The sequence below is a fragment of the Vibrio sp. NH-7 genome, from assembly GCF_053643215.1.
The window spans coordinates 1,903,045-2,133,730 of the sequence record NZ_CM132187.1; the positions used below are offsets into that span (position 1 = coordinate 1,903,045).

Below are 230,686 nucleotides of genomic sequence, written 5' to 3' on the forward strand. Positions count from 1 at the left end.
GTGTCCAGCAGCTGAGGTCAAAATGGTCGCCACTTCATCGAGAGAGCCGATAGCCGCACCAATGACTTTGGCGCCATCTTCTGCTGAACGAGTTGATGATCGGCTGATTTCTGCAACAAACTCTAATGAATTCGAAACTTCTTGCGTCGTTACGCTCACTTCTTCTGTCGCCGACGCCAACAACTCCGTTTGCCCCAACACCTCACTTTGATGATGAGCAAGCTTGTCTAACCCCTGATTAAGTTCCGCCGCGTTACCTGATAACTCTTGACTGCTTCGCTGCACCCCCTGAACTAAACCACCGAGATTTTCACAGCTCTCGTTGATGCTCTGTGCTAGTTGATTAAACTCATCGTTCTTATTTTTCGTTAGCGACATTCGTTGAGAGAGGTCACCTGCGGATACACCGCTTAGCACTTCTCTTGTTTTGTTCAACGAACGTGATAGTGATGAGCTCTGCATGACAAATATGGTAATGGTCAACACAGCCAACACTGTACACGCGACCAAAATTGACCAAAGGGTCTGATTTGACGCTTTAGTAGCAGACGTTTGATATTGTTCAGATAAAGAAGCAAGCTCAAGAGTAATCGCCCCTATGATCTTAGTGAGTTGTGCTTTTGACACCAACAACTGTTGCTCAACGCTGCCTAGCTGTTGTGAGAGTTCACTGACTCTAACGAACGTCGATTTATACTGCTCTATTTCTTTTTCGTATAGCTCCAACATCGCATAAACATTCGACATGCTTTCAAAGCCAGCCATAGCACGATTAAACAGTTTTAGATTTTGCTCATTGGGCTGAAGTAGATAGTTTTGCTGAGATTTCACCATCGCCTGAAAATCTGAATTGAGGGTCACCATACCTGTTTCTTCGATTTTCTTTTCGATCGTTGTAGCAAGTTGTTTGAGTTCGCCTAGTTTCCCTTCATCGATGGTAAAACCTAGCTCCGACTTTAGCTTTAACCACGGATTGGCTGCAGACTCAAACTGAGCCACATTTTGGGTGAGCGTGTCAGCCTGAGAGGCAAATCCGACACGGTTTAAAAACTCCGCGTCTTCCTGTACAGAAGCAACTATTACTGAAATGTCTTGTTTGGCTTGACTGACACTTGCCCCCGACAAATTGTCTAGGTTGCTGCTCAGTGTAAGAATCTTACTTTGTGTTTGATAAATAGAGAGTGAACCTGAAGCAATATCGGCACTAGAGTGATACTGATCGCTCATTTGCGTTAGCCTGGACGACGAGTACCCTGCTAACGCAATAAATCCAATCGTCAGTATAACCAAAAAGACAATCACTTTTTGTTTCTGTGAAAGCGCAAGCATATCCATAAATAATCCTTAAACATCAGTGGGATGTAAAATACTTGCCTAGCCACTATTATTTATTTTTTGTTATCAATATTATTATTCGCAACATTTTTATAACATACATTTTAGCCTAAGTACGTTTTTTTTTCTTATTCGGTAAAATGTTGTTTGAAACTCCCCCTTTCCCTATTTAAACCACACTTTTTGTAATAAAATGACACGCAAATAACCTATTAGAGATGAGCTCATGTCAACAACTGGTCGTATTCATTCTTTTGAGTCCTGTGGCACCGTCGACGGACCTGGAATCCGTTTCATTGTCTTTATGCAAGGCTGTCTGATGCGCTGTATGTACTGCCACAACCGTGACACTTGGGACACTCATGGCGGCAAGGAAGTGACCGTTGACGAAATCATCAACGAAGCAAAAAGCTATCGTCATTTTATGAACGCTTCGGGCGGCGGTGTGACCTGCTCTGGTGGTGAAGCCATGCTGCAACCAGAATTTGTTAGAGACTTTTTCCGTGCAGCTCAATCAGAGGGTATCCACACTTGCCTAGACACCAATGGCTACATCCGCAAACACACCGATGTGATTGATGAAGTCCTCGAAGCAACGGATTTAGTCATGCTTGATCTCAAGCATATGAAAGATGAAATCCATCATGATTTTATCGGTGTGTCGAACAAGCGTACGTTGGATTTCGCTCGTTACCTACATAAGCTAGGGCAAAAAACTTGGATCCGTTACGTTGTGGTACCTGGCTACACAGATGATGAAGAAGCCGCTCACATGCTCGGTGAATTCATCAAAGATATGGACAATATCGAAAAAATTGAGTTACTTCCCTACCACAAGCTTGGTGCTCATAAATGGGAGGCGCTCGGTCATGACTATCCGTTGGAAGGCATCAACCCACCTTCCAAAGAGACCATGGACAAGATTGTTTCAATCCTTGAACAGTATCACTCAAATGTAAAATATTGATACCAAGTACTCACATTTTCGTAAAAAATACCAACCTAACCTAGGTTGGTTTTTTTATAGGAGTTTGAGTGCTACTTCACCAATTGTTTGCTTTTCTTGCGATTCTGGCGCTAGGTCCATTTATTTGGTCTGACGTGAAGAACGTGTTTTGGCCAAAGTTTCTTCACGACCGTACTTTTCAGCATCTCACTTTCGCCATGGTTGCCGCGCTCACTCTACTTTGGTCGGCACAAGCAGGCGTCAAAGAAGGGCTATCAATCCACTTTTTAGCCCTGACAACGCTTACCTTAATGTATGGCTGGAAAAATGCGTGCGTGCTCTCTATCGTCGCGACTTCTGCGCTTACCTTCACGACGGATCTAACTTGGTACCAAGTCCCTGAATATCTTATATTCTCATGCTTTTTTCCTATCGCTATCAGCCAACTGGTGTTTCGGTTTAGCTACTGCTATTTACCACGCAATATTTTCGTTTTTATCTTCGTTGCTGGCTTCTTCAATGGCGCTGTAACTGGCTCACTTCACCTGCTCACCAGCGGTGTCTACATATGGCTGCTAGGAAGTCACGATTGGACAACCATCATAGACAACTATCTGGTGTTTATCCCGCTACTCGCCTTTCCTGAAGGGTTGCTCAATGGAATGGCGCTAACCATGTTTGTGGTATTCAAACCTGAGTGGCTGCGCGTTTTTTCCGATCGCGATTACATCTATAACCACTACCACAAAAAATGAGTCATTTTTCGCGGATTCTTTGTACTTTTCATATTAAATATGTGTTGAGATCATGTTTCAGCAATCCACGAACAGATAACCTAAGCACATTAAAAATGTATTAGATTATTTTAGTGAGGCCACCATGGAAATGACTAACGCTCAACGTTTGATCCTTTCGAACCAATACTACCTTATGTCTCAAATGGACCCAGCAAACGCAGCTAAATATCAGCGCTTGCAGACCATTGTTGAGCGCGGGTATGAGCTTCAAATGAGCGAGTTAAATAAAGATTTTGGCTGCTTAAGTGAAGCCGAATGTCGTGAAATCATCGACACAATGGAGATGTATCACGCAATGCAAGAATCAAACAAAATGTTAGATGAAGAAGAGCGCAAAGATGTAGACCAGCGCCGCCTAACTTTCCTAGGTTACGACATTGCGAGTGAGTCTCAGCTAGTAAACTACGTGCGCTTTTTAACCGATTCTGAAGGTCTTTACCCACAGTTTGACAAAGGTGACCATCACTTCAACGCGCAAATGCCAATGCAAGAGAAGTATCGCCGTATGCTTGCAACATGGCGCAATTGCCCTCGCCAATACCATTTGTGCGCAAACGAGTTAAAGCAAATTTTTAACGCTTAACCTAACGCACAAAGAAAAGGGACCGAACGGTCCCTTTTTTGATCTCTGTTAGCTGAGTTTAAAAGTCGCCACTTTGGCAACGAGCTCCTCTGCTTGGCTCCGAACTTGATGAGCCCCTTCTGAGCTTTGGTTCGCACCCACCACCAATTGATCAGCCACGTCTTTGATAGAAGTGATGTTCTGAGTAATTTCACTGGTGACATGCGTTTGCTCTTCAGCCGCTGTCGCTATTTGAGTGGCCATGTCGCTGATTAATGTCACCGCTGAGTTAATCTCACCCAAAGCGGCGGAAGCCTTGTCCGCATCTTCAACCGACATCCCAGCAAGTTCGCCACTGCTTTCCATGATGGATACAGCCTGAGCCGTTGTGTCTTGCAATACGGCGATGGTGTTTTTGATTTCTTCCGTTGAGGAATGAGTTCGCTGCGACAACACGCGCACTTCATCGGCCACCACGGCAAAGCCTCTGCCCTGCTCACCCGCTCGCGCGGCTTCAATGGCTGCGTTCAACGCAAGTAAGTTGGTCTGTTCAGCAATACCTTGAATTGTAGACAGCACGGTTGAGATTTCTTGGCCGTGTCGCTCCAAAGCGCCCACTACCTGACGAGCTGACTCCAGTTCAATCGCTAGTTTATTGATTGAACCTTTCGTGTTCTCAACGAGAAGGTGCCCGTTATCGGTGCTCAAAGTAGAGTCTTGAGCAGCTTGTGCGGTACGCTCAGCATGCGAGGCAATCTCTTGTGTCGCGCTCGCAAGTTCAGTTACCGCTGTCGCAACCATAGTGATTTCTTGTTGCTGATGATGAATTTCATCAACCGAACGATTCGAACGCTGGGTACTGAGCTCTGATTGCTCCGTTAACTGGTAAGACTGCTCGCGGATATGGCCAATCAATTGCTGTAAGCTGCCGACAAAGACGTTAAAGTTATGCGCCAACTTACCCACTTCATCGTTAGATTCCACATCGATTCTTTGAGTCAAATCACCGCTACCATTCGCTATCTGCTCAAGTGCGTTAGAAACATTAGTCAGCGGGCGGAACAAGATGGTACACAAGATGTTAAACAGTAGTGTACACACGACAACCACAATCCCCGTCACTAATAGCTGCCCCCAAACAGCACCAAACAAAGGTGCGACTAACGAGTCATAGTTCACAACGATCACCGTCGTAAGACCCGTCGAGCCAATCTCATTGGCATAAACCACAGACTCCTCGCCCAAAACTGTCACAAAGATGTCATGACCAGTGCTGACCGCTTTGCGAATGGTGGCCTCATCTAAACCCAAACGCGTTACGGATTCATTAAGAAGCGACGTATCCTGATGAGCAAACAGATTGCCTTGTTTATTCGCGATGAACATGTATCCGTCGCCAGGCAAAATGACCTTTTCCATGCCACCCAAAATATCGGTAATTTCAACGTCCGCGCCAAGTACAACCTGCTCCCCATGTAAGTTAAGCGCTTTACCCAAAGAGACGACATTTGCGCCGGTCGCTGCGGCAACCGTTGGGTTATCCATAAACACTTTTGCCGGCTGCTTTACCGCGTTTTGATACCAACCCCACTTCCTAGGGTCATCGTTGCCTGGCGGTAACACGACCCCATTCGCGTTGTTCTGGCTCCCATCAGGGTAAGCTATGAACACATTGTCAAAGCCGGCAGAATCCTTTACTTGCTTTAAATGAGTGACTATAGATTCTTTTTTCGACTCTTGAGAAAGGGAAGTTAAAGCGCGTTCTTTAGATGTAATCCAGTCCGCCACATATTGATTGTAAGATGACGCCGTGCTCTCTAAACGCTGCTCAACCTCAATATTGAGGCGATCAAGCGATGCTTTGAAAGACAAACCTTCGACCAATAGTCCCCCGACTACGATGGCAACACTCGCGGATATGGCGAGCTTATTCTTCAGTGATAATTTATTTAGCATGATTCATTCGCTATTCGTTCTAGTTATTTAATAAACTTATTAAAAGTCACAGACATTATATTTTGAGGTTAGAAATAAATAATGATCTGGCTCGAAAGTTTGCAAAACAAAGCTTGGCTATTTTGAGATAACGTTCAGTGAAAACGTGTGCACACTCAGTGTAGCAGCTAATCAGACTCATAAGCATGTCCTTCCCAGCGCTATTTTTTACCTACCATTTTCACCCTACGAATGAGTTCGAGTGACATATTTGGCTACTTTATACGTAAGTAATCTCAGTAATGTAGAGAGACGCAACTGCATTTTGCTTTTCATCACAATTTGCAATTAAACACATATTTTTTAAGCAAAATTCTAAAAAGCAACTAGGCTTAAATTAGAAAGGATTTTGCTTTTCTATGCGGGTTTATTGTCAATTTGACAGGTTCAAAGGGGAATTCATTATGAGTATTTTCGACCATTTCCAAGCACGCTATGAAGCTTCCAAGGATGAACAATTGTCCCTACAAGATTTTCTTAGCCTATGTAAAGATGACAAAAGCGCTTACGCTAACGCAGCAGAGCGACTGTTGATGGCGATTGGCGAACCAGAGATCATCGATACCGCCCAAGATCCTCAACTTAGTCGTATTTTCTCCAACCGCGTCATCTCACGCTACGACACATTCAAAGATTTCTATGGTATGGAAGAAGCGATCGAACAAATCGTCTCCTACCTAAAACATGCGGCGCAAGGCCTAGAAGAACGCAAACAAATTCTCTACCTATTGGGCCCTGTGGGCGGTGGTAAATCGTCACTTGCCGAAAAACTCAAAGCCTTGATGCAACAAGTCCCTATCTATGTGCTTTCTGCAAATGGGGAACGCAGCCCCGTCAATGACCATCCATTCTGTCTGTTTGACGTAAACGAAGACGGCGAACTGTTGAAACAAGAGTACGGCATCGAAAAACGTTACCTACGCTCAATCATGTCACCTTGGGCAGCGAAACGTCTTCATGAATTCGGTGGTGACATCTCGAAATTCAAGGTGGTGAAAGTACGTCCTTCGATCCTTGACCAACTTGCAATTGCGAAAACAGAGCCCGGCGATGAAAACAACCAAGACATCTCTTCATTGGTAGGTAAAGTGGACATTCGCCAACTGGAGCATTTCTCGCAAGATGACCCAGATGCCTACAGCTACTCAGGTGCGCTGTGTCGAGCTAACCAAGGCTTAATGGAGTTTGTCGAGATGTTTAAAGCGCCTATCAAGGTGCTACACCCTCTACTTACGGCTACGCAAGAAGGCAACTACAACGGGACCGAAGGTCTCTCTGCCCTACCGTTTGATGGTATGATTTTAGCGCACTCTAACGAATCCGAATGGCAAACTTTCCGCAACAATAAGAATAACGAAGCCTTCCTAGACCGTGTTTACATCGTAAAAGTGCCTTACTGTCTACGCGTTTCTGAAGAAGTAAAAATTTACCAGAAATTGCTCGACCACTCAGAGCTGTCCAAAGCGCCTTGCTCCCCTAGCACGCTCGAGCTTCTGTCTCAATTCAGTATCTTGTCGCGCCTAAAAGAACCTGAAAACTCATCCATCTTCTCGAAGATGCGTGTTTACGATGGTGAAACACTAAAAGACACCGACCCTAAAGCGAAAAGCTACCAAGAGTACCGAGACTTCGCTGGCGTTGATGAGGGCATGTCTGGTCTCTCTACCCGTTTCGCGTTTAAGATTCTTTCTCGCGTATTCAACTTCGACCAAACCGAAGTCGCTGCTAACCCTGTTCATCTTTTCTACGTCATCGAACAGCAAATTGAGCGTGAACAGTTCCCTCAAGAAACGGCTGAGAAATACCTAGAATTCTTGAAAGGTTACTTAGTGCCTCGCTATGTCGAATTCATCGGTAAAGAGATTCAAACGGCCTACTTAGAGTCATACTCTGAGTACGGACAAAACATCTTTGATCGTTACGTCACCTATGCAGATTTCTGGATTCAAGACCAAGAATACCGTGATCCAGAAACAGGCCAGCTATTTGATCGCTCTGCGTTGAACAATGAGTTAGAGAAAATCGAAAAAACCGCGGGAATCAGCAATCCTAAGGATTTCCGAAATGAAATCGTCAACTTTGTGCTCCGTGCTCGCGCTAACAACAACGGTCAAAATCCTGTTTGGACTAGCTACGAGAAACTACGCACGGTTATCGAGAAGAAGATGTTCTCTAACACTGAAGAGCTATTGCCAGTGATTTCCTTTAACGCCAAAACTTCGTCTGAAGATCAAAAGAAACACGACGACTTTGTCGCTCGTATGATGGAGAAAGGGTATACCGAGAAACAAGTGCGTCTGTTGTCTGAGTGGTACTTGCGCGTACGTAAGTCTTCTTAAAACAACGATGCAGCCAAATCCTTCACCAATTGAAGGATGCCAATGACTTACCTGCCAGACAACATCTGGCAGGCATTTGGATGCAAGATAGATTCGTTGAAGCTTATTGTTTCACGGTGCAGATAAGGGGTGACTCATGGCGCAATTTATTGACCGAAGACTGAACGGCAAGAATAAAAGTGCTGTAAACCGCCAGCGCTTTTTACGCCGACATAAAGAGCAGATTAAAGAATCTGTTGCAGACGCGGTGAATCGCCGCTCCATTACCAATACAGAGACCGGCGAAGACGTCTCTATTCCTCACAAAGACATCAAAGAACCCGTGTTTCATCAAGGTAAAGGCGGGTTAAAAGAGCGCGTTCATCCCGGCAATGATCAGTTCATTACCGGTGATAAAATTGAACGTCCAAAAGGAGGTGGTCAAGGAGGAGGTTCGGGCGAAGGCGAGGCTAGCCCCGATGGCGAGGGGCAAGATGAATTTGTATTTCAAATATCTAAGGATGAGTACCTAGATATTCTCTTTGAAGACCTCGAATTACCTAACCTAGAAAAGAATCAAATCGCAAAAATTACCGAATGGAAAACGCACCGAGCGGGTTACCAAACCGCAGGTGTTCCAGCCAATATTGCGATCGTAAAATCACTTCAGCAATCCCTAGCGCGTCGAACCGCAATGACAGCTGGTAAGCGAAGAATGCTCAGAGAGTTGGAAGAAGAACTCGATAAAGTCAAAATGAGCGAACCCGCTCAACTTCTAGAAGAGCAACGTTTACAAGACGAAATCAAAGCGCTGCGACACAAAATCGATACAGTGCCCTTTATTGATACCTTCGATCTGCGCTTTAAGAACTATGAGCGAAGACCAATTCCATCTAGCCAAGCGGTCATGTTCTGCTTAATGGACGTATCGGGTTCAATGGACCAAGCAACAAAAGACATCGCAAAACGGTTTTACGTACTGCTTTATCTATTCCTCACCCGAACCTACGAAAATGTCGAAGTGGTTTTCATCCGCCACCATACACAAGCGAAAGAAGTCGATGAACATGAGTTCTTTTATTCGCAAGAGACAGGGGGAACCATTGTCTCCAGTGCACTTAAGTTGATGAACGAGATCGTCGCTGAACGCTTCCCTGTCGGTGAATGGAACATTTATGCCGCGCAAGCCTCAGATGGCGATAACTGGGCGGACGATTCGCCTCGCTGTCGTGAACTGCTGACGAAAAAACTACTACCTAACTGTCAATACTACTCGTACATCGAAATTACTCGACGCTCGCATCAAACCTTGTGGCATGAGTATGAAAAACTCGCAGGAGACTTTCCGAATTTCGCGATGAAAAACATTCGTGCGGTTGAGGACATTTTCCCTGTATTCCGCGAGCTGTTCCAAAAAGAGACCGCTTAGGGGGCAATATGACTACCAAGACAAAAAAGCCAACAAAAAGCAAAGCGCTGCCTGACGGCCCAGATTGGACGTTTGAATTACTTGACCGCTACCACAAAGAGATAAAACGTGTTGCGGATCATTACAGGCTTGACGCATACCCGAACCAAATTGAAGTCATCACTTCTGAACAAATGATGGATGCGTACTCAAGTATTGGTATGCCAATCAACTACAACCATTGGTCATTTGGTAAGAAGTTCATTCAAACGGAGCAAGGCTACAAACATGGTCAGATGGGTCTTGCGTATGAAATCGTCATTAATTCCAATCCTTGTATTGCCTACCTGATGGAAGAAAACACCGTGACCATGCAAGCGCTTGTCATGGCACACGCTTGCTACGGCCACAATTCATTCTTCAAAGGCAATTACCTTTTCCAAACTTGGACTGATGCCAGCTCAATTATCGATTACCTTCTGTTCGCCAAAAAGTACATTGCTGAGTGTGAGCAAAAATATGGAGAGAAAGAGGTCGAAGAGTTACTCGATTCTTGCCATGCGCTGATGAATTTTGGTGTCGATCGTTACAAGCGACCTGAAAAGATCTCAATCGCAGAGGAGAAATCTCGACAAGAAGAACGCGAAGCGTATTTGCAATCTCAAGTGAATGATCTTTGGCGCACGGTACCAAAATCGACGGTCGAGCAAGAAGATCAAAAGGTTCGTTTCCCAAGTGAGCCTCAAGAGAACATTCTCTACTTTATCGAGAAACATGCGCCACTGCTTGAATCTTGGCAGCGCGAGATTGTGCGTATTGTGCGCAAGATAAGCCAATACTTCTATCCACAGAAACAAACTCAGGTGATGAACGAAGGCTGGGCGACGTTTTGGCACTACACCATCCTCAATCATCTCTATGACGAAGGATTAGTGACGGATAGATTTATCTTAGAGTTTCTTCACAGCCATACTGGTGTGGTTGCTCAGCCTCCATACAATAGCCCGTACTTCAGTGGTATTAACCCTTATGCTTTGGGCTTCGCCATGTTTAGGGATATTCGACGAATTTGTGAAGAGCCAACCGACGAAGACAGAGAGTGGTTCCCTGAATTGGCTGGGACAGACTGGTTAGATGCTGTTCACTTTGCAATGCAAAACTTCAAAGATGAGAGCTTCATCAGTCAATATCTGTCTCCGAAGCTGATGCGAGATTTTAAGCTGTTTGCCATCGTCGATGATGATCGCAAGAACTATATCGAGGTCGCTGCGATTCATAACGACTCGGGCTACCGCGCGATCCGCGAGAAACTCGCCGCTCAGTACAACCTGAGCAATCTAGAGCCGAATATCCAAGTGTTTAACGTTGATGTGCGAGGCGACCGCTCCTTAACGCTCCAATATGTGCCACACGATCGCATTCCTCTAGATGAGAGCTACGATGAAGTGCTCAAACACCTGTATCGACTATGGGGCTTTGACATTATTTTGGAAGAGGTAAAAGAGACCGGGAGACGAGAAATTCTCAGCACTTGCCCTAAACGTAATGATTATGACGCGAAGATTTAATCAATCTCCATGACTAAAGGCCGGCGACGGCCTTTTTTATTGGCTGGAAAGTACACCTTCGATAAAGGCCGATTTTTTATCTCGATAAGCGTTTGCTTCCAACCCTTCACACTCGCGTTTTAAAGAATTGTATTCAGCTACCAACGAAGAATTTTCTCTCAATTTGTCTCGAAAGGTTAGAAAGCATTCCAACTCAGACCCTAACTCGACCACTTGTAAGGCAACGTCTTGCTCGTTTGTTGATTCCAACATGCAAAGTTGATGAGTACGGAGTGTGTCTCGTTTCTCCTCAAACCCAAGCTGTTTCAGCGCAGTAACTGAACGCTCCAGTTCCTGTTTGTCGACACCAACAAAAATGTCCAGATCTCCTTTAGAGACCGCCTGTGGAATCGATGATGCCCCAACGTGCTCTACTCGCGCATTAGGTAGCAGAGTTTTAATTTTAGACCTGTAGGCTTGGTACATTGCTTCACAGTGACTTTGATAGGCTTCAGGAGGCAAAAACTTCATCATTTTATCGACCCTTGATAAGCAAAAAGCGCCTGATGAATATCAACAGACGCTTTCTTAATTCTGACTACTATCGACGAGCGATGAGTTCTCTCACCACTTCCAAGTCTTCTGGGGTGTCAACGCCAGCAGCCGGCGATTCCTTCGCAACTTCGACATGGATTTTTACACCATACCAAAGAACACGCAGTTGCTCTAAGCACTCAATTTTTTCAAGCGCTGTCGGCTGCCAATTGATGTAGGTATTAATAAACCCGGCTCGGTACGCGTAGATTCCAATGTGACGCATGAGCGGCTGCTTAATCACTTTATTTTCAGCGGCAAAGCTATCGCGATCCCAAGGAATCGTGGCTCGACTAAAGTACATGGCATAGCCATCTTTATCCGTCAGAACCTTGACTGCATTGGGGTTAAAGACTTCTGCCTCATCTTCAATTTCAACCGCCAGTGTTGCCATAGGCGCGCTGCAGTTGGCCAAATTATCAGCCACCTGACGAATAATGCTCGGTGGGATTAGAGGCTCATCACCTTGGACATTCACAACGATGTGATCATCAGGAATCGCCATTAGCTCGACAACTTCCGCTAAGCGTTCAGTGCCGGATTCGTGATTCGGCGATGTCATGCAAACTTGGCCGCCAAACCCTTGAACTGCACTCTCGACGCGCTTATCGTCCGTCGCAATAATAACGTTCTCAGCACCCGCTTGAATAGCCTGCTCATACACCCACTGGATCATTGGTTTCCCGCCGATATCTGCCAGTGGTTTACCTGGTAAGCGCGTCGATTGATAACGCGCAGGAATGACGACAGTAAACGACATTAACGCCCCTCATCCATACTCATTTGACGAGCCTCTGGCTCAAGTAACACAGGAATCCCTTCTTTAATAGGGTAAGCTAAGCGGTCCAGCTTACAGATCAACTCTTGCTTGTCCTTATCAAAAGTTAACTTACCTTTACATACTGGACATGCCACGATTTCAAGCAGACGGTGATCCATACGTTTCCTTAACCTCTTTTATTTTATTCAAAATGCGACTCCTGTCTGCGGAAGAGAAACAGGCGGTTACGGGTAAGTACCACCAATTTTCTTTCGCATAGTGGGCGCATTTTACTGCATCTTTTTCTGTCATTATAAGATGATCGCCTCGGTTGGCGAGAGCATCTAACTCTGACTGTTCAAAATCTTTATGATCCGCAAATCCTTGCGTGTAGACAAGTTTTGCATCAAGTTGCTTTAGCGTAGTAAAAAACCTAGGAGGGTGACCAATTCCCGCCATTGCAACCAGCTTGTCTAGCGCTGCGACTTGCTCACTTTGGCCGCTATTTAGGTTGACGGCATTCGCTGGTTCAAGCGTCATCGATATCTCACCATACTTGGCTTCACCGCCATTCGTGATGATAAAATCGACTTGCTTGAGGCGTTCGGTGCCTTCTCTTAGCGGCCCTAAGGGAATCAAAGATTCATTACCAAAACGGCGCTTCCCATCCACAACCACAATCTCTATATCGCGTTGCAGTGCATAATGTTGAAGCCCATCATCCGTGATAATGATATCGACCCCTAATGGCAACAGCGCTTTGACAGCATCACTTCGCACAGGTGAGACAGCAACCGGCGTTCCTGTCCGTTTCTGGATAAGCTTCGGCTCATCCCCACAGTGTCGTGTAGAAGTGGCATCATCAACAACCAAAGGATAATGGGGAGCTTTCGCCCCATATCCGCGTGAGACAACACCAGGCTGGAATCCCATAGCTTGCAGTTGCTCAACCAACCAAATAACCACCGGTGTTTTACCATTACCACCAGCGGTTATGTTGCCCACAACAACGACAGGAACAGGTGCACGATAACTTGGCTTTTGACCTGACTCAAATTTGGACCTTCTCGCACCACTAATTGCAGAAAACAGCAAGCTCAATGGCCATAACAATGGCCAGAGTAAATACTTGATCGGGTGATTCTCAAACCAGATTTTTTCAATCACTGGTTAACCACCAAACTGAATTCTATGCAGTTGAGCGTACGCCCCATCCTTTTCGATGAGCGTCTGATGATCACCACGTTCTACGATTTCGCCTTCATCAACCACTAGGATTTCATCCGCTTTCTCGATAGTCGACAATCGGTGGGCAATAACGAGAACCGTCTTGTTCTTTTGCAACTCATCCAATGCTGATTGAATCGCTTTTTCAGACTCGGTATCCAAGGCCGAGGTTGCTTCGTCAAGAATCAGAACTGGAGCATCTCGTAGCAAGGCACGTGCAATCGCAATACGTTGACGTTGACCACCAGAAAGGCTTGCACCATTCTCGCCGACCATAGTATCCAAACCTTCATCGAGCTTATCAATGAAGTCCATCGCGTGCGCAAGTTTTGCTGCGTGCTCAATTTGCTCGCGGCTATACTCTCCGTTTGTCGCATACGCGATATTATTGGCGATGGTATCGTTGAATAGGTGGACGTTTTGTGACACGAGTGCGAAATGGGAACGCAAGTTACTGAGTGTGTAGTCACGAATGTCATGACCATCAAGCAAAATACTGCCAGAGTCATAGTCATAGAACCGAGTAAACAAGTTGGCGATGGTACTCTTACCCGAACCCGATCGCCCAACAAGTGCTACGGTCTTGCCCTGTGGAATCTTAAAGCTGACATGATTTAACGCGGGCTTCTCTTTACCGAGATATGTAAAGGTCACATCTTTAACTTCAACGTCGCCGCGAACTTTAGTGGCTTCGTACTGACCCTTATCAACCTCGGTGTCCATATCCATCAAGGCAAATAACGTCTGGCTCGCTGCCATACCGCGCTGAAACTGTGAAACCACATTGGTGATTGCTTTCAGAGGGCGCATCAAGCCGAACATCGCAGAGAAAATTACCGTGAATGTACCTGGTGTGAGTTGGTTACGGATCTCATCGAAACTTGCAAGGAAAAGCACAGCAACCAAGGCGAGAGATGCGATCATTTGAGTCACTGGGTTCGCAATCGCATGCGCAGTCACAAACTTCATTGACTGTTGTCGCATTTGGTTACTCACCTTATTGAAGCGCTCACGCTCAATTTCATGACCACCATAGCTCAACACAACCTTGTGACCTTTCAGCATCTGTTCTGCAGACGCTGCGACCTTACCCATCGCCGTTTGCATGTTCTTACTGATTCGACGATAACGCTTCGAAACAATACCAATCACCCAAGCCACGATCGGTGCAACAACGAGCAGCACTAAAGACAACTGCCAACTGTTCCAGAACATTAAAACCAATAGGCCGATGATACTTGCCCCTTCACGGACAATACTCACTAACGCTTTACTGGTTGCTGCTGATACTTGCTCAGAATCATAGGTAATGCGTGATAACAAAGCCCCGGGGGTTTCTTTATCAAAGTAACTCACCGGCATGTGCATGAAGTGATTGAATATCATTCGCCGCATCTGCATGACAACGTTGCCAGACACCCAGCTCAAACAGTAGGTTGAAACAAAACTAGTCACGCCTCGTGCAAACATCACACCGAGGATGATAAGTGGAAGGATTTTAAGGAAATTAGACTCTGCGTTACCAAAACCTTCATCTAATAAAGGCTTTAGCAAAGAAACCATATAAGTATCAGCAACAGCATTCAACACTAATGCTATAACAGCAACAACGAGGCCCTTTTTGTATAAGCGAATATAAGTCCATAGGCGCTTAAAGGTATTCCACGTAGTTTCATCTTTATCGATTGACATAAAACGGCTTATTTTTCTTACAATAATCTTCCTATTCTACTCCCTTGCGTAGCATCTGCCTATACCAAGCTTGGCCTTTACTCTCCCTCAAGTGGACGACATTACGTCCACTTGGATAAAAATCAATCACCACTTGACCAGAGTTTCCGGTATCTATCCAATCCGCACCTTGTTTTCGGTAGCGTTCCACCACTTCTTGATTGGGTAAATTCCAGCGTCCACGATACGAGGTAGAGGCGATAGCCAAATCAGGATTCGCTGCTTGAATAAAAGAGTCCGTTGACGATGTTTTACTGCCGTGATGAGGAACAATCACGATATTGGACGCGAGCGCGTCAGGTTTTCTAATCAACATCCACTCAGCAATTCGCTCTATATCACCAGTAAGCAACACACTTTGTTTGCTCACTTTATGAGTCAACTTGATAACACAAGAGTGCGGATTGTAAGCTCGTTCGACAATTTTGGGAGGCCAGAGCGCTTGTATCTCTAACTCCCCCCATTGCCACGTTTCTCCCACTATGCAGTTGAGACTATTACTCAATGGCTGACTTGCAATTACCCGCTCCGGTTGCCAACGTTGGAGAATCTCCCCTATCCCACCTGCGTGGTCATTGTCAAAATGACTGAGCACAACAATGTCCAGCACCTCAATCCCTTTGGCTTCCATCAGTGGCGTAATCAACTGCTCAGCATAGTTTGACTGTTGCCATGCGGCGCCGGTGTCATAAAGTAGTGCTCGCTCTCCCTGCACGGCCAAAATCGCCAGCCCATGACCCACATCGAGAATGTTCAACTGCCAATCAGGCTTCGGACGCCAAGACACGGCGAATAAAACGAAAGTGAGCGCAACAAGTACGATCCCAAAACGACTCAACCAAGGGAGCATAAAAATAAAACACGCCAACACTATTAGGATAGTGACCTCTTGGCTGGACAGAGAAAACCAGGAATCTCCCGCCCATGCGCTTGACACCACGACGACGGATAACGCCCAATCAACCATTCCCCAAATCGTAGCGTCAACGTAACCAAACAATGAGACCACTGCGGCGATGAACGTGGCTGGCATGACGACAAACGAAAACCATGGGACAAAGACTAAATTGCACCCAATTGCGCTGATGCTTATTCCTCCAAATACCACCGCAACAGGAAGGCTCATGCATATCACGATGAAGGTCTGCATCAGTACATTGTTCACAACACCGTGGTGATAGGTCGAACGAATAGAGAGAAACAGTAGTATCGCAGCCACGGCATACATTGATAACCAAAGGCTTGGGTCCAGAGCAGACTGAGGCCACAGCGTTAATAAAAACGCCAAGACGATTAACCATCGGCTGAGTTTAGAAAGGTGTGTTCGAATTAAAACCTGACTGCACATCAATAAACACATGATCAAAGCTCTTACCGTTGGAATCGAGAATCCAGCAAGGTAGGCATAACCAAATGCAATCACCGCCCCTATAAAAATAGGCGCGTTGGTCATTTTCGGCGAAGCAACTAATAGTAGGCGACCAACGGCCCAACCAAATGAAAACATGATCCCTATATGTAGACCAGATATCGCAACCAGATGACTTAACCCACTGTGCTGCAGTTGTTGATTAACACTGTCAGGAATTTTATCGCGGGAGCCAAAAAGAAGAGCAAGGATCAGACCTTGATTGACAGTAGAGAGTGTATGAGCCGAGATCGTCTGAAACAGCCTTTCCCTCAACGAGCCTTTATCGATAACCCAAAAGCTCGAGCTGTTTTTTATCTTAGCGTGACCAAGGATGCCCTGAGCGTACGCGTAGCGCTCTTTATCAAAACCCGTTTCATTAAATTGCCCGGATATAGGCTGCAAGGATACTTTGCTACTAATAACCTGACCTAAACTTAATGCAATTGGCGACGTAACCCAAACCGTTGGCTGCTCATAGGCGAACAACTTTTCGCCATTAATTGATCTAACCACTGCTGTTCCGTGAAAGCCGTGACTTATTTGTTTAAAAAAGCTGTCAACCTGTGCATTTATGGTAATATCCGAACCTGCTTTAAAAAGCTCATCGGTATTATGGCGGACAAGATTTCCGTGTATCAGCACCACCAAGCAGGCAAGAGATAATCCGAATAAAAAGGAATATTTTCGATTGCACAGCGATAAGGCAATCAAGCCAATACACGGCAATACCCAATACCAGCTTGGCATCCTCGTCCAATACATGGCGGAGACGATAACCAAAGAGTACGAAGCAAGCGTCCAGTAATTTAAGTAGAGAGTCATAGTCCCCAATGCCAAGAAAGTTCATCAAACGCTTTATGCCAGACCACGAAGTCATTAAGCGTCAAAAAGCACTCAAAATCTTTGGCAACGTGCTGTACAACCCCAATCTTTGGTGCCTCAACCGTCGTTCAGCGGCAGGCGCGTTCGCAGTTGGACTATTTATGGCGTTTGTTCCGCTTCCTAGCCAAATGATCATGTCGGCTGGTCTCGCCATTGCGTGTGGTGTCAATCTGCCTCTGTCGGTCGCACTGGTTTGGGTCAGTAACCCAATTACCATGCCGGTCCTTTTCTACTTTGCTTACAAAGTCGGCGCTTGGGTGATGCATGTTCCACCTCAACCGTTCCATTTTGAATTGTCTTGGGAATTTATTCTCCACCAAATGAACACCATTGGTCCCCCGTTTCTACTTGGGTGCCTAATTTGCGGTGTGGTCTCGGCGATAGTTGGATTTTTCGGTATCAAAGCACTTTGGCGATATTCCGTAGTCCGAAGCTGGCAGAAGCGAAAAATAAGATTAGGTGGGCTGTTGAAGAAGTAAAGTGGCGAACCAACACTTTACAGCGACTCACAAAGCCAGATGTAACTGATAAAAATGATATGTATGAAAAAGGACCTTTATGGTCCTTTTTCATTGGAGAACGATTATTTCGAGCTTAGCACCGCAGCGGGGTTTAACTTGCTCGCTCGAGAGGCAGGATACCAAGTGGCCAGTAGGCTAAGAACGATGGCGGTCAGCGACACCAAGATCACATCGGCAAGATTGACCTGAGAAGGTAAAAAATCGACAAAGTAAATGTCTCCCGATAAGAACTGATGACCAATCAAGCCCTCTAATCCTTTTATCAACTCAGTCAAATTGAACGCGATCAATACGCCAATAACACTGCCGACAATACTGCCCAACACGCCGGAAAATACCCCCTGCCAGACAAGGATACGTTTCACTAAACCGTCTGTTGCTCCCATAGTGCGTAAAATCGCGATCTCTGAGGCACGATCTTTCACCGCCATCATTAATGTCGACACGATATTAAAACTTGCCACACCAATAACCAGCACCATCACTAGATACATAATGGTTCTGACCAGTTGAATATCTCGGTAAAGAAATCCATATTTTTGCTGCCAACTACGAAGGTAAACGTACTCATCTAACGTATTTCCTACTTCGCGTATAATTTGGGTTGCATCTAACACATCGGTCACTTTCAGCGCTACTCCCGACACCGCTGAACCCAATTTGGCGTAAAGCTGCGCATCTTCGAGGGGCACCAACGCCAAGCTATGGTCAATCTGGCCATTGAGCGTTAACAATCCAGCGACTTGAACTCGGACGCGTTTTGGGGCTTGCACTTTGGTCGTCGCACCGCTAGTTGGGATCATCAGGGTCATAAAGTCCCCGACATTCACGTTCAACAGGTCTGCAATACCCTTACCCAAAATGACTTGTTTCTTTCCGGGGGTAAACTGCTGCCATACGTCTGAATCAATATAATGACTAAGATTAGACACCTTCGATTCCAGTGTAGGATCAACCCCGCGAACCTCTATCGCTTTAAGCTGTTGCCCTTTTTCCGCCAATGCGGTTAGCTTCACGAACGGCGCCGCCGCTTCCACTTTAGGGTGCAATTGGGACTGTTGAATCACCGATTTCCACTCTTGAATCGGCCCGCGAACCCCTTCAAATTCTCCGTGAGAAATCACCGATAAGACGCGATCTTTTAGCTCTCGCTCAAAGCCGTTCATCGCAGAGAGACCAATAATGATCACAGCGACCCCGACGGTGATACCGATGGTGGAGGACAAAGAAATGAACGACACCATTTTGTTGCGCTGCTTGGCGCGGCTAAATCGGCCACCAATAAAAAGTGATAAAGAAGAGAACAAACTAAGCCTCCTCGACATTGAGCAATAGACCATCTTGCATATGCAGTTGGCGATCCATTTTGCTCGCCAGTTCCCCATCATGCGTCACGACTAAAAAGGCCGTCCCAGACTCTCGATTTAACTCTCGCATCAAATCATAGATAGACAGAGCGGTTTTATGATCCAAATTACCCGTCGGTTCATCGGCAAGAACAAGATCCGGACTGTTCACCAAGGCTCTCGCAATTGCAACACGCTGACGCTCACCGCCAGAAAGCTCGGCAGGTCGATGGTCAACTCGATGACTTAACCCCACTTTTTCCAGCAGTGCTTGCGCTTTAGCTTTTGCATCAGCGACTTTTTCGCCGCCAATCAGCAAAGGCATCGCCACATTTTCAAGGGCACTGAAATCGGCAAGCAGGTGGTGAAACTGATAGACAAAACCCAAGTGGCGGTTACGCAATTTTGCCTGTTTATTTGAACTCAAATTCGCCAGATCTTGACCAAGAAAACTCACGCTGCCTTCTGTTGCATCATCAAGCGCGCCCAATATATGGAGTAACGTACTCTTACCCGATCCCGAAGAACCAATGATTGAAGCCAACTCACCTTTTTTAAGCTCGAAGCTCACGCCTTTTAATACCTGAGTATCCAACGCGCCTTCTCGGTACGTTTTACAAATGTTGTGACACTGAAGAAGGTTACTCATATCTCAAAGCCTCGGCCGGTTTAACAGAAGATGCACGGTAAGAAGGGAACAATGTCGCAAGCAGGCTCAGTGCAATCGCCAACACGACAACGATCGAAATTTGCAAAGGGTTGATTAACACCGGTAACTCGCCACCAACAGAGAAAAGCGCGATCCCTGCGCTCTCCAGTAGTGTGTTCAAATTGGAGGCAAGCAGCACACCTAGACCACCACCAAACAGCGCGCCAATCACGCCACTACTTGCACCTTGTACCATGAAGATGGTCAGCACTTGGTTGTCCGACATGCCTTGGGTTTTGAGTATCGCCACTTCAGATTGTTTCTCCATGACCACCATTATCAGCGCCGAGATAATGTTGAACGCGGCAACGCCAACAATAAGCCCCAGCATCAAACCCATCATATTTTTTTCCATTCTCACGGCTTGGAAAAGTTCACCGCGCTGATCTCGCCAATCTTGCCATTGCCAACCCTCTGGCAATGGTTGATCACTTAACTGCGCCACCACAAAAGGGTCATTGAAGAACAAACGCCAGCCAGTCATAGTGTCGTTTTTCATTCGATTGAGTTTCGCGGCGTCATCGATGTGAGTTAGCATCAATAGCCCATCAACATCAGAGCCTGTGTTGTATATACCCGCAATCGTAAAAATACGTTGGCTAGGCATTCGTCCAAGTGGGGTAAACTGACTAGCACTGGTGACCATCAAGCGCACCTTGTCTCCGACGGAGACGTCCATTGACCGCGCTAAGGTGTGGCCAATGAAAAGCTGATATTGGCCTGCTTCCATCGCAGCAAGTCGGCCTGCAATCATATGGTCTTCTATCGGGTCATGATCGCTCGGTTTAATCCCAATCAAAAGCCCAGCACTAAGTTGCGAAGCGCTTTGGATAACCGCTTCAGATTGCACGATCGGCTCTGGATGTGCCGCTGTAGAGAGCTCAGAGACAAATTCTGGGGCAACACCTTGGCGATGAGTCTTACCATCAACTTCTGATACGATGGCTTGCGGCAATACGCCAAGGATGCGACTCTTGAGCTGAGCTTCAAACCCATTCATAACAGAAAGAACCGTCACCAACGACATCACACCGATCGTGATGCCCGCCGTAGACATATAAGAAACAAATCGACTGAATCTATCGCCGGAGCGCCCTCTTAAGTAACGCAAGCCGATAAAGGCTGAAACCGGATGAAACATAAAATAAACCAATAATGTTTGATAGCGGGTAATGTACCGATTTATCGCTCTGGGTTGTAGCCCTTAATTGCTAATAAGTCGTCAAAATATGTGATAAACAATGACATACCTTGATTACTTGCGTGGTATGACGATAATCAAGGTGTTAGTTAAAGGAAACTCAGAATGCCTGATCAAGAATATTTCACCGTTCATCATCGAATGACGGTTAACGTAGAGCCGTTAGCACAAGGGCAACCCCTGCCAACTTATGAACAATTTGAGAGTGAAATTCCCGCGCCGTTTTTGGTCGCCAGCGAATTCAGTCAACTTGATTTACTCAACGACAGCGCCCGTTCTGAGCTAAACAACAGTGACTTTAAACACGTCATCGAACTTCTCGATACCCAAAATTCAAAGCTAAACTTGCTTCTCACGTTTATGCTCTCCCAGCAAGATAACGAAACTTACCGCCACCAAACTGTCTCCTTTGGCGCGAGCTTATTTCGTTATCTCACTCCCACGCCACTGAGCGTCGATCAGACCGTGAGAGCCAAGCTATTTTTGGATCATCCTGCCGCAGCGATATACAGTTATGGCCATGTTGTAGAGTGCGAAGCGCAAGATGAGCAGTTTTTAGTCACCATTAAATATGACCGCTTACGTGATATAGACGAAGATCTATTAATCAAAGCCGCACTCTATCAGCAGCAAAAAATGCTGCGTCAGCGTTCACTGAATCGAGACAAATAAACACACCACTATGTCTGATAGCACTCTTTTCCATCTGGCTAACGCAACCGGAGCCGGAGATAAAAAACACGTCGGTAATCTACAAGGCGCTAGCCTAGCGCTCGCGATAGCAGAGCTTGCCGAGCAGCATAATAGCCATACTTTATTGGCGGTACCTGACCCTCAAACCGCGCTCAAGTTGCTCCAAGAAATCGAGCAGTTTACCGACCAAGGCGTCGCTCTTTTCCCAGATTGGGAGACCTTGCCGTACGACAACTTTTCACCGCATCAAGAAATCATTTCCGATCGCATCGCACGTTTGTACCAACTGCCAACACTGAGCAGCGGTATCACCATCGTGCCCGTAAGCACGCTGCTGCAAAGACAGTCTCCACGTGACTATTTGATGCAACATACCTTGATGGTGAAAGTCGGTGATTTGTTCTCACTTGAGAAGCTGCGCATGCAGTTAGAGAAATCTGGCTATCGAAACGTTGATCAGGTCTTCGGCCCAGGTGAATACGCAAGTCGAGGATCTATTCTTGATCTCTTCCCTATGGGTTCCAATGACCCATTTCGAATTGACTTCTTCGATGATGAAATTGATACGATTCGTACCTTTGATCCTGAAAACCAACGCTCCATCGATGATGTCCAAGAGATTAGACTGCTTCCCGCTCATGAGTTTCCAACCACAGAAAGCGCGATTGAAGATTTTAGAATCCGTTGGCGTCAACGCTTTGAAGCAAGACGCGAACCTGAATCCGTCTATATGCAAGTTTCAAAAGGAACATGGCCAGCCGGTATCGAATATTGGCAGCCGCTCTTTTTTGAACAAACAGAGACGCTCTTTGACTACATTGCGGATGACAGTCAGATCATTACCGTTGGGGATATTGAGTCTGCGATTGAAACCTTCCTCGCCGATGTTGATTACCGCTATGATCAGAGAAAAGTAGACCCGCTTCGTCCTCTCTTGCCTCCAGACGAGTTGTGGTTAAAGAAAGACGAGCTTTTTAGCCATATTAAGCAGCTTCCGCACCTCTTGCTCTCCAGCGATGCAATCGTTGAGAAACAGGGTCGAGTCAACCCAAGCGTTCAACCCTTGCCTGATTTAGCCGTCCAGCACCAAAACAAGGAACCGATGGCTGCGCTGCGCCAGTTCAGTGAAAACTACACGGGTAAGATTGTCTTTTCTGTGGAATCAGAGGGGCGCCGAGAAGCGTTACTTGAACTGCTGCAACGCATAAAACTTCGCCCTGTCGAGTACCCTAACTTTAAAAGTGCTCTTGTCGGAAAAGATAAGTTTTCGCTGGTACTAGGTGCCGCTGAACATGGTTTCCTCTATGGAGACAGCCAAGTTGCGCTGATTTGTGAGAGTGATTTGCTCGGCGATCGTGTAATACAACGTCGCCGCAAAGACCGTAAGACCACCAACAGTGACGCTGTCATTCGTAACTTAGCTGAGCTCAAGCCAGGTCAACCTGTCGTTCACATTGATCACGGTATTGGCCGCTACATTGGTCTGCAAACTCTCGAAGCAGGCGGCATGACCACCGAGTACGTGACGCTTGAATACCAAAACGACGCGAAACTGTATGTTCCTGTCGCCTCGCTCAACCTGATTAGCCGCTATTCTGGTGGCGCCGAAGAGAGCGCGCCACTTCATAAACTGGGTGGTGAAGCCTGGGCTAAAGCAAGGCGTAAAGCCGCAGAAAAAGTCAGAGATGTAGCGGCTGAACTTTTAGATGTGTACGCCAAACGCGAACTCAAGCCCGGCTACAAATTTGAGCTTGATCGCGGTCAGTACGCGACCTTCAAAGCAGGATTCCCCTTTGAAGAGACCGACGACCAGAAGATGGCCATTAACGCCGTTATGTCGGACATGTGTCAGGCCAAAGCCATGGACCGATTGGTATGTGGGGATGTAGGGTTTGGCAAAACGGAAGTCGCGATGCGTGCTGCGTTTCTCGCTACCGACAACGGCAAACAAGTCGCAGTACTTGTTCCAACAACACTGCTCGCTCAGCAACACTTTGAGAACTTCCGTGATCGCTTCGCCAACCTTCCAATCCGTGTTGAAGTTCTCTCGCGCTTTAAAACCGCGAAAGAGCAAAAGCAAGTCCTCCAAGACATTGAGGAAGGAAAAGTTGACTTGGTGGTCGGTACTCACAAGCTCTTGTCCAATGACATCAAGTTCAAAGATCTCGGCCTGCTGATCGTTGATGAGGAGCACCGCTTTGGGGTACGTCAGAAAGAAAAAATGAAAGCCATGCGTGCTGATGTCGACATTCTGACCCTAACGGCGACACCGATTCCGAGAACACTCAACATGGCAATGAGTGGAATGCGCGATCTATCTATAATCGCAACGCCACCAGCCCGACGCCTGGCGATCAAAACCTTTGTTCGGCAAAGTGATGATGCCGTTGTTCGCGAAGCGGTCTTACGTGAAATTATGCGCGGTGGCCAAGTTTACTTCCTACACAATCAGGTAGAAACCATCGAGAAAGTGGCCGCAGACTTGGAGAAGTTGATTCCCGAAGCGCGAGTGACGGTCGCCCATGGTCAAATGCGAGAGCGCGAACTCGAACGCATCATGAATGATTTTTACCACCAACGTTTTAACTTGTTGGTATGTACCACAATCATTGAGACGGGTATCGATGTGCCCACGGCCAATACCATCATCATGGATCGCGCTGACAACTTAGGTCTTGCACAACTTCATCAGCTACGTGGTCGTGTGGGTCGTTCACATCATCAAGCCTACGCATACTTGCTTACCCCACATCCTAAAGCGATGACAAAAGATGCAATTAAGCGTCTTGACGCTATTGCCTCACTGGAAGATCTTGGCGCAGGCTTTACATTGGCAACTCACGACTTAGAAATTCGTGGGGCTGGTGAGTTATTAGGTGATGAGCAAAGCGGGCAAATTCAGTCTATCGGCTTTACCCTCTACATGGAGATGCTTGAGCAAGCGGTCGAAGCACTCAAAGAAGGCAAAGAGCCATCACTCGATGATCTCTTGAGAGAACAGACAGAAGTTGAAATGCGCTTACCCGCCCTGCTTCCTGATGACTACATACCAGACATCAATACTCGCCTATCGATGTACAAACAAATCGCGAGTGTTGAAAGTAAACAAGAGCTCGATGACCTCAAGGTTGAGTTAATTGATCGCTTCGGTTTGCTTCCCGATGCCGCCAAAAACTTACTCTCTGTTGCTGATCTGAAGCTTATCGCTGCTGATCTCAAAGTGAAGAAGATTGAAGCGCATGACAAAGGCGGTTATATCGAGTTCTATCCGGACGCTGACATTAACCCAATGTATCTGGTTAAACTATTGCAGTCCCAGCCACAAAAATTTGCCATGGAAGGACCCACTAAGTTTAAGTTTACGGTACCATTGGTCGATAGACGCAAAAGAATCCAATTTATTGGCGATATGTTGGGTGAGTTCCAACAGAACCTTTTACCAAAAGCCTAACGATAAGGCTGATTAATTTTCCACGGTGATTGCACCGAATTATGGAGTTGTAATGAAAAAGCTGATTCCACTGTTACTCTTCTTTGTTGCTCTGCCTTCTTGGGCGCAGCGACAATTTGACATCGAAGTGGTTGTTTTTAAACGTTCTGTGAATCCAGAGCAAACGGCAGAATCTTGGCCTAATAGCCAACCTGCCATTTCGTTAGACGGAACAGGCACGTTTGCTGACTCAAGTTACCGAGCGCGTAAAGGCGTGCAAATGCTGCCTTACTCGTCGTATAAACTGAATAACGAAGTAACGAAGCTTAAAAAGCATGCGGGCTTTGAAGTGTTGCTACACAAGGCTTGGCGTCAAGGTGACAGAGGCCGACTGTCAGCGCCGACCTTCCATATTCAAGCGGGTAAAGACTATTCCAATATTTTCGATGCCGAAGGCAACAGAATTGGTTCGAAACAAGCAAAAGAAGTCATAGATGGCGTAACGGAAACGAGCATTCCAAAACCGCTTTACGAGCTTGATGGCAAACTTCAAATTTACGTTGAACATTATTTGTATGCCGATGTTGAGCTAGACTTAAAGTCGCCAAGCGTACGTGAAGTTGTGCTGCAAGACCCGATTGATATTGAGCCAAGTACCACAGAAGTGACGCTTCAAGGCGAGCAAGCAACAACCAATAGCACTGTTGAAGCGGGCTTTATGGAGCAGGTTTCGCCGACGATCGAGAAACAGGAGTTCCTAAAGAGCTATCGTTTCGACCAAAAACGACGTATGCGTAGTACCGAGACCCATTACCTCGATCACCCACTGATGGGCGTGATCATTCAGGTTCGCAGAGTTAATCAATAGCCTAAAGTGTCTCTAAGTACCGAACAAAAAAACAGCCCGCTTGGGCTGTTTTGCTATCATTGAGAAGTGAAATGACGCCAGATTACTGCATTATTACGCCGCGTCTCGAGTTAAAACTCATTCCTCAGGAAGATGCTGACGCACTGCGACGCTGCGTGACTGAATCCCCAAGTTTGCACCAGTGGATAGACTGGTGTGAAGCCAGCTTTTCTGCTGAGCAAACAGAAAAATTCCTGCTCGCAACGCGCCTAAACTGGGTAAAGTCCGAAGCATACGGGTTTGGTGTCTACCGCCGAAGCGATCAATGCTTGATGGGCATGGTCGCAATCAATGAGCTGTACCATACCTTCAACATGGTGAGTTTGGGCTATTGGCTAGGAGACCGCTTTCAACATAATGGGTACGCTCAGGAAGCGCTTGAAGGGCTCATCACATTTTGCTTTGAGCAGCTGAAAGTGACGCGAGTTGAAATCGTCTGTGACCCTGACAATGTACCGAGCCAGCGACTTGCTCTACGCTGTGGCGCCACATTTGAAGCCAGAGCACGGAATCGCTATCTCTATTCAGGCAAGCCTCGAGATGGATTGGTGTATTCCATCACTCCATAAAAAAAGAGCGCTGGTTAAGCGCTCTTGTAGGAAAAATACTGAATTAATGAAGCTTCAAGTTCGGTCGAAGAACTCGGTTGATACGCCCCATTAGGATGATAAGACCAGTCTTAAACATGCCATGCAGCGCCATTTGGTGTAAACGATATAGCGAGATATACACGACACGCGCGATACGACCTTCTACCATCATTGAACCTTTGGTTAGGTTCCCCATCAGGCTACCTACAGTAGAGAATCGGCTCAGTGAAACCAGCGAACCTTTATCTTTATAGATGTAGGCTTTGAGATCGCGACCATTCAGTTTAGCGACGATGTTTGAAAACGCACAACTTGCCATCTGGTGCGCAGCTTGAGCGCGTGGAGGCACAAATGAACCATCCGCTTGCGTGCACTGAGCCAAGTCACCGATGACAAAAATATCGTCATCGCGAGTGGTTTGTAGAGTCTCTTTCACCACTAACTGGTTAATGCGGTTTGTCTCAAGACCTGCGATGTCCTTGATGAAATCTGGCGCTTTAATACCAGCAGCCCAAACCATGATCTGCGCTGGGATTTTTTCACCATCTTTAGTTGTTAAGCCGTCTTTATCAGCTTGCGTCACCATAGTTGCAGTGCGGACATTAACGCCCAGTTTCGTTAGCTCTTGGTGAGCTGCACTGGAAATACGCGGTGGCAAAGCTGGAAGAATACGCTCACCCGCTTCAACTAAGTTGACGTTTAGCTTGCTTGAATCGAGATCGCCAAAGCCGTAAGTACGAAGCTCTTTGACCGCATTGTGCAGTTCAGCAGACAGCTCAACACCAGTCGCACCCGCACCGACGATTGCGATATCGACAGTGCCGTTACCATTTTTCGCGTGCAATTTAAGGAACTCATTGTTCATTTCAGTGCGGAAACGATGCGCTTGTTCTGGACTATCAAGGAAAATACAGTTGTCACGAACACCTGGCGTGTTGAAGTCGTTGGACGTAGAACCAATCGCCATAACAAGAATGTCGTATTCAAGCTCACGACTTGGCATCAACAATTCGCCATTGTCGTCTTTCAACTCGTGAAGCTTAATCACTTTACGGTCGCGATCGATATCTTCCAAACTGCCCATCTGGAAGTCAAAGTGGTGGTTTTTAGCATGCGCGCGATAGCTGAGGGCATCAACCCCTTCATCAAGCGAACCAGTTGCAACTTCGTGCAATAAAGGTTTCCAAAGGTGACTTGCTTTACGATCCACTAAGGTGACTTTAGCGCGCCCTTTGCGGCCCAATGTGCGACCCAGCTTGGTTGCAAGCTCTAAACCGCCTGCACCGCCGCCTACAACGATAATTCGTGTCACAGCTACATTCCTCTAAAAAGTTAAATAATATGTATCAGCATGATGACTCATACTGATTAAATTCTGTTCTTTTTGGGCCAATCGCTGAGTTGTCTCAGTCTTACATTTTGCGGGCCCGTAGAGGCTTCGTTTTTATACGACACGCTAATTGGATAAAGGAGTCGAATGACTCAACACGGCTGGCTAACATGCGCCGCAAATATTGGGTAAGTTTCGGACTTACTCTCAATTTTTTTTGATATTTATCAAATAATTTGTAATTCAGACATTATAAGGGCCAAAATTCGCTTCGCAACTAAAGATTGCGTTTATGCCACCTGAATTTGTAAGGAATAGAATCAATTGAACAAGAAAAAGCGGCAAGGTTTCCCTCACCGCTCTATTGAAACGACTTAGCTTTATCTATCAGTTTGCTTCTTTAAACGCTTTCATGGTTTGTAGATGCTGAGAGATTTTTTTAAACTTATGCGTCTGAGTCTCATCCCAGATGATGTCGTAGTAGTCTTCTAACTCTGATGCCGTTTTTGAGTTGTCGTGGACTTCATCCTCTTTAGAGAGCACCACCAAACAACGTGCCTTGTTCTTCATTCGAAACTTCTCAACACACTTGGTTGCGATGTCTTCGTACTCTTCTGGGCGATCGATACGCCCTTGCATATTGATTTCAGGATGCAGGTTCGGGTTGAAAATCACTTGTTTAATCCCGCACAAAAAACCGACCCTTTCTGACCAATAACCGCCAAGGCCTACACCACAGATAATGGGGTTTGGATCCTCAGACTGCTCGATCACTTTGTGAACTTCTTTTAATAGATGTTGCATATCATGCTTTGGGTGCAACGTGCTGTAGTTAATAAAGCGCACGTCGTCATCAATAAATTGCAACTGCAATACTTTTTCATGATTGCCTGGGCTTGTTGAGTCAAAGCCGTGTAAATAAATAATCATAGAACTCCCCCGCTCCTTGTCGATTCAATCTACCATGAAAACTAGGGTTTAAAAGAACGTAAACATAGATTAGTCAACGCGGACCACCAAACAGTGATCTTAGCTGCAAAATGAGTCGAGTATTTTTTCAGCTTGGGTTAAATATTGTTCATCACCCCACAACTGGTAAGCCAGCAAATACCAAAGCATGGCAATCATCGTCGCTCTCGGTTTCCAAGCCATCACCCCTTCAACCCAATCGTCCACGCCCTCGATCTGGCGTAGCTGACAATATCGATAAACGGTTTCCAAAGGCTTCTCGTCCATGACATCAATACTAAGGGTTAGATCAAGCCTTGGGTCCGCGATTGCCGCATACTCCCAGTCGATCACCTTGTGGCCATCTTGAGTGTGAACCATATTGTAGCCAGCAAGATCAAAGTGACACAGAGTAGTACCGATATCAGCCAAACTCGGAGCGTTTCGCCATTGTTGGTAAACTTGCTGATACGATGCCAGTTTTAAGTCATCACGAAGCAACATCCAGTAATGGTCGACTCGAGCGGTAAAATTAAACGGAGCAACAGGAATTCGGTTTGTATCCAAACTATGGATTTTAACCATGGTCTTAAGCAATGAATCAATGCTGAGCTGGTCAGTAAGAGATTCACCTTCAATCCAGTCAACCAACAGTCCTTGGTCATTAATGTGAATCGCTTTTGGCGCTATGTGAGCGTCTTGGATCGCATTAAGGATTTGGTACTCTTGGAAGCGGGAGATAGAAAACGCTTTGGTGATAGGCGTGTTGGGGCGCCAGACATACGCCTCGTTGCGAGAAATAACGATCTTCCAACAGCGGTTTGTTAGACCTCCGGTCAGCGTCTGCGCGTATTCCGGAGGTAATTCAAAGAAGTGATCTAGACTCAGCAGTGACGAATCTAACTGACACGCTTCATGCCACGACATCCTTGCCATAAATCACCTCATTGTTTATTAGAACCCGATAAGGCTCTTTGATTCTTGTTTGCGAATTTCAGTCTCGTCTGCCCATTCGATCAGGCCAGTTTCAAGATCCATCAAACGCATCGTCATCTTGTAGTAAACGTCTTTGTCACTACCAGCATTTTTCGCGATGCTAGATAGGTTTCCGTACAACATGTACTGAGCACCCACCATTTTACCAAACTGAATTGCTGTGCTTTGGTTTACAAGCTCATCATTGTTTTGGAAATTAAGTTGATCACGAACTGACTCAACACGGTCCATATCGACAAAACGGAACTTACCTGAGTTCAACATCTTAGTGCTGATGCTGTCTGTGATTGATTCGGTATCAATATGCTCGCTGGTTTTATTTTTGATACGCTCAACGAATACGATTGGGCGTGCGTCACGGGTAATCGCTGCCACAGAACCCGACATCATCATACTATCGACCATTTCACCAGCAATTTTTTGCAAGTCCGTCGAACCAAAATCAATGGTTGTGGTTTCAACAGCTTGTGCATCACCGTAAGTAACTTTGTTTGAACAGCCGCCTAAGATGACAGCTAAGCCAAGCAGTGCGATAACACTTTTTTTCATTCTTGGTTCCTTAAATTTCCTTGAAATTTATTGTTTATAACTATGACTAATAGCGTCGGCTATTAGTTCGATTTAGTTGTTATTTTCACGAATCTGCACTCGGAACTGAGTACCGTTCGGGTTGAGTGAAACTTCTGATATAGCGATTGATTCGGTGCCTCGTACAATCGCCTGTCGCCAAGGACCCAGTTTAGTGTTGACCTCTAAACCTTGATCGTCATACCAATAGAAACGATATTGGATTGCTTGGTCACCTTGATATTGACTTACCAATCGAACAACGCCTCGTGCACGGCCATCAACTTGTGTGGTGGCAATGTCTTCAATTTTGAGTCGACCTGCCAATACGTTGTCACCAAACAGGACGGTCTGAGAAGCCCCATCGATACGCAAACCAGCGGTATTACTCGCACATCCAACCATTGCAAGTGCAGCTATTGCTGCGATTAACCATTTTTTCATCGGATATTTCCTAACTGTTTATGCCAAATTGTAGCATTGCCACTTTGGCGAGAGACCCAAACCAAAGCCGTACGACCGGCACCTACCTCGAAATCATACGACTTCCCATCAACCACTAGCTTCTGAGCACCTGGTGTCACCACTGCGCTGCTGGTTTTAATTTCCCCAGGAAGTGTTTGCCAGCTGCGTGTGTCTGCTTGCTCGGTTAGCGTATTCCAAACATTGAGCAGTAAGTTCGCAGCGTTGTCTTCTTTTCTCGCAGCCTCACGGCGAAGCTGATCTTTCGCCCATACTCGAAGTGCCTGACGGATCACAATCGCTGGCATGCGCTCAGACAAGTCATGTTGTGCCATCAGGTTAACATCGGTCAGTAAATCACTTTTGAGCACATTTTGATTTAGCTGCATTGGGCTGTAGCTTTGTCTTGTCACACTCGGATAGTGAGGTAAAGCCACACTGTACCAAACCCCATTGCCGCGGCTATCAAACAAAGGCAAAGACTGGCGCCATTCGCGCATCGCTTCAACAACGCCCTGCTCTTCTATCACAATCACGCGTGCGCTCTTTTGATCTAACAGCTTCGCCTTACCGTAGCGCTTCTCTAGCTTAGACAAATCAGATCGCATCCCCAAACGCTTCGCGACGCGTTTCGTACCGTCAATTACCTGTGCGTTATCAGGCATTACTGCAAGAGCACGACGATAGTCTACATACGCGCTGTTTAGGTCATTGTCAGCTTCATACAGTAATGCTGACAAATAGAACAGATAACCGTTTTGAACCGCTTGAAGCGTCTCGCCTGCATCTGGGTAGTTGGATAAAACGCTGCCCAAATTAGGAGTAAGACCTTGTGATTTTAGATCTTTTTGTGCCGATTCGAGTTCTTTCGCACGTTCTCTTCTGGCTTGTTCTTGAACCTGATTGGCTCTGCGCATTTCCACCAGCGCACCTTCCAACTGATTCTCTTTTAAATAGTTGAGGCCCAAATACAAATGAAGAAAGCCCAATTCATAATCAGCGGGTTGATAGGAGGTCAAGTTGTCGTTGGCAGCCAGCGCACTCACACTCGTTGCCGTATCTGAAACAGATATGGTGGCACTATCTTGCTGAATACGCACCGCCGAGTCACTTTTCTCAAGTGCTGACTTACTTTGTGGATATTGCTCGTTGAGTAGATAAACCCGACCTTTTTCAAAGTTATCCAATATCTCACCCGCGATGTAGTCTGGGAGCACCTCTTCGGCTTGTTGATATTGTCCAGCTTTGACAGCTTGGTAGACCTGCTGATTTTGCGCGCTGTAATGGCTAAAAAGATTTCCAGCGGAAAGATTGGCGCAAGCAGAAAGAGTGATTGAGCAAGCTACAACGAATGCGAGTTGAACGTATTGACGCACCTCGTACTCCAGTCATTTATTGATAATACTTGATGGCAATGAGACGGTGAGCAAACGAAAAAGTTCCGCTGCTGCACCATCACAGAAAGTAGTGAACGCTTAGCTCATTAACATCGGGCCAAGAGGGCGACCGCCTACAAGGTGCATGTGGATATGATACACCTCCTGACCACCATGAGAGTTACAGTTAACAATCAAACGATAGCCATCTTCCGCTATACCTTCTTGTTTAGCGAGATTTCGTGCAACCACGAACATTCTGCCCATTAAGGCTTCATCTTCATCGGCCACATCATTAACGGTAGGGATCAGTTTATTAGGGATGATCAAAATGTGACTTGGAGCACGAGGGTTGATATCACGGAAAGCAGTCACGAGGTCGTCTTGATAAACAACATCTGCAGGGATTTCCTTGCGGATGATCTTACTAAAAATGGTTTCTTCTGCCATGAAGCACTCCATCACATGCATTTGAGAATAATTGTATTTGTCGAGTATGCGCCATGCCACTATAAATCACAATAAAAAACATTGTTCATTAAAAATAAATCACTCGTTCTTCTTCGGCAACGAGTTAATTTTGTATTGTGCGTCATAAAATGCGCGTCTCAGTATCAATAAAATAACACTCTTTTTGTTAGATTTTTAAGACAACTATAAATTAGGGAGAGGTCCATGAAAGGCTCTGTCATTAGACGTATGTATGCGGGCTTTGCATTGATCATTATTACTTTCGTCATTACGACTGTGATGACGATGCGAGGAATGCAACAGATTCATACCAACTTCGAGAGTGTATCCAACACTTCACTTCCACTTGTTTCTCAAGCCAACAACACCAGCGTGTCATTGCTTTCTGCGGACAAACTTTTCAAGGACTTTTTAACTACGCAAAGCTTCGAGCGCATGGCAGAAATCTCATCGCAATTTGATGAGGCGAAAACCAACTACAACAACACGCTTCTCGCGCTTGAACAAGCCAGTCAAACAAAGCCTGAGCTTGAAGAACGCATTGTGCAACTTAAAGAAATGGAAACTCGTTACTTCAACGAAGCTGAAGAAGCGATGACAAATTACCGTTCTATGTTCGAAGCGCAAGCGCAAGTCCAGAAATCAACCCGTCAATTTCAACGTCTACATTCTGAGCTGAGTGTCGGTATGAAGGAGTACGTTGACGAGCAAAGCAGTATTTCGGTTAAAGTGATGGCGAAAAGCTACTTCATTAAGCTCAAAGATGCAGAGGTGATTACCTCAGACGCTCTCGCCAGTAGCGACACTGAGTTGGTTGCCAAAGCCGTAGCCAAGAACAAAAAAGCGGTAACTCACCTAAACTACGCTTATCGTGGATTGACCACTCAAATGCCAGAAATCAAAAAGGTATTTGATGAGTCGGTGCAGCAGTTCACGATGGATGTCGGTAAGAAAGGTGGCGTACTGGATCAACACGCTTCTTACTTGGTGGCGAAAGATGCACTCTATGACAACATTGCGAATTTGACCCAAGAAGTCGATGCAACCATGGCTGTGTTGAACTCTTTCAGCCAAGCGGCTCAAGATGGCTTACATGCCTCGCTACTTGAAGCGGGCGAGGTCTATGAGCAAGGTGTGATTCGTTCTATCTCCATTGGCGCGATTGTGATTATTCTCGCGATTGGCGTTGGCTACCATATCGCTCATAGCGTACGTGAACCACTTACCCGCATTTTAAAAACGCTTGAGCACCTCACCAATGGTGACATGACGCAAAGAATCGAGATTCGTTACAACAACGAGTTCAGCCGTGTCAGTGGTCACATCAACACATTAGCAGACAGTTTGCACAACATTCTGGTGAAACTGAATGACGCTTCAGACAATTTGACGGAGACGGCGAACACTAACCAGTTAACGTCCTCGCAAGCACAAAGCCAACTGAGCCAGCAGCGTGAGCAAACCGCCACTGTCGCAACTGCCATGACAGAAATGTCCCACTCGGTTCAAGAAGTCGCTCAAAGCGCTCAAAGTTCGCAACAGATGGTAGAGAAAGTTGAGCAAGCTTCTGAGTCTGGCCGTCAGATTATGAGCAACAACATTACCACCATTAACCAACTGGAAACGCGCTTAACCAAATCTGTAGACGCGGTGAAAGAGCTACAAAGCATGAGTAGTCAGATTGGTTCAATTCTTGATGTGATCCGAAACATTGCTGAACAAACAAACCTCTTGGCTTTGAACGCCGCGATTGAAGCCGCTCGTGCAGGAGAGCAAGGTCGTGGCTTTGCGGTAGTTGCGGACGAAGTTCGCGTGCTTGCCCAACGAACAACGGAGTCAACGTCAGAAATTGAAAACATGATCAGCAATCTGCAATCAAGCTCCAGCTCGGCAAACAATGTTATCCAAAGCTGTATGGACGACATGGAGCAATCTGTCGAACAAGCATCCAACGCAAACAGTGCAATGGAAGAGATTCAAGCGTTGATTCTTGAGATCAGTCAAATGAGCGGTCAAATCTCTCAAGCGGCCGCCGAGCAAAGCGAAACCTCAACGGACATTGCTCGTAACATTGAAGAGATTAACCTCATAGCGGAGCAGAGCTATCAAGCTATGGCACAAATCGCGCGCACTAGTACAGACTTAACGGAACTGGCAAGTCAGCAAGGCGATTTGGTTCATCAATTCAAGCTGTAACTTCAACTATCTACCTCTTTGGGCGACTAATTTTGTTAGTCGCCCTTGTTTTTTATACCCAGTGTCATCATATGGTTAATAGGCTTGCTTCTTCTCTCTACTCCTTTTCGCAAGCCACACATGAGGAATATATATGGCAGTTCATGTTGGCATTATCGACCAAGACCCAATTCGATTGGTCACTCCTTTGCTCGACAATCGCACCATCAGCAACCACATTGTTTTTATTGGTGTAAAAGCTCAGGAAGACATGTATTTACGTTTGCACAACGTACTCGCGAAACGAGACATCACCTCTGAATTTTTTGAAATTCCTAATGTTGCCAACCCTTCACAGATAAAAAAAGCCATCACGGTTCTTGCCGAAGACCTCAAAGCTCGTTCCCAAGAAGTGAAGCTCAATGCAAGCTGTGGGTTGCGTCACAGACTGTTATCGGTTTACGAAATATTCCGCACCTATCACTGGCCAATTTTCGTCGTGGAACCAAACAGTGATCGCCTTTGTTGGCTTTACCCAGACGGCAAAGAAGACACACAAGTTCAGGACCGCATCACGATTGATGACTACTTAACCATTTTTGGTGCGCGAGGCGAGTTCAGTGAACATCAACTTCCTCCTCAGTTAGACCAAAAACTGTATGAACTGGGTGAACGATGGGCAAGCAATGCACTTGAGTTAGGGCCAGGTCTCGCGACGCTTAACTACCTCGCAACCACCTGCCGGAAAGAACAACAGTTGGATGTGGCGCTTTCTGAGAAGCAGCAAGGATACCGAGAGCTCAACATGCTGCTGACCGATCTGGTCGAAGCAGACATTGCCACGTATGAAAACGGTGTACTCACTTTTGCCAACGAAGACGCACGTCGTTTCTCTAACGGTGAGTGGCTAGAAACTTTAGTCCACAGTACTGTGCGTCAAATACAACAAGACATGCCAACCATTCAAGACCATTCGCTAAACGTACAGGTTTACCGTCAGTTAGGTGAACGTGAAGTTCGCAATGAGCTCGACATAGCATCGGTTGTGAATAATAAGCTGCATATCATTGAGTGCAAAACCAAAGGTATGCGTGACGATGGCGATGATACTTTGTACAAGCTTGAATCGCTACGTGACTTGCTCGGCGGCCTGCAAGCTCGAGCTATGCTGGTGAGTTTCCGCCCACTTCGTCACAACGACATCACGCGCGCGGAAGACTTAGGCCTTGCCTTGATTGGTCCAGATGAGCTGAAAGACCTGAAAGCGCATTTAACTCAGTGGTTCCGTGAAGCAGGCGGCAACGAAGAAGAGTGTGCGGATTGCTAACGCTTTCCATAAAAAAACGCCCGTAAAGGGCGTTTTTTGTTTGTTCTTCTTTTGGCTTAGCTGTCATCTTCAGTGAAGTTAGTCGGCAGAGTAAGCTTCATCTGATTCCAGATTTGAGCACTTTCCAAACCATAGTTTCTAACGACGACAAGAATTCGATCGCGATCACCAGACTCACACACATCCAGAAGGTCACGATAAAAGTTGAGCGCTAAACTTCTCGCTTGCGGGCTAGAAAAGTAGTAGCTGCCCACTCGATCATACAGCTTCTTCAAGCCATTAAAAATCAGACCGTATATCTGGTTGCCAGAATGGAATGCAAGACGTTGGAACAGCATGTAATCGTAAAAATTGAACGTTTTTGCAATCAGTGTTGCTTGACGCTTCGCTTCATCTTTTTCACCATCATCTTTAATGTGCTGTTGAATCTTTTCAGCGTAAGGCGATGACTGCATAAATGCATCCCAAGAATCCGCTGCAAGCAGAGACTCACAAGATTCTATAACGGTAGTGATTGTTTTTTCAGCATTTTCCTTGTTCGCTTTAAACGCGTAACGCATGAAAATAGGGCTGATATTTGTACGTGCTGCAAGCAAATCTTCAACGATCGATGTTGCATTGTCAGCATCTAATGTCATTAGCGTATCTAAGATGTGTAAACCAGACGTTTCCATAAACTGATTTACGCGAGTTGGCTTACCGTGTTGAATTGTTAACCAACCATCGCGTGCGAGTCGCTGGAGCACTTCACGAAGCGTTGTACGAGTAACGCCAATCAATTCAGAGAGTTCACGTTCCGCAGGTAAAATGGAACCAGGAGGGAAACGCCCTTTCCAAATACTCTCAATAATGTATTTCTCTGCGAATCCTGCTGGGCTTTTAGCCTTTATGACCATCTATGTGTTATCCAGTTGTATTCTTATGGGTCTAATGGGAACTCATCATACCACTAGTTTTTGCATATCGGAAACCGAGTACAAGTAAACTGCACTCAAAACACACATAGAGCATTAACTCTAATTTATCTGAGGGTATTTTGAATATTCTCAAAACGCGCAATCGATATAATTTCCAAGTTTAATAAAATTGTAACATTGCGGAGAACCCGTCATTACTGCCTTCAGAAATAGAAACTTAGTTTGTAAAATTGCAAAAATAACCCTTCATTTTCATTCAATATAATCACATATTTTGTCTTATTCTCCCATTTAATCGCTCCGCTGCCACTTAGGATTGTTTTTAACAACTCTTGTGTTATGTTTACGCCACTTTGATCGCGTTTTTAAACAAAAGTCTCCTAATATAAAAGTCAATAAACAGTTATTGATTGACTAAATAATCTTGAGGAGTACAGTGGCGCCCAAAGTATGGAGTGCTTGTCTTTCTCAGGGAGTGACTTGGCAAGATCACATCTCGATATGTGTTGATGTTGTTTTTCTAAGTCACTGTTGGATCGAGTGTTTCCCGATAAACAGATATGGCTATTCTTAGGCAAGGAATCAAGCCGGTGTTACAGGGAGACGCCGATTTATGGATACAAGCACGAGTAGTGTCTATTCATAACAACATTTAAGAGTATTGCGATCATGCCGATGTCACTCGGAAACGCGTTTATCAAGAACTTTCTTGGTAAAGCACCAGATTGGTACAAAGTTGCCATCATTTCTTTCCTTATTATCAATCCTATCGTTTTTTTCTTTGTCGACCCATTTGTTGCTGGCTGGTTACTCGTCGCGGAGTTCATCTTCACACTAGCCATGGCACTGAAATGCTACCCTCTTCAACCTGGTGGTTTGCTGGCAATCGAAGCCATTGCAATAGGTATGACAAGTGCTGAGCAAGTGAAGCATGAGCTAGTCGCGAATATCGAAGTATTGTTGCTGTTGGTATTCATGGTTGCCGGCATCTACTTCATGAAGCAGCTGCTGCTCTTCATCTTCACCAAAATATTGCTAGGCATAAAATCGAAATCAATGCTATCTGTCGCCTTCTGTTTCGCGGCAGCATTCTTGTCTGCATTCCTAGATGCACTGACGGTGATTGCGGTTGTTATTAGTGTTGCTGTGGGTTTCTATGCTATTTACCACAAAGTCGCTTCTGGTCAGGGCCCTCATGCGTCACACGACCACACACAAGACGATCACCTTTCAGAGCTAACGCGTGATGACTTAGAAAACTACCGCGCATTTCTTCGCTCTCTTCTTATGCATGCAGGTGTTGGTACAGCGCTAGGCGGCGTAATGACGATGGTTGGTGAGCCTCAAAACTTAATTATTGCCGACCAAGCCGGTTGGAACTTCGGCGAGTTCATTATTCGAATGCTTCCAGTGACAGCGCCTGTCTTCGTCTGCGGTCTAATTACTTGTGTGCTAGTAGAGAAACTCAAGGTATTTGGCTATGGCGCGCGTCTACCAGATAACGTTCGTCAGATTTTGGTCGATTTTGATACGGAAGAGCGTAAAACACGAACAAACCAAGACGTTGCGAAACTGTGGGTTCAAGGTCTAATCGCTGTATGGCTGATCGTTGGTCTTGCTCTTCACCTTGCTGCCGTCGGTTTGATTGGTCTGTCAGTTATTATCTTGGCGACTGCATTTACCGGAGTGATTGAAGAACATTCGATGGGTAAAGCGTTTGAAGAAGCACTTCCATTTACAGCGCTGCTTGCCGTATTCTTTGCCGTGGTTGCCGTGATCATTGATCAAGAGCTGTTCAAACCTGTTATCGACGCAGTACTTCATGTCGAAGACAAAGGGACTCAGTTAGCTCTGTTCTACGTCGCTAATGGCCTGCTTTCTATGGTGTCTGACAACGTGTTCGTTGGCACGGTCTACATCAACGAAGTGAAAACAGCGCTTGTTGAAGGTGTCATCACTCGCGATCAGTTCGACTTACTTGCTGTTGCTATCAACACCGGTACTAACTTGCCGTCTGTCGCGACACCGAATGGTCAAGCTGCATTTCTGTTCCTACTAACGTCTGCGCTTGCGCCATTGATTCGTCTGTCTTACGGCCGCATGGTAATTATGGCTCTGCCATACACCATCGTTCTTGCACTGGTTGGCTTAGCGGGCATTGTATTCTTTGTTGAGCCTATGACGGCTTGGTTCTACGATGCGGGTTGGATCATGCATCACACTGGCGATGTCACTCACGCTGTTTCTGGCGGGCATTAATTGCAGTTATTAAAAAGTTTTTGTTGCTACTGAAACTTTTACACGATAAAAAGCTCTGATTAGTCAGAGCTTTTTTTATTCTATCAGGGTACCCCGTTGAACATTCTTTCTACGATTAAAACATTTTCTCAAGGCAGGCTGTCTTGGTTACTTCTTCTGCTGTTTGTCATTTTCTTCGAAGCGTGCGCACTGTTCTTTCAACACGTCATGATGCTTTCCCCTTGCGTGATGTGCATCTACGAACGTGTCGCGATGTTAGGCGTCGGTGGCGCTGCGCTTATTGGTCTTATCGCTCCAAATAACCCTGTTATCCGTTGGCTTGGTCTCGCTTCGTGGGGAGCAAGTGCCTATAAGGGCTTGGCGCTTTCACTGCAGCACGTCGATTACCAGTTCAATCCATCACCTTTCGCTACGTGTGATTTATTTGTCACTTTCCCAGATTGGGCACCACTAAACCAATGGGCACCTTGGATGTTTGAAGCCTATGGCGACTGTAGCAAGATTGTTTGGCAGTTCCTGACACTATCAATGCCACAATGGTTAGTTGTCATTTTCGCTGGTAATCTTGTCGCGCTAAGCGTTATCGTTATTGCCCAATTTGCCAAAAGTAAAAACTAACCAATCAAGTAAATAACAAAGGGTTGACGGGAGATCGTCAGCCCTTTTTTGTCAGTATTGGCATACTGACTACCCCTCGAGAATTAACAAGCCAGCACGCCAATTGTGGATACAAAAAGGGTTAGCTAGACGCTAACCCTTAATGCATTGACTCACCTGTGTTTAGTTCATATCCCGCCCTGGCGCTGGAGCTAAGACTTCTCGGTTACCATTGTGTCCAGGCGCACTCACGATACCTTGAGCTTCAAGCTGCTCGACAATCCGTGCAGCTCGGTTGTAGCCAATTTTGAATCGACGCTGAACGCCAGAGACCGAACCACGCCTAGATTGAACAACGTGCTCAACAACTTGATCGAATAGTGGGTCCATCTCTTCTTCGCCTTCTGGTTTTTCCCCAGGAAGCAGCCCCTCCGGTCCTTGGTCGCCATTGGTGATCTCTTCGATATAGTTAGGCTTACCACGAGCCTTCCAGTTATTCACCACCGCATGGACGTCGTCATCGGATGCAAATGCACCATGAACACGCACGGTGTGACTTGAACCTGGAGGCAAGTAGAGCATGTCACCCATTCCAAGCAATGACTCAGCACCACCTTGGTCTAGGATAGTACGCGAGTCCGTTTTGGTTGATACAGTAAACGCCACCCGCGTTGGGATGTTTGCTTTGATAAGACCAGTAATGACATCTACAGACGGTCGCTGTGTTGCTAAGATAAGGTGAATACCCGCAGCACGGGCTTTTTGAGCAAGTCGAGCAATTAACTCTTCTACTTTCTTACCTACCACCATCATCAGATCGGCAAACTCGTCGACAATCACCACGATATACGGCAGCTTTTCAAGCAATGGCGCGGTCTCGTCCATGCTGTCACCTGGCTGCCAAAGTGGATCATGAATTGGATGCCCCGCCTCTGCCGCCATTTTCAACTTATCATTAAAGCCTTTGATGTTACGTACGCCAAGCGCTGACATCAGTTTGTAGCGACGCTCCATTTCCCCCACACACCAACGCAGTGCATTTGATGCGTCTTTCATATCCGTTACAACTTCGGACAACAAATGTGGAATGCCTTCATATACAGAAAGCTCCAGCATTTTCGGGTCAATCATGATAAAACGCACATCTTCTGGCGTCGCTTTGTAGAGCATACTCAGAATCATCACGTTAACACCGACCGACTTACCTGAGCCCGTAGTACCAGCAACCAACACGTGAGGCATTTTAGATAAGTCAGCAACTACCGCTTCACCTGCAATGTCTTGACCTAGTACGACTGTCGTTGGAGATTTGGCTTCGATAAACTGCTGGCTACCAACAACATCTGAGAAGAATACGGTCTGACGACTCATATTCGGCAGTTCAAGACCAACGTAAGGTTTACCCGGTATCACCTCAACCACGCGCACAGCCATGGCAGACAACGAGCGTGCTAAATCCATAGACAGACCTGAGATACGGCTCACTTTGACACCCGGTGCCAAATCGAGCTCAAAGCGCGTAATGACAGGCCCAGGGAAAATATCCACCACTTCCGCTTTTATTTTGTAATCGGCTAACTTAGCTTCCACAAGGCGGGCGATCTCTTCGAGTGCAGCTCGGTCTATGAAGTTTTCACGTTTTTCTGGATGATATAGCAATTCCAGCGTCGGCATAGGCTCTGCCGGTTTAGGCAAGTTAGGTTCATGCTGTACCAAAAACGGATTTTGCTGAGCCGCAACTTTTGCCTGAGCATCCGCGACAAGATCTTGGAACGCTGCGACATCCTGATCGCCAGCGTCCTCCTCTTCAACAGTAGTATGGTGAAGATCGTTAACCGTTGGCTCAAATGTGTGTTGCGGCTCATCGTCAGCCACATCAAAACTTGAGATCACTGGTTCCTGATGCGTTGGTTCAGGCTCTACATGTTGCGTAATCTGTTCTAAGTCATCGTGGTCTATCACTGGCTGAGTAATCTCACGTTCCTCTACCACTTGTTCGACTTCGTTCCAAGGCATAGGGTTATCAATGCTTTGATTGCTTGGCGTAGGCTGAGTTGAGTGTTGCTCATAAACGTCAGAACTGTAGTGCTCTGCCCCTTTCGCAAAGTCATCATCCATTTGTGCGGCAGCTTCAAGCTCTTCGATCGTCGCACCTAGCTGACGAGTGCGCTCTGTTGTCGGTTCTTGAACAGAAGAGAGCGTTGGCGACGTGACAACCTTAGGTGTAATAGTATCAATCGGGTCACTGACTCGCCCTTGTGGCACAGCCTCCGGTTCAGGGTCTGAAAAGGTTGGCTCTTGGCGGGTTTCCGGCATGTGAATATTAAAGCGGCGCTCATTAGTTACTGTTTCACCTTCAGCTTCTAACGTGTCCTTCGCCGTCAGAACAGGTTCTTCTTCCTGTTCAGCATCATGTACTGGCTCTGCCATCTCTGGGACAGAAAGTTGAGGCTCGAGCACTTCCTCTCTCTCACCTCGCACACGATTAAGCAACGCGGTCAATCCAGATATCGTGGTTTCGCCTAACCAATCGACAATGCTCAACCACGAAATGCCCGTCAACAAGGTAAACCCCGCTCCCCATAGAAACAGCAACACCAAGGTTGTCCCAAGTAGATTCAGTGTCGGTAAAGCCAAGCTGGTCAGTACGTCACCAATGACACCACCGGAAGAGAAGTACCAAATATCGTCAAAGTTGATGTCCGCCAGTCCACAGCTGGTGAGAATTATAATGGTCAAGCCCAATAGGCGCGTACCCCATAGCATTAGGTCTATCGGGTCATTTTCATCACGCTTTCGTAACATGATCCACGCTGCGACAGTAACGATAAATGGGATTGGATAAGCGAGTGAACCAAAAGTAAAAAACAAAGTGTCAGCAAACCAAGCTCCGACCAAACCTCCGGCATTATCCACCTGCCCTCCCCAAGCGGTTTGAGACCAAGAAGGGTCAGCGGGGCTAAATGTTAACAATGCGACTGATAGCAATATAGAAAGCAGTACAATCACAATCAGACTGCACTCTTTAAGACGCTGAGGACCATTCAAGCGAGTCGACTGAGGTTCCTCACCCGTTTTGATTATCGTTTCGACTTTATTTTTGTTCTCTTTGAACATAACCAACTTATCTATTGAAGCGACCGCTCACAGCTGTTGAACGGTAAGAAAAAAATAGCCCGAGCAGCAACGCTACTCGGACTATCGATTTAACCATATCAGGGCTTAAAACCCAATTCCCTAAAGTCAGAATATCGAAAGGTATTTTCCTGACTAACGAGTTTTGATGACAAGTTGATTGGTTTGCTTCACTTCTTCCATAACCACGTAGGTACGCGTGTCATTGACACCCGGAAGACGAAGTAACGTATCACCTAGCAGCTTGCGATAAGCGCTCATGTCTGACACGCGTGTTTTCAACAAGTAGTCAAAATCACCAGAGACCAGATGACACTCTTGGATATCATCGAGTTTTTGAACAGCGGTATTAAACTGCTCAAAGACGTCAGGTGCACCACGATTTAACGTAATTTCAACAAACACTAATAGAGAGGCATCAAGATATTGCGGATTTAGCAACGCTGTATAGCCCGTAATATACCCCTGACGCTCTAATCTGCGCACACGCTCCAAACAGGGTGTCGGGGAAAGACCAACACGCTTAGAGAGCTCTACATTCGAAATACGACCGTCTTTTTGCAACTCATTAAGAATGTTGCGGTCAATACGGTCTAGATCCTTGGACGGCTTTTTATTGTTGTCTGCCATTTTTTATTCCACCTTATTACTTCCTTGCAAAAAAATATACTACAACTTTTTAATATTCAGTATCAAATTTTATCAAAATACACCTATACTAGATATTAATTCGATACAATTACCCTACATATAGTTAATCTAACTAACATACTAAATACAACCAATATAAAATGAGGAGTCAGGATGATTATTGGCGTACCTAAGGAAATCAAAAACCACGAATACCGTGTAGGCATGATCCCAGCAAGCGTTCGCGAGCTAGTGTCTCAAGGTCACCAAGTTTTTGTTGAAACCAATGCCGGTTCAGGTATCGGTTTTTCAGACGATGATTACATCGCTGTAGGCGCATCCATTCTTCCTACTGCTGCTGACGTTTTCGCGAAAGCAGAAATGATTGTAAAGGTTAAAGAACCTCAAGCTGTCGAGCGCGCAATGCTTCGAGAAGGGCAAATTTTATTTACGTATTTGCACCTAGCACCAGATTTTCCACAAACTGAAGAGCTAATCAAGAGCAAAGCTGTCTGCATAGCATATGAGACTGTAACAGATAATATGGGTCGCTTGCCACTACTTGCGCCAATGTCTGAGGTTGCAGGCCGCATGTCTATTCAAGCAGGTGCACAAACTCTAGAGAAATCTCACGGTGGTCGAGGTCTTCTACTAGGTGGCGTACCAGGCGTTGAACCAGCGAAAGTTGTTGTTGTCGGCGGCGGTGTTGTTGGTGCTAACGCAGCACGCATGGCAGTGGGTCTACGTGCAGACGTAACCATCCTTGACCGAAACGTTGATACTCTTCGTCGTCTAGATGAGGAATTCCAAGGCCGTGCAAAAGTGGTTTACTCTACAGAAGATGCCATCGAGAAGCATGTTCTAGAAGCAGACCTAGTGGTTGGTGCCGTACTCATCCCTGGTGCAGCAGCTCCTAAGCTAGTAACAAAAGAGCACATCGCGAAGATGAAACCAGGTGCGGCTGTGGTTGACGTAGCAATCGACCAAGGTGGTTGTTTCGAAACATCACACGCGACAACACACGCAGATCCTACGTACATTGTTGACGATGTCGTTCACTACTGTGTTGCAAACATGCCAGGCGCTGTTGCTCGTACTTCAACATTCGCACTGAACAATGCAACATTGCCTTACATTGTTAAGCTTGCGAACAAGGGCTACCGCGAAGCACTTCTTGCAGATAAAGGCTTCCTAGAAGGCCTAAACGTTATCCACGGTAAGGTAACGTGTAAAGAAGTCGCAGAGAGCTTCGATCTTGAATACGTAGACCCAGCAGAAGCTATTGCAATGTTCAACTAATGTTGAATAGCATCAGATAACAAAACGCTCGCTTCGGTGAGCGTTTTTTGTTTGGGGAAGTTGGGGAAACTGCGTCAAACCAAGCAAGGCGCTGGCTTTAGGATTAAACGCCCTGCTCTACGGTTTGAAAAAGATAAGACAATGGAGATTGACAAATCGTAAGTGATTCAAACTTAATAAGATTTAAAACCAGCGTTCTAATGCGCTTTTATCAAGCTGACTGAATGCGCGATTGAGGATGTGTGCCAACTCTTTGTAGCGAGGTCGCGCTTTCATGGGCTCTAGGGCAAAACCACTTTCAACGATTTTCTGATGAATCTCTCGGTACCAACCTGCCAAACTCGGTGGCAATTGGGTATTGGCACGATTACCAAGCCACCACATGCCTTGAACAGGCATACTGATTGCGAACAATGCCATAATTACAGCTTGGGGCATCGCGTCATAGTTGTTGAATGCCATTTGCGTTAAAACACTGATGGCAGCGATGGCTGGCATGACTTTCACACCGAATCGAGTCGCCTTGATAATGCGTTGTTCAGGAAAGAGCATATTGAGCTCTTTTCGCATTGGCCAAGTATCCATGTATTTTTGTCCATCGCGTAGGCTATGGACTAATCCAGCTTTATTACTCATACGACTCTCTCACTTCATTGTTGGGGCCAAACTAAAATTAAGTTGAAAGATTCAACTATTGGCGCAAAAAATTGATGAAAGTTAATATTCTTTCAAATTTTTTTGTTATCATTGCGCATTATCGTTATCCTTTGCGGACCCACAATCTCATTGTTGCTGTTATTTACAATTTAAGCAACTCTTGAGACCTTTCTGCAGCGGATGCAAAGGTGGTGATTTGGACCATCACTGTCTTTTATACGGAATTCGAAGTTTTTTTGACCAAGATTAGTACGCAGCTTTTCGCGCTTCGTCTATTCTTGTGATTAATTTTTATCCTAACTGATTATTACAGGTAGTCACTCATGTCAAAGCTAGTTTTAGTTTTAAACTGCGGTAGTTCTTCTCTTAAATTTGCTGTTGTTGATGCAGAAAGCGGTGATGAGCATCTAACAGGTCTTGCAGAATGTCTGCACCTTCCAGAAGCTCGCATCAAGTGGAAACTTGATGGTAAGCACGAAGCTCAACTAGGTAACGGTGCAGCTCACGAAGAAGCACTAGCGTTTATGGTAGAAACTATTCTTGCTTCTAAGCCAGAACTTTCTGAAAACTTGGCTGCGATCGGTCACCGCGTTGTACACGGCGGCGAGAAGTTCACTCAGTCTGCACTAATCACTGACGACGTGCTAAAAGGCATCGAAGACTGTGCAACTCTAGCACCTCTTCACAACCCTGCTCACATCATCGGCATCAAAGCGGCTCAAAAATCATTCCCAGCACTGAAAAACGTTGCTGTGTTTGATACTGCTTTCCACCAAACAATGCCTGAAGAGTCTTACCTATACGCTCTTCCATACAACCTATACAAAGAGCACGGTATCCGTCGTTACGGCATGCACGGTACTTCTCACCTATTCATCACTCGCGAAGTGGCTAACATCCTTGGCAAGCCAGTTGAAGAAGTTAACATCATCAACTGTCACCTAGGTAACGGTGCGTCTGTTTGTGCAGTTAAAAACGGTAAATCTGTAGATACTTCAATGGGTCTGACTCCTCTAGAAGGTCTAGTAATGGGTACGCGTTGTGGCGACATCGACCCTGCGATCATCTTCCACCTACACGATACGCTTGGTTACTCAGTTGAGAAAATCAACAACATGCTAACGAAAGAGTCAGGTCTTGCTGGTCTTACAGAAGTGACTTCTGACTGTCGTTTCGTTGAAGACAACTACGGCGAAAAAGAAGAAGCGACTCGCGCGATGGACGTATTCTGTCACCGTCTCGCGAAATACGTTGCTGGTTACACTGCATCTCTAGAAGGCCGTCTGGACGCTATCGTATTCACTGGTGGTATCGGTGAAAACTCTGGCCCAATCCGTGAAATGGTTCTTAACCGTCTAGGTATCTTCGGTATCGAAGTAGATGGCGAAGCTAACCTTAAAGCTCGTTTCGGTGGTGAAGGTACTATCACAACTGAAAACAGCCGTATCCCAGCAATGGTTATCTCTACTAACGAAGAGCTAGTTATCGCTGAAGACACTGCACGTCTAGCAGGTCTTTAATTGACTTAACCGGCTGACCCAACGTCAGCCGGTTTTCTTACTAAGGGGCTCAGCTCCTATTCTTTGCTCTGCTTGGAATATGAGTTGAGCTTTTATCCCCAATAGCTATAGGTACTCTACGAATGTCTCGTACTATTATGCTTATCCCTGCAAGTGCTGGTGTTGGTCTTACTAGCGTAAGCATGGGTGTTCTTCGCGCAATGGAGCGCAAAGGCGTTAAAGTTTCTTTTTACAAGCCAATCTGTCAGCCACGCTCTGGCGGCGATCAACCTGATCTAACTTCAACTATCGTTGGCACAAACAGCGATGTGAAGATCGGTCAACCTCTTGCAATGTCTGTTGCTGAAAGTCTAATCGGTAACGACAATATGGATGAGCTGCTGGAAACAGTGGTTGAGCGTTACAACCAAATCAACAAAGATGCAGACGTAACGCTAATCGAAGGTCTTGTACCAACGCGTAAACACCCATTCGCGAACCAAGTAAACGCTGAAATCGCAGCAACACTTGGTGCAGAGATTGTTCTAGTTGCGACTCCAGGTACTGATAACCCGGCGCAGCTAAAAGAGCGTATCGAAGTAGCGTGTTCTAACTTCGGCGGCACTAAGAACAAAAACATTTCTGGCGTGATCATCAACAAGCTAAACGCGCCTGTTGACGAAGCTGGCCGTACTCGCCCTGACCTGTCTGAAATCTTTGACGATGCAGACAGCGCGAAGCAAAACGAAATGAAAGTGATGGAGATCTTTAACACATCTCCAATCCGTGTTTTGGGTTGCGTGCCATGGAGCATTGACCTAATCGCGACTCGTGCTATCGATATGGCGAAACACCTAAAGGCGGATATCATCAACGCGGGTGACATCGAATCTCGTCGTATTAAGAGCATTACTTTCTGTGCGCGTTCTCTGCCAAACATGATTGAGCACTTCAAGCCAGGCTCACTTCTTGTCACTTCAGCAGATCGCCCTGATGTTATTGTTGCAGCAGCGCTAGCAGCAATGAACGGTGTTGAAATTGGCGCCGTTCTACTTACTGGTGGTTACGACATCCCAGAAGAGATCGTTGGCCTATGTAAGCCTGCGTTTGATTCAGGTCTACCAATCTTCAAAGCACAAGGTAACACTTGGCAGACGTCTCTAAACCTACAGAGCTTCTCTATCGAAGTTCCTGCAGACGATAAAGAGCGTATTGAATTCATCAACGAGCACGTAGCTGGCAACATCGATGGCAACTGGATCGAGTCAATGACTGAGGGGACTCAGAAGTCTCGTCGTCTAAGCCCACCAGCATTCCGTTACCAACTGACTGAGTTTGCTCGTAAAGCTGGTAAGCGTATCGTTCTACCTGAAGGTGATGAGCCACGTACAGTGAAAGCGGCAGCTATCTGTGCTGAGCGCGGCATTGCAGAGTGTGTGCTTCTAGGTAACCCAGAAGAGATCAAACGTGTTGCTGCGCAGCAAGGTGTTGAGCTAGGTGCTGGCGTAACGATCATCAACTCTGATGAAGTGCGTGAAAACTACGTAGCGCGTCTCGTTGAGCTACGTGGTCACAAAGGTATGACTGAAGTGGTTGCGCGTGAGAAGCTACAAGACTCTGTATTCCTAGGCACTATGATGCTTGAGAACGACGAAGTTGATGGCCTAGTTTCTGGTGCGGTTCACACGACTGCAAATACTATCGTTCCTCCGTTCCAAATCATCAAGACTGCACCTGATGCGTCTATCGTATCTTCTGTATTCTTCATGCTGCTACCAGACCAAGTACTGGTTTACGGTGACTGTGCGATCAACCCAGATCCTACAGCAGAGCAGCTTGCTGAAATCGCTATCCAATCTGCAGATTCTGCTGCCGCATTCGGTATCGAACCACGCGTTGCGATGATCTCATACTCGACTGGTGAGTCTGGTAAGGGTGCAGACGTAGATAAAGTACGCGAAGCAACTAAGTTGGCTAAAGAGAAACGCCCTGATCTCATTATCGACGGCCCTCTACAGTACGACGCTGCTATCATGGAAAACGTTGCTGCTTCTAAAGCGCCTAACTCTCCAGTAGCAGGTAAAGCGACCGTATTCGTATTCCCAGACCTAAACACGGGTAACACGACTTACAAAGCGGTACAACGTTCAGCGGATCTAGTCTCTATCGGTCCAATGCTTCAAGGTATGCGCAAGCCTGTAAACGACCTTTCTCGCGGCGCTCTAGTTGACGACATCGTATACACTGTAGCTCTGACGGCAATCCAAGCTGACCAAGCGGCTCAAGCTCAAGAAAAAGTGGTTAACTAAACACTTTTTTGAATGACAAAGCCCACGCAATTGCGTGGGCTTTTTAATACCTAAAGCCATAATTTAACTATCACGTCCATGAGCAGACTCTAAGTCCAAATCTGGCCCTTTCGGTACGACTTGTGTCGGATTAATTCCAGTATGGCTAAAGTAGTAGTGACGCTTAATATGATAAAAATCCGTCGTCTCCTTGATGCCCTTAACTTGATACAGCTCTTTCATATAGCCATTCAAATGCGCATAGTCGGCAATACGCTTTTTATTGCACTTAAAGTGGCCAACATAGACTGCATCAAATCGAATCAAAGTCGTAAACAGTCGCCAATCTGCTTCCGTGATCACATCTCCGGCCAAGTAACGATTTTTTGCTAGGTGAGCATCCACTGTATCTAGCGCATCAAATAGTCCCTCAAATGCCTCTTCATACGCCTCTTGAGTCGTTGCGAAGCCACAACGATACACGCCGTTATTGATATTTGGATAAATGAAATCATTCCACTTATCGATCGTATGACGAAGGGCTTGTGGGTAGTAATCATCGCGATTGCCTGTTAAGTCATTAAACGCAGAGTTAAACATACGGATAATTTCAGAAGATTCGTTGCTTACAATGGTAATGGTTTTCTTGTCCCACAGTACAGGAACCGTGACGCGACCAGTATAGTCCGGCTTTGCTTGTGTATAGATTTGATGCATACGGGTGTGACCAAACAAAGGCTCTGGTAGCCCCATTTGCCATCCTTCGCTCATCATATCAGGGCAAACAACGGTTACATCAATATGATCAGTTAAACCTTTAAGCTCGCGAAAAATAAGCGTTCTGTGCGCCCAAGGACAAGCGAGTGAAACGTACAAATGGTAGCGTCCGCTTTCTGGTTGAAATTCGGCGTCTGCACGGTTTTCTACCCAATGTCTAAAACCCGCATCTTCACGAATAAACTTACCGTTGCTCGATTTCGTGTCATACCAAACGTCATGCCAAACACCTTCAACTAACTTACCCATATCGAGCTCCTTTAATCCGATTGATTTCGCCCAGTATAAAAAAAGCCAACTCTCTAGAGACTAGAAGGAGTTGGCTTAGTTGTTCGAATTATTCGAATGATCAGAAATCAAAAAAAGCGCGACTCCCGAAAGATGCCGCGCTTGAGCCCGTCACAGGCTGAATTACTTACACGCTAACGTGGAGACACGATACCGCGTGAACGTCACTACCTTCGATCGTCGGCTTAGTTTGTGCACATGCTTCTGTTGCTTTAGGGCAACGAGTACGGAATACACAGCCTGACGGCGGGTTAATAGGCGAAGGAAGGTCGCCTTCTAGCATCTCGATATGCTTATTGCGCTCGAGTTTTGGATCTGGAATTGGAACCGCTGACATTAGTGCACGCGTGTATGGGTGCTTAGGATCGGCAAACAGCGCTTCAGCTTCACCCAACTCTACCGCATTGCCCAAGTACATCACCAGAACACGGTCAGAGATATGTTTCACTACTGACAAATCGTGGGCAATGAAGACAAGCGATAGACCCAGTTCTTTTTGCAGCTCTTTCAGTAGGTTCACAACCTGAGCTTGAATCGACACATCAAGTGCAGAAACTGGTTCGTCACAAATGATCATCTTAGGTTTAAGGATCAGTGCACGTGCAATACCGATACGCTGACACTGACCGCCTGAAAACTCATGTGGGTAACGGTTGATTACGTTTGGAAGCAGACCAACTTTTGCCATCATCTCTTTTACGCGCGCTTTAACTTCGTCTTTAGAAAGCTCTGGGTAGAAGGTTTCTAGAGGCTCAGCAATGATATCACCCACGGTCATACGTGGGTTCAATGATGCAAGTGGATCCTGGAAAATCATCTGGATCTCTTTACGCGTTTCACGGCGCTGCACTTCCTTCATCTTGGTTAGGTCTTGACCTAGCCAAAGTACATCACCATCAGTCGCTTCAACAAGACCAATGATCGCGCGAGCAAACGTCGACTTACCACAACCAGATTCACCTACAACCCCTAAAGTTTCACCTTCATAGAGACGCACGTTAACGCCGTCTACGGCTTTCAAGTTTGAAGGCTTTGTCCAAGGCCATGCCGATTTTGCTGCAATGCTAAAGTGAACTTTAAGATCTTTAACGTCTAGGATTAGGTTCTTATCAATACTCATTTTTTCCAAGCCTCCCACTCTGAAAAACATGCACGCTGACGACCGTCACCAAATGGCGTCAAGATTGGTGCTTCCTGCTTACAACGATCCATTACTCGGTGACAGCGCTCTTGATATGGGCAGCCTGTTGGTAAACGAAGTAAGTTAGGCGGGTTACCTGGAATTGTCGGAAGAATCTCACCTTCCGTATCTAAACGAGGGATCGCTTTTAGCAGCCCTTCTGCATAAGGGTGGCTTGGGTTGTAGAATATTTCATCAACCGTACCGTACTCCATCGTACGGCCTGCGTACATCACAAGTACTTTGTCACATGAGCCAGCCACTACCCCTAGATCGTGGGTAATCATAATGATAGCTGTATTGAACTCACTCTTAAGCTCGTTCAATAGCTCCATGATCTGTGCCTGTACTGTTACATCCAATGCTGTTGTTGGTTCATCAGCAATAAGCAGTTTAGGACGACATAGCAGTGCCATTGCGATCATCACACGCTGACGCATACCGCCTGAGAACTCGTGTGGGTACATAGTAATACGCTTACGAGCTTCTGGGATTTTTACTGCTTCAAGCATACGAACAGACTCTTCGAACGCTTCTGCTTTGCCCATGCCTTTGTGCAGCATCAGAACTTCCATCAACTGGTCACTAACCTTCATGTAAGGGTTTAGTGACGTCATTGGGTCTTGGAAGATCATTGCGATCTGTTCAGCGCGTACTTTGTTTAACGCACTTTCGGGAAGGTTCAGAATTTCATTACCTTCAAATTTCGCACTACCAGAGATAATACCGTTCTTAGCCAGTAGCCCCATGATAGCGAAAACAGTTTGTGATTTACCTGAACCAGATTCACCTACGATACCTAATGTCTCGCCCTGATTCAGAGAAAAGTTTAAATCGTTGACTGCGGTTACGATACCATCTTGCGTGGTAAATTCGACTCGCAGATCTTTGACATCTAATAAGCTCATCATTGCTTCCTTAATCTTTTTTATAGATTTTGTAATTTATTGCTTTTTAATTATCTGTCTTTTGGATCCAGCGCATCGCGCAGGCCGTCACCAACATAGTTGAAGCAGAATAGTGTCACAACCATGAACGCTGCTGGGAATGCCAACTGCCAGATTGCTACTTCCATTGTTTGCGAACCTTCTTGAAGAAGCGCGCCCCAACTTGTCATTGGCTCCTGAACACCAAGACCAAGGAATGATAAGAACGATTCAGTAAGAATCATGCTCGGGATTAGAAGCGTTGAGTAAACCGCAACAATACCCAATACGTTTGGAACGATATGACGAGTGATGATCTTCCACTTACTCACACCACAAACGTGCGCCGCTTCGATGAACTCTTTGCTACGCAGGCTCAACGTTTGACCACGTACGATACGAGCCATGTCTAACCAAGCAATTGCACCGATAGCAACAAAGATAAGAACAATGTTACGACCGAAGAACGTTACTAGTACGATAACTAGGAACATAAAAGGTACAGCGTAAAGGATTTCTAGAATACGCATCATAATTCGGTCAACTTTACCACCGATAAAGCCCGACGCCGCACCATATAGGGTACCAATCAGTACCGCTACAAATGCGCCCATTACACCTACCATCAGTGAGATTCGACCACCAACTAAGGTACGTACATACAAATCACGTCCTAAGCTATCGGTACCAAACCAGTGCTCTGCATTTGGACCAACGTGCATTGCATACCAGTCAGTATCGTCAAATGTGTAAGGTGCGATCATTGGCAAGAAGATAACGGCTAGCGTCATCAACGTAAGTAGAAACAGACTCACCATTGCCGCTTTGTTGCGCATAAAGCGGATGCGGGCGTCTTGCCATAAACTACGGCCTTCAATTTCCAGATTTTCTGCAAATTTTTCGACCGCTTCTAAATTCTCTTTTTTCGTTAACATAACCAAACTTCCCTGTTAGTAGCGAATTTTCGGGTCAATCATTGCTAGTAAAATATCAACGATCGCGTTGAATAGAATAAATAGGAAACCAATCAAGATGGTTACACCCATTACTAGCGAGTAGTCACGGTTAAAGGCAGCGTTAACAAACAGCTTACCGATACCCGGAAGTCCGAAGATCGTTTCAATGACAACCGAACCTGTGATGATGCCTACAAATGCAGGGCCCATGTAAGAAACTACAGGTAGAAGTGCTGGTTTAAGCGCGTGTTTAACAACGATGTAACGGTAGCTTAATCCTTTCGCACGAGCGGTACGGATAAAGTTACTGTTTAGCGTTTCGATCATCGAACCACGCGTAATACGTGCAAATGTTGCAACGTAGAGGAGTGACATACCGATTACAGGTAAGACAAGATACTTGGCACTACCGTCATGCCAACCACCAGCCGGGAACAAATTCCAATGCAGTGAGAATAGGTAGATTAGTGCTGGTGCGAGTACAAACGACGGCATAACAACACCTATCATCGCGGTAGACATAATGGTGTAGTCGACCCACGTGTTGTGCTTCAAGGCCGCTATCGTACCTACAGTCACCCCCATAAGCACAGTAAAGATAAAGGCGATGAAGCCCACTTTAGCTGAAACTGGTAGTGCAACAGAGATTAGCTCGTTTACCGAGTAATCAAGGTACTTAAATGAAGGACCAAAGTCCCCTTGAACCACATTGAATAGATAGGTTGTGTACTGTTCAAAAACAGGCTTATCAAGGCCGTATTTAGCTTCGATATTGGCCATTACTTCAGGTGGTAACGGTTTTTCGCTTGAAAAAGGGTTACCAGGCGCAAAGCGCATGAGAAAGAAAGATACGGTGATCAATACCAACATTGTTGGGATCGCCTCAAATATCCTTTTTGCGATGAATTTAAGCATAAACTCACTCTTTCAGTCTGTGACATTTAAATTAAAGAAATCCTCAATCCAACGAATTTAGATTGAAGAGAGGCGCTGCATGCGATTTCTCACATGCAGAGCCTAGTTTTTATAGTTCTATCTGCTCAGATTATTGAGCTTTGATGTAAAGATCTTTTGAGTAGATCTTCTCTTCCGCGTTCGCTGATGGGAAACCACCAACGTGTGGGTTTAGTAGACGAGAACGTACGTACTGGTAGATAGGTGCGATTGGCATATCTTTAGCCATTAGCTTCTCAGCTTCTAGGTAAAGTGCTGTACGCTCTTCTTCTGAAGTCGAGTTTAGAGCTTTGTCGATTAGCGCATCGTAATCTTTATTGCCCCAGTGCTGACCGCCAGTTGTGTTCTTGCTTACCATTAGCGTTAGGAATGAAGAAGCTTCGTTGTAGTCACCACACCAACCTGCGCGTGATACTTCGAAGTCACCTTGATCTTTCGTAGATAGGTAAGTTTTCCACTCTTGGTTTTCTAGAGTAACGTCTAGACCTAGAGTCTTCTTCCACATTGAACCAAGTGCTACCGCAATCTTCTTGTGGTTTTCGTTAGTGTTGTATAGAAGAGTAAACTTAAGTGGGTTGTCTTTGCCGTAGCCTGCTTCAGCTAGTAGACGAGCCGCTTCCGCGTTACGATCTTTTTGAGACATTTGACCGTATGCTGGTAGCTCTGGGTTGAAGTTCGCTGTGATTTCCGGAGTTAGGAAGTAAGCTGGCTTTTGACCTTGAGCAAGAATTGCATCAGTTACGATATTACGGTCGATAGCGTAAGAGATCGCTTTACGAACACGTACGTCATCAAATGGTTTCTTCTTCGTGTTGAATGAGTAGTAGTAAGTACATAGGCTACCTTCAACTGATACAGATTCTGGATGCTCTTTCTTCAGGCGCTTGAAGTGCTCTGTCGGAAGAGTAGAAGTGAAGTCAATTTCACCTGAAAGGAAACGGTTCATTTCTGCAACCGCATTCTCGATTGGTAGGAATGTAACCTTGTTTAAAACTGTATCAGCGTTATCCCAGTACTGTTCATTACGCTTAAGTTCTAGGCGCTCGTTCACAACCCATTTGTTTACAACAAACGCGCCGTTACCAACGAAGTTCTCAGGTTTAGTCCACTGATCGCCGAACTTCTCTACTGTCGCTTTATGAACTGGTTTCATTGTTGTATGGCCAGTCATCATAACGAAGTATGGTACAGCTGTTTCTAGCTCAACCACTAACGTGTGGTCGTCTACAGCTTTAACACCTAGTTCAGCTTTATCTTTCTTGCCTGCAACGATGTCTTTAGCATTCTTCATCTTGGTGTATTCCATGTACCAAGAGTAAGGAGAAGCTGTCGCTGGGTCTACTGCGCGTTGGAAAGAGTAAACGAAATCGCCTGCTGTTACAGGGTCGCCGTTAGACCATTTAGCGTCTTTGCGAAGTTTGAAAGTGAAAGTTTTGTTATCTGCTGTTTCCCAAGACTCAGCGACACCTGGGATAGTGTTGCCTTCTGCATCTTGATTCACCAAGCCTTCAAGGATATCACGAATAACGTGTGATTCTGGAACGCCTTGAGATTTGTGAGGGTCGATTGTCGCAACTTCAGTACCGTTACCACGTACCAATTCTTGCTTATCTGCTAGTTTTACGCCAGCTGGAACATCAGCTGCAAGAGTTGCGGTAGAGGTTGCTGCCACTGCTAGACCAGCACCTAAAAGAAGGGCTTGAGTGATTTTGTTCTTATACATGCTTAAAACTCCAAGTTTTTCATTTGCATCCATGACTTCTTTGCAAGTTCACTAGAACGGACAGTGATTTAGATTTATTTAGCGCAAAAAATAAGCACAAAAATCTAAAACCTCACAAAGATTGCGGCACACATTATCAATCATTGAAGTAATTTGCCATAAAAATGTAGCAAAAAATCGTATAATTCTCCGATTACTTCAACAATTCGGCAAAAAACACCATCAAAATAAATAAAATCAGAATATTTGATTGAGATATTTCTAAGACCCAGATTGACGTGCCAATTTATCTATAAAGACACTAGCTCGTAGCATCTTGTGCTAGATATTGTGCGGAAAAATTAACATTAAGTATGTAAAGCAGATAACAATTAACTACATTCCTCTCGTCTGATCAGACGAAATGTGAGGAGAATCACTGTTGGAGCGGTAAAACTAGAGGTTCCAGTGGATTTCACTTCAAGAAACATTAACAAAATCAATGATGTCAGTGACTTATCGTTATTTTCTTGGATTATTCAGGGAAGTATAGGTACTTGAGGGATTTTCTGAAGAGCAGATGGGCGGAGACCCCAGCCACATCCCGGCACACAAGTCACTCGCTGCGGCTGCTTCCTTCCGGACCTGACCGAGTTCACGAGCTATTGTTGCGGGAGGACCAGGGCCTCCATAGATTTTGTTTCCTTAGCTGTGCTGAGGAGTGCGGGGATTATCTGCCATCCCCTATGTTATTTCAAGCAGAATCACCGAAAAAATGGTGTTTTTGATTCAACTGCTTAGTGTGTAACCACTATTGGTTCAAACAAACAACTTTTGAGCGGGTCTCTTTCGTTTTAACGTAATCACGACGCGCATGTTTATGCTCATACATTGCTAAATCGGCTTGGTGCATGACTTCTTGTAAACTCATAAACGATCGCCCTGCTTCAGAAGCCCCAAAAGCCAAAGACACGTTAAACGAGAGACTTCGGTCGTGCGATACAAATGGAATCGTGCTCAACCTCTGTTTTAACTGGGCAAGACGAGGCGGGGCTATTTTTCCAACCAGAACGAATTCGTCCCCACCAATACGATAGCTACTGCCATGCCAACACCGTTCAATATGACCACTCACACAGCGCAGTACTTGGTCACCCACTTCATGTCCGTAGGTATCATTAATTTGCTTGAACTTGTTCACATCGAGATAAATCAGAGTTTCATCACCGTTTACACCACTGCGGTACTTTTGCTTCAGCGCTCGACGATTCTTAAGACGGGTCAAGTTGTCAGTGTTTGATTGACTGTGCAAGTACATCGCCACCACCACCAAAAAGCCAAGCACTAACATAAACAGAATTTGGCTTTTACGAGAAAAGGCTTGTTCAGCCTGAAGTGTCGCTTTCCAATTTGGTTGATAATCGTATTGAGACACAATTCTCTCGACATCTATCATCTTAAGGGCTCGCGTAAATAAAGGGGCCAATGAAGCGCCGAGCTCATTCTTCGCAAACCCAATTGCTATCGGTGACTCGTAATAGCTGCCGATCAAAGACTCTTCCACTAAAGGCAGGACATAGTCCGAGTCTCGTAATCGTTTGTTGAAGTTCGCGCGACTCACCGCCAAATAATCGATTTCCTCATTGAGTAGTGCATCAAACAGCTCGTCATCGCTCGAAAATGCGTGCAGTGTTTTGTTCGGTAGTCGCTGTGAAAGTAGCTCTTGATAGAAGTCGTCTCTAACCACACCGATTCGTTCCGCGATGAGTTCAGACACATTACTGTAAACGTCTTCTTTATACCCTTCCCTTTTCACTAGGATCGCTTTTGGGAAATAATAGGGGGCAGAGAAGTAAGCAATGTTTTTGCGACTCTCCGATATCGCCATCGGAGACAACAAATCAATTTTCCGGTCAATTAAATCGTGGTACATGCTTTCCCAAGACTCATCCTTTGTACTCACAATATCGCACGACAGCATTAAAATTGCGCAGGCTTGCTGCACAACATCTGCTGTGATTCCTGATATAACTCCATCAGGGTGATAACTCGCAAACTGACCAATATCCTCTATTTTGACTCTAAGGGGCTTCTGGTAGTTAATATTGCTGTCGATGACGGATTGACGGAGTGCCTGCTTTCGGAGATCAAATTGGTACTGTTTTACCGCTTCTCTTAGTTGTTTTTGTACCTCGGCGCTATGTACATAATCTTCAATTTTCGTCAGCAGAGGCATGTGCGTGTTTTTCGGCGAGATAATTGAGACAGGTTTGATCATCAACTGATGATTTAGAAGTTGAGCATCGAATCCAGCGAGCAGCATTGGTTTGAGTTGATTAATCGCATCAACCACACCATCAACTTGGTGTGACTCAATTAAAGACTTCGCATGTTCATGGCCGCTGTATTCGATGAGTTCAATGGATGGATAGTTGGCCGCTATCAGCTGTTTGTATATCGTTCCAGCGGGTACGCCTACTATACTGACCTGATCTAGATCGGCATTAATGAGGCTGTAGAGATACGTGTACTCTATGTTGGTTGGGCTAGTAAATTCAAAATCGCGTGCTCTTTCGTAAGTGAAAGTCACATTTGCGGCAAAATCAGCATCCGACGTCTTTACTGCGTTGAGTATCGCGCTAAAACTTGGGTAATAGACGTATTCGACGTTAAGTCCAAATTTATCTGAAATGGCATCAAATAGAATACGTGTCACAACATCGTCCGCTTCCATCGCCACTTTATATTTCGTACTCGCTACCGCCGAGTGCGCATACATCACAAAACAACATATGCACCACACGCGCCAAAAGTAAGCCATCCTAGCCGAATCCTACCTGAATAATTATGATTTCTACGCGACTCTGCCTATATGATGTAAAAAATAACAAACGTTCAAACACTATTGTTCCTTCCGTTAGAAATTAGCGAACAATGAACCACTTGAAATGTTAAATTTTTACACCACTTGTTAAGGCGAGCAAATAATGTGCAATTCTGACACACATGAGTGCATATGCCAACTGCATATAATGAAAGCTATAATTGACTATTTATATGCCTGACTCTTCTTCCGCACTGCGTAAAATATAATCGGTCATCCATGCGGTGCCCAATAAGCAAAGCCAGACAACAAAGACAGGGTTAGGAACATCGATGTTGGGAGAAACAACTAAAGCCGCGAAACCAACCGTGGGTAACGTCCAGCATAATAGTTTGGTCCACTTGAAGGACTTAAGACGCGAGAGGCTCTCCATTGATGCCATGATGCCAGTGACACAAAGCGCTAACAGCGCCGCATAGGGGAGCCCAGCAATCCACATTGGGAAGACGAGGAAAAGCGCCCACCAGCGATGGGTTGTCGAGCGACTCCAATGTGCAGCAGCCCACCATGTTGCAATCACCGACAGTGTTTGAACAACAGTCACGATGGCCTCGCCAGCCAGTTTACCCGATGCTTGTGTCACCATAATTCCGACTTGAAGCGTCAAAACGATGAGAGCAGCGGTCAACACAACACCAATGCTGCTTCGTTTTGAGAATACAACCATAAGTAAAGGGAAAAGTACCCAAACACTAACAGACAGGGCGATAGGTTGGTGAGGAAGCGTTAGCCCATAAGTGGTCATTGCGGCCATTAACACTAAACCAGAGACACCACCTTGAGGTAAAATCCAGAGCGCGGGAATGAGTAAAGCTAAAACCGGAATATCGCCTTCACTTAAACTGATCGCACGTGCACAGACAATCGCTAACAAAGTTGTTATTAAGAACTGAAATGTAGAAAATACCATGCCCTCTCCTTACTCCATTCCCTGGAAAACTGAACTAGGACTTAAAGATTATGGACCAATTTCTGATGCAAATCTTTGCAGTAATTCACCAAATTCCATGCGGGAAAGTAACAACTTACGGTGAGGTCGCAAAACTGGCAGGTTATCCTGGCTATGCACGCCATGTTGGCAAAGCACTAAATAAACTCCCAACTGGAAGTAAGCTCCCATGGCATCGAGTAATTAACAGCCAAGGAAGAATCTCATTAAAAGGAGAGGATTTGGTTCGTCAACGTCATGCCTTGATAGAAGAAGGAGTCGACGTAACGAATGATGGGAAGGTGCGCTTGAAGATCTATCGATGGCAGCCATAACGCTACCATCAATAAATTCGGACTAGTTAACTCCGATGAGCATCAATGAAACGTTGTCGCTGTTAGCTTCATCTGTGATCACTGGGTAAGAGGTATCCGTGATAAAACGAAGCTGACCATTCACTTCAATACGAGCGCTTACGCTGTATCTGTGTCTTGGGTCAATCTTTGCGCTGTCATACGCCAAATCAAATGCAAATGGAACTTGCGCGCCATTTGTTTCAAAACGGTGTTTAGCGATTACTTTCGCGGGTGCATCCGCAAGAGAGACATCTTGAAGTGTCACCGTTACCAATGCATCGCCCGGCAAAGCAATTCGCTCTCGGTAAGCGACTGTACCTGTGATCGATTGAATCTGCGCTTGATCTGCCTCTTTATTCGATGACTGACACCCAACCAAAACCGCGCCTAGAACCACTGACATTACTGCAAATAGTGCTTTTTTCATTAAAGCCTCTCCTGAAGGTAAATTCACGCAGATTATAGGTAGGGTTTATCTAACTGTCATTACTATCGCTCGTCAGTTGACAGATTCTTTACGCAACTTGGTTCTTGCTGACAATTAACTCAAACAGTTGTTTCTACAATCACTTATTGCATAAAATGTTAGGTATCATGAACAATAAGGGCCAACGTATGAGTAAACCGTTGAACGAACTGCTCAATTTGTTGCAGTTAGAAAAACTAGAAGAAGGTCTTTTTCGTGGCCAAAGTGAAAACTTAGGACTGCCTCAGGTATATGGGGGGCAAGTGATCGGCCAAGCGTTATCAGCCGCTCGCTACACGGTCGAGCCTGAGCGTACCGTACACTCGTTCCACAGCTATTTTCTCTATCCAGGAGATCCTGAAAAGCCCATTATCTATGATGTGGAAAACCTTCGTGATGGCAAAAGCTTCAGTACGCGACGTGTAAAGGCAATTCAAAATGGGCGCCCTATCTTTTATCTTACCGCCTCCTATCACGGTGAAGCGCCGGGCTTCGAGCACCAAAACAGCATGCCTGAGATTCCAGGGCCGGAGAATTTCGCGTCGGAATCCGAGTTAGCGGCAAGAATCGAAGCGTACTTGCCAGAAAAAATCAAGAAAGCCTTCTGTGGTGAGAAACCTATTGAAATGCGGCCTGTCACAGTCGTTAACCCACTCAACCCTAAAAAAGTGGAACCAAAACAGTACTTGTGGATTCGGGCAAATGGTGAGATGCCTGATAATCAGTTGATTCATCAATACTTGCTTGGTTATGCGTCTGATTGGGGCTTCTTGGTTACTGCACTGCACCCGCACGGGGTCTCTTTGATGACCCCGAACTTTCAGGTTGCAACCATTGACCACTCTATCTGGTTCCACCGACCGTTCAAAATGGATGAGTGGCTGCTTTACGTCATCGAAAGCCCAACGGCAAGCAACACTCGCGGTTTAGTGCGGGGTGAAATCTACAATCGAGAGGGTCACCTCGTTGCCACCGCAGTACAAGAAGGCGTAATGCGCTTTACTCAATAAAAATGTAAGGAGTGACGCGTCACTCCTTAACCTTTGACGATGTCTAAATCGGCAAAGCGGTCGTATATTTGATGGGTTCCATAGCAAAAGTGGAAGTCACATTCGATAACCCTTTCACACTATTGACCATTCGCTTATAAAACTCATCAAAGCACTTCATATCTTTCACCAAGACTTTCATCATGTAATCGTATTCACCAGCCATACGATAAAACTCCATCACTTCAGGAAATTCGCTGACGGTGGTAACAAAATTGTGGTACCACTCGTGTGAATGGTCACTCGTCTTCAGTTGTACGAAGGCAATAAATGATAAGTCGAGCTTTTCGGCATTCAGCAATGCGACTCGCTTCTCTATGTAGCCCTCATCTTCTAGTTTTTTCAATCGTTTCCAACACGGGGTTGTCGTTAGATTGACGTGCTCTGCTAACTCATTGAGAGAGAGCGTGCCATCGGATTGAAGCAACGAAAGGATCTGCGTATCTATCTTGTCTAAACTCATTTTGCAAATTACCAGATTGGGAGAAAATAATTCTCCAATAAGACATTTTAAAAACAATAATAGCAAAGTTTTTCTCTCTTCTTAGAGGTAAATTATTGCCATAGATAAAAACAACTACCCTACGATTTTCGAGGAATCAAGTTATGTGTACAGACCACAACTGGATTAACAACGCAGTACGAAAAATCGAAGCTGATTTTCAACGTTCAGCAGACACTCACCTTTTCAAGCTCGAGCTGCCGTCTCTTGAAGGCATCGACATCTATCTCAAAGATGAAAGTACCCACCCAACAGGTTCGCTCAAACATCGATTGGCTCGTTCGCTGTTTCTTTATGCGATTTGTAACGGATGGGTTGGTCCTGAAACAACAGTCATTGAAGCATCTTCAGGCAGCACTGCAGTGTCTGAAGCTTACTTTGCACGATTGCTTGGTTTGCCTTTCGTTGCTGTAATGCCCAAATGCACTGCTCGCAAGAAAATAGAACAGATCGAATTTTACGGTGGTAAGGCGCACCTGGTTGACCGTTCTGACCAAATATATGATGAATCTCGTCGCCTAGCGAAAGAGTTAAATGGTCACTATATGGATCAATTCACCTACGCCGAGCGCGCAACAGACTGGCGTGGAAACAACAATATTGCCAATTCCATCTTTAGCCAAATGAAGCTCGAAGATCATCCAATCCCAAGTTGGGTTGTCATGAGCCCAGGCACAGGGGGAACCTCTGCGACCATTGGCCGCTTTATCCGCTATCAAAAATACGATACAAAACTGTGTGTCGTTGACCCAGAGAACTCCGTTTTCTTTGATTATTTCAATTCTGGAAACGCAGAGCTTAAAGGCGAAAACGGCAGCAAAATTGAGGGGATCGGTCGTCCTCGTGTCGAGCCTAGTTTTATAGCTGGTGTGGTCGATGAAATGCGCAAAATCCCCGATGCTGCAAGCGTTGCAACTGCCCATTGGTTGTCTGGCTTGATCGGACGTAAAGTCGGTGCATCAACAGGGACTAACTTATACGGGGTTCTTCAGCTTGCATGTGAAATGAAGCAACGAGGTGAAACAGGATCAATCGTAACGTTGTTATGTGACTCTGGTGAACGCTACCTCGACACTTACTACAATGCACAATGGGTAAAAGAGAACATTGGCGACATTCAGCCTTACCTAGCACAACTTGAAATTATTCAGTCGAAAGGCTGCGTTGAAGCTGCATGCTGCGGTCCAATCACTGAATAAAATCAGACTTCATATACAGAAACAGCCCACTCACTTAGCGGGCTGTTTTTTATTATTTGTACTCTAAGAAACGTTACTTCTTCTGACGAGCTTCGAAGGCTGCAAGCTGCTCTGGCGTTGCTTTCGGTTGATGATTTTGTTTCCACTCATCGTAAGTCATGCCGTAAACACGTTCACGCGCGTCATCAATATCCAAATCAAGACCTTGATTATCCGCTTCTGCTTTGTACCATTTGCTAAAGCAATTGCGACAGAAACCCGCAAGAATCATCAGGTCGATATTTTGCACATCTTTATTTTCATCAAGGTGTGCCAACAAGCGACGAAATGTCGCGGCGTCTAGCTTATCTTGCTCTTCTTGAGACAGGTTTTTGTATTTAAATTCAGCCACTTTACTACCCTTGTTATGATTGTTGGTGTGTAAAAATACTACCAAGTAATCGCTCCACTGAACAATCTAAATTACCCATGCCTAAAATTGCTCAGCTTAGGCTACAAACAAAAACACCCAAGCGAAAAGCTCGGGCGTTGTCGTTATTAGTCAATGTTAGCCTTGGATACCAACGATCAACCATGGCGCATTCGGCGTAGTAAGATCACGCTCCAAGTGCCAGATATCAGCGATATCTTCTTCAATGCCTTCGACGGCATCACGGTAACGACCACTAAATTGAAGGCTGAGCTGTGCTTTCGAAGCATCGTAATCGGCACGAACAATTTCAGCATCAACATACATAACATCAGTATGTTGCTCGCCCTCAAGTTTCGCTCGTTCTGATTTTAGATCCGCAAACAGGCTTGGAGAAACGTACTCTTCGATTGTTTCCAACTGATTGTGGTTCCAAGCGCCTTGCAGGATACGGTAGTGCTCACGAGATCCATTGATAAACGCTGCATGGTCAAAACCCGGTGGGTAGTTGTGTGGCACATCGGTTTGCGAGCCAAAGCCAAAACCACCTTGAGAACCCGCTTGTTGAGGTTGCTCGAAGTTGTGTACATTAGGTTGCTCAAATTTAGGAGCAGAACCGCCGAATGCTGGCTGTTGACGCTGCTGATTCATGCTGCCTTGTTTGGCTCCGAGCATGCCGCGCATCAACTTAAAGATGACAAAGGCGATCAGACCGATAATGAGAATATCCATAAACTGGATACCTTCGAACGCACCGCCAAAGAAAGCTGCGAGTAGACCACCAGCCAATAAACCACCCAGCAAGCCGCCCATTAGACCTTTTTTGCTTGAGCTTTGAGTTTTAGTGGTTTGGTCTTTACCAACCGTGTTGGTGTTTTGTTGCTGCTGTTTAGGCGCAGGAGCAGTTTTATAGCTTTTGCCAAAAGACTTACCACCACCAAACTTTTTAGCTTCTGCGATTGGCGTAATTGCCACAGAAACCATCAGTAGAGCAACAAGAGAAAACAAACGTTTCATAGTTATCCTTTCGGGTTCTTTCAAGATAAGAGTTTGTAGTTATCTTGTTATAATAAGGGTTGGTTAGAAAGAAGCAAACTAAATACTCCGTCACACATGTATCAGAATATTGCAAATTTGCCTTCTGTTAGTTGACGCTACAGGGTGTGGCTCATTAGAATATCGAACATTGTTCATTTTACTGTAATTACCATGGCACGACGCAACGATCATACTCGCGAACAACTTATCGCACTCACTCTCGATACTGTGAAGGACTTTTTGGAACAAAACTCCTACCACGAGCTAAGTCTGCGTAAAATAGCAAACATGATCGGCTATGTACCGAGTACGCTAGTCAATGTTTTTGGTAACTATAATTTGTTGTTGCTTCACGTTGTCGCTCAAACGCTAGACGAGTTGTCGGAAGAGGCAAAAAATGTCGTCGGCGGCAGTGTTGACCACAAAACAGCACTCTACCAATTGGCGTATTGTTATCACGATTTTGCGCAAAAGCACCCTCATCGATGGCAGCTAATATTCGAGCACAATATGAATGGTGAGGCGTTGCCCGAATGGCAATCTCAACGTATCGATAGCATGACAGGGATGCTCGAACACTTACTTAGAGTGCTGGCGCCAGAGCGCAGTGAAGATGAAGTTCTTAAAGCAAGTCGCGTATTATGGTCTGGTGTGCATGGAATCACGCTCTTAAGCGTTGATGACAAGTTTTTCGCCGCAGACCCAATCGATGGTAAAGAACTTATCGACAATCTACTGACCAATTACCTTGTTAATTGGTGATTAAGCCCTAAAGGAATCAGGCACACATGTCGAACAACCAAACCTCTTTGTTAGGGCAGAAACGATTTCTGCCCTATTTCATTACCCAGTTTTTTGGCGCATTTAATGACAACATTTTTAAAAATGTGTTGTTGCTGTTTGTTGCTTTTGCTGGTGTCGGTGCGCTGCCAATTTCAAGTAACCTCTTCATCAACTTTGCAGCTGGTCTCTTCATCCTGCCGTTTTTTCTATTTTCTGCCTCTGCGGGCGTCCTTGCGGACAAATATGAAAAGTCTTGGTTTATTCGAAAAGTGAAACTCGCTGAAATAGGCATCATGTGCCTTGGAGCGATTGGTTTTATCACCGAAAGTTACGTCATTCTCCTAGTACTACTGTTTTTGATGGGAACTCAATCCGCCTTCTTTGGCCCTGTCAAATACGCATTACTTCCTCAGCAATTAAAAGCCAATGAACTGGTTCCGGGTAATGCGCTTGTTGAAACAGGTACATTCTTAGCGATCCTACTTGGAACATTGGGGGCTGGTGTGATTGCTTCTGCTGAAAACGCTAAGTACATCGCCGCTGGCGCCGTCGTGCTATGCGCCGTGTTTGGTTATATTGCCAGTCGTTCCATTCCAGAAGCCCCCGCAAGTGCGCCTGATTTGTCGTTCAAGTGGCAACCCATCAAACAGACGAAACAAACCATCGCGATTGCCAAAGCAGACAAAACCATTTTTCTTGCTTTAATGGCAATCAGCTGGTTTTGGTTCCTTGGCGCGGCTTACCTGACACAGTTTCCTAACTTCACCAAAATTTACCTAAATGGAAACGAGAGCGCCGTTTCATTTTTACTTGCACTCTTTTCTGTTGGTATTGCGGTCGGTTCATTAGCATGCGACAAACTTTCCAATCACCGTATTGAAGTTGGCATCGTACCCATCGGAAGTCTGGGGATTACAATCTTTGGTGCATTGATGGCGACGTCCATCCCTAGCTACCTCCCTGAATTCGACTCGTTTTCCCAATTTGTTAGCTATCAAGAGTTGTGGCCGCTGTTTGCTTACTTGCTGTTGCTCGGCGCTTCTGGTGGCGTGTTTATCGTTCCTCTTTACGCACTAATGCAACAACGGGCAAAAGTGAATCAGCGAGCTCAAGTCATCGCGGCGCTGAACATCTATAACTCGTTGTTCATGGTTGGTAGCGCAGTGCTTGGAATTGTCTGTCTGACAGTACTGGACATGACGATTCCTCAGCTATTTACGCTGCTCGCGGTAATAAACCTACTGGTTGCAGTCTACCTGTTCATGCAGGTCCCTATATTTGTTGTGCGTTTCTTAGTGTGGATCCTGACGCACTCGATGTATCGAGTAAATCACAAAAACCTTCACCATTTGCCAGAGAAGGGCGGCGCGCTGATTGTATGTAACCACGTCAGTTACATGGATGCTCTTTTGCTCAGTGCGGTTTGCCCTCGTTTAATTCGCTTCGTGATGGAAGAAGAGTATGCAAGCCTTCCTCCTTTAAGGCGCTTCTTAAAACGAGCAGGCGTGATTCCTATCTCTGCTACAAATCGTACGTCTATTCGTCGCGCTTTTAATGAGGTAGAGCAAGCGCTCTCGGAAGGTCACATTGTTTGTATTTTCCCAGAAGGGCGATTGACGTCAGATGGCGAGATGAATGAATTTATGCGTGGAATGGATTTAATACTAAGACGCAGCCCTGTTCCCGTCATTCCTATGGCGTTAAAAGGGCTTTGGGGAAGCTACTTTAGCCGCTCCAAGGGAAGAGCATTCAAAGGGCTCCCTACCCGTTTCTGGTCTCGAATTGAAATCGAAGCCGGTACGCCTGTACAACCGGCAGACGCAACAACTTCCGTAATGCACGATCGTGTCGCTAAACTTCGCGGCGATTGGCAATAACAGACAAGCGTTCAGTTTGACTGAACGCTTGTTCAAAACATTCAACTCTACTTACCAAAAACAAGTTGATACACTTGCCGTCTGAGTTTTGTCCCTATCCCTACCATGAATAACGTAACCAAACAGTCTGTTTTTTGGCTTTCTCTGGCAATTTGCTTAACCCCCTTCATCACGTCGCCTACCGCATTGGTGATTGGTTTTTTACTTGCTTCTCTTGGTCTTGTTCCAGGTCAGTTCAATCTGGCTAAAGTCACTAAGAAGCTCCTCGCTTATTCAATCGTCGGCTTGGGCTTTGGTATTAACTTTGATCAAGCCTTAGCAGTGACATCGGATGGGATCGGGTTAATCATCTCAACCATTGTCGGCACGCTAGCCTTAGGCTGGGCAGTCACTAAATGGATTGGTCTGAACAGAAAAACGGGCTATTTAATTTCTGCAGGAACAGCAATATGTGGAGGAAGTGCCATTGCTGCGGTCTCCCCCGCCATCAAGGCTGATGACGAACAAATCGGCTTAGCGCTTGCAACTGTGTTTGTCCTAAACTCCATTGCCTTATTTGTCTTTCCCGTAATTGGCCATGCGCTCAACTTAGATCAACATACTTTCGGCACATGGGCAGCGATTGCCATTCATGATACTTCTTCAGTTGTCGGCGCAGCATCTGCCTACGGTGAAGAGGCTCTAACCACAGCAACAACGCTTAAACTAGCTCGTGCCCTGTGGATCATTCCCGTCGCCTTGTTCAGTGCGTTTTTGTTTCGCAGCGACTCGAAGAAGATTGCCGTTCCATACTTCATTTTATTCTATTGCGTTGCCATCGCCGTCAGCGACTTGATTCCAAGCTTTGATTGGCTGTTTCAAGGCATCTTTGACGTTTCAAAACGCGCCTTAGTGGTGTGTTTGTTCCTAATCGGGTGTGGTATTTCGGTGGAAAAATTGAAAGCAGCAGGTCCAAAACCGTTAATGTTTGGTGTGTCCCTTTGGATGATTATCTCCACGACATCACTCGCGTGGTTGACCTTGTTCTAGACTCAATCGACCCCTAGACGGAATTTCGCGCGTTTTTGCTGCCGATGGCTCAGAACCATCGCAGCCACTAACAGAAACGCGCTCAGCTCAGCTAACGCGCGTATCAAGCCTTCGCTCTGTATCGCCACCACAATTTGCAGCAACACTGCAATGACCAATAACGTTTTCATAATCCTTTATATCCATAATCTAACTTAACGCTGTTTATTATGAATTAACGCTATATGTTTGCTAAATGCACATTTGGACTATGAAATTGCTAAATTAACTAAGTTGTACCATCTGGGAGCGCGGGGCGTTACAATGGACGCGGCTCTCCGAGATAAAACCCTTGCAAGTAATCAACCCCCATCTCTGTGGCGATTTCACACACCGCTTGATTGTGGATAAACTCCGCCACCGTTTTTGCTTCAAAAACCTGACACAGTCGAATCAACTGAGACGTTATTTTGCGTTGTTTTTTATCATGGTCAATTTGGCGAATTAAGCTGCCATCGAGCTTGATAATGTCGGGTTGCAGTTGAACGATTTCATCCAAGTTGGAGTATCCTGAGCCAAAGTCATCCACTATGATTTTGACGCCTAGTTTTCGAAAGTGGTTACACACATCAATCATTTGCGAGAAATCGCTGATCTGCTCTGACTCTACGATTTCAATGCCCACGCGACTTGGTTGCTTCAACGCGAGAATATGCTGCTCTAAAAGCGCTAACGTATTGTCGTCTAACATATCTTGAGGCGATAGGTTCAAGGTAAAATGATCGTGGCGAGATGACATTGCTGCAAAGCTGTTTGCTATCATTTGCTGGCTAAATTTGGTGTACAAGCGTGTGCCTTGCACCAAGGGAAGAAAATACCCTGGCGGCAACACTTCATCACCGTGGGTCAGCCTCGCGAGACACTCATAACTCACGATGTCTCGCGTTTTTGCGTCATAGATCGGCTGCCCGTAAGGGACAACATTTTGATGAATGATGGCGTGATTGGCGACCGACAAACGCTCCAGTGATTCTTTTCGTTTATGTTCCTGCTGAACGAGATCACGAGCATCACAAAGGTAACGGTTGTTTTTCGTTGCCCACCGCCGAGCTTCAATCGTTTTGAATAACAGTGAATCGGCTGAGCAGGTTAAAAACTCTTTCTTCTCAGCGATCCCCGCAGTCACTGAAATAACAAGGTGGGTGCTATCAAGAAACGAAAGATCGTTGAAATCGAACGACTCGATTTTCTCTATGAATGCTTCGAACTCTTCGCGAATGTCTCTCGCGGCTAACGTCTTGGAAAAAATCGTCGCCCACTCACCAACACCAATCGCGTAGAGTTTGGTCTCTTTGGGTAAGAACTCTGCCATTTGGCTTTTCAAAAATGAGGTCAACAATACCAAAACATTGTCCCCCACCGAATAACCATACTTCTCGTTGATGTCGGTTAAGTTGTTAATTTTGATATTAAAGAGGCAGTCGTCAAGCTCCATGCCCGCAATGTCTTCCAGTAACACCGCTCGGTTTGGCAAGCCTGTACGACGGTCAGTGCGGTAGCTGGTCATGAGTGCACGAGCTTGGCTATCGACCTTTTTCTGCATCAATTGATTATCAATTTCCAAATCGATAAACGAGTTACGTATCATGGAAAACAGTGGAGAAACCGGTGAAGTCAGTTGAAACTCAGGTTGCGCGGCAGCCGAGGTTGCTTCTCCTTCCCTCATTGCAACCAATGTCATGCTGTGATGAAGAATCGATTGTGTGCACTCTTCTTTAAACAGCTCCCCCATGCAATAGAAACCAAAGCTGTCGGCAACGGACTGAAGTGGAAGCAGCTCAGAATTTCCCTCAATAAAGTCCAAGCGCGATGTGCAGTTGTAAATAAAAATATTGTCTGGCTGAAAGTTAACTAAGTGATATGCGCCTTGCTGTACCTGCTGGATAGTGAGTTCCGGGTGGTCATAACAAAAGCGGACTTTATCACCAATGTTGAGTGGTTTATCAAATTCAATACTCAGGTCTTCTGCAAGTGACACCGGCGTATAGATATCTTGTGCTTTTTGCTCCCCTTTCATCATCGGGAAGCCATGCAACATTTCAGGGGAAAAGTCATTACCATCAGCAAGATAACGGCGATAGATTTGCCCAATCGGCTCATCATTTAAGGTCAGGACTCGGGCTCCCTGCGCTTGGGTGACGATAAATGTTTGACCGACTGGATTCCACTCATTGTACGATTTTTGCCAAACCTGTAACTGAGGCGCGTTAATAGCAACCGCAACGAGACTAGACTCGTGAAACTCCCCATCTAAAAACGCCCAACGGCCATTGGTTGTTATAACGGTCGCGCCGCCAACAACAGGGACACTATCATGGGAAAAGGCACTAAATAGAGCCTTGTCGCTTGATGACATCCTGTCACCAAAACATATGATCATTTTGGTGTCCAAGCCGATAGAGAGCCCTTCGTACAGTTGTTCAGACGCTTGGCGGCTACTTGCCACAAAGCTTGCGCTCGCAGTCGTAAAGGTTGCTTGTTCAAACTGAGTGAGCACCAGCAATGAATCGCCTTTATTGATATTCCCTTGCTCTATCGTCGACAGGGCGCTGCTGCCAATCACCGTTGCGTTTGGCCAACGCAGCTTAATTGCAGTATAGAAAGTCAACACCTCTTCTTTGGGCTGAGCCGAAAAAAGTTGAATCAAAGGGCGTTGGTAAACGGAGGGGATGCTTTCTAATTTTTGCTCTAACTGCGGGAGAGTGTGAAACGCAAGAGAAGTACTATCCATAGTATCAGTAACTATCCTTTTCAATGGTGGCAGCGTTAACTGTCTATTTACATAGTAAAACAAACAACATATCGATTATGCAACCTATCGCTTTATTTAATGAGCGCTTGGTGCTCTTTAAACCAATCTTTGACGGCTTTTCGAGATAGCTTTATCCCATTACCTAAGAGTGACTCTGGCAGAAGGTGGTAGGCAATTGGCCATTTAAACTTGGTTAGCCTCGGTTTAAGGTAAGTTTCAATCTGACTCAATTCAGGGAGTCGCTTGGCATCCAAAATCGCGACAGGTCTGAAACCGAATTCTTCATCAGCGACTGGGATTACGATAGCTTGCTTAACGCCTGCGAACTCATTCAGTACCGCTTCAACTTCCTCACAGTGAATGTTCTCGCCCCCGGAAATAAATAGGTTGTCCGCTCGACCAATGATCTTAAGCTCATCACCGACCCAAGCACCAAGATCTTTCGTGTCAAACCAGCCATGCTCAGTAATGGGTGTCACTGCACCTTGGCGGTAATACCCTAAAGCGAGAGTGTCACCACCAACGAATATCCGACCATCTTCTAACTTAACCTTGCGGTTTGGCAATACAGAGCCGGCGCTGTAATGCTCGTCAATTTGCTTCGCGGTCACCGTCGAGGCCGCCTCCGTCATCCCGTATCCGAGCCAAGTATCAATACCGCGTTTAGCCGCTTGCGAACTCAACGCGATGGGGACATGGCTACCACCGAGTAAAACATGAGTTAACGTGAGCTCAATGTCTGCTTCAAGCAAGCGCTTTAACTGAGTAGCGACCAAAGAGGCATGGGTGACAGTTGAAATGTCGGAGTGCAAATCTCCACTGCCCACCTTTAACGTCGCCCCGCTTTGCAGCCAGCGATACATAATCGCCAAGCCCGAAACATGATAAAGCGGCAAACTAAGCAGCCATGTGTCACCTTGCTGAAAGCGGAAACGCGCTAGAAGCCCTTGTGCGGAAGCGAGATGCTGACGCGAAGTATGAGCCACCGCTTTTGGAATGCCTGTGGTTCCTGATGTAAACACGATAGTTGCGATAGCGTCTGAACGGTAGGCGCGACTTGTTTGCTCCGCAGACGAAGGGGCGTACTCTAGCGTTCGCTCTGCACTCACTTCCGGACTCCAAATCCAGCGCTGCTGGTGTGATGCGTAAAGCGTACTAAGCTTGGTTTCGAGTTCACTCTCTGTTTGGGGCATAGTGAATGCGCATACCGCCCCGATTTCTAAGGTCGCGAGAAGTAAAATGACCGACTCCGGGCTATTTTTCCCAACGCAGGTCACCACGTCTCCCGATTGAACACCTTGCTGCCTAAGACTGGCTGCCATCATCAGGGCTTCGCGCTCTAACTCTGCCCAAGTGTAGTGTTTCTTCGGCGTGTCTAGCGCCAACAAAGATGGGCTTGATTGAGCCCATTGATTGAGTGGAGAAGGGACTGGTTGCATCAAGATTGCCAAATCAAACTTTGGTCCGCTAGGCTAACCAGTGGCAAGTCGCAACCAGGCCAAGCAACTTCAAGCTGCTGAGCAAACAAACCGACCGTATCCAATCCTGGAACTTCATCTGGCAGTTGCCACTGAGCCAAACGCGCTAATTGAGTCAAACCTAAGCTTGATTCAATGCTTGAGCTTATCACCGCTTTAATGCCAAGCGCTTTTGCACGCTCAATCAGCTCGATACAACGCTGTACGGATCCAATGAGAGTTGGCTTGATGATGATCGCCTTCGCGCCATTGAAGTCTTCCAGCTTAAAGTCATCTTTTCGAATTGCATGCTGCAAGGTTTCATCCCAAGCAATGGCAATGCCGGTATTGATGGCAAATGAAAAGCTGTCACCAGGCGCCTGACACGGCTCCTCAATAAATGCGATACGACCACGAAGTGAAGGGGCAACTTTTTTTGCAAATTGCTGTGCTTTTTCCGCCGTCCAAGCTCGGTTTGCATCCAAACGTAACGTTAGGTCTGGAATCGACTCCAAGAATAAGCTGACAAGCATGCCATCACGAATGGGTTCATACAGACCCACTTTGATCTTAGCGACTTTATCACCAGTCATCGCATTCAGTTTAGGTAACAGTTCATCGGGGTCGCCTGAACAGAGTGGTGCCGCTTGATAGCACCCCGACTCTGGTAGTTGATTTTCAAGCTCCAGTTGAGCCATTGATAGCCCAAAGGCGACCGACGGATAGAGCCCATCAAGTTCAAAGGTGCGACCTTCTCGCCATAACGCCAATTGTTCAACCAATTGCGAGTAAGCATCATCCATTGATTCGAGACTAAAACCAGGTAGTGGAGCAATCTCACCGCGACCTGTTTCACCATCAAGCTCTAACTCAACCACAAAACCTTCGCGTTGTTTCAACCGTTCCTCACGCAGTATCACCCCACTGTCCATCGGCAATTCATAGCGATACAGTTTGGCTGATCTCATAGCAATATCCCTTTCTTTGTTGATATAAATGTAGCTTGTATTGGATATTTCACCCATTTGTACTTTGATATCTAAGCTGTAGCCTCAAGAACAAGGAGAGGACGCGGAATATAGAAGCCTATATGAGCATCCTCGACACAGTTATTGAGGCTAAAGCGACGATATCGACAACAAGTTAAGGGTTGCGTGGGAATTTATTAAAGTCCGGACGACGCTTCTCGTTGAACGCGTTACGACCTTCCTGGCCTTCTTCTGTCATGTAGAACATCATTGTCGCGTTACCTGCTAGCTCCTGAAGCCCCGCTTGACCGTCACAGTCGGCGTTCAGAGCCGCTTTCAGACAACGAAGAGCCATAGGGCTATGTTGTAGCGTTTCACGACACCAGCGCACGGTCTCTTTCTCTAGATCTTCTAATGGAACAACGGTGTTCACAAGACCCATATCTAAGGCTTCTTGAGCATCATAGAATCGGCATAGGAACCAGATCTCACGCGCTTTCTTTTGGCCAACAATACGCGCCATGTAAGATGCACCCCAACCGCCATCAAACGAACCCACTTTCGGTCCTGTTTGACCAAATTGAGCATTCTCTGCTGCGATTGTTAAGTCACACATCATATGCAGCACATGGCCACCACCGACCGCCCAGCCAGCAACTGACGCGATCACAGGTTTTGGACAAGTACGGATTTGACGTTGAAAATCAAGAACATTTAAGTGGTGAGTGCCCGAATCATCTTGGTAGCCGCCGTAATCGCCACGGATCTTCTGATCGCCGCCTGAACAGAACGCTTTTTCGCCAAGACCGGTAAGAATAATGACGCCTACGCCTTCATCATAGCGAGCATCTGCCAACGCATTGATCATCTCTTTGACGGTTTGAGGGCGGAAAGCATTACGAACTTGTGGGCGAGCGATGGTGATCTTCGCGATGCCATCTTCCGATTTGTGGTACTGAATATCTTCATATTCACCGGTGCAGTCATTCCAGTTTACTGGTGCGTATAGTTCTTCTTCTGAGATACCGACTGTTTTTGCCATGGTGATTCCTGTTTCTTCTCTAAATGACTCAATGCGACGAATTTACGTGCGCATCGATTTGAGTTTTCACAATTGCTGCAAATGCTTGAGGCTGTTCAACATGAACATTGTGCCCAGCATCAACAACTTGACTGAAAGACAGACCGCTTTGTTCGGCCAACTGACTAAACTTCTTGTCTTTCTCGCCACAAATATAGTGTGTTGTTGTACTCGACGACTTTAGCGCGTCGAGCAAATAATCTTGTTTAGCTAATGACGTCGCCATCAACATGTGCGCCACTTGCGGGCCTAGGTTAGCACTGCGTTTAGCAATCAGTTTTTGTCTTTGCTCATGATTTAGTGAACTAAACACGGGTTGCTGATACCAATCGCTTAACACCTGCTCAATAGGCTCTGATTCGAATCGTTTTGCCCAGCGTGAATCATGGTTAAGTCGAGCAATTTTGTCTGCCTCATGCTGCAAACCGAAATTGCCCCCTTCAACGATAAGTTGCTGAATATTCAGGTTCGCGAAGTGATTATGGACCACCCCATTCATCGCAATACGGGCACCAAGGGAATATCCAATCAGTACTATAGGGCGATGTGGCGCAATTTGAGTGAGCAGCGTGTCAGATATTTGATCACAGCACTCTTTGAAATCGTGACAAGTTGAAAATGCGCTTAATCCATGACTAGGAAGATCAATCGAGAGTGCCGGATAGTCCATCAAATGAGCGAGAGTCTGCTGCCAATCTTCACCCGAGCCGAGTAAACCATGCAGAAACACCAACACTGGCTGTTGGTGTTTCTCGGTAAATGAATGATTTGCGTGACTATAAAGCATGGACTTGCTGGATAAATTCCTTAAGTTGAGAGGAGGCCTGTTCCGGCGGCGTTTGCACTTCCACCACTAAGGCGCCTCGACCTTGTTCCAAATGTGAACCTACTACCTCTAGATAGTCTGGCAAGGTTTCTGGTTTGACATACTCTAACTGGAACTGCTTCGCGGCATACTCGAAATTATAGCCATGCGGCATTTGATAGAGCGCCTGTTTTTGCTGCTCTGGCACGGGCAGTAAATCAAAAATCGCCCCACCGTCATTATTGGTCACGACCACAACGACAGGTGTCGTACTATGGGTAAGCAGCGCCAGCGAATTCACATCGTACAGCAGCGATGTATCACCGATAAACACCACGGTTGGCTTGCCTGTGGCACGAATTACACCACTGGCCGTTGCGATTAAACCATCAATGCCCGAAGCGCCACGATTGGTATACACTTCACGTTCATCTAAGCGACTGAACATGTCCACCAGACGGACAAAAAGACTGTTACCCACAAACAACTGCGACTGCTTAGGTAATTGATTTAACGTCAGTGCCAAGCCGATTTCAGACAGCGACACATCGGTACTTAAATGCACACCCGCTAACGATGAGATGTGTTGGGCATAACTTTTAGCATCATGCGCCCACCCTTGTTTGGTCGACGCAGTAGGCAATAACCTTTCATCGAAAGACTCTATCCACTCTTCCACTTCGCATACATGATGCTGCTGCATCAAATGGGTTTGATTATTTCGATCAAGCCTAGGAGATACGAAATGGTAATCCGCTCCCCGACTTTCCACTTGTTGAGTCAACCAATGATTGAGTCGCTTTGAAATGATACGAGAGCCGAACTGCAACACCAACTCACATTCATTGAGTGCGTGCGAGGCAGAACAGTTTTGCAGCCACAAGTCATAGTGAGACCAGTCTGACCCCACACCCGATTGAGGATCGCACAAAAGTGGCCAGCCAAGCTTGTCCGCAAGCTGAGCGACTTTTTGCGCTTGTTGTAATGTCACACTGCCAAGAACGACGACGCCTTTTTTCTCAATGAAATTACCGACATCGATATGAGGCTTTGGTGAGGCAAGGTGCTTGGCACTGAACACGCGGCCACTGTGCCACCAGTCTCCAAGCTGATCCATGTAGTCTTGATAGAGCGTCACGGACTCATCGCTATAAAGTGGCTCTGGAAATGGGCAGTTGATGTGAATCGCGCTGCCTTGGTTAGCCTGCTCTGCCATCACTTGATCGACGCTCGTCAACAGCCATTTTAGCGGCACTTGCAGCGAAGGACTTGGCAGCTCAAGCGATACCGACACATGGTTTGAAAAAATGCCCGATTGCTGAATCGCCTGGTTTGCACCGCAAGAAACCAACTCGATGGGTCTATCGGCTGTGAGTACAACGAGTTTCTCGCCCGTTAATTTTGCTTCCGCAATGGCGGGGAGTAAATTCGCCACTGCTGTACCCGACGTCACAACAATCGCGACCGGCTTTTGGCTTGCTTTGGCGAGACCTAAAGCTAAAAAGCCCAATCCCCGCTCGTCAAAATGCGTATGGAGGGATAATTGAGTGTGTTGATCCGCTTCAAGTGTCAGTGGTGTCGAACGAGAACCAGGCGCAATACAAATATCGCTAACGCCAAAGCGGGTTAACTCTTCAAGCAAGGTTCTACACCAAATTCGGTTGACCACAGCTTGATTAACACAAGGTAGTGCATGACTCATTTAAGACGCGACTCCCAATGGTGGGTTATCTGATATGAGTGAGAGTAACGTCGACATCTTCTTATCGAGCTCTTGCCATTCATACTCAGCAACTGAGCCCGGAACAATCCCTGCACCAGCAAATAATTGAACTTGATCATTAAGGACTAAAGCACTGCGGATTGCGACACAAAACTCGGCGCGCTGGTGGCTAATAAATCCCATAGATCCGGCGTACCAACCTCGAGCGAACGGCTCGTTTTCACGAATAAACACCATCGACTCTTTTCTTGGTAGGCCTGCCACGGCAGCAGTCGGTTGCAGCGCACTGAGCAACTGAACGCCATTGACCCCTTTGTGGAGGTGAGCATGAATACTGCGCTTTAAATGTTGCACTTTACGCAGACGCACCAAACGAGCCTCTTGCTCAACTTCGACGCGTTCTGAATGAGGCGATAGACGCTCTATGATGTCATCCACCACATACTGGTTCTCATTGAGATTCTTGCTGTCATTAGCTAACCAGTTTGCTAGCTCCATATCCTGACTGGCATTGAGGCCACGTCCTATCGTGCCAGCGAGTGCTTCGGTGTAAAGCTCTTGCCCTTGACGCAAATAAAGACGCTCAGGTGTTGAGCCAATAAAGGAGTGCTTTCGGTCTAAAGAGAGCATGAAGTGGAAGCTGTGATGATTGTGCAAGTAGCTTGATTTTAGAAATTGCGAGGCGCACAGCGGTGCACTTAATGTTACGGCGGTTTTTCGCGCCAATACCACTTTTTTGAAATCGTTATTTTCTATACCAGTCAGCACTTTTTCCACCAACTGAGACCACTCTGCTTTCTCTGGCGTGTGCTGGATATGCTCAATATGAGCAGAGACTGGAAGCAACGGCGTAACTTCAAGCTGCAACTTATACAAACTCGCCAAAGTGCGATGCTTATCCGCACTCAAATTGGCCGCCAAAGACCAAGTTTCGTCAAAGCGAATTAACTCAATTTGCGGTAAGAAGAAAAAAGAAGACATGCAGCGACGGTTTTTGTCCGTCTGGCCATCGAACGATCGCCCTCCCCATATGCGCTGATCATCAGCCAAAATCGCGTAAGCAGGTGCCGGCTCCACAAACGTATGCAGTTGCCCTAATGCGACCACTTCTTCGCGAGTATCACGAGATTGCCAGTAAAACTTGGGGAAAAGCGGTTGCGCTTCTAGCCAATCAATAAATGCAAAGTCAGGTTTTTCCTCAAGAACTTGAACCAGACGGGTAACACCGTCCTTTGCATCCTTTACGCGTTCAATCAGTTCAGTGACGGCTTGATGAAAATAGGACAAATCAGCCTCGTATGCATGGGGAATAATATTTATTTTAGGTGATTACTGTATTTATAGACCCTACTCAAATCAAGGTTGCAACTAATGTTTTGCAAAATCCTGTGATAACGGACGTGCTACAAGGGGTGAAATCTAGGCACTCAGTCAGATTTTTATTCTAAAAAAAATGTTTTTGATGTAGTTTAATAAAGAAATTCAATTATTTTTAGGTTTTAATCAATGCAAAATATCGGGATGTCGTCAAAACTCGACAATGTCTGCTATGACATTAGGGGTCCTGTACTAAAACATGCTAAGCGCATGGAGGAAGAGGGGCATAAAATACTGAAGCTAAACATTGGCAACCCCGCCCCATTTGGCTTTGACGCCCCTGACGAAATCCTGGTTGATGTGATTCGTAACCTGCCGACGTCTCAAGGTTATTGTGATTCGAAAGGCATCTACTCGGCGCGAAAGGCCGTGGTGCAACATTATCAACGCAAAGGCATCCGTTCTCTTGATGTTGAAGATGTTTATGTGGGTAATGGTGTGTCAGAGCTTATCGTGATGGCCATGCAAGCTCTGCTCAATAACGGTGACGAAATGCTCGTCCCTGCGCCGGACTACCCTCTTTGGACAGCTTCTGTGGCACTGTCGGGTGGTAAAGCGGTTCACTACATGTGTGACGAAGAAGCAGACTGGTACCCAGACCTTGACGATATCAAAAGCAAGATAACTCCTAAGACGCGCGGTATCGTGCTTATCAACCCAAACAACCCAACGGGTGCGGTTTATAGCCGAGATTTCTTGCTTGAAGTGATCGAAATTGCTCGCCAACACAAGCTGATCATTTTTGCCGACGAGATTTACGATAAAGTCCTATACGATGGCGCTACACACACCTCGGTAGCGACATTGACGGAAGATGTTCTTGTCGTCACCTTTAATGGCCTTTCGAAGGCGTACCGCGTTTGTGGTTTCCGTGGCGGTTGGATGTTCTTGACTGGACCAAAGCATCAAGCGCAAGGCTATATTAATGGCTTGGATATGCTCTCTTCTATGCGCTTGTGTGCCAACGTCCCTATGCAGCACGCAATCCAAACCGCATTGGGTGGTTATCAAAGCATCAATGAATTGATCCTACCTGGCGGTCGATTGCTCGAGCAACGTGACAAAGCGTGGGAGTTGGTCAATCAAATTCCGGGTGTCTCTTGTGTTAAGCCCAAAGGCGCGATGTACCTATTCCCGAAAATCGACACTAAGATGTACAACATCAAAGACGACCAAAAAATGGTGCTCGACTTCCTGGTTCAAGAGAAAGTGCTGTTGGTTCAAGGTACTGGCTTCAACTGGCCTAAACCTGACCACTTCCGCATCGTCACCCTACCGCATGTAGAAGACTTAGAAATGGCTATTGGCAGATTCGAACGCTTCTTGTCGACCTACAGTCAGTAGTAATCAGGTATTATTTTTCATATGCTTAAAGGGTACTCAATGAGTACCCTTTTGTTTTTGCGCCAAGGAGTCTTTACATGCCCAATACCAACCCAAAGGAAAGCCACTTTTTCGCCCACCTTGCCCGCATGAAACTCATTCAACGTTGGCCACTGATGCGCTCTGTCTCAACAGAAAACATCTCGGAGCACAGCTTGCAAGTCGCGTTTGTCGCTCACGCTTTAGCGCTCATCAAAAACAAAAAGTTTGGCGGAAGTCTTAACCCTGAGCGAATAGCCATTCTCGGTATGTATCACGATACCAGTGAAGTGTTGACGGGGGATTTACCCACACCGGTGAAGTACTACAACCCTGACATTGCCAAAGAGTACAAAAAAATCGAGGCTGCAGCAGAGAAGAAACTTCTATCCATGTTGCCGGAGGAGTTCCAAGAGGACTTTGCGCCTTATCTTGTCTCTCAGCAAGCACACCCTGAAGATGCCGCCATTGTTAAGCAGGCTGATACCATTTGCGCCTACCTCAAATGTTTAGAGGAGTTAAGCGCTGGCAACCATGAATACGCGTTAGCGAAAAAACGCTTGGATATTACGCTTAAAGAGCGCCATACCCCCGAAATGGATTATTTCCTCAATACGTTTGCGCCCAGTTTTGAACTGTCACTCGACGAAATTAGCTGATCGAACGTATTTGACCGCTTAGCAGGCAAACCTTCTGTTTCAGGCCGCTTGAAGTCACAAACTTAAGCGTGTACGGTAAGAAAAAACTCAGGGAGACTGCCTATGACGTTTAAAATCAGCGATTTATGGCATGAACGTCATGACGACGAGCACAAAATTCGTCGTGATGATCACCGTAGCCCATTCCAACGAGATCGTGCCCGCATCTTGCACTCGGCAGCATTTCGTCGCTTGCAGGCAAAAACGCAAGTCCACGGTAATAGCTTTGATGACTTCCATCGCACGCGCTTAACTCATTCGCTTGAGGCCGCTCAACTCGGCACTGGCATTGTCGCGCAACTGAAAAAGAAACAGCCTGAGTTTCGTGATTTGCTGCCCAGTGATAGCTTGATTGATTCGCTTTGCCTCGCGCACGATATCGGCCACCCGCCTTATGGTCATGGTGGGGAAGTTGCACTCAATTATATGATGCGTGACCACGGCGGCTTCGAAGGCAATGCGCAAACATTTCGCATTGTCACCAAGCTCGAACCCTACACTGAACATTTCGGGATGAACCTCTCTCGCCGAACCTTACTTGGATTGATTAAATACCCTGCCATGATCAGTCAAACCAGAGCCGCGATTCTGCCGCAGAGTGTTTCTCATCAACGTCAGTTAAGAGCCAGAGACTGGACACCAGCAAAAGGCTTATACGACTGTGACCAAGATCTCTTCGATTGGCTTCTCTCCCCGTTGAGTTGCAAGGATAAAGCGCTGTTCAGCGCCATGCGCGACGAAACATTAACAGAAACGCAGCACAAGAAAACGCGCTATAAATCGCTCGATTGTTCCATTATGGAATTGGCCGATGATATTGCTTACGGCGTTCACGACCTCGAAGACGCAATCGTATTGGGCATGGTCAATCGCCATCAATGGATTGAAGGGGCAGCCAGTCAATTGGCAGACTGTGGTGATCCTTGGTTTGAAAAGCATATCATGTCCATCACAGATATGCTGTTTGCAGGTACTCACTTTCAGCGTAAAGACGCGATAGGCGGAATGGTGAACGCTTTACTAACCAGCATTTCGGTCAAGCCAGTGGATGCGCCGTTTGAGTGTGAATTGCTGTCATTCAACGCCTTTCTTGAACCGACCATGGCAACGGCGCTCGACATTTTAAAGCACTTTGTCAGCGACTATGTGATTCAGGTGCCACACGTTCAAGTTGTCGAGTACAAAGGTCAGCAGATCATCATGGATATTTTTGAAGCGCTCAGCGCCGATCCAGAACGCCTGCTACCTACTCAAGTTCGTCATCAATGGGCGCAGAAGTCGACCGAAACCGAAGGCTACCGTGTCATCGCAGATTACATCTCTTCGATGACAGACGGACACGCTCAGCGTTTACATCAGCAGCTCTTTTCTTCTCACTAGAGTCTGTGTTTATCAAAGGAGGCGACATCCCTATCGAGCCTCCTTTAATTTAAATAATTTTTCTCAAACACACCGGGCGGCATCTGCTTGATCTGAAACTCTATCATTTGATTAAAAGCGCTAATCAGTGGCGAAAAGTCTGCCTCCGGCTCAAGCAATTGCAGAATATGATAGCCCGCTTCAACCGTTGATAGGCTATTATCGCTCGGTGCCTTACGGATTCGGTAGTTGCCTTGCAAATTCTCGGGTAGCCGAATTAGAGGAAGTGTCTGTAAGTTGCTCGACAATTGCCACATCTTATAGGCTTTTTTCCATGTCCCATCGAGTAAGATAATGCGCACTTTTTGCTCTTGCTCCACTTTGCTTGCCACTTGCTGATGACTGTGCGCCCCTTCACCGGGGTAGAGGACAAAATGGTGAACCCCTTCTTCTGCCAGTAATTGATTGAGATCCGAGTGCTCGGAAAAGTTTTCATCAACGAAGCAATAGCTATTGGCAAGAGACAAACTTAATATCCGCGCGGTACCCATAGGCCTGTTCGTTTCACTTGGATGCTGTAGAATGACCAACTCTACCTTCGAGGGTAGGCTTTGTATCCACTCGCAAATACACGCTTTGAGTGATTTTCCACATTGAGAACAGTATCGAGACATAGAGTGCGTTTTTATTTTCCGTTAATGGCTATCAGTTTAGTTTGTTTAGGGCTGCAGTTTGAACCTCTTGCTTCACTCACTGAGTGGCATCGCCAATGGATTTCTGAGGGTCAATGGTGGCGAATCCTATCAGGAAACTTCACCCATACCAACTTTGCACACCTAGTCATGAATCTAGCAGGCCTCTGGGTCATCCACTTTATTTTTAAGCCTGGGCATCGCAGCTTTATTTTTGCTTTATTCTTCATAAGCCTAGCGGTTGGTTTGCTCAATTTATTTAGCGATATGACCAGCTATGTTGGCCTCTCAGGCGTACTGCACGGTTTATTCGCCTATTTTGCTTTGCAAGAAGCACTCAATGGTCGAAAGAGCAGTTGGCTACTGGTAATCGGTGTTCTTGCCAAGGTGACGTGGGAGATGACGATGGGCCCATCCCAGTCCACGTCTGAACTGATTCAAGCACGCGTCGCCGTGGAAGCCCATATGTATGGTGCACTTAGTGGATTGATACTCGGCTTTTTCGCAACCAAACCGCCTTTACTCGGCCACTTATCAAACAATGAACGATAATTTGTGTTGATGTTATTACCCAAAGGGCTCAGAATGGCGCCCTTTTTCTCGCCCGCTAATTCGAGCTGCGAGTCACTTCATACAGAGAACAATATATGGGTTTTACCTCTTTAGGCCTTTCTGCCCCAATCCTTAAAGCCATTGAAGATCAGGGATACGACAAACCGTCCCCAATTCAAGAGCAAGCCATTCCTGCCGTATTACAAGGCAAAGACGTAATGGCGGCAGCGCAGACAGGTACAGGTAAAACTGCTGGCTTCACTCTGCCAATCTTAGAGCGTCTAGACAACGGCACTCGCGTTAAAGGCAACCACGTTCGTGCTCTAATCCTAACACCTACACGTGAACTGGCCGCGCAAGTACAAGAAAACGTATTTAAGTACAGCCGCTACCAGCGCTTGACCTCTAACGTGGTTTTTGGCGGCGTGAAGATCAACCCGCAGATGATGAAACTTCGCAAAGGTACGGATGTGCTGGTCGCAACGCCTGGTCGTCTACTCGACCTGTACCAACAAAAAGCGATTAAGTTTGATCAACTCGAAGTACTTGTGCTGGATGAAGCCGACCGCATGCTAGATATGGGTTTCATTCGTGACATTCGTAAGATTCTGGCTTTGCTGCCTGCTAAGCGTCAAAACCTGCTTTTTTCTGCAACCTTCTCTGCCGAGATTCGCGAGCTCGCCAAAGGCTTGGTTAATGACCCAATCGAAGTTTCAGTAAGCAAAGAGAACTCCACTGCGGTTACCATCGAACAAAGCATCTACCCAGCAGACAAACGCAAGAAAGCGCCAATGTTGGTGAAGATGATCAAAGACGGTGATTGGAAGCAAACCCTAGTGTTCTGCCGAACCAAGCATGGTGCTAACCGCTTAGCCTTTTTCCTCAACAAAGAAGGCATTACCGCGGCGCCAATTCACGGTAACAAGAGCCAAGGCGCTCGTACTCGCGCTCTAGCAGATTTTAAATCGGGTGAGGTTAAAGTTCTGGTTGCGACCGATATTGCCGCACGTGGTATTGATATTCCTCAGCTGCCGCAAGTAGTTAACTTTGAGCTGCCAAACGTATCGGAAGACTACGTGCACCGCATCGGTCGTACTGGTCGTGCGGGCGAAGTGGGTAAAGCGTACTCCTTAGTAGAAGCCGCAGAAGCCAGCGAGCTGTTTGGCATCGAGCGTTTAATTCAGCAAGTTCTTCCTCGCCTTGAATTGGAAGGCTTCAAACCGACAAACGAACTGCCTGAATCAAAATTGGATACGCGACCAATTAAAGCGAAGAAGCCTAAAAAACCGAAAAAGCCAAAAATTGATCATCAGGACGGTCAACGCTCAGGTGACAATGCTCGTGGCAATAAACCTGCTAGTAAAAACAAGCGTCACTTTGGTCACAACAAGCCAAACGGAGAAAACCGTGGTAACAGTGGTCAATCAAAACGTAAACCATCAAACACCAAGCCAAAAAGCAACAACGCTGGCAATAGCGGAAACGGTCAACAACGCCGTAGACCAGCCAATCGCAAACCAAGCGGTCAAGCGAAAGCGCAATAAGATTTAAATCAAAACACTCCTCACTCAGGAGCGTTTTTTATTCGCCTCATAATGAAAAAGCCCTCGTGACTAGCGAGGGCTTGATACTTTTCAGTAAGGGGGAACTATTTCGTTAGTACTTATTTAGAATCTCAGCAATAGCCGATTCGTTTTCTGCACTAATGATCGCGTCAATGTCATCATCGTTTTGAAACAGCTCAGACAACGCAACAATCGTTTGAATATGACTGTCTGAATCTAGCGCAGCCAAAGTGACGGAGAAAAACACATCGCCGTTATCTTCGGACTCTAAATCCACACCATTCTTAAACACTGTGATTTGTAGAGCGGCTTCATTGACACCATCTTCCGGGCGAGCATGAGGCATTGCGATTTTCGGCGCCAGTACATAGTATGCACCGATTTCTTTGTGTTTCTGTTTAATCGCCTCTAGGTAAGTAGCATCCACCTTGCCCTGCTCAAGCAACTTAGAACAAGTGATATCAAGTGCGCTTTCTACCGTTAAGTTTTGCTCGTTTGAGATAACAATGTTATCGCCAATCAGATTCATAATGCTCATGATACTAACCACCCTAGAATTAGACCAACCACACCGAAGTCAAAGTCAGCGAATGTTGTTGCTTCAAGACCTAGACCACCTAGAACTGGAAGAAGAAGCATTGGTAGGAACGAGATACACAGACCTTGTGTGAACGAACCTAGAATTGCACCGCGTAGACCACCGGTTGCGTTACCGTAAACGCCTGCCGCACCGCCCACGAAGAAGTGAGGCACAACACCCGCAACGATAATCGTCCAGTCAAACATGCCTTGGATACCCATCGCGACTAGACCCGCAGCAAACGATGATAGGAAACCGATGAGTACCGCATTTGGTGCAACTGGGAATACCATTGGACAGTCTAGTGCTGGTTTTGCACCTGGTACGAGCTTGTCAGAGATACCTTTAAACGCTGGAACAATTTCTGCAATTAGCATCTTCACACCTTGCAGTACGATGTAGACACCACCTGCGAATGTTAAAGATTGCATAAAGGTGAACACTACCCAGTTTTGACCACCTGATACGGTTTCAACAAACTCACCACCAGCGATGATAGAAGCAAACATGAAGAAGATTGCCATAGTTGTCGCGACCGCTACTGGTGTATCACGTAGGAACATTAAGCTCTTAGGTACATTAATGTCTTCTGTTGTTTTCGACGTATCACCAAACTTGCTACCCATGTAACCAGATACTAGGTAAGAGAACGTAGAGAAGTGACCCATCGCAAGCTGGTCAGTACCCATGACTTTCTCAGTGTATTTCTGAGCTAGTGCAGGCATGATCACCATCAGTGAGCCTACTATCACAGAGCCCATAGCCACTAATACAGTGCCTTTAATGCCCGCTGTAGATAGGATTACAGCAACAAGCATAGACATGAACATAGTGTGGTGGCCCGTTAAGAAAATATATTTTAACGGAGTAAAACGAGCCAATAGAATATTTACTACGAAAGCAAAGAACATAATTAATGCCATTTCGTAGCCAAATGCTTCTTGAGCTAATGCTACGATTGCTTCGTTATTTGGAATAACACCACTTACACCAAATGCTTCGGTAAATACCGTTGAAAAATGATTTAGCGCACCTACAAGTGCACCTGCACCAAAACCTAAAATTAGGAAACCCATTACGGTTTTAATAGTGCCTTTTAAAACTGTTGATATATCTGACTTCTGTGCAATTAACCCCACAAAAGCAATTAAACCAACCATGATTGCTGGCTCTTTTAATAAGCCAAGCATGAATTCAAAGAAATTAGCCATAGTTTACTTCCTTACATGAAAGTTTTTAATTGTTCTTCAATAGACGCTTTATCAAAAATATTTGCTAGGCTAACAATATTTGTTTTACCCGCTTCAGCTAATTGGTTTGCGACATCAGTTGCGGCAACCCAAATATCAGCACCACTTGATGCTGCCGAAGAGAGATCTTCATGATCAACCTCTGCATCTAGACCAATTTTTCCAGCAACTTCTTTAACGGCCATCTCCATCATCAATGAAGTACCAAGGCCATTACCGCATACAACCATAATCTTTTTCATAATATTCTTCTCGTAGGGTTTTATTCAGAAAGCTGTGTGCTTTCGTTTATTCGTTGAGATGGATAATATCCAAATCGCCCCAAAACAGAATAGATCACCATCACAAAACCAAAATGACCTCGTGACCAAGATCACGCAAAATGAAGTTTCAAACACACTATTTGTCACTAACACCGCGAAAGGAGCGGTAAACAAAAAGCATGTTTGAAATAAATGATATCGAGAGAAAAATAAAGTGTGAACTGGCGTTATGAACGGTGTTAAATAATAGCTGTGGTTATTTCCCGTAGTCGGAAAGCATTTTCTTCAAAAGACTATTAACATCTTTGGTCTTTTTATTTCTTTTAGTTAGAGCGCTTAAAGATGTAGGCATTTCAGGTTTAGAGCATTCCGTTTCTTCTTCAACTCTATCTCGTAATTTTTGTACGGCAGGAAGTAACATACGAATTTCTTCACCATGCTCATTTTCAAGAACCACAATATTCTCAGACTCAACTTGAATAATAGTTAAAATGCCATGCTTAACTGACTCGACTCTTTCACCGACCATCGACGACTGAGGTGGAACAGAACGATCAGAAACTTGTCCACTGCGCAGTTTTGCAGCAGTAATAGAACGAATATTTCCAGTATTTTCAAACGCCACAATAACGGTATGCGTGTTGTAGTATTCAATTACCGTAACATAGCCATGTTTTTTTGTTTCAAATCGAGCGCCTATTTGCATATCGTGTGGCGCTTCTTGTTTTTTAATTAACATCCAGTGTACCTAGGACTTCTGTAAAAATCCGACATAAAGTAAGTATATACCCTGCGTACCACATTATAAATGGTTACCCTACGGCTTGTGGGAGTTTCTATTTCACCTATTCGCGGGAATCTAGTGGCCAACATGACTACACGTTATCCCCTGATACAAAAAAGCGCCATCATTCGATAGGCGCTTTGATTCTCCAAGTATGACTTTATTTAGACGATTGGGCGCTGTCCGCGGTCGATCAGCTTCATCAGTACGTTGTCTGCCGCCTCACCTGCCATGCCAGCAAGTTTAGAGGTCAGCTTCTTCTTCTCAACGTAATGAATAGCCAGTACCGTTTTATCTTTACATGCTTCTACAACAAGGTCATCAGAGGTCTTAATCTCATCAACTAAACCAAGCTCGTGGGCTTGAGTACCGAACCAATGTTCCCCTGTCGCAACTTTGTCTAACTCGAGTTCTGGGCGACGTTCACGGATAAAGTCTTTGAACAGGCCGTGGGTCTCTTCCAGCTCTTGCTTGAATTTCTCACGCGCTTTATCGGTGTTTTCGCCAAACATAGTCAAAGTACGTTTGTATTCACCTGCTGTTAGCTGCTCATACTCAATATCGTATTTTTTCAGTACTTTATTGAAATTTGGCAATTGGGCAATCACACCAATTGAACCCACAATTGCAAACGGTGCAGAGACAATTTTATCGGCGATACACGCCATCATGTAACCGCCACTGGCCGCGACTTTATCCACGGCAATTGTGAGTGGCAAATTCGCTGCTTTAATTCGATCAAGCTGTGATGACGCCAGTCCATAGCCGTGAACCATACCACCACCAGATTCCAGTCTCAGTAGTACTTCGTCGCCTTCACGTGCCACCGCTAGAATCGCAGTCACCTCTTCACGTAGCGAAGCGACTTCTTTGGCATCAATGCTGCCTTTAAAATCCAAAACAAATAAGTGAGGCTCACGTTTGCTGTCCAGATCGCCCTCTTTTGAGGCTTTCTTGATCTCTTTCTCTCGTGATTTGTTTTTCTCTTTTTCTTGCTTCTTCTCTGCTTTGTCACGCGCTTTAATGAAAGCGGCATCGTGCAGATGGTGCTCTAACTGCTCAACCGTGTTTTTATGCTGCTCAGTGAGGTTGGTAATTTCCAGTTCACCCTTCGCGCCGCCGCTTTTACCGCCTACCGCTTTGGCAAAAACTAGAATCGCTACAATCGCGACTACAACAGTCACAATCTTGGCCAAAAACAGGCCATAGTCCAATAAAAATTCCAATGCGATTATCCTCTAATAGTGCGAATTAGTGTATTGTAACCACCATCTTACGGAATCATAAAGTAAATCATTACAATAAGGATACAGATCGTGGATTATGCTGTTTCTTCAGATGCCCTGAAAGGCAAAGTCATCTTGGTTACTGGCGCGGGCGCGGGTATCGGTAAGCAAGCGGCACTCTCTTATGCAGAGCGTGGTGCTACGGTGATCTTGCTTGGTCGTACAGTGAAAAAGCTGGAGCAGACCTACGACGAAATTGAAGCGGCAGGTTACCCTCAGCCAGCCATTATTCCACTGGATATGAAAGGTGCGACAAAGCAAAACTACCTTGATATGGCGGATACCATTGAAGGTCAATTTGGTCGCTTAGATGGCGTTTTACACAATGCCAGCCTATTGGGAGTCATCAGCCCATTTGATCAAATCGGTGAAGATACTTACGACGATATTATGCAGGTCAATGTGAAAGCACAATTCTTGATGACTCAAGCGATTTTGCCGCTACTGCACAAATCAGACGACGCGCGTATTGTGTTCACCTCTTCAACGGTAGGTCACAGTGGTCGCGCTTTTTGGGGCACATACGCGATGTCTAAGTTTGCTACTGAAGGCATGATGCAGGTATTGGCTGATGAGTTAAGTGATACACACATTCGCGTGAATGCAATTAACCCTGGTGCCACTCGCACCACAATGCGCGCCAAAGCTTATCCAGCAGAAGATACCGATTTGCTCAAAACACCACTGGATATTATGCCGCTTTACCTCTACCTGATGAGCCCTGAAAGTAAAGACGTGAATGGTCAGTGTATCGACGCACAACCAAAAAAATAACTCGAACAGCTGATTTATTTTCCAAATAATAATCAACGCCTTGTGTTCTCAACCCAGAAACACAAGGCGTTTTTTTATCCGCTCGACTCGTCTCGCTATTGCCGATAGTTCACAAACAACTATACTGTATATATATACAGGTATTTTGTTATGTATGAACTGATCGAACATCTCAAGCAGAAACAGTGGCTTTGGCAGGGTAACCAGACTCCCGAGTCTCAAGACTATTACGCAACGGGGTACTCGTTACTCGACCAAAAGCTAGAAGGTGGATTCCCTAAACATGGCGTTGTTGAATTGCAATCGCCGCAGGGAATTGGTGAACTACGTTTGCTGATTCCACACCTACAGCAGACTAGCCAAGAGCGCTTAGCGGTATTCATTCAACCGCCGGGTTACCTATGCGCGCAGCACCTTGCTTCACAAGGCATCGATTGTAATAAAGCCCTGCTTATTTATCCCAAAAGCCAAAAAGAAGCGCTGTGGGCCGCAGAGCAATGCTTAAGAAGCGGTGCATGCAGTAATGTTTTGCTCTGGGCGACAGAAATTGAAGTTCACCAAGCTCGGCGGTTGCAAGTCGCGAGCGAAACGGGCAACAGCCTCTCTTTTCTCTTTAAGTCGGGGCAAAAAAATCGCTTCTCGCTTCCTGTTAGCTTAAGCATGACATTACAGCCCCATGCCCTTGGTCTTGAAGTGACGATAACCAAACGTAAAGGAGGGTGGCCACACGGCAGCTTTGTACTGGATATGCGCCATTACTGGCCATCTTTGACAGTGCAGCCCAACAAGCCGGTTATCTTGCCCTTTCCATTGCGCAGACAGGGGTAGTTATGCAGCTTTGGATCTATCTTCATTTTCCTACCTTGCAGCTTGACGCACTTTACGCCGAGCAGTCGGAACAGCCTTTGATCATCGTCGAAGGTAAACGTTTTCAAGTTGTACAACGTAATGCGCTGGCTAAAGAGCAAGGTATTGATCTTGGCATGGGGCTTGGCAGCGCCAGTGCATTATGCCAACAACTGCAAGTACATCCTTATGATGAAAGTGTTGAGCATAAGACATTGCTCGATATTGCCCAGTGGCTTTATATGGTCACCTCAGATATTGCTCTTTTCCCGCCTCAAGGCATTTTGCTCAAGGCCACCGACATGCTTTCTCTTTATGGCGGGCTTAAGGCTTATTGGCAACACGTTTTTCGTCACCTTAGTACGCTTAAACTGACATTTCATTTCGCAACTGGATTTTCGCCTTTCTCAGCGATGTTATTGGCTAAATCAGGAGGCCAATTCATCTGCCATGATAAGGATGAGATCGTTCAGCGCCTCCAACGCTACCCTCTGATTGCCACTGAGCTCGACCCAAAACAAGTGGAGACCTTATCCCGCGTCGGTGTCACTCATTTGCATCAATTACTTGAACTCCCCATGCAAGACATCGCTCGTCGATTCGATATTGATTTGGTGAACTACGTAGGGCGATTGATGGGGCAATTCAAACACCCGATGGATTTCTATCATCCACCAGAGCAGTTCCAAAGCTATCTGGAACTGCTGTTTGATATTGAGCACATTCAATGGCTGGAAAAACCACTCGGCAAGCTACTCAACAAGCTAGAACTCTTTCTTACTCTACGTAATCAAGTTGGCTATGAACTCGCATTAACTCTCCACCAGCGCGATCATCAAGACAGCTCGGTGACCTTTACATCCGCCTCTGGTGACTACTTGGCTCATCGTTGGATGACGCTATGCCAACTCACTCTTGAATCCATCAAGCTAGAGGCGCCGGTGCAGGGGCTCACTCTCAGCCTGATTCGCGGGGGGGAGCTCGAGTCGAGCAGTAAAGACATTTTCGCCGGTCACCAAGGGCAGCAAAGCGAACTTGAGCTGATTGGCTTGTTGCAAGCAAAACTCGGTCATGAGCGGGTTCGTAAAGTCGCGATGAGTGATGACCCAAGGCCAGAAAAAGCGACCCTGCTCTGCTCACCGGACCTACCCATTCCGCTAAAGCCCAACATCCAACGTCTTCGCCCTTCTTTGATGATGCCAGAGCCTGAACCTTTAGCAGAAAAAGTCAGCATAATTCATGGCCCTGAACGCTTTGTGACAGGCTGGTGGGACGGCGATGAAATGACACGAGATTACTTTATCGCACGCAGCGATGCAGGACGCTGGCTGTGGGTGTTTCGTAACCAACAAATGCAATGGTTTCTGCACGGTGTATTTAGTTAGAGGTGGCCATGAAGTACGCGGAACTGTTCTGCCAGACTAATTTTTCTTTTCTGACTGGCGCATCCCACGCTGAAGAGCTGATTTTACAAGCCGATTTTTTACGCTACCACTCATTGGCGATCACCGATGAGTGCTCGGTAGCCGGTGTTGTGCGAGCATACAAAGCAATAGAAACACACCAGCTTAACACTCGGCTCATTATTGGCAGCATGTTCTGGCTCAATCAAGAGTGCCAAGTGGTGCTCCTTTGTCCAACCCATGATGCCTACGCAGAGCTGTGCCGCATCATTACCAATGCTAGAAGGCGCTCTGAAAAAGGCCAGTATCAACTTTCGGAGTGGGACTTGATGACAGTGAAACACTGTTTAGTCATTTGGTTACCCTCACATCAAGACTCGGATTTCAAATGGGGGCAATGGCTAACACAGCATCACCAACATCGATTATGGATAGGCATACAACGCCATTTAAGCTCGGACGAGAAGCAATACTTACAGCACTGTGAGCGACTCGCCCAAGAATTGGCTTTACCGATTACTGCCTGTGGTGGCGTCTTAATGCACACCGCGACACGCTTGCCGCTGCAACACGTTCTCACGGCAATTCAGTTAGGAAAAAGTGTCGATAATATTGGCAGCCACTTACTGACCAATACGGAGCGCACTCTACGCAGCAAAGAAAAACTCAGCAAACTGTTCAAACCAGAGTGGCTTGAAGAGAGTGTTCATATTGCCAAACGGTGTAAATTTTCGATGGGCGAGCTCCAATATCAGTACCCAAGTGAGCTGGTTCCGAACGGCGAATCTCCCAACAGCTACTTACGTAAACTCGTGGAGCATGGCAAAAAATTACGCTTTCCTGAAGGCGTGCCTGCGCATGTCGAAGAGACAATAGACAAAGAGCTCGATCTGATTGAAGAGCTCAACTACCCATTTTATTTTTTAACCATTCATGACATCGTCATGTTTGCCAAACGTAATCGCATTCTCTACCAAGGGCGAGGTTCAGCCGCAAACTCGGTGGTCTGTTACTGTTTGGAAATCACCTCTGTCGACCCGCGCCAAATCTCGGTCCTGTTTGAGCGCTTCATTAGTAAAGAGCGCAATGAGCCCCCCGACATTGATGTCGACTTTGAGCACGAACGTCGCGAAGAAGTGATTCAATACATCTACCAAAAATATGGCCGTGAGCGCGCTGCACTCGCCGCTACCGTCATTACCTATCGCTTTAAAAGTGCAGTGCGTGATGTAGGGAAGGCACTAGGCATTGAAGAGAGCCAACTCGACTACTTCATCAAAAACGTCAATCGTCGTGATCGCTCTCTAGGCTGGCAAGCACAGATTGTTGAACTAGGGCTACAACCAGGCTCACTTAAGGGTGAGCAGTTTATCGCCTTGGTTAATGAAATCATGGGGTTTCCTCGACATCTCTCTCAGCACGTTGGCGGCTTTGTGATTGCGGCAGGCCCTCTTCATCAATTGGTGCCTGTCGAGAATGCTTCCATGCCAGATAGAACCGTCATTCAGTGGGACAAGGATGACCTCGAGAGCTTAAAACTGCTCAAAGTCGATGTCCTGTCCCTTGGAATGCTCAGTGCTATCCGCAAGTGCTTTGACTGGGTCAAAAAGCTGCACAATCAAGAGCTCAGCATCGCGGAGATCACGCGAAGACAAGACGACCCCAACGTCTATCGAATGATCCAGCAAGCGGATACCGTAGGTGTCTTTCAAATTGAATCGCGCGCCCAAATGAGTATGTTGCCGCGCCTTAAGCCCGCCTGCTACTACGATTTAGTCATTCAAATCGCCATCGTCCGCCCAGGCCCAATACAAGGCGATATGGTCCATCCATTTCTCAAGCGCCGTGATGGGATCGAACCAATAACCTACCCTTCCAAAGAGGTCGAAGAAGTGCTGTCACGTACGATGGGAGTTCCCATTTTCCAAGAGCAAGTGATCAAGCTAGCAATGGTGGCCGCCGGATTCAGTGGCGGTGAAGCAGACTCTCTACGCCGCGCGATGGCCGCTTGGAAGAAAAATGGGGACTTAATCAAATTTAAAACCAAACTGATTGAAGGCATGCTCAGTCGCGGCTATGAGCTGGAATTTGCCGAACGCATTTTTGACCAAATTTTAGGCTTCGGTGAATACGGTTTTCCTGAAAGCCACTCCGCCTCTTTTGCGGTACTGGCTTATTGCTCAGCTTGGTTAAAACATTACTACCCTGAAGCGTTTTACACCTCCATACTCAATAGCCTACCTATGGGGTTTTACAGTGCTTCACAGCTTGTTCAAGATGCAAAACGTCATAATGTCATGATATTACCTGTCTGCGTTAACCAATCGCTGCACGACCATCAAGTTGTAAAATGTGGTGATAAATTTGCGATTCGACTGGGCTTACGACAAATCAAAGGATTCAGCATTGAGAGTAGCCACCAGTTGATCAAGGCTCGCGGGAAACAAGGATTCAACCACCCGAATCAACTCAAACATATTGGTTTAAATCGACGTGATATCGAGTTACTCGCGTCAGCCAACGCAATGCAATCCATCGCCAATAATCGCTACCAAACCCGTTGGTCGATGATGGATTCACTCTCTGATTTACCACTGTTTAAAGACATTCAAGAGACAGATTCAATGCCTGTCGCGGCTCCCTCTGAGATACAGACCTTGCTCGAAGACTATGCCGCTACGGGGCTTTCTCTCCAGCAGCACCCTATTCGTTTACTCGACAAGGCGGGAATGTTGGGACGATTTACCCGTATGAGTGAACTCATGACGCGTCCGCACCAATCGTTAGTGACCGTTGTTGGTGTAGTCACAGGAAAACAAGCCCCCGGTACGGCGGCAGGTGTGACGTTTTTTACTCTTGAAGATGATACGGGCAACATCAATGTGGTGGTATGGCAAGCCACTGCAAGAGCGCAAAAGCAAGCCTATCTCACCGCCAAAATACTCATGGTGAAAGGGATTTTAGAACGTGAAGGGGAAGTCACTCATGTGATTGCAGGGCGACTCATTGATATGACCGATAAGCTCGAAGAACTGCAAAGTCGGTCACGGGATTTTCATTAAAAGACAAAAAAGGGTCCCTGAGACCCTTTTCGTTTTTAAAGCAATACTTCTTAATCGGTGAGTATATCTCTTAACCTATCTTGAGCGACCTCAACCAATAGGTCGGGTTGGAACTTAGAAATAAATCGATCACAGCCTACTTTCTTTACCATCGCCTCATTAAAACTGCCGCTAAGTGATGTGTTTAAAGTCACGTAAAGATCTTTCATTCTTGGATCGCTACGTACTTCATGAGTCAGCTTGTAGCCATCCATTTCTGGCATTTCAGCATCAGTGATCATGAGTAACAGTTCTTCGACGACATTCTTACCTTCATCTGCCCACGATTTTAGCAGCGCCAGAGCTTCAAGGCCGTCTCGGCACTCAATGATATTCAAGCCGAGTTGAGATAAGGTTCCTTTGACCTGCGCACGAGCTGTCGAGGAATCATCCACGATCAGTACGTTACGGCCAACCATTTCAGCGGCTAACTGCTCATCAAGAACACCTTCAGAAATCGACACATCGTAATCGATGATTTCAGCGAGCACTTTTTCTACATCGATAATCTCGACGATTTCTTGGTTCTCGCCATCTTTAATTCGCGTAATCGCGGTCAGGTAGTTTGAGCGCCCTGCCGTTTTTGGTGGTGGCTGAATTTCCGTCCATGCGGTATTGACGATATTACGAACTTGACCGACCAAAAAGCCTTGTACGGTACGGTTATACTCGGTAATGATTAAGTTCTGTTCTTGTGTCTCTTGGCGAGAAGGAGGAAAGCCGATCGCACTGCGAAGGTCAATGACAGGAACAGACACACCACGCAACGAAGCAACGCCAGTAATGTTGTGATGAGAGCCCGGCATTTTCGTCAACTGTGGCACTTTAATGACTTCGCGAACCTTAAACACATTAATGGCAAAGATCTGTCTACTGTTTAGACTAAATAACAACAACTCTAAACGGTTTTCACCAACTAGGTTCGTACGCTGATCAACCGTATTTAAAACTCCAGACATACCACTTCTCTACCAAAAGGTTATATAAACAAAATAGTCTAAAGAAAGACTAAGGTAAAAACTAATACCAAGACCACTAATTTGTATTTTAACAAAGTGTAGATATGGAAATAGAGACTGAGGTCAATGGCACCAGTGATGAAGACTCGGCACCTCAAACCCTCTACTAGCAAAAGTATAGTCTGCTAATAACAGAAAGATTATAGGGGTTTAGTGAAAAGATAGATAGTAAGTGAGCAACCGAAGGCATTAGCCCTCGATCACTTTCATCAATAATAGGCCGTCATAGAGCGCTTGCTTGATAAGTGCTGCTCCCGGCATGGTTGCCTGTTTGTAGAATCGAGACTCCACCAGCTCAAGATCTTGATGGTAAACAGGAAGGCTTTGCTCTTCGATGCATGTTTGAATCGCAGGATAAAGCACTTCTTTAGCTTGGTTAATCGCGCCACCAATCAATATCTTCTCAGGGTTGAAAAGGTTGATCACAATCGAAATGGCCGATCCTAGATAACGCCCCAACTTCTCTACAACATCAACCGCTAGCGCATCACCTTTTTCTGCGGCTTCACAGATGTCTTCAACAGAAATTTCTTCTATTTCTGACAATATTGATGTTTCACCGTTCGCGATACGCTCTGCCACTTCACTACGGATAGCTTGCGAACTCGCCACGGTCTCTAGACAACCGCGGTTTCCACAGTGACATTGTTTACCATTTGGGTCGATCTGAATATGCCCCAGCTCGCCAATATTGCCATGACGACCTTGCAACACTCGGCCATCGAGTATGATACCTGCGCCCAAACCATGATGGATGGAGATTAACACCGAGTTATCGTTTTCTTGAGAGTGACCAAAGAGCTTCTCCGCCAACGCCCATGCACGCGTATCGTTGGCAATGAAAACAGGAAGCCCTGTCGCCTTATAGATTTCTGGGCCAAGAGCCAAATTCTCAACATTGTAGTGTGGCATCTGCAACACAATGCCCTGCTCGGAATTCACTAAGCCAGGAAGAGTGATAGCGATACTCGTCACACGGTCAAGTTGGTCAGAATAGGTTTGGAAAAACTCGTCAATTTCATGCAGCAGGCGAGCAAGCACATCTTCTTGATCAATTTCATGAATGTCGATTTTTGTATCAATCAATACATCACCGCCCAATTCATGCAGAGCAATGGTCAAGTAGCCTCGGCCAAGACGCATCGACAAAAATTGCCAACCCTCATTGTTCACTTGCAAACCAACCGCAGGTCGCCCCCGACTGGTGGCCTCTTGCACGGTTGTTTCATGAATGAGGTGGGCTTCGATCAATTCACGAGTAATCTTGGTGATACTAGCGGGTGCCAGTTCACTCTCCTTCGATAAATCGATGCGAGAAATAGGCCCTTTTTGATCAATGAGTTTATAGACCCGTCCAGCATTGACCTGCTTGATATGATCAATATGGCCAGGTTGAGCCATGTACATAGAGTGCTCCGAATATCAACAACTAGGTAATTTTTTTACTTTGCGAAGTAATTGTGAAGAGCTTTGATAGATCGCCGTGACAAGTGTCACGTATAAACATGTTTCTTTGTGTACCCAGTCAAATAGCGAAGGCTTTATCACATTTCATGCTCTATTTTTTTGCATAAATAATTATGTATTTTTCCTACCCGTCTAAAATTACTAATTATCACGCAGAGTCAGATCAAGGAGATCATAATGACCTCACCACAAAGAAGAACAAAAATCGTCTCAACACTCGGACCTTCAACAGATAAGCCTGGAATATTAGAAGCAATACTCGAAGCGGGCGTGAATGTCGTTCGCATGAATTTCTCGCATGGTACCGCCGACGACCATCGCCAACGCGTAACTCGTGTACGCAACATCGCCGCTAAACTGGGTACACACATTGCGATTCTTGGCGATTTACAAGGGCCGAAGATCCGTGTTTCGACGTTTGCAGAAGGAAAAATCCACCTCAATGTCGGTGACAATTTTACGCTCGACAGCGCGCTTCCTGCGGGTCAAGGCAATCAGGATGCCGTAGGTTTGGATTACAAAGCGCTGCCTCAAGATGTGTCTGCGGGTGATGTTCTTCTGCTCGATGACGGGCGAGTCCAATTGAAAGTCATTGGCGTCACTGACACAGAGGTTCGTACCAAAGTGACCATTGGTGGTGCGCTATCCAATAACAAAGGCATCAACAAAAAAGGCGGTGGCCTTTCCGCCGATGCCCTGACTGAAAAAGACAAGAATGATATTAAGCTCGCGGCCGAACTCAAAGTCGATTACCTAGCGGTTTCTTTCCCACGTAATGGCGAAGACATGAAATACGCAAGACGCTTAGCGCGCGATGCGGGGCTTCACGCTAGGCTGGTTGCCAAAGTAGAACGAGCAGAAACCGTTGCGACCGAAGAGAATATCGATGACATCATTAAAGCTTCAGACGCCGTCATGGTCGCGCGTGGCGACCTTGGTGTGGAAATAGGTGACCCTGAGCTAATTGGCGTGCAAAAACAGCTTATACGACGTGCTAGAGCGTTAAATAGAACCGTCATTACTGCAACACAGATGATGGAGTCGATGATGGAAAACCCAATGCCTACACGAGCCGAAGTGATGGATGTCGCCAATGCTGTGCTCGATGGCACCGATGCAGTGATGCTATCTGGCGAGACTGCCGCAGGTAAATACCCATTAGAAACCGTACGATCCATGGCAGAGGTCTGTTTAGGAGCCGAGAAGATGGCCGACATCAACCGTTCGAGCTATCGAATGGAAGAGGTTTTTGAAAGCAGCGAAGAGACAATCTCGATGTCGACCATGTTCGCCGCCAACCATATGCGCGGCATAAAAGGCATCATCACATTAACCGAATCGGGTCGTACCGCATTGATGACATCTAGGTTGAGCTCTGGTTTACCTATTTTCGCTTTATCGCGTAACGAAGCGACGCTGAATCTCTCAGCGCTGTATCGCGGCGTCTTTCCGGTTTATTTTGATTCTAAAGGAGATACGGGGTTAGTTACGGCTCAAGCGGCGGTCGAGACCCTAAAACAACGAGGGCTATTAGACGATGGTGACCTTGTGATCATTACTCAGGGCGATGTGATGGATGTGGTTGGTTCAACCAACTGTATGCGTATTCTGTCTGCCTAACCAGATCATAAAAACGCAATAGGGAGCGATGCTCCCTATTTCATTTCTTGTGGAATAAGCTGGCTATAGGTTTCAACGAAACGAAAGCCGGCGTCGAGTCCCAACTGATAGTCATGCAACAAACTCTCCTTTTCACTCAACAATGAGCTTGAACGCAGCGGCTCTTCGGGCTTAATCTGGACAATAAAACAATCATCTGGCGGTGCTTGGAGAAAATCTTGGGTTAACGAGTAGGTCTGATAATGAACCATCAACATATCCGCCAACCCAGAATCAAATTTATCTCCAAGAAGGTGGCTAAGCCTGTAGATATCATCGGCTCCAAATAACCAACGCCCGCCATTCAATGCCTCAAAATGGTTAAGCTCGGGTTTATGTCGATGCGCTCGAGAAACCTGCTCGTTCAAGAAGGTATTCCAATCAGATTTCCATTGTATTAATTTACTCTGCCAATGGCCTTGGATAGAGTTGAATGAATCGCGAAACCATTCAACCGCCTCCTTTTCAACGACTTCCGGAGTGTCCGACACCAAATCGTCGCCTTCAGTTCGAATCACAACAATGCATCGAGCTTCGCGGCGCCATGCTTCCTGTACGGGTATTGACGCAGACACACCACCATCTACGTATATACCATGTTCAAATTCGACCGGTTGATTGTACAACCGTGGAATCGCACAGGTCGCTATTAGGACTTTTTTCCAATCCTCACTGAGCATTGGCAAATAGTGGTCCATCAACTTGTGGGTGTCGGTTACCGCTGCAAACGCTTCTCGCCCGGCGAGCACCTGGCGTCCCATATCAATATCAAGACGATACGGATAGTCAGATACACGATCGAGCGCCCAATCTAAACCCAAAAATTGGCGACGGCGAATATAGCTAAACAGATGGAAAAACTGTGGGTCTGTGGTCAAATCGAGAATAAAGGATTTTCCAATACCACGCTGACGACAAAGAAACGCACATAAATTCAGCGCACCGGCTGACGTACCGTAGAAGGAATGAAAAGGATCGAAGTTTGATAGGAGAAAGGCATCTAATACACCAGAGGTAAAAATACCCCTTTGGCCGCCACCTTGAGCAACCAACGCATTTTTACCGCCGGTGTACTTTTTGAAGTTCTGAAGATCGAGTTGTACCGCAGCGTTTGTCACGACACCGCTATTTCGCATTCAAAACTCTCTACATTGTCGATATCGCGACAACGCCAAATCCAATTAAAACGGAAAAGACGACAGCCGTGATGATTAGGGCATATTTGAGATCGTGTTCCATAGACACCTCCTTCTTGTTTAACAAAGTAATAACATCACTGTGAATCATCTTCAATAATTGCGTTTTTTTTGTGCTTAATTATGGCGTTAGCATCACAATTAGTAGGTGTATTCAATCTTTGGAGCCAGTATGAACTTTGTTATCCGCGCGGGAGTTTTCTTATGTTTACTCGGAGCAACTCACGGCTATGCAGCCGAACTGTATATCACGCCATGGGTGGGATATACCCTAGGCGGCAGTGTTGAAAACCAAGATGGCGATGACTTTGATCTTGAAGCGTCTACTAATTTGGGATTGAGTGTCGAAACCGATCTAGACAACGGACGAATAGGCTTGTTTTATACTCGACAAGCCACCAAAGTAGAACAGGTCAACTTGGATTCTGATGTGCACTATTTGCATTTTCAGAGCAGCATCCAATATGAACTGAGTCAGGATTTTTCTTCTTATCTAGGGCTTGGATTAGGAGGTTCTTACGTAGATGCAGAGTGGGTAGACGACAAACTTGGTTTTTCAGCATCAATTTTCGGCGGGTTCGAATACCAAATTACCGACTATCTTGCGGCAAATGTTCAAGCCCGATGGTTAGGTACCGTCGTTGACAATGACACTAAAGGAGTATGTAACCTCCCGACAACTGGCTCTGATTCTTGTGTGATTCAATTTAAAACATCTTGGATGAACCAGTTCTCTACCAACGTCGGCTTAACTTGGCGTTTTTAATCAAGCTTTTGGGGGGAGATCCCCCCTATTGCAGCCAACTTAAAACGAGTACTTAATGCCCAGTGCGCCACCAACTTGTAGCTTCGCGCCTGAATACAAGTCCAACTCTGGGTGGATTTGGCCATACATGTTCCAACCTTTACTGATGTCCCACTTTAAGCCAAGTGGTAATCGAGCGCCGAACTCCTTACCTTCCCACTCGCTCCAACCGCCTACGCCAACGTACCATGATACGGGCATACTTTGATCAAACTCGCCACGCGATATGATGTAATCAAAAGCACCGCCATCGTTACCAATGGTAAAACGATACTGGTTATCGATTTCAACCACAACACTCAGGTCTTGGTCCAATGCCATCCCTACCGACAAGTCTGTTTTTTGTGGTTCATCAGCACTAGAAGAAAAAGAAACAGCGAAAAGTAGTGTCCCTAGTGCACCTGAAAAGAGCGCTTTGTTCATACAAACCCCATATCTTAGACAATATAAAACAGCGTACAATTATCCTGTATCAGGCCTCCTTAGTGTCAGACAAAAGTTAATGCGCCGCAAAGATGCCGCCTACAAGAGCAGCGATTTGTAACAAACCAAAACATACGTCGCGGAGTCTCTGACTTTAGTACAAACAAAAAAAGGAGGCCTAAGCCTCCTTTTCGCAATTTAGATGAGTAGGTGGGAATTAACCGTGGTTACGGATCCACTCATCCATTTCAGTTTTCAGGTTGTCAGACTTAGTACCGAAGATAGCCTGAACACCACCCGCAACAACAACAACACCCGCAGCGCCTAGTTGTTTTAGCTTGTCTTGGTCAACGGCAGCTGTGTCAGCTACTGCAACACGTAGACGAGTGATACATGCGTCTAGACCAGTGATGTTTGCTTTACCGCCAAATGCAGCAACCAACTCACCTGCTAAGTCAGAACCTGTTGCAACAGATGCTTCTTCAGATTCGTCTTCACGACCTGGAGTTTTAAGGTCCATCGCTTTAATTACCGCACGGAACACTACGTAGTAGATTGCAGCGTACACAACACCTACAGCAATCATCAGACCCATCTTCTGTGCGTTACCAGAAAGAACTAGGAAGTCGATTAGACCGTGTGAGAATGAAGTACCGTGTACAAAACCTAGAGTGTTAGCCACTACGTATGCAGAACCTGCTAGTAGAGCGTGGATACCGTATAGTACAGGAGCTACGAATAGGAATGAGAATTCGATTGGCTCAGTGATACCGGTTAGGAATGAAGTCAGTGCAGCAGACGCCATGATACCCATTACTTTCGCGCGGTTCTCTGGTTTAGCAGAGTGAGCGATAGCGATAGCAGCAGCTGGTAGACCGAACATCTTGAACATGTAACCACCTGCTAGCTGACCGAAGCCGTTGCCCGCAGCACGAGATGCTTCATCAGCAACTAGGTAACAAGTTAGTACGCCGTTTTGAGTTTCGCCTGCAGCGTTAACACAAGTACCTGCTTCGAAGAAGAATGGTACGTTCCATACGTGGTGTAGACCGAATGGGATTAGTGAACGCTCAACGATACCGTAGATACCAAACGCAACTTGTGGGTTTTGGTGAGCAGCCCAGTCAGAGAATGATGCAATCGCACCACCGATTGGAGGCCATACAACAGACAGTACGATACCAAGACCGATCGCTGTGAAACCAGTGATGATTGGCACAGCACGCTTACCAGCGAAGAAGCCAAGGTATTCTGGAAGTTGAATTTTGAAGAAACGGTTGAATGCCCAAGCAGCCACACCACCGACAAGAATACCACCTAGTACACCTGTGTCGATTTTCTCAACACCCATGATGCCAGCCATAACACCAAGTGTTGCCGTCATGATGCCGTAACCAACGATTGCAGCAAGACCTGCTACACCGTCGTTGTTAGTAAAGCCAAGTGCTACACCAACAGCAAATAGAAGTGCCATTTGGCCAAATACTGAGCCACCCGCTTGTTCCATTAGGTTAGAAACGATATCTGGAATGAAGCTTAGGTCGGCAGCACCCACACCTAGTAAAATACCTGCAACTGGTAATACTGATACTGGTAGCATCAGAGCTTTACCAACTTTTTGCAGGTTAGCAAAAAGGTTCTTAAACATGTTTATGCTCCTGAAAAGTTTATAAGATTTATTGGGCTCTAACGGCACACCCCCGTAGCCTTAAATGTTAGCACCCAGAAAAAATGTAACCACTTATGTCACTATATTTTCTGCCTCTAAATATATATTGAGGGTTAACAGTCTTACTAGCGGGTTACGAAATTAAGTTTCAAACTAATAGATAGATCACAATAAAAACCGCATACTGAAATGCTTTACAAGCATGGTAAACATTTGTTTTTAAATAACTATTTTGTAAATACGATTAATTTCACCGAGTAAATAAAATAGGCAGCATTGTTATTTTATGTAACAAATTTACAAAAGTGATATTTTCAGCTCTCAAGTTCAACAAAATTAGTAAACAAAACCAGCCAAACGCTTGCGTGTGATCTAAATTACAAAAAAAAGGAGCTCCCGCTCCTTTTTTAATCAACTTTCATTTTCTATCTCAAAAAAAGATTTCTAAAGTTTTCGCTGGTTTTTTCTCCAACTTCACCAAGAGAAAGGCCTTTCAGCTGCGCAATGTAGGAAGCAACCTCGACGACATACGCCGGTTGGTTCTGTTTTCCTCGATGCGGGACAGGAGCCAGATACGGAGAATCAGTTTCGATAAGAAGTCGCTCTAAAGGCAGCGCTTTGACGACCTCTTTCAGCTCTGTTGCCTGTCGAAAGGTAACGATACCCGAAATCGAAATGTAAAAACCTAAGTCCATCGCAGCTTCAGCAAACGCAAGATCTTCAGTGAAGCAGTGGATGACCCCACCACACTTCTCAGCGCCACCATTACGCAATATATCGAGTGTATCTTGCCTAGCGTTGCGCGTGTGAATGATGAGTGGCTTATTCAGTTTTACCCCAAGTTCAACCTGCTGCTCAAATCGCAGTTTTTGTAAGTCTGCAGTTTCTGGCTGATAGTGGTAATCCAAACCAGTTTCACCGATAGCAACAACACGCGAGTGAGCAGCGTAGTCATGCAATCGGTCCAACGCAAAATCGCTTTCTACGTCGAGTGGGTGGACACCACAAGAAGCATAAACGTTGTCAAAAGGTTCTATCATTTCCAACATCTTTGGAAAAGAGTCTAACGTTACCCCTACTGAAAGAAGCTCTGTAACGTTTGCCGCTTTCGCTCTAGCGACCACATCAGCAATACCGGTGTGGAGATCTTGATAGTCAAGCTTATCTAAATGGCAGTGTGAGTCTACGAACATGTTTCCCCGTTAAATCTAAATAACCAATCCAAAATGAGCAGCTCACTGTTGAGCCCTGAATGCTGACGCAACTGGTCGATGAGAGCACTTAATGCCTTTGTCTGCTGATAAAGAATATCGTAGCTAACTAGCTCAGACAGCCGTTTTGCCCCAGGGACAAAAAACGGCATGTTGACAGAAAAATGGACTTTTTGAGCATCAGTGAGTAAATACCACAACCAAAGCAAGGTCTCATGAGGGTTGTTTGCCAACGCTTTCGCCAAAGATAAGCTGTCACCCGACAGTTCAACAACCTGAATGAAGCTCTGCTCGACTTTGAGGTAATCTTGCTCTTTATCCTGCTCTACAAACTGTAGTGTGTTTAGTGGCGCATTGCTATTTAAGTGCGCCGCGTATTCAGGTACAGAGCGGCTGGTCTGCTCTGAGATCCACTGAGTCACCATCTCAGAGTTAGGAGGAGTGACTTGCCATTGCTGACAGCGACTCGTGATAGTGGGCAACAAGCCATTAGTGCGGTGGGTAACCAGCAGGAACATACAACTTCCGGAAGGTTCTTCAAGAGTTTTCAACAACGCATTAGCAGCAGATTCATTCATCGAATCTGCTGGCTCAATCACAAATAAGCGAAGACCGCCTAATTGAGACGATTCTTGTGCTTGTCTATTACACTGGCGAATTTGATCGACTGAAATGGCTTTGCCTTCTTTTTCTGGTTGGACAATGTGATAGTCAGGATGACTACCAGACTGCATAAGCTGACAGCTATGACAAAAACCGCATGCCTCATGGTCATAATTGCTGCACATCACAGCACGGCTAAAGTGTTCAACAATCTGTTCAGCACCCAAGCCTGGTTTTGCGGTCAACATCGCTGCGTTGGAAAAACGACCATTTTGCAAACTGGCCTGCCACTCTTGCCAAAGCTCAGATAACCAAGGGTAAAGCGTCGTCATTACAGTGTATCCATCCAAGAACGTAATGCGATTTTTATATCCGCTGCCACCTTATCGATGGTTTGCTCAGCATTGACTACCATGACACTCTCGTCTGCATTTGCCATTTCAAGGTATCGATCGCGTGTTCGATCAAAGAAACTCATGTCCATTTTCTCGATACGATCCAACTCTCCACGTCCGCGCGCTCGTTCAAGCCCAACTCGTGGGTCAAGATCGAGATAGATGGTCAAATCGGGTTTAAAGTCACCAAGCGTTGTCTGCTTTAAAGACACCATTGTCTCTTTGGCAATCTGACGTCCTCCCCCTTGATACGCCTGAGAGGACATATCGTGACGGTCGCCCACAACCCAAGTACCCGACTCTAATGCAGGCTTGATAACATTCTCGACCAATTGAACGCGAGCGGCATACATAAGCAGCAGCTCAGTCATATCTTGCAATATCTCACCGTCGTGCTCTTGCTTGACGAGAGTGCGCAGTTTCTCAGCTAACACGGTTCCACCAGGTTCGCGAGTGTTTTTGATACGTTCAACGCCCGCTTGCTTTAGAGTCTCCATCACTGCATTAATGGCAGTGCTTTTACCCGCGCCTTCTAGGCCTTCGATAACGATAAATTTAGCTTGGCTCATTGGTTACTTCTTAATTGTTTTAAATAGGCTCGTACAGCACGGTTGTGTTCTGCCAATGATTTCGAGAACACGTGGCCACCTTTACCACTGGCAACAAAATAGAGATAGTTGCTCGCCTCTGGATTGAGTGCCGCTGCAATAGAGGCTTCTCCCGGCATCGCAATCGGTGTCGGTGGTAAGCCAAAAATTGTGTATGTATTGTATGGTGTCGGTGTACGAAGATCTTTTTTGCGAATATTGCCGTCATACTTATCGCCCATCCCGTAAATAACGGTAGGATCAGTCTGCAAACGCATACGCTTATTGAGGCGGTTAATAAAGACAGAAGCAACACGCTCTCGCTCTTCTTCTACTGCTGTCTCTTTTTCAATGATAGACGCAAGGATTAACGCTTCATAAGGCGTCTTTAACGGTAAGTCCTCTTGTCTTTGTTGCCATTGTTCATCAAGAATAGCCTGCAGTTTAGAGGAAGCACGCTTCAAGATATCGAGATCCGAGGTGCCAAACGTATAGTGATACGTTTCTGCAAGCATTAACCCTTCTAATTTATCATGTTCAAGGCCAAGTTTTTGAGCGATCTCTGCTTCACTTAAGCCCGACATTTCATGCTCTAAGTACTCAGCTGTTTCGAGTGCTTGGCGCCACTCCTTAAACGTTGAACCTTCAACAAAAGTAATTGCAAATTGGTGTTCTTTGCCAGACTTAAGTAATTCAAGAGTCTGAGCTAAGGTAGTATTGGGTTCAAGTAAATAGGTTCCCGCTTTTAACTGAGTTAGATCAGGGTGAAAACGGCGAACAAGTTTGGAGAAATCACTCCCTGCTATGATTCCCTTTTCAGTTAACTTAGATAACACACGGTTGAAACCGGTTCCTGACTTGAGAGTAAAGATTTGCTCTTGTTCGATATTGAGAGGCTGAGCGATATACTGCTCAACTTGTTTAGTGACATAGCCATAACCTGCCGCCGCAGCAAGCGCGACCAACAGTAAAAAAATAGTGATTTTTTTAATCACGACAGGGCCTTCTCCTGAATAGTTCTTGTAAGTTTTCCAATTAAAAACGTCTGCTTTTCGATTGCAGAGACAGGCGCCACACCCAAAATGGAGTTAGTGACAAAAACCTCATCAGCCGCCAACAGATCTTCCATCACGTAGTCCGCCTCCTTAACAGAGACTCCAAGCTTAGACACTACGTCCAACACCACGCGACGCATAACACCATCGACACCCGCATTCGAAAGACTAGGCGTATATAACACCTCACCCTTCAACCAAAACAAGTTAGCCATAGTGGTTTCCACAACCTTGTCATTGCAATCCAACGCAATACCATCGACGTAGCCTTGCTGCTCGACATCCGCTTTTAATAATATTTGCTCAAGACGGTTGTTATGTTTGTGTCCTGCCAACATTGGGTTAATCCCTAATCGCTTGCGACAGACACCCAACACAACGCCATCTTGACACCATTGTTCATAGTGAGACGGAAATGGAAAAGCGCTAATGGTAACATTTGATGAGGTCACTTGAGTAGGGCTATATCCGCGCCCGCCTTCTCCTCGGCTGATATGCAGTTTGAGACCGGCTTTCTCTTCGGTATTTGCCATTTGCTTGAGCCAACATTCGATCTGCCTCCAATCAGGAGATTCGATGCCAAGTAGCTTCAAACACGCGTCCATTCTTGCAATATGCCTGTGCCAATGCTGCACCTGCCCATGTCGGGTCAACATGGTGGTAAAACAACCATCACCATATTGAAACGAGCGATCTGTCAGCGCGACACAATCCTGCAACTCTCCATTGAGCAAATACATGTCATTCCTACGTCTGTGAAGATTTAAACGATTATTAAATAACAAAACGGCTTAATGCCAAAGCACTAAGCCGTTTTATTTAACAGAGTTGAAACCGTTCTTTAGATTTTTTTGAATACTAGAGAACCGTTAGTACCACCGAAACCAAATGAGTTACAGATCGCATAATCCATTGATACTTCTTTTGCCGTGTGTGGTACAAGGTCGATATCAAGACCTTCTTCTGGATTGTCAAGGTTGATCGTCGGAGGGACGATTTGGTCAACAAGAGACATCACCGTAATGATAGCTTCTACTGAACCCGCCGCACCAAGCAGGTGACCCGTCATAGACTTAGTCGAAGAAACCTTAACTTGTTTAGCACCTTCTTCACCCAGAGCACGCTTCACACCTTTGATTTCTGCGACATCACCAGCTGGTGTAGAAGTGCCATGTGCGTTTACATAGCCAACCTGAGTGCCTACGATACCCGCGTCACGCATTGCTGCTTCCATCGCTAGAGCGCCACCTGATCCATCTTCAGATGGAGAAGTCATGTGGTAAGCATCGCCCGACATACCGAAGCCAACCAGCTCAGCGTAGATTTTCGCGCCACGTGCTTTCGCATGTTCGTACTCTTCTAGAACCATCATGCCCGCACCGTCACCTAGAACAAAACCGTCACGGTCTTTATCCCAAGGACGAGACGCTTTTTGTGGCTCATCGTTACGAGTCGACAACGCTTTAGCTGCGCCAAAACCTGCCATACCAAGCGGAGTCGATGCTTTCTCAGCACCGCCTGCAACCATTGCATCAGCGTCGCCGTAGGCAATCATACGCGCCGCATGACCGATGTTGTGAAGACCAGTAGTACACGCCGTCGAGATCGCGATATTAGGACCGCGAAGACCACGCATAATAGATAAGTTACCTGCAACCATGTTAACGATGGTTGATGGAACGAAGAATGGGCTAACTTTACGTGGGCCTTTTTCAACTAGTGCTGTGTGACCAGTTTCAATCAAGTCAAGACCACCAATGCCAGAGCCGATAGCGACACCTACACGAGGTGCATTTTCTTCGTTAATTTGTAAACCAGAGTCATCTAGAGCTTGAATACCCGCTGCGATACCGTATTGGATAAATAAATCCATTTTACGTGCATCTTTCTTAGACATGTACTCGGTACAGTCAAAGTCTTTTACCAGACCCGCAAAACGAGTAGAGAAGTTTTCGGCGTCAAAATGCTCGATATTTACGATACCACTTTGACCAGCAAGCAGGGCTTTCCAAGATGATTCTACGGTGTTGCCTACCGGTGACAACATACCCATGCCAGTGACAACAACACGACGCTTGGACACGATATTATTCTCCGGAAATGAAATGATTCTATGGAAGGATAGAAGGGTTAAAAAGAACACAGGCGGCCAGAAGGCCGCCTGGGGGAGATATTACTGAGCGCTGTTTACGTAGTCGATTGCAGCTTGAACAGTAGTGATTTTCTCAGCTTCTTCGTCTGGAATCTCAGTATCGAATTCTTCTTCTAGAGCCATTACTAGTTCAACAGTGTCTAGAGAATCAGCACCTAGGTCGTCAACGAATGAAGCTTCGTTTTTAACTTCAGCTTCGTCTACACCTAGCTGTTCAACAATGATTTTCTTTACGCGTTCTTCGATGTTGCTCATTTTTTCTTTTCCTTTACAGATTTCGCTCAATGCGATGATTCCGTAGTTTATTCGAACTACTGAAAGTTGCAAGGGGGACCTTGCTGGTCAAACCACAATTTTAGCGAATTTAACCGAAATTCAATACATTTTTGACTTAAATCATGCACAAATGTTGCGCATGTTCATGCCAGTTGTCACCAAATATAGGCTATTTTAGTGACATTCCCTAACTTGAATGATGACATTTTAGGTTAATTGACAAATTATGCAGAATTTTGAGTACTCTTTCGCTAAAAAGTTCACTTTCTCTGCGTAATGTATCAATTAAACCATGTACATGCCGCCATTTACATGCAAAGTTTCGCCTGTGATGTAAGCCGCTTCTGGTGAAGCTAAGAATACAACCGCAGACGCAATTTCACGTGGGTCACCTAAACGACCTGCCGGTACAGCAGATAATGTCGCCGCACGTTGATCGTCATTCAGCGCTTTGGTCATATCTGTTTCGATAAAGCCTGGGGCAACCGTGTTCACAGTCACGCCGCGAGAAGCCACTTCACGTGCCATAGATTTAGTGAAACCAATAACACCCGCTTTCGCAGCTGCATAGTTAGCCTGACCTGCATTACCCATAGTACCAACAACAGAACCTACGTTGATGATACGGCCAGCACGCTTCTTCATCATGCCACGCAGAACCGCTTTAGACATACGGAAGATTGGCGTCAGGTTAGTATCGATGATGTCATCCCACTCAGAGTCTTTCATACGCATAAGTAGGTTGTCACGTGTGATACCTGCGTTATTAACTAGGATATCAATCGCACCAAACTCATCGTTGATCGTCTTAAGTGTTGCTTCGATAGACTCTACGTTAGTTACGTTAAGCGCCAGGCCTTTGCCGTTCTCGCCTAGGTACTCACTGATTGCCGCCGCGCCGCCTTCAGACGTTGCTGTGCCAATTACTGTTGCGCCACGCTCAACAAGCAGTTCAGCGATTGCACGACCAATACCACGGCTTGCACCAGTAACTAGAGCAACTTTGCCTTCTAGGTTCATCATGTTCGTTATTCCTTTGTGCTTAAATTACTTAGCAGCGTCTAAAGATGCAGCATCGTTTACTGCAGCGCCACTTAGTGTCTTAACAATTCGTTTTGTTAGGCCAGTTAGAACTTTACCAGGGCCAAGCTCCAGTAGTTTCTCTACGCCTTGCTCGCTCATTAGCTGTACGCTCTCAGTCCAACGAACTGGGCTGTATAGCTGACGTACAAGCGCATCTTTAATTTTTGCAGGATCTGTTTCAGCAGCAACGTCGACATTGTTGATGACTGGAAGCTGAGGAGCATTAAATTCTAGCTCTTCTAGTGCTACCGCTAGTTTGTCAGCTGCTGGCTTCATTAGCGCACAGTGAGAAGGCACAGATACAGGAAGAGGAAGTGCACGCTTAGCGCCCGCTTCTTTACATAGCGCACCAGCGCGCTCTACTGCATCTTTGCTACCAGCGATAACAACCTGACCTGGAGAGTTGAAGTTTACTGGAGAAACAACCTCACCTTGCGCCGCTTCTTCACACGCTTTAGCGATTGATTCGTCATCAAGGCCGATAATTGCATACATCGCGCCAGTACCCGCAGGTACCGCTTCTTGCATCAACTGACCACGAAGCTGAACAAGTTTGATCGCTTCTTTAAAGTCGATAACACCAGCACATACCAATGCAGAGTATTCACCAAGGCTGTGGCCTGCAAGGTTTGCTGGTTGCTCAAGACCTTGCTCTTGCCATACGCGCCAAATCGCAACAGAAGACGCAAGCAAAGCAGGTTGAGTGCGGTGAGTTTGATTTAAATCTTCTGCAGGGCCATTTTGAACAAGAGCCCATAGATCGTAGCCCAGTGCTTCTGACGCTTCAGCAAAAGTCTGTTTTACCACGTCATGTTGTTCACCAAGTTCAGCAAGCATACCCACAGTTTGTGAGCCTTGACCTGGAAAAACGATAGCAAACTTACTCATTTTATTTTCCTTAAACTGGATTCTTTAAATCAAAGAAGAAAGAAAAGATGCCCTCAAAGGCATCTTAATTTTGAATTCTATTTAGAACTTAACGAGCGCCGAGCCCCAAGTAAAACCACCGCCAAATGCTTCTAGCAGTAGAGTTTGACCGCGCTGAATACGACCATCGCGCACTGCTTCATCGAGCGCAGTAGGAACGGTCGCCGCTGATGTGTTGCCGTGACGGTCTAATGTCACGACGACTTGATCCATGGACATCGCAAGTTTCTTGGCGGTCGCTGAAATAATACGTAGGTTGGCTTGATGTGGCACTAACCAATCTAGTTCAGATTTATCCATGCCATTTTCTTTTAGCGTTTCTTTTACCAAACGCGAAAGCTGAGTCACAGCCACTTTGAATACTTCGTTACCAGCCATATGCAGCCAGCTGTTAATGTCTTCACTGTGTTCTGACTCGCTAGGCACTTTCTCATGACGGTCTGCAAACTTAAGGCTAAGTAGTTCACCGAAACGGCCATCAGCGTTGATCGTCGTAGACAGAATACCTGGTTCTTCACTAGCACCAACCACAACAGCCCCCGCAGCATCACCAAAGAGGATGATCGTAGAGCGGTCGTTAGGATCACATGTCTTAGACAATGCGTCAGCACCAATTACCAAGATGTTTTTACAATGACCGGTTTTGATGTATTGGTCAGCAACAGAAAGCGCGTAGATAAACCCTGAACATGCCGCAGCCATATCAAAGGCAGGACAATGCTTAATACCAAGCAGCGCTTGTACCTGACATGCCGCTGATGGGAAAGCGTGTGAGCCACTTGTGGTCGCTACAAGAATCATATCGATATCGTCTTTGTCGATACCTGCCATCTCGATAGCATTCTTCGCCGCTTGGTAGCCCATGTCTGCAACAGTTTCATTTTCTGCCGCGATACGACGTTCACTAATACCTGTGCGAGTGACAATCCACTCGTCAGTGGTATCTACCATTTTCTCTAAGTCTGCGTTTGAACGCACCTGAGATGGCAGGTAGCTGCCAGTACCTAAAATTTTGCTATACATGAAGACCTAATAATGCCTCTCGAGTAAAACCGCTTCCAAACGATCGCTAATACGGCTGGGTACTTGTCGTTTGACCTCGTGCAACGCCTCACCAATTGCATTGATGACGGCGCTAACGTCAGCGCTTCCGTGGCTTTTTATGACAATGCCGCGCAATCCTAGCAAACTTGCACCGTTATACTGGTCGGGGTTCAGTGTTTTTAGCTCATTAAATAAGCTGGAAAATAATTTTCTTGCAATCCAACCCTTTATAGATGAGGACATCATGCTCGATTTCAACTTATCTATAAAAAGCTGGGCTGTACCTTCGCAAGCTTTTAAACATACATTCCCCACAAAGCCGTCACACACAACGACATCTGCGGCGTCATGCAACAATTGATTACCTTCAATGTAGCCAACAAAATTGACCGACTGCGTAGCAGAGAGCATCTCAGCACAGCGCTTGACAAGATCGTTGCCTTTTATTTCTTCAGCACCAATGTTAAGGATCGCTACACGGGGTGGTCGTTGTAGGTATTGTTCCGCCAACGCACTACCCATTACCGCAAATTGGAAGAGCGAATCGGCATCACTAGAAACGTTCGCCCCTAGATCTAACATCCAGGTTTTGCTACCAGAAGCGGTTGGCAAAGCCGAAATCAGGGCTGGTCGCTCGATTCCAGGCAAGAGCTTTAAGCGAAAACGTGATAACGCCATTAAAGCACCAGTGTTTCCTCCGCTAACACAGGCATCCGCATCGCCTTGAGCGACCGCATCAATTGCCATGCCCATGGAAGTGCCGTTGCTATTTCTTAGCGCAAGAGAAGGTTTCTCTGAGTTGGAGATCACTCGGTCACAGTGTTGAATGCTCAAGCGAGAATCTGGCTGATAACCAAGAGAAGATAATTGAGTGGTGATCGAAGTTTGATCACCTAGTAGGATCACTTTTAGCTCTGGGAAATGCGACAGTGCCTGCACGGCGGCAGGCACTGTAACGCGAGGACCGAAATCCCCGCCCATTGCATCAAGTGCAACGGTTATATTAGGCAAAGGTTCAACCTTACTTGTTGATAACCTTTTTACCACGGTAGTAACCTTCAGCAGTTACGTTGTGGCGTAGGTGAGTTTCACCTGAAGTTGCGTCTACAGAAAGTGCAGCTGTAGTTAGGGCATCGTGTGAACGACGCATACCACGCATTGAACGTGATTTCTTGCTCTTTTGTACGGCCATTGACCCTACTCCTATGTAAGTATTAAAGAATTACTTCTTTAAGCTTTTTAAAACGTCAAATGGATTCGGTTTTTTCTCTTCCACAATTTCTTCTGGAATTTCGCCAAACACCATATTATCTGAATCAACGCTACAGTCCGCTTCGTCGTGCATTGCAATTTGAGGCAAGTTTAGAATGAACTCGTCTTCAACTAACTGTATTAGGTCTAATTCACCGTACTCGTTCAGATCTACCAAATCGTACTCTTCCGGTGCTTCCTCTTCAGTCCTTTCACCGCGATACGGTGTATAGGTGAATTGGACATCGCACTCATGTGCGAAAACCTCATTACAGCGCTGACACTCTAAGTCGACTACGATGTTAGCTTTACCAGAGATAACAACGAGTCGCTGCTCATCTAAGTCAAATGACAGTGACACTTCGGCGTCGCGTTTAACGCCTTCGACCGACTCCACTAAGCGCTTAAAGAGACTAATTTGAATAATACCTTCAACATCTAGTCGCTTCTGGGCAGCGCGCATTGGATCAATCGTACGCGGTATTTTTACCTTTTGCATAGGGCGCGAATTCTATCTTCCAAATCGTTTATAGTCAAAGAAAAAGGGCAAAAAAGTGGACTTTTTTTCCTTTCCAGCGAGAGAGCTAGTATCACAACCATAATATCGATTAAGCTCACACTAACCCGCTGTTAGATTGTAAATTAAAATGCCAAATTACCAACTAGTTTTAGCCTCTACCTCGCCGTATCGCGCCCAACTGCTCAATAAACTTGCAGTTCCATTTGTTACAGCTAGCCCTGATTTCGATGAAACGCCGTTAGATAACGAAACACCTTTTGAGCTCGTCAAACGCTTAGCCATAGGCAAAGCAAACTCCTGTCAAACACCACAAGCAAGTTTGGTTATTGGCAGCGATCAAGTCTGCGTTATCGATGGAAAAATTATCGGTAAGCCTCATACTCGTGAAAAGGCTATCGAGCAATTAACTCAACAAAGCGGGAAGTCTATACAGTTTTTTACTGGGCTTGCCGTTTATAACAGTGTTTCGGGTGAAACGGTGGCTCTGGTCGATACGTTTACCGTCCATTTCCGTTCCCTCTCTCAACACCAAATAGAAAGCTATGTTGATAAAGAAGAACCTTTTAACTGCGCAGGCAGCTTTAAAAGTGAGGGCTTAGGTATTGCGCTTTTTGAAAGACTTGAGGGTAAAGATCCCAACACCTTAGTCGGTTTACCTATAATAGACCTGATCGATATGCTAGAGCAGCAAGGGGTAAGCATACTCTAGGGTAAAGAAAAGGGCTGACGCCTTACGTCAGCCCTTGATGAATCGAGCTAATTGCTTTGTCTAAAGTTTTCGCAGTCCTGCCAACACTCGTTCAAGCTTCGTTTCCATAGGTGCGTTGACTTCCATCCATTCATCGTTGGACGGATGTTGGAACTTGATATTGGCCGCGTGTAGGAACAAACGATCCAACCCCACCTTACCCGTGTAGGCATCGAAACGTCTGTCACCATAGCGATCGTCCCAAGCGATCGGATGACCCGTATATTGAGTATGCACTCGGATTTGGTGTGTGCGGCCCGTAATTGGACTCGCTTGAACAAGCGTTGCGTCCGCAAACTTCTCGATGATTTTAAATCGAGTTTCCGACGCTTTGCCATTTGGGTTAACGCGGACAATGCTGTTTACTTCATTTTTTAACAGAGGCGCGTTAACAACCTTACAGCTGCTCTTCCATTGCCCCATGACCAAAGCAAAGTAAAACTTCTTCACCGTTTTCTCTCTGAACTGCGCTTGCAAATGGCGCAGAGCAGAACGCTTTTTAGCCACCAACAAAATACCTGAAGTATCACGGTCAATACGATGCACTAATTCAAGAAAACGCGCTTGAGGGCGTAACGCGCGCAGAGCTTCAATGGCACCAAACTTAAGCCCGCTGCCGCCATGCACCGCCGTTCCCGATGGTTTATTCAATATGAGCATATGATCGTCTTCATAAATAATCATATGCTCTAGTTCTGCAACCTTGTTTAGCTTGGTGCTCGGGGCAATTTCGTCGGTTTTTTCTTCCATCGTTACTGGTGGAATACGGACTAAATCCCCAGCTTGAAGCTTATATTCTGCTTTGACGCGTTTTTTGTTTACACGCACTTCTCCCTTACGCAAGATTCGATAAACCATGCTTTTAGGGATACTTTTCAATTGGTTGCGTAAGAAATTATCAATACGCTGACCTGCCATGTCGTCGTCAATATCGACAAACTGGACTTTTGTTCTTATTTCGCTCATGCGGTTATTCTATCACTCAAAGTTGCGTGATTTCACATTTTCTTCGCAACAAACTGGAATTTCACTCGATAAGAATGAGTTCAAATTCTACTCCGAATAAAAATCCACCAATTTAATTACAATTTTCAAAAAACTGGCTGTTAGCGCTTCCAAAACAGATACTTATGAAAAATAAAAACAGCTTTTTTAGCGTTTTATTATAAAGCAGATTGCTGAGTTTATTGGGTACTGCTATAGTTCACACCTGCAATAAAGGATTCGGTTGCATTTTAATCAAACCCAATCATTTTAAAGCAAGTTAAATGAGTAGCTCGCTAATTTACCAAAATGCCGCACACGGCGTAAGACATTTTCGAAACTAGCAAATCTTGTTGCCCTACTCATAACTCATTCACGTTGAGTATTTACCGCCAACTATGCGGCTCACAAGCGATGAAATAGCTTGTGAGGCTGAAGTGCCCCAGAGCATCCCTCCAGCCGGGAGGCTGCAACGTAATAAGCCATGGGATCAGGCACCGTGAAAGAGAAAAACGGCAACAAGAAAAACAAAAAAATGACAACGAGATTTATCAATGAAAAGAATGTTAATCAACGCAACTCAAAAAGAAGAGTTGCGTGTCGCTTTGGTTGATGGCCAGCGACTTTTCGATCTAGATATCGAAAGTCCAGGTCATGAATCGAAAAAAGCGAATATCTACAAAGGACGTATCACCCGCATCGAACCAAGTCTAGAAGCAGCCTTCGTTGACTACGGTGCAGAAAGACACGGTTTCCTCCCTCTTAAAGAAATTGCCCGCGAATACTTCCCTGAAGGATACACATATCAAGGCCGCCCTAGCATTAAAGAAGTGCTAACCGAAGGCCAAGAAGTGATCGTGCAAGTCGAAAAAGAAGAACGTGGCAGCAAAGGCGCTGCACTTACAACGTTTATTTCTCTTGCGGGTAGCTACCTTGTTCTTATGCCTAACAACCCTCGAGCTGGCGGTATTTCTCGTCGTATCGAAGGTGATGAGCGCACACAGCTGAAAGCTGCATTAAGTACTCTAGAACTGCCTCAAGGCATGGGTCTAATCGTACGTACTGCTGGCGTAGGCAAGAGTGCGGAAGAGCTAGAGTGGGATTTGAATGTACTCCTTAACCATTGGGGTGCGATCAAGCAAGCATCAGACTCAAATGCAGCGCCTTTCTTGATTCACCAAGAAAGTAACGTCATTGTTCGTGCTATCCGAGACTACCTACGTCGTGATATCGGTGAGATCCTTATCGATAGCAACACAATTTACGAGCGCGCACTTGAGCACATCCGCCTTGTTCGCCCAGACTTCGTGAACCGTGTTAAGAAATACGACGGTGAGGTACCACTCTTTAGCCACTACCAAATCGAAAGCCAAATCGAATCTGCGTTCCAACGTGAAGTTCGCCTGCCTTCTGGTGGTTCAATCGTTATCGACCCAACAGAAGCACTGACTTCTATTGATATCAACTCCGCTCGCGCAACAAAGGGTGGTGATATCGAAGAAACGGCTTTAAACACAAACCTTGAAGCAGCCGATGAAATTGCTCGTCAGCTACGTCTTCGTGACTTAGGTGGTCTAGTTGTTATCGACTTTATCGATATGACGCCAGTTCGCCACCAACGTGAAGTTGAAAACCGTCTGCGTGACGCTGTTCGTATGGATCGTGCACGCGTACAAATTGGCCGTATTTCTCGCTTTGGCTTGCTTGAAATGTCGCGCCAACGTCTAAGCCCTTCTCTTGCGGAAGCAAGTCACCATATCTGTCCTCGCTGTACAGGTACTGGTGTGGTTCGTGATAACGAATCATTAGCGCTTTCTGTTCTTCGTTTAATCGAAGAAGAGGCATTGAAAGACAATACTGCGCAAGTTTTGGCTGTAGTGCCTGTTCCAATCGCTTCTTACCTTCTCAATGAAAAGCGTCGTTCAGTGAACCACATCGAACGTACACAAGAAGTTAAGATCACGGTTGTTCCAAACTCAGAGATGGAAACGCCTCACTTCGACGTAATCCGTGTTCGTGAAGGTGAAGAGTTCGATCTGCTGTCTTACCTACTTCCTAAGAAACTGGAAGCAATGAAAGAAGCTGAAGGTCGTGAAGTGTCAGAAGTAGACGCAAAACCAAAGAAACTGGAAGAACCGGTTCTTAAAGGCTTCGCATCTCCGGCTCAATCTGCGCCAACACCGCCTAAACCAACGCCTAAAGCAAAAGAAAGCAAACCTGCTGTTGCTGAAGAATCGAAACCTGGTTTAGTAAGCCGCTTCTTCAAAGCGCTAGGTAGTTTCCTATTTGGCTCGGGTGCTGAAGAGGAAAAGGTTGAAGAGAAACAGGCAAAATCGGATAAGAAGGACGGCCAACGCAACAATCGCAACCGTCGAAATCGTAACGATAACCGTCGCCGTAATTCTCGCGACAACCGTAACGAAAACCGTAAAGACAATCGCGAAGATAAACGTGATAACAAGCGTAAGCCTCAATCACGTGATGAAGCGACAAGCGATAACAAACAGACTAACGACCGCAAGCAACAGAACCGTAAGCCTAAGCAAGATCGCCGTAACAAGCGTGACGAAGTGAAGACAAACACCAAAGTTGCTGAAGAAGGTCTAAAACTCGCATCTGAAGCACAGCAAGCTGAAAAGCCAAACCGTGCAGAAGAAAAAACGGCTAAAGTTAAAGAGCGTCGTCAACGTCGTAAGCTGAATAAGCAAGTTCGCGTTAAAGACCAGCAGAAAGCGCAAGCAGAAGCAGTCGAAGACGTGAAACAGGTGCAGGCGGAAACAGTCGCCGAAACTGTCGAGCAAGCGGTAGAAGCAGTGGCTTCGGAAGAAGAGCAACAGCCGAAACAACGTCGTAACCGTCGTTCTCCGCGTCACCTACGTGCAAGCGGTCAACGTCGTCGTCGCGGTCGCGATCGTCGCCCTAACCCATTCCGTCTACGTAAAGGTGGGGTTGCGTCTCCAGAAATGGCAATGGGTAAAGTTATGCCAAGCTATGGCATCACGAAGCCGACACGCAAACCGAAGAAACAACACGCTACTGAAGACACTCAAGTGGCACTTGGCGGTTTTGCTTGCCCTGAAATGGCGATGGGTAAAGTGATTCTGCGTCGTGAACAACCTGTAGTTGAAGTAGAAGTTGCGCCAATCGTAGAACAACCAAGTGTTGAGGCGCCAGTGGTTGAAGTACCTGTCGTTGAAACGCCTGTTGAGAACGAAGCGGTGAATATTGCTCTAGAGCAGGTTGAAGAAACCGTCGAAGTGATTGCTGAAGCAGTGGCAACTGTGAACTCTGAACAAGCTGAAGCTCCAGTTAAAGAGCAAGAAGCAGAGGTTGAAGAGCATCAGGTTGCTAAGGAAGAGACTGAAATCGTCGTTCCAGCATTCAAAGGACACGCTTCTGCGCCAATGGCAAAAGCACCAGGAACATCAGAGCTAAAAGAGATCACTGTTAACGCAGCGCCTCTACGCACTGAACGTTACCAGTCGAAAGGTGCCGGAAGCCAAGTTGCTCGTAACCAAGCGGGCGCAGCGATGGCTAAGCCACAAAGCTACTAATTAAGTACCCGAACAAGTACTCAAATGAAACAGCTCCAATCTAGGAGCTGTTTTTTTGTGTGTAAAAATCATCACGACTACGTATCTGTTATTAATCACAAATATTAGTCAATATAGGGTTCATTCTTGAACTTAATCACACTTTTCGGTAGCATTCGCCGACTCGAACTGAATTCTGCTCATATCGCTATATCTACTAGCGGCGTTTACGCTGAGCAATAGCTTTAAACACTCTGCTCTTTTACATTGCATTTTACTTGGTGCTCACTAAAGCTTAATTCAGACTCCTTCTACACACTTAGCAAAACTGAGTAAGCATGTTTGAATTTCCACAATTTTCTAAGCACTCCGTCAAAAACGATGTGCTCTCTGGTCTAACGGTTGCGTTAGCACTGGTTCCTGAAGCGGTTGCATTCGCATTCGTTGCAGGCGTTGACCCTATGGTCGGCTTATACGCTGCCTTCATCGTTGGTTTAATCACCTCAATCTTTGGTGGTCGCCCAGGTATGATCTCTGGTGCAACAGGTGCAATGGCTGTTGTTATGGTTTCATTGGTCGCAACTCACGGTGTTCAATACTTGTTTGCCGCTATCTTACTCGCAGGTATCCTCCAAGTTGCTGCTGGTCTGTTTAAGCTTGGTAAGTTCATCCGTATTGTTCCGCACCCTGTAATGATTGGTTTCGTGAACGGTTTAGCTATTGTTATCTTCCTTGCGCAGCTTGGCCAATTTAAAGCGCCGGATCTAACGGGTGCATTGACATGGCTACCGTCTGACCAAATGGTGCTGATGCTAGGTCTGGTTGCACTCACCATGGCGATTATTCACTTCTTACCTAAGTTCACTACTGCCGTTCCTTCGTCACTTGTGGCAATTGTCACCGTCACGGCATTGGTTGTTGGTTTAGATCTTGAAACGCGCACCGTTGTCGATTTCCTACGCACGATGTCAGGCGATGAAGCCGCGACACTTGCGGGCTCGCTACCGACTTTCTCAATTCCAGCCGTTCCATTTACATTTGAAACGCTGCAAATCATCCTTCCGTACGCAATCATCTTGGCGGCGATCGGTTTGATTGAATCTCTACTGACGCTTACTGTTCTCGACGAAATGACTAACACGCGTGGTCAATCTAACCGTGAGTGTATCGGTCAAGGTATGGCTAACATGACCTGTTCAGTCTTTGGCGCTATGGGTGGTTGTGCGATGATTGGTCAGTCAATGATCAACGTAAACTCAGGTGGTCGTGGTCGACTTTCAGGTATTGTTGCTGCCGTTGCTCTGTTGATGTTCATTTTGTTTGCTTCATCTCTCATTGAAATGATTCCTCTGGCTGCACTAGTGGGCGTGATGTTCATGGTGGTTATCGGTACATTTGAATGGGCAACCTTCAAACTTGCTCGCCGAGTGCCAAAACAAGACTTCTTTGTTATCGTCCTGGTGACGGTTGTAACCGTTCTGACTGATTTGGCCGTCGCTGTTTTCGTTGGTGTTATCGCGTCTGCACTAATGTTTGCTTGGCAACATGCAAAACACATCTACGCTGACACATGTATCAACGAAGAGGGTTCAAAAGAGTACAAGATTCACGGTCCCGTGTTCTTTGGTTCTGTTGCAAACTTCCTTGAGATCTTTGATGCTCACAAAGACCCTGTAGACGTTATTGTTGACTTTGCCGACTCGCGTGTCACAGACCACTCAGCGATCGAAGCGATTGAGACCCTAGCCGAACGTTACGCTGCACAGGGCAAAACGTTACACCTTCGCCACTTGAGCCCAGATTGCCGTAAACTACTCGACAAAGCAGGTAGCCTAGTGGAAATCAATGTCAAAGAAGATCCTAGCTATAAAGTCGCAACCGACGTACTTGCAGGCTAACTCGAACAATTGTAAAAAGGGCTTCCATTTGGAAGCCCTTTTTATTTCTGCATTAACTAACGGAAGCTACAGCAGTTTATTGAGTTTCTCCCCAACTAACTGCAAACGCCATCCCTGCATCACATCGGGAAGTTTTGCGGGATCTCTGTCCTTCTTCCACACCCAACTAATGACTTGATTGAGCTGCTTCTTTGATGCAATAAATTCGGTCGCTAAGCCAGAAGCCTGGGAGGCATGCTTCACTTCGTCTTTCAGAACTTTGAACTTTTGCTTGTAGCCTGGCATGTCCATAAGACGCTCGATTTTCTCCGGGTACTCTTCCGGAGAGATACCGCGAGCCGATTTTACAATAGAGATGATGCGCGTAGCATGGCGCTGGACTGAACGTGAATCCATCCCCTCTTGTTCCATTCGCTGGCGATTTTGTAAGCCCAATCTCGCCACGTTCAGCAAGTCATTCTCTTTGAAGATAAAGTTCAGTGCTAAGTCACGACGAACTGCTTCTTTATAACGCCATGTCGCCAGTGGTTTTAGTATTGCTAACTCACGTGGTTTTAGCTGCCAAGCCCCCTTGACATCGAGATAAGCCATCTCAGGATCGGTATTTTTAATGCGCTTAGCGGCCAAAAGGTCGCTCTCTTGTTGAGCGGCTTCCCACCAGCCAGCTTCTGTTACTGCATTCAATAATTTTTCATACAGTGGCAACAGGTAGAACACGTCTGCTGCGGCATAATCTAGCTGCTTGTCGGTTAACGGGCGAGCTAACCAATCTGTTCGCGACTCACTTTTATCCAGTTCAACCTGCAAATAATGTTCAACTAACGAAGCAAACCCTGTCGACAGACCGTGCCCCAAAAATGCAGCCATGACTTGTGTGTCAACCATAGGATATGGCAAGCAGCCGAAACTGTTTTGAAAGACTTCGAGATCCTCACCACAGGCATGAAGCACTTTCAGTACGGAAGTATCTTGCAGCAGTTCAACAAATGGCGTCATTTCATCTAGTTCAGTTGGATCAATGAGGGATAGCTGCTCGCCGTCAAACAACTGAATCAATCCTAACTGTGGATAGAAGGTGCGCGTACGGACAAACTCAGTGTCTAGCATAACCACGTCCACTTCTCGCGCTTTTTGACAAACTTGTTCTAGCAGAGCGTTGTCGGTAACAATTTGGTAATTCACTAATCTCTCACTTTGGGGTTGATACCAATCTAGATAAGCATCCACCTTATCGTTTATCGCTTGGAAAGTGCTTATTTAGATTGGTATTAAAATGCATAAAAAATGCCGACAGGGTAATGTCGGCATTCTATCATCAATCACATAGCTCTGCTTTATTAGCTTTGTTCAGCTTTGGCTAAGTTGGCATCGTTTTCTTCACGTAAAACACGGCGCAAAATCTTACCCACATTGGTTTTTGGTAGATCTTCTTTGAACTCCACTAACTTAGGTACTTTGTAGCCTGTCAAATGTTGACGACAGTGAGCAATCACTTCATCTTTAGTAAGGCTAGGATCGCGCTTAACAACGTAGATCTTAACAATCTCACCAGACACTTCATGAGGTTGACCAATCGCCGCAACTTCAAGCACTTTGCCGTGAAGCGCTACAACATCTTCAATCTCATTTGGATACACATTGAAGCCCGATACCAAAATCATGTCTTTCTTACGGTCAACAATGTGGATCAAGCCTTCTTCGTCAAACTTGACGATATCGCCTGTTGATAACCAACCTTCCGCATTAATGACTTCTTTGGTTGCTTCAGGACGTTGCCAGTAACCTTGCATAACCTGAGGACCACGTACTTGAAGCTCGCCCACTTCTGTATTTGGCAGTGGGTTACCTTCATCATCGACAATTCGTACTTCAGTGGATGGGACAGGCAAACCAATTGCACCCGTGTAGTCAGTCAAGTCGTATGGATTACCCGTGACCAGAGGCGAACACTCTGTTAATCCGTAACCTTCGAGTAGGTGCACGCCTGTGGTCTTCTTCCACTGGTCGGCGACGGCACGCTGAACGGCCATACCACCACCAACAGCCAGCTTTAAGTTACTAAAGTTAAGCTCATGGAAATCTTCGTTGTTGACTAAGGCGTTGAACAAGGTATTAACCCCCGTAACCGCAGTAAATGGGTATTTCTGGAGTTCTTTGACAAAACCAGGAATGTCACGTGGGTTAGTGATGAGTAGATTTTGCCCACCCATTTCAATAAACAGCAAACAGTTTACCGTCAAAGCAAAGACGTGATACAGCGGCAAAGCGGTGACCACCAGCTCGCGCCCTTCAGATAAAACAGGACCGTATGCGCCTTTCGCTTGCATGACGTTGGCAATCATATTGCGATGGGTCAAAATTGCGCCCTTCGCTACGCCGGTTGTTCCGCCTGTGTATTGGAGAAAGGCAATGTCATCACCTGACATAAAGGGTTTGACGTACTGAAGACGGCGCCCTTTATGCAGTGCTTTACGCATCGAGATGGCACCCGGCAGATCGTATTTTGGCACCATGCCTTTAACGTATTTCACCACGAAGTCGACGATGGTTCCTTTTGCTCGCGGTAACATCTGACCCAAACTCGTGAGTACCACGTGTTTTACTTGCGTGTTATCAACGATTTGTTCCAGCGTATTGGCGAAGTTGGACACAATAACAATCGCCGTTGCACCTGAGTCGTTAAGTTGATGCTCTAGCTCTCGAGGGGTATACAGTGGGTTTACGTTAACGGCTATCAAACCTGCGCGTAAAACACCAAATAACGCCACTGGGTATTGCAGTAGGTTTGGCATCATTAGGGCAACTCGGTCGCCTTTTTGCAATTTCAAATCGTTTTGCAGATATGCGGCAAAGGCGCGGCTGCGTTCTTCCAGTTTACGGAAGGTCATTACCGACCCCATATTTGTAAATGCTGGTTGGTCAGCGTACTTCTGTACTGACTGCTCAAACATCTCAACCAAAGATGGATATTGGTCTGGGTTAATGTGCTCTGGCACATCGCTTGGATAACGTGATAGCCAAGGTTTATCCACGGTAATACTCCTCGAAATAAGCTGGCTGAAGCCGATGAAATTGTCTTGTTTTTATCATCCGCTATTACAGCACAGGCGAAGCGTGTGAGCACGAAACACTCAAACACTTGTTTAAATTTTGTTAACTAAGCCAAAAATTAGGTTAGATACTCTAAAAGGTTGTTCTAAGTGGCAATGATGACCGCCCTCAATGACCTCAAACTGAGTCATATCAGAGGCCTCTTGCTGAAAAACAGGCAAATGTGAAAAACCTCGATTGCCCAAAACAACAAGCTGCGGACAAGAGATGTGTTGGCGAATGAACTGCGCATGCTTAAGCGACATTCGATAGAGCGACTGGCTTTGCAACTTAACATCGTGGCGCCAAATCCAATGCTCGCCATGCTGCTCAATGGCTCGCTTTACGACAGGCGCAATCAGGCTTGCCTCAATGTCATTCACTTTCGCGCGTCTTTCTATCGCGTTTCGCAGCGATGCCATCGCTCTTACCGGTTTTTTTCTGATCCGTTGGCGACTCGTAATACCCTCTTTGATCCTGCTAAGCGTATTCTCTTCAGTTTCTGCCAAGGGACCATACCCTTCTATTTGAACTAAACCACTAACCTGCTCTGGGAAGGCGGCACTATAGCAACTTGCAATCAAAGCACCAAGAGAATGCCCCACCAACACCACTCTGTTTGGCGACAAGTTAACCAAAAATTGGTAAATATCGTCTAAATAGTCGTGAAATGGGTAGAAGTTCGACCCTTTTTTATGCCCAGAAAGTCCGTGACCTGGTAAATCGATTGCGCAAAGATGCAATTGCGGTTCAAGGTGATGAAGCTCTGCCATAACCGTGGAAAAACTGGCGGCATTGTCCAGCCACCCATGTAAAAAAACGACCGATATGTCGGCCGTTTTGCTGTTACCATACTCAAGGGTCGCAATGTCGATATCTTGAATGGCGTACCTTTGTTCTATTGGTGTCATTTCACTTCCTGAATCACCGTTCCTTGTCGGCTGCTATGACGCATCTCTCGACAATAAAGACCACGACATGGGTAAAGATAACTGTCTACTTCCTGAATCCTAACCCGCTCTTCGATTCGCCATAAATGAAAACCTTGCACTTGCATCACGGGGAAAGCGTACTCATAGTCACCCACTGCGCCTTGTTCGGTCCCAATGCTTTGACCTAACAGAGTGATCAAACGCCCCTGTGCAAGAGACGCTGGCTCGGCGTAGCCATCAATATAACCAACAAAACGTCCTTGCGGCTCTTGGCTGATATCTGGCTTTCCGTTTGAACTTATCGGCAAGTTAACCACTTCGACACGTGTTTTACTTTGCAGATTGGTTACTTTGGCGATGACGCCACCTAAACGAACATCTCCACTCGCAGTGGGCTTGGATTGCCAAACTGTATAATCACTAACAAGTTGAGGGTCTTCAGATTTCAAGTTTTCAGGCAAGGTACTGCACGCACTTAGCAGTAATAGAGAGATCGTGACAAAAAGGCTGCGGGAGAAAATTGTCATACGTTGTGGACCTTTGAAGCTAGATGTAAATATCGACACCAAGCATTTGTGATAGTTCATCGCGTTTAGCTTGGTGCATGACATTCATATACTCTTCCATTGCCTTACGACTTCGTCCTTCGGGAAGATCATATTGGATTTGCGCTTTGTGTACTTCAGATTCGGAGACATGACGGATAGTTTGAGCAACAGCATTCGCCACCTTAGATGGCTGGCCTACAGGCTCTTTTTGCTGCGCTTTTTTTACCTCGTTCTTCTTGTTTGCCTTGTTGGCCTTATTAGGACCTGGCAATGAAGGAGGTAAACCATTTATTGATACCATACTATCCGCCTATCGCCGTTTAACCGCGGTTATTCGCGCCCTGGCAACTTCTTCCATGCTACCGTGTCACGCAAGTACGTTGGACTTGCCGCTTCCGCTTCAACCGTATTGCCCTTCGCTAACTCAAACTGAGCAAGATAGACGATATCTTCAGCGTCTGGGAATAACACATCCCCTTTCTCAGTTTTAAACTGGATCCCTTCTAGATCATTTTGATAAGCCGCCCAGCCCGTACCTGCCGTGCGCCAAAGCTGTTCATCGGCTGTACTATTCTCGGCTAGCACGCTCGGTGGAACGACACATTCGGCATCAACTGGCGACCAAGTGCCATCTTCTTGACGGGCAAATCGTCCCCAGTACACTTCGCTCATACGCGCATCTATGGCGCACGCGACGTGCTCTGCACCATGTTTACGGTAGCTGCCTTGAGCCATCGCTTCCAGTGTCGATACACCAATCATCGGTAAATCCGCACCAAACGCTAAACCTTGTGCAATACCGATGCCAATGCGAACACCTGTAAAGCTACCTGGGCCACGACCATACGCCAGAGCATCAAGTTCGGCCAACGCCACACCCGCTTCTTTCAAGACTTCATCCACCATGGGTAGAACTTTTTTAGTGTGGTCTCGTGGTGCAACTTCGCTTCTAACATACACCTTGTCATCAACTAAAAGCGCTACAGAGCAGTTCTCTGTAGCCGTATCTAGGGCAAGAATTTTTGCGCTCATTGAAATCTCTAACTATTCGTTGGTTGTTTCTGAAATCTGTTCAAGAAAGTGCTCGACCAATGATAAATCCCGAGTTCTTGGGATAGGCGGTAAGCTCGATAAGAACACGCTACCATAGTCTCTTGTGACCAAACGGTTGTCACAAATGATCAGAGCCCCTTTGTCTTTCTTGTCTCGTATTAGTCGCCCGACACCCTGCTTCAACGTAATAACTGCGTCAGGTATTTGTACCTGAGCAAAAGGATCGCCCCCTTTCAGTTGGCAATCTTCAATACGCGCTTTGAGCAATGGGTCATCAGGCGCTGTAAATGGTAATTTGTCGATAATAACACAGCTGAGCGTGTCGCCTCTAACATCAATTCCTTCCCAAAAAGCGCCGGTAGCAACGAGCAAAGCGTTACCTAACTCCATAAACTCTGCCAGTGTTTTCTGTTTGCTGGTTTCCCCTTGCATCAAGACAGGCACGCTAAGCTGCTCTCTAAAGCGTTCACCCAGCTCTCTCATCATGCTGTGAGAGGTACACAAGAAGAAACATCGTCCTTGGTTTTTTTCTATCACAGGACTAAGCATGCGCACTAATTTATCCGCAAGACCGGGGCTATTGGGCTCAGGTAAATAACGCGGCACACAGAGTTTCGCTTGGCTTTGATAGTCAAAGGGACTCGGCAAAGAGAACTGCTTTTCCGGTTTGAGCCCCAAACGTGAGGTGAAATGGCCGAAATCATCATTAACGGCCAGAGTCGCGGAAGTAAATATCCACGCCCCTTGCTTAAGTTCAATCTGCTCATGAAATTTATCCGCGACCGACAGTGGCGTGATATGCAAACTAAAGTGCCTAGGCGTGGTATCAAACCAGTAAGAGTACCCCGTAATGGAGACTTCACACACGCGCGTCAGACGAGCTTGTAAGGTATTGGCTCGTTCAAATGCACTATCAAGCAATTGGCTTCGCCCTAAGGCAAGTTTTAGCACCTCTAACACAAAGTCTAGCGCTTCACGCAGGCGCTCCATTTCTCTGGCAATATTTGGCGACTGAATCGCCTCTCGCCAGTTACCGCGAAAGCCAGGTTCGCCGAGAATAATCCGCAGATCCATCGCCGTTTGCAGAAGCTTTTCGCCCGCTTTTTGCAACTGGCGCATATCTTTTGCTTCGGTTCGATAACCAATTTCAATATCTTTACAAAGCTCTTGGATTTGGCGACTGGATAACGACTGACCAAAATATTGGCTGGCGATATCAGGCAATTGATGCGCTTCGTCAAACACAAACACATCGGCTTCGGGAATTAGCTCGCCAAAGCCTGTCTCTTTTATCGCTAAATCAGCAAGGAACAAATGGTGATTAACCACCACCACGTCTGCATCCATTGCCTTTTTACGCGCTTTAAGAACAAAACAGTCTTGATAGCTAGGGCACTCTTTGCCCAAACAGTTGTCATTGGTCGATGTGATCGAAGGGATTATCGGGCTATCTTCCGCAATGGCATCGCAGTCACCGAGATCGCCTGTTTTGGTTTCACTCACCCAAGAGCGGACTTTAACAAGCTGACTGAGCAAGGTTGGATCGGCGGTGTTGCTGTGGCTTTCCACCATTTGCCGACTGAGGCGATCCAAGCAGAGGTAGTTTGATCGCCCTTTCAGCAAAGCCACTTGGCCGTAAAAGCCGAGCGCACTGACCATCAAGGGTAGATCGCGATGATAAAGCTGCTCTTGAAGGTTTTTTGAACCAGTACTGATGATGACTTTTTTACCGCTCATTAGTGCCGGAACAAGGTAGGCGAACGTTTTCCCCGTTCCTGTGCCCGCCTCAACCACCAACTGACCGTCGGTTTTAATGGCATTCTGTACAGCTTCTGCCATATCAAGCTGTGCCTGGCGAGGTTGAAAACCAGGTATGGCTTTGCCAAGCGCACCGTCTGAAGAAAAGGTTTTTGCGATCATCAATTATCTGTAGGAGCAAATCGTCGGGAGAAGGATTATGGCAGTTTTCAAAGCAACGCGCGAATCCGATTGGATTCGCGCGCATAGAATTAGGATTGAGATCGATTAACGACGATTAAGGTAACGCGATAACCATGCAGGGCCATTAAACTCGTTATGCTCTTCTGTCATCGCTTTTGCCGCTTCCGCAGGCGATGCTTTGTTTTCCCACATTTGATCAAGCAGAGCTTCATCTAAATCTTTATCACCAATGAGCGAACTCACTCTCTCAGAATACAGCTTTCGGGCTAGAAGTTCTTTATCCATAAATACCACCTTAAGACACTCAATAGAGGGATAGCCATTCAACACAAACCTTAACTTTTGAACCAATATAGGCACGAACTCCTCTTGAAAAACTCTCATGGCTGGTTAGCCAAACGATTTAGTCAGATTATTTGTTGAAACCATCTTGATATTAGTTTAATTGTAGCTTTTATAATGCGGGTTACTTCACCGTTCGGAGCCCTGTATAAATTTCAGAAATAAAAAAAAATAATTCACGGAAGTACCAACTAAATGGAAAAGAAAACACTACTGACACACTGCACAGATGCGCCTGGACTGATCTCCAAGATCACTAACATCTGTTACAAGCATCAACTGAATATCATTCATAATAATGAGTTTGTTGATAATACTAGCGGCCACTTCTTCATGCGTACCGAGCTTGAGGGTTACTTCAATGATGAAACTTTCCTTGCTGACCTTGATCAGGCACTGCCCCAAGGTGCAAAGCGCAAGTTAATTGGCTCGAACCGCAAACGCATTGTGATTCTGGTTACGAAAGAAGCTCACTGCATCGGCGACATCTTGATGAAAAATTACGATGGCAGTTTGGATGTGGATATCGCTGCGGTTGTCGGTAACTACGACACGCTACAAAGCTTAACGGAAAAGTTTGATATTCCTTACCACCATGTGTCTCATGAAGGTTTGAATCGCGAAGAGCACGAGCAAAAAATGCTGGAAGTGATCGACCAATACCAAGCGGACTACTTAGTGCTAGCTAAGTACATGCGTGTGTTAACGCCTTCATTCGTCGAAAAATATCATCACAAAATCATCAATATTCACCACAGTTTCCTACCTGCGTTTATTGGTGCTAAACCTTACCAACAGGCGTATGAGCGTGGTGTAAAAATCATTGGTGCCACTGCCCACTTCGTAACCAATGACCTTGATGAAGGGCCGATCATCAAGCAGGACGTAATTCCTGTGGATCATAACTTCAGCGCCCAAGACATGGCGCAAGCAGGCCGAGACGTTGAGAAAAACGTGCTCAGCAAAGCGCTTAACAAGGTGCTCAATGACCATGTGTTTGTCTACGGCAACAAAACCGTCATTTTGTAAAAATATGCAGAAAAAAGAAGACCTCCATGCGGAGGTCTTCTTTTTTCGTACTTGCTCGGTAAGGCGACGTTATAGCTTAACGGCCAGTTCGACACCTTGGCGAATCGCACGGACGGCATCCAACTCGCCCGCATAATCTGCGCCACCAATAATATGCAGTTTATCGCCGAGTAAATGCCATTTATCTTCAAACGGTCTTACTGACTCTTGGCCCGCACAAATGATCACCTTATCAGCTTCAAGCAACTTGGATTCGCCGTCAGCGGTAATATGAAGGCCTTGGTCATCAATCTTCTCGTAGCTCACGCCGCCCAATAAATTGACTCCCCGCTTTTCTAAGGTGCGTTTATGAATCCACCCCGTTGTCTTACCCGGACCTTTACCCACTCTGCCTTTACGACGTTGTAGGACCCAGACCTCTTTATCACTCAATGAATCTGGGTATGGATACAAACCACCAGGATGGGCGATTTCCTTATCGATGCCCCATTCATGCAACCAGTCGTCAAGGTTGTGACCTGTTGGTTCAGTTAACATCGTCGCGACATCGACACCAATGCCACCAGCACCGACGATCGCCACTTTGTTCCCGACAAAAGTTTTGTCACGAATAAGCGTCTGGTAATCGACCACTTTTTCAAGATTGTCGATGCCATCAATCTTCACTTTTCTCGGCTCCACGCCTGACGCCATAATCACTTCATCGTACTCGTTGAGCAGATCGAAGTTGGCTTCCGTTTCCAAGTGCAGTTTGACGCCAGTTTCGTCAATTAGATTGGCGAAGTAGCGAATGGTCTCACGAAACTCTTCTTTGCCTGGGATCTGCATAGCAAGGCGGAACTGGCCACCAATGCGATCGTTGCGCTCAAACAGATCCACTTGATGGCCACGTTTGGCAAGGGTCGTCGCACAGGATAAGCCCGCAGGCCCTGCGCCCACGACCGCAATATTCTTCGGTTTGGCTGTTGGCGTGACCACCAACTCATCTTCACGACAGGCCAGTGGATTGACTAAACAGCTCGCACGCTTGCCCTTAAACACATTATCCAAACATGCTTGGTTACACCCAATGCAGGTGTTGATAAGTTGCGATTGGTTGTTCTCAGCTTTGATAACGAAATGGGGATCTGCCAAGAAAGGACGCGCCATAGAAACCATGTCTGCATGCCCGCTGGACAAGATTCTTTCCGCCTCTTCCGGAGTGTTGATTCGGTTACACGTTACGATAGGTACATTCACGTGCGGGCGTACTTTTTCCGTAACCCAAGTAAACGCGCCGCGAGGTACTTGAGTTGCAATAGTTGGAATGCGAGCCTCATGCCAACCAATCCCTGTGTTGATGATCGTCACGCCTGCTTTTTCTAGCTCTTTAGCCAGCATCACGACTTCATCAAACGTACTGCCCTCTTCCACTAGATCAAGCATGGATAAGCGGAAGATAATGATAAATTTCTCGCCTACAGCTTTGCGAATCGACTTGACGATCTCAAGAGGAAAGCGCATGCGATTCTCATAACTGCCGCCCCACTCATCGTAGCGCATGTTGGTTCGCTTACAGATAAACTGGTTGATGAGATAGCCTTCCGAGCCCATGACTTCAACACCGTCATACCCCGCTAGCTGAGCGAGCGAGGCACTGTTTGCGAACGCATCAATGGTTTTCTTAATTTGACGCGTGCTCATTTCACTCGGCGCGAATTTCGCGATCGGCGCCTTAATCGATGAAGCACTTTGGGAGAAAGGATGCATGGCGTATCGACCTGCATGAAGCAGTTGTAACGCAATTTTGCCGCCATGTTCATGTACAGCCTCAGTAACAACCTGATGCGCCTTTGCGTGCTTGGGTTTGCTAAACTCTGCGCTAAATGGATGTAAGCGTCCACGCAAGTTTGGAGAAAAACCACCGGTTACGATTAAACCTACCCCGCCTTTTGCACGTTCAGCGTAAAAAGCCGCGAGTTTTCCTAGACCTTCTTTGTGTTCTTCAAGTCCAGTATGCATAGAGCCCATTAAGACTCGGTTTCTGATTTGAGTAAATCCTAGATCTAACGGCTGTAATAGATTTGGGTACATGGCAGACATCACTTTCGTTTAATTATTCTGGTCTGACCAGAATAAACATCATCGTAATATAAATCAAACAAGCGTTTACATTTTTGTAACACCGATCAATCTTACAGTTGTTTGGGTATACTAGTTTCAGTAGGATGTAACTTATCTGGAATTATAAGGTCTTATAAGCCTTTACCTGCGTCTATGCAGCGGAGATTAAATGAAAAAACTATTTAAGTTTATCGGTCTATTCTTCAAAGGGATTTGGAAACTCATCACCTTTGTGCGTCTAGCGCTTACCAACCTGTTTTTCTTAGCCTCAATAGCGATCATCTATTTTGTCTATTTTCACGCACAAAGCGAAGCGCCAACCGTTCCCACTGAGTCAGCTCTTATTCTCAACCTATCTGGCCCTATCGTTGAACAACCGAACTACGTCAATCCAATGGATTCGTTTACTGGCTCCTTGATCGGTCAAGACTTGCCCAAAGAAAATATCTTGTTCGATATCGTTGAGACACTCCGCTACGCAAAAGATGACCCTAAAATTAGTGGCTTAGTGCTTGCTCTTGGCGATTTGCCTGAAACCAACTTAACTAAACTTCGCTACATTGCAAAAGCGTTGAACGAGTTTAAAGCATCAGGCAAACCGATTTATGCCGCTGGCGGTTTCTACAATCAGAGCCAATATTACTTAGCCAGTTACGCAGACAAAGTGTACCTCGCCCCTGACGGCGCAGTTCTGCTAAAGGGTTACAGCTCATACTCACTCTATTACAAAACGCTACTCGAGAAGCTCAACGTCAACACGCATGTATTCCGAGTAGGGACTTACAAATCTGCCATAGAGCCTTTTGTTCGCAATGACATGTCAGAAGAAGCAAAAGAGTCGGCCTCTCGTTGGTTAAGTCAACTTTGGGGAGCGTTTGTTGATGATATCGCCGCGAATCGACAAATTAAGCCTGAGTCGCTAAACCTGAGCATGGATGAATTCCTAACGCTACTAAAGAAAAACGATGGCGATCTCGCTGCGCTGTCGCTGAACATTGGTTTGGTTGATCAATTGGCGACCCGCCAACAAGTACGAGCCGAACTTATTGATGTGTTTGGGAGCAATGGTGAAGACAGCTACAACCACATTAGTTACTACGACTACCAACCCACCATGGCGCCATCATTTAGCACCAGTGTAAATGACATCGCTGTTGTGGTCGCAAGTGGTGCCATAATGGACGGTAGCCAGCCACGCGGAACGGTCGGAGGCGATACGGTCGCAGCCCTGCTTCGTCAAGCGCGCAATGATGATAAAGTCAAAGCGGTTGTCCTACGCGTGGACAGCCCGGGCGGTAGTGCCTTTGCCTCGGAGGTGATTCGCAATGAAATTGAAGCCCTAAAAGAAGCAGGAAAACCTGTTGTCGCGTCAATGTCGAGCTTAGCGGCATCGGGAGGCTACTGGATTTCGATGAGTGCTGACCGCATTGTCGCGCAACCAACGACCTTGACGGGCTCTATTGGTATCTTCAGTGTCATCACCACCTTTGAGAAAGGATTGAATGAACTCGGCGTCTACACCGATGGCGTTGGCACATCACCATTCTCAGATGTCGGTGTGACGACAGGTTTATCGGAGGGGGCAGCAGAAGCGTTCCAACTAGGTATTGAGCACGGCTACAAACGCTTCACTCAGTTGGTCAGTGAAAACCGTAATATCTCTCTTACCCAGCTTGATAACATTGCCCAAGGACGAGTTTGGACTGGCCAAGATGCGATGAAGTTTGGCTTGGTGGATAGCATTGGCGACTTTGATGATGCCGTTAGCCTCGCTGCCGAACTTGCAGATGTCGAAAACTACGACATTTACTGGGTGGAAGAACCATTAAGCCCTGCACAGCAGTTCATTCAAGATTTGATGAACCAAGTGAAAGTCTCTGTCGGGATTGATATTAACAGCTATCTGCCACCAGCACTGCAACCTGTGATCAAACAAGTCAGTGCAGACGCTGATTTGCTGCAGAGCTTTAACGACCCGAAAGGCCATTACGCCTTCTGTTTGAACTGTATGGTGCAATAAAGCAACAAATCAGATACTGCCCGTTTAATCCTGGGCAGTGCATCCGCGTATAGCGCGCGACTTTTGGGGTGTTCCTGTGCGGAATGCCCCTTTTTATTGGCCCCGATTCCTATATAATCCCACGCTCTGTTCCCCCTACAATACTGGTTTCTAAGCAATGGCAAGAAAACACATCTATATCGCTTATACGGGCGGCACCATTGGTATGCAGAAGTCGCATGATCACGGTTACGTTCCTGTCGCTGGCTTTATGGAAAAACAACTGGCGAGCATGCCAGAATTCCACCGCCCAGAAATGCCAGAGTTCACCATCCATGAATACGATCCACTAATCGATTCCTCGGATATGACTCCAAAAGATTGGCAGCAAATCGCTGATGACATTCGTGCCAACTATGACAAGTATGACGGTTTCGTTATTCTGCACGGCACTGACACCATGGCCTATACCGCTTCAGCTCTCTCTTTTATGCTAGAGAACCTTGGTAAGCCGGTCATTGTGACTGGTTCGCAAATCCCACTGGCAGAGCTTCGCTCTGACGGCCAAGCAAACTTGTTGAATGCACTCCACATCGCAGCAAATTATCCGATCAATGAAGTGACGTTGTTCTTCAACAACAAGCTGATGCGTGGCAATCGCAGTACCAAATCTCACGCTGACGGTTTTAATGCCTTTACGTCTCCAAACTTACCACCTTTGCTCGAAGCTGGGATTAATATCCAGATCAGCAATGACATTAAGGTTGGGCATGTTCCAGAGGGCGAATTTAAAGTACACGATATTACGCCGCAGCCAATTGGTGTCATCACCATGTACCCTGGCATCTCTCACGAGGTCATTCGCAATACATTACTGCAACCAGTCAATGCGATGATCTTGCTGACTTTTGGCGTTGGTAATGCGCCGCAAAACCCTGAGCTTCTTGGTCACTTAAAAGACGCCTCTGAGCGCGGTGTGATCGTCGTTAACCTCACCCAATGTTTGGCAGGTAAAGTGAATATGGGTGGCTACGCGACTGGATGTGCCCTTGCTGAAGCGGGCGTGATCAGCGGCTACGATATGACCCCAGAAGCCGCTCTTGCCAAGCTTCACTATCTACTTAGCCAAGACCTCTCATATGAGCAAGTGAAAGTGAAAATGCAGCAAGTCTTGCGCGGTGAGATGAGTATCTAATCTCACTATGAAACGACAAAGCCAGCTAGATTAGCTGGCTTTTTAATGACACGATCAATATTGCTCAACCTAGTGAGTGCTGTTGGTAGCGCGCTAAAAAGAGTTTCGTCGTTTCATCGACTAAACGTTGTTTCTCTGCCTCTGTCAGCGGTTGTCGTAAACGCATCAATTGCGGCCAAAGCGCACTTCCTTTTATTAAGCTATGCAACTGCTCTTTTGCAAGGTCTGCGTCCAGTTCAATCAACTTCCCATCATCTTGCGCCGCGACTATCCAACGATAAACCGCCGTTTCTTTTTCCGATAACTTCTTCAGCTCTTCTTGCAGCATATCAGGATTGCTGAACAAGTAATCAAAAGCAACACGTGCGAGATCTTGATATTGTGGAGAAGACAAAAACTCAAGCTCTTTGGTCAAAAGCGCAGCGAGCTGGGTTTCCAAAGGCTGGTCGCGGTTGTAATTCACTTCGCTTTCCATCATCGCCCGTTGCCATAATTCCGACAACAAGTGGAGTACGAGCGCCTCTTTGCTCACAAAGTGATTGTAAATGGTCCGCTTGGACACGTTGGCCAGTTTAGCCAATCTATCCATGCTCGTCGCCTTGACGCCCTCTTCACGAAACGCTTCTATCGCTGCTTCGACAATTGCTGATCGTTTTAGATCACTGCGACTCTGCTTCTTTTCCATCATTTTGTTTCATTTCTACAACCATGCAGCCAATTCTACACTGCATGGTTTACTTTTCAATTTTTCAAAGTAAACTACACGGTGTAGTTTACTTATAGGAGTAATTGATCATGAAATTTGCCATGTTTGCCCTGTTAGGATTGTTGGTCGCTATCGCGTTCATCACTCTTGGTTCGAACAAAAATCGTTTCCAAAACAGCGAAATCGCGTACTCGTCGTCGTTGGGCGATACATTGCGAATCTTACATGCATTTATTACCACTCCTCGTTTGGATCCGACACCGACCCAGCCACTCCCTATTCAATCAATGAATGAGCAAGCACTTTTTTCCACCAAGCGGGACTCACTCTACCGAATTGGTCACTCTAGCGTTCTACTAAACCTCGACGATAACTGGATTTTGACTGACCCAGTTTTGAGTGAACGAGCATCTCCCGTTCAATGGGCTGGCCCCAAACGCTTTCATCCAAGCCCGATTAACGCATCCGACTTGCCACCTATCGACATCGTAATCATCAGTCACGATCACTATGATCACCTCGATAAAAACACCATCCAAGCCATCGCAAAGAAGGTAGGAACATTTGTTACTCCACTAAAAGTTGGGGACCTATTGATAAGTTGGGGAGTCGCCCCAGAAAAAGTGGTTCAGCTTGATTGGTGGCAAAGTACCTTTGTGAATGGCATTGAGCTAGTCGCTACCCCATCACAACACTTTTCAGGTCGAGGGTTACTGGATAGAAACCAGACTCTTTGGTCGAGCTGGGTAATATTAGGAAAGCAACATCGTGTCTTCTTTAGCGGTGACAGTGGCTACTTCTCTGGCTTTGAATCAATTGGCAAACGCTATGGCCCATTTGATGTCACATTGATTGAATCCGGTGCCTATAACTCACTTTGGCAAGACATTCACATGATGCCCGACGAGTCTGTTCAAGCTCATATCGATCTTCGTGGTAAATACATGATTCCAATTCACAACGGTACGTTTGATCTCTCTATGCACCCTTGGTATGAGCCCCTTGAACGTATCACTGACATCTCTAGTCAAAGAGGTGTGCAACTCATCACTCCCGCTTTTGGTCAGCTTGTTGAACTCGAGTCACCACCTTTTGAGCAGCAATGGTGGAAAACCGAGTCGATTGCCAGCGAGCCGATACCTCAGTTTGAACCCGTTATCGACAATATCGTTAAGGAGAAGAGTAATGGTTAAATGTTTAGTCACTGGCGCAACAGGCCACCTCGGCAACAATCTGGTTAGAGAATTGAGCCGGCAAGGCCATCAGGTCCGCGCCGGAGTTCGCAATCTCAGTAAGTCCGACTCGTTGAAGGGTGCCGATTGTGACATTGTGTATTGTGATTTACTCGACGTCACCTCTTTGCAAACGGCCTTAGCAGGGGTTGATATTCTCTACCAAGTTGCGGCCGTTTTTAAGCACTGGGCAGAAGATGAAGAAAAGGAAATCGTCGAGCCAAACCTTATCGGCACGACGAATATCTTGAGAGCAGCGCACGAAGCAGGAGTGAAGAAAGTCGTCTATGTCAGCTCGATAGCGACATTAGAGCAAACTGCGCGTAATCAACACGGTGAGATAAAGGTAGAAGGCTACAATGTGTCGGATCAAATCAATCCCTATTGCCGGGCCAAAACACTTGCCGAGCAAGAGGCATGGAAAGTGGCGCAAGAGCTAGATCTGGATATGGTCACAATACTGCCATCCACCATACTTGGCGGCGATTTTAAACCCAACACGGAATCTCTCGATGCGTTTTCAGCGATCGTGAATGGCAAGATGCCTTTCTTGTATGAGATGAACCTCAGCCCAATCGATGTTAACGATGTCGTCAAAGGGATGATTAAAGCCTCAACGCATGGCATTCGTGGCAAGCGCTATGTCCTTGCTAACACGTCGACCATTTCTAGCGAGGAGATCATCGCTATTGCTCGAGAGGTAAACCCACAACTTACTGCGCCTAAAATCTTGTCTGAACAAGAAATTTATGCACTTGTCGATCAAGCAGAAAAGGAAGCGTTAGAGACTCAGACTCGACCTAAACTGATTCGCAGCAATGTCGCGCGTTCACTTAAGCACCGATTTGTGTTTGATCAGCAAGAGTCACTAACGGATCTAAAGCACACCCCGATAAGCGCCCGAGAGGTCGTTCGAACCACAATGGCGTCTCTATATCAGCCAACAGCCGCGGAGTAATTTTGCCGCAGGATTAAAAAAGGCGACTCATTGAGTCGCCTTTCATCTTTGTATTCGGTCAAGATTAACCGATGTGCGTTGCGCCACCCATGTACTTCTGAAGTACTGTAGGGATTGCGATACGGCCATCTGCTTCTTGGTTGTTCTCTAGAATTGCGACCATTGTACGACCAACTGCTAGACCAGAACCGTTTAGCGTGTGTACAAGCTCAGGTTTCTTCTCGCCTTTACGACGGAAACGCGCTTGCATACGACGAGCTTGGAAATCCCACATGTTTGAACAAGATGAGATCTCACGGTAAGTCTCTTGCGCTGGAACCCAAACTTCTAGGTCGTAAGTTTTACGTGCACCGAAGCCCATGTCACCAGTACATAGAACCACTTTACGGTAAGGCAGTTCTAGAAGTTGTAGAACTTTCTCTGCGTGGCCAGTTAGCTCTTCTAGTGCGTCCATTGAATCTTCTGGACGAGTGATTTGTACTAGCTCAACTTTGTCGAACTGGTGCATACGAATCAAACCACGAGTATCACGACCGTAAGACCCCGCTTCAGAACGGAAACATGGCGTGTGAGCGGTCATCTTAAGCGGTAGGTCCGCTTCGTCAGAGATCGTATCGCGAACAAGGTTCGTTACTGGTACTTCTGCTGTTGGAATCAAAGACAGTTTACGCGGCTCTTCATCGTTCACTTTCTCTTCTAGTGGCTCAGTGTGGAACAGGTCTTTACCAAATTTAGGTAGCTGACCTGTACCAAATAGACTGTCAGAGTTCACTAGGTACGGTACGTACATTTCAGAGTAACCGTGCTCTTCAGTGTGTAGATCCAGCATGAACTGAGCAATTGCACGGTGTAGACGAGCAAATTGACCTTTCATCACGATGAAACGTGCGCCAGTGATTTTAGTCGCACTCGCAAAATCAAGACCGCCACCCATTTCACCAAGATCAACGTGATCTTTTAGTTCGAAGTCGTAAGTTTTTGGCTCACCCCAACGAGAAATCTCTACGTTGTCATCTTCGTCTTTACCATCTGGCACATCATCAGCTGGCAGGTTTGGCACAGATAGCGTGATCTCTTCAAGTTGCGCCATTACTGCATCAAGTTCAACTTTTTTAGCATCAAGATCGCTACCTAGCGTACCGATTTGTTTCTTGATCTCTTCAGCGCCTTCTTTATCGCCAGCCGCCATTTTTTGGCCGATCTGCTTAGAGATGGAGTTACGCGTGGATTGTAAATTTTCAACTTCAACTTGAATCGACTTGCGTTGCTCTTCAAGTGTACGGATTGTCTCTACGTCTAGCTTAAAGCCACGACGCGCTAGTTTTGCAGCTGTTTCATCCAGCTCTGTACGAAGTAATTTAGAATCCAGCATTGTTAATCCTATGCTTTTTTAGTTGTGAAATGGCGCTTAAGCATCGTGCTCAAACGCTAATAAATAGTTCCCAAAATAATTGGAGTTGCAGCGAGGAAACAAACCAATTCATCCCTATGAGCATAGGTGCTCTATGTGATTAGGGCGGCCGGCGCTCCGGTGAATTGGTGCAGTTAACAAAGCTGCGGCTTCAAGTATGAAGGGATAATTGGATAAATGTATCTAAAATGCTCGCTTATTCATAGCGCTTTTGTGGGCTTTTTGCGTCTAAACTAGCCAAGTAATCTAACTTTTCGCCAATTTTAGTTTCTAACCCTCGGTTGGTCGGTTGGTAGTAGCGAGTCTCTGCCATTTCTGGGGGAAGATATCTTTCACCAGCAGCGTACGCGCCAGGCTCATCGTGTGCATAGCGATACTCAGCGCCATAGCCGAGATCTTTCATCAACGAGGTGGGTGCATTGCGCAAATGGGGGGGCACTTCATACTCTGGCAGGTTGTGAGCATCACGCAGAGCTTGCTTCCAAGCGGTATAAACAGCATTACTCTTTGGCGCACAAGCAAGGTAAACGATGGCTTGGGCAATGGCTCTTTCGCCCTCAGCAGGTCCAACTCGGGTAAAGCAATCCCATGCGGACAAAGCAACTTGCATGGCGCGTGGATCCGCGTTGCCGACATCTTCAGAGGCAATCGCGAGTAGGCGTCTTGCGATATACAGCGGATCACAGCCTGCCGCAATCATTCGCGCCGACCAATACAGCGCAGCATCAGGATTGGAGCCACGAATCGACTTATGAACCGCAGAGATTAAGTCGTACCAAATATCGCCTTTGTTATCAAAGCGCGAAACTTTTTCGCCAGCAACCTCGGCCAGCAATGGCAAGGTAATCACCTTAACACCTTGGGCGTCTTCTTCTGCCATATCGTAGAGAAGCTCAAGGTAATTTAGCGACATCCGCGCGTCACCGTTTACTAGCTCAGAAAGTCTATCTAGGACCCCTTCATCAAAAGCCGCTTCAACCTTACCTAAGCCACGCTTCTCATCATTGATTGCTTGCTGCAGTGCCAAACCAATATCTTGCTGAGAAAGAGAGGTTAATTTGTAAACTCGGGCACGCGATAGCAATGCGTTGTTCAGCTCAAAAGATGGGTTTTCCGTGGTTGCACCAATGAAGGTCACCGTGCCATCTTCGATATGCGGAAGAAAGGCATCTTGCTGCGATTTATTGAAACGGTGCACCTCGTCAACAAACAAGATCGTGCGTCTGCCAGCCAACTTATTTTCGCGCGCTTTTTCAATTGCTGCGCGGATTTCTTTCACACCGGAGGTCACGGCAGAGACTCGCTCAACTTCTGCGTTGGCGTAGTTTGCCGCCACTTCAGCGAGCGTTGTTTTCCCTGTGCCTGGAGGCCCCCACAAAATCATGGAGTGGATGTGACCCGCTTCCAACGCTCGTCGCAACGGTTTACCTGCGCCGAGAATATGTTGTTGACCAATATACTGATCAAGCGTTTCTGGGCGCATTCTAGCAGCGAGGGGACGAAAATCTTCGTCCCCTGAAAAATCAAATGAGAAATTACTCACTTTTAATTCCTTTGGTCATCAACCTCGACACCTTGTGGAATGGCAAAGGTAAAGCGCTCAGCTTTAGGTTTAGTTAAATCAATGTTAGCGAACTTGAACGCACTCTGCTGACCATCTTGTTCAATCACACTAAATCCTTTCACCGCGCCTTTGGCATCGATCTCTAACTTAAATTGACCTTGGTTTGAGTCCACAGCGGTTGGGACAAGTGTGAACACATCGCCCTGTTGAGACACATTGTAGTTTTCCCAGTCACTTTGGCGGTTACGAGTCAACAATACAAACGGGGTTTGCTCTGTCGCTTGCTCTTGCCAGTAGATACTCACTTGTTCGATGAATGGGCTGTAATACCAAAGACTTTTGCCATCTGAGACCAACACGTTTTCATCTGGCATTGTGGTTGTCCAACGGAAAAGACTTGGACGAGAAATTTCTACCGAACCCTCACCTTCCATCACCAAATCACCATCAGGACTTGTCACCTGCTGAGTAAAGTCAGCACTAAAACCTTCCGTTTGCTGTAAACGCTGATTAAGCTCGTCTTTTGGCGCTGCCAACACAGAGAAGCTCATAAACAGTAATGCGGCCAGTTTTTTCATTAATCTTGTTCCTATTGAGTCGCCATGACTCTCTTTATAATCGTGTTTCGAACTTGGTTTGACCGAAAAAAGTTAACTTTGTTCTATTTTCCACAACACTGCTTGAACTTCTTACCGCTCCCGCACAAGCATGGATCGTTACGCCCTACTTGTTTGTACGGATTAACGCTTTGCGACTTAGCGCCAACCATCGCCTCATCGGCGGCGTGAGCAACTTCGATGATCATCAGGTCGAGTTGGTCGATAAAATCGGCCAATGATGGCGGTGTTTCAATGCCCGCTTCTCGCATTTGAGCTTGAGTTTGCACTTCATCAATCGCCAGCATGAATGACGTCAATAGAGCTTGCAACATGCGAAGTGTGCCATCGCCAACGTGTACTTCTTGCCACTGCTCTTCTACCGTCGGCCAAAGCGTCATAAAGCCTTCAGCGATGTCGGCCAACTGCTCCTGCTTGGAGGCTTCATCAAGCAACCCGAGCAAAGAGTACTCATTCGCCTTTAAATACGTGTACTGCTGGGTAATATGCGCTTCAATCGGCGCTTTCACTTGACTTGCGCTTTCAGAAAATACGCTCTCTAACCAAACTTCAGGGGCAAGAGGTTTGGTTGCCAAGTTGGCAGCAAGGGTTAAACCCTCGACGAAATAAGGAGATTCGTTAGTTAATGAGTCTGGCAGTGTCAGTAATTGATACTTCATGATTCACTTCTAGTGTTTAACTGATAAGGCACGCATTATAACCCTATGCAAGGCTTTAGGTCACTTCGAGACTTCCTCCCTGGCTCGAGCACCTGCTTCTTGTGATGATTAGACTCATGTAGTCTCGGCTAGTTATAAGGATTTAATAACTAGCCTTCTTCTTTTATTCACTAGCTCAATACCACTCAGTCAATCAACAAAAGCTCTTGGAAAAGTACTTTTTTAGGCGCACACTTCTCCCCTTCATCGTCCGCTAATCGCTGTACCTATACAGTGAGGTCAATTATGAAAAGATATCAATTCAAGGGCTTCACATTGATCGAGTTAGTCATTGTGATAGCGATACTTGCCATTGTTAGTGTTGCTGCTTTACCGCGCTTTCTCAATGTCCAGCAAGAGGCTCACGACAATCGTGCCCAAGCTGCGTTTGCGGCTTTTGTCAATGCATCTCAGATGTATCACTCTGTCTGGTTAGTAGAAAATGAACCGAGTTCAGCTGCGGTGATTGGTTATGGTGACGGTAATATCTTCCCATCGACGAGTGGCTATCCAAGAAACGTCAATAGCTTTAATCCTAGCAAGCCCGATTGCCCGGAACTGTGGGAGAACTTGCTGCAAACCGACCTAAGTGTCGATGTACACAGTGATCCTATTTTAATCAACAACGCTGACGCAGATGTTGTGAGTTGGTATAGAGCAAATGGTGCCTGCTATTACTTTTACAAATCAAACATTCATGACTACACCACAAATGTTTGGGCATTGGAATACCAACCCCTAGATGGGACATTTCAGGTTAGCCATGATCGACCGCTTCCCAAATAAGCAAGCTCAGTACCGAGCAAAGCAGTGACTTTTGTATCACTTGCCACTAAAATCACGCCTCCATAAATAGAGGCGTTTTTTATGCGATTAGTTCTTGGCCCAATGGAGGGCGTGTTAGATCATTTGATGCGCGAGATCTTAACCGACATCAATGATTATGATTTGTGCGTAACTGAATTTGTTCGAGTCGTCGATCAGCTGCTGCCCGATCATGTCTTCCATCGTCTTTGCCCAGAGCTACTGCAAGGGTCTCAAACCAAATCGGGTGTGCCTGTTCATGTTCAACTGCTTGGCCAAGATCCGGTTTGGATGGCAGAAAATGCCATAAAAGCAGCCGAATTAGGCGCAAGAGGCGTTGATCTTAACTTTGGCTGCCCAGCCAAGCTTGTGAACAAAAGCAAAGGTGGCGCCGCGCTTCTTCAACACCCAGAACTTATCCACCAGGTCGTCAAAGCCTGCCGAGAAGCGGTGCCGAGCGATATCCCAGTGACGGCGAAAATACGCCTAGGTTGGGAGAATCCAGAAGACTGCTTCGAGATTGTAGACGCAATAGAAAAAGCGGGCGCTAATGAGTTGACCGTTCATGCACGCACCAAAGCAGGCGGCTACAAAGCAAGCGAGATTAAGTGGGAGTACATCGGGCAACTTCGTGAACGTTTTACGATTCCACTGATTGCCAATGGTGAAATTTGGAATTACGAAGATGGTCAAGCCTGTATCGAAACAACGGGTGTGGATTCCCTGATGGTATGCCGCGGCGCGTTCAATGTTCCAAACCTTGGGAATGTGGTAAAACACAATCACGCGGTAATGCCTTGGTCAGAGGTGGTCGAGTTACTGCTTGTCTATTCTCAGTACGAAATGAAAGGCGACAAAGGCCTTTACTACCCGAACCGAGTTAAGCAGTGGTTCTCTTACTTGCGCCAACAATACCCTCAAGCGGCAGAGTTATTTAGAGAAATTCGTACCTTTAACAAAGCGGCGCCAATCGTTGAGCATATCACTCGTTACCGAGACACACTTAACGCCGCTTAGAACACGAGTTTATCCTTGCCCGACGTTTTGGCTTGGTATAGCTTTTCGTCAGCAGCTTTGAACAACGCCTCAAAGTTGCTGGCTTGCGCTTCATCAACAATTTCAACACCACCTGAAACCGTAAAGCCAGGCGCAACAACTTCTTGGGATCGAGAACGGATCGATTGTTGGACTCGCAGTAATGACTTCTTCAGCGCATCTCGGTTGCTACCACTCATGTAAACCACAAATTCTTCACCACCGAAACGAGCCACCGCATCACTCGCGCGAATACTGTAGGTGATCTGGTCTGCCATGTAGCAAATAACGTTGTCTCCAACATCATGACCATAGGTGTCGTTGATTGATTTGAAATCATCAATATCGAAAACCGCGATGGCAACATACTCTCCATGCTGCGCATTAACCAAGAAGTCTTGTAGCCCTCTTCGGTTCAGCAGTCCTGTCATCGCATCTTTGGCAGCAAGATCTTTCAAGTATCCATGCTCAACTCGCGTATTAATCAAAAACAACACGATAACTGAGAACACGTAGATAAAGCCTATCACGAGCAAACTGTATCGATGAGAAGAGACAAAATAGCCAATCTCTTTGATGGGGTCCAAGCGATAAATTAGATGATGGTCACCGCGGACACCCTCAAGATTGAACTTCTCAACACGAGTTGCATTGTCGGGAAAGGAGGCCGTGGTTGCATTTATAATTTCCAGTTTTCCCGGCAACTTGCCTCTCGTGCCCATCAGTTCATCATAAGCAATGTCCAATGACAGCACACCTTGATGCTCACCTAAGGAGTAAACGGGCATGGTTAAACTCATGACTAAGTCGCTGGTTGCGACGATCGGCGCTGGCCCTGAAATAGAAATAACATCTGGGTTTTGCACCGTTGATTGCCAAAAAGGTCGCGCTTTGATCGTATCCAACAGTTCGGCTGTCGCCTGTTTTGCGTAAGTGTCCGGAGAAGACATCAGATAGCCCTCTCGGTCAATGTATTGGACGCCAAGGATCGTTTCATCAATATCGTGCACGAACGACAGTACAGGCGCCAACGAGACCTGACTTGCAACGCGCTGATAGACCTCACTGTCTGAGTTACACAGTTCGGTTGTGCCCACCAGCATATAGTTAATGTCTACTGCGGGCATATCGTGGTTGCGACCGTCGGTAAGCAGCAAGGCATCGATGGGCCACATCTGGCATACACTGTTTTTTATCTGCCGGTTGTGTTCTAGCAAAAAGATATATTGCGATTTGGAGTAGTTGGTAAAACTGTAATCGATAGCCGTAACAAGCTTGGCGGCGCGAGACAAATCATTTTGAATACGACCGTACTCATCACTGATTTCTCGGTTTACCAGATCGACGTAGTTTTTGATGGTTAATGCCAGTACGAGTGCAGACAGAACCAAGGGCATGAGAAAAACAAACTTCAAACTAAAATGCCGCTTCAACTGCATTAACCGCCTCTGATAAATAGAAATGAAAAAGCCTATCAATACTCTAATACGGTAGATAGGCTTAGCTGATGTTTTAACGTGGATTGTGTCACAGATTTTTATCGTAACTTGCTACTTGATTGTCAATTTAATCCTAATTTAACAACAAACTATCATCTGCGAGCTCTTCTCCGCGAACTTTAGAGAACATCTCGAGCAAATCGGGCACTTGCATGTTTTGCCTCTGCTCACCTGCCACATCAAGGACGATTTCTCCTTGATGCAGCATCACAGTCCGATCTCCACAGGCGAGCGCATCCTTCATAGAGTGCGTCACCATCATCACGGTTAAGTTAAACTCACTGACGATTTTCTTGGTTAAGTCGATGATGAAGGCCGCCATTCTTGGATCGAGCGCAGCGGTATGTTCGTCTAATAACAGCAACTTACTGTCAGACAGCGTCGCCATGACCAGACTCACCGCTTGACGTTGCCCGCCAGAAAGTAGCCCTATGCTGTCTCCAAGTCTGTCCTCCAAGCCTAATCCAAGGATGCTAATGCGTTCCTGAAATAGCACTCTTCGTTTGGCTGACAGTGACAAGTTCCAACCCCGTTTTTTACCGCGCATATAAGCCAGCGCCATATTCTCTTCAATAGTGAGATCGCCACAGGTGCCTGCCAAAGGATCTTGGAAAACACGCGCGCACTGCTCGGCTCGCTGATCCACACTTTGCTTTGTCACATCAAGTCCATCGATGATCACTCGGCCACCAATCATCGGCGTTTCGCCAGTTACCGCCCCCAACAAGGTCGATTTTCCCGCACCATTCGAGCCGATCACGGTAAGGAATTGATGCTCAGGCACTTCGAGTGAAACACCTCGAAGCGCTTTGTTTTCCAGAATCGTCCCGGGATTAAAGGTGACTTGAATATCTTCCAACTGAATCATGCCACGCCTCCTGAATTATCTCCGCGCTTAACCGCCTGCGTTTTTGTCGCAGGCGAGTTAGCCTTTTTTGCTTTTAGATTCCCTTTTAACTTCGGCGCAATCAGTGCAATCGCCACCAGCAGTGCTGTCACTAAGTTCAAATCAGATGCTTGGAGACCAAACATTCCCGAGCTCAATGCAAATGCAACGGCCAGTCGGTAAAGAACCGAGCCCACAATAACCGCCACCACGGCAACCCAAATCTTTTTACCTGGAATCAGCGTTTGACCGAGTATGACCGCCGCTAAGCCGACCACAATCGTACCGACCCCAGAAGTCACATCGGCAAAGCTGTTGGTTTGAGCAAACAGAGCACCAGCAAAGCCGACGAAACCGTTAGACAAGGCAAGGCAAAAATAAGTGTAGAAAGCGGTGCTGGCTCCTTGAGCTGAAACCATACGCGCGTTAACACCGGTCGCTCTTAACCCCAAACCAAAATCACTGTTGAGCAACCGCACCACAAACCACGCCGATATCAACACCAACACGCCAACCACTAAAGGCCGAATCAACATTGAATCCCCTAATGTTTCAAATGGCGTCAAGATGGTCTCTTCTCCTAGAAGAGCGATGTTTGGTCGGCCCATGATGCGGATGTTGATTGAAAACGCCGCAATCATGGTCAAAATAGAGGCAAGAAGATGAAGGATTCCACACCGAACGGCGAGAAATGCGGTAACCCAACCGGTTGCAGCACCAGCCACTATCGCCATGCCCGTTGCAACCCAAGGGTTAATGCCTGAGACAATCGCCGTAGCGGCAACAGCGGCCCCCATCGGGAAACTGCCATCAACACTCAAGTCAGGAAAATCAAGAACTCGGAAGGTTAGATAAACACCAAGAGCCACCAATCCGTAGAGCAGCCCTATTTCTAACGCCCCAAAAAACGCAAAAGCAGACATAACAACTCCCTTTTCTGCTCAATAACAAGAGAGCGCGCAAACGCTCTCTTCACTTTGGAGGGTTACTTAACGCTTGTCGCGCGATCTAATACTGAGGTAGGTACCGTTAAGCCAAGTTGTTTGGCGACACCTTGATTGACAACAAGATCGGAGCCTTTGGCCACTTTGACATCGAGTTTACCGGGCTCAGAGCCTTCCAAAATAGCGGCAACATAATCCGCCGTTTGAACGCCGACTTGGTAATAATCGAAACCTAGACCCGCAATCGCTCCTTTTTCAACATACGATGTCGCTCCGCCAAATACTGGCGTTTTCGCTTGGTTAGCCGCAACGATCATGCCTTCAATTGCACTGGCAACGGTGTTATCCGTCGGTGCATAAATAACATCCGATTTTTCGGCAATCGCTTGAGTGGCTGACTGTACATCAGCACTTTTTAGCGCCGTCGCTTCAACAACTTCCAGCCCATGAGCTTTTGCGCTCTCTTTGAGCAGTTTCACTAATGTCACCGCATTTGCCTCACCAGGGTTAAAGACAACCCCAATGGATTTAACGTCAGGGAGCAGTTCTTTAATCAGCTCCACATGTTGAGCGACAGGAGAAAGATCAGACAGGCCTGTAACGTTTTTTCCAGGCTGCTCCATTTGGCTAACGAGCTTTGCCCCTACAGGGTCGGTGACCGCAGTAAAAACAACCGGAATGGAACGCGTCGCCGACACCAAAGCCTGTGCCGTTGGCGTTGCAATGCCAACAAGAACATCAGGTTTTTCACCCACAAATTGACGAGCAATTTGCACGGCAATCGCAGGATTTCCCTGCGCGGTTTTGTAATCAAATTCGAGGTTTTCGCCTTGCTGATAGCCTTTGGCTTTAAGGCCATCAATCAATCCCTGACGTGTTGCATCGAGCGCTGGATGTTCAACAATTTGTGATACCGCAACCTTGGCTGTTTTAGCCATGATACTGGTAGAAGAAAGAAGTGCTGCTCCTGCTAGCATGGCGACGGCCATAATGTTTCCTGCTTTCATCTTAGCTCCTTGAATTCAGCAATAATGATGTGATGTTGTGTACTTTGTCGTTATGATTTTTCTCTAAGTTGCACATTTTCTGTGCAACTTACTCATTATTACCAATAAGTTGTTCGAATGTGAAGCGAGATTTAACAAGTTATCAACAAAACAAGAACTAAGTAGCTTTCCGCATAGAGGCATGGATTAAGATGTTTCTCGGGGTGACGCCTCTTGAACAAAATTCTCCAAGTGAAACGTCATAGCCTTGCTCACGCAAATAGAGCGCTTTATCCAAAACAAGCCACAACTCCAATGCGCGACGAAAGACTTGCTGCACCAAGCTCAAACGCTCCATCTGCCAGTAACGCTCTATTCCTCGCTGCAGATAGTTATCAAAATCAATCGTCGGTAAATCGATCTGTTTGTGCTCTGCCGCCCACAAACAAAACGCGCTGAAACCTGACGAGAGCTGAGACTTTTTAATACTTGGGACCGGAATGTAATCATCCACGTCACATTCGCCTTTGAGTAGCAAGTCAAAACCTAAACGAAAACTCATCTCTTCAAATCGGTGACGCTTAACTCGCAGCCCACCTGTAACCGTCTCTTGAAGGGGAATACGCAATTCAGATTTAGACAAGTGCAAATGTGACGCTTTGCCCGCCTGAGAAAGAGGCTGATAGACGTCACTTTGAACTAGGTGATAGCAACAAGGAGCGATAGTCATGGCAGGCAAACGGCAAGCCGCCCCTTTCTTCATCAGTGAGACGTGGAGATCTCCGCAAGCATGGAGCGCAACCGCATGTTGTGCAGAATTCAACGCTTTGATTGAAGAATCCGCTAGCGCATCACCTTGAACAAATTTCATCGGCAGTTGATGTTTGTCTGCTTCCTGCTGACCTGTCTCACATAACGCTTGTTGGAACTCAAAGCTCGTAACATTTTGCTTGCTCTGACTGGCTAAAATACGCCCTAAGAAACCTTTTCCCGAGCACCACTCCAGCCACTCGGTTCCTTCATGCTTTTGCAGGGCAATTTCACCCATCGCTAATATTTGCTCAAGTTTTCGCCCAGGCACGCCGCTGTCGACTCCCCTCTCTAACTCAAGCCCAGTAAGAGGACTGCGTTCTAGAAAACAGAGCTGCGCGAGCGTCAAAACGTCAGGCAAGTATTGACCGACAATGTCGCTGAGTTGCTCAGGGTGATCTTTATAGTGCTCTATCTGTTGCGTCGAGAGTGAACTTAACCACAGACATAACTCCGGATGGCTTTTCTGCCAAGGAAAGTCGGTTTGCTCACTGTGTAAAAATGGCTCGATACGCCAAAAGTTTTGATGAGCGAGTAGCAGAGAATTGAGTGTTTGAAATTGCTGGTACATGCTTCCCCCTAGTGAATACGTAGTTTAGAGGGAAGCGAATCATTTGAATAGAAGTTAACGAACAGGAAGTTCGATATCTTTAAACATCGCTTCGATGTCTGCGTTAGATTTGAGTGATAACGCCTGTTCAACAACGGGACGAGTAAGATGAGGAGCAAATCGCTCCATAAAGTCATACATGTAAGAACGTAAGAAGGTACCACGGCGGAAACCGATGCTGGTGGTACTCGCACCGAAGATGTGGCTGGCATCGATCGCGACAAGATCGGTATCTTGCTCTTTGTCAATTGCCATGCTCGCGATCACCCCAACGCCAATCCCCATACGAACGTAGGTTTTAATGACGTCGGCATCCGTCGCGGTAAAGACCACTCTTGGGGTTAAGCCATGTTTATTAAATGCAGCATCCAGTTCAGAGCGACCAGTGAAGCCAAACACATAAGTGACTAGCGAATAGGAAGCCAAGTCTTGAATCGTCACTTGGTCTTTTTGCGCCAATGGGTGAGACTTAGGGACAACTATCGAACGGTTCCAGTGATAACAAGGTAACATGATGGCATCTTGGTAAAGGTGGAGCGCTTCGGTCGCAATCGCAAAGTTTGCCGTTCCTTTAGCAATCGCTTCTGACATTTGGCTTGGCGTGCCTTGGTGCATGTGCAGGGATACTTTCGGGTAACGAGCGGTGAACCCTTTAATCACATCAGGTAGAGCATAGCGCGCTTGCGTGTGGGTCGTGGAGATATTCAATGTGCCCATTTCAGGGTGAGTATGCTCGCCTGCTACCGCTTTAATACTCTCAACACGCGCTAAAATCTCTTGTGAAATACGGATAATGTCTTCGCCGGCGCTCGTCACTTGGGTTAGGTGCTTACCACTGCGTTCAAAGATCTGAATACCAAGTTCATCCTCAAGCAAACGAACCTGCTTACTGATACCTGGCTGAGAAGTGTAAAGACTCTCAGCCGTTGCGGACACATTTAAATTGTGGTTTACAACCTCAACAATGTACTTCAACTGTTGTAATTTCATTCCTGAACCGTACTCCCTTATCGACGCACACCATGAACATACAATCATAGTTTATAATATTTAGTTATAACGTCTCTTAAGTGAAATTGATAGCCCTACGACCCGTTGCGTTGCCTAAACTTAGAGCGAAGTAAACTTGTTCGGTCGTTTTGCAACCAATTACTCATTATCAGGGACGAAAAAGCGTTTTTGATTAACGAAACACTAAGCATTGAGTAATAATAGAAAAATGAGTGCAGAGAGTTAGCGGGATCGTGTATCCTTATCTGCTAGCCATCAGAAAACATAAGATACGGAATTTATGAATATTGGTTTAATCATAGCTTTAGTTGCCATCTTACTAGTCTTGGTTCTTGGCTATAACATTATGTTGCAGTATAAGGTCAAAGCGGAAACTGCAAAGAAGCAAGAGAGCTCTCGCTACCTGCAAATTATCGATGCGACAGAAGAGCTTATTGGACACGCTCATCACCTTCCCTACAGTAAAGCTCTGCTTGTGTGCCTTAATAATCGTATTCTTGATGCGCTGCAAAACATGCACGATCTCGACCCGAAAAATAAACAGCTTGCCCAACGTGTAGAAAACGTAAAAAGCCAAATCACCCAGCTTGAAGAAAACCACAATGGCAACGAGAGCACAGCGTTCAAAGTGCCTAGCAATGACAAACAAGCGATCATGATGTTGAAGTTGGTCAAACGCCTGCGTGACACCATTCGAAGCGAGCACAACAAAGGCCGATTCGAAACTCAGGCTTACGTCGAAGAAAACGCTCGCTTAGAAACAATTCAAATCCGTATCAACATTGAAAACGTCATCAAACGCGCCAATGACTCGATTGTACGTGGACAACCAGGCACGGCAGTTCAGCTACTGCGTAAAGGGATTGATGCGCTGAGTACTAAAAACGATAACTACTCCAATCAAGCCAGAGAAAAGCTTCAAGCCATGTACGATGACTTGGAGCAAAGTAGACAAACTCGTAATGCGGAAGAGTTACACCAGATGGAAGAAAAAGAGCGCAAAGATGATATGGACGCACTCTTTGGTGAAAAGAAAAAATGGTAATATAATCACCGTGATTCCGTTTCTAAAGGTCGCTGATGCGGCCTTTTCTATTTGTAATAGTGTGTAATGATTGATCTGAAAAACTACGATTCCCTGCTCGACCCCATCAATGCTTTTCTTCAATGTCCAACCCCCAATGAGTGGGTCAATGAAGCCAAGAAACCAGAGCACCTAAAAACCATCCTTATTGATCACCTTTTATGTGAGCTGAAAGCCGGTCAGTCCGCTATGTATTTAATTCGTAAATACGCCGTAGACAAAGACAGTGCCCACAATTTGTTGGACTGGTTTAAACCATACGAAGACTTTGCGTATCGTAAAACAGGTAACCTGGCGTCGTTAAAAGGTAAGAGCAATATCTCTAAGTCGATCATGGCCAAGTCTCACTCCCCATATAGTCAGGACTTAATCGATAAGATGGTGTTGCTGATTAAAGAGGAGTTACACCACTTTTACCAAGTGCTGGAAATTATGGATGCAAGAGGTATCGCTTACGAACCCGTTCAGGCAAGTCGATATGCAAAAGGGCTGTTGGCGGAAATGGCGACACACGAGCCTCAAACCCTGATTGATAAGCTGATTATTGGCGCTTACATCGAAGCACGCTCATGCGAAAGATTTGCCAAGCTCGCACCGCATATGGATGAAGATATTGCGAAGTTTTATGTCTCTCTGCTTCGCTCAGAGGCGCGCCACTACCAAGATTATTTAACGCTCGCGGAAGAAATCGCAGGAAAAGACATCTCAGAGCGCGTCCAATTTTTTGGCAAGCTAGAAGCTGATTTAATCTCCTCTCCTGATACCGACTTTAAATTTCATAGTGGTGTGCCTTTCTAGCTTTAGCACTTATCACAACTCTAAAATATAAAAAGGCTCACCTAACTAGGTGAGCCTTTTACTCGTAACTGCAAATCTAAAGCTCGAAATTACTCGAAATCTTCAGCGCTTGGTAGTCTATCTAGTAGTTCATAGTATTCGCCAGCTACCGCACCAATATCACCAGCTAAGTATGCTTGGATTAGATTCAGATCTGTCGTCCAAAGCTCCTTATCTTGTGTGGATGCTGCATCATATCCTGCGTATACGTTATCAACTGCAAACATCATTGCATCAGTATAGCCGAAGTAGATTAACTCCATTGCATCGGTGTAGCCCGAGTAAGCGACGTTAACATCATGAGCCTTACCACCAGCAAATGCAATTGTGCCAGCGTTTGAATCATAGATGAGGTCTCCAGACGCTATATTTGCGTTAACAAAGTTGTTAAATGATTGCGAGAAGTTCAACGTACCAGCGGCAATGTCTGCATCAATAGTCGCTTTCATCGCGTTTACCATCGGCGCGTCAAATAGTAAAACTGCATCGTGGTAAGCTTTAACAATACTAGTTCTAAAGCCACCCCATGCGGAATCAATACTATTTGCAACTGCAGTTAGATCCGCTGAATCATAGCTATCTAGGAACACTTTCAGATCATAACCGTCGGATGTCACAAGTTGATTCGCATAAGCGTAAGCCAACTTGTTCGATTTAGTCGCTACAAACGTTTTGCCATCAATCGCAAACTCAACTTTGTCACCCGCAATGATGCCATAACGGTCCTGTTGTTTCGTAAATGTGTCAAATTGTGCTTTACCACGCGACTTCACGGTGTAGTCGTCTGACTGCATTTGGCGCACACCCATATTTAGGATTAGATCACCAATACGCTGACGGCTACGATTCGAGATATCTAAGAAACGCTCAATACCTCTTGGCATTGGAGAAAGAGACTCCATCTGTTCAGTAATGTGTAGATTCACTTGAACACCATTTAGGTTTGAGTAAGCATTCCCCTCTTTATCAATTAGCTTAACTGGGTTATTCAAACCTGTCTTCGCAATGATATTCGCCATGATGTTTTCATACTCAGCCTGAACACCTGGAATATCCATAAGTGATGCAAAGCTTACTTCATCTGTATAGCGGGTTGAGAAGCGTCTTGAAAGGAAGTAACTTGCAAGGGCTTTATCAGGCCAGCTACCTAAAACAGACACGGCATTTGACCAAGGGTAGTCAGGATCGAAACTGCCGATAGAGTTTAGGAATCGACCATTCTTAGTTTCAGCTACCGCAACATAGCCACTTTCTGCATCCTCAATAAACTCTGCAGCGACAGAATCAAAACAGTTCGCATCAATTAAATCGTAGCTTGCAGGAATGTTGAACGAACTATTGTTCAATAGTTGACCAAACGAAATTACTTTCTGATTGCCGCTACTATTTTGAATAACACATTGGTGTTCCGGAGTTGCAAGCACATCTAGGAAGTATGCCGCTGCTTTTTGTGCGCCAAACGCGTAATCACAGAACCAACGGTTAGTTTCATCACCTGGTGTTTTACAATATTGATCATTCGCCGCAAGACTTAACAGGAAGTCTCCAGGCTTGTCGGTAGAACTTGTTAAACCTAAATTGGTGTAGATGCTATCAATACGTTCTAGATCTTCCATCTTATCACGGATAGATGTCATCTCGCGGAATCGACGGACAATGTAGCTAGGGTAATCCGAAGCGAACAAACCATTCGTACTGTATTCCGCTAAGTTTCTGCGATCATAGCTATCGAGATAGTTCTGCCATTCGTAAGATACAATTTCATCTAAGGTTGTACCCTCATCGAAACGGTTACAGTCACTATTTAATGAGACATTGCCATCCGTACAGAAGCCGTAGGACTTACGCTCAATATCATGAACATTGTCTAGGTAGTATAGAACTCCGTATCGAGTCTTAGCATAGTCTTCTACGTCATCACTAAGTGCAGCTGTATCAAAACGACTAAAATCACAGTTATATAGTGACTTGCCAGCTTGATCACCGTCAAGAGCAACAACTTCAGAACAAACCATAAGTGAATCGTTTGTACTGTTATTGCCAAATCGTTGAGAAAAGCTATTTTCATAGGCTTGTAGATCTGCTAGGTACTGCTCATACGCTGCTACTTCATCCGCAGGAGCATCTTCTCCAGGGTCAGCTACCACTGCTGGTGCGGATGTTGGCGAGTCTTGAATGGTCTCAACTTTACGGCCGTAGCCAAACTTGAACGCTGCAATATCGTATAGACCCCAAGTTGGTGTCTCATCTAGCATACTCGGCGCGTAATCCATCGTAGAGCTGTACGCCGGAATATTTTTCAAACCCAGAGCATGTGCTTGCTCTAGCGTGTAGTAGTTTGCTTTGTCATTTGAGCCTTTGAAGTTGTGGCGAAGACCAACGTTATGACCAATTTCATGGACAAGGGTATTGCTGTAAGTTGCAACTGTGATAGCGTCTGCCGCTATTTGTTGCAGATCCTTAGGTAGGTACTTCCAACGCTTAAGCTCGCGTGAAACTTCTACACCGTCTTCGTCTTTGTTAATCTTGAAATAACGGTCATCATCAAGTTCAAGGTTGTCAAGCATTGCCTTGTTTGTTGAAGAGACCCATGACGCTTCAATCGGATAAGCATTGTTTTCAGCCCAAAAAGATAGGCGGTTTTCCTCAGCTTTTACAACATCTTCAAAGTCCATGTCATCACTGAAGTTAGTAGTCAGGATTGTAGGCGCTTGGATTGGCGCTTTGTCACCCAGAACATCTTGCTTAGTTAGATTAGGAGCAAACGACGAGCTATTAATTGATTCTAACTTAGAAACAGCCGCCATCGTCGATAACTGTTCTACACGTGTAGACACTTCAGACTTAGTACCAGAGGGTTTTGTCGATAGTGGATCTAATCCATCCAAATCAAGCTGGTTACGGTTGTAAAAACGAGCGAGATTGTCCCAATAGTACGGAACACCTGTACGCGCTACGCCTGCGTATTGGTTTACATGAGCTTTTATGATTTCGCCCGTCATAGGGTTACCCACAGAAGGGCCGTAACCAAGTAGTCCATTTGCCAAAGGCTCGTCAACTAGATTGATTATGTTGTAACGTAAGTCACCCGGGTGAACTCCCGCCCCTTCAGTTTTATTGACAATCTCAATAGGTGGCTTGCCAGAATCATTACCAAACAATTGTAACGCTTGATTCATCTTATTCACGGTCTCAATAGTCGCGTCTAAGAAAATTTTGTTCTTTGGTTCAAAGAAATTATCTGTTAGATAGTACTTTATGCTTTCGTTCGGATTGAAACGGTTTAAATACACTACATCACGATCATATTTGTTCGTAATCGGATTTAATTTCTTTGTTGATGTCGTGAAGAAGCCAATATCGTTTTCATCACCCACTGGATACATCACAGGTTGGTAGTCTTCCGACGCGACAACACTCTCATGAACAAGTGAGTAGTAAAAGCGCGACTTAAATGCACCATCAACCAGTGCTTCTTCCAATCCAGCTTTAGTCGCGAAATTGATATAGTCAGAAATGTTATCTAGATCAACTCGGAAAGTGCGTTCCAATTCAAAGTTAAGTACACCATTTTTTGGATCAAATTCCCAAGAGACAAGCGTTGGTGTACCTTGCTCGGTAATTCCATCCGTCAGCCCAAAGAGGTCTTCGTAGTTGAACTCAGATACGATGAGATCTTCAGGAGTAGGAGTAAAATGGGTCTTCTTACGAAAATCTAGGCTAGCATCGTTGTTGATTTCTTCTTTGTTTGTACAGTCATCGTAAGCGTCTTCACTACAACGATATGCAGCGAAATCACCCGGAATCTCAAGTACTTGAGCAAAGTTAACTAAGTCATCACTACCAACTAGATTATCTTGTTCAACACAGTAATTATTTTCATCTTTGGGTAATGAAGAGCCAGGGTAATTCTTGTCGAACGCGCGTACTTCCAAACCTGTTTCAGTGAAACATAGCTCCACATAGCGTCCCATACCTTGTAAGAACGGAAACTGGTTGAGTGCAAATCGCGGTGCAGCACCAGTAGTTGGTACATAGAACCAACGCCCATCTTTAAGGTCTTTAACCTGAATTTCTTTAGAGTCACGCTCAACGTAATCGTACGACTGATCGTCCGCGCCACAGCCCGCTAATATTGCGGTTACGGCAGACGCCAGTGCTAATCTTTTTAATGCCATAATATGTCCTTATTTTTTATTTCTAGAAGGAGAAAGTAACGGTTGCTCGATAAGACGCGTTGTCTTGATCGAATAAATCGATGTTGCCTAATGTGCCTCTTTCCGCATCTTGGTAAACACCCGATGTCGATGCCGATAAAGAAGCTGACCAATTATCTGTAAAGCGGTAACTTCCAAATAATGATCCGCCATAGGTCCAACTCGTTCTCCTTGTTCCTTGATAGCTGATGGTATTTCCACCTAGGGCTGAAATACCGAGCGTCAATGATTCCCAAGATTTACTTACACTCGATGAAACAGAGTAAGTCCACTCGGTTAATGAGCGACCGCCTGCCGTTTTATATTTGTGAAAGTTTTTTCTAAGCCTTGGAGAAATAGAGATGTTTACTCCCCAAGGTTTCATAGAAACAGGTATTGCGAGACGGAAAGCAGTTTGCAATTCGTCTTTACGCGAAGCTTCAGAGGTAGGGATAGTAAATTGCCCATTCGCTCCTATTTTTCCTGTTTCTCCAAATTCATATAAACTCGAATAACTTGCACCGATAACTGAATCTGTCGCAAAATCTCCAGTTTCATTTTCGTATGCTCGATATCCACCAGAGGACATAAAAGCGCTAATGTTATCTGAGAATGTATAATTTAAACTTCCGCTCCAAGAAAGACTTCTCACAGAGCGGTAATCATCTGGATGATATATATTTGTGTCATAAGAAAGGGACAAACTTCCTCCGAAATCTGACCAAACAGATTTCTCCTCTTGCTGTTCACTATTTTCTTCAGCAAAACAAGCTGATGATAATAATACTGAGACAGCGAGAGCTATTGTCCTTTGCCGACACTTGATTGTGTTCTGCATATGTTAACTTCCATGAATATTAACTCTCATTAAAAAATCCGACGCTCAAAATACATCATTTTATTTTGATTGCAGGAATCCATCAGAGCTCTTTTTAGCTCTGACATTTATTAACAAGCAAAAATATTAAACGTTATATTATTATATTAGCCACGCTTACGTTGGCTTGGGTGCGTAATTGGAATCGCTGACAATAATGTCTTGGTATAATCATTTTCTGGTGAGTTATATATTTCTTGTGCACGGCCATATTCAACGACTTTACCAAAATACATAACAGCGACTTCATCTGAAACTTGCCTAACAACCGAAAGGTCATGAGAAATAAAGATCATCGCTAGGTTCATTTCTTTTTGAAGAGACAATAATAAATTGATTATTTGTGCCTGAACTGACACATCAAGTGCAGATACAGACTCATCACAGATCAATAATTTAGGCTTAAGTGCTATCGCTCTTGCGATACCAATACGTTGCCTTTGTCCACCAGAAAACTCGTGAGGGTAACGATTTACGGCTTCTCTCGGTAGCCCCACTTTATCCAATAGTTCCAATACCCATTGTTTTCTTTCTACCGCCGTACCCATATTGTGGATAACGTACGGCTCTTCCAAAATCATGCCAATCGTATGCCTCTGGTTAAGAGACTCCATTGGGTCTTGAAAGACGATTTGCATCTCTTTACGTAGTGGGCGCATATCTTTTGCAGATAAACGCGTAATGTCCCTCCCTTCGAAATAAATTTTTCCCTCGGTTGGCTCAAACAGCTTTAAAATGGTGCGCCCTAAGGTACTTTTTCCGCAGCCTGACTCACCAACCAACCCCAGTGTTTTTCCTCGGTCAATTGAGAAAGAAACACCATCGACGGCCTTGATCGTATACCCCTTTGAAAAAAGTCGCTTTCCTGAGATAAAGTGCTGCTTTAAGTTCTCGATTCTTAATACTTCTTGCATCACTCCCCCTAGTTACTCTGGAAAATACTTGGATCAATTGGCTGTATATCGATCATTTGTTTTGGTTGATGATCTAAACTCGGCATCAACCCCAACAATCTTTTGGTATATGGATGTTGTGGCCTATCAAAAAGGTCAAACACATCCGCTTTTTCGACAATGCGGCCACCATACATCACGGCCACATCGTCACAAATCTCTGCTACAACCCCTAAGTCATGGGTGATAAAAACCATCGCCATGCCCGTTTCTTGCTGAAGCTCTTGCATCAACTCTAGAATTGATGCCTGAACCGTCACGTCAAGCGCTGTTGTCGGCTCATCACAAATCAGAACATCAGGTTTACATGCAAGTGCCATTGCGATCATAACGCGCTGACGCATTCCGCCAGACAGGTTATGTGGATACTCATCGACCCGCTTTTCGGGCATTGGGATTTTAACTTTCTCCAACATTTCAATCGCATAAGCATAGCGCTGTGCTTTTTCCAGTTCCGGTCTATGCAGCTCCAAGACTTCCATGATCTGTTTGCCTATGGTGTGCACAGGATTCAGCGCCGTCATTGGATCTTGAAATATGATGGAAATGGCGTCACCACGCATTTCGTACATACGTTTTGTTGGAAGCTGTAAAAGGTCTGTGCCTTTATAGAGAATTCGTCCACCAACTACTTGACCATAAGGTTTTGGCAACAGCCCCATGATCGACATAGAAGTCACACTTTTCCCACAACCAGACTCGCCCACTAGCCCCAGCGTACGACCTTTCTGAACATCGAAACTAACACCGTGCAGAACTTTTACCTTCCCGTCATCGGTCTGGAATTCAACTTCTAAGTCTTCTACTGTTAACACCGTTTCGCGATTCATCTACTACCCTTACCTACAGCTTAAACTTGTCGTCAACAACGCTGACAGCAGGGAAAGTGGTCCCCTTTTTCATTGCTTGTTCTGTTTCTTTTTTCGCGCTCTTGTCGATCCAGAAGTTTGCGATGTCCATTGGGTGGAAAATGCTTTCTGTTTTCTTGGTCATTGGGCTTTCTGGATACTTGATCCAGCGCCAGTGTATTGCGCGAGAGTAAGGCACCATGTAACCAGGGACGATAATGTTCGCTTCCGTTACGTAGTCTTGGATTTGATGCGACAAGGCGTAACGTTTTTGCTGGTCAAACTCAGCGTCATAGGCTTCGATAAGTTTATCGAGCTCTGGGCTGCTGTAGTTGGTGTGCGCGTTGGTCTGTGGCTTGTTGGCATTGTCAGAGTGCAAATACTCCCAGTAAGCCGGAATTTCACCCGATCCCATGTTAAGGAAAGCCAACTCATGTTTTTTCTCTAGGATGTATTTGAACGCTGAGGAACCATCGACTAGGTTCAAAGTAAACTCTAGACCCGCTAACTTAGCTTGTTCCTTTAGGTACGCAATACGAGGTGTCCAAGTGTTGTAGCCATAGGTGATCGCAAACGATAGACGCTCACCTTTGTCATTTACGCGAATGCCGTCTGGCCCGATTTCGTTAAAGCCAGCTTGCGCAAAAAATTCGGCAGCTTTACTAGGGTTAAACTCAGGGGCTTTGTTGTCAGCTTTGTCGTACTCACCATGACCGAAACCAAGACCGTGTGGCTTACGTGAGTAATCGCCTCTCATGATATTGGCGATCATGCCATCGTAGTCAGTGGCGAGCATGATCCCTTTGCGAAGATTGATGTCATCCAACAAAGGCTTAGCAGTGTTCATCCACAAACCACCAGCGCCTTGAGGCATTTGGTTGAATCCCCAAAATTTCTGGATATAGCCATCTTTAGAGGCTTGCGAATCAGACTTGCCGTGCCAATACTCTGGCAAAATCATGTCAAAATAATCAAGCTTACCCTTTTCGAAGTGCTTTAAAGCGATGTCGAAATCTCGAATCACACTGATTCTAATTTTGTCGACGTTGTAACGGTTTTGATAGTAGCGGTTTGAATAGCCCCACCAGTCGTCGCCAACGTGTTTAAACGTGACACTTTTACCTTTTTTGACCTTGTCTAGGTAGTAAGGTCCTGCTGTTGGCTCGCTCTTAAAGTTGTACTGACGAACGAAATTGTCAACCATACCATCGCCGTTTTCATCTTTGCCCCCTTTGAAGAAATGTTCAGGGCGAGGCTGAAAACCATTACTTGGCATATTGATCAACACCATCAACGCATCTTGGCTCTGCTCGACGTCTGTTTCAACCGCGATGGTGTAATCGTTAATCTTAGTCACATTGGTGATTGAATTGCTGAAGAAGTCGTTGTACCAAGGGTCGACAATGTCTTTGGAACGGTAGTACTGGAGCATGAACACATAATCATCTGCGGTAATCTTTTCACCATCTGACCATTTCGCGTTTTCGTCTAGCTGGAAGTAAACCGTTTTGTTGTCTTCCGAAAATGCCCAAGACTTGGCGAGTTGCGGAATCCACTTACCCGTATTTGGGTGGCGCTGCGCAAGCTTTGGAGCGCCGTCCATAAAGTAGTGACGAAGACCTGAGTTTGCATCTGGCCCTACGCTTCGCAACGTCTGCGGGAAACTAATCATAAAGGTGCGTAACGTCCCACCGCGTTGAGCTTCAGAAGAAGCGAATAACGGCTCTGAATCGTTAGTAATCCAATTTAAATCAGCAGGTAAAGATTGCGCTTGAGCCGAAAAAGCGGCTCCAACTAGTGCCGCAATCGCGGTCAATTTAGCGAAATTTTTCATTATTATTACTTCCTTGTAAATCTGCGGCTATTCATAGCGAGTGAATTTTTTAGGATCGAATGCGCTTCGAATTGCTTCGCCTATGAAGGTCACCATCACTAAAACAGCGACAATTGAAGTCACAACCGATACAACAATCCATGGAGCGTCGAGGTTTGACTTACCTTGTTGGAGAAGCTCCCCCCAACTCGGGGTCGGCGGCATCAGCCCAAGACCTAAATAGTCAAGTGCGGTTAGCGCTGTGATATTTGCGGCGATAGTAAATGGCGCCAACGTTACAATCATCACCATTGTATTGGGTAAAATATGATGAAGCAGAATACGACTTGTCGATGCGCCCAAAGCTCGCGCCGCCATCACGTACTCTCGGGCTGACTCTTTATAAGTCATGGTTCGCATGTACCAAGTAATGCCCATCCAGCCAAACAAAACGTTTATCGCGACAAAGAGCGCAAAGGTTGGTTGGGTGATCGACACTAAAATCATGATCACATATAGAAAAGGAACCATTGACCAAACTTCAATGAGTCGCTGTACGAATAAATCAAACTTTCCGCCAAAAAAACCCATAGAACAGCCAACGATGGTTCCAATCGCATAAGATACCGCCATGGTCATTAGTGCAAAACCCATCGCAATACGGAAACCGTAAACAAGACGCGCGAGGATGTCTCGACCGATCACATCGGTACCCAAGTAGTGCTGAGTTTCGAAACTCGGAGCAAGTGGAGGGAAATCACCACTAAAGTCTTGCTCGTACGGGTTCCACGGCACGATTGGCATCACAACGAAATTGCCGCTGTCTTCGTTATCAAATAATGCTTTTAACTGTCGGTAATCGGTTTCACTTGAATAATCCAAGCCAAACTCTGTACCGGGCTTTACATCACTAAAGACCGGGAATGACCACTCGTCATTGTACTTAACGACCAATGCTTTACTGTTCACTAATACTTCAGCAAATAGTGAGAGCAATAAAAAAGTACTGAGAATAATGAGTGACCAGTAGCCGCGTTTGATCTCTTTAAAGTGCTTGATTTTCTTTTGAGTAAGAGGTGTTAATTTGATCATGATCCGAACCTCACTCGTGGGTCTGCGACGGCTACACATAAATCTGAAAGAATATTGCCAACCATTAACATCACAGCGTTAATAGCCACGATGCCCATCACGACTGGGTAATCACGTTCGACAATGGACTCATAACCCAACAAGCCAATGCCATCAATATTAAAGATAACTTCGATAAGAAATGAACCCGTCATAAAGAACAATAATGAGTTACCAAAGTGGCTCGCAATTGGAATTAAACTATTTTGAAGTGCGTGTTTTTTAACCGCCTTTTTAAATGGTAAACCTTTCGCAATTGCCGTTCGAATATAATCAGCGGAAATGTTCTCCATCAGATTATTTTTCATTGTCATTGTTAATGTCGCGAAGTCACCTATCAAATAACAGATAAGGGGCAATACCGCGTGCCACATAATATCTTTAAACTGTTCGAAGAAGGTTTCATAGTCATCAAAATCATCACCAACAAAGCCACCCATTGGAAACCAATCCAAGTTGTATGCAAAAACGGTAATTAAGAAGACACCGACAACATAACCGGGCAATGCGTAACCAACAAATATTAATACGGATGAAGCGGAATCAAACACCGACCCGTGCTTAATTGCTTTGTAATAGCCAAGCGGAATAGAGATAAAATAGCTTATAAAGAATGTCATCCCGCCATAAAATAAAGAGACAGGCAGACGCTCAGCGATCATATCACCGACAGGTTCGTAATAACGAGTTGACTCGCCAAAATCCAATATAATGATTTTAGACAACCAATCTAAATAGGCTTCAATTACAGGTTTGTCCAACCCATAAAAAGCATTTAGGTCCGCAATCTGGTCTTCTGATAATGCGGAACTATTACCAGCAACACTGACCGATGCACTATCGGATCCTGAATGCATACTCGCCAACATTCGCTCAACAGGGCCACCTGGAACAAAACGTGTAATTGCGAATATTAAGATTGTGATACCTAAAAAGGTAGGTACGACTAATAATAGGCGTCGTAAAATATATGCTAACAATTGGAAATACTCCGTACCAATTACTAATTAAAGTGTCATCACATCCTGTGACTTATTAGAATATACAACTGGTATAACCAGTATCTGTGACATTAATCTGTTGACGATAATCGATGTTTTCAAATCTATAAAACGAATTTATCAATTTTGTCGATTTTTATCGACTTACGTCATACTTTCTACAAAGTTTTGACGTAAAGATAACATCGACTTTGCGTTGTGCCTCAGAATACTGGATTTTTAAGGATAAACGAGTAATTAGTGACAAGATAAGTTATCAGGTAAGGTTATAAAGCGAGAGTTTGTAGAACTTTATGCTAAGCCAAAAAAGCCTAAACGATTGCTTCATTCATTTGATTCGTTTAGGCCATGATATTTGGAGTTTTTATTTGTTATTTTAGTTGTAACAATTCGTTGTTAATACTAGTTAATACTTTTTCAGGGTTTTCTGCTTGAGTTATAGGTCGACCAATCACCAAGTAGTCCGAACCAGACTGAACCGCATCCACTGGTGTCATGATACGTTTCTGGTCACCAACAGCAGCACCCGTAGGTCGAATGCCTGGTGTAACAAGTTTAAATTCTTGGCCAAGCGCCTGTTTTAGCATAGATGCTTCCTGAGCTGAGCAAACAACACCATCAAGACCTGAGTTCTTCGTCAACGTCGCCAGTCGAATAACATGGTCTTGTGGCTCAACGTTTAACCCTACGCCAGCCAAATCACTCTGTTCCATGCTGGTTAGTACTGTTACCCCGATAAGCAATGGTCGTTCCTTTCCGTAGGGTTCAAGAATTTCGCGTGATGCTGTCATCATTCGTTCACCACCACTCGCATGAACATTCACCATCCAGACCCCCAACTCTGCAGCCGCGCGGACGGCTTTAGAACATGTATTTGGGATGTCGTGGAATTTCAAATCAAGAAATACGGAGAAGCCACGTTTATGAAGCTCTTTAACGAAATCAGGACCAAACAAGGTAAACATTTCTTTACCGACTTTTAGTCGACAAGAGCTTGGGTCGATTCGATCTACAAAAGCAAGTGCGTCAGCTTGGTTGTCATAATCCAGCGCAACAATAACTTTTTGGTCAATCATTTCATCTCCTAACTAGTATTAACATGCCTAAAAAAAGCAGCGGGATCACCGCTGCTCATTACGATTGGAAGCCCAATCAAATTCATTATTCTCCATCTAAACCTCTAATAGGCTTGATGGTCCCCCACCCTTTACACGATGGGCAGTGCCAGTACATAGAGTGAGTCGAAAAGCCACATTTACGACATCGATAATGAGGCTTTACCTTCATTTGTTCTCCAACGAGCTTTTGCAACGTAGCCAAGCTCGCTTTCGCTCGACCTTCTTCTGCTTCAGCCAAGTGATAGTCAATCAAGCGATAAAACCCTTTCATCGTCGGGTTTTTCACTAACTGTCGGGTCAACAATTCCTGTGCAGATCCAGAACCTTCATGCTTTGCTACCAACTGAGCCAGCATTAATTCAGCAGAAGCGCCCGCTTTATTAACAATACATTGACGAAGGAACTCGAGTAGCTCGTCTTCTGAGCCTAAATGATGATAGCAATCGGCAAGAATCGGTAGTACTTCACTGACGAAGTCGCTATCTTGTTCTAGTACCATTTCAAAATGCTTGATAGCACTTCGATAGTCTTCATTTTCTAAGTAGGTTTTGCCTAGTGCTATACTCGCCCTGACACATTTGGGGTCCTCGCTGAGCGCTTTTCTAAAGTGCTGTAAAGCTTTCGCTTGATTACCATCAGCCTTTTCTTGCATCGCCAGTTCACACCAAAAGTGTGCAATGCTGTTGCGCATCCGCTTACGCCCCAGCTTAACCAGAAGCGTCGCATAGTGGATGGCTTTAGACCACTCCCTAGTTTGCTGGTAGATAGAAACCAGTTGCTGTAAGGCTGCCTCACGATGATCTGGCTCTTCGACTAGCTGTTCAAAGATTTTTTCCGCACGATCAAGAAAGCCAGAAACCATGTAATCTTTGGCTAATTGTTGCAGTGCGATATTTTTTTGGTCGATAGTGAGACCAGAGCGTGAGATTAAATTCTGGTGTATACGGATGGCACGATCTACTTCTCCTCGTGATCGAAACAAGTTACCCAACGCTAAGTGTGTATCAATTGTTTCGTTATCAACTTGAAGTAGTTCTATAAAGTGGTCTACTGCTTTGTCTGACTGGTCAGAAAGAAGAAGGTTAAGACCCGTCACGTATTGACGGGATATTTGATTAGAGTGTTTCTGCTTGTCTTGTTGGGCACTGCGATTACCCATATACCAGCCGTATGCAGCGGCGATAGGTAACAACAAGAAGAGTATTTCTAACATCGAGTGGAGAGCCTACCTGCGTAACTTAAGAAGCTTTGACCTGGGTAGCTTGCTCAGTGGCTGGAGAAAGTTTTTTTACCTGCTTCTTCAGCTTTCTTACTTGAAGTTGAGACTTAAGGTGCAAACTGCCAAATATTAACCAAGATATAGCAAAACCAGTCACAAATACGACGCCTAGAAGCGTAGAGAGGTGAAACTCACCTTGAGCAATTAAGTAATTGAAGTTAACAATCGCTTGGTTCTGAGAGCCTAATGCTAACGCCACTAAAAACAGAGCCAATACGATAACGATCTTTATAATTTTCATAGTCCATCACCTAAGCAAAAATCAGCCGTTACGATTATGCAGTAAAACCAATGAACAAACCATGCTTATATCGGTATAACCGCCAATAAAAAAGCGGCACTACTAAATAATGCCGCTTATCGCTAACGTTTTAGAAACTTAGCCGATATTTACACGCTCACGTAACTCTTTACCTGGTTTAAAGTGAGGAACATACTTGCCTTCCAACTCCACCTTATCACCAGTCTTAGGGTTGCGCCCAACTCGAGGCTCACGGTAATGTAGAGAGAAACTACCAAAACCACGAATCTCGATTCTGTCGCCACTTTCCAGTGTCGAAGCCATATGCTCTAAAATGTCTTTTACAGCATCTTCAATCTCTTTAGCTGAAAGATGAGTTTGCTCAGCACAGAGTCTTTCGATTAACTCAGACTTAGTCATAGTTTCCCTCATAGAGTAATTTATCACTTATTATAGTAAGTAATACCAATTCCAACAAACACTTGCTTTCAATTTTAGACAAAGTTTGTTCAATTTGCACAACTAGAAACTCAACTTAATTGAACCGCTTCTGCCGATTGGTATTACTACTCATTTTCGAGTAAGAATAAAAAAGGAGCCTTACGGCCCCTTTTTCTTAAAAACGAGTAAATTACTCGCCTTTAGCTGCTTTGAATGCGTCAGCCATAGCGTTACCGAACGAAGCTTCATCAGCTTTGTTCAGAGAAGCCATTGCTTCTTGCTCTTCTGCTTCATCTTTAGCTTTGATAGATAGGTTGATTACGCGGTTCTTGCGGTCTACACCTGTGAACTTCGCTTCAACGCTGTCACCAACGCTTAGGATTAGAGATGCATCTTCAACGCGGTCACGTGAAGCTTCAGAAGCGCGGATGTAACCTTCAACGCCTTCTACTAGCTCGATAGTTGCACCTTTAGCGTCTACTGCAGTAACAGTACCGTTAACTAGTGCACCTTTCTTGTTCTCAGCAACGTAAGCATTGAATGGGTCATTTTCCATTTGCTTAACGCCTAGAGAGATACGCTCACGCTCAGCATCTACAGCTAGAACTACAGCAGAGATCTCGTCGCCTTTCTTGTACTCACGTACAGCTTCTTCACCAGCAACATTCCAAGAAATGTCAGATAGGTGAACTAGACCGTCGATGCCGCCTTCTAGACCAATGAAGATACCGAAGTCAGTGATAGACTTGATCTTACCAGTAACTTTGTCGCCTTTAGCTTGCGCTTCAGCGAAAGATTGCCATGGGTTAGCTTTACACTGTTTCAGACCTAGAGAGATACGACGACGTTCTTCGTCGATTTCAAGAACCATAACCTCAACTTCGTCGCCAACATTAACAACTTTAGATGGGTGGATGTTCTTGTTAGTCCAATCCATTTCAGAAACGTGTACTAGACCTTCAACGCCTTCTTCGATTTCAACGAAACAGCCGTAGTCAGTTAGGTTAGTAACGCGACCAGTTAGTTTGTGACCTTCTGGGTAACGCTTAGCGATTGCTACCCATGGATCTTCGCCTAGTTGCTTAAGACCTAGTGATACGCGAGTACGCTCACGGTCGAACTTAAGAACTTTAACTTGGATCTCGTCACCAACGTTAACGATCTCAGAAGGGTGCTTAACGCGCTTCCAAGCCATGTCAGTGATGTGTAGTAGGCCGTCAACGCCACCTAGGTCTACGAACGCACCGTAGTCAGTAAGGTTCTTAACGATACCTTTAACTTCTGCGCCTTCTTGTAGAGTTTCTAGAAGCTCATCACGCTCAACGCTGTTCTCAGATTCGATTACTGCACGACGAGATACAACTACGTTGTTACGCTTCTGGTCAAGTTTGATAACTTTGAACTCTAGCTCTTTGTTTTCTAGGTGAGCAGTGTCACGGATAGGACGTACGTCTACTAGTGAACCAGGAAGGAAAGCACGGATACCGTTTAGTTCAACAGTGAAACCGCCTTTAACTTTACCGTTGATGATACCAACAACAGTTTCAGCTTCTTCACAAGCTTTCTCAAGAACGATCCAAGCTTCGTGACGCTTCGCTTTCTCACGAGAAAGTTGAGTCTCACCGAAACCATCTTCAACAGCGTCTAGAGCTACGTCTACTTCAGCGCCAACTTCAACTTCAAGTTCGCCAGCAGCGTTCTTGAACTGTTCAGCAGGGATAGCAGATTCAGACTTAAGACCAGCGTCAACAAGAACGAAACCGTTCTCGATAGCTACTACAGTACCTTTAACGATGCTGCCTTGTTGGAATTCTGTTTCGTTTAGAAACTCTTCAAAGAGTTGAGCAAAAGATTCAGTCATTTATTTAATCTTCAATAAATTAAACGTCCACGGGTTTCCTACCGCGTGGGGTTATTAAATTCGCCGGTCATCATCCTTGCGACCAACGCTCTGACCTAGCCGCTTAAGCGACTAGCTTAGATTCGATATATTGTAGTGCTTTTTCTACCACTTCGTCGATACTCATCACGGTAGAATCTAGCAACAGTGCATCCTCAGCAGGGCGCAATGGCGCTACTGGGCGGTTACGATCTCGGTCGTCACGCTCTTGGATCTCGCACAAAAGGTCGTCAAATTTAACATCTAACCCCTTGCCTTGCAACTGTTTAAGCCTACGATTAGCGCGCTCTTCAGCGCTAGCATCTAGGAAAATTTTCGCTTCTGCTTGAGGGAAAACAACCGTCCCCATATCACGACCGTCGGCGACCAAACCAACGCCTTCAGCAAACGCGCGCTGACGTCGAAGCAATGCTTCTCGAACGCGCGGCAACGCCGCCACTTTAGACGCTGCCATACCTGTCTCTTCTTTACGAAGCTCACCAGAAACGTCTTCACCTTCAAGAATCACTTTTACAAGGTCCCCTTCAGCAATGAACTGAACATCAAGGTGCGTCGCCAAAGGAACAAGAGCGTCTTCGGATTCTAGATCCACACCATGGTGAATTGCCGCCAATGCGAGAACACGATAAATCGCGCCAGAATCGAGTAAGTGAAAACCTAACTTCTTAGAAAGAAGCATGCAAAGCGTGCCCTTGCCAGCTCCGCTTGGTCCATCAACGGTCACTACCGGTGTATGAGACGACATCATTAACTCCACGTTAGTTTGGTTCAGCGTAATATTGCTGATTCAGTATCGGCGTGAAATTATAGAGGTATTCGAACAAGGGTGCTAGGAAGGATTGAGGAAAATTGAAAAAGAGCGCATACGCGCTCTAAACGAAATTTATAATTGAATTCGCTCACGATTTTTATCAACCAGTGCCGGACCAATCCCCTTGACATCCACTAGCGACTCAGCACTCTCGAAATTTCCGTGCTTCTAACGATAGTCGACTATCGCTTGCGCTTTTTTCATTCCAATTCCGGTAAGCAAATCTGCGAGTTCCTCTGCACTCGCCTGGTTCACGTTCACCGTAATTTCTATTCCCTCATACTTCGAGTTCACTTTTTGACCTGCCAACGAGACTTGTGGCAAAGAAAGAACAAGTATGAATGTAAACAACCATTTTATGAACACAAAACTCTCCTTGAAGTAACGATACAGACATGAGGTTACCCTGAGAAATTGCATTGAAAACTACACAGCACAAAAAACAAAACGGGCTGCAAATGCAGCCCGTTTTTATCGATATATCAATTACATTGAAATTATTGCGATACTACAAAATACTCAATGTCGGTCGTTTTACGTAAAACGCTTATCAATCCAGTTAAGTCGAGTTGAGCATTCATCTGTGTCAACTGGTTACTAATTTGCGCGTTGTACTGAGCGTCAAACTCATCACTCACATTCGATAGCTTAACAACCGCAATGTTTCCGTTAAGCTCTTTAGCCTGAGCGTACTCAACCTTGCCTTCTGATGGCTTAGGCATTGCGAAAATAACATCTGCCATAGGTGCACTGCGATCAACAGCTTGAACGTCATTGAATGCTAGACCATTTTCGTTTAACAGCTCTTGCTTACCTTCTTTTAGTTCCGCAACAAGCTTATCCGCCAATGCAATCGCGTTCTGCTCGCCTTTGATCTTGGACAGTGTCGCCACAACTTGTTCACGAACATCGTCTAAAGGTAAAACCATCTCGTCACGATAATCTTCGACACGAACTACGATGACATGCTCAGGTGCAACTTCAATCACTTCTGAGTTCAAGCCATCTTCTTTTACTTCTGGGCTGAGGATAGCTTGCAACACTGATGGTGCTTTTAGCAGTTCAGGCGCATCGACTTGCGAAATAAAATCCGTCGTTTCAATTTTCGCGTCAATAGCTGCCGCAGCGTCATCTAGTGAGTCAGGGTACTCAAAGGCAACTTTCTCTAGTTCGCTTTGCAGCTCATAAAACTGGTCGATGGCTTGTTGGTCTTTCAGCTCTTGTTTGATCTGAGCCGCGACGTCAGCGTATGGCTTAACGACCGAGCCTTTAAGATCATCAAGCTTGATAATGTGGTAGCCAAAGTCCGATTTGACTAAACCCGTTACATCACCCACGTTCTTCAGTGCAAATGCTGCTTCTTCGAAAGCTGGGTCCATGACATCACGCTCAATCCAACCTAGCGATCCGCCTTCTGATGCACTACCAAAGTCATCTGATTTTTCTTCTGCTAACGCTGCAAAATCTGCCCCAGCGTTAAGCTCATCCAAAATAGACTGTGCTTTAGCTTGGTCATCACCTTCGACTAGGATGTGACTTACGCGACGCTGTTCTTCTGAAGAGTATTTATCTAAATGTTCTTCAAAGTACTTTTTAGCTTCTTCGTCAGAGACAGTTATTGCATCTTTTAGCTTCTGAGCTGACAGCTCGATGTAAGCAACTTTCACCTGTTCAGGACGTGTATAGCGCTCTGAGTTTTGCTCGTAGTAACCTTGAATTTCATCGTCCGACAATTCTACTTTGGCTGCAAAGTCATCAAGAGGTAGGCTCAGCGTTTGAACCTCACGGGTTTGAGTCAACAACTTAGCCTGTGCTTCAACTTCTGCTGGAAGAGAGAAATCACTCGCTTGAATCGCTGTTAGGAGTTGGTTACGAACCAAATCACGACGCAAATACTCCGCAAAACTTTCCGGAGTGAAACCCGCGCGACGCAAAGACGACTGATAGATTTCTTGGTCAAACTTACCATCAACTTGGAACTGAGGCATTTCAACAATCATGGTACGTACTTGTGCATCACTTACACGTAAACCTAGAGATGCGGCATGTTGCTCAAGCAGCAAATCATTGACCATACGATCAAGAACAGATTTTCGGAAAGATTCTACGTAGCTAGGATCTGCAAGAAGATTTGAGAAATAATCACCAAGTTGAGCTTGCATGCGGTTGCGTTCATTTTGATACGCTTGCTCAAACTCACCACGGCCAATTTCTACGTTGCCCACTTTTGCAGCTGTGTTGCCAGCGCCACCGACAATGTAGCTTCCTACACCTGCAAAAACGAAAGATAGGATGATAAGTCCCAGGATAATTTTTACCGCGATGCTGTTAACGCCTTCGCGTAATCGATCCATCATACTTAAACTACTCTCCGCTCGCACATCTCAGCATTGTTGAGAACACTTAGATGTGCCTAATACTAAAACAAAAATGAATAGCGCGATAATACCAGAAAAAGAAATGCGCATCAGTATGATGCGCATATTTTAAAAAGGTTCTAACAAAATTGGGGATGAAGCCAATTTTTATTAGTTACAAGCGTCTTTTAGTGCTTTACCCGCTTTGAATGAAGGTACTTTCGCTTCAGCAATTTGAATTTCTTCACCCGTTTTTGGGTTACGGCCTGTGCGAGCTGCACGAGTGCGCACGCTGAATGTACCGAAGCCAACAAGTGCAACTTGATCACCAGACTGAAGTGTATCACTCACTGCTTCGATAAGAGCGTCAAGTGCGCGGCCTGCTGATGCTTTAGATAGATCTGCGTTTTCTGCAATTTTTTCTACTAATTGTGTTTTATTCACTGTGATTCCCCTTTGCGCTACCTTATTTAGTTATTTACGGTAGCTTTCGTTCCATTTGTTTCAAATCAGCGACAATCCCTTATACCGCAAGGGCTGAAGCTATAGTCGCTAACGTTAGCGCCCAAAAAAAACGCTGACAAGCCTTTTTAAGCCTATCAGCGTAATCTTTTACTTATTTTTGCTACACATCACTATTTTGCGGCAGCAATCTCGACACCTGACGGGTCTTTTTCTAATGCAACTTGAAGTACTTCATCAATCCATTGCACCGGAATTACCTTCAGATCAGCGATGACGTTGTCTGGAATTTCTTCCAAATCGCGCTCATTGTCTTTAGGAATCAGTACTGTTTTGATGCCACCACGATGAGCCGCAAGAAGTTTCTCTTTTAAGCCACCGATAGGTAGGACTTCACCACGTAAGGTAATCTCACCGGTCATACCGACTTCCGCTTTAACAGGGTTTCCTGTTAGGCTGGAAACCAACGCGGTACACATGGCGATACCTGCACTTGGACCATCTTTTGGTGTCGCACCTTCTGGTACGTGCACGTGAATATCGCGCTTCTCATAGAAGTCTGAGTTAATACCAAGCTTCTCGGCACGTGAACGCACTACCGTCATTGCCGCTTGAATTGACTCTTTCATCACGTCACCCAGTGACCCTGTTTGCGTCAGCTTGCCTTTGCCAGGCATCGCTTCCGTTTCGATCGTCAACAGATCACCGCCCACTTGCGTCCAAGCGAGACCCGTCACTTGACCAATACGGTTGCTGTCTTCTGCTTTACCATAATCATGGCGCTGAACACCCAAATACTCTTTTAGGTTATCCATAGTAACAGTGACACTCTTAAGCTCTTTATCGAGCAAGATATTTTTCACTGCTTTGCGACAAATCTTCGAGATCTCACGCTCTAGGCTACGAACACCCGCTTCACGCGTGTAGTAACGGATTATGCCAATAATGGCTGAGTCTTCGATCTCAATCTCACCCACCTTTAGGCCGTTGCGCTTGATCTGTTTTTCAACTAAGTGGCGCTTCGCAATATTCAGCTTTTCGTCTTCGGTGTAGCCCGATAAACGAATCACTTCCATACGGTCTAACAGTGGGCCTGGAATATCCATCGAGTTCGACGTTGCCACGAACATTACGTCAGATAGGTCATAATCGACTTCTAGATAGTGGTCGTTAAACGCGTTGTTTTGTTCAGGGTCAAGAACCTCTAACAGAGCAGATGACGGATCACCACGCATATCAGACGACATCTTGTCGATTTCATCCAATAGGAATAGCGGGTTCTTCACACCAACTTTAGACATTTTCTGAATAAGTTTACCCGGCATTGAACCGATGTATGTACGACGGTGACCACGAATCTCCGCTTCATCACGTACGCCGCCTAATGCCATGCGCGTGTATTGACGACCGGTAGCAGCGGCAATTGAACGACCTAGAGACGTTTTACCCACACCAGGAGGACCAACAAGACATAGGATTGGGCCTTTAAGCTTATTGATTCGATTTTGAACCGCCAAGTATTCTAGAATGCGCTCTTTAACACGCTCTAGGCCATAATGGTCTTCGTTTAGAATTTCTTCTGCTTTCGCCAAGTTCTTCTTAACTTTCGAACGCTTGCTCCAAGGTACACCAAGCATCCAATCGATGTAGCCACGTACAACAGTTGCTTCTGCCGACATTGGTGACATCATCTTAAGCTTTTGTAGCTCTTGCTCGGTTTTTTCGCGCGCTTCTTGAGGCATTTTAGAATCAGCGATTTTCTGTTTCAGAGCTTCAAATTCGTCAACGCCATCTTCGCCTTCACCCAGCTCTTTCTGGATGGCTTTCATTTGCTCGTTCAGGTAGTACTCGCGTTGAGATTTTTCCATCTGCTTTTTAACACGAGTTCGGATGCGCTTCTCAACCTGTAGCAAGTCGATTTCCGACTCCATTTGCCCCATCAAGAATTCCAGACGCTCTGTTACGTCTAATATCTCAAGAACTGTTTGTTTGTCAGCGAGCTTGAGCGGCATATGCGCAGCGATGGTATCTGCAAGACGAGCTGCTTCGTCAATACCACTGAGTGACGTGAGAACTTCTGGTGGGATTTTCTTGTTGAGCTTAATAAAGCCTTCAAATTGATTGATTGCACTACGAACAATGACTTCGTGCTCGCGCTCGTCAAGTTCTTCCGTGACCAGATATTCAGCATCAGCGACGAAGAACTCATCATCAGTCAGACTATTGATTTTTGCGCGTTGTTGACCTTCAACAAGAACTTTTACTGTGCCATCTGGTAGCTTTAAAAGTTGAAGAATCGTCGCAACGGTACCAACATCAAAAAGATCATTCTTCGTTGGTTCATCTGTATCCGCTTCTTTCTGCGCAACTAGCAGCACTTGCTTGTTGTTATCCATTGCCGCTTCGAGACAAGCGATGGATTTTTCACGACCAACAAACAAAGGAATTACCATGTGCGGGTAAACGACTACATCTCTTAGAGGTAGTACAGGGATCTCGATACGTTCGGAACGTTCCAAGTTCATATTATTCTCTCTTCCGCTTAGTCTTATGAGCAGTATATGGGGGCTAATTGGTTGGATTCAATGAAAGAATAAAAAAAAGGAGGTAATTGATTACCTCCTTTTCTGATTTAGCAAATTATGTGAATCGGGTTACGATTCTGCACCCGCAGCTTGGTTGTCAGCGTTGCTGTAAATCAACAGCGGTTCAGATTCACCGTTGATGACTGACTCATCAATTACAACTTTGCTTACGTTGTCCATTGATGGCAGCTCGTACATCGTCTCAAGAAGAACTGCTTCAAGAATCGAACGCAATCCGCGAGCACCTGTTTTACGCTCCATCGCTTTCTTCGCGATAGCTCGTAGTGCATCTTCACGGAACTCAAGCTCAGAGTCTTCAAGTTCAAACAACGCAGCATACTGTTTCGTTAATGCGTTCTTTGGTTCACAAAGGATCTGAATCAACGCATCTTCGTCAAGCTCAGTCAGTGTTGTTGTCACTGGTAGACGACCGATGAACTCAGGGATTAGGCCGTATTTAACCAAATCTTCTGGCTCAACCTGAGTGAACAATTCACCCACAGTCTTAGTTTCGTCTTTAGAACGAACTTCCGCACCAAAACCAATACCAGTGCCCGTTGCAACACGTTGCTCGATAACTTTATCTAGGCCAGCAAACGCACCACCACAAATAAATAGAATCTTAGATGTGTCTACTTGTAGGAATTCTTGCTGAGGATGCTTACGACCACCTTGCGGGGGAACTGAAGCAACCGTACCTTCGATAAGTTTTAGAAGCGCTTGCTGAACACCTTCACCTGAAACATCACGAGTGATCGATGGGTTTTCAGCTTTGCGTGAAATCTTGTCAATTTCGTCGATGTAAACAATACCGCGCTCTGCTTTCGCGACATCGTAATCACATTTTTGGAGCAGTTTTTGAATGATGTTTTCAACATCTTCACCAACGTAACCCGCTTCAGTCAGCGTCGTTGCGTCTGCCATTGTGAAAGGTACATCTAGGAAACGAGCTAGGGTTTCAGCCAGTAGCGTTTTACCACTACCCGTTGGACCGATAAGAAGAATGTTACTCTTACCAAGTTCCACGCCTTCGCTTGTCGTGTCGCCGTTACGTAAACGCTTGTAGTGGTTGTAAACGGCCACTGCTAGCACTTTTTTAGCGTAATCTTGACCGATCACATAGTCATCTAAATGTTCACGAATTTCTCTTGGAGCGGGCAACGCTTCAGATTGTTTTTTCGGTAGAACATCTTTAATTTCTTCACGAATAATATCGTTACATAGATCGACACATTCGTCACAGATATAGACGGATGGACCGGCGATCAGCTTGCGAACTTCGTGCTGGCTTTTGCCGCAGAAAGAGCAGTAAAGAAGCTTACTACTACCGCTCTCTTTGCTTTTATCTGTCATTCGCTAACCTCTTAGCCTTTACTCATATGATTTGAGTGTATATCAATTTAAACCGAATTGCGCTAAACAATTGCTATCAATTATTCACCGCGGTGGCTTAATACTGCATCAACCAAACCGTACTCCACAGCTTGCTCAGCAGCCATAAAGTTATCACGATCGGTATCGCGTTCAATCACTTCTAACGGTTGACCTGTATGCTCAGCCAGCAGCTTGTTCAGCTTCTGTTTGATGGTCAAAATCTCTTGCGCATGAATTTGAATATCAGACGCTTGACCTTGGAAACCGCCAAGTGGTTGGTGAATCATCACGCGCGAATTAGGCAGTACATAACGCTTGCCTGGTGCGCCACCAGCAAGTAAGAATGCGCCCATTGAGCACGCTTGTCCCATACATACCGTGCTGACATTTGGTTTGATAAACTGCATGGTGTCGTAAATCGACATACCCGCTGTCACACTACCGCCTGGCGAATTAATGTATAGGAAAATATCTTTATCAGGATTTTCAGACTCTAGGAAAAGTAGCTGCGCCACGACAAGATTTGCCATGTGATCTTCCACTTGACCCGTTAAGAAGATAACGCGCTCTTTCAGCAAGCGAGAGTAAATATCGTAAGAACGTTCACCACGGGAAGTCTGTTCAACCACCATTGGTACTAGCGCGTCTAGAATTGGCGACATTGCATTTTTTTCTTGGTAGCTCATATTCTTATGTCCCTAAAATAAATGGCCCGAATGACAAATATCATACGGACCATTGTTAGCAGAATAGTTAACGTTTCGTCAACCTTCTACGCAAGATATTGCTTATTAAGCCGCTGGCTGCTGGTTCATTAGCTCGTTGAAGCTAACTTCTTTTTCAGTAACCTGAGCTTTAGCGATGATTGCATCAATTGCTTGCTCTTCAAGAGCAACGTTGCGCATGTTGTTCATCATTTGCTCGTTTTGCTCGTAGTAAGCAACAACTTCAGCTGGATCTTCGTAAGCTGTCGCCATCTCTTCGATTAGCGCTTTCACTTTCTCGTCGTCAGCTTTTAGCTCTTCAGACTTGATTACTTCGCCTAGAAGAAGACCAACAACTACGCGACGCTTAGCTTGCTCTTCGAACAGTTCACGTGGAAGTTGTGCAGCCGCTTCTGGGTTGCCACCGAAACGCTGTGCAGCTTGCTGACGCAGAGTACCGATTTCTTGGTCGATAAGTGCAGCAGGTACGTCGATTTCGTTCTCTTTAACTAGACCGTCGATTGCTTGCTCTTTGATGCGGTTCTTAACAGCTTGCTTAAGCTCACGCTCCATGTTCTTACGAACTTCAGCTTTAAGTGCGTCTACGCCACCCTCAGCAACACCGAACTTAGAAACGAATTCGTCGTTCAGTTCTGGAAGCTCACGCGCTTCAACTTTGTTTACTTTGATCGCAAACTTAGCCGCTTTACCTTTTAGGTTTTCTGCGTGGTAATCTTCTGGGAAAGTCACATCGATTTCGAATTCCATACCAGCAGTCTTACCTGCGATACCGTCTTCAAAACCAGGAATCATGCGACCCGCGCCCATTTCTAGTGGGAAGTTCTCAGCTTTACCGCCTTCGAATTCTTCGCCGTCAATTGAGCCAACGAAATCGATAGTTGCGCGCTTGCCTTCTTCAGCCGCTTCTTCTACTTCAACCCAACCAGCTTGTTGCTTACGTAGCGTTTCGATCATCTCTTCAACGTCAGCGTCATTTACTTCAGTTGTTGGTTTTTCAACAGTGATGTTCTCTAGGCCTTTAAGCTCAACTTCTGGGTAAACTTCGAAAGTTGCGTTGAAAACTAGGTCTGCACCTTCTTTGTTTTCAACTGGAGCGAACGTTGGAGCACCTGCTGGGTTGATTTTTTCTTTAACGATCGCTTCGATGAAGTGACGTTGCATTACTTCACCCATCACGTCTTGACGTACTGCTTTGCCGTACATCTTCGCAACCATTTTTAGAGGCACTTTACCTTTACGGAAACCATCGAAACGACGGTTTTTTGCGATGTTGCGTAGTTCAGCTGTCACAGCATCTTCGATGTTTGCAGCTGGAACAGTAATGTTAAGACGGCGCTCTAGGCCCTCTAGAGTTTCAACAGTAACTTGCATTATTCATTAACCTCAAAACTGGCTCAGTCTTGCTGAGCTTATGTGCCCTAAAATCCAAAAACAGGTATTAGGACCCATCCTTGTTTGTACTCTGCGAGTACTCTTTATAAATCGAGTATCGATAACGGCAAAGATCCGCTATCGGACTAATGAACGATATCTTTACGAATCCGAGTTCGTGAAAGGTATCTCCGATTAGCCTCAGGATAAAAATTTAGACGCAGCATTCTACCGACCTAGTCGATAGCTGTCGAGCCGATCCCTAAGATACCGTTAGGATTACCCTAAAAACTCACTTAACTGCTAAAAAAAGAAGCAATAAAGTCGTTATTGTCTTCAGAAATGGGGACATTAATAGCTTTTTCAAGAGAAACTAGCCTTTTTTTGGAATTAAACAAAAAAAGGAGATCTAAGTCCGGTTTTATTCCTCATTTTTGTTACACCTTTAAACACAACCGTAACAAAAAATATTACCCTGAAGGCTCGATTGTCACCTTGATTTCATGGAAGTCTATGGCCTCATTCCGCCGTGCTTATGTTTACCTTTTTTTAGCTTATGTCACTTGCCTAGTGGCAGGCTCAAAGTTGGTATGGAACTTCAATCATCAATCACTACTTGAAGAGCATCAAGCGCAACTCGACCGATTTTCTAGTCACATTTACGCGAAGTTAGACAAGTATGCCCACTTACCCCAGTTACTTGCCGAAGACCGCGAGCTGACATCTGCACTGTTGCAGCCCGACAATCCGGCACAGATTGATCTAACCAATCGATACTTAGAAGACGTCAATTCCATCATCCAAGCGTCGGACACCTATCTTCTCGATCGTTGGGGCAACACTATAGCCGCGAGCAATTGGAGTTCAAGCCGTACTTTTTTAGGCAAAAACTTTGCTTGGCGCCCCTACTTTTCTGAAGCGATTCAAGGGCAACGAAGTCAATATTTTGCGTTGGGCTCAACGTCTGGTCAGCGAGGCTACTACTATTCGTTTCCTGTTATTTACGCGGCGGAAAACATTGGGGTCATCGTTGTCAAAATGGACCTCTCGGCCATAGAGGGCAACTGGAAAGGAAAGCAGAGTACGTTTGTTGCAACCGACAAATACAACATCGTGTTTATGTCGAGTAACCCTACTTGGCTGTTTAAAAGCTTAACTGACATAAGCAAATCTAACAGGGCGCTCATCACCGAAAGTCGTCAATACTTGGATACCCCGATTCTCTCTCTCGCGTTACATGGAGATCTTACCGCTAAACACTCTGAACTTTGGGAATCCAATCAAGGTGGATTTAAGGGCGTTTACATGGCTTCCAATCGCCCATTTCCTCAGCTGAATTTGACCATCCGAGTACTCACAGAAAAAGTCACCTTGCTGTGGCCAACTTTGAGCTTTGGATTAGTATTAACGCTCCTGTTCGTTATCGCGTTTTTGACCCTTCAACTGACGCATCAAAGACATCAGAAAAAACGCCAATTTGAACAACTGCAATCTGAAGCAAAACAAAAGCTCGAGTTTTTAGTTATGGAGCGAACCTCCGAGCTTCAAGCAGAAATCTTGGAAAGAACTCGCACTGAAGAAGCCTTACGACAAACGCAAAATGAGCTTATCCAAGCGGCAAAACTTGCCGTACTGGGTCAAATGTCTGCGAGTATCAGCCATGAACTGAATAACCCACTCGCGGCAATTCGAAGCTTTGCTGACAACGGAAGGCGATTCTTGACCAAAGAGAAATTTGACCGAGTCGATGACAACTTGGCTCGTATCTCAAATTTGACCGATCGGATGGCAAAAATAAGTAATCAGCTGAAATCGTTCACCCGTAAATCTGATAGCCAAGATGTACAACTTTTGGAACTTGCACCTGTAATCATCTCCGCCAAGGAACTGGTGACCCCACAGATAAAAAGCCATCAAGTCACTTTCAACATCAATATCGAGGGCTTGTCAGCCAAAGTCGATATTAATGCTATCCAGATTGAGCAAGTACTGATCAATCTCATCACCAATGCAGCTCAAGCCGTTGAAGCGTCAACAGAACGTATCGTAAACCTTTCCTATCATCAAAACGATGCTGTGGTATCGGTTTTTATCGATGACAGTGGACCGGGAATCGATACAACGACCGCAGCCCATCTGTTTGAGCCGTTTTTTACCACCAAGAAAAATGGCTTGGGGTTAGGGCTATCGATTTCTCAGCAAATCGTTCAAACCATGAATGGAGAGCTCAGCGTTGGCCAGTCTCCTCTTGGCGGTGCAAGGTTTACTCTGAAATTACACAATAGACTTCAATCCACACAAGCCAATCGCAAGGATACATGTTGATGTACGATGTATTTTTCATTGATGACGAGAGCGACATTCGCATCGCCATTGAACAGAGCTTCGAATTAGAGGAGATTTCAGCCCTCTTTTTCGCCAGTGCAGAAGACGCCATGCTCGCAATAAAGCAACACGGCATGCCTAAAGTCGTCATCTCAGATATTTGCTTGCCTGGTTTATCTGGCGAGAACCTCTTATCGACAGTGTTAAACCAAGATAACGATGTCCCTGTTATCTTGATTACAGGACACGGAGACATATCAATGGCCGTAAACGCACTGCGAAACGGCGCTTACGACTTTATCGAAAAACCTTTTGCTATTGACCGCTTAATTGATACGACGAATCGAGCGATAGAAAAGCGCCAGCTGACCCTCGAAAACCAAGAGCTAAAGCGAAGCCTGAAAGCAAGCCAAACTCTTGGTCCAAGAATTATTGGTGATACTCAATCCATCCAATCGCTTCGCGACACCATTTCTCACATTGCCGATACAAACGCAGACATTTTATTGTTCGGCGAGACTGGAACAGGTAAAGAGCTCTTCGCTCGATCAATCCATGAGCAGAGCTCTCGACGTGAAGCCAACTTTGTGGCTATCAACTGTGGCGCTGTCCCAGAAAACTTGATTGAGAGTGAGTTATACGGACATGAGAAAGGCGCTTTTACTGGTGCCGATGCCACACGAATCGGTAAGTTCGAGCATGCCCAAGGGGGCACCTTGTTTCTTGACGAGATTGAGTCGATGCCAATGCAGGCGCAAATTCGTTTGCTAAGAGTACTGCAGGAGCGCGTGATAGAGCGAGTTGGGTCCAACACTCTGATTCCAGTAGATATAAGAGTGATTGCTGCCACCAAAGTCGATCTTAAGCAAGCCGCCGCCTCCGGAGAGTTTCGTGAGGATCTTTATTATCGCCTAAACGTCGTCACTCTCGACCTTCCTCCGCTTCGACAACGTAAAGAAGACATCCCCGCCCTGTTTCATCACTTTTTACTGGTGGCGGCCGCTCGCTACGGGAGAGCGGCAAATGCTCTACCTGAAGCTGATTTACAGACGCTCATGAGTCATGATTGGCCGGGTAACGTTCGGGAGTTACGTAACAGTGCTGAGCGATTTGTCCTATTGGGTAACCTTGGCCACCTAAACCCAACACAGCCGATTGCCGATTCAATTCCGCTTGCTATCCAAGTCGCTGAGTTTGAGAAAACTCTAATTGAACAAGCATTGGCGAGTAATCACGGTAAGATCAACGAAACACTCGATACCCTACAACTTGCACGCAAAACGCTGTACGACAAAATGCAAAAATATGGGATTGATAAGAACAGTTACAAAACGGAATAGACTCGACCTAAGAAAAGCAAAAGCCCCTAGCCAAATTAATAAGATAGGAGCTTAGTTTTGCTCGTTATTCGTAGCGCGTGAACTGATATACCACGCTTTCTGATGCTCGCTCTATTTGTTGATTGTACTCTTTAAGCGCATTCGGCATAACACCTGGCTGCTTTCTTTCAAGCTGGTAATGAATCCTTACCTGACGATACTCGCCTGAAACTTTTGATAACCAGTTTCCCTCTTCTCCATTAAGCGACAGTGAAAAATCGAATGCCTCATTGTTTACTTTGAGCTCGTCTGGAGTAATTTTCCAAGGTGATGGCAACTCAATCACCATGGTTTGGGCAACTTTGACTGGTCTCCCTATGTAAAAAGGAGTACTGCGCCGTTTCGCTTCTGACACATACACATTTGCACCAATCACGTCTGCATACACCTCAAACTGTGGGTCATCATCTTCATTCAGGTACCACATTTTCTCGATGTCATAATTCTCTGTCATGTACAGTTCATTCTTCATTAAGTCATCGAAATAATAGAATTTCTTAGAAGCAGAGATACCTTCATAGTGTTTGTTGTAGAAGCCTTCAAATTCGTCCATCACTTGCTCAATTGAGTTAGCCGAAAGATAACGCCTCATTCTGTCAGCCTGTTTGCCCTTGTAAGTCGTTTCTACGTGTAGCGTTGAAGCACCATTCTCATGAGAAGCTACTTTAAAGGTGGATGTCGTTTCAACTTGATTGAGGTTATTTGTGTCGATAAGCGTCGGGTAAATTTCACCTTGTTTGATGATCAAACCATAACCAAGCTCAGATTGAGTCATTGTGGCCAGGCTATCCGACAGCTCTGTTTGGGTAGGATCAATCCAAAAGGTCTTGCCCTGAAAATAGAAGGTGACAATAACATGGTTGAATGCGCTATGCCCTGAAGGTTGCCCGGCTAGATGCTTACGGTATACGGTACTCACTAGTGCAGGGTTTGCTTCAATACCCAGCTCCCGCAGCATAGCTGTCAACAACACTGACTTATCTTTACAATCTCCATACCCTTGCTGCAAAGTTTGCTCCGGTTGTCTAGGAGCATGGGAGCCAATACCATTTTCTATCCCCAAATAGCGTATCGATTGCTGAGCAAGTTTAATCGCAGCAATCACTTGTCTCTCTGGGTCTTCAATAGCTTTCAGTTTACTCACTTCAGCAGCAAACTTACTACCTTGGGCGTCTATCTGGTAGTGAGGCAAAGCCCAAGAAACGACATCTGCCCAATTCTCATAGTTATTGATATTGATATATGGGTACTCAATAAACCAATCTGGTTGATCCGCTTCATTTAGATAGCTGTATGAACGACGTGCATCAGAATAAATATGCTCAACAGTTTTACCATCTTGGTTAATTTCAGCTTTTAGGTGTCGGCTGTCACCGTATCGATTAACGGTATATTGGCTATCCTTAGGCGTTAGAACTCTTGCGTAAGTCTTTAGAACCGGCACACTCCAGCCCATTTTTATCCAACGGTCAACTTTGCCATTAAAGACCGGATTCAGCCCTTTAATCGAGTAGCTATAATCAATGATATCCCCTTCTTGAACATCGTTAATCACGATGTAGAAGGTTTCTTGACCACTATAAAGCAACTTTTCTAGATCGACTTCGCGCTTGAATCGCTTGACGTCAATACTAGATAACCGTTCCAAAGGTTTGCCCTCACGCCACACTTTGACATTATGGAGCACCACTTCTTCATAACTAGGATCGAAGTCTATCGCGATTTGAGAGTTGCTCTCTACTCCTTCAGAGTTCACTGCTTGAGTGACGTAACGACTATAAAACGTCGGTGTATTTGATAACGCATTAAACTGATTAGAAACCAGCATGTAGATGCTGCCATCTACTCTATCTTTACGCTGAGCCTGCGCTTCAAATGATTGTTCGACCACCCAACTTGGTACCGGGGAGATTTCTATTTCTTCTGCCTGCACACTACTTATCACTAAAGCAACAAGCCATAACCACTGTCGTTTCATTTAATATCCGTTTTTTGTATTTCTAACTTTTTCATTTATAAAATGAATACTTTGCGCATAGTAATCATTTTCGATTCCCCTCGCCACCCAACTGATTAATTAAACAACGAATAGAACAAAAAAAAGCCCCGCGGTTAAGCGAGGCTAATTCTTGCAAGTCACGTTATTTTGTTATGATCTCAGGTCCCATTAAAGTGGTTGGCAACCATGTCGATACCCAAGGTACATAAGTAACAATAATGAGGAAGAGGAACATAACTGCAACCCACGGCAGTGCCGCTTTCACCACTTGCATCATCGACATCTTAGCGACCCCGGCGGTTACAAATAAGTTCAACCCAACCGGCGGGGTGATCATACCTATCTCCATGTTCACCACCATCATGATACCTAGGTGAATAGGGTCAATGCCGAGTGCAATCGCAATTGGGAATACCAATGGCGCTACGATGATCAACAGCCCTGATGGCTCCATAAACTGGCCACCAATCAAGAGCAATACGTTCACCACAATCAAGAAGGTAATTGGCCCAAGGCCGGCTGATAGCATAGACTCTGTGATCATTTGCGGAATGCGCTCTTCCGTCAACACGTGCTTTAAGATCAAAGCATTAGCGATGATAAACAGCAGCATAATAGTCAGCTTACCTGCATCGTACAGAGTATGCTTTGTGTCTTTATGCACGAACGCTTGGAATACTTTGACGATCGCAGGCTTAGTATTTTTCTTGTCTGCGAACGGCCCCATGTCCTTATAGATAAAGTTCGCGATAAAGAAAGAGTAAACCGCAGCTACTGCGGCCGCTTCTGTCGGTGTGAAGATACCGCCATAGATACCACCGAGGATGATTACTACTAGCAGTAAACCCCAGCTTGCATCTTTCGCCGCAGCAAACATTTCACCCCAACCAACAAATGGCTGTTTAGGTAGATTCTTAATGCGCGCCGCAATGTAGATGGCAATCATTAGCATCACACCGGCAAGCAGACCAGGAATAACACCGCCAAGGAACATACGACCCACCGACACATCGGTTGCTGCGGCGTAAACCACCATGACAATTGAAGGTGGGATCAAGATGCCTAGCGTACCAGCGTTACAAATCACCCCGGCGGCGAAATCTTTCGAATAGCCGTTTTTGATCATCCCTGCGATAACGATACTACCAATCGCGACGACCGTTGCTGGTGAAGACCCAGAAAGAGCCGCAAACATCATACATGCGACCACGGAAGCCATCGCTAAACCGCCTCGGAACCAGCCAACCATTGCAATCGCAAAACGGATAATACGTTTCGCAACACCGCCGGTAGACATAAAACTCGATGCCAGAATAAAGAATGGAATCGCCAGTAAGGTGTAGTGACCAGCAAACGCATTAAATAGGGTTTGAGCGACCGACGCCAACGAGGCATCCGAATGCATCATCAAAAACAGTATACTCGACAGGCCCAATGATACGGCGATTGGCACGCCAATTAGCATAAAGCCAACCACCATTACGAATAGAAACAAAATATCCATGGTTTAGCTCTCCTTGCTCTTATCGTTATTGTCAGAGTTGGCTGCAAATTTAGGCTCCATTGCCTCTCCCGCATCTTTTAACTCTTCTTTGAGCGCTTCTAACTCCTCCTCTGCTTCGTGGCCAGCAATCAGGCGATCAAGCTTACCAGTGGCGATTTGAACGGTGATCTGCGCAAAACGGAATGTCATTAGCGCCATCCCAATTGGCAGCGCCATATAAGGGATAAAGCGTGGCAGTTTTTCATAGCGCTCACCTTCGTTGAGCCAATCGGCTAAAAACTGCAGCATTTCAGGCATTGGAATATCGTCTGTTTCATACCACGCACGCTCTGTCGCAAATGGATACCAATAGTTCCAAGAGCCAATCAAAAGCAAAATAGAAAAGGTCAAACAGCATGCCGCCGCGATGAGTGCGTAAATTCTGCGAAGCTTCTCAGGTGCCAAGTTGATGACGACATCGACACCGATATGAAAGTGTTTTTTCACGCCGTAAGATGCGCCAACAAGCACCATCCATGCGAATAGGAAAACGGTAAGTTCCAAGGCCCAAAGAATATTGTCGTTAAAGACATATCGAAAAATTACGTTAGCAAAAGTGAGCAAAGTCATCGCACCAAGGAAAAAAGCAATCAGCGTTTCCTCGATGGCGTCGGTCACTCTACCTATTCTGGCAAAAATTGACTGTTCCATAGTTACATCGCTTTATAGACCAAACTGGCTAACCAGCTCGGCATGACAGGGAAAGAAAGGCCCTCCTCCCGACAAGAGGGCCAATAGTTAGGGGGATCGTTATAGTTATTTTCAGGTTGACTTAAACCACTACTGGTTTGAAGCTAACGCCGCTTCAATCAAGTCCGAACCGATGTCTTTTTCAAATTTCTTCCAGACCGGTTGCAGAGCTGCTACCCATTGCTGGCGCTGCTCTGGCGTTAACGTGCGAACCTCACCACCCGCTTCAATGATGTTGTTTTTATTCGCAAGGTTAACTTTGGTTGATTCCGCGTTACGCGTTGCCGTCACTTCTTGGATGATGGTGTTTAGCTGGTCGCGTTGGTCTGCTGGAAGGCCTTTCCAGAAGTCGTTTGATGTCACAACAAGGTAGTCCAAAATACCGTGGTTGGTTTCGGTAATGCCGTCTTGTACTTCGAAGAATTTCTTACCGTAGATGTTTGACCAAGTGTTCTCTTGACCGTCGATAACTTTAGTTTGCAGACCGCCATACACTTCTTTAAATGACATTTTTTGCGGGTTTGCGCCAAGTTGTTCAAACTGCGCAACCAAAACATCTGACGCCTGAACACGGAACTTAAGTCCTTTCGCGTCTTCAGGTGAGAGCAGCGGTTGGTTAGCCGACATCTGTTTCATACCGTTGTGCCAAAACGCCAAACCTTGCAAGCCGCGACGCTTCATCGAGTTCTTTAGTTTTTCACCCGCTTCTGAGTTTTGAAAACGATCAACGGCGTCAACGTCTTCAAATAGGAAAGGAAGGTCAAAGATACGGTATTTTTTCGTGAACTTTTCAAACTTTGATAAAGAAGGGGCAGCAAGTTGCACGTCGCCGTTCAATAACGCTTCAAGCACTTTGTCATCATCATAGAGTGTGGAGTTAGGGAAAACCTGCATACACACTTTTCCATTCATCTCTTCGTTAACACGTTGCTCAAGTAATGAAGCCGCAATCCCTTTCGGGTGCTTATCTGTATTCGTTACGTGACTAAATTTAATCACTGTTTCACCTGGGTCACAGTTTGCAGCAGCGTTAAAACTGGTGACAGCAAGAATCGAAACAGATAGTAGGGTCAATGGCTTAAACATTATTATTCTCCTTGTTAATTGGACAACCCCATCACTGGGTGTTGTACCTATACAAGGGCAACTATCAAGCCAACTTTAACATTTGTGTAACTTACCATTATTTAACAAAGAGTTAACAGCAAACGCCTTGGAGATTATGTTTCTCTGCAAACCTCAATTCGGTTTTTTTTGGGTGGAAATCCACTCATTGAAATGAGTCAAATGGGTAGCAATCCACTCGTGTTTTTAGAAACGCAACTAAGGGTGGGAAAATCTGGGTTGAGTGATTGTAAGAGAGAGGAAAACAAGAAAATGTGAGGAGAGGGAGTATGCAAAGGAGACTAAAGCATGCAGTCCCTCCCCTCCATCAAAGTCAGCTACGCGTGCTTACTGCGCTAACTCCTAACTTCCCTTTAAGCATAGTCGCTATCAGGGCTTTTATTAACATCTTTATCAAAAAAGAGCTGGGGATGAGTGCACTCCCAAATCAGGTAGCAAGCCAAACCTGATCAATCCCCCGTGACTTTACTCAGGAGTGCACTCAAATTGACGATCAATTGAAGTCGATACGCTGCTCGGTCTGAGCGTCAAAGAACACCGCTTTGGACAAGTCAAAATGAAGTGGTGCTACTTGCCCGACTTTCACCTCAAACTCTGGAGATAGACGACACGCGACTTCTTGGTCATTCACTTTAATCATCGCAATAGTATCTGGTCCTGTTGGCTCCAACACTTCAAGCTGGAGATTCAACATGGTTGAAGCCGATGAGTCTGGATTTTCAGACTCCGTAATATGCTCTGGACGCAGGCCAATCACAATTTCCTTGCCATCTTGCTCACGCATTGAAGGTGGCAGTTTGATGTGATGCTCTTGATCGTTACTCCCTTTGACCTTAATCACCGGCTGATCGTGGTCATCAAGGTCTACCATGGTCCTAATGAAGTTCATTGATGGAGAGCCCATAAAGCCTGCAACAAACATATTGTTCGGCTTGGTGTAGATCTCATGCGGTGTGCCAAGCTGTTGCAGCTCGCCATCTTTCATCACAGCAATGCGATCGGCGAGCGTCATGGCTTCGATTTGATCGTGCGTTACGTAGACAATAGTGGTGTTGAGCTGTTGATGAAGCCGCTTGATCTGATGGCGCATCTCGACACGAAGCTTTGCATCTAGGTTAGACAACGGTTCGTCAAACAAGTAGAGCTTAGGTCGGCGCGCTAACGCACGGCCCATCGCTACACGCTGTCTTTGACCACCAGATAACTGCGACGGTTTACGATCAAGTAAATGATCAATTTGCAGCATGGTTGCCACGCGCTGTACTTCTTCTTCAATTTCGTTATCTGGCATCTTACGAATCTTGAGGCCAAACGCGATATTTCCGCGCACCGTCATGTTCGGGTACAGCGCGTAAGACTGGAATACCATCGCTATATCACGGTCTTTAGGTTCAACTTGAGACACATCGCGGCCATCAATCACGATCTCTCCACCACTGATCCCTTCTAGTCCTGCAATGGTGTTCATCAAGGTCGATTTACCGCACCCAGATGGGCCGACCAGAATCAAAAACTCACCAGAGTCGATGCTGATATCAATGCCTTTCAGTGTTTCTTGTTCCGCCTTTGGGTACGTTTTGCGGATCTGTTTAAGTTCTAGTGTCGCCATGGTAATTATCCTTTTACTGATCCTGCCGTTAGGCCGCGAACAAAATATTTTCCTGCCAGTACATAGACAAGGAGTGTTGGCAGAGCTGCGATAATGGCCGCGGCCATATCTACGTTGTATTCTTTAACTCCCGTACTGGTGTTAACAAGGTTGTTAAGGGCAACCGTTATAGGTTGTGTCTCCGAGCCTGAGTAGACCACACCAAATAAGAAGTCATTCCAAATTGCGGTAAATTGCCAAATGACCGTCACCATGATGATAGGTGTCGACAGCGGCAATAGGATTTTGAAGAAAATGGTAAAGAAGCCCGCGCCATCAAGTTTGGCGGCTTTAATCAATTCGTCTGGAATGCCAATATAAAAATTACGGAAGAACAAGGTAGTAAAAGCCATACCGTAAATGACGTGAACAATCACGAGCCCCGTTGTGGTGTTGGCCAAACCTAATTTACCAAGCACCGCCGCCATAGGGAGCAAAATCACCTGAAACGGAATAAAGCAACCAAAGAGCAGCAAGCTGAAAAACAGGTTAGAGCCACGAAACTGCCACTTGGTCACAACGTAACCATTAAACGCCCCAAGTAACGTAGAAATAGCTACCGCTGGGATCACCATCTGGAATGAGTTCCAGAAATACCCTTTCACCCCTTCACATTTCACCCCCGTACAGGCGCTATCCCACGCTTTATACCAAGCATCAAACACCCACTCTTTCGGCAGCGACATTAAGTTCCCTGCTTTGATGTCAGGTAGCGTCTTGAACGAAGTTATCACCATCACAAACAGCGGCATCAAATAGACAACACAGAAAAAGATGAGGCATGCGTAAATAAATAGGCGGGCAAAATTCATGTTGTTGGTCATGATTTTTTCTCCCTAAGTTCTGAGTACAGATACGGCACGAGAATCGCCAAAATACCCGCTAACATCATCATGGCACTGGCAGCGCCTAGACCAATTTGACCACGAGTGAATGAGTGTGCGTACATAAACAAAGCCGGTAAATCCGACGAATAACCTGGACCACCAGCCGTCATTGCGGTCACCAAGTCGAAGCTCTTAATCGCAATATGAGAGGTAATGATAACGGCACTGAAAAACACGGGGCGCAAGCAAGGTAAAATGATCTTCCAGTAAATGGTTGGCAGGCTTGCACCATCAATTTGTGCTGCTTTGATGATTGAAGAATCGATGCCGCGTAGCCCAGCAAGAAACATCGCCATAACAAAACCTGAAGATTGCCAAACCGCGGCAATAACCAGTGTATAAACCGACATTTCGGAATCCACTAGCCAATCAAATTTAAAGTCCGTAAATCCCCAATCTTGCATCAACTTCTCGATGCCAAGCCCCGGGTTTAAAATCCACTTCCATGCGGTGCCCGTCACAATGAACGAGAGGGCCATTGGGTAAAGGTAAATGGTTCTGATTGCCCCTTCTTGGCGGATATTTTGGTCAAGCAATATCGCAAGACCAACGCCAAGACCAATCGCAATCAGCATAAATAACAGGCCAAAGATACCTAAATTAGTAATTGAAGTGAGCCAACGATCATTGTCCATCAACTTTTCATACTGAATAAAGCCAGCAAAATTGAAGCTTGGTAGAAAGCGAGAGTTGGTCATTGAAAGTGCAGCCGTCCAAAAAATATAACCGTAGATACACACCACGGTGACTAACATGGTCGGCGCAAGAACGATTTTCGGTAGCCAGCGCTGCAATCTGTCAGCAAAGCTTGGCTTTGGCGCAGACTTATTGGCATACCGAGATACAACATGCTCCATAACGAATCCTTACGTCATCTTATCTAACCTAAATCCGGGTTAGAGATTAAGGAAAGGGCGAATAGGCTCCCCACAAGCCTACTCGCCCTTTGGGGGTGATGAGTGTTCTAACGACTAAGTTAGATTGCCGCTTTAACCGCTTTTGCTAGCTTCTGAGCCGCCTCTTTAGGGTCTGCGGAGTCATCGTTGAAGAAGTTGGTAACGACATCATAAATTGCGCCTTGAGCGTAACTTGTCGTCGATAGGCCGTGCGCCATACTCGGCACTAGGTCGCCAGATTTCGCGCTTGCCTTGAACGTTGCCATTGAGTCCAGCGCACATTGGTCGAACTTACTCATGTCCATATCAAGACGTACCGGAATAGAGCCCTTGTTAAGGTTAAACACCTCTTGGAACTCTTTGGTTAGAATGGTTTTCGCCAGATCTTGCTGAGCTTGTTGATTCGCTGCATTGCTCAGTTCAAAGAACGCAAAGCTGTCGATATTAAACGTGAACTGGCCATCCGTACCCGGCGCAGGAGCACAGATGTAATCTTTGCCCGGTACTTTGCCCGCTGCAGAGAACTCTCCTTTCGCCCAGTCGCCCATGATTTGCATCGCCGCTTCACCGTTGATGACCATAGAGGTTGCTACGTTCCAGTCACGGCCCGGAGAGTTCGCATCAATGTAGTCGCGCACTTTCTTAAACTTGGTAAACACCTCTACCATCTTATCGCCTGACAAGGTATCCATATCTAGGTCAACAAAGGCTTTGTTGTAATCTTCGCTGCCAAGTACATCCAGAGCAACGGCTTCAAAGACGGTTGCATCCTGCCAAGGTTGGCCACCATGCGCGAGCGGTACAAAGCCAGCCGCTTTGATCTTTTCTGCCGCTGCGAAGAACTCGTCTAATGTGGTTGGCAATTCAACGCCCGATTTTTTCAATACTTCCGGGTTTGCCCATAACCAGTTTACGCGGTGAACGTTAACAGGAACCGCCACGTACTCGCCATCGAACTTCATGACTTTAGTCACGACTGATGGAAGGATTGAATCCCACTGTTCTGCTTTCGCTGTTTTGTCCAAAGACGTTAAGAAACCTAATCCGCCCCACTCCTGAATATCGTGGCCTTTGATTTGCGCCGCTGAAGGAGGGTTTCCTGAGACCGCACGCGTTTTCAATACCGTCATCGCGGACTCACCGCCGCCACCTGCAACCGCAAAGTCTTTCCATGTGTGGTTTTGCTTTTCGAGCATCTCTTTCAGTACAGCAGCAGATTTGGCCTCACCGCCCGCAGTCCACCAGTGAAGCACTTCCACTTCTCCCGCATGAGAAAGAGCAGAGGCAGACAAGAGCGATAAAGTAAGTAGGGTTTTATTCATTTTCATTGTTATCTTCCATGTATTGGATTAGAAATCAGGGCCGACCACATTCCTGACCCGTTCACTTCGTGCTTGAACACTATGGAGTCTATCCAAATAGAATTTTTTGATTGAAACAAAGCGTAAAGCCAATGTAACAAGAAAGTTACATTAGACTTCTAAGCTAGGTGGGATAAAGAGTTGCGCGCGAAGACCGCCGTTAGGAAGATTGCTAATAATGAGATCTCCACCATGTCCATGGAGAATGTTGCGGCAGATTCCAAGCCCTAAACCATGTCCTTGGTCATCGTCAGCCAACCTAAAATAGGGCTCAAACACTTGCTCTTGTTTCTCTTCGGGAATGCCAGGGCCGGCATCATCAACCGTGATGGTAATCCACTCATCTGAAACGCCGATGGATATCTCGGCGCTGGTACCGTACTTGACGGAGTTATCGAGAATATTGGTGATGACCCGTTTCATCGCCAATGGTTTAGCAACGATCGGATCCATCGGAACCGGCACGAACGCCACGACTTGCACTCTGTGGTTCATGGGTTCAATCACAGACAAGATCATCTCATTGAGGTCAATAAAGGCGTTGTTTTCGTGTAAGTCAGTGTCTCTGACACATTGCAGCGCCCCCTTGACCATCATTTCCAACTCATCGAGGTCTTTATTAAATTTGCTGCGCTTTGTGTCATTTTCCAGAAGTTCAGCACGTAAACGAAGACGAGTTATCGGGGTTTTTAGATCATGAGAGATGGACGAAAACAGATGTTCTCTATCCGCGACATAACGCCGTATACGTTGCTGCATTCGATTGAAAGCCCGAGTCGCTGTGACTAATTCACTTGCCCCTTCTTCAGCAAGCGGAGGCTGATCGATATCCATACTCATTTCATTCGCCGCTTTGGCTAATCGCTTCAACGGTTTGACTTGGCGACGCATCAGTAAATAGGTCAAACCCAATAACAGAGTCGTTGAAAGAATTAAAAAGACAATTTGCTCGCGAGCGATAACCGTATCATCCAAAGTCACATACGGTGCGGGCAATAACGCCGCTATGTACACCCATTCATGACTGCTCAGTTCAATTTGAACCACCAATATTGGAGGGTCTATCGGAGACAAGGTTAACGTATGATGCGCCCAAGATTTCGGAAGATCGTGCAGGTAAATGTCATTTTTGAGGAGCCGCAGATTATCAGGGCGCGAGAAATCGACGGAAATTGAGTCCACCTTGGTGAGTTTTTGATTCAACACAGAAGACACGGCTTGGATCGAAGCCTGTTTTAGACGAGTATCTTCTATCGGTTCAACAATCAGCTTTTCTTTATTAAACGAGACGAAGAATCGCGTCCCACCCATATTGCGAATTTGGTCCAAAACGATGTGTCGGTAGCGCACGGGCAGAGACTGAAAGAAGGTCACCGTGGAGGCAAACATATTAGCCATGCTTTGCGACGCATCTTGAATACCCGCCAGTTCCTTCTGCTTTGACTCGCTGTACCAAATGGCGGTCGCGATTCCCTGCGCCAACACCACCGCCAACAACGCAAGACCCAAGGTGCGAGTCACCAGTGAGTTTGGCTTGATGAGACGCAGTAAACTCAGCATTCGTTAATGCTCGATAGTGACAGGCACAGCCAGAATATATCCATTACCCCGCATGGTTTTGATGTACTGGGGGTATTTACCACTGTCGCCTAGACGGTTTCTCAAGCGACTTAATTGAACGTCAATTCCGCGCTCGAACGGCAACGCTTCTCTACCGCGAGTGGCAAATGAAATCGTATCCCTGTCTAAGACCTCATTCGGACGAGTTAAAAACAACATCAAAAGCGCGAAGTCACTGCCAGATAAATCATGCTCTTGGCCATTTTCAAGGTGGATAATCTTATGTGCGAGGGTATCAAGGCGCCAATCGCCAAAGGTGATATGTTTAGGGAGCGCATCTGCTGGTTTGTCGTCACTCAATTGCACCCGACGCAACACGGCTTTGATGCGCGCAACAAGCTGCCTCGGGTTAAACGGCTTGGCGATGTAATCATCAGCGCCAATTTCTAAGCCGATGATTTGATCCGTTTCATCCGATACCGCAGTGAGCATGATGATCGGAACGCTAGACTCTCGACGAATATATTGGCACAAGGTAAAGCCATCATCGCCTGGTAGCATTACATCTAACAAAACCAGTTCTGGATAACCAGTTTGCTCTAGGTATAGCTTAAGCTGCTCCCCATCTGCGACCGTATCTACAAGGTAGCCCGACTTAGTTAGATATTCGTCTAACAGTTCTCGAATCTCTTGATCGTCATCTACAACAAGTATTTTAGCGCTCATAAACCCTAATTCATTACCAATGATGCTTGGCTATTAGTGTAGTGAGATGGTACTCAGAAGCTGATTGATTATTTTGCATAATTTGAACAAAGTGCAGACGAGGTTCACAAGTTTGTCATGCGAATAAAAACAGATCTATCAGCCATTCATCTTGTTAAGACGAACAGCTGATTTCCATCTTCTTGCCCCATTCCGGAGGCAGATTCGCATAGGCGTCTTTATCGGGTTGCTCATCAAATGGATGTTTTAGCAGTTCAGCAAGCGCTTCTACTTCACTGAAATCACCCTGCTCTGCTTTATCAATAGCGATTTGAGCCAAGTAATTTCTCAGTATGTACTTCGGATTTACCTGACGCATTTTTTCACAACGTGTTTCCGATGAGATGACCTGCCCCTCCTCGTCCACCTCACATTCACAACGAGCAAGGTAGAGTTCAAGCCAAGCATTCGCGGCCTCTCGATCAATAAACAGATCTGATACGTTTTGAATAGGTTGAGTATCAAGGTTGGAGAGTTCACGCATAAACCGTGTGTAATCGACTCGGTTTTGGTGAAGTAGCTCAAACATCGCGTTGAACAGTTGGCTATCCTGCTCCAGCTTGCAATTTAAGCCGAGCTTTGCTCGCATCAGTCGGCTAAATTTTTTGCCCAGAGTTACTTCAAATTGGCTCAGAGCCTGTTCAAGTTCGCTCTTATCAATAATGGGCGACAACGCGTGCGCTAGAGCCGATAGGTTCCAAAGACCTATTCTGGGCTGTTGGTCAAAAGCGTATCGACCTTGATAATCGGAGTGGTTACAGATGTAGCCCGGCTCATAATCATCCAAGAACCCAAACGGACCATAATCAAACGTCTGACCCAAGATCGACATGTTGTCGGTATTCATCACGCCATGAGCAAAACCATATGCCTGCCAATAGGCGATCATGTGTGCGGTTTTCTCGACTATGGTTGCAAACATCGCGGCATAAGGAGATTCGCTATCTAAGCATTCTGGCCAATACCACTCGATCACTTTATCAGCCAGCAGTTTCAGCTCACTTAATTGATTGGTGTAGAAAAAGTGCTCGAAGTGACCAAATCGGATGTGGCTTTCAGAAACACGCAGCAACAAAGCGCCACTTTCCACTCGCTCTCGATAAACTGGGGTATCACTGGTCAACATCCCTAAAGCGCGAGTGGTAGGAATACCCAACCCTGCCATCGCTTCGCTACAAAGATATTCACGAATCGTCGAACGTAGTACCGCCCTACCATCTCCCATACGGGAATAAGGAGTGAGTCCCGCACCTTTTAGGTGAATATCGAACATTTGCCCAGTGGGCGACGTCACTTCCCCAAGCAATAAACCGCGACCATCACCCAAATCAGGGTTATAGCTACCAAACTGATGACCTGCATATTTCATTGCGAGTACTGGGGTTGTCTGATAGTCCCCTTCTCCCGAAAGAAAGTATTTCAGATCACCACTTGGCTGATTTTCAGGTAAGCCAAGTTGCTCGGCCAATACGCTATTCCATGCTATCCAATGGCTGTTTTCCAGTGGTTGAGGATCCACCAAGGAGTAAAAGGCATTTGGTAATTCAGCATATCGATTGGATAAATTGGGGATAAGCAGAGGCATTTGGTATACAACTCTTTAACAATAGGCGGATACAGCAAAAATATCACAACCTTATCGCCAAGAGCCAGTGAACCGCCCTAATAAGTGAAGAAGAAGTAAGTAACCACAAACTTACTAAGGCTTAGTTCAGTTAGGGTTTAGATAAAAGCAAAGACGAAGAAAATAGCAAAAATAGAAAACAAACAAGTTCGGCTGATCACGCCAAGATGAGTGGGTTGAATCATTTCTTGATGCTGCATAGGCACTCCTTATTTTGTTACATAGTCATTACAATATGATGAATTATTGAATAAACCTCAATATTGTATTCAATGAACTTTTTATGACATTACACCAAGTACTTTGAAATGCTGCCCATGAACAACATATGAACTCGATCACACAACAAGTGCGAACCTATTCATTTTTCTTAATTTAATCTCTACGTACAACGCCTTCCCATTTTAACGTCTTATACTAATTGAATAACAACAACAGTCTTGCTAGGAGCGTTAATGAATACTTTAATTCACAGGTTTAGCCTTAATCACTTAGTGCTATTTCTTGCAGGGATACCCATTCTTATCTCGCTATCGCTGGCGCTAGAGTTAGTCCTCAACTATCGAACTACCTTAGAAAACGCCAACAGCGACAAGTCTGCGACTGAATTGATTTTACTTTATGACAATCTTGCCCATAACCTTGCGGTCGAGCGTGGTCTGAGCGCCGGAGTGTTGGGTAGTAAGGGCAATCCTGAGCAAGTGAAGGCTCTGATTGCTCATCGTAAAAAGGCCGATCAACACGTTCAAAAATTAATGTCATTCTCAGACGACACTTTGCCACTCCCTTGGCAAACCAAGCTAAAATCAGATGTCGCCAATGAACTGGCGAAGTTGAATGAGGTACGTCGTCAGGTCGATACTCTCTCACCTAAGTTGTCTCCGTTTGGGTACTATTCCAACTTGAATCAGTTGTCAATTGATAACGCGTCTATCATCAGTGGCGAACTATCGAACCCAGAGGTTGTCAGCCTAAGTAAAAGTCTGATCGCCGTCATGGAGATGAAAGAAAGAGCGGGTCAGGTCCGAGGCGCTCTAAACGGTGCTTTTTCTCGCAAAAATTCAACAATAGGGCAATATGTTGCCATCCAAAACTATCTAGCATCTGGCGACTATGCTGCGCGGCAAGCCAAGATTACACTTCCAAGTCACCTCCTAGACCAGTTGACAAGAGCCAAACAACAACCAGCTTGGCAATCAGTTGAAACGATCCAACAGCAATTTCTCGACCAGAAAGGTACGCTTGCTGCGCTTACCGGACCAGAGCCATCGGCTTGGTTTGCTATGGCGACGGATAGAATTAAATTAATTAACGCTATCCGCAACGGCATTAAGGATCAGATGGTCGTGATTTCAGATAACCAAGCTGACAGCGCGGCCTTTAACATGAGCCTGATTATTGCTGCTGCATTTGGGATCAGCACCATACTCATGTTTGGCGTTTTGATCTCAGTACGCGGGCTCCGCCAGCAAGTCAATATGGTGACAGGCAACCTTTCCAACATGTCCAACCAACGTAACCTCAGCATACAGTTGCCTGATACGGGAAATAACGAGTTGAGCCACATATCTCAAAGTGTTAATGACCTGACAAAAAGTATCAAAAAACTACTAGGCAGCATCAGAGAAACCAACGACCACAGTAACGAGCGCTTGGACCATATTGTTAAAGGTGCAAGTGATTTGGGCGATAGCAGCCGAAAGACCAATGATAAATGCAACAACATTGCCACAGCGATGACACAACTTTCTCAGTCTAGCCTTGAAATCGCTTCCTCTTCAGAGCGAGCACTTCGGGAAACAGAGCAAATGACCAACAAGGTATTGAGTTGCCAGTCCCAAAGCCGTAACTCTTATCAAAGAGTCGAAGCCTTAGTTTCACAAATAGAGCAGACTCAAGAGTGCATGGCCAAACTCGAAAAAGATGCACAGAGTGTCAGCAAAATAGTCGACACCATCAATGGCATATCTGAACAAACCAATCTCTTGGCCTTGAATGCCGCAATAGAGGCGGCACGAGCAGGCGAACATGGCCGAGGTTTCGCTGTAGTTTCTTCTGAAGTGCGCGATTTGGCACAGCGAAGTAAAGAAGCAACCGAGCATATCTCTCAACTGCTGGGCAACATCACCACTAACACGCAGACGGCAGTTAGTAATATGCATAAAAGCCGTGAGGCCACTGATGCAACTTTCACTTCCGTATCTGATGTAAATGAGAGCATTTCACAACTCGAACATCTCATTGAAACCGTAAATCAACACATAACTAGCATCGCCAATTCAACAACGGAGCAATCCAAAGCGAGTGAAGATGTTGATAAAGATATCGATGTTCTGGCGGAAATTGCCTTAAGGACAGGAGAACTTGCAGCGAACATGGATAGTATTGTCACAAACTATAAAACTGAAGTAGCCCAAGTTCACGATCAATTACAGGAGTTTAAGTTGGCGTAGAAAAATGCCAGCGATAACGCTGGCATTTGTTTCGATTAATCTAGAATAAATTGTACTGCATCAACATACCGTCCAGAACTCCAAACATTGATCTCTTCAAGCTCTTCACCCGAAGGAATTTCAACAATATCTGTTTTCTGAGAATGGGCATAATGCTTTGATCCATAAAACAGGACAGTTCCATCATGATAGGTAAACGTCAGTGCAACGATATGATTTCCACCCCAGTAAAACGTGCCTGAAGTTACTTCAATTTTCGCTACCTTTTCTAAGTCAACAGGGATACCAAGAACACCACCTGGTCCGCCAACCATTTCGTCATCATCTTCGCCTAAAGCATCGATCATCCAGCCAGATCGTACGTAAAGCTCATCATCCAAATCTACGTTGGTAGGCTTACCTGTTGGGAAACCGATGATGTCAGTACCTGTACCCTTCTTCGTCGGTAATGTACTCGAACGATACGTATTGTGCGTCAACCAACTAGGCTCATACTTGCTAGGAATAGCACCTTCTTGCGTGATGTTCGATTGATGGAAAGAATGTTGGTTCCAAATTCGAGTAGCGTTTTTCCAAGGCTTGTTAAGATCCGCGGACTTAAATACGTATACGCCATGGTTGAACGAGTATCTTGAGTCGTAGTCATTAGCAACAACAATAAGTTCTGCATTGTTGTCACCAGCTAAATCCGCGACAACCGGTGACTCCCACAACGTGCCAGTCGAATTTGTAATTTCATTTAGCACAAGACCACTTCGACCATCTAAGATTCTTACTCGCATATGATCCTGAACAAGTACCTCATCAATACCATCGCCATCAAAATCATAAGCAGATACGCCTATTTTGCCACTACTTGAGTCATCGTTAGGTACAGACCAAACCAATTGCCCAGTACGGTCGTACATATCTACGGCGTTGTAACCAGCGTACACGATACCAGTACTGTTAATTGACTGTGCCGAAGTAAGTTCAAACTGCAAAGCCTCAACTAACCAGCCATTTGACCAAACATTCACCGCGCTGATTTCGCTGTCTTGCGGAACATGGAAATAATCCGTTTGCTGCCAGAAAGATGAATTCTTGGACCCAAACATCTCCGTAGTTCCATCATTCATAAAGAATTTCAATGCCAATAAGTGTTTACCGCCCCAATAATACTTGCCCGAAGTAATGGCTATTTTACGTACCTCAGTAAGGTCTACGGGGCTATTAGTGTGGCCACCATTCCCACCAAATAAATTTGTCGGTGTTGTACCAACCGCATCGATAGCCAGACCAGAGTTTACGTACAACAAGCTGTCATTACCCACAGCTAAGCGCTTATCATCACCATACTCGAAGCCAAAAAGATCTGATTCCTTCACTACGGTTTCAACAGGGTATCCCAAGAAATTGGAAACAGCTTGCACTCCTCCACCAGGGTTACTTGTATTATTTACACTCCATTTGACGGTCCCATCATGTTCTAAAACGGAGATGAAACTGTTTTCAGATGTGGACTTGGAAGCTGGCGACGAAACAATTAATTCAGGGCTAACATCGCTATCTAGATTCGCGACAGAAGAAAACCAAACCTTACTCGCTGATTGATGGTTCCAAATCGCCCCACCATTTCTGTCAAATAGAGTTTGATCGGCAAATACTTCTTGTTTTCCGTCACTATCAAAATCGATAGATATAGGGGAAGGCGTCCAAGCATAACTAAATAGTGACAGACCAGAGTCATAATTATAGACACCATCTGGTGCAATAATTTCGACAGTCCCATCGTTATTCAAATCTGCAATACTAACTTGTCCAATAGTACGGCCACCCGTCTGGTTTTTGTCAATTTTTTTCTTCAGGTTACCTGCGTTATCGAGAACGTTGTAGTGAGTACTTCCTCGATTGCTGGTAATGATTTCGACAATTCCATCTCCATCGAGATCACCAGCTGCTACTGAATACCTCGCATCGGCAATAACACCACCGTTGCTGTAATCCCAAATTTCACTGCCGTCGACACCACTCAGCGCACGAACTAATCCGCCGTCGGTATATTGATTATCCTTAAACGTAATGACGATAATATCAGCAGTATCTTGGTTATCTATACTTCCATCGTTGTTATCATCGTTCAACTGCACAACAACCGGAGAAACAATCACTTGGTCATATTCCGGCATGAAGCTGCTTCCTTGCCAAGACCAAGCCAATACTGGTTCGACTTCAGGAGAGCGAGAAACAACTCGCATTGAACGAGGTGCAGAGAAGTCTAGTACTTTACCATTATATGCTTTTACAGCTTCTAGTTCTGAATTGGGAGTATAACCAGTAAAAACCGCCAAACGGTTATAGGATAAATTGTCCCAATCACTAAGCATCACCCCTGCGCCGGCACCAGCATAAACATCAACTTCATGTTCATAAATAAAAGAGGGGAGAGAATAACCTGAGCGCTCCCCTACGTTTAAACAGTATTTATCTCCAGTTTCTTTGCTAACAATACAACCTACACCTTCTTCAGCAGAAGCAAAAACCGTCATTGAGTTCAACGATATTAACACTGCTGTCAGGGAAATATATTTGTGTTCCATTACGGACTTCCTTTTTTATTTTAGGAAGCGAGAATATCGTTGGATATAAGAAAGACTTCAATAATAGATGGGGGGAATCTCTGTTCAATAATGAGACATCTCATTATTGATACACTTATAATCAGTAAGTAACTCGTAAGGGAGAATGATAATATAAAACCATTTTTTATTAAAAACCCGCTAACTCATTTTTAATAAGCGTTATTGGGAGAAACAACCCAGAGATAAATAAACTTTAGTTGCACTACGTTTAATTAGCGAAGCACTAAAGTTATCCTCACAAACTCCCCATCTTCAAATTCGACTTTATGTTCAAAAATTGAGGATGAGTAAATCGTTCTTAAGAAAGCATGTTTCTCACCGTTGGTACCACGGAACAACATCGAAATATCGGCGATAAAGCGGTTACGTTCGCTAAAATGCGCATTCAGATCTTGAGACAATACACACAGCAAACACCCTTTTGGATTAAACTGAAGGTCGACGGCTTCCGGACTTGATACCAGTACCGTCGTATTTAGCTCTTTCTCTAGTGTATTGATGAGCAGTAGAAAACTGTCAAGATGAGGTAACTCATCCCCACCTTCAGGCGGTAACAAATTTTCCAACATCGCTTCCATGTCGAGACGTTGTGAGCGTGCGTGAGTAACAAGCGAACGGATCTTCTTCTTAAACGGCTTATATTTCTTACTGTTAGATGCCTTGTTGAGCCAGCCTGAAATGACATCATTCACATCGCTGCGTGAGCGCTTGAGTGAGACCTTACCTGCGTTACTCGTGTATAGATGAAGCAGTGCATGCAGCGCAAGCTCTGACAACAAAGGCTCAAACTCAGGTTTAATTTTAGTGTGAATACTGCGCATGATGTCTAAACTGAAGAACTAAAATCGAAGCTGAACAAACACTGTTCATTCATGGAAGGGAGGTCATGCTACCGAAAAGCGTTGCGTATGTACAGAAACAAAAAAGCAACGCTAATCTGCGTTGCTATAGTATGGCGGTTGCCTTTGAGTTAACAATCATTCAAACGAATAACTTGCGTCGAGGCAATGATATCGTGCAAACAACGTCTAGAACTACCAAAGATGAGCAAAACGCCAACAAGGCTTATCACACCACCGATAAGCGGTACATAACCAATCAAAAAATAGTAGGCGTACCGTTTGAACAGTAACTCGTTAAGCTTGGGTAGATCCCCCTGTTGATTGCGAATTCCTATCTTCATCCATTTTTTGCCAATTGTCTGGCCTTTATCTCGCAGTAAATTACGGTTGATAATCGCAAATAAAATGAAGTTGAGAATACCTAGTAAAAATAGGTACCCCCAACTTGGCTCTGTCGGGGGAGATTGAGTAAAACTCTCAAATCCTCCCGTAAAGTACATCAAGGGAAGTATGAAAATAGATAAGACGATAGAATCTATCAACGCAGCGACTAAGCGAGAACCTCGGCTGGCAAGTTGCAGTTGAAGTTCAGAACTATCTTGGACTTGTTCCATAAAACGTTACACCTTATTTCCGTGACATCTTTAGGCATATTGACTGCTATTTAACTTATCAGCAGAACTAATATGTAACGTTTCGATATAGATTTTATTTTAGTGAAAACTCGCTGCAAGCGTTTCTTTTTTAAGATGCTTTAATGGAGTCAGGCGTTACTTCACCGAATGGTTTCCAGTTAAGGTAGCTTTCATCAGCAATACGCAGCATGGGGACATCTTCGAAGGTATCGCCATAAGCGAAGACCTTAGTGTAAGCGGAAACATCCACACGACTTGCTAGCAGCCGAACTTTGTTCTCGCGACTGCAGTCACCACCTTGGTAGCGACCAGTGAATCGACCATTGCGTCTAGTGAGCTCACTACACACCAACTTGATACCTTGATTTTCAGTCCAGATACTCAAATACGGGTTCACGCCTGCCGACACAACAAAAACATCATCGCCACGTTCTAAATGCCAATCGATACGCGTTTGAGCGATTTCTCTGATCACGCTTGGTAAATATTGTTGGGTAAACCGTTTTGCAAGGCACTCTACCTCGTCTACATCACGTCGACAAAAAGCCAGAAATGAGAGTACAGGTCGCAAACGGCTGGCGGGTAACACTCCACATCGATATAAAGCAATCGCAGGCCATATGAAAGATAACCCAATAACAAGCCGTGGCTTAGGTGTGGCAAAATATAGAAATTTTGAATAGGTATCTTCGCTGGTGATGGTGCCATCAAAATCAAAGAGGGCTAAATTTCGCATCGTGCTCATACATTTCTTCTTTACGATAAAAGCATCTCTAGCCAAAGCATAAAACATTGCTTCCAAAACGCGAAAGCCCCGACAACTCATTGAGTTATCGGGGCTTTTCGAATAAATGGCACGCCCTATAGGATTCGAACCTATGACCACATCCTTAGAAGGGACGTGCTCTATCCAGCTGAGCTAAGGGCGCGCTACAGGGGAGGATTATACGAGTTCAAACGCTTAAATCAACGGGTTTTCATAACATTCTGATCTGAATGCCTAAAAAAAGGTCATCAAATCAATAAGCGCTCAAAAACACCACAAAGCAAACGTTTGCGTATGGATGTTAAACTGAATTTCTGCGACAATGCTGCGCAAATAATTTGCCTTATCAATTCAAAAGGAAAGTCATGACTGCTCAAAATATAGATGGAACTCTCATTTCCCAAACTGTTCGATCCGAAGTTGCAGCACGTGTAAAAGCTCGTATCGAGAACGGTTTGCGCGCCCCAGGCCTTGCTGTGGTACTCGTGGGTGAAGATCCCGCTTCTCAAGTCTATGTCGGTAGCAAACGTCGTGCTTGTGAAGAAGTTGGCTTCGTATCCAAGTCTTTTGACCTTCCTGCAACCACATCGGAAGAAGAGTTGCTCGCGCTAATTGATGAACTGAACAAAGATTCTGAGATTGACGGTATTTTGGTTCAACTGCCACTTCCGGCCGGCATTGATACAACACATGTTCTTGAGCGCATTGCGCCTGAAAAAGACGTGGACGGTTTCCACCCTTATAACGTAGGGCGATTGGCACAACGCATTCCAAAACTTCGTTCGTGCACACCAAAAGGCATCATTACGCTACTTGACCGTTACAACATTGAACTGCGCGGCAAGCATGCTGTTGTGGTCGGCGCTTCAAACATCGTGGGTCGCCCTATGACACTTGAACTCCTGTTAGCTGGCTGCACCACCACGACTTGTCACCGTTTTACTAAAGACTTAGAAGGCCATGTTCGCCAAGCAGACGTTGTTGTGGTTGCTGTTGGTAAACCGAACTTTATCCCCGGTGATTGGATTAAAAAAGGCGCGGTCGTGGTCGATGTGGGTATCAACCGTTTGGAGTCAGGAAAGTTGGTAGGCGATGTGGAGTATGACAAAGCCCGTGAAAACGCGAGTTTCATTACCCCTGTTCCTGGTGGCGTTGGTCCGATGACAGTAGCAAGCCTTATCGAAAACACCATGATTGCCTGTGAGCAGTTTCACACTAAGAAGTAACGGCTCTTAAGCAACCAAAAAAGGGGTTGATGTGATAGCACATCAACCCCTTTTTAATGTTTACTTAATTAGTGGTGCTTAGAGCATTGGCAAATACTGTTCGCGATGCTTATAGGCTCAAGATAACGCCCGCAATCGACGCACTCATTAAGTTCGCCATCACACCTGCGGCAATCGCTCGAAAGCCGAATTTAGAAATAAATGGGCGCTTTTCAGGGACAACGCTGCCTAAACCGCCAATCAACATTGCCATCGTTGAAATATTGGCAAATCCACATAAAGCAAAAGTGACAATTGCTTGTGAATGTTCACTCAGTTGGGCCTTAACGTCCATTAATTGAATAAATGCGACAAACTCGTTAACCACGATTTTGTTACCAATCAAAGAGCCTGCGGTAATCGCTTCATTCCAAGGAACGCCAAGCAGCCACGCGACAGGAGCAAACAGATACCCCAAGATTAGCTCAAAGCTGAGTTCCATTCCCATCAGGCTACCAACCCAACCAAGCATACCGTTTAGCATGGCAATCACACTAACAAACGCCAGCAAGGTTGCACCAACCGCAACGGCGATGCGTAAACCCGCCATCGCGCCGTCTGCCATCGCCTCAACCACATTGGTCGCGCGTGGCATTTCGACATTGTTCATGTCTATTTCTGCGTCTGCGGTTTGTGTCTCTGGCACCATAATTTTCGCCATCAAAAGACCCGCAGGTGCTGACATAAATGCCGCTGCAATCAGGAAGTTAAGATCAACACCGAGTGATGCGTAGCCCACCAACGTGCCACCAGCAACAGAAGCGAGACCACCAACCATCACAGCAAAAAACTGAGAGTCCGTCATGTGCTTTAAGTACGGTTTAACAACAAGAGGCGCTTCAATCATGCCAACAAAAATATTCGCCGTTGCTGAAAGTGATTCTGCACGACCGATTCCTAGTAACTTTTGGAGCCCGCCACCAATAAAGTTGATCACTTTTGGCATTACTCCAATGTGGTATAAACCAGAAATTAGCGCGGAAAAGAAAATGATGATGCCCAATACATTGATGGCGAAGGTGAAGCCACCCGTTGCAAGGCCGCCAAACAAGAACGCTATACCTTCTTGGCCATAATTGATTAAGTTAGACACCGCGCCCGTCACGCTATTAAGTGCATCTTTTCCCGCAGGGACATACAAGACGAGCAATGCGAAAGAAACTTGAAGCGCAAACGCCAGCGATACCGTTTTAAGGTTGATACTTTTTCTGTTTGTAGAAAGTAGCCATGCTAAAAACAAGATGGCTACGATACCAAGAATAGAATTCATAAAAGATCCGACAAAATTGGGGGAACAAGATTGGCGTCGGATAATATTCGCTTAAAAATGAGATGCAAATCACAGTTGTTAATGGAGTGTACTTTCCATTGCGCAATTAATCACCATGGATATAACACGCTGTTTTTAATCAGTTTAAACGTTTGCTCTTGTTTATTATTTCCATTTAGAAAAGATGTTTCTGAAAACAGAAACAATATCGTGAGTCGCTTTCACGACTTGAACCCCTGCAAATACGGCGCTAATCGCTTATCCCAATGGCAAGGAGCACCGATTTTTTGTTTAATAAACTCGATCACCGCGGCGGTTTTGGTCGGCAAGTATCGACGACTAGGGTAGACGGCATAAAAAGGCATATCTTGGCTCGCTTGCCAATCAGGAAGAAGCTGTATCAGTTGCCCATTTTTGAACTCATCTCGTATTAGGTACGTCGCTAAGTAAGCAATTCCCCACCCTGCTACGGCCGCATCTCGAACCGCTTCAGCAAGGTCCACCGAGTAGTTGCCTGACACTTTTACATTCAGTTGCTCTTCCGGTTTCGAAAACGCCCAGCTTGTGTAGTCTCGCTCCCAACTGCGATAAATCAGACAATTGTGCTGCACAAGCTCATTTGGGTGATGAGGCGTACTATGCTTAACCAAGTAATCTGGTGATGCAGCTACGACGAATCGACTATCAGCTAACCTTTGCGCCACATAACCTTCAGGTAAGGTTTCGTTGTTGGTTATCCACAAATCCAGCCCTTCTTGGAGCATATCAACGCGATAGTCGAACAAATGCATCTCGACTTGCAGGTTCGGGTAACGAACTCTGAGATCGTCAATGGCGGGTAGAATATGAAGGGTGCCAAATGACTGCGACAAGCCAATTTTAATCAGCCCTGCCACTTCATCGCGTTGGCTTTCCACTTCTCGCTGCGCTTCTTCAATCGTTCGCACAACTTTTTGGCAATGGTGATAAAAATTTTCGCCTGCTTCCGTTGGAGTAAATGTTCGCGTAGTGCGTTGAACCAATTTAACACCGAGCGACTCTTCAAGCTGTGCCAACTGTTTACTCACATGAGAAACAGAAACACCCAGGCTGCGCGCCGCAGCGGTAAAATTTTTATGAGTGAGCAAGGCGGCAAACACCACCATCTGCATCGCGCGTTCTGATAACACAAAAACTCCAAAACAAAAAAGGAGCTCCTATGAGCCCCTCTCGATAATTAAAGTACAATTCTATCGGCCAAATGGCTAACCGCTAGGGCGAAATAGTAAGAGCGATTCCACTTCATCAGCACATTGTAGTTATTATAAACAAGGTAGACTCGGCCGTTTGCGTCATCCGGGGCGATCAACCAAGCCTTAATATCGTCATCCAGTTTTGGTAATGGACGGCCATCGTAACGAGTCACGCCTAGCTTGCTCCACTCCTGAAGATATTTCCCTTTCTCTTCACTGCGACCTTGGATACTGGTATCAAAACCTTGGGGTAATTTGACCTGACGTCCCCAAGTATATTTATCGCCCCAGCCAGATTCGCTCAGATAATTCGCGGCAGATGCAAACACATCCGCTTCGGTCTGCCAAATGTCTTTCTTACCATCACCGTTACCATCAGCGGCGAACGCTAAGAAGGAGCTTGGCATAAACTGACACTGCCCCATCGCCCCAGCCCATGAGCCTTTAAAATCTTCAACTGGGATATGGCCTTCTTCAAGGATCTGCAGTGCCGCCATTGCTTCTTTACGGAAGAACGCTTCACGGCGGCCGTCATAAGCCATGGTGGATAACGCATCTATTACACTGTAATTGCCAGTGAAGCGGCCAAAATTGCTCTCTACTCCCCACAATGCGACGATAAATCGTGGCTGAACGCCATATTCATCACCAATACGGGAAAGAGTCTCGTAATGCTTTTCGTAGAGCTCTTTGGCTTGCTTAACTTTCCAATCTGGCACTGCCCGCGGAATGTACTCATCCAGCGTGAGCTTTTTCTCTGGCTGGTTGCGATCCGCTTTTACGGCGCGAGGCTTATAAGTTACATCTGAAAAAGCTGCAGAGATCACCTGTTCAGAAATGCCGTGTTCTCTGGCTTCTTGTTTTAATCCATCAACGTATTGCTCAAAACTCTGCTCGTTTGCCCAAACAGAGCTGGCAATAGTGGCACCTAATACGACTGACAATAATTTCTTCACATTGCCCTCCTTGAGCAAGGTTTTGGCGTCCGTTTCGTTATTTTTCTTCGGACTGTTGACGCGCTTTTTTCTGCTCTTTGTATTCATCAAGCAAATTTTTCGGCGGTGGCGGAAGCTGAAGGAAAAAACCTTCTTCTTCAAGTGACTGTTTCACTTTATCAATATCGACTGATGCCAGTTGGCGCCCGTCAAGTTTGATCACCATAACCATAATAGGTTTGCCAAACATCTGCATCAATGTGTCAGGAACTTGTGAAAAATCGTCCTTTTTAGGAATGTAGAGGTAAGCGCCTTCTTTTTTAGAACTTTTGTAAATTGCACAAAGCATGGGGAGCCTTTTGTCCGTTTCTATTCAATGAACGTCAGCGTTTCGCTATTTTTGAGAGCAAAACACTCAATTGAGCGCAAGATAACTTGCTGAGCTTATTGTGGGAATATAACATGACAACCCTAGTCTCAGGCAACGCCCTTACGAGGTTGTAAGTAAAAGATGTCACATTCACCAGACCTAAAAGGCAGTAGCTTCACATTGTCCGTTTTACACCTTAGTGACAACGATGTGGAAAAAACGGTCAAATTCCTCAATGAGAAAGTCGAGCAGGCACCGACTTTTTTTGCCAATGCCCCTGTGGTAATCAACATTGCTAAGGTGGAAGGCGATATTGACTTTCATGCACTGAAGCACGGAATTTCCGCAGCTGGTATGATTCCGGTTGGTGTTGCTGGCTGTAAAGACAAGCGAACGCAAAATCTCGCCAGTGAGGCGTCTTTTGCCATTATGTCTGCGAGTAAGTCGCCGAGCCAAGCGCCCGCTAAAATGGCGCCAACCAAAATTGTCCGCTCGCCGGTGCGATCTGGTCAACAAATTTACGCAAAAGATAGTGATCTCGTGGTGCTTAATCATGTCAGCGAAGGTGCTGAGGTCATTGCAGATGGTTCCATTCACATTCACGGAACACTCCGTGGACGCGCAATCGCAGGAGCGAATGGCAACAAAGAAGCGGTCATCATCTGCAATAAGCTCAACGCTGAACTTATGTCTATCGCAGGTCATTATTGGTTGACAGAACAATTTGCTGATGAATATTGGCAACAAAAAATCATGTTTAGTTTGGATGATGACTCGCTTCGATTCGAGTTGTTAACGATTTAAGATTTATAAGGAACAGATAATGGCACGCATTATTGTTGTAACGTCAGGTAAAGGTGGTGTAGGTAAGACCACATCAAGCGCTGCTATCGCTTCTGGCTTAGCGATGAAAGGAAAGAAAACCGCCGTAATCGATTTTGATATCGGCCTGCGTAACCTCGACTTAATCATGGGTTGCGAACGTCGCGTCGTCTACGACTTTGTTAACGTCATCAACGGTGAAGCAACGCTCAATCAAGCGATGATCAAAGATAAACGTTCTGAGAACCTATTTATTCTTCCAGCTTCGCAAACGCGTGACAAAGACGCTCTAACTAAAGAAGGCGTGCGTCGCGTTCTTAATGAGCTTGACGAAATGGGCTTTGATTTTGTGATCTGTGATTCTCCTGCAGGTATCGAGCAAGGCGCTCTCATGGCGCTATACTTTGCAGATGAGGCGATCGTAACAACAAACCCTGAAGTCTCTTCTGTTCGCGACTCAGACCGCATTTTAGGTATTTTGGACTCCAAGTCACGCCGTGCTGAAGAAGGCCTTGAGCCGGTGAAACAACACTTATTGCTGACACGCTACAACCCTGCGCGCGTGACACAAGGTGAGATGCTCAGTGTTGAAGATGTTGAAGAGATTCTGCACATTGGTTTGCTAGGAGTTATCCCAGAGAGCCAAGCGGTTTTAAATGCATCGAACAAAGGTGTACCTGTCATTTTTGATGAGCAATCTGATGCGGGCATGGCTTACGACGACACAGTCGAGCGCCTGCTTGGCCAGCAAGTGGATTTCCGCTTCCTGACCGAACAGAAGAAAGGAATCTTTAAACGACTATTTGGAGGCTAAATCGGCATGTCATTACTTGAATTTTTCCGCCCGCAGAAAAAAAACTCTGCGAACTTAGCCAAAGAACGTCTGCAAATTATTGTTGCAGAGCGTCGCAGTCAAGGTGACCCAGCGCCATCTTACTTACCACAACTAAAAGAAGACATTCTGAAAGTGATCGGCAAGTACGTTGCCGTAGACCCTTCCATGGTCGACCTTTCTTTTGAACATAAAGATGATGACATTTCAGTCCTTGAGCTGAATGTTAAGCTTCCTGAAGACGAAAAATAACTCTTCTTTATAAGCAAATAACCACAAAAACCGACGAGAAAACGTCGGTTTTTTTCTACCTGTTTCTTCCCCTTCCCTCAGGTACCCATACTGACCAAACCCTGCACTCGCTAGTTTTGCACGCGCAAGCGACTTAAAGACAGATCCCTAGCCACAGACCATGGTTCAATCACCATCCACTTCCTATTGCCGCTAGCTATTCTAAGTTCTTAGCCACTTTATCGACAACAGCACCAAAATCACATGGCACAAAAAAAGCCCCGGTCATTCGACTGGGGCTTTATCTTTTCCCGATAGATAAGTGTCGTGCTAGCGAAAACTTATCTCATAACTAACGTCTTACTTATGCGTCAGCTTTTGCTTTCTTAGCTTTAGGCGCTTTCGCTGCTTCTTGGTCTGCTTTCTTCTTGATTACCGTAGTACCTTCGAAAGTTTCACCTTCAACGAATGCTTTACCGTAGTAAGAAGCTAGTAGAACTTCTTTCAGCTCAGTGATTAGAGGGTAACGTGGGTTAGCACCTGTACACTGGTCATCGAACGCTTCAACAGCTAGTTCGTCTAGTTTCGCTACGAAGTCAGCTTCAGACACGCCAGCCGCTTGGATAGACATTGGGATGTCTAGGTTAACTTTTAGCTCGTCTAGCCATGCTAGTAGACGTTCAATCTTCTGAGCAGTGCGGTCACCTTCTTGGCTTAGGCCTAGGTGGTCAGCAACTTCAGCGTAACGACGACGTGCTTGTGGACGGTCGTATTGAGAGAACGCAGTCTGCTTAGTTGGGTTGTCGTTCGCGTTGTAACGTACAACGTTAGAGATTAGTAGTGCGTTCGCCAGACCGTGTGGTAGGTGGAACTCAGCACCAATCTTGTGCGCCATAGAGTGACAAACACCTAGGAATGCGTTCGCAAACGCGATACCAGCGATAGTTGCCGCGTTGTGTACTTTCTCACGAGCGATTGGGTCACCAGCACCGTTCGCGTAGCTTGAAGGTAGGTACTCTTTTAGCATCTTAAGTGCTTGTAGAGCTTGACCATCAGAGTATTCGTTAGCAAGAACAGATACGTAAGCTTCTAGAGCGTGAGTTACTGCATCGTAACCACCAAATGCTGTTAGAGACTTAGGCATGTTCATTACTAGGTTAGCATCAACGATAGCCATGTTTGGCGTGATTTCGTAGTCAGCTAGTGGGTACTTAGCACCTGTCTCGTCGTCAGTAACAACCGCGAATGGTGTAACTTCTGAACCAGTACCTGAAGTTGTAGTGATACATACAAGCTCAGCTTTCTTACCCATTTTAGGGAACTTGTAGATACGTTTACGGATGTCCATAAAGCGCATTGCTAGTTCTTCGAATGCTGTTTCTGGGTGCTCGTACATTACCCACATGATTTTCGCTGCATCCATCGGAGAACCACCACCTAGAGCGATGATTACGTCTGGTTGGAAGCTTTGCATTGCTTCTGCACCTTTCTTAACAACAGATAGCGTTGGATCCGCTTCTACGTCGAAGAAAGTTTGAACTTCGATGCCTTGAGCTTTAAGAAGCTGTACTACATCGTCAGCGTAACCGTTGTTGAATAGGAAACGGTCAGTTACTAGGAACGCGCGTTTCTTACCTTCTAGGTCGCTCATTGCGATTGGAAGGCTACCACGACGGAAGTAGATAGACTTAGGTAGTTTGTGCCACAACATGTTTTCAGCTCGCTTCGCTACAGTTTTCTTGTTGATTAGGTGCTTAGGACCTACGTTCTCAGAGATAGAGTTACCACCCCATGAACCACAACCTAGAGTTAGAGAAGGTGCAACGTTGAAGTTGTACAGGTCACCGATACCACCGTGAGTCGTCGGGATGTTGATTAGGATACGAGCAGTCTTCATCTTGTCACCGAAGTAACGAATGCGGTCTGCGTTAACGTCTTGGTTAGTGTATAGACCAGACGTGTGACCGATACCACCGATCTCAACCATAGTTACTGCTTGAGCAACTGCGTCTTCGAAGTTGTCAGCGCGGAATAGACCTAGAGTTGGAGATAGTTTCTCGTGAGCAAATGCGTCATCGTAAGAAACTTTGCCTAGACCTTCACCTACAAGTACTTTTGTATCAGCAGGAACTTTAACGCCCGCTAGTTCAGCGATTGCTGGCGCTGGTTGACCAACGATTTTCGCGTTTAGCGCACCGTCGATTAGAAGCACTTTACGTACTTTGTCTGCGTCTGCTTTAGAAAGAACAACGGCTTTGTGAGAAGCGAAACGCTCTTTTACTTCGTCGTATACTTCGTCAACTACAATTGCAGCCTGCTCAGAAGCACATACTACGCCGTTATCGAAAGTCTTAGACATTAGGATAGAAGCAACAGCACGTTTAACGTCAGCTGTTTCGTCGATAACAACAGGAACGTTACCTGCACCTACACCGATTGCTGGCTTACCAGAAGAGTAAGCTGCTTTAACCATGCCTGGACCACCAGTTGCAAGGATAAGAGCGATGTCGTCGTGCTTCATAAGAGCGTTAGAAAGCTCTACAGATGGTTGGTCGATCCAACCGATGATGTCTTTTGGAGCACCTGCTGCTACTGCTGCATCTAGAACTAGTTTAGCTGCATCGTTAGTAGAGTTCTTCGCACGTGGGTGTGGCGAGAAGATGATACCGTTACGAGTCTTCAAAGAGATTAGAGATTTGAAGATTGCAGTAGAAGTTGGGTTAGTTGTTGGTACGATACCGCAGATGATGCCTACAGGCTCAGCGATAGTCATTGTACCTAGGTTGTCATCCTCTTCTAGGATGCCACAAGTCTGTTCGTCTTTGTATTTGTTGTAGATAAACTCAGAAGCGAAGTGGTTCTTGATTACTTTATCTTCAACAATACCCATACCAGATTCTTCAACCGCTTGTTGAGCTAGCGGGATACGAGCTTGGTTAGCTGCAAGAGACGCAGCGCGGAAGATCTTGTCTACTTGCTCTTGAGAGTAAGTAGCGAACTCTTCTTGCGCTTTCTTAACGCGAGCAATCATTGCATCTAGTTCAGCCAGATTAGTTACAGGCATAGGGATTCTCCTAAAATTAACAAATATTAAAAACTTTTTAGTAAGAGTACTGTTCAACTGATTTTGTTATCTAAACAAGCAGGCTTCTTAGTAAATTGCTTTCAGGGCTGAGTATATTATTTCAGGTTATGAAAAAAATTGACCCAGATCAGTTCTGAAAAACTATTTACCTACTTAGTGGTACCCAAATCCCAAAAAACCACGTAAACACATGAAATATAAAGATTTAGATCACAAAAGATAATTGTTCAAAATATCAGCATTCAGTTGCATCAAATGGAAAAACAACAATATCTTGTAAAAAAGTTTCATTTTTTGGCCACAAACTTTCATGTGGTCCACAAACCTTGTGCTACTGAGAGTATATCTAAAGCTGCATTTCTCTCTACATACCGACTTATTTTTTATCGAAAATGTGCAGATGTTAACGTTTGTGTCAAACAACATGATGTCGACACAGATTCTACGTAACAAAGTATGTCATTAGTATTTACGATTTATTCAATAATTAGATTTTCTCAGTAATGGAATGATTTACAGGTTAGTTTTTTTCATTCGTTGACGAACAGATTTTAGACTATATTCCGCGTGTACTAATCTTGTTGTTAACTTTGCTGTGGACATCCTTTAATGCAAACCTTCGAAATCGCTATTTTTCTGCAGTTTTTTCTCGGCTTAGTCGCTGCCGTGAACCCCGTCGGTATCATGCCGGTGTTCGTGTCCCTGACTGGCCATATGACTCAAGAAGAAAAGCATAAAACGGCAGTGACGGCCAATGTCGCGGTCGCCATCATACTTGTTGTTTCCTTACTTGCCGGCCAAATGCTTTTGGATATGTTCAGTATCTCGCTCGATTCATTCCGCGTTGCGGGCGGTTTGCTGCTTTTGAGCATCGCTTTCTCTATGATGAGCGGTAAGTTGGGTGAGGATAAGCAAAACAAACAAGAAAAGTCAGAGTACGTTAGCCGAGAGCAGATTGGTGTCGTGCCCTTAGCGATGCCGTTGATGGCAGGTCCAGGTGCGATTAGCTCAACCATTGTTTATGGTTCTCGCTACCCGAGCATGTTTGATACCGCGGGTATCATCGTTACTATCGTTTTATTTGCGCTCTCGACTTGGTTGCTGTTTCGTTCCGCTCCCTTGATCGTTCGATTCCTTGGCCAAACTGGGATCAACGTGATCACTCGTATCATGGGTTTGATTCTGGGCGCACTGGGCATTGAGTTCATCGCAAATGGTCTGCGCAACCTATTCCCTGGGTTGGCGTAAGCGCTAAAATTAGCCTGACTTAAATAAACTCGGTATGATGGAGAGATGGAATTTTTGGTCGCTCTATCATGCCGCGTAACTCACTCAGACATCACCTATACATCATTATTTTTGGCTCGCACACAAAAGCAGGTCGAGCGTTTGACTTAGCTTTAATTGTCGCGATTGTCTCTTCACTGATCGTATTGTTACTGGAATCGATCCCTTCAATTCGCTCGGTATGGGGCGCACAACTCAAGTATCTTGAGTACACGTTTACCGCACTATTCACGATTGAGTATATTCTGAGACTCTACTGCTCGCCCAAGCCCAGCGCTTACGCCAAGAGCTTTTATGGCGTTGTTGACCTATTGGCGATATTGCCCACCTATTTGGCATTTTTCTTCCCTTCGGCCGCTTTCATGGGCGTGATTCGTGCGCTGAGAATCATGCGGATTTTCCGTGTACTCAAACTCGTTCGCTATCTGCAAGACTCCAATCTCTTGCTTCGCTCACTACTTATGGCTAGGCGTAAGATCTTCATCTTCTTCAGTACTGTTGCAATTCTCGTGACTATTTTTGGCGCACTGATTTACGTCATTGAAGGACCTAAAAATGGTTTTACGAGTATTCCTCAAAGCATCTACTGGGCGATTGTGACGATCACTACCGTTGGCTACGGAGATTTAATCCCGCAAACCGCGCTCGGCAAGGCGATCGCTTCTGTAACAATGCTGCTTGGCTACTCAATACTTGCTGTCCCGACAGGCATTATTACTGCAGAGTTAAATCAAGAGATGAATTCACACAAGTCGTTAGTTAAATGTCCAAACTGTTCCCAAAGCGGCCATGAAGCAGACGCATTGTATTGTAAGCACTGTGGCAGCGAGCTCGCCGATCCTGACAAGCGGGTTGTAGCTGAACAATAGCGAGAAACGAAAAAGGGTTGGCTTCTACGCCAACCCTTTTCAGTTATTCATCTAGGTACTTATCATGTCTGAACCACACCTAAAACTGCTTTTCGAAGAACTGCTGCCCAGCTTTCGTTACGCTTTTTCAGCCAGAATGATACGAAGTGTACGACGAAGTGGCTCCGCTGCACCCCATAGCAATTGGTCACCTACGGTGAATGCGTTTAGGAAGTCATCACCCATCGCCATCTTACGTAGACGACCCACTGGGATAGAGAGTGTGCCCGTCACCTTCGCTGGTGTTAGCTCTTGCGCGGTAATATCACGATCGTTTGGAATCACTTTAACCCAATCATTGTGCGTGGCGATCATCTCTTCGATCTCGTCCATTGGCACATTTTGCTTCAGCTTGATCGTCAAAGCTTGAGAGTGACAACGCATTGCACCGATGCGGACACAGGTACCGTCGATAGGCACTGGCGCATCTTGGAATCCTAAGATCTTGTTCGCTTCAACGCCCGCTTTCCACTCTTCTTTACTTTGGCCATTGTCACGCTTCACATCGATCCAAGGGATCAAAGAACCGGCTAACGGCACGCCAAATTTGTCCGTAGGGAATGAAGAGCTGCGCATGGTGTCAGCGACTTTCTTGTCGATATCAAGAATAGAGCTCGAAGGATTTGCCAATTCAGAGCTCACTGAATCGTTGATCACACCCATTTGAGAAATCAGCTCACGCATGTTTTGCGCACCTGCGCCAGAGGCTGCTTGATACGTCATTGCGCTAGTCCACTCAACGAGGCCTTTCTCGAACAAGCCACCAAGACCCATTAGCATCAAGCTCACCGTACAGTTACCACCGACAAACGTATTGGTGCCACCATGAATGCCTTGCTGGATCTGCGTCAAGTTTACTGGGTCTAGAGTGATAATAGAGTCTTGCGCCATACGTAAAGTCGATGCCGCGTCAATCCAGTAGCCTTTCCAACCTGCTTGACGAAGTGCTGGGTAGACTTTCTCGGTGTAGCTACCACCTTGACACGTGATCACTGCATCTAACTGCTTTAGGCTTTCAATATCGAATGCGTCTTGAAGAAGCCCTGCGTCTTTGCCTAAGTTGGGAGCAGGGATACCTACTTGAGAAGTGCTGTAAAATACCGGTTCGATAAGATCAAAATCTTTCTCTTCAACCATGCGTTGCATCAGTACCGAACCCACCATGCCACGCCAACCAACTAAACCTACTCTCATTCTCAACTCTCCGTGTAATCAATTTAAAAAGGGAACACCCCAATATTCAATTTTCGCAGCAAAATCTCAAGTGAAAATTGCATCAAATCTGTAACTTTTAGCTCTTGTTGACTCAACCTAAGCTAAACCACCTATTTTGCTGACTTTGTATCCACTTGTTATTTTCCCAACCAAAATACTCATCAATCACCACAAAAACAAAAACCACGTGCTACACAAAATTTACAAACACAAACATTGCAAACCATTAGAATTAACGTTTAACCATATTATTAACCACAAAAAACACACTAAGCAGACCAGAATCACAATAGATGCACATTATATCGAAATATTATTCTGACTAATGTAAAGTGCACCCACACCTAAAAGGCGTTCACACTCACATAGCAAATAGTAAATAAGTTGCTATTTGTACTGACTCATAACACTTATAAGAGGCTCTGTATGACGCAACTTACCCCCCGTCTGCCAAGCTTGATGCAGGTTATTGTCTCCCTCGGACTGTTTCTATTGATGGCGTTTTCATTTACTGCCCAATTAGATCTACCCATTCAACTTGCACTCTATATTGGCTGGTTCATCATCATGGTGCTGGGTATTCGTTTAGGCCACCAATATAAAGAGCTTGAAAAAGCGGCACTAAACGGTATTTCTAACGGACTTGGCGCGGTACTTATTCTTCTTGCAGTTGGTGCATTAGTGGGTACTTGGATTTCCGGCGGCATTGTTCCAACCATCATTTACTATGGTCTAAAAGCAATTCATCCTTCTATTTTCCTTCTTGCGACTATGATCATTTGTTCATTGACGGCCCTCGCCACTGGTACTTCTTGGGGTGCAGCGGGCACCGCCGGCATTGCGATGATGGGCATCGGCCAAGGGCTTGGCGTGCCAGCACCCATCACAGCAGGTGCGGTACTATCAGGATGCTACTTCGGTGATAAAATGTCGCCACTGTCAGACTCGGTGATTCTTGCGTCTTCAATGTCGAATGTTGAGGTAATGGAGCACATCAAAGGCATGCTGCCTGTTGCGCTTATCAGCTACATCATCACGGGTATCATGTTTACCGCATTTGGCTTCCATTACGCGGGCAACGTCGACATGTCTCAAGTTCAGTCTGTTATCCAAGCGATGGAACAACAGTTCTACATCACACCTTACTCGTTTGTACCGGTCATTATCGTACTTGGATTACTTGCGATGCGTATGCCATCTTTCCCTGTAATCAGCTTCGGTTCTCTACTCGGCATTATCTGGGCAGTAATGATTCAAGACGTGGACTTCTTACAAGCATTCAATACCGCGTGGGCGCCATTTGAAATCGAATCTGGTGTCACTTTCATTGACTCGATCTTAAATCGTGGTGGTATGTCGTCCATGCTTGGGTCTGTTGCTGTGATCGTCTTCGGTTTAGGTTTCGGTGGACTACTGGATAAAGTCGGTGTGCTAGAAACGATAGCGAAACTGTTTGAGCGTCGTGTTCAAAGTGCTGGCTCTCTCGCAACCAGCACCATTGGTACCGCGTTTATGGGTAACGTCTTTGGTTCAGCAATGTATGTATCATTGATTCTGACGCCAAAAATCTGTGCGAAAAACTACGACCGCTTAGGCTACAAGCGCAAAAACCTGTCTCGTAACGCGGAATTTGGTGGGACATTGACTTCGGGTATGGTGCCTTGGAGTGACAACGGCATTTACATGGCAAGTATCTTGGGCGTTGCTACGCTCTCATACGCACCTTTTATGTGGCTGAGTTTCGTTTGTATCATCGTCACCATCATAACCTCTTACATGGGATGGTTTGTAGATAAGTGCGAGCCAACTGCACCTGCGACTGAAGAAGAAGCCCAATACCAAAATCAAACGGCTTAATTTCATTACCTACAAACAAAGAAGAGCGCCACAAAGGCGCTCTTCTTATTGAAAGCAAACAACTAGCTTTGCTTTTCTTTTAAGAATGCTTTCGCTTCCTGAATCGCGATGGTCAAACACTCATTTAGCTCATCCAGCAAACCAGAAAGCTGTGAGATGTCTTGTTGGATTGCCGCCTCCACTTTAGCGGCGGCTTCTCTCAGTTTATGCGCCCCCAAGTTCCCACCGACCCCTTTCAAACTGTGTGCTTTTCTTTGCGCATCTTCAGGGGAATCGGTAAGCAAACGGGTGATTTCATTCACATCATCCGCATGATCGGCGACAAACACTTCTAATAACATACACACCGATTCAACATCACCACTTAACGAACTGAGCATGACATCGAAGTTTATTTGCGGTTCTGCCTCAACCACTTTGGGCGAGCTGGTTACTGAGACAACGGGTTTGGCAACCGGAGGATCACTCTCTTCAATCTCGATGTTTGACATGGAAATAGGGCTGCTCTGAGCTAAAAAGAGTAAGACTAAGAAACCCGTCATGGTAAGTAGTGTTAACCCTACCGCAGCAATAAGGTGGTGACGTAATAGCGTACGGTAGTCAATCTCAAGCGCCGAGATGTGATTAGACACATCATGAGAAATCAGCTTGTCAACTAAATAGGAGCCTTGAGCGTAGCTACTGAGTACTTGCGAAACATCAACCAATACCTTCTGTAGTTGCTGACGCTGCGGAGGCTCAAGCGTCGTGGACTCTTGATATATCTTATCCACATGGCGGAATATTTCAGCGTTGGCTTTTTCTGAGAGGTACATAGCTTCAAACACATTGGCACTTAATTGGAAGTACTTGTTTGAGAGCGCCTCAGAATTGGTGTTTTGGGTTCGAGTTTGGCGAATGGTATTGGCTAGCTTTTGGACTGCTAATTCATTGTCGAGGTAAGCCTGCGCCTGCTCGATAAAACGATCGGTTGAAAATAGAAGTTGATTGAGATCGGGCATCAGCCAACTTTTTTGATAGAAGGCGTCAATCTGAAGCCGAAGGGCATAAATGAGCTGTAAATCCAACGCTTGGCGCTCGACCATTTTAGTTCGATACGGCGCGTCGTAAATGAACGAGCTTCTCAGGCTATCAATGCCATAACCGAGCTCTTCCACTTGCAGCCGACTTGACTCTACAGTGCGGTAGCTACTTCCTATCCCGACCAAAGCGAGAAGCCAAAGTAACGAAAGTACTAGGCCTAACTTCAACCACTTGCGTTCCATGCAATACCTATTTGAACAAATTGCTATGAATACAAGAATATACGTTATCGGGAGGAAAGGTAGGACTAAGCACTAATTAATTGCGCCTAGTCCTATATTCTGAGGCTTAGCGGTTACGCGTCAATTGATCGCGAAGATTAGGCGGCGTTCCTTTAATGGTTAGGGTGTCCGTTTCTGGATCGTAAAAAATACGTTCGCCAAGTAAAAGACTGTCAAAGCTGACATTGAGTCCTCCACCCGCGCCCACATACTTAGTCAGTTTGCGCACTGTCGTACGATCCCCCGGAAAACTCTCTTCCAGTTCGTATCCCTGCTCTTGGGTGTAATCTAAAAAGCTAGTACCGTCTTGAGAAGAAGGCAGCTCTCCCGATAACTCTCGTACCTGCACTTCATCGCCAGATTTAATTTGTTCGTTACAGTAGTCTGCCACTTGTTTTTTGTAGCTGATCACTTCGTCTTTTTCGAGTTTTGAGTCCGCGCAAAAGTCTTCGACAGCTTGCATCAATACTTGGTTTTGCTGCTTAGTATCCAGTCCGACTTCAGCCTGCAAGAAATCTAGGAAGAAATCCGCCACTTTACGTCCTACTCGGCCTTTAATATAGGCGAGGTAGCGATTAGACTCTTTGTCTGTCTCATAACTGGTCAAGTCGATGCGCGCAGCGATGTCCATTTTGCTCAGGTCTAAATAGTCCGTTGCGCTGATGTCCAAACCTTCTGTCACTTTCAAACTTTGGTTAGATGGAATGATGGCTACAAAAAGGTAATCTGTTGCCAACGATTGATACTCGGCAATCACCAAGATACCTTCATCCGCAAACGGATACTTTGACAATTCTTCTTTTAAACGAGTCGCGCTGCTTTGCGAAAAGTCATAAAAGCCAAGCTCTCCTTTGCGCATTTGCTGCAACCACTGTTGAAATTCGCTGTCTGATTTAAACGAGCCAAAGCCTTTGCCCGCCTTGGAGTGAAACACTCGGTGCAGTTCAGCAATCAGGTTTTCAGTAGAAGCATCATTGGCAAGGGAATCGGTTCTAAAATTAACGATAAGTTCGTCTGAATCGTTTTTTTGCAGTTGATGAAGGATAACGTTGGATAGTTGAAGGCTCATGATGAAATTTATCGCTGCATAGGTTTCAGTTGCGTGGCATTGTAGGTTATCATAAGCCGCTTTATTATCAACATTAGAACACTTATGCCGATTACATCTAAATACAGCGACGAGACCGTTGAGAAGATCCTTACAGAGATCGCGATTGTGCTTGAAAAACATGCGGCATCACCAGAGCTTTCTCTGATGATTGCAGGCAATATCGCTACCAATGTCTTAAATCAAGATGTTGCACCTTCACAACGCAAAGTAATTGCTGAAAAATTTGCACAAGCACTTATTTCTTCGATTGAAGAAAAATCACACTAATCGCAAATAAATAGAACACATACATGGTAGATAGCGGAAACACATACGGCGAACGTGTATCACGTTTGGTAGGTTGGGGGCACTGGTTTGCCTTCTTCAACATTATCGCAGCAATGTTGATCGGCACCCGTTATATCACTCAATCACCTTGGCCAGAAACTTTGCTCGGCCAGTTTTATTTGGCGATGTCTTGGGTCGGCCACTTTGGCTTTCTCGTCTTCGCTCTCTACCTTTTAGTATTGTTCCCGCTGACATTTCTTGTTCCCTCAAGAAAGCTGTTTAGACTGATTGCCGTCTGCTTTGCCACACTTGGGCTTACGCTGTTACTGATTGATACTCAGGCCTATCAAACGATCAACCTCCACTTAACCCCCGTGGTTTGGGAAGTCTTGTTCAATGATGATAAGTCTCGTGTCAGTGCGGACTTACAGCATCTATTTATCGTAATGCCACTTATCTTTATGCTCCAACTTGGCTTATCTGAGTGGGTATGGAGAAAACAACGCAAGCTCTCTCACAAGCATGTTGGGCGTCCATTGGCTGCTCTCTTCTTTGTCAGCTTTATTTCAAGTCACTTGATTTACGTGTGGGCCGATGCTTACTTTTACAATCCGATTACTGCGCAACGTGCGAACTTCCCGCTCTCCTACCCGATGACGGCAAAATCGTTTATGGAGCGTCACGGCTTACTGGACCGAGAAGAGTACTTGGAGCGCCTGCAGCAAAATAAAGAACAAAACACAGAGCTCGTTAGCTACCCGCTTGAAGCGCTCGAATTTAGTCGTCGCGCTAACCCACTTAATGTTCTAGTCATTAGCGTCAACAACCTTCGTGGCGACGCATTAAACGCCGATTGGATGCCAACAGCAAACGAGTTTGCTAGCAACAATCTCAATTTCTCAAATCACTACAGTTCAAGTAATGATTCATTTGGTGTGTTTGGCCTGTTTTACGGATTACCAAGTGCTTATGCTCCAAGCATCAAAACACAAGGGACTAAACCGATCATCGTCGATACCTTGCTAGACAAAGAGTACGCTTTTGGCTTGTTCAGTGGCGACAACTTCGACGATCCGATTTACGGCGAATCCATATTCCGAGGTATGCCTTTTACCGGAGTGCCTTTTAATGGTGAACTTTCTCAGGATAAGCAAGCCATTGACGCGTGGGCTAACTGGGTGCAAGAGCAAGGTGATTCACCTTGGTTTAGCTTCATTGAATTAACAACGCTAGACAACTTTAGCGCCTACGACAGCGGTGATGAAAAACAAACCAGCAGTGAAAAGATCAAAGCTGGTTATCAGAAGTCCGTTCAAACCGCAGATGACGAGCTAGCTGAGTTGTTCGCTTATATCGAAAAGCTTGAACTTTCAGACTCTACCGTCATTGTCTTGACCTCAAATCACGGTACTGAGTTTAACGAGACCAACACAAATAGTTGGGGTGCTAACTCTAACTACAGCCAATATCAATTGGTGGTACCTATGGTCATTCACTGGCCAGGTAAGGTAGCCACTCAGTATCAGCATAGAACGAGTCACCTCGATCTTTCCGTCACCTTATTGCAAGATCTGCTTGGTGTTTCCTCTAACCCGAATGACTTCAGTAGTGGCCGTAACTTATTTGATGAACGTTCAAGAAAGTGGATTTTAGCCGGAGATTCGCGCGAGTTGGCATTAATCACGACTAAAAACACCACGGTGATAGATAAGTTTGGCAACTATAAACTTTACGATAGCAGCTACAAGCGACTTAAGGATGAAAATCCAACGCTTCCTGTGCTTATGCAAGGCTTAACTGAGCTACAGCGCTTCTACGTTAAAAGTAACTAAATCATGGTGTTAGGATTGACTAAAGCATAGCAACCTATTACATTATCGGAATCGGACTGTAGCGCAGCTTGGTAGCGCACCGTCATGGGGTGTCGGGGGTCGCTGGTTCAAATCCAGTCAGTCCGACCAATACACCTTAAAAAGAGAGCTTCGGCTCTCTTTTTTGTTTTAAGTCGCTGATAAAGTATAAAAAACGGCCTGTTAAATACTTTATTGTGTTCAAGCGGTCATAATTAAAGCAAACAGTAAAATTAAGGGTTTACAACTTTTCTAAACCTCTATATTATTCGCTTCAACAACGGAGAGATGGCTGAGTGGTTGAAAGCACCGGTCTTGAAAACCGGCATACGTTAATAGCGTATCTAGGGTTCAAATCCCTATCTCTCCGCCACATTCCGTAAAAAAGCCGCTAAGAAATTAGCGGCTTTTTTCGTTGTTAGCAAGCATAGACATCGTAAGCAGCGTGTATCAACTGCATGTGAACTGGAACCAAATCACCGTGATTGGTTCGATACCCACCACCGACTACGCACGCAATCGGCAACCCATTATCCTTTGCTAAAGAGAACATAAACTTATCTCTTTCATAGATTGCCTCAGTAGAAACATCAAAGTAGCCCAACTCGTCCTCGTGATGAATATCGACGCCAGCGTCGTACAAAATAAGGTCTGGCTGATGAATCGAGATAGCCATCTCAACGATGGAGCGAAATGTACTCAAAAACTCCTCATCGCCCGTATTTCTACTTAAAGCAACATCAAGATCTGAGTCAGGTTTGCGTGCGGGAAAATTTTTATCGCAATGGAAAGAAAGCGTGATGATGTTTTCTTCTTGTTCACATAAGGTTGCAGTCCCATCGCCATGATGCACATCGCTATCGATAACAATGACTTTTTCAATCCCCTCTAAGGTAAGCGCTCGTTTCGCCGCAAGTACCAAGTCATTGATCAAACAAAAACCACTACCGAAATCTTTGTGGGCATGGTGATAACCACCACTGAGATGAATCGCGACCCCGTGCTTAGCACTCTGCTCTACGGTTTCACTGGTTCCACCCGCTGAGGTAAGAGTACGACTCACCAGAGTGTCACTCCAAGGAAAGCCAATTCGCCGCATTTTAGGCGCGGGTAAAGCACCACTAAAAAGTGCATCAATATAATCATGACAATGTACTTGCTTGACACACTCTGCCGACAGCGGTGACGGCTCAACAAATTGAAATGCTTGCTTCCATCTAGGGTCGCACTCTCGTTGCTGAGTGATGGCTTCATAAAGCAGTTGGTACTTTTGAATCGGATAACGGTGCCCTTCTGGAAGCGGCAGTTGCGAGTAAATTGAGTGATAAATCAGCGGTATCATAGCAGCGAGTAAAGTGTTGATGTTGTTTTATGGTATCAGCTTGAACCTAGGTTGAAAAACTGATTGAATGGTAATAATTATCATTTAATCAGTTTACTATCGTGTATAGAACTCTCTATTTTTATTTGGGCATTATTTCCGGAACCGCTTCAGCGTTGATTCTATTTCTTGCTATGTTTGTCGCGGCGGGTCTATTTGTTTTCCAGCTCGTCTCTTAGCTAGGGAAAGCTAACCGGATTTTTGATAGCCTACGGAGTCAGTATTGAATTGAGGGGCGATATCACGATGAATACCATTCTCATCACCGGCGGAAATAGAGGCATAGGTTTTAGTCTTGTTAAACTTTACTTAGAGCAAGGTTGGTCGGTACATACTACCTATCGCAGCGCCGACAGCTCACAGCAATTACTCTCAAATAGCCATAAAAACCTCACATGTCACCAGCTGGACGTCACCGACTACGCGTCAGTCAAAGCATTAGCGGAGCAGTTATCAGCTATCGATGTGCTGGTGAATAACGCAGGCTATTACGGTCCAAAAGGGTATGGGTTTGGCAATACAAATGTAGAAGAGTGGCGTAAGGTATTCGAGATCAACACGATCGCCCCACTCAAACTTGTCGAGGCATTCTACCCAAACCTTGAAAAAGGGACGCTTAAAAAGATCGCATGTTTGTCGTCAAAAGTAGGGAGCATGACGGAAAACACGTCTGGCGGTGGCTATATTTACCGTTCATCAAAAGCCGCGTTAAATTCTGTTGTAAAGAGCCTGAGCAATGATCTCGCAAAGCAAGGTTTTACTGTCTTGGCTCTTCATCCTGGCTGGGTGCAAACCGAAATGGGTGGACCTAATGCCCTCATCGATACCGAAACGTCTGCTCGTGGCTTATACAGCGTTATAGATACGTCGAACCCTTCTCAATCTGGGCAATTCATTAACTATGACGGAAATCCGCTCCCTTGGTAGCAACCCTCAGCCATTATCCTCACAATAAGTATCGCCGTAGACACATTATTGGTTTATATTGATACTTATTGTCAGACTTGAGAATTGCAAGCTCGCTACACTGACCTCGAACTTAAGCGTAGGAGCAACCCCATGAAAACAACGATACTTAGTCTACTCACTCTCGCAGTCATGACCTCAACCGCAGCGCAAGCTTTCGACATTAGCAGCAAAGATATCCAAGAAGGTCACCCTATGGCCAATACCTTTGAATATTCTGGCTGGGGCTGTGATGGAGGCAATATTTCACCACAGTTGCAATGGGATAATGTTCCTCAAGGTACACAGAGCTTTGCGATTACCGCCTATGACCCTGATGCCCCAACTGGAAGTGGCTTCTGGCATTGGATTGCAACCGATATCCCTGTTAGCCTGTCTGAGCTTCCAAGGGGAGCAAACATCAAAAAACTTGGTGGTCAGGAACATCGAATTGACTACGCTTCGGTGGGCTTTGGGGGCGCTTGCCCTCCAGAAAAAGATGGCATGCACCGCTATCAATTTACCGTTTGGGCACTTCCTAAAGCTAAGCTAGGGTTAGATGAAAACACGCCACCAGCGGTGATTGGTTTTACACTAAACAGCCTTGCTCTTGATAAAGCAACGCTGACAGCAACTTACACTCGCTAAACTAGGGTTGGGGAATGAACTATCACTACCAAGTAACCACATTTCGAGCCAAGCAATTGCAAAAGCTTAGAAATGTCACCATGCATTCCCCTACTTTGATTCAAGTGCTGTCAGGGAGCAAAAGACTGTATTGGAAAGAAGATGCCGTCGCGCTCACCCATCAGCGTTTTTTACTTTGCCCAGCATCGAGCTCTCTCAGTTTCGAAAATATGCCTGAGAAAGGGCCGTTTTTATCGCGGGTATTTAGCTTCCATCACCTGCCAACAGAATCGATGATGCAACTGAGTTATGAACATCAAGGTTCCTCGGATTCTCCACTCTTAAAGCATAATAAGGCTTTGCTTGCTAGCTTAGATGCTCTAACCTCTTTCGACCTAAGCACCATGAGCAGTGAAACACAGATCTTATGGCTTATGCCGTTGTACCAGCAGTTAGCAGAAAAAGGGGCACTACAACTGCTCTTTCCTTCGCAAGAAGCATCGCTAAGTCATAAGTTGAGTCGCTATCTCGCCCTTTCACCTGGCGAAAGTCATCCACTAGAAGAGGTGGCGGATAAGTTTGCGATGAGCAGAGCCACGCTGATTCGTAAGCTAAAACAAGAAGGCTTACAGTATCGAGAGCTGCTAGCAGAAGTAAGACTCAACCATGCTCTTCACCTGATGCAATCCACACCGTGGAGCACACTCAACTTAGCGCAAATGTGTGGCTATCAATCCGAAGAGCGCTTTAGCCAACGCTTTAAGAACAAATTTGGAATTACACCAAAAGAATACATGAAAACCGTCACAGGTTAGGATGCTTTAGCGCTCGACGATCCTTTTCTTCCCGCTGTTTTTCCTTTGCCACTGGTTCGGCGTTTACGCTTGAACGCAGGCCGCTCAACCTTAGGTAGATGACGCAGTGATTGTGGAATCTCCCCCGATTTAACTTGAGACATCAAACCATCGATACGGGTTTGCAGTGCCTGCATAAAAGGACCATAGGCTTGATTTCGCTCAGCCATGCCTTGCAGTTGATGTTCCCAATGTGCCGTCATGTCTGGATACGTCGACTCAGACGGCAGCGCATGCACTAAACCTCGTCCTGCGGGGCTACTCAAAATGGATTTACCTTGGCGAGTCAAGAGCTGGCGCTTAAACAAGGTATCTAAGATGCCCGCGCGTGTCGCTTCTGTGCCAAGACCATCGGTTTCTTTAAGGATTTTCTTAAGTTCTTTGTCTTCGACAAAACGCGCAATCCCCGTCATAGCCTGAAGCAGCGTAGCTTCTGTAAAATGCTTAGGCGGCTCGGTTTTGCGGTCTTTGATTTCCCCTTCACGGCACGTAAGTATCGTTCCTTCGGCTAACGGGGGAACAGCATCGACACCAGAATCCTCCTCATCTTGCTTACCCATCAACGCTTTCCAACCTGCCGAAACAAATTGTCGACCTTTGGCGATGAATGTACCACCTGCAATATCGAACACCAGTTTTGCTTCTGCATAGACCGCCGCCGGATAAAACTGCATTAAATATTGGCGGGCAATCTGCTGATAGATTTTCATTTCATTGCCAGAGAGGGCGTTCACTGACGCTTTTTTAGGTGTAGGGATGATGGCGTGGTGAGCATCGACTTTTTTGTCGTTCCACGCTTTTGACTTGATACTGAGGTTAGCGCCGGAAACCGCACTCCCCAACTCTTTAGCATTGTTACTAATCGCATAACAAACGCTACTTGCTTGCCCATAGTGTTCCATAGGCAAATAACGACAGTCCGAACGAGGGTAAGTAATCAACTTATGTTTTTCATACAAAGACTGACATGTATCTAGAACTTGTTGTGCGCTCATCCCAAAACGCTTGGCGGCATCAATTTGTAGCGCTGAAAGTGAATAGGGTAATGGTGCCGACTGCTTGGTTTGCTTCTGTTCTGATTCCACCACCTTTGCAGGCTGATTCGCGATGCGCTGAGCAACATTCTCTACCAACTTACGGTTAAGAACTCTACCCTCTTCATCCTGCCAAGGCTGACACGCTTCACTTGGCTTCCAACGCGCACGAATATCAAATGCACTGCCCTCTCCTTGATAAGGAATAAGCGCATGTAAGGTGAAATAATCGCGAGGAACAAAATTTTCGATCTCTTCGTCTCGGCGTACAACTAAGCCCAACACTGGCGTTTGCACTCGCCCAACCGACAACACACCTTGATAGCCAGCCTTTTGGCCAAGCAGGGTATAAGCACGAGACATGTTCATGCCATACAGCCAATCCGCGCGAGAACGCGCCAACGCAGAAACAGACAAAGGAATAAAGTCACGATTACTGCGCATCTGACCGAGCGCTCGTTTAACCGCAGGTAAGTTTAAATCGCTAATCAACAAGCGCTGGGTCGACTCTTTTTTGGTCTTACTGACTTTGCAATACTCTAAGACTTCATCCACCAGCAACTGCCCTTCCCTATCAGGGTCTCCGGCGTGAATAATCTGATTGGACTCTTTTAGTAACTTACGCACAACCGTAAGCTGTTTACTCGCAGACTTTCTTGGTCGCAACTGCCACTGTTCTGGGACAATGGGTAAGTCGGCTAGATTCCATTTTTTGTAGCGTTCATCGTAGGCATCAGGCTCTACTTGTTCGAGCAAGTGGCCAATGCACCATGTCACAACATCCCCGTTCCCACAGCGAATAAAACCTTGATCGTTTTTTTTAGGGCCAGGTAACGCTGCGGCAATCGCTCGGCCAAGACTTGGCTTTTCAGCAATAAAGAGACGAGACATAAAAACACATCGAATAGATACAATAAGGGCCACATTTTGATAATGCGGCCCTTATAAATCAAGAAAAACTGTAAATTTAAACAGTATTATGCAGCATCAAAGAAGCGGATTACGCCTCTTCACCGCCTTCAGCGCGAGCAGCGGCTTCTTTGATGATTGGCTGTAGTTCGCCTTTTTGGAACATCTCGATGATGATGTCACAACCACCAATCAGCTCAC

General features: G+C 45.7%; 195 protein-coding genes, 3 tRNA genes, 1 other RNA gene and 1 pseudogene (2 of these 200 running past the window's edge). 64 read left to right on the top strand and 136 right to left on the bottom strand.

The features are described 5' to 3' along the window. Window positions 1-1,335, bottom strand: partial view of a methyl-accepting chemotaxis protein gene (locus ACUALS_RS08750; protein ID WP_454448197.1) — the 5' portion only. 546 nt of this gene lie to the left of the window's left edge; only the first 1,335 of its 1,881 coding nucleotides appear in the window; the start codon lies at window positions 1,333-1,335; its stop codon lies beyond the left edge, outside the window. Window positions 1,336-1,561: 226 nt separating this feature from the next. Between ACUALS_RS08750 and pflA the strand changes: the two genes are divergently transcribed. From pflA to ACUALS_RS08765, 3 genes are all read left to right on the top strand, one after another. Further along, on the top strand, window positions 1,562-2,302 hold the full coding sequence (pflA, locus tag ACUALS_RS08755) for a pyruvate formate lyase 1-activating protein (protein WP_038213738.1): 741 nt from the start codon (window positions 1,562-1,564) through the stop codon (window positions 2,300-2,302). Between the two features lie 68 nt (window positions 2,303-2,370). Then, window positions 2,371-3,036 carry an energy-coupling factor ABC transporter permease gene (locus ACUALS_RS08760; RefSeq protein WP_038213734.1) on the top strand — a complete coding sequence of 222 codons (666 nt, stop codon included), beginning with the start codon at window positions 2,371-2,373 and terminating at the stop codon, window positions 3,034-3,036. A 124-nt stretch (window positions 3,037-3,160) separates the two neighbouring features. Beyond that, window positions 3,161-3,661: a YfbU family protein gene (locus tag ACUALS_RS08765; RefSeq protein WP_038191170.1), complete on the top strand. Its 501-nt coding sequence runs from the start codon at window positions 3,161-3,163 to the stop codon at window positions 3,659-3,661. 48 nt (window positions 3,662-3,709) lie between these two features. Here ACUALS_RS08765 and ACUALS_RS08770 read toward each other — a convergent pair whose 3' ends face one another. Beyond that, window positions 3,710-5,596, bottom strand: a complete 1,887-nt coding sequence (locus tag ACUALS_RS08770) for a methyl-accepting chemotaxis protein (protein ID WP_331402661.1) — start codon at window positions 5,594-5,596, stop codon at window positions 3,710-3,712. A 443-nt stretch (window positions 5,597-6,039) separates the two neighbouring features. Here ACUALS_RS08770 and ACUALS_RS08775 point away from each other — a divergent pair, with 443 nt between their 5' ends. From ACUALS_RS08775 to ACUALS_RS08785, 3 genes are all read left to right on the top strand, one after another. Next, window positions 6,040-7,974, top strand: coding sequence for a PrkA family serine protein kinase (locus ACUALS_RS08775; RefSeq protein ID WP_005474957.1), 1,935 nt, complete (start codon window positions 6,040-6,042; stop codon window positions 7,972-7,974). A 136-nt stretch (window positions 7,975-8,110) separates the two neighbouring features. Then, window positions 8,111-9,382 carry a YeaH/YhbH family protein gene (locus tag ACUALS_RS08780; RefSeq protein ID WP_038134213.1) on the top strand — a complete coding sequence of 424 codons (1,272 nt, stop codon included), beginning with the start codon at window positions 8,111-8,113 and terminating at the stop codon, window positions 9,380-9,382. 8 nt (window positions 9,383-9,390) lie between these two features. Further along, entirely contained in the window at window positions 9,391-10,929 is a 1,539-nt protein-coding gene (locus tag ACUALS_RS08785) for a SpoVR family protein (RefSeq protein WP_038134212.1), read from the top strand. Between the two features lie 36 nt (window positions 10,930-10,965). Here the strand turns inward: ACUALS_RS08785 and ACUALS_RS08790 are convergent, their stop codons facing one another. The 6 genes from ACUALS_RS08790 to ACUALS_RS08815 all read right to left on the bottom strand — a co-directional run bounded on the left by ACUALS_RS08790 (window position 10,966) and on the right by ACUALS_RS08815 (window position 17,357). Beyond that, window positions 10,966-11,439 carry a GrpB family protein gene (locus ACUALS_RS08790; RefSeq protein ID WP_454449244.1) on the bottom strand — a complete coding sequence of 158 codons (474 nt, stop codon included), beginning with the start codon at window positions 11,437-11,439 and terminating at the stop codon, window positions 10,966-10,968. Window positions 11,440-11,509: 70 nt separating this feature from the next. Further along, complete coding sequence (gene kdsB / locus ACUALS_RS08795; protein ID WP_454448198.1) at window positions 11,510-12,262, bottom strand: 3-deoxy-manno-octulosonate cytidylyltransferase; 753 nt, start codon at window positions 12,260-12,262, stop codon at window positions 11,510-11,512. Then, a complete protein-coding gene (locus tag ACUALS_RS08800) occupies window positions 12,262-12,441 on the bottom strand; it encodes a Trm112 family protein (protein ID WP_005474972.1) in 180 nt (59 codons plus the stop codon). Before ACUALS_RS08800 ends, kdsB begins: the two co-directional genes overlap by 1 nt. Further along, window positions 12,422-13,429 (bottom strand): tetraacyldisaccharide 4'-kinase, encoded by a 1,008-nt coding sequence (lpxK, locus tag ACUALS_RS08805; RefSeq protein WP_454448199.1) that lies wholly within the window; start codon window positions 13,427-13,429, stop codon window positions 12,422-12,424. Before lpxK ends, ACUALS_RS08800 begins: the two co-directional genes overlap by 20 nt. Window positions 13,430-13,432: 3 nt before the next feature. Further along, window positions 13,433-15,181, bottom strand: a complete 1,749-nt coding sequence (gene msbA, locus ACUALS_RS08810) for a lipid A ABC transporter ATP-binding protein/permease MsbA (protein WP_454448200.1) — start codon at window positions 15,179-15,181, stop codon at window positions 13,433-13,435. A 31-nt stretch (window positions 15,182-15,212) separates the two neighbouring features. Beyond that, entirely contained in the window at window positions 15,213-17,357 is a 2,145-nt protein-coding gene (locus tag ACUALS_RS08815) for a DNA internalization-related competence protein ComEC/Rec2 (protein ID WP_454449245.1), read from the bottom strand. A gap of 104 nt (window positions 17,358-17,461) precedes the next feature. On the opposite strand from ACUALS_RS08815, the gene ACUALS_RS08820 reads away from it, so the two are divergent. Beyond that, entirely contained in the window at window positions 17,462-17,992 is a 531-nt protein-coding gene (locus ACUALS_RS08820) for a DUF2062 domain-containing protein (protein WP_005474996.1), read from the top strand. Between the two features lie 104 nt (window positions 17,993-18,096). On the opposite strand, the gene lolE is transcribed toward ACUALS_RS08820, so the two are convergent. The 3 genes from lolE to lolC are packed head-to-tail and all read right to left on the bottom strand — an operon-like array spanning window position 18,097 to window position 21,230. Then, entirely contained in the window at window positions 18,097-19,341 is a 1,245-nt protein-coding gene (gene lolE / locus ACUALS_RS08825; RefSeq protein ID WP_454448201.1) for a lipoprotein-releasing ABC transporter permease subunit LolE, read from the bottom strand. Between the two features lies 1 nt (window position 19,342). Beyond that, window positions 19,343-20,029, bottom strand: coding sequence for a lipoprotein-releasing ABC transporter ATP-binding protein LolD (gene lolD, locus ACUALS_RS08830; RefSeq protein WP_005474933.1), 687 nt, complete (start codon window positions 20,027-20,029; stop codon window positions 19,343-19,345). Then, entirely contained in the window at window positions 20,022-21,230 is a 1,209-nt protein-coding gene (gene lolC / locus ACUALS_RS08835) for a lipoprotein-releasing ABC transporter permease subunit LolC (RefSeq protein WP_331399664.1), read from the bottom strand. The genes lolD and lolC overlap by 8 nt, the downstream gene beginning before the upstream one ends. 165 nt (window positions 21,231-21,395) lie before the next feature. Between lolC and ACUALS_RS08840 the strand changes: the two genes are divergently transcribed. From ACUALS_RS08840 to ACUALS_RS08855, 4 genes are all read left to right on the top strand, one after another. After that, the gene (locus ACUALS_RS08840; protein WP_454448202.1) at window positions 21,396-21,962 is read left to right on the top strand and encodes a PilZ domain-containing protein; all 567 of its coding nucleotides are present in this window, start codon (window positions 21,396-21,398) and stop codon (window positions 21,960-21,962) included. Between the two features lie 10 nt (window positions 21,963-21,972). Beyond that, the gene (gene mfd, locus ACUALS_RS08845; RefSeq protein ID WP_454448203.1) at window positions 21,973-25,434 is read left to right on the top strand and encodes a transcription-repair coupling factor; all 3,462 of its coding nucleotides are present in this window, start codon (window positions 21,973-21,975) and stop codon (window positions 25,432-25,434) included. 52 nt (window positions 25,435-25,486) lie between these two features. Continuing rightward, window positions 25,487-26,281, top strand: coding sequence for a peptidoglycan binding protein CsiV (locus ACUALS_RS08850; protein ID WP_454448204.1), 795 nt, complete (start codon window positions 25,487-25,489; stop codon window positions 26,279-26,281). A 71-nt stretch (window positions 26,282-26,352) separates the two neighbouring features. Continuing rightward, window positions 26,353-26,889, top strand: coding sequence for a GNAT family N-acetyltransferase (locus ACUALS_RS08855; protein WP_038134197.1), 537 nt, complete (start codon window positions 26,353-26,355; stop codon window positions 26,887-26,889). A 43-nt stretch (window positions 26,890-26,932) separates the two neighbouring features. Here the strand turns inward: ACUALS_RS08855 and ACUALS_RS08860 are convergent, their stop codons facing one another. The 7 genes from ACUALS_RS08860 to hinT form a co-directional block, all read right to left on the bottom strand. Further along, on the bottom strand, window positions 26,933-28,222 hold the full coding sequence (locus tag ACUALS_RS08860; protein WP_005475002.1) for an NAD(P)/FAD-dependent oxidoreductase: 1,290 nt from the start codon (window positions 28,220-28,222) through the stop codon (window positions 26,933-26,935). 405 nt (window positions 28,223-28,627) lie between these two features. Then, on the bottom strand, window positions 28,628-29,170 hold the full coding sequence (ycfP, locus tag ACUALS_RS08865; protein WP_038134196.1) for an alpha/beta hydrolase YcfP: 543 nt from the start codon (window positions 29,168-29,170) through the stop codon (window positions 28,628-28,630). Between the two features lie 99 nt (window positions 29,171-29,269). Further along, complete coding sequence (locus tag ACUALS_RS08870; RefSeq protein ID WP_454448205.1) at window positions 29,270-30,124, bottom strand: phosphotransferase; 855 nt, start codon at window positions 30,122-30,124, stop codon at window positions 29,270-29,272. Window positions 30,125-30,142: 18 nt separating this feature from the next. After that, entirely contained in the window at window positions 30,143-30,733 is a 591-nt protein-coding gene (gene lpoB, locus ACUALS_RS08875; RefSeq protein ID WP_005474953.1) for a penicillin-binding protein activator LpoB, read from the bottom strand. Between the two features lie 72 nt (window positions 30,734-30,805). Beyond that, the gene (locus ACUALS_RS08880; RefSeq protein ID WP_039627949.1) at window positions 30,806-31,195 is read right to left on the bottom strand and encodes a YcfL family protein; all 390 of its coding nucleotides are present in this window, start codon (window positions 31,193-31,195) and stop codon (window positions 30,806-30,808) included. Beyond that, entirely contained in the window at window positions 31,192-32,589 is a 1,398-nt protein-coding gene (locus ACUALS_RS08885) for a COG3014 family protein (RefSeq protein ID WP_454448206.1), read from the bottom strand. Before ACUALS_RS08885 ends, ACUALS_RS08880 begins: the two co-directional genes overlap by 4 nt. 99 nt (window positions 32,590-32,688) lie before the next feature. Beyond that, window positions 32,689-33,039 (bottom strand): purine nucleoside phosphoramidase, encoded by a 351-nt coding sequence (gene hinT / locus ACUALS_RS08890; protein ID WP_005474935.1) that lies wholly within the window; start codon window positions 33,037-33,039, stop codon window positions 32,689-32,691. Window positions 33,040-33,264: 225 nt separating this feature from the next. Between hinT and ACUALS_RS08895 the strand changes: the two genes are divergently transcribed. Further along, window positions 33,265-35,256 (top strand): methyl-accepting chemotaxis protein, encoded by a 1,992-nt coding sequence (locus ACUALS_RS08895; protein WP_454448207.1) that lies wholly within the window; start codon window positions 33,265-33,267, stop codon window positions 35,254-35,256. Between the two features lie 133 nt (window positions 35,257-35,389). Next, window positions 35,390-36,562: a DUF1887 family protein gene (locus tag ACUALS_RS08900; protein ID WP_039479749.1), complete on the top strand. Its 1,173-nt coding sequence runs from the start codon at window positions 35,390-35,392 to the stop codon at window positions 36,560-36,562. Between the two features lie 56 nt (window positions 36,563-36,618). On the opposite strand, the gene fadR is transcribed toward ACUALS_RS08900, so the two are convergent. Then, window positions 36,619-37,458 (bottom strand): fatty acid metabolism transcriptional regulator FadR, encoded by an 840-nt coding sequence (gene fadR, locus ACUALS_RS08905; protein ID WP_038134184.1) that lies wholly within the window; start codon window positions 37,456-37,458, stop codon window positions 36,619-36,621. A gap of 690 nt (window positions 37,459-38,148) precedes the next feature. Between fadR and nhaB the strand changes: the two genes are divergently transcribed. Continuing rightward, entirely contained in the window at window positions 38,149-39,738 is a 1,590-nt protein-coding gene (gene nhaB / locus ACUALS_RS08910) for a Na(+)/H(+) antiporter NhaB (protein WP_005472994.1), read from the top strand. A 96-nt stretch (window positions 39,739-39,834) separates the two neighbouring features. Continuing rightward, window positions 39,835-40,356, top strand: a complete 522-nt coding sequence (gene dsbB, locus ACUALS_RS08915) for a disulfide bond formation protein DsbB (protein ID WP_454448208.1) — start codon at window positions 39,835-39,837, stop codon at window positions 40,354-40,356. Window positions 40,357-40,518: 162 nt separating this feature from the next. Here the strand turns inward: dsbB and ACUALS_RS08920 are convergent, their stop codons facing one another. Then, window positions 40,519-43,452, bottom strand: a complete 2,934-nt coding sequence (locus ACUALS_RS08920) for a DNA translocase FtsK 4TM domain-containing protein (protein WP_454448209.1) — start codon at window positions 43,450-43,452, stop codon at window positions 40,519-40,521. 153 nt (window positions 43,453-43,605) lie between these two features. Next, window positions 43,606-44,100, bottom strand: a complete 495-nt coding sequence (lrp, locus tag ACUALS_RS08925) for a leucine-responsive transcriptional regulator Lrp (protein WP_004414493.1) — start codon at window positions 44,098-44,100, stop codon at window positions 43,606-43,608. Between the two features lie 174 nt (window positions 44,101-44,274). Between lrp and ald the strand changes: the two genes are divergently transcribed. Then, a complete protein-coding gene (ald, locus tag ACUALS_RS08930; RefSeq protein ID WP_038134180.1) occupies window positions 44,275-45,399 on the top strand; it encodes an alanine dehydrogenase in 1,125 nt (374 codons plus the stop codon). A 183-nt stretch (window positions 45,400-45,582) separates the two neighbouring features. On the opposite strand, the gene yfbV is transcribed toward ald, so the two are convergent. Continuing rightward, window positions 45,583-46,035: a terminus macrodomain insulation protein YfbV gene (yfbV, locus tag ACUALS_RS08935; RefSeq protein WP_005473057.1), complete on the bottom strand. Its 453-nt coding sequence runs from the start codon at window positions 46,033-46,035 to the stop codon at window positions 45,583-45,585. Between the two features lie 344 nt (window positions 46,036-46,379). Here yfbV and ACUALS_RS08940 point away from each other — a divergent pair, with 344 nt between their 5' ends. Together ACUALS_RS08940 and pta are read left to right on the top strand one after the other, a co-directional pair. Then, a complete protein-coding gene (locus ACUALS_RS08940; RefSeq protein WP_005473041.1) occupies window positions 46,380-47,576 on the top strand; it encodes an acetate kinase in 1,197 nt (398 codons plus the stop codon). A 122-nt stretch (window positions 47,577-47,698) separates the two neighbouring features. Then, window positions 47,699-49,864: a phosphate acetyltransferase gene (gene pta, locus ACUALS_RS08945; RefSeq protein ID WP_038134178.1), complete on the top strand. Its 2,166-nt coding sequence runs from the start codon at window positions 47,699-47,701 to the stop codon at window positions 49,862-49,864. 63 nt (window positions 49,865-49,927) lie between these two features. Here pta and ACUALS_RS08950 read toward each other — a convergent pair whose 3' ends face one another. The 9 genes from ACUALS_RS08950 to ACUALS_RS08990 all read right to left on the bottom strand — a co-directional run bounded on the left by ACUALS_RS08950 (window position 49,928) and on the right by ACUALS_RS08990 (window position 60,420). After that, window positions 49,928-50,869 (bottom strand): glutathione S-transferase family protein, encoded by a 942-nt coding sequence (locus ACUALS_RS08950; RefSeq protein WP_454448210.1) that lies wholly within the window; start codon window positions 50,867-50,869, stop codon window positions 49,928-49,930. Between the two features lie 166 nt (window positions 50,870-51,035). Next, window positions 51,036-52,028, bottom strand: a complete 993-nt coding sequence (gene oppF / locus ACUALS_RS08955; RefSeq protein WP_454448211.1) for a murein tripeptide/oligopeptide ABC transporter ATP binding protein OppF — start codon at window positions 52,026-52,028, stop codon at window positions 51,036-51,038. Next, the gene (gene oppD / locus ACUALS_RS08960) at window positions 52,025-52,996 is read right to left on the bottom strand and encodes an ABC transporter ATP-binding protein (protein ID WP_038134175.1); all 972 of its coding nucleotides are present in this window, start codon (window positions 52,994-52,996) and stop codon (window positions 52,025-52,027) included. Before oppD ends, oppF begins: the two co-directional genes overlap by 4 nt. Window positions 52,997-53,046: 50 nt before the next feature. Next, on the bottom strand, window positions 53,047-53,949 hold the full coding sequence (oppC, locus tag ACUALS_RS08965; protein ID WP_005473085.1) for an oligopeptide ABC transporter permease OppC: 903 nt from the start codon (window positions 53,947-53,949) through the stop codon (window positions 53,047-53,049). 15 nt (window positions 53,950-53,964) lie between these two features. Beyond that, on the bottom strand, window positions 53,965-54,885 hold the full coding sequence (oppB, locus tag ACUALS_RS08970; protein ID WP_005472942.1) for an oligopeptide ABC transporter permease OppB: 921 nt from the start codon (window positions 54,883-54,885) through the stop codon (window positions 53,965-53,967). 130 nt (window positions 54,886-55,015) lie between these two features. Next, entirely contained in the window at window positions 55,016-56,647 is a 1,632-nt protein-coding gene (locus ACUALS_RS08975; RefSeq protein WP_038134697.1) for an ABC transporter substrate-binding protein, read from the bottom strand. A gap of 567 nt (window positions 56,648-57,214) precedes the next feature. Next, window positions 57,215-57,311: signal recognition particle sRNA small type (gene ffs, locus ACUALS_RS08980), an RNA gene on the bottom strand. Between the two features lie 126 nt (window positions 57,312-57,437). Continuing rightward, complete coding sequence (locus ACUALS_RS08985) at window positions 57,438-59,447, bottom strand: diguanylate cyclase domain-containing protein (protein ID WP_454448212.1); 2,010 nt, start codon at window positions 59,445-59,447, stop codon at window positions 57,438-57,440. Between the two features lie 232 nt (window positions 59,448-59,679). Continuing rightward, window positions 59,680-60,420, bottom strand: coding sequence for a VP0952 family biofilm-associated protein (locus tag ACUALS_RS08990; protein WP_038134170.1), 741 nt, complete (start codon window positions 60,418-60,420; stop codon window positions 59,680-59,682). A gap of 50 nt (window positions 60,421-60,470) precedes the next feature. Between ACUALS_RS08990 and ACUALS_RS08995 the strand changes: the two genes are divergently transcribed. Next, complete coding sequence (locus tag ACUALS_RS08995; protein WP_039627764.1) at window positions 60,471-60,773, top strand: MGMT family protein; 303 nt, start codon at window positions 60,471-60,473, stop codon at window positions 60,771-60,773. 22 nt (window positions 60,774-60,795) lie between these two features. Here the strand turns inward: ACUALS_RS08995 and ACUALS_RS09000 are convergent, their stop codons facing one another. Next, window positions 60,796-61,221 carry a YbaY family lipoprotein gene (locus ACUALS_RS09000; protein ID WP_331402425.1) on the bottom strand — a complete coding sequence of 142 codons (426 nt, stop codon included), beginning with the start codon at window positions 61,219-61,221 and terminating at the stop codon, window positions 60,796-60,798. Window positions 61,222-61,409: 188 nt separating this feature from the next. Between ACUALS_RS09000 and tesB the strand changes: the two genes are divergently transcribed. Further along, complete coding sequence (tesB, locus tag ACUALS_RS09005) at window positions 61,410-62,270, top strand: acyl-CoA thioesterase II (protein ID WP_038192633.1); 861 nt, start codon at window positions 61,410-61,412, stop codon at window positions 62,268-62,270. Window positions 62,271-62,313: 43 nt separating this feature from the next. Here tesB and ACUALS_RS09010 read toward each other — a convergent pair whose 3' ends face one another. Next, complete coding sequence (locus ACUALS_RS09010; RefSeq protein WP_005473090.1) at window positions 62,314-62,772, bottom strand: Lrp/AsnC family transcriptional regulator; 459 nt, start codon at window positions 62,770-62,772, stop codon at window positions 62,314-62,316. 143 nt (window positions 62,773-62,915) lie between these two features. On the opposite strand from ACUALS_RS09010, the gene ACUALS_RS09015 reads away from it, so the two are divergent. Beyond that, entirely contained in the window at window positions 62,916-64,010 is a 1,095-nt protein-coding gene (locus tag ACUALS_RS09015; RefSeq protein WP_038134164.1) for a PLP-dependent cysteine synthase family protein, read from the top strand. A gap of 73 nt (window positions 64,011-64,083) precedes the next feature. Here ACUALS_RS09015 and ACUALS_RS09020 read toward each other — a convergent pair whose 3' ends face one another. Both ACUALS_RS09020 and ACUALS_RS09025 read right to left on the bottom strand, forming a co-directional pair. Then, window positions 64,084-64,401 (bottom strand): DUF1244 domain-containing protein, encoded by a 318-nt coding sequence (locus ACUALS_RS09020; RefSeq protein WP_038134692.1) that lies wholly within the window; start codon window positions 64,399-64,401, stop codon window positions 64,084-64,086. A gap of 156 nt (window positions 64,402-64,557) precedes the next feature. Then, window positions 64,558-65,436 (bottom strand): Tim44 domain-containing protein, encoded by an 879-nt coding sequence (locus ACUALS_RS09025; protein WP_038192577.1) that lies wholly within the window; start codon window positions 65,434-65,436, stop codon window positions 64,558-64,560. Window positions 65,437-65,628: 192 nt separating this feature from the next. On the opposite strand from ACUALS_RS09025, the gene ACUALS_RS09030 reads away from it, so the two are divergent. From ACUALS_RS09030 to ACUALS_RS09040, 3 genes are all read left to right on the top strand, one after another. After that, window positions 65,629-66,219, top strand: coding sequence for a TetR/AcrR family transcriptional regulator (locus ACUALS_RS09030; protein WP_005473045.1), 591 nt, complete (start codon window positions 65,629-65,631; stop codon window positions 66,217-66,219). Between the two features lie 26 nt (window positions 66,220-66,245). Continuing rightward, entirely contained in the window at window positions 66,246-68,117 is a 1,872-nt protein-coding gene (locus tag ACUALS_RS09035; RefSeq protein WP_454448213.1) for an MFS transporter, read from the top strand. Window positions 68,118-68,222: 105 nt separating this feature from the next. Further along, a complete protein-coding gene (locus tag ACUALS_RS09040) occupies window positions 68,223-69,146 on the top strand; it encodes a YeiH family protein (RefSeq protein ID WP_454448214.1) in 924 nt (307 codons plus the stop codon). A 2-nt stretch (window positions 69,147-69,148) separates the two neighbouring features. On the opposite strand, the gene ACUALS_RS09045 is transcribed toward ACUALS_RS09040, so the two are convergent. From ACUALS_RS09045 to ACUALS_RS09080, 8 genes are all read right to left on the bottom strand, one after another. After that, entirely contained in the window at window positions 69,149-69,316 is a 168-nt protein-coding gene (locus tag ACUALS_RS09045; RefSeq protein WP_331401186.1) for a hypothetical protein, read from the bottom strand. Between the two features lie 128 nt (window positions 69,317-69,444). After that, complete coding sequence (locus ACUALS_RS09050; protein WP_454448215.1) at window positions 69,445-71,916, bottom strand: EAL domain-containing protein; 2,472 nt, start codon at window positions 71,914-71,916, stop codon at window positions 69,445-69,447. A gap of 92 nt (window positions 71,917-72,008) precedes the next feature. Further along, window positions 72,009-73,376 (bottom strand): o-succinylbenzoate--CoA ligase, encoded by a 1,368-nt coding sequence (gene menE / locus ACUALS_RS09055; RefSeq protein ID WP_454448216.1) that lies wholly within the window; start codon window positions 73,374-73,376, stop codon window positions 72,009-72,011. Next, a complete protein-coding gene (gene menC / locus ACUALS_RS09060) occupies window positions 73,376-74,362 on the bottom strand; it encodes an o-succinylbenzoate synthase (protein WP_454448217.1) in 987 nt (328 codons plus the stop codon). The genes menE and menC overlap by 1 nt, the downstream gene beginning before the upstream one ends. A gap of 175 nt (window positions 74,363-74,537) precedes the next feature. Beyond that, window positions 74,538-75,404: a 1,4-dihydroxy-2-naphthoyl-CoA synthase gene (menB, locus tag ACUALS_RS09065; RefSeq protein WP_005472984.1), complete on the bottom strand. Its 867-nt coding sequence runs from the start codon at window positions 75,402-75,404 to the stop codon at window positions 74,538-74,540. Between the two features lie 28 nt (window positions 75,405-75,432). Further along, a complete protein-coding gene (gene menH / locus ACUALS_RS09070) occupies window positions 75,433-76,230 on the bottom strand; it encodes a 2-succinyl-6-hydroxy-2,4-cyclohexadiene-1-carboxylate synthase (RefSeq protein WP_334475378.1) in 798 nt (265 codons plus the stop codon). Beyond that, window positions 76,220-77,950 carry a 2-succinyl-5-enolpyruvyl-6-hydroxy-3-cyclohexene-1-carboxylic-acid synthase gene (menD, locus tag ACUALS_RS09075; protein ID WP_454448218.1) on the bottom strand — a complete coding sequence of 577 codons (1,731 nt, stop codon included), beginning with the start codon at window positions 77,948-77,950 and terminating at the stop codon, window positions 76,220-76,222. The genes menH and menD overlap by 11 nt, the downstream gene beginning before the upstream one ends. Then, window positions 77,951-79,258: an isochorismate synthase gene (locus tag ACUALS_RS09080; protein WP_454448219.1), complete on the bottom strand. Its 1,308-nt coding sequence runs from the start codon at window positions 79,256-79,258 to the stop codon at window positions 77,951-77,953. 219 nt (window positions 79,259-79,477) lie between these two features. On the opposite strand from ACUALS_RS09080, the gene ACUALS_RS09085 reads away from it, so the two are divergent. The 3 genes from ACUALS_RS09085 to ACUALS_RS09095 all read left to right on the top strand — a co-directional run bounded on the left by ACUALS_RS09085 (window position 79,478) and on the right by ACUALS_RS09095 (window position 82,788). Then, window positions 79,478-80,692, top strand: a complete 1,215-nt coding sequence (locus ACUALS_RS09085) for a pyridoxal phosphate-dependent aminotransferase (RefSeq protein WP_038192601.1) — start codon at window positions 79,478-79,480, stop codon at window positions 80,690-80,692. A 77-nt stretch (window positions 80,693-80,769) separates the two neighbouring features. Next, a complete protein-coding gene (gene yfbR, locus ACUALS_RS09090; protein ID WP_005472963.1) occupies window positions 80,770-81,369 on the top strand; it encodes a 5'-deoxynucleotidase in 600 nt (199 codons plus the stop codon). 102 nt (window positions 81,370-81,471) lie between these two features. Then, the gene (locus ACUALS_RS09095) at window positions 81,472-82,788 is read left to right on the top strand and encodes an anti-phage deoxyguanosine triphosphatase (RefSeq protein WP_454448220.1); all 1,317 of its coding nucleotides are present in this window, start codon (window positions 81,472-81,474) and stop codon (window positions 82,786-82,788) included. A 44-nt stretch (window positions 82,789-82,832) separates the two neighbouring features. On the opposite strand, the gene ACUALS_RS09100 is transcribed toward ACUALS_RS09095, so the two are convergent. Beyond that, window positions 82,833-83,441 (bottom strand): tRNA-uridine aminocarboxypropyltransferase, encoded by a 609-nt coding sequence (locus tag ACUALS_RS09100; protein WP_454448221.1) that lies wholly within the window; start codon window positions 83,439-83,441, stop codon window positions 82,833-82,835. A 3-nt stretch (window positions 83,442-83,444) separates the two neighbouring features. Between ACUALS_RS09100 and rrtA the strand changes: the two genes are divergently transcribed. Both rrtA and ACUALS_RS09110 read left to right on the top strand, forming a co-directional pair. After that, a complete protein-coding gene (gene rrtA / locus ACUALS_RS09105; RefSeq protein ID WP_454448222.1) occupies window positions 83,445-84,011 on the top strand; it encodes a rhombosortase in 567 nt (188 codons plus the stop codon). Between the two features lie 95 nt (window positions 84,012-84,106). Beyond that, window positions 84,107-85,555: a DEAD/DEAH box helicase gene (locus ACUALS_RS09110; protein WP_454448223.1), complete on the top strand. Its 1,449-nt coding sequence runs from the start codon at window positions 84,107-84,109 to the stop codon at window positions 85,553-85,555. Between the two features lie 112 nt (window positions 85,556-85,667). Here the strand turns inward: ACUALS_RS09110 and ACUALS_RS09115 are convergent, their stop codons facing one another. The 5 genes from ACUALS_RS09115 to sohB form a co-directional block, all read right to left on the bottom strand. Beyond that, on the bottom strand, window positions 85,668-86,114 hold the full coding sequence (locus tag ACUALS_RS09115; protein WP_005473059.1) for a PTS sugar transporter subunit IIA: 447 nt from the start codon (window positions 86,112-86,114) through the stop codon (window positions 85,668-85,670). After that, window positions 86,111-87,367, bottom strand: a complete 1,257-nt coding sequence (locus ACUALS_RS09120; protein WP_454448224.1) for a PTS ascorbate transporter subunit IIC — start codon at window positions 87,365-87,367, stop codon at window positions 86,111-86,113. The genes ACUALS_RS09115 and ACUALS_RS09120 overlap by 4 nt, the downstream gene beginning before the upstream one ends. Before the next feature lie 11 nt (window positions 87,368-87,378). Further along, window positions 87,379-87,648, bottom strand: a complete 270-nt coding sequence (locus ACUALS_RS09125) for a PTS sugar transporter subunit IIB (protein ID WP_454448225.1) — start codon at window positions 87,646-87,648, stop codon at window positions 87,379-87,381. Window positions 87,649-87,925: 277 nt separating this feature from the next. Continuing rightward, a complete protein-coding gene (locus tag ACUALS_RS09130) occupies window positions 87,926-88,408 on the bottom strand; it encodes a hypothetical protein (RefSeq protein WP_005472978.1) in 483 nt (160 codons plus the stop codon). A gap of 209 nt (window positions 88,409-88,617) precedes the next feature. Beyond that, window positions 88,618-89,679, bottom strand: a complete 1,062-nt coding sequence (gene sohB / locus ACUALS_RS09135; RefSeq protein ID WP_038134131.1) for a protease SohB — start codon at window positions 89,677-89,679, stop codon at window positions 88,618-88,620. Window positions 89,680-89,769: 90 nt separating this feature from the next. On the opposite strand from sohB, the gene ACUALS_RS09140 reads away from it, so the two are divergent. From ACUALS_RS09140 to ACUALS_RS09155, 4 genes are all read left to right on the top strand, one after another. Further along, entirely contained in the window at window positions 89,770-90,513 is a 744-nt protein-coding gene (locus tag ACUALS_RS09140) for a YciK family oxidoreductase (RefSeq protein ID WP_454448226.1), read from the top strand. 150 nt (window positions 90,514-90,663) lie between these two features. Further along, window positions 90,664-91,341 carry a translesion DNA synthesis-associated protein ImuA gene (imuA, locus tag ACUALS_RS09145; RefSeq protein ID WP_454448227.1) on the top strand — a complete coding sequence of 226 codons (678 nt, stop codon included), beginning with the start codon at window positions 90,664-90,666 and terminating at the stop codon, window positions 91,339-91,341. 2 nt (window positions 91,342-91,343) lie between these two features. Further along, entirely contained in the window at window positions 91,344-92,744 is a 1,401-nt protein-coding gene (locus ACUALS_RS09150) for a Y-family DNA polymerase (protein ID WP_454448228.1), read from the top strand. Between the two features lie 8 nt (window positions 92,745-92,752). Then, window positions 92,753-95,824 (top strand): error-prone DNA polymerase, encoded by a 3,072-nt coding sequence (locus tag ACUALS_RS09155; protein ID WP_454448229.1) that lies wholly within the window; start codon window positions 92,753-92,755, stop codon window positions 95,822-95,824. A 50-nt stretch (window positions 95,825-95,874) separates the two neighbouring features. Here ACUALS_RS09155 and ACUALS_RS09160 read toward each other — a convergent pair whose 3' ends face one another. Together ACUALS_RS09160 and mlc are read right to left on the bottom strand one after the other, a co-directional pair. After that, window positions 95,875-96,822 (bottom strand): chemotaxis protein CheV, encoded by a 948-nt coding sequence (locus ACUALS_RS09160; protein WP_038134125.1) that lies wholly within the window; start codon window positions 96,820-96,822, stop codon window positions 95,875-95,877. A 249-nt stretch (window positions 96,823-97,071) separates the two neighbouring features. After that, the gene (gene mlc, locus ACUALS_RS09165) at window positions 97,072-98,289 is read right to left on the bottom strand and encodes a sugar metabolism global transcriptional regulator Mlc (protein WP_039627713.1); all 1,218 of its coding nucleotides are present in this window, start codon (window positions 98,287-98,289) and stop codon (window positions 97,072-97,074) included. Between the two features lie 237 nt (window positions 98,290-98,526). Between mlc and pyk the strand changes: the two genes are divergently transcribed. Further along, window positions 98,527-99,969, top strand: a complete 1,443-nt coding sequence (gene pyk, locus ACUALS_RS09170; protein ID WP_005472950.1) for a pyruvate kinase — start codon at window positions 98,527-98,529, stop codon at window positions 99,967-99,969. Window positions 99,970-100,004: 35 nt separating this feature from the next. On the opposite strand, the gene ACUALS_RS09175 is transcribed toward pyk, so the two are convergent. Together ACUALS_RS09175 and cydH are read right to left on the bottom strand one after the other, a co-directional pair. Next, a complete protein-coding gene (locus ACUALS_RS09175; RefSeq protein WP_038134122.1) occupies window positions 100,005-101,144 on the bottom strand; it encodes a patatin-like phospholipase family protein in 1,140 nt (379 codons plus the stop codon). 10 nt (window positions 101,145-101,154) lie between these two features. Beyond that, on the bottom strand, window positions 101,155-101,247 hold the full coding sequence (cydH, locus tag ACUALS_RS09180; protein WP_150114119.1) for a cytochrome bd-I oxidase subunit CydH: 93 nt from the start codon (window positions 101,245-101,247) through the stop codon (window positions 101,155-101,157). Window positions 101,248-101,376: 129 nt separating this feature from the next. Between cydH and ACUALS_RS09185 the strand changes: the two genes are divergently transcribed. Further along, entirely contained in the window at window positions 101,377-101,970 is a 594-nt protein-coding gene (locus tag ACUALS_RS09185; RefSeq protein WP_038193532.1) for an outer membrane beta-barrel protein, read from the top strand. Window positions 101,971-102,009: 39 nt separating this feature from the next. On the opposite strand, the gene ACUALS_RS09190 is transcribed toward ACUALS_RS09185, so the two are convergent. The 15 genes from ACUALS_RS09190 to yceD form a co-directional block, all read right to left on the bottom strand. After that, window positions 102,010-102,432, bottom strand: a complete 423-nt coding sequence (locus ACUALS_RS09190) for a hypothetical protein (RefSeq protein WP_038213626.1) — start codon at window positions 102,430-102,432, stop codon at window positions 102,010-102,012. Between the two features lie 217 nt (window positions 102,433-102,649). After that, entirely contained in the window at window positions 102,650-104,080 is a 1,431-nt protein-coding gene (ptsG, locus tag ACUALS_RS09195; protein WP_038191494.1) for a PTS glucose transporter subunit IIBC, read from the bottom strand. A 446-nt stretch (window positions 104,081-104,526) separates the two neighbouring features. After that, entirely contained in the window at window positions 104,527-105,294 is a 768-nt protein-coding gene (locus ACUALS_RS09200; protein WP_454448230.1) for a TatD family hydrolase, read from the bottom strand. After that, window positions 105,285-106,247, bottom strand: a complete 963-nt coding sequence (gene holB / locus ACUALS_RS09205; RefSeq protein WP_454448231.1) for a DNA polymerase III subunit delta' — start codon at window positions 106,245-106,247, stop codon at window positions 105,285-105,287. The genes ACUALS_RS09200 and holB overlap by 10 nt, the downstream gene beginning before the upstream one ends. Continuing rightward, window positions 106,247-106,879: a dTMP kinase gene (tmk, locus tag ACUALS_RS09210; protein WP_454448232.1), complete on the bottom strand. Its 633-nt coding sequence runs from the start codon at window positions 106,877-106,879 to the stop codon at window positions 106,247-106,249. Before tmk ends, holB begins: the two co-directional genes overlap by 1 nt. Further along, on the bottom strand, window positions 106,876-107,892 hold the full coding sequence (gene mltG / locus ACUALS_RS09215; protein ID WP_454448233.1) for an endolytic transglycosylase MltG: 1,017 nt from the start codon (window positions 107,890-107,892) through the stop codon (window positions 106,876-106,878). The genes tmk and mltG overlap by 4 nt, the downstream gene beginning before the upstream one ends. Beyond that, a complete protein-coding gene (gene pabC / locus ACUALS_RS09220) occupies window positions 107,889-108,692 on the bottom strand; it encodes an aminodeoxychorismate lyase (RefSeq protein WP_454448234.1) in 804 nt (267 codons plus the stop codon). The genes mltG and pabC overlap by 4 nt, the downstream gene beginning before the upstream one ends. A gap of 101 nt (window positions 108,693-108,793) precedes the next feature. Further along, complete coding sequence (gene fabF / locus ACUALS_RS09225; RefSeq protein ID WP_038134104.1) at window positions 108,794-110,035, bottom strand: beta-ketoacyl-ACP synthase II; 1,242 nt, start codon at window positions 110,033-110,035, stop codon at window positions 108,794-108,796. A gap of 90 nt (window positions 110,036-110,125) precedes the next feature. Next, on the bottom strand, window positions 110,126-110,359 hold the full coding sequence (gene acpP / locus ACUALS_RS09230) for an acyl carrier protein (protein ID WP_004406112.1): 234 nt from the start codon (window positions 110,357-110,359) through the stop codon (window positions 110,126-110,128). Between the two features lie 306 nt (window positions 110,360-110,665). After that, complete coding sequence (gene fabG, locus ACUALS_RS09235; protein WP_038134689.1) at window positions 110,666-111,400, bottom strand: 3-oxoacyl-ACP reductase FabG; 735 nt, start codon at window positions 111,398-111,400, stop codon at window positions 110,666-110,668. A gap of 27 nt (window positions 111,401-111,427) precedes the next feature. After that, window positions 111,428-112,351, bottom strand: a complete 924-nt coding sequence (gene fabD / locus ACUALS_RS09240; protein ID WP_038134102.1) for an ACP S-malonyltransferase — start codon at window positions 112,349-112,351, stop codon at window positions 111,428-111,430. An 81-nt stretch (window positions 112,352-112,432) separates the two neighbouring features. After that, window positions 112,433-113,413 (bottom strand): beta-ketoacyl-ACP synthase III, encoded by a 981-nt coding sequence (locus tag ACUALS_RS09245; RefSeq protein WP_038134099.1) that lies wholly within the window; start codon window positions 113,411-113,413, stop codon window positions 112,433-112,435. A 6-nt stretch (window positions 113,414-113,419) separates the two neighbouring features. Next, window positions 113,420-114,445, bottom strand: coding sequence for a phosphate acyltransferase PlsX (plsX, locus tag ACUALS_RS09250; RefSeq protein WP_334475395.1), 1,026 nt, complete (start codon window positions 114,443-114,445; stop codon window positions 113,420-113,422). A gap of 10 nt (window positions 114,446-114,455) precedes the next feature. Next, window positions 114,456-114,626, bottom strand: a complete 171-nt coding sequence (rpmF, locus tag ACUALS_RS09255; RefSeq protein WP_004414666.1) for a 50S ribosomal protein L32 — start codon at window positions 114,624-114,626, stop codon at window positions 114,456-114,458. Between the two features lie 30 nt (window positions 114,627-114,656). Next, complete coding sequence (gene yceD, locus ACUALS_RS09260) at window positions 114,657-115,184, bottom strand: 23S rRNA accumulation protein YceD (RefSeq protein ID WP_038134092.1); 528 nt, start codon at window positions 115,182-115,184, stop codon at window positions 114,657-114,659. A gap of 148 nt (window positions 115,185-115,332) precedes the next feature. Here yceD and ACUALS_RS09265 point away from each other — a divergent pair, with 148 nt between their 5' ends. After that, window positions 115,333-115,914, top strand: a complete 582-nt coding sequence (locus ACUALS_RS09265; protein WP_334475396.1) for a Maf family protein — start codon at window positions 115,333-115,335, stop codon at window positions 115,912-115,914. Between the two features lie 60 nt (window positions 115,915-115,974). On the opposite strand, the gene rluC is transcribed toward ACUALS_RS09265, so the two are convergent. Further along, window positions 115,975-116,919, bottom strand: a complete 945-nt coding sequence (rluC, locus tag ACUALS_RS09270) for a 23S rRNA pseudouridine(955/2504/2580) synthase RluC (protein WP_454448235.1) — start codon at window positions 116,917-116,919, stop codon at window positions 115,975-115,977. A gap of 572 nt (window positions 116,920-117,491) precedes the next feature. Between rluC and rne the strand changes: the two genes are divergently transcribed. Both rne and ACUALS_RS09280 read left to right on the top strand, forming a co-directional pair. Further along, on the top strand, window positions 117,492-120,491 hold the full coding sequence (gene rne / locus ACUALS_RS09275) for a ribonuclease E (protein WP_454448236.1): 3,000 nt from the start codon (window positions 117,492-117,494) through the stop codon (window positions 120,489-120,491). 317 nt (window positions 120,492-120,808) lie between these two features. Continuing rightward, window positions 120,809-122,368, top strand: a complete 1,560-nt coding sequence (locus ACUALS_RS09280; RefSeq protein WP_322414042.1) for a SulP family inorganic anion transporter — start codon at window positions 120,809-120,811, stop codon at window positions 122,366-122,368. Between the two features lie 66 nt (window positions 122,369-122,434). Here ACUALS_RS09280 and rnd read toward each other — a convergent pair whose 3' ends face one another. The 8 genes from rnd to ACUALS_RS09320 all read right to left on the bottom strand — a co-directional run bounded on the left by rnd (window position 122,435) and on the right by ACUALS_RS09320 (window position 130,217). Further along, window positions 122,435-123,550: a ribonuclease D gene (gene rnd / locus ACUALS_RS09285; RefSeq protein ID WP_038191505.1), complete on the bottom strand. Its 1,116-nt coding sequence runs from the start codon at window positions 123,548-123,550 to the stop codon at window positions 122,435-122,437. A gap of 155 nt (window positions 123,551-123,705) precedes the next feature. Continuing rightward, a complete protein-coding gene (gene fadD / locus ACUALS_RS09290; RefSeq protein ID WP_038134066.1) occupies window positions 123,706-125,400 on the bottom strand; it encodes a long-chain-fatty-acid--CoA ligase FadD in 1,695 nt (564 codons plus the stop codon). A gap of 111 nt (window positions 125,401-125,511) precedes the next feature. Then, entirely contained in the window at window positions 125,512-126,369 is an 858-nt protein-coding gene (locus tag ACUALS_RS09295; RefSeq protein WP_454448237.1) for an alpha/beta fold hydrolase, read from the bottom strand. Continuing rightward, a complete protein-coding gene (locus tag ACUALS_RS09300) occupies window positions 126,366-126,917 on the bottom strand; it encodes a Slp family lipoprotein (protein WP_039479826.1) in 552 nt (183 codons plus the stop codon). Before ACUALS_RS09300 ends, ACUALS_RS09295 begins: the two co-directional genes overlap by 4 nt. 19 nt (window positions 126,918-126,936) lie before the next feature. Further along, entirely contained in the window at window positions 126,937-127,239 is a 303-nt protein-coding gene (locus tag ACUALS_RS09305) for a hypothetical protein (protein WP_038134058.1), read from the bottom strand. 29 nt (window positions 127,240-127,268) lie between these two features. After that, window positions 127,269-127,970 (bottom strand): tRNA (adenosine(37)-N6)-threonylcarbamoyltransferase complex dimerization subunit type 1 TsaB, encoded by a 702-nt coding sequence (gene tsaB / locus ACUALS_RS09310; RefSeq protein WP_454448238.1) that lies wholly within the window; start codon window positions 127,968-127,970, stop codon window positions 127,269-127,271. 12 nt (window positions 127,971-127,982) lie between these two features. Continuing rightward, a complete protein-coding gene (locus ACUALS_RS09315) occupies window positions 127,983-129,911 on the bottom strand; it encodes an ATP-dependent DNA helicase (protein WP_005474893.1) in 1,929 nt (642 codons plus the stop codon). A 105-nt stretch (window positions 129,912-130,016) separates the two neighbouring features. Then, window positions 130,017-130,217 carry a hypothetical protein gene (locus ACUALS_RS09320; RefSeq protein ID WP_005474901.1) on the bottom strand — a complete coding sequence of 67 codons (201 nt, stop codon included), beginning with the start codon at window positions 130,215-130,217 and terminating at the stop codon, window positions 130,017-130,019. A gap of 252 nt (window positions 130,218-130,469) precedes the next feature. Here ACUALS_RS09320 and purU point away from each other — a divergent pair, with 252 nt between their 5' ends. Further along, window positions 130,470-131,303, top strand: coding sequence for a formyltetrahydrofolate deformylase (gene purU / locus ACUALS_RS09325; protein WP_005474869.1), 834 nt, complete (start codon window positions 130,470-130,472; stop codon window positions 131,301-131,303). Window positions 131,304-131,372: 69 nt separating this feature from the next. On the opposite strand, the gene ACUALS_RS09330 is transcribed toward purU, so the two are convergent. Next, window positions 131,373-133,385, bottom strand: coding sequence for an FAD-dependent oxidoreductase (locus ACUALS_RS09330; protein ID WP_443089001.1), 2,013 nt, complete (start codon window positions 133,383-133,385; stop codon window positions 131,373-131,375). 190 nt (window positions 133,386-133,575) lie between these two features. On the opposite strand from ACUALS_RS09330, the gene sppA reads away from it, so the two are divergent. Together sppA and ansA are read left to right on the top strand one after the other, a co-directional pair. Next, on the top strand, window positions 133,576-135,426 hold the full coding sequence (gene sppA / locus ACUALS_RS09335; protein ID WP_454448239.1) for a signal peptide peptidase SppA: 1,851 nt from the start codon (window positions 133,576-133,578) through the stop codon (window positions 135,424-135,426). Window positions 135,427-135,583: 157 nt separating this feature from the next. After that, window positions 135,584-136,600: an asparaginase gene (ansA, locus tag ACUALS_RS09340; RefSeq protein ID WP_038134047.1), complete on the top strand. Its 1,017-nt coding sequence runs from the start codon at window positions 135,584-135,586 to the stop codon at window positions 136,598-136,600. Window positions 136,601-136,664: 64 nt separating this feature from the next. Here the strand turns inward: ansA and ACUALS_RS09345 are convergent, their stop codons facing one another. After that, a complete protein-coding gene (locus ACUALS_RS09345; RefSeq protein ID WP_039479837.1) occupies window positions 136,665-137,288 on the bottom strand; it encodes a TetR/AcrR family transcriptional regulator in 624 nt (207 codons plus the stop codon). A gap of 107 nt (window positions 137,289-137,395) precedes the next feature. Here ACUALS_RS09345 and ACUALS_RS09350 point away from each other — a divergent pair, with 107 nt between their 5' ends. Together ACUALS_RS09350 and ACUALS_RS09355 are read left to right on the top strand one after the other, a co-directional pair. Then, window positions 137,396-138,499 carry an MBL fold metallo-hydrolase gene (locus ACUALS_RS09350; protein ID WP_454448240.1) on the top strand — a complete coding sequence of 368 codons (1,104 nt, stop codon included), beginning with the start codon at window positions 137,396-137,398 and terminating at the stop codon, window positions 138,497-138,499. Further along, window positions 138,492-139,496 (top strand): NAD-dependent epimerase/dehydratase family protein, encoded by a 1,005-nt coding sequence (locus tag ACUALS_RS09355; RefSeq protein ID WP_454448241.1) that lies wholly within the window; start codon window positions 138,492-138,494, stop codon window positions 139,494-139,496. Before ACUALS_RS09350 ends, ACUALS_RS09355 begins: the two co-directional genes overlap by 8 nt. A gap of 64 nt (window positions 139,497-139,560) precedes the next feature. Here the strand turns inward: ACUALS_RS09355 and serS are convergent, their stop codons facing one another. The 4 genes from serS to ACUALS_RS09375 all read right to left on the bottom strand — a co-directional run bounded on the left by serS (window position 139,561) and on the right by ACUALS_RS09375 (window position 143,747). Beyond that, entirely contained in the window at window positions 139,561-140,868 is a 1,308-nt protein-coding gene (serS, locus tag ACUALS_RS09360; protein ID WP_005474863.1) for a serine--tRNA ligase, read from the bottom strand. A 235-nt stretch (window positions 140,869-141,103) separates the two neighbouring features. Continuing rightward, window positions 141,104-142,450: a replication-associated recombination protein A gene (locus ACUALS_RS09365; protein WP_454448242.1), complete on the bottom strand. Its 1,347-nt coding sequence runs from the start codon at window positions 142,448-142,450 to the stop codon at window positions 141,104-141,106. Between the two features lie 2 nt (window positions 142,451-142,452). Continuing rightward, complete coding sequence (gene lolA, locus ACUALS_RS09370) at window positions 142,453-143,049, bottom strand: outer membrane lipoprotein chaperone LolA (protein WP_038134033.1); 597 nt, start codon at window positions 143,047-143,049, stop codon at window positions 142,453-142,455. An 83-nt stretch (window positions 143,050-143,132) separates the two neighbouring features. Beyond that, entirely contained in the window at window positions 143,133-143,747 is a 615-nt protein-coding gene (locus ACUALS_RS09375) for an SEC-C metal-binding domain-containing protein (protein ID WP_454448243.1), read from the bottom strand. A gap of 285 nt (window positions 143,748-144,032) precedes the next feature. Here ACUALS_RS09375 and ACUALS_RS09380 point away from each other — a divergent pair, with 285 nt between their 5' ends. Both ACUALS_RS09380 and dusC read left to right on the top strand, forming a co-directional pair. Next, entirely contained in the window at window positions 144,033-144,572 is a 540-nt protein-coding gene (locus ACUALS_RS09380) for a type II secretion system protein (protein ID WP_454448244.1), read from the top strand. A gap of 81 nt (window positions 144,573-144,653) precedes the next feature. Further along, window positions 144,654-145,607 carry a tRNA dihydrouridine(16) synthase DusC gene (gene dusC / locus ACUALS_RS09385; RefSeq protein WP_454448245.1) on the top strand — a complete coding sequence of 318 codons (954 nt, stop codon included), beginning with the start codon at window positions 144,654-144,656 and terminating at the stop codon, window positions 145,605-145,607. Here the strand turns inward: dusC and ACUALS_RS09390 are convergent. The 6 genes from ACUALS_RS09390 to cysB all read right to left on the bottom strand — a co-directional run bounded on the left by ACUALS_RS09390 (window position 145,604) and on the right by cysB (window position 152,350). Then, window positions 145,604-147,064: a diguanylate cyclase gene (locus ACUALS_RS09390; protein ID WP_454448246.1), complete on the bottom strand. Its 1,461-nt coding sequence runs from the start codon at window positions 147,062-147,064 to the stop codon at window positions 145,604-145,606. The two genes, dusC and ACUALS_RS09390, sit on opposite strands and share 4 nt — an antisense overlap. A 133-nt stretch (window positions 147,065-147,197) precedes the next feature. Further along, on the bottom strand, window positions 147,198-147,992 hold the full coding sequence (locus ACUALS_RS09395; protein WP_454448247.1) for an ABC transporter ATP-binding protein: 795 nt from the start codon (window positions 147,990-147,992) through the stop codon (window positions 147,198-147,200). Further along, window positions 147,989-148,933, bottom strand: a complete 945-nt coding sequence (locus tag ACUALS_RS09400) for an ABC transporter permease (protein WP_331400495.1) — start codon at window positions 148,931-148,933, stop codon at window positions 147,989-147,991. The genes ACUALS_RS09395 and ACUALS_RS09400 overlap by 4 nt, the downstream gene beginning before the upstream one ends. A 62-nt stretch (window positions 148,934-148,995) precedes the next feature. After that, window positions 148,996-149,961 (bottom strand): ABC transporter substrate-binding protein, encoded by a 966-nt coding sequence (locus tag ACUALS_RS09405; RefSeq protein ID WP_454448248.1) that lies wholly within the window; start codon window positions 149,959-149,961, stop codon window positions 148,996-148,998. Between the two features lie 157 nt (window positions 149,962-150,118). After that, complete coding sequence (locus tag ACUALS_RS09410; protein ID WP_454448249.1) at window positions 150,119-151,321, bottom strand: methyltransferase; 1,203 nt, start codon at window positions 151,319-151,321, stop codon at window positions 150,119-150,121. 54 nt (window positions 151,322-151,375) lie between these two features. Continuing rightward, window positions 151,376-152,350, bottom strand: a complete 975-nt coding sequence (cysB, locus tag ACUALS_RS09415) for an HTH-type transcriptional regulator CysB (protein ID WP_005474854.1) — start codon at window positions 152,348-152,350, stop codon at window positions 151,376-151,378. A gap of 301 nt (window positions 152,351-152,651) precedes the next feature. On the opposite strand from cysB, the gene ACUALS_RS09420 reads away from it, so the two are divergent. Beyond that, on the top strand, window positions 152,652-153,416 hold the full coding sequence (locus ACUALS_RS09420; protein ID WP_005474873.1) for a hypothetical protein: 765 nt from the start codon (window positions 152,652-152,654) through the stop codon (window positions 153,414-153,416). A 66-nt stretch (window positions 153,417-153,482) separates the two neighbouring features. After that, on the top strand, window positions 153,483-154,253 hold the full coding sequence (gene miaE, locus ACUALS_RS09425; protein ID WP_454448250.1) for a tRNA isopentenyl-2-thiomethyl-A-37 hydroxylase MiaE: 771 nt from the start codon (window positions 153,483-153,485) through the stop codon (window positions 154,251-154,253). A gap of 89 nt (window positions 154,254-154,342) precedes the next feature. On the opposite strand, the gene ACUALS_RS09430 is transcribed toward miaE, so the two are convergent. The 20 genes and pseudogenes from ACUALS_RS09430 to tig form a co-directional block, all read right to left on the bottom strand. Continuing rightward, the gene (locus ACUALS_RS09430) at window positions 154,343-158,470 is read right to left on the bottom strand and encodes a zinc-dependent metalloprotease (protein WP_454448251.1); all 4,128 of its coding nucleotides are present in this window, start codon (window positions 158,468-158,470) and stop codon (window positions 154,343-154,345) included. Between the two features lie 22 nt (window positions 158,471-158,492). After that, window positions 158,493-159,326, bottom strand: a complete 834-nt coding sequence (locus tag ACUALS_RS09435) for a hypothetical protein (RefSeq protein ID WP_454448252.1) — start codon at window positions 159,324-159,326, stop codon at window positions 158,493-158,495. Between the two features lie 146 nt (window positions 159,327-159,472). Beyond that, complete coding sequence (locus ACUALS_RS09440; protein ID WP_081981358.1) at window positions 159,473-160,279, bottom strand: ABC transporter ATP-binding protein; 807 nt, start codon at window positions 160,277-160,279, stop codon at window positions 159,473-159,475. An 8-nt stretch (window positions 160,280-160,287) separates the two neighbouring features. Beyond that, entirely contained in the window at window positions 160,288-161,148 is an 861-nt protein-coding gene (locus ACUALS_RS09445) for an ABC transporter ATP-binding protein (protein ID WP_005474871.1), read from the bottom strand. A gap of 13 nt (window positions 161,149-161,161) precedes the next feature. Next, complete coding sequence (locus ACUALS_RS09450; RefSeq protein WP_454448253.1) at window positions 161,162-163,000, bottom strand: extracellular solute-binding protein; 1,839 nt, start codon at window positions 162,998-163,000, stop codon at window positions 161,162-161,164. Window positions 163,001-163,027: 27 nt separating this feature from the next. Then, the gene (locus tag ACUALS_RS09455; RefSeq protein ID WP_005474870.1) at window positions 163,028-164,071 is read right to left on the bottom strand and encodes an ABC transporter permease; all 1,044 of its coding nucleotides are present in this window, start codon (window positions 164,069-164,071) and stop codon (window positions 163,028-163,030) included. Then, window positions 164,068-165,090, bottom strand: coding sequence for an ABC transporter permease subunit (locus ACUALS_RS09460; RefSeq protein WP_454448254.1), 1,023 nt, complete (start codon window positions 165,088-165,090; stop codon window positions 164,068-164,070). Before ACUALS_RS09460 ends, ACUALS_RS09455 begins: the two co-directional genes overlap by 4 nt. A gap of 392 nt (window positions 165,091-165,482) precedes the next feature. Further along, window positions 165,483-166,187 (bottom strand): orotidine-5'-phosphate decarboxylase, encoded by a 705-nt coding sequence (pyrF, locus tag ACUALS_RS09465; RefSeq protein ID WP_005474832.1) that lies wholly within the window; start codon window positions 166,185-166,187, stop codon window positions 165,483-165,485. 85 nt (window positions 166,188-166,272) lie between these two features. Further along, window positions 166,273-167,442: a lipopolysaccharide assembly protein LapB gene (lapB, locus tag ACUALS_RS09470; protein ID WP_038133998.1), complete on the bottom strand. Its 1,170-nt coding sequence runs from the start codon at window positions 167,440-167,442 to the stop codon at window positions 166,273-166,275. A gap of 25 nt (window positions 167,443-167,467) precedes the next feature. After that, on the bottom strand, window positions 167,468-167,749 hold the full coding sequence (locus ACUALS_RS09475) for a LapA family protein (protein WP_038191525.1): 282 nt from the start codon (window positions 167,747-167,749) through the stop codon (window positions 167,468-167,470). Window positions 167,750-167,887: 138 nt separating this feature from the next. Continuing rightward, window positions 167,888-168,169 (bottom strand): integration host factor subunit beta, encoded by a 282-nt coding sequence (gene ihfB / locus ACUALS_RS09480; RefSeq protein ID WP_011080796.1) that lies wholly within the window; start codon window positions 168,167-168,169, stop codon window positions 167,888-167,890. A gap of 211 nt (window positions 168,170-168,380) precedes the next feature. Further along, entirely contained in the window at window positions 168,381-170,051 is a 1,671-nt protein-coding gene (gene rpsA / locus ACUALS_RS09485; protein WP_038133994.1) for a 30S ribosomal protein S1, read from the bottom strand. Window positions 170,052-170,154: 103 nt separating this feature from the next. Further along, entirely contained in the window at window positions 170,155-170,835 is a 681-nt protein-coding gene (gene cmk / locus ACUALS_RS09490; RefSeq protein WP_038191526.1) for a (d)CMP kinase, read from the bottom strand. A 138-nt stretch (window positions 170,836-170,973) separates the two neighbouring features. Next, window positions 170,974-171,321, bottom strand: a pseudogene (locus ACUALS_RS09495) (ComEA family DNA-binding protein). A 77-nt stretch (window positions 171,322-171,398) separates the two neighbouring features. Next, window positions 171,399-173,258, bottom strand: coding sequence for a peptidylprolyl isomerase (gene ppiD / locus ACUALS_RS09500; protein ID WP_454448255.1), 1,860 nt, complete (start codon window positions 173,256-173,258; stop codon window positions 171,399-171,401). Between the two features lie 171 nt (window positions 173,259-173,429). After that, entirely contained in the window at window positions 173,430-173,702 is a 273-nt protein-coding gene (locus ACUALS_RS09505; protein WP_005473436.1) for an HU family DNA-binding protein, read from the bottom strand. Window positions 173,703-173,893: 191 nt separating this feature from the next. After that, window positions 173,894-176,245: an endopeptidase La gene (lon, locus tag ACUALS_RS09510; RefSeq protein WP_038133985.1), complete on the bottom strand. Its 2,352-nt coding sequence runs from the start codon at window positions 176,243-176,245 to the stop codon at window positions 173,894-173,896. A gap of 129 nt (window positions 176,246-176,374) precedes the next feature. Next, entirely contained in the window at window positions 176,375-177,658 is a 1,284-nt protein-coding gene (clpX, locus tag ACUALS_RS09515) for an ATP-dependent protease ATP-binding subunit ClpX (RefSeq protein ID WP_038133983.1), read from the bottom strand. 80 nt (window positions 177,659-177,738) lie between these two features. After that, window positions 177,739-178,365, bottom strand: a complete 627-nt coding sequence (clpP, locus tag ACUALS_RS09520) for an ATP-dependent Clp endopeptidase proteolytic subunit ClpP (protein ID WP_005473337.1) — start codon at window positions 178,363-178,365, stop codon at window positions 177,739-177,741. 105 nt (window positions 178,366-178,470) lie between these two features. Next, window positions 178,471-179,775 (bottom strand): trigger factor, encoded by a 1,305-nt coding sequence (gene tig / locus ACUALS_RS09525; RefSeq protein ID WP_005473365.1) that lies wholly within the window; start codon window positions 179,773-179,775, stop codon window positions 178,471-178,473. A 513-nt stretch (window positions 179,776-180,288) separates the two neighbouring features. On the opposite strand from tig, the gene ACUALS_RS09530 reads away from it, so the two are divergent. After that, complete coding sequence (locus ACUALS_RS09530) at window positions 180,289-182,100, top strand: sensor histidine kinase (RefSeq protein WP_454448256.1); 1,812 nt, start codon at window positions 180,289-180,291, stop codon at window positions 182,098-182,100. Then, the gene (locus tag ACUALS_RS09535) at window positions 182,100-183,440 is read left to right on the top strand and encodes a sigma-54-dependent transcriptional regulator (protein ID WP_454448257.1); all 1,341 of its coding nucleotides are present in this window, start codon (window positions 182,100-182,102) and stop codon (window positions 183,438-183,440) included. Before ACUALS_RS09530 ends, ACUALS_RS09535 begins: the two co-directional genes overlap by 1 nt. A gap of 64 nt (window positions 183,441-183,504) precedes the next feature. Here the strand turns inward: ACUALS_RS09535 and ACUALS_RS09540 are convergent, their stop codons facing one another. The 11 genes from ACUALS_RS09540 to ACUALS_RS09590 form a co-directional block, all read right to left on the bottom strand. Beyond that, a complete protein-coding gene (locus ACUALS_RS09540; protein WP_454448258.1) occupies window positions 183,505-185,457 on the bottom strand; it encodes a DUF3857 domain-containing transglutaminase family protein in 1,953 nt (650 codons plus the stop codon). A 163-nt stretch (window positions 185,458-185,620) separates the two neighbouring features. After that, entirely contained in the window at window positions 185,621-186,982 is a 1,362-nt protein-coding gene (locus ACUALS_RS09545) for a TRAP transporter large permease (protein ID WP_005473339.1), read from the bottom strand. A gap of 3 nt (window positions 186,983-186,985) precedes the next feature. Then, a complete protein-coding gene (locus ACUALS_RS09550) occupies window positions 186,986-187,672 on the bottom strand; it encodes a TRAP transporter small permease (protein ID WP_454448259.1) in 687 nt (228 codons plus the stop codon). A 129-nt stretch (window positions 187,673-187,801) separates the two neighbouring features. After that, complete coding sequence (locus ACUALS_RS09555) at window positions 187,802-188,797, bottom strand: TRAP transporter substrate-binding protein (RefSeq protein ID WP_005473321.1); 996 nt, start codon at window positions 188,795-188,797, stop codon at window positions 187,802-187,804. Between the two features lie 532 nt (window positions 188,798-189,329). Further along, window positions 189,330-190,445 (bottom strand): ABC transporter ATP-binding protein, encoded by a 1,116-nt coding sequence (locus tag ACUALS_RS09560; protein ID WP_331400028.1) that lies wholly within the window; start codon window positions 190,443-190,445, stop codon window positions 189,330-189,332. A 5-nt stretch (window positions 190,446-190,450) separates the two neighbouring features. Next, window positions 190,451-191,308 (bottom strand): carbohydrate ABC transporter permease, encoded by an 858-nt coding sequence (locus tag ACUALS_RS09565; protein WP_005473363.1) that lies wholly within the window; start codon window positions 191,306-191,308, stop codon window positions 190,451-190,453. Continuing rightward, on the bottom strand, window positions 191,305-192,228 hold the full coding sequence (locus ACUALS_RS09570) for a carbohydrate ABC transporter permease (RefSeq protein ID WP_039627632.1): 924 nt from the start codon (window positions 192,226-192,228) through the stop codon (window positions 191,305-191,307). The genes ACUALS_RS09565 and ACUALS_RS09570 overlap by 4 nt, the downstream gene beginning before the upstream one ends. Before the next feature lie 119 nt (window positions 192,229-192,347). Then, window positions 192,348-193,595 carry an ABC transporter substrate-binding protein gene (locus ACUALS_RS09575; RefSeq protein ID WP_005473443.1) on the bottom strand — a complete coding sequence of 416 codons (1,248 nt, stop codon included), beginning with the start codon at window positions 193,593-193,595 and terminating at the stop codon, window positions 192,348-192,350. Window positions 193,596-193,739: 144 nt separating this feature from the next. Continuing rightward, window positions 193,740-195,188, bottom strand: a complete 1,449-nt coding sequence (locus tag ACUALS_RS09580; RefSeq protein ID WP_454448260.1) for an ATP-binding protein — start codon at window positions 195,186-195,188, stop codon at window positions 193,740-193,742. 3 nt (window positions 195,189-195,191) lie between these two features. Further along, window positions 195,192-195,914, bottom strand: coding sequence for a response regulator (locus ACUALS_RS09585; protein WP_038191538.1), 723 nt, complete (start codon window positions 195,912-195,914; stop codon window positions 195,192-195,194). A 154-nt stretch (window positions 195,915-196,068) separates the two neighbouring features. Next, a complete protein-coding gene (locus tag ACUALS_RS09590) occupies window positions 196,069-197,538 on the bottom strand; it encodes a protein adenylyltransferase SelO (RefSeq protein ID WP_454448261.1) in 1,470 nt (489 codons plus the stop codon). 494 nt (window positions 197,539-198,032) lie between these two features. Between ACUALS_RS09590 and ACUALS_RS09595 the strand changes: the two genes are divergently transcribed. Continuing rightward, window positions 198,033-200,030 carry a methyl-accepting chemotaxis protein gene (locus ACUALS_RS09595; protein ID WP_454448262.1) on the top strand — a complete coding sequence of 666 codons (1,998 nt, stop codon included), beginning with the start codon at window positions 198,033-198,035 and terminating at the stop codon, window positions 200,028-200,030. Between the two features lie 35 nt (window positions 200,031-200,065). Here the strand turns inward: ACUALS_RS09595 and ACUALS_RS09600 are convergent, their stop codons facing one another. From ACUALS_RS09600 to ACUALS_RS09620, 5 genes are all read right to left on the bottom strand, one after another. Next, window positions 200,066-202,609 carry a beta-prism lectin domain-containing protein gene (locus ACUALS_RS09600; RefSeq protein ID WP_454448263.1) on the bottom strand — a complete coding sequence of 848 codons (2,544 nt, stop codon included), beginning with the start codon at window positions 202,607-202,609 and terminating at the stop codon, window positions 200,066-200,068. A 254-nt stretch (window positions 202,610-202,863) separates the two neighbouring features. Then, complete coding sequence (locus ACUALS_RS09605) at window positions 202,864-203,472, bottom strand: DUF2913 family protein (protein WP_454448264.1); 609 nt, start codon at window positions 203,470-203,472, stop codon at window positions 202,864-202,866. Window positions 203,473-203,621: 149 nt separating this feature from the next. Next, on the bottom strand, window positions 203,622-204,107 hold the full coding sequence (locus ACUALS_RS09610; protein ID WP_005473332.1) for an RDD family protein: 486 nt from the start codon (window positions 204,105-204,107) through the stop codon (window positions 203,622-203,624). A 130-nt stretch (window positions 204,108-204,237) separates the two neighbouring features. Then, window positions 204,238-204,873: an HAD-IB family hydrolase gene (locus tag ACUALS_RS09615; RefSeq protein ID WP_005473389.1), complete on the bottom strand. Its 636-nt coding sequence runs from the start codon at window positions 204,871-204,873 to the stop codon at window positions 204,238-204,240. Window positions 204,874-204,980: 107 nt separating this feature from the next. Beyond that, window positions 204,981-205,057: transfer RNA gene (locus ACUALS_RS09620), tRNA-Arg, on the bottom strand. A gap of 202 nt (window positions 205,058-205,259) precedes the next feature. Here ACUALS_RS09620 and folD point away from each other — a divergent pair. Next, a complete protein-coding gene (folD, locus tag ACUALS_RS09625; RefSeq protein WP_454448265.1) occupies window positions 205,260-206,120 on the top strand; it encodes a bifunctional methylenetetrahydrofolate dehydrogenase/methenyltetrahydrofolate cyclohydrolase FolD in 861 nt (286 codons plus the stop codon). 109 nt (window positions 206,121-206,229) lie between these two features. On the opposite strand, the gene ACUALS_RS09630 is transcribed toward folD, so the two are convergent. The 4 genes from ACUALS_RS09630 to ACUALS_RS09645 form a co-directional block, all read right to left on the bottom strand. After that, window positions 206,230-207,429, bottom strand: coding sequence for a NupC/NupG family nucleoside CNT transporter (locus ACUALS_RS09630; protein ID WP_454448266.1), 1,200 nt, complete (start codon window positions 207,427-207,429; stop codon window positions 206,230-206,232). Window positions 207,430-207,650: 221 nt separating this feature from the next. Continuing rightward, on the bottom strand, window positions 207,651-208,598 hold the full coding sequence (locus tag ACUALS_RS09635) for a LysR family transcriptional regulator (RefSeq protein WP_043887128.1): 948 nt from the start codon (window positions 208,596-208,598) through the stop codon (window positions 207,651-207,653). Between the two features lie 47 nt (window positions 208,599-208,645). Further along, window positions 208,646-209,617, bottom strand: a complete 972-nt coding sequence (locus tag ACUALS_RS09640) for a lytic murein transglycosylase (RefSeq protein WP_005473442.1) — start codon at window positions 209,615-209,617, stop codon at window positions 208,646-208,648. 37 nt (window positions 209,618-209,654) lie between these two features. Next, window positions 209,655-209,945: a YcgL domain-containing protein gene (locus tag ACUALS_RS09645; RefSeq protein WP_005473359.1), complete on the bottom strand. Its 291-nt coding sequence runs from the start codon at window positions 209,943-209,945 to the stop codon at window positions 209,655-209,657. Window positions 209,946-210,107: 162 nt separating this feature from the next. Here ACUALS_RS09645 and minC point away from each other — a divergent pair, with 162 nt between their 5' ends. Genes minC through minE form a run of 3 tightly spaced genes read left to right on the top strand, consistent with a single transcriptional unit; the run spans window position 210,108 to window position 211,872 of the window. Beyond that, on the top strand, window positions 210,108-210,770 hold the full coding sequence (minC, locus tag ACUALS_RS09650) for a septum site-determining protein MinC (RefSeq protein WP_005473340.1): 663 nt from the start codon (window positions 210,108-210,110) through the stop codon (window positions 210,768-210,770). A 19-nt stretch (window positions 210,771-210,789) separates the two neighbouring features. Next, window positions 210,790-211,602, top strand: coding sequence for a septum site-determining protein MinD (gene minD / locus ACUALS_RS09655; protein WP_454448267.1), 813 nt, complete (start codon window positions 210,790-210,792; stop codon window positions 211,600-211,602). Window positions 211,603-211,608: 6 nt separating this feature from the next. After that, window positions 211,609-211,872 carry a cell division topological specificity factor MinE gene (minE, locus tag ACUALS_RS09660; protein WP_454448268.1) on the top strand — a complete coding sequence of 88 codons (264 nt, stop codon included), beginning with the start codon at window positions 211,609-211,611 and terminating at the stop codon, window positions 211,870-211,872. 343 nt (window positions 211,873-212,215) lie between these two features. Here minE and adhE read toward each other — a convergent pair whose 3' ends face one another. Continuing rightward, window positions 212,216-214,915: a bifunctional acetaldehyde-CoA/alcohol dehydrogenase gene (adhE, locus tag ACUALS_RS09665; protein ID WP_454448269.1), complete on the bottom strand. Its 2,700-nt coding sequence runs from the start codon at window positions 214,913-214,915 to the stop codon at window positions 212,216-212,218. 630 nt (window positions 214,916-215,545) lie between these two features. Between adhE and ACUALS_RS09670 the strand changes: the two genes are divergently transcribed. Beyond that, complete coding sequence (locus ACUALS_RS09670) at window positions 215,546-216,184, top strand: YchE family NAAT transporter (RefSeq protein ID WP_005473357.1); 639 nt, start codon at window positions 215,546-215,548, stop codon at window positions 216,182-216,184. 68 nt (window positions 216,185-216,252) lie between these two features. Further along, the gene (locus tag ACUALS_RS09675; protein ID WP_454448270.1) at window positions 216,253-217,092 is read left to right on the top strand and encodes an ion transporter; all 840 of its coding nucleotides are present in this window, start codon (window positions 216,253-216,255) and stop codon (window positions 217,090-217,092) included. Between the two features lie 117 nt (window positions 217,093-217,209). Here ACUALS_RS09675 and asd read toward each other — a convergent pair whose 3' ends face one another. After that, on the bottom strand, window positions 217,210-218,325 hold the full coding sequence (asd, locus tag ACUALS_RS09680; protein WP_038133936.1) for an aspartate-semialdehyde dehydrogenase: 1,116 nt from the start codon (window positions 218,323-218,325) through the stop codon (window positions 217,210-217,212). Window positions 218,326-218,772: 447 nt separating this feature from the next. Between asd and nhaC the strand changes: the two genes are divergently transcribed. Beyond that, window positions 218,773-220,203: a Na+/H+ antiporter NhaC gene (gene nhaC, locus ACUALS_RS09685; protein ID WP_038133934.1), complete on the top strand. Its 1,431-nt coding sequence runs from the start codon at window positions 218,773-218,775 to the stop codon at window positions 220,201-220,203. A 62-nt stretch (window positions 220,204-220,265) separates the two neighbouring features. On the opposite strand, the gene ACUALS_RS09690 is transcribed toward nhaC, so the two are convergent. Next, window positions 220,266-221,468, bottom strand: coding sequence for an Hpt domain-containing protein (locus ACUALS_RS09690; RefSeq protein WP_454448271.1), 1,203 nt, complete (start codon window positions 221,466-221,468; stop codon window positions 220,266-220,268). Window positions 221,469-221,574: 106 nt separating this feature from the next. After that, window positions 221,575-222,576 (bottom strand): nucleoid-associated protein YejK, encoded by a 1,002-nt coding sequence (gene yejK / locus ACUALS_RS09695; protein ID WP_038133930.1) that lies wholly within the window; start codon window positions 222,574-222,576, stop codon window positions 221,575-221,577. Window positions 222,577-222,660: 84 nt separating this feature from the next. Between yejK and ACUALS_RS09700 the strand changes: the two genes are divergently transcribed. The 4 genes from ACUALS_RS09700 to ACUALS_RS09715 all read left to right on the top strand — a co-directional run bounded on the left by ACUALS_RS09700 (window position 222,661) and on the right by ACUALS_RS09715 (window position 225,108). Further along, a complete protein-coding gene (locus ACUALS_RS09700) occupies window positions 222,661-222,885 on the top strand; it encodes a YejL family protein (RefSeq protein WP_005473334.1) in 225 nt (74 codons plus the stop codon). Between the two features lie 23 nt (window positions 222,886-222,908). Then, window positions 222,909-224,717: a DUF3413 domain-containing protein gene (locus tag ACUALS_RS09705; RefSeq protein ID WP_038133927.1), complete on the top strand. Its 1,809-nt coding sequence runs from the start codon at window positions 222,909-222,911 to the stop codon at window positions 224,715-224,717. Window positions 224,718-224,769: 52 nt separating this feature from the next. Further along, window positions 224,770-224,846: transfer RNA gene (locus tag ACUALS_RS09710), tRNA-Pro, on the top strand. Window positions 224,847-225,017: 171 nt separating this feature from the next. Beyond that, window positions 225,018-225,108 (top strand) — tRNA-Ser (locus ACUALS_RS09715). A gap of 45 nt (window positions 225,109-225,153) precedes the next feature. Here ACUALS_RS09715 and ACUALS_RS09720 read toward each other — a convergent pair. Next, window positions 225,154-226,077 (bottom strand): histone deacetylase family protein, encoded by a 924-nt coding sequence (locus ACUALS_RS09720; RefSeq protein ID WP_454448272.1) that lies wholly within the window; start codon window positions 226,075-226,077, stop codon window positions 225,154-225,156. A 285-nt stretch (window positions 226,078-226,362) separates the two neighbouring features. Here ACUALS_RS09720 and ACUALS_RS09725 point away from each other — a divergent pair, with 285 nt between their 5' ends. The 3 genes from ACUALS_RS09725 to ACUALS_RS09735 all read left to right on the top strand — a co-directional run bounded on the left by ACUALS_RS09725 (window position 226,363) and on the right by ACUALS_RS09735 (window position 228,503). Next, window positions 226,363-227,043, top strand: a complete 681-nt coding sequence (locus ACUALS_RS09725; protein WP_454448273.1) for an SDR family oxidoreductase — start codon at window positions 226,363-226,365, stop codon at window positions 227,041-227,043. A gap of 132 nt (window positions 227,044-227,175) precedes the next feature. After that, a complete protein-coding gene (locus tag ACUALS_RS09730; RefSeq protein WP_454448274.1) occupies window positions 227,176-227,709 on the top strand; it encodes a YbhB/YbcL family Raf kinase inhibitor-like protein in 534 nt (177 codons plus the stop codon). Window positions 227,710-227,723: 14 nt separating this feature from the next. Next, on the top strand, window positions 227,724-228,503 hold the full coding sequence (locus ACUALS_RS09735) for a helix-turn-helix transcriptional regulator (protein WP_454448275.1): 780 nt from the start codon (window positions 227,724-227,726) through the stop codon (window positions 228,501-228,503). Here the strand turns inward: ACUALS_RS09735 and ACUALS_RS09740 are convergent. Together ACUALS_RS09740 and ACUALS_RS09745 are read right to left on the bottom strand one after the other, a co-directional pair. Continuing rightward, window positions 228,500-230,467, bottom strand: coding sequence for a DNA topoisomerase III (locus tag ACUALS_RS09740; RefSeq protein ID WP_454448276.1), 1,968 nt, complete (start codon window positions 230,465-230,467; stop codon window positions 228,500-228,502). The two genes, ACUALS_RS09735 and ACUALS_RS09740, sit on opposite strands and share 4 nt — an antisense overlap. A gap of 109 nt (window positions 230,468-230,576) precedes the next feature. Beyond that, window positions 230,577-230,686: the 3' portion of a Grx4 family monothiol glutaredoxin gene (locus tag ACUALS_RS09745; RefSeq protein ID WP_005473328.1), read on the bottom strand. 229 nt of this gene lie beyond the right edge of the window; 110 of the gene's 339 nt are visible here — the last part of the coding sequence; its start codon lies beyond the right edge, outside the window — the gene reads right to left on this strand; the stop codon is at window positions 230,577-230,579.

Coding starts and splice junctions, on each gene's coding strand:
- ACUALS_RS09150 (WP_454448228.1), top strand. CDS start 91,344: ATGCAGCTTTGGATCTATCTTCATTTTCCTACCTTGCAGCTTGACGCA.
- ACUALS_RS09530 (WP_454448256.1), top strand. CDS start 180,289: ATGGCCTCATTCCGCCGTGCTTATGTTTACCTTTTTTTAGCTTATGTC.
- ACUALS_RS08940 (WP_005473041.1), top strand. CDS start 46,380: ATGTCAAAGCTAGTTTTAGTTTTAAACTGCGGTAGTTCTTCTCTTAAA.
- yfbV (WP_005473057.1), bottom strand. CDS start 46,035: ATGAGTAATAAAGCTGGATTAGTCCATAGCCTACGCGATGGACAAAAA.
- ACUALS_RS09705 (WP_038133927.1), top strand. CDS start 222,909: ATGGTAGATAGCGGAAACACATACGGCGAACGTGTATCACGTTTGGTA.
- ACUALS_RS09045 (WP_331401186.1), bottom strand. CDS start 69,316: ATGAAAACGTTATTGGTCATTGCAGTGTTGCTGCAAATTGTGGTGGCG.
- ACUALS_RS09345 (WP_039479837.1), bottom strand. CDS start 137,288: ATGATGGAAAAGAAGCAGAGTCGCAGTGATCTAAAACGATCAGCAATT.
- ACUALS_RS09185 (WP_038193532.1), top strand. CDS start 101,377: ATGAACTTTGTTATCCGCGCGGGAGTTTTCTTATGTTTACTCGGAGCA.
- menH (WP_334475378.1), bottom strand. CDS start 76,230: ATGCTTTATAGTCACGCAAATCATTCATTTACCGAGAAACACCAACAG.
- mfd (WP_454448203.1), top strand. CDS start 21,973: ATGTCTGATAGCACTCTTTTCCATCTGGCTAACGCAACCGGAGCCGGA.
- tig (WP_005473365.1), bottom strand. CDS start 179,775: ATGCAAGTTACTGTTGAAACTCTAGAGGGCCTAGAGCGCCGTCTTAAC.
- ppiD (WP_454448255.1), bottom strand. CDS start 173,258: ATGATGGATCGATTACGCGAAGGCGTTAACAGCATCGCGGTAAAAATT.
- ACUALS_RS09280 (WP_322414042.1), top strand. CDS start 120,809: ATGTTTGAATTTCCACAATTTTCTAAGCACTCCGTCAAAAACGATGTG.
- pyk (WP_005472950.1), top strand. CDS start 98,527: ATGACCTCACCACAAAGAAGAACAAAAATCGTCTCAACACTCGGACCT.
- ACUALS_RS08840 (WP_454448202.1), top strand. CDS start 21,396: ATGCCTGATCAAGAATATTTCACCGTTCATCATCGAATGACGGTTAAC.
- tsaB (WP_454448238.1), bottom strand. CDS start 127,970: ATGAGCGCAAAAATTCTTGCCCTAGATACGGCTACAGAGAACTGCTCT.
- ACUALS_RS09585 (WP_038191538.1), bottom strand. CDS start 195,914: ATGAGCGCTAAAATACTTGTTGTAGATGACGATCAAGAGATTCGAGAA.
- ACUALS_RS09390 (WP_454448246.1), bottom strand. CDS start 147,064: ATGCAGTTGAAGCGGCATTTTAGTTTGAAGTTTGTTTTTCTCATGCCC.
- menB (WP_005472984.1), bottom strand. CDS start 75,404: ATGGCAAAAACAGTCGGTATCTCAGAAGAAGAACTATACGCACCAGTA.
- fadR (WP_038134184.1), bottom strand. CDS start 37,458: ATGGTCATAAAGGCTAAAAGCCCAGCAGGATTCGCAGAGAAATACATT.
- fabD (WP_038134102.1), bottom strand. CDS start 112,351: ATGAGTAAGTTTGCTATCGTTTTTCCAGGTCAAGGCTCACAAACTGTG.
- cysB (WP_005474854.1), bottom strand. CDS start 152,350: ATGAAATTACAACAGTTGAAGTACATTGTTGAGGTTGTAAACCACAAT.
- acpP (WP_004406112.1), bottom strand. CDS start 110,359: ATGAGCAACATCGAAGAACGCGTAAAGAAAATCATTGTTGAACAGCTA.
- dusC (WP_454448245.1), top strand. CDS start 144,654: ATGCGATTAGTTCTTGGCCCAATGGAGGGCGTGTTAGATCATTTGATG.
- ACUALS_RS09535 (WP_454448257.1), top strand. CDS start 182,100: ATGTACGATGTATTTTTCATTGATGACGAGAGCGACATTCGCATCGCC.
- ACUALS_RS09610 (WP_005473332.1), bottom strand. CDS start 204,107: ATGGAACAAGTCCAAGATAGTTCTGAACTTCAACTGCAACTTGCCAGC.
- miaE (WP_454448250.1), top strand. CDS start 153,483: ATGATTGATCTGAAAAACTACGATTCCCTGCTCGACCCCATCAATGCT.
- hinT (WP_005474935.1), bottom strand. CDS start 33,039: ATGGCAGAAGAAACCATTTTTAGTAAGATCATCCGCAAGGAAATCCCT.
- tmk (WP_454448232.1), bottom strand. CDS start 106,879: ATGAGCCAAGCTAAATTTATCGTTATCGAAGGCCTAGAAGGCGCGGGT.
- folD (WP_454448265.1), top strand. CDS start 205,260: ATGACTGCTCAAAATATAGATGGAACTCTCATTTCCCAAACTGTTCGA.
- rne (WP_454448236.1), top strand. CDS start 117,492: ATGAAAAGAATGTTAATCAACGCAACTCAAAAAGAAGAGTTGCGTGTC.
- ACUALS_RS09000 (WP_331402425.1), bottom strand. CDS start 61,221: ATGAAAAAAGCACTATTTGCAGTAATGTCAGTGGTTCTAGGCGCGGTT.
- ACUALS_RS08850 (WP_454448204.1), top strand. CDS start 25,487: ATGAAAAAGCTGATTCCACTGTTACTCTTCTTTGTTGCTCTGCCTTCT.
- serS (WP_005474863.1), bottom strand. CDS start 140,868: ATGCTGGATTCTAAATTACTTCGTACAGAGCTGGATGAAACAGCTGCA.
- tesB (WP_038192633.1), top strand. CDS start 61,410: ATGAGTAAACCGTTGAACGAACTGCTCAATTTGTTGCAGTTAGAAAAA.
- ACUALS_RS08920 (WP_454448209.1), bottom strand. CDS start 43,452: ATGTTCAAAGAGAACAAAAATAAAGTCGAAACGATAATCAAAACGGGT.
- mlc (WP_039627713.1), bottom strand. CDS start 98,289: ATGTACATGGCTCAACCTGGCCATATTGATCATATCAAGCAGGTCAAT.
- holB (WP_454448231.1), bottom strand. CDS start 106,247: ATGACGACGCTTTACCCTTGGTTATCTGAGCTTTGGCAAGAGTGGCAG.
- ACUALS_RS09030 (WP_005473045.1), top strand. CDS start 65,629: ATGGCACGACGCAACGATCATACTCGCGAACAACTTATCGCACTCACT.
- ACUALS_RS09740 (WP_454448276.1), bottom strand. CDS start 230,467: ATGTCTCGTCTCTTTATTGCTGAAAAGCCAAGTCTTGGCCGAGCGATT.
- ACUALS_RS09670 (WP_005473357.1), top strand. CDS start 215,546: ATGCAAACCTTCGAAATCGCTATTTTTCTGCAGTTTTTTCTCGGCTTA.
- ACUALS_RS09100 (WP_454448221.1), bottom strand. CDS start 83,441: ATGTCTCGATACTGTTCTCAATGTGGAAAATCACTCAAAGCGTGTATT.
- minD (WP_454448267.1), top strand. CDS start 210,790: ATGGCACGCATTATTGTTGTAACGTCAGGTAAAGGTGGTGTAGGTAAG.
- ACUALS_RS09130 (WP_005472978.1), bottom strand. CDS start 88,408: ATGTTAATTAAAAAACAAGAAGCGCCACACGATATGCAAATAGGCGCT.
- ACUALS_RS09565 (WP_005473363.1), bottom strand. CDS start 191,308: ATGACCAACAACATGAATTTTGCCCGCCTATTTATTTACGCATGCCTC.
- ACUALS_RS09010 (WP_005473090.1), bottom strand. CDS start 62,772: ATGAGTTTAGACAAGATAGATACGCAGATCCTTTCGTTGCTTCAATCC.
- ACUALS_RS09350 (WP_454448240.1), top strand. CDS start 137,396: ATGAAATTTGCCATGTTTGCCCTGTTAGGATTGTTGGTCGCTATCGCG.
- rpsA (WP_038133994.1), bottom strand. CDS start 170,051: ATGACTGAATCTTTTGCTCAACTCTTTGAAGAGTTTCTAAACGAAACA.
- ACUALS_RS09405 (WP_454448248.1), bottom strand. CDS start 149,961: ATGAAAGCAGGAAACATTATGGCCGTCGCCATGCTAGCAGGAGCAGCA.
- ACUALS_RS09630 (WP_454448266.1), bottom strand. CDS start 207,429: ATGAATTCTATTCTTGGTATCGTAGCCATCTTGTTTTTAGCATGGCTA.
- nhaB (WP_005472994.1), top strand. CDS start 38,149: ATGCCGATGTCACTCGGAAACGCGTTTATCAAGAACTTTCTTGGTAAA.
- imuA (WP_454448227.1), top strand. CDS start 90,664: ATGTATGAACTGATCGAACATCTCAAGCAGAAACAGTGGCTTTGGCAG.
- asd (WP_038133936.1), bottom strand. CDS start 218,325: ATGAGAGTAGGTTTAGTTGGTTGGCGTGGCATGGTGGGTTCGGTACTG.
- ACUALS_RS09200 (WP_454448230.1), bottom strand. CDS start 105,294: ATGTTCGTAGACTCACACTGCCATTTAGATAAGCTTGACTATCAAGAT.
- ACUALS_RS09095 (WP_454448220.1), top strand. CDS start 81,472: ATGACGTTTAAAATCAGCGATTTATGGCATGAACGTCATGACGACGAG.
- ACUALS_RS09050 (WP_454448215.1), bottom strand. CDS start 71,916: ATGGATAGTACTTCTCTTGCGTTTCACACTCTCCCGCAGTTAGAGCAA.
- ACUALS_RS08790 (WP_454449244.1), bottom strand. CDS start 11,439: ATGAAGTTTTTGCCTCCTGAAGCCTATCAAAGTCACTGTGAAGCAATG.
- pabC (WP_454448234.1), bottom strand. CDS start 108,692: ATGTATTTGCTCAATGGAGAGTTGCAGGATTGTGTCGCGCTGACAGAT.
- ACUALS_RS09395 (WP_454448247.1), bottom strand. CDS start 147,992: ATGATTCAGTTGGAAGATATTCAAGTCACCTTTAATCCCGGGACGATT.
- lpoB (WP_005474953.1), bottom strand. CDS start 30,733: ATGAAAAAAAGTGTTATCGCACTGCTTGGCTTAGCTGTCATCTTAGGC.
- ACUALS_RS09595 (WP_454448262.1), top strand. CDS start 198,033: ATGAATACTTTAATTCACAGGTTTAGCCTTAATCACTTAGTGCTATTT.
- ACUALS_RS09265 (WP_334475396.1), top strand. CDS start 115,333: ATGCCAAATTACCAACTAGTTTTAGCCTCTACCTCGCCGTATCGCGCC.
- ACUALS_RS09035 (WP_454448213.1), top strand. CDS start 66,246: ATGTCGAACAACCAAACCTCTTTGTTAGGGCAGAAACGATTTCTGCCC.
- ACUALS_RS09175 (WP_038134122.1), bottom strand. CDS start 101,144: ATGCGAAATAGCGGTGTCGTGACAAACGCTGCGGTACAACTCGATCTT.
- clpP (WP_005473337.1), bottom strand. CDS start 178,365: ATGAGCTACCAAGAAAAAAATGCAATGTCGCCAATTCTAGACGCGCTA.
- ACUALS_RS09600 (WP_454448263.1), bottom strand. CDS start 202,609: ATGGAACACAAATATATTTCCCTGACAGCAGTGTTAATATCGTTGAAC.
- ACUALS_RS09570 (WP_039627632.1), bottom strand. CDS start 192,228: ATGGAGCATGTTGTATCTCGGTATGCCAATAAGTCTGCGCCAAAGCCA.
- ACUALS_RS09320 (WP_005474901.1), bottom strand. CDS start 130,217: ATGGATAAAGAACTTCTAGCCCGAAAGCTGTATTCTGAGAGAGTGAGT.
- ACUALS_RS08855 (WP_038134197.1), top strand. CDS start 26,353: ATGACGCCAGATTACTGCATTATTACGCCGCGTCTCGAGTTAAAACTC.
- ACUALS_RS09735 (WP_454448275.1), top strand. CDS start 227,724: ATGAACTATCACTACCAAGTAACCACATTTCGAGCCAAGCAATTGCAA.
- ACUALS_RS09560 (WP_331400028.1), bottom strand. CDS start 190,445: ATGGCGACACTAGAACTTAAACAGATCCGCAAAACGTACCCAAAGGCG.
- ACUALS_RS08775 (WP_005474957.1), top strand. CDS start 6,040: ATGAGTATTTTCGACCATTTCCAAGCACGCTATGAAGCTTCCAAGGAT.
- ACUALS_RS09730 (WP_454448274.1), top strand. CDS start 227,176: ATGAAAACAACGATACTTAGTCTACTCACTCTCGCAGTCATGACCTCA.
- ACUALS_RS08820 (WP_005474996.1), top strand. CDS start 17,462: ATGCCAAGAAAGTTCATCAAACGCTTTATGCCAGACCACGAAGTCATT.
- ACUALS_RS09420 (WP_005474873.1), top strand. CDS start 152,652: ATGAATATTGGTTTAATCATAGCTTTAGTTGCCATCTTACTAGTCTTG.
- ACUALS_RS09085 (WP_038192601.1), top strand. CDS start 79,478: ATGCAAAATATCGGGATGTCGTCAAAACTCGACAATGTCTGCTATGAC.
- ACUALS_RS09430 (WP_454448251.1), bottom strand. CDS start 158,470: ATGGCATTAAAAAGATTAGCACTGGCGTCTGCCGTAACCGCAATATTA.
- ACUALS_RS09580 (WP_454448260.1), bottom strand. CDS start 195,188: ATGCTGAGTTTACTGCGTCTCATCAAGCCAAACTCACTGGTGACTCGC.
- cmk (WP_038191526.1), bottom strand. CDS start 170,835: ATGTCGTCTCATACACCGGTAGTGACCGTTGATGGACCAAGCGGAGCT.
- ACUALS_RS09725 (WP_454448273.1), top strand. CDS start 226,363: ATGAATACCATTCTCATCACCGGCGGAAATAGAGGCATAGGTTTTAGT.
- ACUALS_RS09120 (WP_454448224.1), bottom strand. CDS start 87,367: ATGGCTAATTTCTTTGAATTCATGCTTGGCTTATTAAAAGAGCCAGCA.
- ACUALS_RS09450 (WP_454448253.1), bottom strand. CDS start 163,000: ATGAAAAATTTCGCTAAATTGACCGCGATTGCGGCACTAGTTGGAGCC.
- ACUALS_RS08800 (WP_005474972.1), bottom strand. CDS start 12,441: ATGGATCACCGTCTGCTTGAAATCGTGGCATGTCCAGTATGTAAAGGT.
- oppF (WP_454448211.1), bottom strand. CDS start 52,028: ATGAGTATTGATAAGAACCTAATCCTAGACGTTAAAGATCTTAAAGTT.
- ACUALS_RS08880 (WP_039627949.1), bottom strand. CDS start 31,195: ATGAAAAAATGGTTAATCGCAGCAATAGCTGCACTTGCAATGGTTGGA.
- ACUALS_RS09605 (WP_454448264.1), bottom strand. CDS start 203,472: ATGCGCAGTATTCACACTAAAATTAAACCTGAGTTTGAGCCTTTGTTG.
- ACUALS_RS09540 (WP_454448258.1), bottom strand. CDS start 185,457: ATGAAACGACAGTGGTTATGGCTTGTTGCTTTAGTGATAAGTAGTGTG.
- yceD (WP_038134092.1), bottom strand. CDS start 115,184: ATGCAAAAGGTAAAAATACCGCGTACGATTGATCCAATGCGCGCTGCC.
- ACUALS_RS09375 (WP_454448243.1), bottom strand. CDS start 143,747: ATGAAGTATCAATTACTGACACTGCCAGACTCATTAACTAACGAATCT.
- ACUALS_RS08975 (WP_038134697.1), bottom strand. CDS start 56,647: ATGTATAAGAACAAAATCACTCAAGCCCTTCTTTTAGGTGCTGGTCTA.
- ACUALS_RS09355 (WP_454448241.1), top strand. CDS start 138,492: ATGGTTAAATGTTTAGTCACTGGCGCAACAGGCCACCTCGGCAACAAT.
- minC (WP_005473340.1), top strand. CDS start 210,108: ATGTCACATTCACCAGACCTAAAAGGCAGTAGCTTCACATTGTCCGTT.
- ACUALS_RS09400 (WP_331400495.1), bottom strand. CDS start 148,933: ATGTCTGCTTTTGCGTTTTTTGGGGCGTTAGAAATAGGGCTGCTCTAC.
- lolC (WP_331399664.1), bottom strand. CDS start 21,230: ATGTTTCATCCGGTTTCAGCCTTTATCGGCTTGCGTTACTTAAGAGGG.
- oppC (WP_005473085.1), bottom strand. CDS start 53,949: ATGTTAACGAAAAAAGAGAATTTAGAAGCGGTCGAAAAATTTGCAGAA.
- oppB (WP_005472942.1), bottom strand. CDS start 54,885: ATGCTTAAATTCATCGCAAAAAGGATATTTGAGGCGATCCCAACAATG.
- ACUALS_RS08895 (WP_454448207.1), top strand. CDS start 33,265: ATGAAAGGCTCTGTCATTAGACGTATGTATGCGGGCTTTGCATTGATC.
- purU (WP_005474869.1), top strand. CDS start 130,470: ATGGAAAAGAAAACACTACTGACACACTGCACAGATGCGCCTGGACTG.
- pflA (WP_038213738.1), top strand. CDS start 1,562: ATGTCAACAACTGGTCGTATTCATTCTTTTGAGTCCTGTGGCACCGTC.
- ptsG (WP_038191494.1), bottom strand. CDS start 104,080: ATGTTTAAGAACCTTTTTGCTAACCTGCAAAAAGTTGGTAAAGCTCTG.
- pyrF (WP_005474832.1), bottom strand. CDS start 166,187: ATGATTGACCAAAAAGTTATTGTTGCGCTGGATTATGACAACCAAGCT.
- ACUALS_RS08900 (WP_039479749.1), top strand. CDS start 35,390: ATGGCAGTTCATGTTGGCATTATCGACCAAGACCCAATTCGATTGGTC.
- ACUALS_RS09125 (WP_454448225.1), bottom strand. CDS start 87,648: ATGAAAAAGATTATGGTTGTATGCGGTAATGGCCTTGGTACTTCATTG.
- ACUALS_RS09160 (WP_038134125.1), bottom strand. CDS start 96,822: ATGTCTGGAGTTTTAAATACGGTTGATCAGCGTACGAACCTAGTTGGT.
- rpmF (WP_004414666.1), bottom strand. CDS start 114,626: ATGGCCGTACAAAAGAGCAAGAAATCACGTTCAATGCGTGGTATGCGT.
- nhaC (WP_038133934.1), top strand. CDS start 218,773: ATGACGCAACTTACCCCCCGTCTGCCAAGCTTGATGCAGGTTATTGTC.
- ACUALS_RS08990 (WP_038134170.1), bottom strand. CDS start 60,420: ATGGTATTTTCTACATTTCAGTTCTTAATAACAACTTTGTTAGCGATT.
- ACUALS_RS09720 (WP_454448272.1), bottom strand. CDS start 226,077: ATGATACCGCTGATTTATCACTCAATTTACTCGCAACTGCCGCTTCCA.
- yejK (WP_038133930.1), bottom strand. CDS start 222,576: ATGAGCCTTCAACTATCCAACGTTATCCTTCATCAACTGCAAAAAAAC.
- ACUALS_RS09645 (WP_005473359.1), bottom strand. CDS start 209,945: ATGCTTTGTGCAATTTACAAAAGTTCTAAAAAAGAAGGCGCTTACCTC.
- ACUALS_RS08770 (WP_331402661.1), bottom strand. CDS start 5,596: ATGCTAAATAAATTATCACTGAAGAATAAGCTCGCCATATCCGCGAGT.
- ACUALS_RS08780 (WP_038134213.1), top strand. CDS start 8,111: ATGGCGCAATTTATTGACCGAAGACTGAACGGCAAGAATAAAAGTGCT.
- cydH (WP_150114119.1), bottom strand. CDS start 101,247: ATGGAACACGATCTCAAATATGCCCTAATCATCACGGCTGTCGTCTTT.
- ycfP (WP_038134196.1), bottom strand. CDS start 29,170: ATGATTATTTATTTACACGGCTTTGACTCAACAAGCCCAGGCAATCAT.
- msbA (WP_454448200.1), bottom strand. CDS start 15,181: ATGTCAATCGATAAAGATGAAACTACGTGGAATACCTTTAAGCGCCTA.
- lolA (WP_038134033.1), bottom strand. CDS start 143,049: ATGAAAAAACTGGCCGCATTACTGTTTATGAGCTTCTCTGTGTTGGCA.
- ACUALS_RS08995 (WP_039627764.1), top strand. CDS start 60,471: ATGGACCAATTTCTGATGCAAATCTTTGCAGTAATTCACCAAATTCCA.
- sppA (WP_454448239.1), top strand. CDS start 133,576: ATGAAAAAACTATTTAAGTTTATCGGTCTATTCTTCAAAGGGATTTGG.
- ihfB (WP_011080796.1), bottom strand. CDS start 168,169: ATGACTAAGTCTGAGTTAATCGAAAGACTCTGTGCTGAGCAAACTCAT.
- ACUALS_RS09015 (WP_038134164.1), top strand. CDS start 62,916: ATGTGTACAGACCACAACTGGATTAACAACGCAGTACGAAAAATCGAA.
- ACUALS_RS08985 (WP_454448212.1), bottom strand. CDS start 59,447: ATGGCTTACTTTTGGCGCGTGTGGTGCATATGTTGTTTTGTGATGTAT.
- ACUALS_RS09545 (WP_005473339.1), bottom strand. CDS start 186,982: ATGGATATTTTGTTTCTATTCGTAATGGTGGTTGGCTTTATGCTAATT.
- menD (WP_454448218.1), bottom strand. CDS start 77,950: ATGAGTCATGCACTACCTTGTGTTAATCAAGCTGTGGTCAACCGAATT.
- rluC (WP_454448235.1), bottom strand. CDS start 116,919: ATGAGCGAAATAAGAACAAAAGTCCAGTTTGTCGATATTGACGACGAC.
- ACUALS_RS09590 (WP_454448261.1), bottom strand. CDS start 197,538: ATGCCTCTGCTTATCCCCAATTTATCCAATCGATATGCTGAATTACCA.
- ACUALS_RS09550 (WP_454448259.1), bottom strand. CDS start 187,672: ATGGAACAGTCAATTTTTGCCAGAATAGGTAGAGTGACCGACGCCATC.
- ACUALS_RS09305 (WP_038134058.1), bottom strand. CDS start 127,239: ATGGTATCAATAAATGGTTTACCTCCTTCATTGCCAGGTCCTAATAAG.
- ACUALS_RS09440 (WP_081981358.1), bottom strand. CDS start 160,279: ATGCAAGAAGTATTAAGAATCGAGAACTTAAAGCAGCACTTTATCTCA.
- ACUALS_RS09690 (WP_454448271.1), bottom strand. CDS start 221,468: ATGGAACGCAAGTGGTTGAAGTTAGGCCTAGTACTTTCGTTACTTTGG.
- ACUALS_RS09445 (WP_005474871.1), bottom strand. CDS start 161,148: ATGAATCGCGAAACGGTGTTAACAGTAGAAGACTTAGAAGTTGAATTC.
- yfbR (WP_005472963.1), top strand. CDS start 80,770: ATGCCCAATACCAACCCAAAGGAAAGCCACTTTTTCGCCCACCTTGCC.
- ansA (WP_038134047.1), top strand. CDS start 135,584: ATGGCAAGAAAACACATCTATATCGCTTATACGGGCGGCACCATTGGT.
- lrp (WP_004414493.1), bottom strand. CDS start 44,100: ATGGCAGACAACAATAAAAAGCCGTCCAAGGATCTAGACCGTATTGAC.
- ACUALS_RS09615 (WP_005473389.1), bottom strand. CDS start 204,873: ATGAGCACGATGCGAAATTTAGCCCTCTTTGATTTTGATGGCACCATC.
- ACUALS_RS09115 (WP_005473059.1), bottom strand. CDS start 86,114: ATGAGCATTATGAATCTGATTGGCGATAACATTGTTATCTCAAACGAG.
- pta (WP_038134178.1), top strand. CDS start 47,699: ATGTCTCGTACTATTATGCTTATCCCTGCAAGTGCTGGTGTTGGTCTT.
- ACUALS_RS09455 (WP_005474870.1), bottom strand. CDS start 164,071: ATGATCAAATTAACACCTCTTACTCAAAAGAAAATCAAGCACTTTAAA.
- ACUALS_RS09435 (WP_454448252.1), bottom strand. CDS start 159,326: ATGCAGAACACAATCAAGTGTCGGCAAAGGACAATAGCTCTCGCTGTC.
- ACUALS_RS09555 (WP_005473321.1), bottom strand. CDS start 188,797: ATGTTTAAGCCATTGACCCTACTATCTGTTTCGATTCTTGCTGTCACC.
- ACUALS_RS08950 (WP_454448210.1), bottom strand. CDS start 50,869: ATGGGTAAGTTAGTTGAAGGTGTTTGGCATGACGTTTGGTATGACACG.
- ACUALS_RS09245 (WP_038134099.1), bottom strand. CDS start 113,413: ATGTATAGCAAAATTTTAGGTACTGGCAGCTACCTGCCATCTCAGGTG.
- ACUALS_RS09155 (WP_454448229.1), top strand. CDS start 92,753: ATGAAGTACGCGGAACTGTTCTGCCAGACTAATTTTTCTTTTCTGACT.
- ACUALS_RS09295 (WP_454448237.1), bottom strand. CDS start 126,369: ATGACACCAATAGAACAAAGGTACGCCATTCAAGATATCGACATTGCG.
- ACUALS_RS09110 (WP_454448223.1), top strand. CDS start 84,107: ATGGGTTTTACCTCTTTAGGCCTTTCTGCCCCAATCCTTAAAGCCATT.
- fabG (WP_038134689.1), bottom strand. CDS start 111,400: ATGAACCTAGAAGGCAAAGTTGCTCTAGTTACTGGTGCAAGCCGTGGT.
- lolD (WP_005474933.1), bottom strand. CDS start 20,029: ATGAGTAACCTTCTTCAGTGTCACAACATTTGTAAAACGTACCGAGAA.
- ACUALS_RS09380 (WP_454448244.1), top strand. CDS start 144,033: ATGAAAAGATATCAATTCAAGGGCTTCACATTGATCGAGTTAGTCATT.
- ald (WP_038134180.1), top strand. CDS start 44,275: ATGATTATTGGCGTACCTAAGGAAATCAAAAACCACGAATACCGTGTA.
- ACUALS_RS09675 (WP_454448270.1), top strand. CDS start 216,253: ATGCCGCGTAACTCACTCAGACATCACCTATACATCATTATTTTTGGC.
- ACUALS_RS09410 (WP_454448249.1), bottom strand. CDS start 151,321: ATGTACCAGCAATTTCAAACACTCAATTCTCTGCTACTCGCTCATCAA.
- menC (WP_454448217.1), bottom strand. CDS start 74,362: ATGAGATCAGCCAAACTGTATCGCTATGAATTGCCGATGGACAGTGGG.
- ACUALS_RS08765 (WP_038191170.1), top strand. CDS start 3,161: ATGGAAATGACTAACGCTCAACGTTTGATCCTTTCGAACCAATACTAC.
- oppD (WP_038134175.1), bottom strand. CDS start 52,996: ATGAGCTTATTAGATGTCAAAGATCTGCGAGTCGAATTTACCACGCAA.
- lapB (WP_038133998.1), bottom strand. CDS start 167,442: ATGTTAGAAATACTCTTCTTGTTGTTACCTATCGCCGCTGCATACGGC.
- ACUALS_RS09040 (WP_454448214.1), top strand. CDS start 68,223: ATGAATAACGTAACCAAACAGTCTGTTTTTTGGCTTTCTCTGGCAATT.
- ACUALS_RS09475 (WP_038191525.1), bottom strand. CDS start 167,749: ATGAAAATTATAAAGATCGTTATCGTATTGGCTCTGTTTTTAGTGGCG.
- ACUALS_RS08785 (WP_038134212.1), top strand. CDS start 9,391: ATGACTACCAAGACAAAAAAGCCAACAAAAAGCAAAGCGCTGCCTGAC.
- lon (WP_038133985.1), bottom strand. CDS start 176,245: ATGAACTTGGAACGTTCCGAACGTATCGAGATCCCTGTACTACCTCTA.
- ACUALS_RS09700 (WP_005473334.1), top strand. CDS start 222,661: ATGCCGATTACATCTAAATACAGCGACGAGACCGTTGAGAAGATCCTT.
- adhE (WP_454448269.1), bottom strand. CDS start 214,915: ATGCCTGTAACTAATCTGGCTGAACTAGATGCAATGATTGCTCGCGTT.
- ACUALS_RS09575 (WP_005473443.1), bottom strand. CDS start 193,595: ATGAAAATGAATAAAACCCTACTTACTTTATCGCTCTTGTCTGCCTCT.
- ACUALS_RS09300 (WP_039479826.1), bottom strand. CDS start 126,917: ATGACAATTTTCTCCCGCAGCCTTTTTGTCACGATCTCTCTATTACTG.
- ACUALS_RS08870 (WP_454448205.1), bottom strand. CDS start 30,124: ATGGCAAGGATGTCGTGGCATGAAGCGTGTCAGTTAGATTCGTCACTG.
- ACUALS_RS09330 (WP_443089001.1), bottom strand. CDS start 133,385: ATGTCTGCCATGTACCCAAATCTATTACAGCCGTTAGATCTAGGATTT.
- kdsB (WP_454448198.1), bottom strand. CDS start 12,262: ATGTCGTTTACTGTCGTCATTCCTGCGCGTTATCAATCGACGCGCTTA.
- ACUALS_RS09025 (WP_038192577.1), bottom strand. CDS start 65,436: ATGAAACGTTTGTTTTCTCTTGTTGCTCTACTGATGGTTTCTGTGGCA.
- menE (WP_454448216.1), bottom strand. CDS start 73,376: ATGCAACCAGTCCCTTCTCCACTCAATCAATGGGCTCAATCAAGCCCA.
- ACUALS_RS09315 (WP_005474893.1), bottom strand. CDS start 129,911: ATGATCGCAAAAACCTTTTCTTCAGACGGTGCGCTTGGCAAAGCCATA.
- ACUALS_RS09190 (WP_038213626.1), bottom strand. CDS start 102,432: ATGAACAAAGCGCTCTTTTCAGGTGCACTAGGGACACTACTTTTCGCT.
- clpX (WP_038133983.1), bottom strand. CDS start 177,658: ATGACAGATAAAAGCAAAGAGAGCGGTAGTAGTAAGCTTCTTTACTGC.
- minE (WP_454448268.1), top strand. CDS start 211,609: ATGTCATTACTTGAATTTTTCCGCCCGCAGAAAAAAAACTCTGCGAAC.